Origin of the sequence: Tistrella arctica (assembly GCF_039630945.1) — a bacterium.
Classification (GTDB): Bacteria; Pseudomonadota; Alphaproteobacteria; order Tistrellales; family Tistrellaceae; genus Tistrella; species Tistrella bauzanensis.
The window spans coordinates 287,233-517,918 of record NZ_JBBKTV010000005.1 but is presented as its reverse complement, the minus strand read 5'-3'; the positions used below and the strand labels follow the sequence as shown (position 1 = coordinate 517,918).

General features: G+C 67.7%; 200 protein-coding genes, 1 tRNA gene and 1 pseudogene (2 of these 202 running past the window's edge). 112 read left to right on the top strand and 90 right to left on the bottom strand.

All coding sequences use genetic code 11. The features are described from left to right. Together WG924_RS13930 and WG924_RS13925 are read right to left on the bottom strand one after the other, a co-directional pair. A protein-coding gene (locus tag WG924_RS13930) for a tryptophanase (RefSeq protein ID WP_345933635.1) crosses the window boundary here: on the bottom strand, window positions 1-1,243 show its 5' portion. 203 nt of this gene lie to the left of the window's left edge; 1,243 of the gene's 1,446 nt are visible here — the first part of the coding sequence; its start codon is at window positions 1,241-1,243; its stop codon lies beyond the left edge, outside the window. A 98-nt stretch (window positions 1,244-1,341) separates the two neighbouring features. Continuing rightward, window positions 1,342-1,473, bottom strand: a complete 132-nt coding sequence (locus tag WG924_RS13925; RefSeq protein WP_345933634.1) for a hypothetical protein — start codon at window positions 1,471-1,473, stop codon at window positions 1,342-1,344. A gap of 218 nt (window positions 1,474-1,691) precedes the next feature. Between WG924_RS13925 and WG924_RS13920 the strand changes: the two genes are divergently transcribed. Further along, window positions 1,692-2,564 (top strand): alpha/beta fold hydrolase, encoded by an 873-nt coding sequence (locus WG924_RS13920; protein WP_345933633.1) that lies wholly within the window; start codon window positions 1,692-1,694, stop codon window positions 2,562-2,564. A gap of 16 nt (window positions 2,565-2,580) precedes the next feature. On the opposite strand, the gene WG924_RS13915 is transcribed toward WG924_RS13920, so the two are convergent. Further along, a complete protein-coding gene (locus WG924_RS13915) occupies window positions 2,581-3,993 on the bottom strand; it encodes a sigma-54-dependent transcriptional regulator (protein ID WP_372044805.1) in 1,413 nt (470 codons plus the stop codon). Further along, window positions 3,990-5,894, bottom strand: coding sequence for a sensor histidine kinase (locus tag WG924_RS13910; protein ID WP_345933632.1), 1,905 nt, complete (start codon window positions 5,892-5,894; stop codon window positions 3,990-3,992). The genes WG924_RS13915 and WG924_RS13910 overlap by 4 nt, the downstream gene beginning before the upstream one ends. 329 nt (window positions 5,895-6,223) lie before the next feature. Here WG924_RS13910 and WG924_RS13905 point away from each other — a divergent pair, with 329 nt between their 5' ends. Continuing rightward, entirely contained in the window at window positions 6,224-7,612 is a 1,389-nt protein-coding gene (locus WG924_RS13905) for a dicarboxylate/amino acid:cation symporter (protein ID WP_345933631.1), read from the top strand. A gap of 180 nt (window positions 7,613-7,792) precedes the next feature. Here WG924_RS13905 and WG924_RS13900 read toward each other — a convergent pair whose 3' ends face one another. The 7 genes from WG924_RS13900 to WG924_RS13870 form a co-directional block, all read right to left on the bottom strand. After that, a complete protein-coding gene (locus WG924_RS13900; RefSeq protein WP_345933630.1) occupies window positions 7,793-8,401 on the bottom strand; it encodes a glutathione S-transferase family protein in 609 nt (202 codons plus the stop codon). Between the two features lie 97 nt (window positions 8,402-8,498). Then, window positions 8,499-10,772 (bottom strand): ATP-binding protein, encoded by a 2,274-nt coding sequence (locus tag WG924_RS13895; protein ID WP_345933629.1) that lies wholly within the window; start codon window positions 10,770-10,772, stop codon window positions 8,499-8,501. Window positions 10,773-10,917: 145 nt separating this feature from the next. Next, window positions 10,918-12,015, bottom strand: a complete 1,098-nt coding sequence (locus WG924_RS13890) for an ABC transporter ATP-binding protein (protein ID WP_345933628.1) — start codon at window positions 12,013-12,015, stop codon at window positions 10,918-10,920. Between the two features lie 3 nt (window positions 12,016-12,018). Beyond that, window positions 12,019-12,846: a carbohydrate ABC transporter permease gene (locus tag WG924_RS13885; RefSeq protein ID WP_345933627.1), complete on the bottom strand. Its 828-nt coding sequence runs from the start codon at window positions 12,844-12,846 to the stop codon at window positions 12,019-12,021. Next, window positions 12,843-13,802, bottom strand: coding sequence for a carbohydrate ABC transporter permease (locus WG924_RS13880; RefSeq protein ID WP_345933626.1), 960 nt, complete (start codon window positions 13,800-13,802; stop codon window positions 12,843-12,845). The genes WG924_RS13885 and WG924_RS13880 overlap by 4 nt, the downstream gene beginning before the upstream one ends. Window positions 13,803-13,812: 10 nt before the next feature. Continuing rightward, the gene (locus WG924_RS13875; RefSeq protein WP_345933668.1) at window positions 13,813-15,081 is read right to left on the bottom strand and encodes an ABC transporter substrate-binding protein; all 1,269 of its coding nucleotides are present in this window, start codon (window positions 15,079-15,081) and stop codon (window positions 13,813-13,815) included. Between the two features lie 318 nt (window positions 15,082-15,399). Further along, a complete protein-coding gene (locus WG924_RS13870; protein WP_345933625.1) occupies window positions 15,400-16,467 on the bottom strand; it encodes a saccharopine dehydrogenase family protein in 1,068 nt (355 codons plus the stop codon). Window positions 16,468-16,634: 167 nt separating this feature from the next. Here WG924_RS13870 and WG924_RS13865 point away from each other — a divergent pair, with 167 nt between their 5' ends. Beyond that, window positions 16,635-17,072: an Lrp/AsnC family transcriptional regulator gene (locus WG924_RS13865; protein WP_188579007.1), complete on the top strand. Its 438-nt coding sequence runs from the start codon at window positions 16,635-16,637 to the stop codon at window positions 17,070-17,072. 42 nt (window positions 17,073-17,114) lie between these two features. Here WG924_RS13865 and WG924_RS13860 read toward each other — a convergent pair whose 3' ends face one another. Together WG924_RS13860 and WG924_RS13855 are read right to left on the bottom strand one after the other, a co-directional pair. After that, on the bottom strand, window positions 17,115-17,642 hold the full coding sequence (locus tag WG924_RS13860; protein WP_345933624.1) for a GNAT family N-acetyltransferase: 528 nt from the start codon (window positions 17,640-17,642) through the stop codon (window positions 17,115-17,117). 14 nt (window positions 17,643-17,656) lie between these two features. Then, window positions 17,657-18,340 carry a cupin domain-containing protein gene (locus tag WG924_RS13855; RefSeq protein ID WP_345933623.1) on the bottom strand — a complete coding sequence of 228 codons (684 nt, stop codon included), beginning with the start codon at window positions 18,338-18,340 and terminating at the stop codon, window positions 17,657-17,659. Window positions 18,341-18,661: 321 nt separating this feature from the next. Here WG924_RS13855 and WG924_RS13850 point away from each other — a divergent pair, with 321 nt between their 5' ends. After that, the gene (locus tag WG924_RS13850; protein WP_345933622.1) at window positions 18,662-20,353 is read left to right on the top strand and encodes a methyl-accepting chemotaxis protein; all 1,692 of its coding nucleotides are present in this window, start codon (window positions 18,662-18,664) and stop codon (window positions 20,351-20,353) included. 54 nt (window positions 20,354-20,407) lie between these two features. Here WG924_RS13850 and WG924_RS13845 read toward each other — a convergent pair whose 3' ends face one another. The 5 genes from WG924_RS13845 to WG924_RS13825 form a co-directional block, all read right to left on the bottom strand. Next, window positions 20,408-21,622, bottom strand: a complete 1,215-nt coding sequence (locus WG924_RS13845; protein WP_345933621.1) for a M20 aminoacylase family protein — start codon at window positions 21,620-21,622, stop codon at window positions 20,408-20,410. Between the two features lie 16 nt (window positions 21,623-21,638). Continuing rightward, on the bottom strand, window positions 21,639-23,042 hold the full coding sequence (locus WG924_RS13840; RefSeq protein WP_345933620.1) for an L-serine ammonia-lyase: 1,404 nt from the start codon (window positions 23,040-23,042) through the stop codon (window positions 21,639-21,641). 93 nt (window positions 23,043-23,135) lie between these two features. Next, complete coding sequence (locus WG924_RS13835; protein ID WP_188579019.1) at window positions 23,136-23,624, bottom strand: hypothetical protein; 489 nt, start codon at window positions 23,622-23,624, stop codon at window positions 23,136-23,138. A 5-nt stretch (window positions 23,625-23,629) separates the two neighbouring features. Further along, entirely contained in the window at window positions 23,630-24,466 is an 837-nt protein-coding gene (locus tag WG924_RS13830) for a DUF3100 domain-containing protein (protein ID WP_345933619.1), read from the bottom strand. 215 nt (window positions 24,467-24,681) lie between these two features. Continuing rightward, a complete protein-coding gene (locus WG924_RS13825; protein WP_345933618.1) occupies window positions 24,682-25,599 on the bottom strand; it encodes a LysR family transcriptional regulator in 918 nt (305 codons plus the stop codon). A gap of 213 nt (window positions 25,600-25,812) precedes the next feature. Here WG924_RS13825 and WG924_RS13820 point away from each other — a divergent pair, with 213 nt between their 5' ends. The 4 genes from WG924_RS13820 to WG924_RS13805 all read left to right on the top strand — a co-directional run bounded on the left by WG924_RS13820 (window position 25,813) and on the right by WG924_RS13805 (window position 32,544). Continuing rightward, on the top strand, window positions 25,813-26,679 hold the full coding sequence (locus WG924_RS13820) for an NAD(P)-dependent oxidoreductase (RefSeq protein ID WP_345933617.1): 867 nt from the start codon (window positions 25,813-25,815) through the stop codon (window positions 26,677-26,679). A gap of 28 nt (window positions 26,680-26,707) precedes the next feature. Further along, the gene (locus WG924_RS13815; RefSeq protein ID WP_345933616.1) at window positions 26,708-28,264 is read left to right on the top strand and encodes an aldehyde dehydrogenase family protein; all 1,557 of its coding nucleotides are present in this window, start codon (window positions 26,708-26,710) and stop codon (window positions 28,262-28,264) included. Between the two features lie 211 nt (window positions 28,265-28,475). Then, window positions 28,476-31,370 carry a LodA/GoxA family CTQ-dependent oxidase gene (locus tag WG924_RS13810; RefSeq protein ID WP_345933667.1) on the top strand — a complete coding sequence of 965 codons (2,895 nt, stop codon included), beginning with the start codon at window positions 28,476-28,478 and terminating at the stop codon, window positions 31,368-31,370. 22 nt (window positions 31,371-31,392) lie between these two features. Beyond that, entirely contained in the window at window positions 31,393-32,544 is a 1,152-nt protein-coding gene (locus WG924_RS13805; protein WP_345933615.1) for a tryptophan 7-halogenase, read from the top strand. Window positions 32,545-32,564: 20 nt separating this feature from the next. Here the strand turns inward: WG924_RS13805 and WG924_RS13800 are convergent, their stop codons facing one another. Then, window positions 32,565-33,746: an MFS transporter gene (locus WG924_RS13800; protein ID WP_345933614.1), complete on the bottom strand. Its 1,182-nt coding sequence runs from the start codon at window positions 33,744-33,746 to the stop codon at window positions 32,565-32,567. Window positions 33,747-33,906: 160 nt separating this feature from the next. Between WG924_RS13800 and WG924_RS13795 the strand changes: the two genes are divergently transcribed. Continuing rightward, window positions 33,907-35,307, top strand: a complete 1,401-nt coding sequence (locus tag WG924_RS13795; protein WP_345933613.1) for an aminotransferase-like domain-containing protein — start codon at window positions 33,907-33,909, stop codon at window positions 35,305-35,307. Window positions 35,308-35,333: 26 nt separating this feature from the next. Here WG924_RS13795 and WG924_RS13790 read toward each other — a convergent pair whose 3' ends face one another. From WG924_RS13790 to WG924_RS13780, 3 genes are read right to left on the bottom strand one after another with little or no spacing between them, the layout of a single operon-like run. Further along, window positions 35,334-35,861 carry an ureidoglycolate lyase gene (locus tag WG924_RS13790; protein WP_345933612.1) on the bottom strand — a complete coding sequence of 176 codons (528 nt, stop codon included), beginning with the start codon at window positions 35,859-35,861 and terminating at the stop codon, window positions 35,334-35,336. Between the two features lie 8 nt (window positions 35,862-35,869). After that, window positions 35,870-36,886 carry an allantoicase gene (gene alc, locus WG924_RS13785; RefSeq protein ID WP_345933611.1) on the bottom strand — a complete coding sequence of 339 codons (1,017 nt, stop codon included), beginning with the start codon at window positions 36,884-36,886 and terminating at the stop codon, window positions 35,870-35,872. Between the two features lie 58 nt (window positions 36,887-36,944). Continuing rightward, the gene (locus WG924_RS13780) at window positions 36,945-37,628 is read right to left on the bottom strand and encodes a FadR/GntR family transcriptional regulator (protein ID WP_345933610.1); all 684 of its coding nucleotides are present in this window, start codon (window positions 37,626-37,628) and stop codon (window positions 36,945-36,947) included. A 265-nt stretch (window positions 37,629-37,893) separates the two neighbouring features. On the opposite strand from WG924_RS13780, the gene WG924_RS13775 reads away from it, so the two are divergent. The 6 genes from WG924_RS13775 (at window position 37,894) to WG924_RS13750 (ending at window position 44,279) form a co-directional block, all read left to right on the top strand. After that, complete coding sequence (locus WG924_RS13775) at window positions 37,894-38,700, top strand: transporter substrate-binding domain-containing protein (RefSeq protein ID WP_345933666.1); 807 nt, start codon at window positions 37,894-37,896, stop codon at window positions 38,698-38,700. Window positions 38,701-38,772: 72 nt separating this feature from the next. Further along, on the top strand, window positions 38,773-39,507 hold the full coding sequence (locus WG924_RS13770; RefSeq protein WP_345933609.1) for an amino acid ABC transporter permease: 735 nt from the start codon (window positions 38,773-38,775) through the stop codon (window positions 39,505-39,507). After that, window positions 39,500-40,150: an amino acid ABC transporter permease gene (locus tag WG924_RS13765; protein ID WP_345933608.1), complete on the top strand. Its 651-nt coding sequence runs from the start codon at window positions 39,500-39,502 to the stop codon at window positions 40,148-40,150. The genes WG924_RS13770 and WG924_RS13765 overlap by 8 nt, the downstream gene beginning before the upstream one ends. A 7-nt stretch (window positions 40,151-40,157) precedes the next feature. Further along, complete coding sequence (locus tag WG924_RS13760) at window positions 40,158-40,937, top strand: amino acid ABC transporter ATP-binding protein (RefSeq protein WP_345933665.1); 780 nt, start codon at window positions 40,158-40,160, stop codon at window positions 40,935-40,937. A 157-nt stretch (window positions 40,938-41,094) separates the two neighbouring features. Next, the gene (locus WG924_RS13755; protein WP_345933607.1) at window positions 41,095-42,615 is read left to right on the top strand and encodes a methyl-accepting chemotaxis protein; all 1,521 of its coding nucleotides are present in this window, start codon (window positions 41,095-41,097) and stop codon (window positions 42,613-42,615) included. A gap of 209 nt (window positions 42,616-42,824) precedes the next feature. Next, complete coding sequence (locus WG924_RS13750; RefSeq protein ID WP_372044804.1) at window positions 42,825-44,279, top strand: NAD(P)/FAD-dependent oxidoreductase; 1,455 nt, start codon at window positions 42,825-42,827, stop codon at window positions 44,277-44,279. Here the strand turns inward: WG924_RS13750 and WG924_RS13745 are convergent. Both WG924_RS13745 and WG924_RS13740 read right to left on the bottom strand, forming a co-directional pair. Next, window positions 44,173-44,787 (bottom strand): ClbS/DfsB family four-helix bundle protein, encoded by a 615-nt coding sequence (locus WG924_RS13745; RefSeq protein WP_345933606.1) that lies wholly within the window; start codon window positions 44,785-44,787, stop codon window positions 44,173-44,175. The two genes, WG924_RS13750 and WG924_RS13745, sit on opposite strands and share 107 nt — an antisense overlap. A 42-nt stretch (window positions 44,788-44,829) precedes the next feature. Further along, window positions 44,830-45,300: an Lrp/AsnC family transcriptional regulator gene (locus tag WG924_RS13740; RefSeq protein ID WP_345933605.1), complete on the bottom strand. Its 471-nt coding sequence runs from the start codon at window positions 45,298-45,300 to the stop codon at window positions 44,830-44,832. 199 nt (window positions 45,301-45,499) lie between these two features. Here WG924_RS13740 and WG924_RS13735 point away from each other — a divergent pair, with 199 nt between their 5' ends. Beyond that, entirely contained in the window at window positions 45,500-46,516 is a 1,017-nt protein-coding gene (locus tag WG924_RS13735; protein ID WP_345933604.1) for a 1-aminocyclopropane-1-carboxylate deaminase, read from the top strand. 58 nt (window positions 46,517-46,574) lie between these two features. Here WG924_RS13735 and WG924_RS13730 read toward each other — a convergent pair whose 3' ends face one another. The 3 genes from WG924_RS13730 to WG924_RS13720 all read right to left on the bottom strand — a co-directional run bounded on the left by WG924_RS13730 (window position 46,575) and on the right by WG924_RS13720 (window position 52,946). Next, the gene (locus WG924_RS13730; protein ID WP_345933603.1) at window positions 46,575-50,387 is read right to left on the bottom strand and encodes an AAA family ATPase; all 3,813 of its coding nucleotides are present in this window, start codon (window positions 50,385-50,387) and stop codon (window positions 46,575-46,577) included. Further along, complete coding sequence (locus tag WG924_RS13725) at window positions 50,384-51,658, bottom strand: exonuclease SbcCD subunit D C-terminal domain-containing protein (RefSeq protein WP_345933602.1); 1,275 nt, start codon at window positions 51,656-51,658, stop codon at window positions 50,384-50,386. Before WG924_RS13725 ends, WG924_RS13730 begins: the two co-directional genes overlap by 4 nt. Before the next feature lie 73 nt (window positions 51,659-51,731). Beyond that, window positions 51,732-52,946 carry an MFS transporter gene (locus tag WG924_RS13720; protein WP_345933601.1) on the bottom strand — a complete coding sequence of 405 codons (1,215 nt, stop codon included), beginning with the start codon at window positions 52,944-52,946 and terminating at the stop codon, window positions 51,732-51,734. 170 nt (window positions 52,947-53,116) lie between these two features. On the opposite strand from WG924_RS13720, the gene WG924_RS13715 reads away from it, so the two are divergent. Continuing rightward, window positions 53,117-54,010, top strand: a complete 894-nt coding sequence (locus WG924_RS13715) for a LysR family transcriptional regulator (RefSeq protein WP_345933663.1) — start codon at window positions 53,117-53,119, stop codon at window positions 54,008-54,010. 26 nt (window positions 54,011-54,036) lie between these two features. Here WG924_RS13715 and WG924_RS13710 read toward each other — a convergent pair whose 3' ends face one another. Then, window positions 54,037-54,942 (bottom strand): LysR family transcriptional regulator, encoded by a 906-nt coding sequence (locus WG924_RS13710; RefSeq protein WP_345933600.1) that lies wholly within the window; start codon window positions 54,940-54,942, stop codon window positions 54,037-54,039. 105 nt (window positions 54,943-55,047) lie between these two features. On the opposite strand from WG924_RS13710, the gene WG924_RS13705 reads away from it, so the two are divergent. Further along, complete coding sequence (locus WG924_RS13705; RefSeq protein ID WP_345933599.1) at window positions 55,048-56,082, top strand: aldo/keto reductase; 1,035 nt, start codon at window positions 55,048-55,050, stop codon at window positions 56,080-56,082. A 31-nt stretch (window positions 56,083-56,113) separates the two neighbouring features. Here the strand turns inward: WG924_RS13705 and WG924_RS13700 are convergent, their stop codons facing one another. Next, complete coding sequence (locus WG924_RS13700; protein WP_345933598.1) at window positions 56,114-56,734, bottom strand: DedA family protein; 621 nt, start codon at window positions 56,732-56,734, stop codon at window positions 56,114-56,116. A gap of 236 nt (window positions 56,735-56,970) precedes the next feature. On the opposite strand from WG924_RS13700, the gene WG924_RS13695 reads away from it, so the two are divergent. From WG924_RS13695 to WG924_RS13670, 6 genes are all read left to right on the top strand, one after another. Then, window positions 56,971-58,197 carry an ABC transporter substrate-binding protein gene (locus WG924_RS13695; RefSeq protein ID WP_372044802.1) on the top strand — a complete coding sequence of 409 codons (1,227 nt, stop codon included), beginning with the start codon at window positions 56,971-56,973 and terminating at the stop codon, window positions 58,195-58,197. Between the two features lie 146 nt (window positions 58,198-58,343). Continuing rightward, a complete protein-coding gene (locus WG924_RS13690) occupies window positions 58,344-60,200 on the top strand; it encodes an ABC transporter permease (protein ID WP_345933597.1) in 1,857 nt (618 codons plus the stop codon). Between the two features lie 14 nt (window positions 60,201-60,214). Beyond that, window positions 60,215-60,997: an ABC transporter ATP-binding protein gene (locus WG924_RS13685; protein ID WP_372045163.1), complete on the top strand. Its 783-nt coding sequence runs from the start codon at window positions 60,215-60,217 to the stop codon at window positions 60,995-60,997. Next, on the top strand, window positions 60,994-61,758 hold the full coding sequence (locus WG924_RS13680; RefSeq protein ID WP_188575908.1) for an ABC transporter ATP-binding protein: 765 nt from the start codon (window positions 60,994-60,996) through the stop codon (window positions 61,756-61,758). The genes WG924_RS13685 and WG924_RS13680 overlap by 4 nt, the downstream gene beginning before the upstream one ends. A 241-nt stretch (window positions 61,759-61,999) precedes the next feature. After that, window positions 62,000-63,184, top strand: a complete 1,185-nt coding sequence (locus tag WG924_RS13675) for an acetyl-CoA C-acyltransferase (protein ID WP_345933595.1) — start codon at window positions 62,000-62,002, stop codon at window positions 63,182-63,184. Between the two features lie 282 nt (window positions 63,185-63,466). Next, on the top strand, window positions 63,467-63,958 hold the full coding sequence (locus WG924_RS13670; RefSeq protein ID WP_345933594.1) for a hypothetical protein: 492 nt from the start codon (window positions 63,467-63,469) through the stop codon (window positions 63,956-63,958). A gap of 30 nt (window positions 63,959-63,988) precedes the next feature. Here WG924_RS13670 and WG924_RS13665 read toward each other — a convergent pair whose 3' ends face one another. Both WG924_RS13665 and msrA read right to left on the bottom strand, forming a co-directional pair. Continuing rightward, window positions 63,989-64,654: a molybdopterin-dependent oxidoreductase gene (locus WG924_RS13665; protein ID WP_345933593.1), complete on the bottom strand. Its 666-nt coding sequence runs from the start codon at window positions 64,652-64,654 to the stop codon at window positions 63,989-63,991. A 25-nt stretch (window positions 64,655-64,679) separates the two neighbouring features. Beyond that, window positions 64,680-65,324, bottom strand: coding sequence for a peptide-methionine (S)-S-oxide reductase MsrA (gene msrA, locus WG924_RS13660; protein ID WP_345933592.1), 645 nt, complete (start codon window positions 65,322-65,324; stop codon window positions 64,680-64,682). Between the two features lie 222 nt (window positions 65,325-65,546). Between msrA and WG924_RS13655 the strand changes: the two genes are divergently transcribed. Beyond that, complete coding sequence (locus WG924_RS13655; protein WP_345933591.1) at window positions 65,547-66,386, top strand: tellurite resistance TerB family protein; 840 nt, start codon at window positions 65,547-65,549, stop codon at window positions 66,384-66,386. On the opposite strand, the gene WG924_RS13650 is transcribed toward WG924_RS13655, so the two are convergent. Next, window positions 66,383-67,312 carry a LysR family transcriptional regulator gene (locus tag WG924_RS13650; RefSeq protein WP_345933590.1) on the bottom strand — a complete coding sequence of 310 codons (930 nt, stop codon included), beginning with the start codon at window positions 67,310-67,312 and terminating at the stop codon, window positions 66,383-66,385. The genes WG924_RS13655 and WG924_RS13650 overlap by 4 nt on opposite strands. A gap of 107 nt (window positions 67,313-67,419) precedes the next feature. Between WG924_RS13650 and WG924_RS13645 the strand changes: the two genes are divergently transcribed. After that, window positions 67,420-68,262, top strand: coding sequence for an NmrA family NAD(P)-binding protein (locus WG924_RS13645; RefSeq protein WP_345933589.1), 843 nt, complete (start codon window positions 67,420-67,422; stop codon window positions 68,260-68,262). A gap of 147 nt (window positions 68,263-68,409) precedes the next feature. After that, window positions 68,410-69,528: a D-alanine--D-alanine ligase family protein gene (locus tag WG924_RS13640; RefSeq protein WP_345933588.1), complete on the top strand. Its 1,119-nt coding sequence runs from the start codon at window positions 68,410-68,412 to the stop codon at window positions 69,526-69,528. Window positions 69,529-69,542: 14 nt separating this feature from the next. On the opposite strand, the gene WG924_RS13635 is transcribed toward WG924_RS13640, so the two are convergent. From WG924_RS13635 to WG924_RS13580, 12 genes are all read right to left on the bottom strand, one after another. Next, window positions 69,543-70,136, bottom strand: coding sequence for a TetR/AcrR family transcriptional regulator (locus WG924_RS13635; RefSeq protein ID WP_372045162.1), 594 nt, complete (start codon window positions 70,134-70,136; stop codon window positions 69,543-69,545). A 39-nt stretch (window positions 70,137-70,175) separates the two neighbouring features. Then, window positions 70,176-71,207, bottom strand: coding sequence for an aldo/keto reductase (locus tag WG924_RS13630; protein ID WP_345933661.1), 1,032 nt, complete (start codon window positions 71,205-71,207; stop codon window positions 70,176-70,178). A 138-nt stretch (window positions 71,208-71,345) separates the two neighbouring features. After that, window positions 71,346-72,344, bottom strand: coding sequence for an alpha/beta fold hydrolase (locus WG924_RS13625; RefSeq protein WP_345933585.1), 999 nt, complete (start codon window positions 72,342-72,344; stop codon window positions 71,346-71,348). After that, window positions 72,281-73,594 carry a bifunctional alpha/beta hydrolase/OsmC family protein gene (locus WG924_RS13620; RefSeq protein WP_345933584.1) on the bottom strand — a complete coding sequence of 438 codons (1,314 nt, stop codon included), beginning with the start codon at window positions 73,592-73,594 and terminating at the stop codon, window positions 72,281-72,283. Before WG924_RS13620 ends, WG924_RS13625 begins: the two co-directional genes overlap by 64 nt. A gap of 131 nt (window positions 73,595-73,725) precedes the next feature. Continuing rightward, window positions 73,726-74,073 carry a hypothetical protein gene (locus WG924_RS13615; RefSeq protein WP_345933583.1) on the bottom strand — a complete coding sequence of 116 codons (348 nt, stop codon included), beginning with the start codon at window positions 74,071-74,073 and terminating at the stop codon, window positions 73,726-73,728. A gap of 112 nt (window positions 74,074-74,185) precedes the next feature. Beyond that, window positions 74,186-75,118, bottom strand: coding sequence for an ABC transporter permease (locus WG924_RS13610; protein ID WP_345933582.1), 933 nt, complete (start codon window positions 75,116-75,118; stop codon window positions 74,186-74,188). Further along, on the bottom strand, window positions 75,111-76,265 hold the full coding sequence (locus tag WG924_RS13605) for an ABC transporter permease (RefSeq protein ID WP_345933581.1): 1,155 nt from the start codon (window positions 76,263-76,265) through the stop codon (window positions 75,111-75,113). Before WG924_RS13605 ends, WG924_RS13610 begins: the two co-directional genes overlap by 8 nt. Continuing rightward, the gene (locus tag WG924_RS13600; RefSeq protein ID WP_345933580.1) at window positions 76,265-77,821 is read right to left on the bottom strand and encodes an ABC transporter ATP-binding protein; all 1,557 of its coding nucleotides are present in this window, start codon (window positions 77,819-77,821) and stop codon (window positions 76,265-76,267) included. The genes WG924_RS13605 and WG924_RS13600 overlap by 1 nt, the downstream gene beginning before the upstream one ends. Further along, a complete protein-coding gene (locus tag WG924_RS13595; RefSeq protein ID WP_345933579.1) occupies window positions 77,818-78,912 on the bottom strand; it encodes a BMP family ABC transporter substrate-binding protein in 1,095 nt (364 codons plus the stop codon). Before WG924_RS13595 ends, WG924_RS13600 begins: the two co-directional genes overlap by 4 nt. Window positions 78,913-78,981: 69 nt before the next feature. Beyond that, entirely contained in the window at window positions 78,982-79,371 is a 390-nt protein-coding gene (locus tag WG924_RS13590) for a VOC family protein (RefSeq protein WP_345933578.1), read from the bottom strand. A gap of 50 nt (window positions 79,372-79,421) precedes the next feature. Next, window positions 79,422-80,432, bottom strand: coding sequence for an isopenicillin N synthase family dioxygenase (locus WG924_RS13585; protein ID WP_345933577.1), 1,011 nt, complete (start codon window positions 80,430-80,432; stop codon window positions 79,422-79,424). A gap of 402 nt (window positions 80,433-80,834) precedes the next feature. Next, window positions 80,835-81,800: a D-2-hydroxyacid dehydrogenase gene (locus WG924_RS13580; RefSeq protein ID WP_345933576.1), complete on the bottom strand. Its 966-nt coding sequence runs from the start codon at window positions 81,798-81,800 to the stop codon at window positions 80,835-80,837. Window positions 81,801-82,042: 242 nt separating this feature from the next. On the opposite strand from WG924_RS13580, the gene WG924_RS13575 reads away from it, so the two are divergent. Next, window positions 82,043-82,570 (top strand): Mpo1 family 2-hydroxy fatty acid dioxygenase, encoded by a 528-nt coding sequence (locus WG924_RS13575; RefSeq protein WP_345933575.1) that lies wholly within the window; start codon window positions 82,043-82,045, stop codon window positions 82,568-82,570. 45 nt (window positions 82,571-82,615) lie between these two features. Here the strand turns inward: WG924_RS13575 and WG924_RS13570 are convergent, their stop codons facing one another. Next, on the bottom strand, window positions 82,616-83,131 hold the full coding sequence (locus tag WG924_RS13570; RefSeq protein WP_345933573.1) for a winged helix-turn-helix transcriptional regulator: 516 nt from the start codon (window positions 83,129-83,131) through the stop codon (window positions 82,616-82,618). 208 nt (window positions 83,132-83,339) lie between these two features. Between WG924_RS13570 and WG924_RS13565 the strand changes: the two genes are divergently transcribed. The 3 genes from WG924_RS13565 (at window position 83,340) to WG924_RS13555 (ending at window position 86,202) form a co-directional block, all read left to right on the top strand. Next, the gene (locus WG924_RS13565; protein WP_345933572.1) at window positions 83,340-84,320 is read left to right on the top strand and encodes an NAD(P)H-dependent flavin oxidoreductase; all 981 of its coding nucleotides are present in this window, start codon (window positions 83,340-83,342) and stop codon (window positions 84,318-84,320) included. Window positions 84,321-84,653: 333 nt separating this feature from the next. Beyond that, window positions 84,654-85,577, top strand: coding sequence for a pirin family protein (locus tag WG924_RS13560; protein ID WP_345933571.1), 924 nt, complete (start codon window positions 84,654-84,656; stop codon window positions 85,575-85,577). Window positions 85,578-85,698: 121 nt separating this feature from the next. Further along, window positions 85,699-86,202 carry a DUF4149 domain-containing protein gene (locus WG924_RS13555; protein ID WP_345933570.1) on the top strand — a complete coding sequence of 168 codons (504 nt, stop codon included), beginning with the start codon at window positions 85,699-85,701 and terminating at the stop codon, window positions 86,200-86,202. A gap of 16 nt (window positions 86,203-86,218) precedes the next feature. On the opposite strand, the gene WG924_RS13550 is transcribed toward WG924_RS13555, so the two are convergent. After that, entirely contained in the window at window positions 86,219-86,599 is a 381-nt protein-coding gene (locus WG924_RS13550) for a VOC family protein (protein ID WP_345933569.1), read from the bottom strand. A 172-nt stretch (window positions 86,600-86,771) separates the two neighbouring features. Between WG924_RS13550 and cas2 the strand changes: the two genes are divergently transcribed. The 3 genes from cas2 (at window position 86,772) to WG924_RS13535 (ending at window position 88,879) form a co-directional block, all read left to right on the top strand. Continuing rightward, window positions 86,772-87,068 carry a CRISPR-associated endonuclease Cas2 gene (gene cas2 / locus WG924_RS13545; RefSeq protein WP_345933660.1) on the top strand — a complete coding sequence of 99 codons (297 nt, stop codon included), beginning with the start codon at window positions 86,772-86,774 and terminating at the stop codon, window positions 87,066-87,068. A gap of 99 nt (window positions 87,069-87,167) precedes the next feature. After that, window positions 87,168-87,797: a hypothetical protein gene (locus WG924_RS13540; RefSeq protein ID WP_345933568.1), complete on the top strand. Its 630-nt coding sequence runs from the start codon at window positions 87,168-87,170 to the stop codon at window positions 87,795-87,797. A gap of 8 nt (window positions 87,798-87,805) precedes the next feature. Beyond that, window positions 87,806-88,879: a helix-turn-helix domain-containing protein gene (locus tag WG924_RS13535; RefSeq protein ID WP_345933567.1), complete on the top strand. Its 1,074-nt coding sequence runs from the start codon at window positions 87,806-87,808 to the stop codon at window positions 88,877-88,879. A gap of 355 nt (window positions 88,880-89,234) precedes the next feature. Here the strand turns inward: WG924_RS13535 and WG924_RS13530 are convergent, their stop codons facing one another. Next, window positions 89,235-89,606: a hypothetical protein gene (locus WG924_RS13530; protein WP_345933566.1), complete on the bottom strand. Its 372-nt coding sequence runs from the start codon at window positions 89,604-89,606 to the stop codon at window positions 89,235-89,237. A gap of 145 nt (window positions 89,607-89,751) precedes the next feature. Between WG924_RS13530 and WG924_RS13525 the strand changes: the two genes are divergently transcribed. Beyond that, on the top strand, window positions 89,752-90,420 hold the full coding sequence (locus WG924_RS13525) for an XRE family transcriptional regulator (protein WP_345933565.1): 669 nt from the start codon (window positions 89,752-89,754) through the stop codon (window positions 90,418-90,420). A gap of 575 nt (window positions 90,421-90,995) precedes the next feature. On the opposite strand, the gene WG924_RS13515 is transcribed toward WG924_RS13525, so the two are convergent. Beyond that, window positions 90,996-91,685 carry a TetR/AcrR family transcriptional regulator gene (locus tag WG924_RS13515; protein ID WP_345933564.1) on the bottom strand — a complete coding sequence of 230 codons (690 nt, stop codon included), beginning with the start codon at window positions 91,683-91,685 and terminating at the stop codon, window positions 90,996-90,998. 610 nt (window positions 91,686-92,295) lie between these two features. Here WG924_RS13515 and WG924_RS13510 point away from each other — a divergent pair. The 7 genes from WG924_RS13510 (at window position 92,296) to WG924_RS13480 (ending at window position 103,787) form a co-directional block, all read left to right on the top strand. Continuing rightward, on the top strand, window positions 92,296-93,795 hold the full coding sequence (locus WG924_RS13510; RefSeq protein ID WP_345933563.1) for a CoA-acylating methylmalonate-semialdehyde dehydrogenase: 1,500 nt from the start codon (window positions 92,296-92,298) through the stop codon (window positions 93,793-93,795). Between the two features lie 86 nt (window positions 93,796-93,881). After that, on the top strand, window positions 93,882-95,156 hold the full coding sequence (locus tag WG924_RS13505) for a Zn-dependent hydrolase (protein WP_345933562.1): 1,275 nt from the start codon (window positions 93,882-93,884) through the stop codon (window positions 95,154-95,156). 158 nt (window positions 95,157-95,314) lie between these two features. Beyond that, window positions 95,315-96,688, top strand: a complete 1,374-nt coding sequence (locus WG924_RS13500; RefSeq protein WP_345933561.1) for an NAD(P)-dependent oxidoreductase — start codon at window positions 95,315-95,317, stop codon at window positions 96,686-96,688. 39 nt (window positions 96,689-96,727) lie between these two features. Beyond that, a complete protein-coding gene (gene preA / locus WG924_RS13495) occupies window positions 96,728-98,005 on the top strand; it encodes an NAD-dependent dihydropyrimidine dehydrogenase subunit PreA (RefSeq protein ID WP_345933560.1) in 1,278 nt (425 codons plus the stop codon). Between the two features lie 144 nt (window positions 98,006-98,149). After that, window positions 98,150-99,670: an NCS1 family nucleobase:cation symporter-1 gene (locus WG924_RS13490; protein ID WP_345933559.1), complete on the top strand. Its 1,521-nt coding sequence runs from the start codon at window positions 98,150-98,152 to the stop codon at window positions 99,668-99,670. Window positions 99,671-99,733: 63 nt separating this feature from the next. Continuing rightward, complete coding sequence (gene hydA, locus WG924_RS13485) at window positions 99,734-101,194, top strand: dihydropyrimidinase (protein WP_345933558.1); 1,461 nt, start codon at window positions 99,734-99,736, stop codon at window positions 101,192-101,194. Between the two features lie 274 nt (window positions 101,195-101,468). Next, on the top strand, window positions 101,469-103,787 hold the full coding sequence (locus WG924_RS13480) for a PAS domain-containing sensor histidine kinase (protein WP_345933557.1): 2,319 nt from the start codon (window positions 101,469-101,471) through the stop codon (window positions 103,785-103,787). A gap of 359 nt (window positions 103,788-104,146) precedes the next feature. Here WG924_RS13480 and WG924_RS13475 read toward each other — a convergent pair whose 3' ends face one another. Both WG924_RS13475 and WG924_RS13470 read right to left on the bottom strand, forming a co-directional pair. Beyond that, window positions 104,147-105,289 carry a thiolase C-terminal domain-containing protein gene (locus tag WG924_RS13475; protein WP_372045161.1) on the bottom strand — a complete coding sequence of 381 codons (1,143 nt, stop codon included), beginning with the start codon at window positions 105,287-105,289 and terminating at the stop codon, window positions 104,147-104,149. Window positions 105,290-105,291: 2 nt separating this feature from the next. Beyond that, window positions 105,292-105,717 (bottom strand): Zn-ribbon domain-containing OB-fold protein, encoded by a 426-nt coding sequence (locus WG924_RS13470; RefSeq protein WP_345933555.1) that lies wholly within the window; start codon window positions 105,715-105,717, stop codon window positions 105,292-105,294. Window positions 105,718-105,990: 273 nt separating this feature from the next. On the opposite strand from WG924_RS13470, the gene kce reads away from it, so the two are divergent. The 9 genes from kce (at window position 105,991) to WG924_RS13425 (ending at window position 118,422) form a co-directional block, all read left to right on the top strand. Next, the gene (kce, locus tag WG924_RS13465) at window positions 105,991-106,974 is read left to right on the top strand and encodes a 3,5-dioxohexanoate:acetyl-CoA acetone transferase (RefSeq protein ID WP_345933554.1); all 984 of its coding nucleotides are present in this window, start codon (window positions 105,991-105,993) and stop codon (window positions 106,972-106,974) included. A gap of 148 nt (window positions 106,975-107,122) precedes the next feature. Beyond that, window positions 107,123-108,751, top strand: coding sequence for an ABC transporter substrate-binding protein (locus WG924_RS13460; RefSeq protein WP_345933553.1), 1,629 nt, complete (start codon window positions 107,123-107,125; stop codon window positions 108,749-108,751). A gap of 80 nt (window positions 108,752-108,831) precedes the next feature. Then, a complete protein-coding gene (locus WG924_RS13455; RefSeq protein WP_345933552.1) occupies window positions 108,832-109,854 on the top strand; it encodes an ABC transporter permease in 1,023 nt (340 codons plus the stop codon). Next, window positions 109,851-110,699 (top strand): ABC transporter permease, encoded by an 849-nt coding sequence (locus WG924_RS13450; protein WP_188575995.1) that lies wholly within the window; start codon window positions 109,851-109,853, stop codon window positions 110,697-110,699. Before WG924_RS13455 ends, WG924_RS13450 begins: the two co-directional genes overlap by 4 nt. Next, window positions 110,699-112,417: a dipeptide ABC transporter ATP-binding protein gene (locus WG924_RS13445; RefSeq protein WP_372045160.1), complete on the top strand. Its 1,719-nt coding sequence runs from the start codon at window positions 110,699-110,701 to the stop codon at window positions 112,415-112,417. Before WG924_RS13450 ends, WG924_RS13445 begins: the two co-directional genes overlap by 1 nt. 46 nt (window positions 112,418-112,463) lie before the next feature. Further along, window positions 112,464-113,186: a GntR family transcriptional regulator gene (locus WG924_RS13440; RefSeq protein ID WP_345933550.1), complete on the top strand. Its 723-nt coding sequence runs from the start codon at window positions 112,464-112,466 to the stop codon at window positions 113,184-113,186. Between the two features lie 156 nt (window positions 113,187-113,342). Beyond that, on the top strand, window positions 113,343-114,698 hold the full coding sequence (locus WG924_RS13435) for an aspartate aminotransferase family protein (RefSeq protein ID WP_345933549.1): 1,356 nt from the start codon (window positions 113,343-113,345) through the stop codon (window positions 114,696-114,698). A 77-nt stretch (window positions 114,699-114,775) separates the two neighbouring features. After that, window positions 114,776-116,821, top strand: a complete 2,046-nt coding sequence (locus WG924_RS13430) for a hydantoinase/oxoprolinase family protein (RefSeq protein WP_345933548.1) — start codon at window positions 114,776-114,778, stop codon at window positions 116,819-116,821. Window positions 116,822-116,826: 5 nt separating this feature from the next. Continuing rightward, window positions 116,827-118,422 (top strand): hydantoinase B/oxoprolinase family protein, encoded by a 1,596-nt coding sequence (locus WG924_RS13425; RefSeq protein WP_345933547.1) that lies wholly within the window; start codon window positions 116,827-116,829, stop codon window positions 118,420-118,422. Between the two features lie 168 nt (window positions 118,423-118,590). Here WG924_RS13425 and WG924_RS13420 read toward each other — a convergent pair whose 3' ends face one another. Beyond that, window positions 118,591-119,262: a GntR family transcriptional regulator gene (locus WG924_RS13420; RefSeq protein ID WP_345933546.1), complete on the bottom strand. Its 672-nt coding sequence runs from the start codon at window positions 119,260-119,262 to the stop codon at window positions 118,591-118,593. Window positions 119,263-119,392: 130 nt separating this feature from the next. Here WG924_RS13420 and WG924_RS13415 point away from each other — a divergent pair, with 130 nt between their 5' ends. From WG924_RS13415 to WG924_RS13380, 8 genes are all read left to right on the top strand, one after another. Continuing rightward, window positions 119,393-120,262, top strand: coding sequence for an isocitrate lyase/PEP mutase family protein (locus WG924_RS13415; protein WP_345933545.1), 870 nt, complete (start codon window positions 119,393-119,395; stop codon window positions 120,260-120,262). Next, complete coding sequence (locus tag WG924_RS13410) at window positions 120,262-121,662, top strand: 3-isopropylmalate dehydratase large subunit (protein WP_345933544.1); 1,401 nt, start codon at window positions 120,262-120,264, stop codon at window positions 121,660-121,662. Before WG924_RS13415 ends, WG924_RS13410 begins: the two co-directional genes overlap by 1 nt. Continuing rightward, window positions 121,662-122,282 carry a 3-isopropylmalate dehydratase small subunit gene (leuD, locus tag WG924_RS13405; RefSeq protein ID WP_345933543.1) on the top strand — a complete coding sequence of 207 codons (621 nt, stop codon included), beginning with the start codon at window positions 121,662-121,664 and terminating at the stop codon, window positions 122,280-122,282. Before WG924_RS13410 ends, leuD begins: the two co-directional genes overlap by 1 nt. 55 nt (window positions 122,283-122,337) lie before the next feature. Next, window positions 122,338-123,531 carry a 2-methylaconitate cis-trans isomerase PrpF family protein gene (locus tag WG924_RS13400; protein WP_345933542.1) on the top strand — a complete coding sequence of 398 codons (1,194 nt, stop codon included), beginning with the start codon at window positions 122,338-122,340 and terminating at the stop codon, window positions 123,529-123,531. 56 nt (window positions 123,532-123,587) lie between these two features. Beyond that, entirely contained in the window at window positions 123,588-124,580 is a 993-nt protein-coding gene (gene dctP, locus WG924_RS13395) for a TRAP transporter substrate-binding protein DctP (RefSeq protein ID WP_345933541.1), read from the top strand. A 15-nt stretch (window positions 124,581-124,595) separates the two neighbouring features. After that, window positions 124,596-125,123, top strand: coding sequence for a TRAP transporter small permease (locus WG924_RS13390; protein WP_345933540.1), 528 nt, complete (start codon window positions 124,596-124,598; stop codon window positions 125,121-125,123). Next, window positions 125,120-126,403, top strand: coding sequence for a TRAP transporter large permease (locus WG924_RS13385; protein WP_345933539.1), 1,284 nt, complete (start codon window positions 125,120-125,122; stop codon window positions 126,401-126,403). Before WG924_RS13390 ends, WG924_RS13385 begins: the two co-directional genes overlap by 4 nt. 226 nt (window positions 126,404-126,629) lie before the next feature. Beyond that, window positions 126,630-127,094: a carboxymuconolactone decarboxylase family protein gene (locus WG924_RS13380; protein ID WP_345933659.1), complete on the top strand. Its 465-nt coding sequence runs from the start codon at window positions 126,630-126,632 to the stop codon at window positions 127,092-127,094. 43 nt (window positions 127,095-127,137) lie between these two features. On the opposite strand, the gene WG924_RS13375 is transcribed toward WG924_RS13380, so the two are convergent. Then, the gene (locus WG924_RS13375; protein WP_345933538.1) at window positions 127,138-129,765 is read right to left on the bottom strand and encodes a TonB-dependent receptor; all 2,628 of its coding nucleotides are present in this window, start codon (window positions 129,763-129,765) and stop codon (window positions 127,138-127,140) included. Between the two features lie 297 nt (window positions 129,766-130,062). On the opposite strand from WG924_RS13375, the gene WG924_RS13370 reads away from it, so the two are divergent. After that, complete coding sequence (locus WG924_RS13370; protein WP_345933536.1) at window positions 130,063-130,986, top strand: alpha/beta hydrolase fold domain-containing protein; 924 nt, start codon at window positions 130,063-130,065, stop codon at window positions 130,984-130,986. 59 nt (window positions 130,987-131,045) lie between these two features. Here the strand turns inward: WG924_RS13370 and WG924_RS13365 are convergent, their stop codons facing one another. The 3 genes from WG924_RS13365 to WG924_RS13355 all read right to left on the bottom strand — a co-directional run bounded on the left by WG924_RS13365 (window position 131,046) and on the right by WG924_RS13355 (window position 134,377). Further along, on the bottom strand, window positions 131,046-131,987 hold the full coding sequence (locus WG924_RS13365; RefSeq protein WP_345933535.1) for a FecR family protein: 942 nt from the start codon (window positions 131,985-131,987) through the stop codon (window positions 131,046-131,048). 23 nt (window positions 131,988-132,010) lie between these two features. After that, complete coding sequence (locus WG924_RS13360; RefSeq protein ID WP_345933534.1) at window positions 132,011-132,499, bottom strand: RNA polymerase sigma factor; 489 nt, start codon at window positions 132,497-132,499, stop codon at window positions 132,011-132,013. A gap of 117 nt (window positions 132,500-132,616) precedes the next feature. Further along, window positions 132,617-134,377: a long-chain-fatty-acid--CoA ligase gene (locus WG924_RS13355; protein ID WP_345933533.1), complete on the bottom strand. Its 1,761-nt coding sequence runs from the start codon at window positions 134,375-134,377 to the stop codon at window positions 132,617-132,619. 156 nt (window positions 134,378-134,533) lie between these two features. Between WG924_RS13355 and WG924_RS13350 the strand changes: the two genes are divergently transcribed. Both WG924_RS13350 and WG924_RS13345 read left to right on the top strand, forming a co-directional pair. Then, a complete protein-coding gene (locus WG924_RS13350; protein ID WP_345933532.1) occupies window positions 134,534-135,292 on the top strand; it encodes an SDR family oxidoreductase in 759 nt (252 codons plus the stop codon). 21 nt (window positions 135,293-135,313) lie between these two features. Further along, on the top strand, window positions 135,314-136,072 hold the full coding sequence (locus WG924_RS13345) for a class I SAM-dependent methyltransferase (protein ID WP_345933531.1): 759 nt from the start codon (window positions 135,314-135,316) through the stop codon (window positions 136,070-136,072). Between the two features lie 19 nt (window positions 136,073-136,091). Here WG924_RS13345 and WG924_RS13340 read toward each other — a convergent pair whose 3' ends face one another. Both WG924_RS13340 and WG924_RS13335 read right to left on the bottom strand, forming a co-directional pair. Beyond that, a complete protein-coding gene (locus WG924_RS13340; protein ID WP_345933530.1) occupies window positions 136,092-136,262 on the bottom strand; it encodes a helix-turn-helix domain-containing protein in 171 nt (56 codons plus the stop codon). A 23-nt stretch (window positions 136,263-136,285) separates the two neighbouring features. Continuing rightward, window positions 136,286-136,522 carry a helix-turn-helix domain-containing protein gene (locus WG924_RS13335; RefSeq protein WP_345933529.1) on the bottom strand — a complete coding sequence of 79 codons (237 nt, stop codon included), beginning with the start codon at window positions 136,520-136,522 and terminating at the stop codon, window positions 136,286-136,288. A gap of 137 nt (window positions 136,523-136,659) precedes the next feature. Here WG924_RS13335 and WG924_RS13330 point away from each other — a divergent pair, with 137 nt between their 5' ends. Both WG924_RS13330 and WG924_RS13325 read left to right on the top strand, forming a co-directional pair. Further along, entirely contained in the window at window positions 136,660-136,956 is a 297-nt protein-coding gene (locus WG924_RS13330) for a hypothetical protein (RefSeq protein WP_345933528.1), read from the top strand. 193 nt (window positions 136,957-137,149) lie between these two features. Then, window positions 137,150-137,573, top strand: a pseudogene (locus tag WG924_RS13325) (dienelactone hydrolase family protein); the annotation flags it as partial. A 282-nt stretch (window positions 137,574-137,855) separates the two neighbouring features. Here the strand turns inward: WG924_RS13325 and WG924_RS13320 are convergent. Beyond that, complete coding sequence (locus WG924_RS13320; protein ID WP_188576022.1) at window positions 137,856-138,842, bottom strand: alpha-ketoacid dehydrogenase subunit beta; 987 nt, start codon at window positions 138,840-138,842, stop codon at window positions 137,856-137,858. Next, on the bottom strand, window positions 138,839-139,927 hold the full coding sequence (locus WG924_RS13315) for a thiamine pyrophosphate-dependent dehydrogenase E1 component subunit alpha (protein WP_345933527.1): 1,089 nt from the start codon (window positions 139,925-139,927) through the stop codon (window positions 138,839-138,841). Before WG924_RS13315 ends, WG924_RS13320 begins: the two co-directional genes overlap by 4 nt. 394 nt (window positions 139,928-140,321) lie before the next feature. On the opposite strand from WG924_RS13315, the gene WG924_RS13310 reads away from it, so the two are divergent. The 4 genes from WG924_RS13310 (at window position 140,322) to WG924_RS13295 (ending at window position 144,632) form a co-directional block, all read left to right on the top strand. Further along, complete coding sequence (locus tag WG924_RS13310) at window positions 140,322-141,230, top strand: IclR family transcriptional regulator (protein ID WP_188576026.1); 909 nt, start codon at window positions 140,322-140,324, stop codon at window positions 141,228-141,230. Window positions 141,231-141,303: 73 nt separating this feature from the next. After that, on the top strand, window positions 141,304-142,506 hold the full coding sequence (locus WG924_RS13305; RefSeq protein ID WP_345933525.1) for an acetyl-CoA acetyltransferase: 1,203 nt from the start codon (window positions 141,304-141,306) through the stop codon (window positions 142,504-142,506). Between the two features lie 147 nt (window positions 142,507-142,653). Beyond that, a complete protein-coding gene (locus tag WG924_RS13300; RefSeq protein ID WP_345933524.1) occupies window positions 142,654-143,184 on the top strand; it encodes a MarR family winged helix-turn-helix transcriptional regulator in 531 nt (176 codons plus the stop codon). Then, on the top strand, window positions 143,181-144,632 hold the full coding sequence (locus WG924_RS13295; RefSeq protein WP_345933523.1) for a DHA2 family efflux MFS transporter permease subunit: 1,452 nt from the start codon (window positions 143,181-143,183) through the stop codon (window positions 144,630-144,632). The genes WG924_RS13300 and WG924_RS13295 overlap by 4 nt, the downstream gene beginning before the upstream one ends. A 69-nt stretch (window positions 144,633-144,701) precedes the next feature. Here WG924_RS13295 and WG924_RS13290 read toward each other — a convergent pair whose 3' ends face one another. Further along, window positions 144,702-145,595: a LysR family transcriptional regulator gene (locus WG924_RS13290; RefSeq protein WP_345933521.1), complete on the bottom strand. Its 894-nt coding sequence runs from the start codon at window positions 145,593-145,595 to the stop codon at window positions 144,702-144,704. A 102-nt stretch (window positions 145,596-145,697) separates the two neighbouring features. On the opposite strand from WG924_RS13290, the gene WG924_RS13285 reads away from it, so the two are divergent. The 3 genes from WG924_RS13285 to WG924_RS13275 all read left to right on the top strand — a co-directional run bounded on the left by WG924_RS13285 (window position 145,698) and on the right by WG924_RS13275 (window position 149,479). Beyond that, a complete protein-coding gene (locus tag WG924_RS13285; RefSeq protein WP_345933520.1) occupies window positions 145,698-146,504 on the top strand; it encodes an SDR family NAD(P)-dependent oxidoreductase in 807 nt (268 codons plus the stop codon). Between the two features lie 109 nt (window positions 146,505-146,613). Then, the gene (locus WG924_RS13280) at window positions 146,614-147,531 is read left to right on the top strand and encodes a LysR family transcriptional regulator (protein WP_345933519.1); all 918 of its coding nucleotides are present in this window, start codon (window positions 146,614-146,616) and stop codon (window positions 147,529-147,531) included. 295 nt (window positions 147,532-147,826) lie between these two features. Next, window positions 147,827-149,479 carry an OFA family MFS transporter gene (locus WG924_RS13275; protein ID WP_345933518.1) on the top strand — a complete coding sequence of 551 codons (1,653 nt, stop codon included), beginning with the start codon at window positions 147,827-147,829 and terminating at the stop codon, window positions 149,477-149,479. Here the strand turns inward: WG924_RS13275 and WG924_RS13270 are convergent. The 8 genes from WG924_RS13270 to WG924_RS13235 form a co-directional block, all read right to left on the bottom strand. Continuing rightward, on the bottom strand, window positions 149,451-151,046 hold the full coding sequence (locus WG924_RS13270; protein WP_345933517.1) for a putative bifunctional diguanylate cyclase/phosphodiesterase: 1,596 nt from the start codon (window positions 151,044-151,046) through the stop codon (window positions 149,451-149,453). The genes WG924_RS13275 and WG924_RS13270 overlap by 29 nt on opposite strands. A 139-nt stretch (window positions 151,047-151,185) precedes the next feature. Continuing rightward, window positions 151,186-152,199: an ABC transporter substrate-binding protein gene (locus tag WG924_RS13265; protein WP_345933516.1), complete on the bottom strand. Its 1,014-nt coding sequence runs from the start codon at window positions 152,197-152,199 to the stop codon at window positions 151,186-151,188. 160 nt (window positions 152,200-152,359) lie between these two features. Then, on the bottom strand, window positions 152,360-153,490 hold the full coding sequence (locus WG924_RS13260; protein ID WP_345933515.1) for an ABC transporter permease: 1,131 nt from the start codon (window positions 153,488-153,490) through the stop codon (window positions 152,360-152,362). Continuing rightward, window positions 153,487-154,422: an ABC transporter permease gene (locus WG924_RS13255; protein ID WP_345933514.1), complete on the bottom strand. Its 936-nt coding sequence runs from the start codon at window positions 154,420-154,422 to the stop codon at window positions 153,487-153,489. Before WG924_RS13255 ends, WG924_RS13260 begins: the two co-directional genes overlap by 4 nt. Beyond that, window positions 154,415-155,236, bottom strand: coding sequence for an ABC transporter ATP-binding protein (locus WG924_RS13250; RefSeq protein ID WP_188576082.1), 822 nt, complete (start codon window positions 155,234-155,236; stop codon window positions 154,415-154,417). Before WG924_RS13250 ends, WG924_RS13255 begins: the two co-directional genes overlap by 8 nt. A gap of 554 nt (window positions 155,237-155,790) precedes the next feature. Next, entirely contained in the window at window positions 155,791-156,282 is a 492-nt protein-coding gene (locus tag WG924_RS13245; protein ID WP_345933513.1) for a helix-turn-helix domain-containing protein, read from the bottom strand. A 260-nt stretch (window positions 156,283-156,542) separates the two neighbouring features. Beyond that, the gene (locus WG924_RS13240; protein ID WP_345933512.1) at window positions 156,543-158,165 is read right to left on the bottom strand and encodes an EAL domain-containing protein; all 1,623 of its coding nucleotides are present in this window, start codon (window positions 158,163-158,165) and stop codon (window positions 156,543-156,545) included. A 234-nt stretch (window positions 158,166-158,399) separates the two neighbouring features. Next, complete coding sequence (locus WG924_RS13235) at window positions 158,400-159,242, bottom strand: fumarylacetoacetate hydrolase family protein (RefSeq protein ID WP_345933511.1); 843 nt, start codon at window positions 159,240-159,242, stop codon at window positions 158,400-158,402. 280 nt (window positions 159,243-159,522) lie between these two features. Here WG924_RS13235 and WG924_RS13230 point away from each other — a divergent pair, with 280 nt between their 5' ends. The 3 genes from WG924_RS13230 (at window position 159,523) to WG924_RS13220 (ending at window position 161,299) form a co-directional block, all read left to right on the top strand. Beyond that, a complete protein-coding gene (locus tag WG924_RS13230) occupies window positions 159,523-160,122 on the top strand; it encodes a 2-hydroxychromene-2-carboxylate isomerase (RefSeq protein ID WP_345933658.1) in 600 nt (199 codons plus the stop codon). Between the two features lie 363 nt (window positions 160,123-160,485). Beyond that, window positions 160,486-160,635 carry a hypothetical protein gene (locus tag WG924_RS13225; protein WP_345933510.1) on the top strand — a complete coding sequence of 50 codons (150 nt, stop codon included), beginning with the start codon at window positions 160,486-160,488 and terminating at the stop codon, window positions 160,633-160,635. A gap of 157 nt (window positions 160,636-160,792) precedes the next feature. Beyond that, entirely contained in the window at window positions 160,793-161,299 is a 507-nt protein-coding gene (locus WG924_RS13220) for an META domain-containing protein (RefSeq protein WP_345933509.1), read from the top strand. Between the two features lie 28 nt (window positions 161,300-161,327). Here the strand turns inward: WG924_RS13220 and WG924_RS13215 are convergent, their stop codons facing one another. Continuing rightward, a complete protein-coding gene (locus tag WG924_RS13215; protein WP_345933508.1) occupies window positions 161,328-162,557 on the bottom strand; it encodes a sensor histidine kinase in 1,230 nt (409 codons plus the stop codon). Window positions 162,558-162,960: 403 nt separating this feature from the next. Next, window positions 162,961-163,998, bottom strand: a complete 1,038-nt coding sequence (curA, locus tag WG924_RS13210) for an NADPH-dependent curcumin/dihydrocurcumin reductase (RefSeq protein WP_345933507.1) — start codon at window positions 163,996-163,998, stop codon at window positions 162,961-162,963. Window positions 163,999-164,253: 255 nt separating this feature from the next. Here curA and WG924_RS13205 point away from each other — a divergent pair, with 255 nt between their 5' ends. From WG924_RS13205 to WG924_RS13195, 3 genes are all read left to right on the top strand, one after another. After that, entirely contained in the window at window positions 164,254-165,438 is a 1,185-nt protein-coding gene (locus tag WG924_RS13205; protein WP_345933506.1) for a thiolase family protein, read from the top strand. Window positions 165,439-165,567: 129 nt separating this feature from the next. Then, a complete protein-coding gene (locus WG924_RS13200; RefSeq protein ID WP_345933505.1) occupies window positions 165,568-166,380 on the top strand; it encodes an enoyl-CoA hydratase/isomerase family protein in 813 nt (270 codons plus the stop codon). Between the two features lie 8 nt (window positions 166,381-166,388). Next, window positions 166,389-167,579 carry an alpha/beta hydrolase gene (locus WG924_RS13195; RefSeq protein ID WP_345933504.1) on the top strand — a complete coding sequence of 397 codons (1,191 nt, stop codon included), beginning with the start codon at window positions 166,389-166,391 and terminating at the stop codon, window positions 167,577-167,579. On the opposite strand, the gene WG924_RS13190 is transcribed toward WG924_RS13195, so the two are convergent. Further along, window positions 167,576-168,208, bottom strand: a complete 633-nt coding sequence (locus WG924_RS13190) for a uracil-DNA glycosylase family protein (RefSeq protein ID WP_372045159.1) — start codon at window positions 168,206-168,208, stop codon at window positions 167,576-167,578. The genes WG924_RS13195 and WG924_RS13190 overlap by 4 nt on opposite strands. Window positions 168,209-168,305: 97 nt before the next feature. Next, window positions 168,306-168,719 carry a c-type cytochrome gene (locus tag WG924_RS13185; protein ID WP_345933502.1) on the bottom strand — a complete coding sequence of 138 codons (414 nt, stop codon included), beginning with the start codon at window positions 168,717-168,719 and terminating at the stop codon, window positions 168,306-168,308. A gap of 356 nt (window positions 168,720-169,075) precedes the next feature. Here WG924_RS13185 and spbR point away from each other — a divergent pair, with 356 nt between their 5' ends. The 5 genes from spbR (at window position 169,076) to WG924_RS13160 (ending at window position 174,476) form a co-directional block, all read left to right on the top strand. Continuing rightward, window positions 169,076-170,179, top strand: coding sequence for a SpbR family protein (gene spbR / locus WG924_RS13180; protein WP_345933501.1), 1,104 nt, complete (start codon window positions 169,076-169,078; stop codon window positions 170,177-170,179). A gap of 233 nt (window positions 170,180-170,412) precedes the next feature. Further along, on the top strand, window positions 170,413-172,494 hold the full coding sequence (locus WG924_RS13175) for a sensor histidine kinase (protein ID WP_345933500.1): 2,082 nt from the start codon (window positions 170,413-170,415) through the stop codon (window positions 172,492-172,494). A gap of 122 nt (window positions 172,495-172,616) precedes the next feature. After that, complete coding sequence (locus WG924_RS13170; RefSeq protein WP_345933499.1) at window positions 172,617-173,042, top strand: hypothetical protein; 426 nt, start codon at window positions 172,617-172,619, stop codon at window positions 173,040-173,042. 3 nt (window positions 173,043-173,045) lie between these two features. After that, window positions 173,046-173,693, top strand: a complete 648-nt coding sequence (bluB, locus tag WG924_RS13165; RefSeq protein ID WP_345933498.1) for a 5,6-dimethylbenzimidazole synthase — start codon at window positions 173,046-173,048, stop codon at window positions 173,691-173,693. Window positions 173,694-173,729: 36 nt separating this feature from the next. After that, entirely contained in the window at window positions 173,730-174,476 is a 747-nt protein-coding gene (locus WG924_RS13160) for an NAD-dependent deacylase (RefSeq protein WP_345933497.1), read from the top strand. Here the strand turns inward: WG924_RS13160 and WG924_RS13155 are convergent. Together WG924_RS13155 and WG924_RS13150 are read right to left on the bottom strand one after the other, a co-directional pair. Continuing rightward, on the bottom strand, window positions 174,416-174,991 hold the full coding sequence (locus tag WG924_RS13155) for a GNAT family N-acetyltransferase (protein ID WP_345933496.1): 576 nt from the start codon (window positions 174,989-174,991) through the stop codon (window positions 174,416-174,418). The two genes, WG924_RS13160 and WG924_RS13155, sit on opposite strands and share 61 nt — an antisense overlap. Beyond that, window positions 174,988-176,451: a thioredoxin-like domain-containing protein gene (locus WG924_RS13150; RefSeq protein ID WP_345933495.1), complete on the bottom strand. Its 1,464-nt coding sequence runs from the start codon at window positions 176,449-176,451 to the stop codon at window positions 174,988-174,990. Before WG924_RS13150 ends, WG924_RS13155 begins: the two co-directional genes overlap by 4 nt. A 370-nt stretch (window positions 176,452-176,821) precedes the next feature. Here WG924_RS13150 and WG924_RS13145 point away from each other — a divergent pair, with 370 nt between their 5' ends. Next, window positions 176,822-177,580 (top strand): glucose 1-dehydrogenase, encoded by a 759-nt coding sequence (locus WG924_RS13145; protein WP_345933494.1) that lies wholly within the window; start codon window positions 176,822-176,824, stop codon window positions 177,578-177,580. Window positions 177,581-177,722: 142 nt separating this feature from the next. Further along, window positions 177,723-178,673: an aldo/keto reductase gene (locus WG924_RS13140; protein ID WP_345933493.1), complete on the top strand. Its 951-nt coding sequence runs from the start codon at window positions 177,723-177,725 to the stop codon at window positions 178,671-178,673. Window positions 178,674-178,676: 3 nt separating this feature from the next. Here the strand turns inward: WG924_RS13140 and WG924_RS13135 are convergent, their stop codons facing one another. After that, entirely contained in the window at window positions 178,677-180,482 is a 1,806-nt protein-coding gene (locus WG924_RS13135) for an ABC transporter ATP-binding protein/permease (protein ID WP_345933492.1), read from the bottom strand. 7 nt (window positions 180,483-180,489) lie between these two features. Next, complete coding sequence (locus WG924_RS13130; protein WP_345933491.1) at window positions 180,490-182,787, bottom strand: TonB-dependent hemoglobin/transferrin/lactoferrin family receptor; 2,298 nt, start codon at window positions 182,785-182,787, stop codon at window positions 180,490-180,492. Window positions 182,788-183,061: 274 nt separating this feature from the next. Here WG924_RS13130 and WG924_RS13125 point away from each other — a divergent pair, with 274 nt between their 5' ends. From WG924_RS13125 to WG924_RS13100, 6 genes are all read left to right on the top strand, one after another. Continuing rightward, on the top strand, window positions 183,062-183,574 hold the full coding sequence (locus WG924_RS13125) for a DUF1344 domain-containing protein (RefSeq protein WP_345933490.1): 513 nt from the start codon (window positions 183,062-183,064) through the stop codon (window positions 183,572-183,574). Between the two features lie 86 nt (window positions 183,575-183,660). Next, a complete protein-coding gene (locus WG924_RS13120; RefSeq protein ID WP_345933489.1) occupies window positions 183,661-183,795 on the top strand; it encodes a small membrane protein YohP in 135 nt (44 codons plus the stop codon). A gap of 131 nt (window positions 183,796-183,926) precedes the next feature. Further along, a complete protein-coding gene (locus WG924_RS13115; protein WP_345933488.1) occupies window positions 183,927-184,613 on the top strand; it encodes an enoyl-CoA hydratase-related protein in 687 nt (228 codons plus the stop codon). A gap of 239 nt (window positions 184,614-184,852) precedes the next feature. Beyond that, window positions 184,853-186,757: a methylmalonyl-CoA mutase family protein gene (locus WG924_RS13110; protein ID WP_345933487.1), complete on the top strand. Its 1,905-nt coding sequence runs from the start codon at window positions 184,853-184,855 to the stop codon at window positions 186,755-186,757. 19 nt (window positions 186,758-186,776) lie between these two features. Continuing rightward, window positions 186,777-189,002: a methylmalonyl-CoA mutase gene (scpA, locus tag WG924_RS13105; protein ID WP_345933486.1), complete on the top strand. Its 2,226-nt coding sequence runs from the start codon at window positions 186,777-186,779 to the stop codon at window positions 189,000-189,002. Window positions 189,003-189,170: 168 nt separating this feature from the next. After that, the gene (locus WG924_RS13100; RefSeq protein ID WP_345933485.1) at window positions 189,171-189,809 is read left to right on the top strand and encodes a LysE family translocator; all 639 of its coding nucleotides are present in this window, start codon (window positions 189,171-189,173) and stop codon (window positions 189,807-189,809) included. A gap of 146 nt (window positions 189,810-189,955) precedes the next feature. On the opposite strand, the gene WG924_RS13095 is transcribed toward WG924_RS13100, so the two are convergent. Next, window positions 189,956-190,870: a hypothetical protein gene (locus WG924_RS13095; RefSeq protein WP_345933484.1), complete on the bottom strand. Its 915-nt coding sequence runs from the start codon at window positions 190,868-190,870 to the stop codon at window positions 189,956-189,958. Between the two features lie 454 nt (window positions 190,871-191,324). Further along, the gene (locus tag WG924_RS13090; protein WP_345933483.1) at window positions 191,325-192,242 is read right to left on the bottom strand and encodes a DMT family transporter; all 918 of its coding nucleotides are present in this window, start codon (window positions 192,240-192,242) and stop codon (window positions 191,325-191,327) included. Between the two features lie 99 nt (window positions 192,243-192,341). Here WG924_RS13090 and WG924_RS13085 point away from each other — a divergent pair, with 99 nt between their 5' ends. Both WG924_RS13085 and WG924_RS13080 read left to right on the top strand, forming a co-directional pair. Continuing rightward, window positions 192,342-193,223: a helix-turn-helix transcriptional regulator gene (locus WG924_RS13085; RefSeq protein WP_345933482.1), complete on the top strand. Its 882-nt coding sequence runs from the start codon at window positions 192,342-192,344 to the stop codon at window positions 193,221-193,223. A gap of 126 nt (window positions 193,224-193,349) precedes the next feature. Continuing rightward, the gene (locus tag WG924_RS13080) at window positions 193,350-193,913 is read left to right on the top strand and encodes a YbhB/YbcL family Raf kinase inhibitor-like protein (RefSeq protein ID WP_345933657.1); all 564 of its coding nucleotides are present in this window, start codon (window positions 193,350-193,352) and stop codon (window positions 193,911-193,913) included. On the opposite strand, the gene WG924_RS13075 is transcribed toward WG924_RS13080, so the two are convergent. After that, window positions 193,901-194,716: a helix-turn-helix domain-containing protein gene (locus tag WG924_RS13075; RefSeq protein ID WP_345933481.1), complete on the bottom strand. Its 816-nt coding sequence runs from the start codon at window positions 194,714-194,716 to the stop codon at window positions 193,901-193,903. The genes WG924_RS13080 and WG924_RS13075 overlap by 13 nt on opposite strands. A gap of 169 nt (window positions 194,717-194,885) precedes the next feature. On the opposite strand from WG924_RS13075, the gene WG924_RS13070 reads away from it, so the two are divergent. Beyond that, window positions 194,886-195,305 carry a hypothetical protein gene (locus tag WG924_RS13070; protein ID WP_345933480.1) on the top strand — a complete coding sequence of 140 codons (420 nt, stop codon included), beginning with the start codon at window positions 194,886-194,888 and terminating at the stop codon, window positions 195,303-195,305. A gap of 153 nt (window positions 195,306-195,458) precedes the next feature. Then, window positions 195,459-195,665 carry a hypothetical protein gene (locus WG924_RS13065; RefSeq protein ID WP_345933479.1) on the top strand — a complete coding sequence of 69 codons (207 nt, stop codon included), beginning with the start codon at window positions 195,459-195,461 and terminating at the stop codon, window positions 195,663-195,665. Between the two features lie 34 nt (window positions 195,666-195,699). On the opposite strand, the gene WG924_RS13060 is transcribed toward WG924_RS13065, so the two are convergent. The 8 genes from WG924_RS13060 to WG924_RS13025 form a co-directional block, all read right to left on the bottom strand. After that, the gene (locus tag WG924_RS13060; protein WP_345933478.1) at window positions 195,700-196,977 is read right to left on the bottom strand and encodes an enoyl-CoA hydratase/isomerase family protein; all 1,278 of its coding nucleotides are present in this window, start codon (window positions 196,975-196,977) and stop codon (window positions 195,700-195,702) included. Then, window positions 196,974-198,869 (bottom strand): fatty acyl-AMP ligase, encoded by a 1,896-nt coding sequence (locus tag WG924_RS13055; protein ID WP_345933477.1) that lies wholly within the window; start codon window positions 198,867-198,869, stop codon window positions 196,974-196,976. Before WG924_RS13055 ends, WG924_RS13060 begins: the two co-directional genes overlap by 4 nt. Before the next feature lie 51 nt (window positions 198,870-198,920). Further along, window positions 198,921-199,838 carry a class I SAM-dependent methyltransferase gene (locus WG924_RS13050; RefSeq protein ID WP_345933476.1) on the bottom strand — a complete coding sequence of 306 codons (918 nt, stop codon included), beginning with the start codon at window positions 199,836-199,838 and terminating at the stop codon, window positions 198,921-198,923. Window positions 199,839-199,883: 45 nt separating this feature from the next. After that, the gene (locus WG924_RS13045; RefSeq protein WP_345933475.1) at window positions 199,884-200,159 is read right to left on the bottom strand and encodes an acyl carrier protein; all 276 of its coding nucleotides are present in this window, start codon (window positions 200,157-200,159) and stop codon (window positions 199,884-199,886) included. Window positions 200,160-200,255: 96 nt separating this feature from the next. Further along, the gene (locus WG924_RS13040; protein WP_345933474.1) at window positions 200,256-201,407 is read right to left on the bottom strand and encodes an acyl-CoA desaturase; all 1,152 of its coding nucleotides are present in this window, start codon (window positions 201,405-201,407) and stop codon (window positions 200,256-200,258) included. 388 nt (window positions 201,408-201,795) lie between these two features. Then, entirely contained in the window at window positions 201,796-203,085 is a 1,290-nt protein-coding gene (locus WG924_RS13035) for a sensor histidine kinase (RefSeq protein WP_345933473.1), read from the bottom strand. Window positions 203,086-203,417: 332 nt separating this feature from the next. Further along, a tRNA-Pro gene (locus tag WG924_RS13030) sits at window positions 203,418-203,494 on the bottom strand. A gap of 57 nt (window positions 203,495-203,551) precedes the next feature. Next, the gene (locus WG924_RS13025; RefSeq protein ID WP_345933472.1) at window positions 203,552-204,553 is read right to left on the bottom strand and encodes a polyprenyl synthetase family protein; all 1,002 of its coding nucleotides are present in this window, start codon (window positions 204,551-204,553) and stop codon (window positions 203,552-203,554) included. A gap of 304 nt (window positions 204,554-204,857) precedes the next feature. Between WG924_RS13025 and WG924_RS13020 the strand changes: the two genes are divergently transcribed. From WG924_RS13020 to WG924_RS12950, 15 genes are all read left to right on the top strand, one after another. Next, window positions 204,858-205,184, top strand: a complete 327-nt coding sequence (locus WG924_RS13020; RefSeq protein ID WP_345933471.1) for a putative signal transducing protein — start codon at window positions 204,858-204,860, stop codon at window positions 205,182-205,184. Then, window positions 205,181-206,026, top strand: a complete 846-nt coding sequence (locus WG924_RS13015; protein ID WP_345933470.1) for a methyltransferase — start codon at window positions 205,181-205,183, stop codon at window positions 206,024-206,026. The genes WG924_RS13020 and WG924_RS13015 overlap by 4 nt, the downstream gene beginning before the upstream one ends. A gap of 193 nt (window positions 206,027-206,219) precedes the next feature. Continuing rightward, window positions 206,220-207,110, top strand: a complete 891-nt coding sequence (locus WG924_RS13010; RefSeq protein ID WP_345933469.1) for a S49 family peptidase — start codon at window positions 206,220-206,222, stop codon at window positions 207,108-207,110. 126 nt (window positions 207,111-207,236) lie between these two features. Continuing rightward, complete coding sequence (locus WG924_RS13005) at window positions 207,237-207,509, top strand: hypothetical protein (protein WP_188579979.1); 273 nt, start codon at window positions 207,237-207,239, stop codon at window positions 207,507-207,509. Window positions 207,510-207,718: 209 nt separating this feature from the next. Beyond that, window positions 207,719-208,630: a glycine--tRNA ligase subunit alpha gene (locus WG924_RS13000; protein ID WP_345933468.1), complete on the top strand. Its 912-nt coding sequence runs from the start codon at window positions 207,719-207,721 to the stop codon at window positions 208,628-208,630. A 4-nt stretch (window positions 208,631-208,634) separates the two neighbouring features. Next, window positions 208,635-210,722: a glycine--tRNA ligase subunit beta gene (gene glyS / locus WG924_RS12995; RefSeq protein ID WP_345933467.1), complete on the top strand. Its 2,088-nt coding sequence runs from the start codon at window positions 208,635-208,637 to the stop codon at window positions 210,720-210,722. 8 nt (window positions 210,723-210,730) lie between these two features. Continuing rightward, window positions 210,731-213,400 carry a pyruvate, phosphate dikinase gene (ppdK, locus tag WG924_RS12990; RefSeq protein ID WP_345933466.1) on the top strand — a complete coding sequence of 890 codons (2,670 nt, stop codon included), beginning with the start codon at window positions 210,731-210,733 and terminating at the stop codon, window positions 213,398-213,400. A gap of 39 nt (window positions 213,401-213,439) precedes the next feature. Further along, a complete protein-coding gene (locus WG924_RS12985; protein WP_345933465.1) occupies window positions 213,440-214,444 on the top strand; it encodes an ArgK/MeaB family GTPase in 1,005 nt (334 codons plus the stop codon). 76 nt (window positions 214,445-214,520) lie between these two features. After that, window positions 214,521-215,165, top strand: coding sequence for a hypothetical protein (locus tag WG924_RS12980; RefSeq protein ID WP_345933464.1), 645 nt, complete (start codon window positions 214,521-214,523; stop codon window positions 215,163-215,165). A gap of 451 nt (window positions 215,166-215,616) precedes the next feature. Then, complete coding sequence (locus WG924_RS12975; RefSeq protein ID WP_345933463.1) at window positions 215,617-217,347, top strand: long-chain-fatty-acid--CoA ligase; 1,731 nt, start codon at window positions 215,617-215,619, stop codon at window positions 217,345-217,347. A 152-nt stretch (window positions 217,348-217,499) separates the two neighbouring features. Then, window positions 217,500-217,892, top strand: coding sequence for a MerR family transcriptional regulator (locus tag WG924_RS12970; protein WP_188582343.1), 393 nt, complete (start codon window positions 217,500-217,502; stop codon window positions 217,890-217,892). A gap of 231 nt (window positions 217,893-218,123) precedes the next feature. Next, window positions 218,124-219,257, top strand: a complete 1,134-nt coding sequence (locus WG924_RS12965) for a thiolase family protein (RefSeq protein WP_345933462.1) — start codon at window positions 218,124-218,126, stop codon at window positions 219,255-219,257. A gap of 79 nt (window positions 219,258-219,336) precedes the next feature. Beyond that, window positions 219,337-221,670 carry a 3-hydroxyacyl-CoA dehydrogenase/enoyl-CoA hydratase family protein gene (locus WG924_RS12960; protein WP_345933461.1) on the top strand — a complete coding sequence of 778 codons (2,334 nt, stop codon included), beginning with the start codon at window positions 219,337-219,339 and terminating at the stop codon, window positions 221,668-221,670. 25 nt (window positions 221,671-221,695) lie between these two features. After that, window positions 221,696-223,486: an acyl-CoA dehydrogenase C-terminal domain-containing protein gene (locus tag WG924_RS12955; protein ID WP_345933460.1), complete on the top strand. Its 1,791-nt coding sequence runs from the start codon at window positions 221,696-221,698 to the stop codon at window positions 223,484-223,486. 341 nt (window positions 223,487-223,827) lie between these two features. Then, window positions 223,828-224,397 carry a 2OG-Fe(II) oxygenase gene (locus WG924_RS12950; RefSeq protein WP_345933459.1) on the top strand — a complete coding sequence of 190 codons (570 nt, stop codon included), beginning with the start codon at window positions 223,828-223,830 and terminating at the stop codon, window positions 224,395-224,397. Between the two features lie 34 nt (window positions 224,398-224,431). On the opposite strand, the gene WG924_RS12945 is transcribed toward WG924_RS12950, so the two are convergent. Genes WG924_RS12945 through WG924_RS12935 form a run of 3 tightly spaced genes read right to left on the bottom strand, consistent with a single transcriptional unit; the run spans window position 224,432 to window position 227,312 of the window. Beyond that, the gene (locus tag WG924_RS12945) at window positions 224,432-225,778 is read right to left on the bottom strand and encodes a TRAP transporter large permease (protein WP_345933458.1); all 1,347 of its coding nucleotides are present in this window, start codon (window positions 225,776-225,778) and stop codon (window positions 224,432-224,434) included. Continuing rightward, a complete protein-coding gene (locus WG924_RS12940) occupies window positions 225,775-226,254 on the bottom strand; it encodes a TRAP transporter small permease (RefSeq protein ID WP_345933457.1) in 480 nt (159 codons plus the stop codon). Before WG924_RS12940 ends, WG924_RS12945 begins: the two co-directional genes overlap by 4 nt. Window positions 226,255-226,271: 17 nt before the next feature. Beyond that, window positions 226,272-227,312, bottom strand: coding sequence for a C4-dicarboxylate TRAP transporter substrate-binding protein (locus WG924_RS12935; RefSeq protein ID WP_345933456.1), 1,041 nt, complete (start codon window positions 227,310-227,312; stop codon window positions 226,272-226,274). Window positions 227,313-227,473: 161 nt separating this feature from the next. Here WG924_RS12935 and WG924_RS12930 point away from each other — a divergent pair, with 161 nt between their 5' ends. The 3 genes from WG924_RS12930 to WG924_RS12920 form a co-directional block, all read left to right on the top strand. Next, the gene (locus tag WG924_RS12930) at window positions 227,474-228,175 is read left to right on the top strand and encodes a TetR/AcrR family transcriptional regulator (protein WP_345933455.1); all 702 of its coding nucleotides are present in this window, start codon (window positions 227,474-227,476) and stop codon (window positions 228,173-228,175) included. Between the two features lie 207 nt (window positions 228,176-228,382). After that, complete coding sequence (locus WG924_RS12925; protein WP_345933656.1) at window positions 228,383-229,969, top strand: AMP-binding protein; 1,587 nt, start codon at window positions 228,383-228,385, stop codon at window positions 229,967-229,969. Between the two features lie 69 nt (window positions 229,970-230,038). Beyond that, on the top strand, window positions 230,039-230,686 hold the 5' portion of the coding sequence (locus WG924_RS12920) for an FAD-dependent monooxygenase (RefSeq protein WP_345933454.1). The gene runs 510 nt beyond the window's last position; the window shows 648 of its 1,158 coding nt (coding positions 1-648); the start codon lies at window positions 230,039-230,041; its stop codon lies off the right edge, out of view.

The following is a 230,686-nucleotide window of genomic DNA, read 5'->3' as shown; positions in this document are numbered from 1 at the left end:
GCGACGGCTTCTGCATGCCGGTTGCCGGGTCGCGACCCAGCAGCAGTGAGCCGATTTCAACCCCGCGCACGCCCGCCTCGACATAGAGCGCATTGGCCAGCGCCTGGGCCGGGAAGCGGTCGGCGGGGATGTGCGGCAGCAGGCGCGTTGCGTCCACGAACACCGCATGGCCGCCGGTGGGCGCCTGGATCGGCACACCGCCGGTCAGCAGTCGCGCGCCCAGATGGGCGACCTGGGCGATGCGATAATCCAGGAACGCCTCGTCGATCGCCTCGTACAGTCCCACCGCCAGGGCATCCATGTCGCGGCCCGACATGCCGCCATAAGTGATGAAGCCTTCCATCGGCACGCACAGGGCCTGCACGGCCTGAAAGATGTCCAGGTCGCGGCGCACGGCGCACAGCCCGCCCATATTGACCATTGGATCCTTCTTGGCCGACATGGTCAGCACGTCGCCCTCGGCATAGATCGCGGCCACGATCTCCCGGATCGACCGATCGCGCCAGGCCGGGTCGCGCTGCTTGATGAACCAGGCGTTTTCGGCGAAGCGGGCGCTGTCGATCACCACCGGAATGTCGTGGGCGCGGGCCAGCGCCGCGGCGGCGCGGATGTTGTCCATCGCCACGGGCTGGCCACCGGCACTGTTGCAGGTGATGGTGATGATCAGGCCGGCGACATTGCCGGGGCCCGCCGCCTCGATCTCGGCGGCAAGCCGGGCAAGATCGAAATTGCCCTTCCAGTCATGCGGCCGGGCGGTGTCATAGGCATCCGGCGTCAGCACATCGACCGCGCGGCCGCCGGCGATCTCGACATGGGCGGCGGTGGTGTCGAAATGATGGTTCGACAGGAAAACCGGCCTGATCCCGGCGGCACCCGCCGGCGGCCGGCCGGCACGATCGCGGACCCGCGCCACCAGCACCGGAAACAGGATCTGCTCGGCCCCGCGCCCCTGATGGGTGGGCACGACATGGGGATAGCCGAACAGATCGGCGACAGCGTCCTGCAGGCGATAGAAGCTGCGGCTGCCGGCATAGGCCTCGTCGCCGGTCATCATCGCCGCCCATTGGGCGTCGCTCATGGCACCGGTGCCGCTATCGGTCAAAAGGTCGATATAGACATCCTCGGCACGCAGCAGAAACAGGTTGTGGCCGGCAGCCTCAAGGGCGGCGATCCGGTCTTCGCGCGTGGTCTGGCGGATGCGCTCCACCATCTTGATGCGGAACGGTTCGGGAATACGGGTCATGTCATGAAAATCCTGTTGGCGCCGGCAGATCGCCCGGCGCGCGGTCCCCTGGCGCTTTGGCCGGGGGCGGTCGTCAAAGAGGTGAAGACGTGAATGCGTCAGCCGCGACGGCGCGGAAAATCGAACGCCAGAATGCAGTCCTGATTATACCAGGCCTTGCACAGATTGGTGCTGCCAGGGCGCGCGCGGCGGCCTCGCGCCAGCATATCGCCGACGGCGTCGGCCAGCATGATGCCGACGGATCTCGCGCCATGATGTCGATGTGCGACCGCCGGTTGGGCGTTCATCGCCGACACTCTCTTCTCAAGAATCAGTCACCTGATATCAAAGTGGTGCCGGATGGTCATGCCTGTCAAGGCCGTCCATGTCGGGCAGATCAACGACCGCCATGGCCATGACGGGGTAGAATGGTTGATGCTCAAGGCCCCACCCGCATGGAGAGACCCCGATGCCCCTGTCGCAGACCACAATCACCCTGGCCGCCGATGATGGCCATGACATTCTGATCCGGCGCTGGCACGACGACACCCGTGCGCCCCGCGGCATCGTCCAGATCGCCCATGGCATGGGCGAGCATGCCGGACGCTATGCCCGGCTGGCGGCGCATCTGGTGGCGGAGGGGCATGTCGTCTATGCCTCGGAACATCGCGGCCATGGGCCCGCGGCGGCGGCGGCCGGCACGTTGGGCGATTTCGGGCCGCGCGGCTTCGCGGCCCTGGTCGACGATCTGGCGGTGGTCAGCCGGCATCTGCGGGCGCTGCATCCGGGCCTGAAGCTGGTGCTGGTCGGCCACAGCATGGGCTCGTTCGCGGCCCAGTCCTATCTGGTGGACCATGGCGATCTGGCCGATGGCGTGGCGCTGTCGGGCACCACGGCGGTCGAGATGCTGGGCAGCGCCGCCATGGCCGGCAGTTTCCGGCTGGAAGACCTGAATGACGGTCTGCCGGATGTGCGCACGCCCTTTGACTGGTTGAGCCGCGACCCGGCCGAGGTCGATGCCTATATCGCCGATCCGCTCTGCGGCTTCACCGTCACCGACGCGTCGTTCGGATCGATCTTCACGGTCTGCGGCCCGCTCGCCGATCCGGCGGCCGGCGCGGGTCTGCGCAAAGACATGCCGCTGCTGCTGTTCACCGGCAGCCGCGATCCGGTGAACAACAACCTCGCCTGGTTCGGGCCGCTGGTCGATCGCTATCGTCAGGCCGGCCTGACCGACGTGTCCAGCCATGTGTTTGGCGGCGCCCGTCACGAGACGCTGAACGAGACCAACCGCGACGAGGTGATGGCGGTTCTGGCGGCCTGGATCGGACGGGTGGTCTGATACCGGCTGGTCGAGGCTAGCCGCGCCGGGCTTCCCGATAGTCGTTAGGGTCGATGGCGTGGCGTTGCAGCTTGTCGTAGAAGGTCTTGCGCGGCAGCCCCAGCCGCGCGACCACGGCCTTGACCTCGCCCTGGTCGGCGGCAAGGGCCGCCCGGATCGCCGCCGCCTCGAACCGGTCGACCCGGCGCGGCAGCGGCAGAGACGGGTCGTCGGCGAGGCTGGCATCGACCGCGCTGCCCGCCATGGCCGACGGGCCGGATGCGGGGTCGGGCGGGCCGTCGGTCAGGCCAAGCGCCGCGCGCTCGGCGAAATGGGCCAGTTCGCGGACATTGCCCGGCCAGTCGTGAACCGACAGGTGATGGCGGACGGCGTCGGACATCGGCGGTGGCGGCCGGTTGAAGCGGCTGGCGGCACGGGCCAGGAAATGAGCATAGAGCAGCGGGATATCGGCGCGGCGCTCGCGCAGCGGCGGTATGCGGATCGTCACAACGTTCAGGCGGTAATACAGGTCGTCGCGGAAATCGCCGGCGGCCGCCGCCTGTAGCAGATCGACCTTGGTGGCGCCGATCACCCGGAGGTCGACGGCGCGGATCTCGTTGGTGCCGAGCGGCTCCACGGTGCGGGTTTCCAGCACCCGCAACAGCTTGACCTGCAGCGCCTTCGGCATGCTTTCGATCTCGTCCAGGAACAGTGTGCCGCCATCGGCATGCTCGATCCGGCCGATCCGGCGGCGCTGGGCGCCGGTGAAGGCGCCCGGCTCGTGGCCGAACAGCTCGCTTTCGATCACGCTCTCAGGCAGCGCGCCGCAGTTCAGCGCCACCATCCGCCGGTCGCGGCGGTGGCTGCCGGCATGCAGCGCCTGGGCCACCACCTCTTTGCCCGATCCGGTCTCACCCAGCACCAGCACATCGATATCGGCGGCGGCCACCTCGCGCACCATCCGCCGCAACTGGTCCATCGCCGGGGTCCGACCGATCAGCGGCAGGCCGTCCTCGGCATCGAGCGCCGCCCGCAGGCGCCGGTTCTCGATCACCAGCCGCCGCATCGCGACCGCCCGGCGCACCGTCTCGACCAGCCGGTCGGACGGATAGGGCTTGGGCAGAAAATCATGGGCGCCGTCGCGCATCGCCTCGACCGCCATGGCGATGTCGCCATGCCCGGTGACCAGGATCACCGGCAGGTCGGCGTCGAGCGCCCGCAACCTGCGGAACAGCGCCAGGCCGTCGGTGCCGGGCATGCGCACATCGGTGACCACCACGCCGGGGAAATCGGTATAGACCGCGTCGAGCGCCGCGGCGGCGCTGTCGCAGGCGATGACGTCGAAGCCGGCCAGTTCCAGGCTCTGGACATTGGCCAGCCGGATATCGGCCTCGTCGTCGACGAAGATCACCGGGCCGGTGGCGGGGGGCATGGTGTCGCGACCGGTCATGATACCTCCGGCAGGTCGAGGATGAATTGCGCGCCGCCCTGGCCGGGCGGACTGTCATCGGTGGCGGGTGGTCCGGCTGTCAGCATGCCGCCCATCTCGCGCACCAGATCGGCGGAAATCACCAGGCCCAGCCCCAGCCCGTCGGGCTTGGTGGTGCGGAACGGCAGGAACAGGCCGGCGCGGATATCAAGGGGCAGTCCGGGCCCGTTATCGGCGACGGCCAGAGCGATCCGGCCCTTGGCGCGCCGCAGGCTGATGGTGATCCGCGGCTCCGGGCCATCGGCCACGGCATCCAGCGCATTGCCGATCAGGTTGACCAGCACCTGTTCCAGACGCACGCGATCGGCCATCACGCGCGCATCGGTCGCATCTGCCGGCATGTCCAGATCCAATGCCACGGCATGTGCACGCAGCCGGTGGCCCAGCAGCAGCAGGGCGCCGTCGACGGCCTCGATCACCGCAACCGGCGTGGGGGTGGGGGCGGATTTGCGGGCGAAGCCGCGCAACTGGCCGGTGATCGCGCCGATCCGGTCGGTCAGCCCGGCGATGCGGACCAGATTGTCGCGGGCGGCCTGCGGGCGATCGCGGTCCAGAAAGGCGGCGGCATTGTCGGCAAAGGCCCGGATCGCCGCGACCGGCTGGTTGATTTCGTGCGCGACACTGGCGGCGATCTGGCCCAGCACCGCCAGCCGGCTCGCCTGAACCAGATCATCCTGCATCTGGCGGGCGGCGGCCTCGGCCAGACGGCGCTCTTCCATCTCGGCTTCCAGCGCGGCATTGGTGCTGGCCAGATCGGCCGTGCGGTCGCGCACCGCCGCCTCCAGTTGCGCACGGGCGTCGTCGGCGGCGGCCACCCGGGCGCGGAGCTGCTGGCGGCGATAGAGCAGGGCGGCGGTGGCGGCGGCCAGCAGGGCCACAAGGGTCGTGACGATGGTCCGGGCGTTGGCGGCGGCCCGGTTCAGCGGCTGGTCGGCGGGGCTCAGCAGGTGCAGGGTCCAGCCGATATCCGGCATCGCCGCCCTGATATGGAGCAGGCGCGATCCGGCCGCCATCGGCGTCGTCAGGTGAACCAGCGGCTTGCCCATGCCGGTGTCGGGCGCAAGCGGCAGCGGGTCGAGCGGCGCATCGCCATATTGCAGGCTGGCGCGGATGACGCTGCGGGTTTCCGCCGGCAGCGGTGTCAGGCTGCGGAACCGCCAGGCATCGATGCCGGTGACCAGCACCACGCCGCGGGCATCGGTGGCGAAGATCCGGTCGGGTGCCGCATGCCACAACTGTTCGATCCGGTCGAATTCGATCTTGACCACCATCACCCCCAGCCGGCGCCCGTCGGGGGCCTGGATGCGGCGGGCCAGATACATGCCGGGCCTGTGGCTGACGGTGCCCATGGCGAAATGCTCCGCGGCGCCTTCGGCCATGGCGACAGTGTAATAGGGCCGGAATCCATAGTCATTGCCGACGAAGCTGGCCGGCTCCTGCCAGTTGCTGGCGGCGATGGTCATGCCATCGCCATCGATCAGATAGATCACGGCGGCGCGGGTGGCGGCGCTCAATGCCTCAAGCTTGCGGTTCAGGGCCATGACCGCCCCGGTGTCGGTCGGCGCGCGCAGCACCGCCAGGGCATCGGGGTCGGTTGCCAGCACCACCGGCAATGCGCGCTGCTTGTCGATCTCGGCGGCCAGCGCCTCGACATGCAGCGCGATCGCGGTCTGCCCCGCCACCGTCAGATCGTCGATCGCCTGATCGCGGGCGATCTGGCCGGCCTGCCAGACCAGCAGGCAGCCCACACCGAGCCAGATCAGCAGAAACAGCAGCCAGCCGCGCCCCCGCCGCGCCGGCCTGGGGCGGTGCGGCGGGGCAGGGCGTCTGGCGGTTTCGGCCCGTGCGGTGGAACTGGTCATGGGCTTTAGTGTGGCTGCAATCCAGTCCATGCGCAAATCCACACAGCGTGCGGATATCCGCCATATCAGGCGGGGGTCTGGCTGGATTTCCACACAAATTGCCGGCAGTCGAGCGGGGTATGCCGGATATTCCTGATTGGAATTCAAGGACTTGTGCGGTGGCGCGTCCTCTGGCACGGCGCTTGCCAATACCGATCCTCAACCGCGCGGATCTGCCTGCGCCGACTGGAGGCTGGGGAGCCCGCCGGGAGGTGCCACCAGGACAGCCGCCGGCGACAAGCAAGATCAGGCCGGTGCGATACGCCGGCGCTCATGGAGGACGCCGCAGGATGGCACAGCCGATCTCAGGTCGCGACGCGACCAAGGGCGCGCCCGCGCCGAGGAAACCCTATCAGCATCTTTACGTTCAGGTTCTGGTCGCGGTCGCGGCTGGTATCGTGCTTGGTCATTTCTGGCCGGGCCTGGGCGCCGAACTGAAGCCGCTGGGCGATGCCTTCATCAAGCTGGTGAAGATGATCATCGCCCCGGTCATCTTCCTGACCGTGGTCACCGGCATCGCGGGCATGAGCGATCTTGAAAAGGTCGGCCGGGTCGGCGCCAAGGCTATGATCTATTTCCTGACCTTTTCCACCCTGGCGCTGATCGTCGGGCTGGTGATCGCCAATGTCGTGCGGCCGGGCGACGGCATGCATATCGATCCGGCCTCGCTGGATGCCGCCGCCGTGCAGGGCTATGCCGCCAAGGCCCATGATCAGTCGCTGGTGGGCTTTCTGCTCAACATCATTCCCGGCACCGCGTTCAGCGCCTTCGCCTCGGGCGATATCCTTCAGGTGCTGTTCTTCTCGGTGCTGTTCGGCATTGGCCTGTCGATGATGGGCGAGCGCGGCGCGCCGGTGATGTCGGTGCTGAAGACCGCGACCCAGGTGATCTTCAACATCGTCCATATCGTGATGAAGGTCGCCCCGATCGGTGCCTTCGGCGCCATGGCCTTCACCATCGGCAAATACGGCATCGGCTCGATCGCCAATCTGGCGATGCTGGTCGGCACCTTCTATATGACCGCGCTGTTCTTCGTGCTGGTGGTGCTGGGGGCGGTCGCCCGTGCCAACGGCTTCTCGATCCTGCGCCTGATCCGCTATATCAAGGCCGAATTGCTGCTGGTGCTGGGCACCAGCTCGTCGGAATCGGCGCTGCCGGCGCTGATGGAGAAGATGGAGAAGGCCGGCTGTTCCAAGCCCGTCGTCGGGCTGGTGGTGCCGACCGGCTATTCGTTCAATCTGGACGGCACGAATATCTACATGACCATGGCGGCGCTGTTCATCGCCCAGGCCACCGATACGCCGCTGGCGCTGGGCGACCAGATCCTGCTGCTGCTGGTGGCGATGCTCAGCTCCAAAGGCGCCGCCGGTGTGACCGGCTCGGGCTTCATCACGCTGGCGGCGACGCTGGCGGTGGTGCCCTCGGTGCCGGTCGCCGGCATGACGCTGATCCTGGGTGTCGACCGCTTCATGTCGGAATGCCGCTCGTTGACCAATTTCATCGGCAATGCGGTCGCGACCGTGGTGGTGGCGCGCTGGGAAGGCGAACTCGATCGCGACCGCCTGAATGCCACGCTCGCCGCCGGTCATGTCGTCGACGACAGCGAGGCACCGGCCGCAATCCGCCCATCGGGGGCGGTATCGGTGCCGGTGCGTCCGCTGGCGAGCCCGGCTGAGTGAGCAACCCGTATCTGACCGGTCACGGCTGACGAAACAGGATTACCCCCGCCCGATGCGGCGGGGGATCGGGCTGCCCCGGGGGAAGGGGCAAGCGGCCCCGCCATCGGCGCCATCCCAGGGGACGGGATGGATGCCGGGCGGGGCCGCGTCTGTTTCAGGGGCACTTGCCGGTCGGCAGGATCAGGGCAGCTTCTGGGCCTTCTTGGCCGCGTCGCGACCCCGGCAGCGCCGGACCCAGGCCGTGACGTTGGGGAAGGCCGCCAGATCGGCGCGCGAGGCGACCAGCCAGGCGATGATCGCGGCAACGTTCAGGTCGGCGACCGTGAACCGGCCACCGACCAGCCAGCCATCGCCGCGGGCCAGCGCGCCTTCAAGCACCGCCAGCGGCCGGGCCAGGGCTGCCTCGGCCTCGTCTGCCTTCGCGGGATCGCGACGGTCGGCGGGAAAGAACACCCGATGGCCCAGAACGGTCAGTGCCAGCACCTCGACATGGGTCACCACCCAGAAGGTCCACTGGGCGATATGGCCGGTTTCCGCGGCATCCCGCGGCGCCAGCGGTCCGCCATGCTTCGCCGCCAGATAGAGGTTGATCGCCATGCTTTCAGCGACGACCACGCCGTCATCGTCGATCACCGGGATCTGACGCGCCGGGTTGATGGCCGTGATTTCCGGGTGGCTTGCGACATCGCGGATCGCGACCGGCAGATGTTCGTAAGGGAGCCCCAGTTCCTCGGCCAGCCACAGATTGCGCGAGGTGCGCGACCCGCTGGTGCCATAGATCTTCAACAAGGCATGTCCTCCATCCTGCGGTTCTTGCCGCGCGATCCCTGTCGCGCGCGGCCGGCAGGGTAGCACAGCGGTCCGCCGGGGCGGGAGGCGGCTTCGTTTACGGCATCACCTGTTCGCGCAGGCGGGCGCGCCGCATCATCAATTCCACCAGCGTGCTGCGCAGCCGGCTGCCGAAGGCATCGAGATGGGCCTGCCGGATCGCCGCGTCCTCGCCATTCTCGGTCGATGTGGCAAGGCGGCGGCCAAGAAGTGCCGCCTGCTCCAGGCCCAGAAGCGAGGCCATGCCGGCAAGGGTGCGCGCATCATCGGCGAGCACGGCCGGGTCGGCCGCAGGTGTCATGCGTTGCAGCCGTTCCGCGGCCGTGCTCATGAAACTGTCGAGCATCTGGCTGACGCGATCACGCCCCAGCATGCGCTGCAACCGGTCGATCGCCTGCATCTCGTCGTCGGCGCCCGCGATCGGCGCGGCCCCGTCGCCGCTCATGCCCGACAATGCGGCGGCTTCGATCGTGGCGCCGTCCTGGCCCTGGGACGTCTGTTCGACGAAGCTGGTGTGGCGGCGCAAAACCTCGGCCAGTTCCGCGATCTGGATGGGCTTGGCCAGATAGTCGTCCATGCCGGCGGCCCGGCACTGGTCGATCGCTTCTTCGAAGGCATTGGCGGTCAGCGCCACGATCGGCACGCGGGCGGCGGACGGATCGTTCAGCCCACGGATGGCACGGGTGGCATCCAGCCCGTCCATCACCGGCATGCGCATATCCATCAGCACCAGATCCAGCCCGCCACGGGCGGCCATCGCCAGTGCCTCGGCGCCGTCCTCGGCCTTGTCGACCGCGCAACCCAGCCGCTTCAGCATCGCCGCCAGAACCTCGCGGTTCATCTCGACATCGTCGGCGATCAGCACCCGGATGCGTGGCGCGGGTGCAGCGGCCGCGGCCGGGTCGGCCTCGGCCGCTGCATGTGCGGGCATCGGGCCGGCGGCGGCGGGCACGGTTTCCGGCAGCGGGATATCGAAGCGGAACAGCGCGCCGCGACTGACGGTGGCGTCCAGGGACAGCCGGCCGCCCATCGCCCGCACCAGCCGCGACGAGATGGCGAGCCCAAGCCCGGTTCCCGAGCTTTCGCTCGCGCCATCCTCGATCTGCGAGAAATCCTTGAACAGAAGGTCGCGCTTGCCCGCGGGGATGCCGGGGCCATCGTCCTGCACCTCGAACCGCAACCGGCCGTCATCCAGCCGGCGGACCCGCAGCACCACCCGGCCGTCATGGGTGAATTTGACCGCATTCGACAGAAGGTTCAGCAGCACCTGCTGCAGGCGCATGCCGTCGACCCGCACCGCGCGCGGCAGATCGGGTGCGGCATCGGTCATCAGCAGCAGGCCCTTGGCGGTGGCCTGAGGGGCGATCACGTCGGTGGCGACCCCCAGCAGACCGCGCAGGTCGACTCCGTCGCGCGGTTGCAGGCTGAGCTTGCCGGCCTCGATCTTCGAGAAGTCGAGCACATCGTTCACCACGCCCAGAAGATGCCGTCCGGCGCTGGTGATCATCTGCACCCGCCGCCGTGGCTCAGGGGCGAGCGACGGGTCGTCGAGCAGCAATTGGGCGGCACCGAGCACGCCGTTCAGGGGCGTGCGCAATTCGTGGCTCATGGTGGCGAGAAAGCGCGATTTCGCAAGGCTGGCGCGCTCCGCCGCCTGACGGGCGGCATCGAGTTCGGCCGCGTGGCGCTCGCCATCCCCGACGATGATGCTCCACAGCATGGCGAAATTGCTGCCGACATAGAACATGCCGGCCAGCACCAGGAATGCCGCCTGCACCGGCGGGCTGGACAGGACCGTGTCGAAACCCGGACCCGCCAGCGTCGCCAGGCCGCGCAACAGGGTGATCAGCCCGAACACGCCGAACACGGCGCCGGCGGCCCTGAGCGACGAGCGGGTATTGCCGCGGCCGGCATGGCGGATGGCAACCACCGCACATTGAAGCAGCAGCAATGACGAGCCCACCGAATAGCCGACGATGCGGGCTTTCAGGTCCGGTTGAATGACGGTGAAGGTCAGCACCACGCCGAACGTGCCGGCGATGATGGCGATGGCCGGCGGCATCATGCCGCGATTGCCGGTCAGCCGCTCGAAACTGGTCAGATACAGCCCCGACGAGGCCAGCAGCAGCGTGTTTGCCGTCAGGACCGTCACGATGTCGCCGGTGGCGATGTTGAAGGCCAGGATCAGCGATCCGGCCGCCCGCGCGGCATTGCCCGCGGTCCACCACAGGACGTGCTCGGATTTGCGGCGCGCGATCGCGACCGCCGTGAATCCGATGGTCAGGACCACGGTGACCCAGGCGTTGTAGACCGCCAGTGTGCCGATATCCATCGTCGGACCGTTCCTTCCACAACGCCGCCAAACGGAGGATCTGGTCTCGCGGTCCGGCACCACCGCGAGACCAGATCCTACAGTGTTGCAGGACCGGTAAACAATTCGCGTATGGGGGGCGATGCTGTTGTGGCGGCCTGCGCCGCTATCGCGGCAGTCGTCGTCCCTGGTGGTCGAAGGGATGCCAGTCCGCCGGATCGGCCGTCAGCGTGACCGGGCTGCCGATGGCGGGCGGGGCCGGGCGATGGCGCAGGGTGACGGGCCGGCCATCGACCGAGGCGGCGCCGATATCGACATGCAGGATGCGGGTCTCGCCAAGCTCCTCGACCATGATCAGGCGACCGGTGGCGATCGCGGCGCGCCCCTGATCGGCCAGTGTCAGATCTTCGGGCCTGATGCCGATGCAACTGGCGCCGGACGGCGTGGCGGTGGTGCCATCATGGCTGGCGGCCATGGCCGTGGCCGTGAACAGGTTCATCTGCGGGCTGCCCAGGAAGCGGGCGACGAACAGGCTGCGGGGATGGCGGTAGAGATCGGCCGGTGGCCCCACCTGCTCGATCCGGCCACCATTCAGCACCACAAGCTGATCGGCCAGCGTCATCGCCTCGACCTGATCATGGGTGACATGGATCATGGTGGCGCCCAGATCGGCATGCATCCGCGCCAGTTCCACCCGGGTTTCGGCCCGCAGCGCCGCATCCAAGTTCGACAGCGGTTCATCGAACAGGAACACTTTGGGGTCGCGGACGATGGCGCGGGCGATCGCCACCCGCTGGCGCTGCCCGCCCGACAATTCGGCGGGTTTGCGGTCGAGCAGGCTGCCGATCTGGAGCATGCCGGCGACCCGGGCGACCCTGGCCTCGATATCGGCGGCCGACTGTCCGGCGATCTTCAGCCCGAAGCCGATATTGCGCCGGGCGGTCATATGCGGATAGAGCGCATAGGACTGGAACACCATCGACACCCCGCGCGCCGCCGGCGGCAGCGTGTCGACCCGGCGGCCATCGATCAGGATCTGGCCATCCGATGGGGCATCCAGCCCGGCGATCAGCCGCAGCAGGGTGGATTTGCCGCAGCCCGAGGGGCCGACAAAGACCGTGAAGCTGCCTCGCGGCACCACCAGGTCGATATCGTGCAGAACCTTGGTCGATCCGAAGCGTTTCGACAGATGGCGCAGTTCCAGCATCACATCGGATGCGGCGACGGGCATCTGTGCCGAGGGCCGGGCGGGCATGGTGGTCATCGATCAGCCTTTCACGGCGCCGGCTGTCAACCCTGCGACCAGACGGCGCTGGAACACCAGCACCAGCGCCACCAGCGGCAGGGTGACGGTAACCGATGCGGCCATGATCATCCCCCAGGGCAGTTCGTACTGGCTGCCGCCGGTCAGCAGGGCGATGGCAACCGGCACCGTGCGCATGGTGTCGGTCAGGGTGAAGGTCAGCGCGAACAGGAACTCGTTCCAGGCGATGATGAAGGCGATCAGCCCGGTGGTGGCCATGGCCGGCCACATCAGCGGCAGGAAGATCCGGATCAGGATGGTGAAGGGGCCGGCGCCATCCATGATCGCCGCCTCTTCGATCTCGACCGGCAGTTCGCGGATGAAGGTGGTCAGCACCCAGACCGTGAACGGCAGGGTGAACAGCAGATAGGCGAGCGCCAGACCCCAGAGCGAATTATAGAGCCCCAGCCCGCGGATCAGCGTGAACATGCCCGACAGCACAGCCACCTGCGGAAACATCGACACCGCCAGCACCGCCATCAGCAGCAGCCGCCGGCCGCGAAACCGGATCCGGCCCAGGGCGTGGGCGGCGGTCAGCCCAAGCAGCAGCGAGGCTGCGACCACCAATGTCGCCACCATGATCGAGTTCAGGATGCTGCGGCCGAAATTGCTGCCGGCGAACAGCGTGCGGTAATTGCCGAGATCGACCGCATCCGGCCACCAGCGGACCTGAAAGACGCCGCTGCCGCTCTCCATCGAGGTCAGCACCGCGTAATACAGCGGAAACAGCGACCAGATCAGCAGCAGGGCGACGGCAAGCGCCAGCCCGGCACGCGCGGCATAGCGGGTCATCCGCCGGCCTCCCCGGCATGGCCAGCCATGCGCTGGCCACTGGCGGCCCGGTCGGGGCGCAGCACGGCCAGATAGGCGACGGTGACCAGCCCGATCACCAGGAACAGCAGGGTCGCCGACGCCGAGCCATAACCCATGTCCTGGAACTGCACCAGTTGCTGGCGGGCATGGATCGACAGCGTCATCGTGGCCTCGGCCTCGCCGGTCATGACATAGACGACGTCGAACACCCGGAGCGCGTCGAGCAGCCGGAACACCACCGCCACCGCCAGTGCCGGCCGGATCAGCGGCAGGGTGATGTGCAGAAACACGCGCCAGGGCGGGATGCCGTCGACCCTGGCCGCTTCATAGCAGTCACGCGGCACGGTCTGAAGCGCTGCCAGCGTCAGCAGCGCCACGAAAGGCGTGGTCTTCCAGACATCGACCAGAATGACCGACAGCATGGCGGTATCCGACGAGGCCAGCCACGCCACCGGCCGGTCGATCAGCCCCAGCGCCATGGCCCCGGCATTGATGATGCCGAACTGATCATGCAGCATCCAGGCCCACATCCTGGCCGAGACCACGGTCGGGATCGCCCAGGGCACCAGCACCGCCGCCCGGACCAGACCGCGGCCGGGAAAGCGGGCGTTCAGCACCAGCGCCATGCCCACGCCCAGCACGGTTTCGGCGGTGACCGATGCCGCGGCGAAGACCAGGGTGTTGCGCAGCGCCTGCCACCATTGCGGATCGGCCAGCACGCCGTACCAGGCGCCGTCATAGACCTCCAGATAATTGGCGAGGCCGACCAGAGTGTAGTCCGCCGGTGCCGTGAGGCTGGCATCGGTGAAGCCGAACCAGATCGTGCGCGCCAGCGGCCAGACCGCCACCACCGCCAGCGCCAGCACCATCGGCGACAGGAACAGGGCGGCGGTGGCCTGTCGGGATCGGGGCCGGCGCATCGCGGCGCCGATCATGCCCGCGGCCTCACCAGCGGCCACCACGCGACAGCCGGTTCAGGTCGCGATCAAGGGCGGCGAGGGCCGCATCCGGCGCCATGCGGCCGCCCAGGGCATCCTGCACGCGCTGCCAGACGGCGGCCGAGACCCGGTTGTAATTGTCGCCGGTGGCGCGTGACGGCCGGGCCACGGCGGTCTGGAAGGTTTCGAACAACTGGCCGAAGAACGGGTTGGCGGCCAGCACCTCGTTATCCTGATAGAGCGCCGGAATGCTTGGATTGTATGAGGCCTCGACCGCGCGCCGCTTCTGTTCGGCCGGGCTGGTCAGGAACCGTACCAGATCGGCCGCGACCTCCGGGTTGGCCGAATAGCGCGACACCGCCAGATGCCAGCCGCCCAGCGTGCCCGTGGTCTTGCCCTCCGTGGTCTTGCCCTCTGTGGTCTGGCCGCCGGGGCCGCCGGGCGGCAGCGCCATCACGCCGACCTTGCCGCGCACGGGGCTGTCCTCGCTCTGCGACAGGGCCCAGGCATAGGGCCAGTTGCGCATGAACACGGCCTTGCCCGACTGGAACACGCCGCGCGCGGCTTCCTCGTCGTAATTCAGCACGCCTTCGGGCGAGATGGTGCCGATCCAGCCCGCCGCCTCGGTCAGGGCCGCGCGGTTCTGCGGATTGTCGACGGTGACCTTGCCATCGCCATCGACGATGGTGCCGCCACCGAAGGCATCGAACCATTCCAGCGCGTTGCAGGTCAGCCCCTCATAGGCGCGGCCCTGCCAGACATAGCCCCACAAGCCGTCCCGGCCCTCGGCGCGTTCGGCCTTCTGGATCAGGCCTGCGATGCGGGTCAGGTCCGACCAGCTCTCAGGCGGCTGATGGCTGTATTTCTCAAGCAGATCCCGGCGGTAATAGAGCACGCCGGCATCGGTCCACCAGGGCATCGCGACCAGCCGGCCGTCGACGGTGTCGTTGTCGATCAGCGCCGGGAAATGGGCGTCGGGCGCATCGCCCAGCAAGGGTTTCAGATCCACCAGATGCGGCGCCAGAATGCCCGGCCAGACCACGTCGACCTGCAACACGTCGATGTCGTCGGCGCCGGCGCCCAGAATCTGCTGATACAACGCCAGACGTTCGTTCGACGAATTCGGCGTCGAGACGATCTCGACCGTGTTGCCGGTCTCGCGCTCCCAGGCGGCGGCGCCATCGCGGCAGAGCTGCAATTCCACCCCAAGCGCGCCGCACGAGATGGTGATGCCCACCCCTTGCGCCCGGGCATCGCCACCGCCGGCAAGCGCCATCAAGGCGATGCCGCCCAGCGCGCATGTGGTGAGGCTGCGAAGACCGCGGATGGCCGCGCGCGGGCTGTGCCCTGTTCTGCTGAGCATCTGCAAGATCCCTTGCCAGACATCGCCGGTGTGCCTGTGCCGGCCTCGACATTCCTTGAAAACAGCCGCCCGCTTGCGGGTGCGCCTGACGGTGTGTGGACACGTGATGGAAGACCCGATCGGGTCGCACGGCATTCCTTATGATTGCCGTGCGACCCGGATTATCACCCGGACCACTCTTTCTGTTCTATCCCGCTCATCCGGAATGTCCACCCCGGATTGCTTCGGACATCAGGCGTAGTGCTGCCCGAAGCGGTTGGCGAGCAGGGTGTCGGCATCGATATGGTCGTGGCGGACAAGACCCTGCTGCGGCAGTTGGCCGGCCGCCAGCATGTCGATGACCGCGGCGACGCCGGCGGCGGTGGTCAGGCGGATGGCCGACATATGCATGCCGGCAACGTCGCGCGCGCCGACCTCGCGGGTCCAGGATTTGCGGGTCAGCCGGCCATGGACCATGCCGTCGACCGACACCGACAGCACCACGACGTCCTGGTCGGTGGTGGGCACCGAGGCTTCCAGAACCTGTTCCAGCAGGTCGCGGCGGTCGCGCAGCTTCAGGTCTTCCAGCAGCAGCTTCATGATCGCCCGATGGCCGGGATAGCGCAGGGTCTTGTAGTCGAGCGTGCGGATACGGCCGTCGAAGGCATCGGCGAGCATGCCGAGCCCGCCTGAGGTGTTGAACGCCTCATAGGTGGTGCCATGGAGGATGACGGTTTCCTCGCCTTCCAGCGGCAGCACCTCGCGGCGCTCGCCATTCCAGATCGCCTCGCAGGGGTTGCAGTATTCGTTCACCACACCTGCCGTCGACCAGGTCATGGCATAGCCGAGCGGTCCGGTCGGATGGGCCGGCAGGGCACCCACGCGGATGCGGATGGCCTCGACCTGATCGAAGCCATGGGCCAGGCCATGAGCCATGACGCAGACCACCCCCGGCGCCAGACCGCATTGCGGCACCAGGGCCGTGCGCGCGCCTTCGGCCAGCACCGACACCGCGCGGGTGGAGCGGACATCCTCGGTCAGATCGAAATAATGCAGGCTGTTGCGCACCGCCGCCTCGGCGATCACCGGGCACAGGTGATAGGGGCCGGCGGCCAGCACCGCATCGTGGTCGCGCATGATCCGGTCGAGGTCGGCCGGATCGCCGGCATCGGCGGTGATCTGCGCGATCGAGGGCGCGAGCTGGCCGGCCTCGTGGCCGAAATGACGGTCGGCCAGGGTGATCCGATGGTCGCCGGCGTCTGCCATCATATGGGCGACGGCCGTGCCGATACGGCCGGCACCGAGGATGAGGATGCGCATGGGTATGGTCTCCGCTTCTTTGGCGTGCGTGACGGGTGTGGCCCTGTCAACGACCATCCTGATGCGGGCCAGGGTGCGGCATCCACTTGACGATATGGCTGAAGCCGGGTTGTTTATAGCCGATCCGGCTATGGCCGGGCCGATCAGCCAAGGCAGGAGCCCGATCTATGGCGGCCCATGATCTCGACGACATCAACCGCGCGCTGATCGCGGCGCTGAAGGTAGACGCCCGTATGCCCGTGGCGGCGCTGGCGCGACAGGTCGGCCTGTCGCGCACGGCGCTGCGTCACCGGCTGGCGGCGCTGGAGGCCACGGGCGTGATCCGCGGGTATCGGGTGGAGGTGGGCACGCCGCTGGAGCCGAAGGTCCGGGCGCATGTCATGATCGAACTGCGCCCCAAGCTGGGGCGGCAGGTGATCCAGCAATTGAAGGCCTGCCCTGAGGTGACCGCCCTGCATGCGGTCTCGGGGCCCTTCGATCTGCTGGCCCTGGTCGGCTGCGGCGATCTGGACCGGCTGAACGCCCTGATCGACCGCATCGCCGCCTTTCACGGGGTTGAACGCACCCGCTCGGCCATCGTGCTGGAAGACTGTTTTGCCAGATGAACCGCGCGCGGGTGTTGAACCACCCATGCGCGGCTGGTCGGATCAGCGGCTGCCGCCGAAGGCTGCCGGATAGCGCAGGGTTCCGGTGCCATCGCCCAGAACGCCGGCGACCAGTTCCAGCGCCATGAGATGCGGGCCCGACCATTGGCAGTCGAAGCCGGCGGCGCGCTCGGCATCGAAGCCGAAACGGGCGTAATAGGCCGGATCGCCCAGCACGAACACCGCCTCGCGGCCGCTGCTGCGCATGCGTGACAGACCGAAGCGGATCAGCATCGATCCGATGCCGGCATGCTGGCGATCGGGCAGCACGGAAACCGGCGCCAGGAACACCGCCCGGACCGGGCCGTCATCGGCGACGATCCCGGTTGCAAGCTCCAGCCGGCCGAACAGGGCGTGGCCGACGATGCGCCCGTCGGCATCCTCGGCCAGCAGCGACAGAACCACATCGCCATCGGCCCGCAGCCGGCTGACCAGATCGGCTTCGTCCGGGCGATCGAAAGCGGCGGTCACGACGGCGGCGATGTCGGTCGTATCGGCATCGGTCGCTGTGCGCAGACGGATATCGGACATGCCTCGTGCGGCGCTCATGCCGCGAACGCCTGAAGGTCGGGCGGCAGATGGCCGGTTTTGACATAGAGCCGGCAGCCGCCATCGCTGCGGCGCGCCGACACCCGCCCCGGTGGCCGCCGCAACCAGCTTCCGGCCGGCAGCAGGCCGTGGGCAGCATCGATCAGTGATCCGCTGACCACCAGAATCTCTTCGCCACCACTGCGGCGGCAGGCCGGCAGTTCGGCCCCGGGGGCCAGGTCCAGAAGGGTCACCCGCTCGTCTCCAAATTCATGCAACAGCCGTTCGGTCACATCGCGGGCCTTGGCCAATGGCTGCGGTGGTATGTCATTCGGATTCAGGGCGATCTGAGTGGTGTCGCCGGCCTGGAACTGGCGCAGCTTCACGAACAGCAGGCTGCCCTGAGGGGCGCGGGGTGTGTGGGATGTGCCGGGCGGATTGCGCAGATAGGTGCCCGCCGGATAGTCGCCATGCTCGTCGCCGAACACGCCCTTCAGCACCAGGATTTCCTCGCCGCCGCCATGGACATGGGGCGTGAAGCCGGCACCGGGATCGTACCGCACCAGACTGGTGGCGCGGGCGACCTCGTGACCGACCCGATCGAGCATCAGGCGATGAACGCCGGCGGCAGGGGATGCGATCCACGCCTCGGGATCGGGTCGGACCAGGGCGGGGGCCGCGAAATCGGCGCGGATCAGCATCGTGGAACAGGCCTCCGGCAATATTGACGATCATGAACCCTTTAGATGGGGATGAAGAGGTCCAAGGTCAAATCCACGAGGACATGGATGACCGCGCCGCAGAACGATTAATGCAGGCGACTGCTTCAAGCGGGACCGATGGGCATCGGCGGCGGCGCCGCCGATGCGCGCCGGATGCATGGGTGTGCTGCGTGCCGCAATATATCAGCATTATTGGTTCGTTAAGGTCTGTTCGGTTTCATGGCGCGGCGCCAGCACCGGGTATGCACCCATACGTTCTGCCCCCGCCGTTAGAGGGCCAATTGGAACATGCGGATCATCATGTCGACACGCTCAGTCTCCATCACTGCGAAGTTGGTCACCGCCTTCGCGACGCTCACCGCGGTTATTCTCGTCTCCGGCCTGTTCGCCTTGTGGGAATTCAGGGTGATCGAGCAAAGCTCGGTCAATCTGCGCGGCAACCGCATTCCCAGCCTGCAATCCATCTCGCGGTTCGACCGCAGTGTGCTGGACAGCCGGCTTCAGGTCGCGGCGGCGGTGCTGGAAGGCGATCCCGCGGCCCGGCTCGCCCTGTTCGAGCGGATGAACGATGCCCTCGGTCGTGCCGACATGGCCTTGAAGGACTATGCGCCCCTGGTGGTCGATGCCGAGGACGAGGCGCTGTATCGGCGGTTGTCGGCGGCGTGGACGGTGTATCGCACCGAGACCGCGAAGGTCGTGGCGCTGCTGACCGATGGCCAGTTGCTGGAGGCTCAGCAGGCCTATCGTGGCGCCAGCCGTGAGGCGCGCCGCAATATCTCGGCGATCGCGACCGACATGATGGCCCTGAACGTGCAAGGCGCGGCGGAAGCCGGCCGGATTTCGCAGAACACCAACAGCAACGCCAATCTGGGCATGGTGATCGCGATGGCCCTGGGGCTGGTGATCGCCGTGATTGCGGGTATCGTGATGTATCGGCAGGTGTCGGTGCCGGTGCGGCGGATGACCGCCGTCATGGGCCGGCTGGCGGCGCGCGATACCGGGGTGGCGATCCCCGGCGCCGATCGTGGCGACGAGATCGGCGCCATGGCCAAGGCGGTCGAGACCTTCCGCGACAGCATGATCCGTGCCGATGCGCTGGCGGCCGAACAGGAAGCCGCCCGCGCCGACCAGGCCGCCCGGCGTCGTCGTCGCGAGGACCTGACCCGCGCATTCGTGGCCGGTGTGACCGATATCGTCTCGACCCTGTCCAGCGCCGCCGATCAGGTGCGCGGCAATGCCGAGGGGCTGAGCCGCACGGCGGAAGACCAGAGCAGCCGCAGCACCACCGTGGCCGCTGCCGCCGAACAGGCGACCGCCAATGTTCAGACCGTGGCGACGGCGTCCGAGGAACTGGCCGCCTCGATCCGCGAGGTCGGCGCCCGCACGGTCGACACCGCCGACGTCACCCGTGCGGCCGTCACCGAGGCCGAGGCGACCGATGCGACGGTGCAGGAACTGGCCGCCAACACCCAGAAGATCGGCGACGTGGTGCTGCTGATCCAGCAGATCGCGTCTCAGACCAATCTTCTGGCCCTGAACGCGACCATCGAGGCGGCGCGCGCCGGTGAAGCCGGCAAGGGCTTCGCGGTGGTGGCGTCGGAGGTGAAGAACCTGGCCACCCAGACCGCGCGGGCGACCGAGGAGATCCAGCAGCAGATCAACGCCATGACCGGCGCCACGGGGCGCACGGTCGATGCCATCCGCTCGATCTCGTCGACCATCGGTCGGGTCGGCGCGCTGACCACGGCGGTTGCCTCGGCGGTGGAGGAACAGGTTGCGGCGACCTCGGAAATCGCCCGCAACACCCAGCAGGCATCGTCGGGCACAGCCGAGGTGTTGCAGTCGATCACCGGCATTGCCGACGCGGCAGGCCATACCGGCCGTGCCGCGGGCGAGATGAGCAGCGCATCGACGGCACTCGCCGCCCAGACCCGCGACCTGCGGCAACTCGTCGACAGCTATGTGGCCGATATCGACGCGGATGCCGCGTGATAAAACGGCTGACGGCGCCGGGGTGATCCTGGCGCCGTCGCGCCGGCTTCCCGATCAGCCGCCCAGCACGGTTTCCACCAGCCGGACCCAATAGCTGGCGCCGATGGGGGCCGCGTCGTCGTTGAAGTCATAGGCCGGGTTGTGCAGCAGGCAGCCGCCATCGGTGGGGCCGTTGCCCAGCCAGACATAGGCGCCGGGGCGCTGATGCAGCATGAAGGCGAAATCCTCCGATGCCATCGACGGCACCGGGTTGCGGTCGATGGCGGCATCCCCGACCACCAGCATGGCGGCGGCGTCCGCCCGCGCGGTTTCGGGCGCCGTGTTGACCGTGGCCGGATAACGGCGTTCATAGCGCAGGCTGGCCGTGCAGCCATGGGCGGCGGCGGTGTGCTCGGCGATCGACGCCAACCGGGCTTCAATCACTGCCTGGACATCCGGGCTGAAGCTGCGGGTGGTGCCGCGGATCACCATCTCTTCGGGAATCACGTTCCAGGTGTCGCCACCATGGATCTGGGTGACGGACACAACCGCTGAGGCCAGGGGGTTGATGCTTCGTCCTGGTATGCTTTGCAACTGGGCAACCAGATGGGCGGTGGCGGTGACCGCATCATGGCCCAGATCGGGCATGGCGGCATGGCAGCCGCGGCCGCGCACCACGATTTCGAAGATGTCGAAGCCGGCCATCATCGGCCCGGCCGCCATCGCCATATGGCCGACCGCCAGGCCCGGCCAGTTGTGCATGCCGAAGACCATGTCGGCGGGGAAGCGGTCGAACAGCCCGTCCTCGACCATCGCCCGGCCGCCGCCCTCGTTCTCTTCGGCGGGCTGGAAGATGACATGGACGGTGCCGGCGAAATCCGGATCGGCCGCCAGCACCCTGGCGGCCCCCAGAAGCATGGTGGTATGGCCGTCATGGCCGCAGGCATGCATCCGGCCGGGATTTTGCGAGCGGTGCGCGAACTGGTTAAGTTCGGTGACGTGCAGCGCGTCCATATCGGCCCGCAGCGCGATCGACCGCGCGGGGGCCGCGTCCGACGCGGTGCGACGGCCCTGAATGGTGCCGACCACGCCGGTGCGGCCGATGCCGGTCGCGACCGGAATGCCGAAGGATGCCAGTTTTTCCGCGACGAAGGCCGCGGTCTGGTGTTCCTCGAAGGCGGTTTCGGGATGGGCATGGAGGTGATGGCGCCAGGCGCGCATCTCGTCCGCGATCGCCGCGACCGCGGGATGAAGGGTGACGTTCTGGCGGGGGGGCATGCTATCGGGCATCGGGATCGTCCTCCTGTCAGCAGACCGGCACGTTGACGGCAAGGCCGCCCAGGCTGGTTTCCTTGTATTTGCTCTGCATGTCGTGGCCGGTCTCCTTCATGGTGCGGATGACCGTGTCCAGCGACACCACATGGCTGCCATCGCCGGCCAGCGCCAGCAGTGCTGCATTGACCGCCTTCACGGCACCCATGGCATTGCGTTCGATGCAGGGGATCTGGACCAGCCCGCCGACGGGATCGCAGGTCATGCCCAGATGGTGTTCCATGGCGATCTCGGCGGCGTTCTCGACCTGCGCCGGACTGGCGCCCATCGCGGCGGCAAGCCCGCCGGCAGCCATTGAGCTGGCCACGCCCACCTCGCCCTGACAGCCGACCTCCGCGCCGGAAATCGAGGCGTTGAGCTTGTAGAGCATGCCGATCGCGGCCGCCGTGAACAGCATGGTATCGGCGGCGGCCTCGCGGCCCCGCTCGTCGCCGCCGATGCCCGAATGGCGCAGAAGCCAGGCGAGCACCGCCGGGATGATGCCGGCGGCACCATTGGTGGGCGCGGTGACGATGCGGCCGCCGGCGGCGTTTTCCTCGTTGACCGCGATCGCATAGGCCGACAGCCGTTCGAAGCCATCCAGCGCCGGCAGGGCATTGGCGCCGGCGCGTTCGGTCAGCCGGCGGGCCAGATCGGCGGCGCGGCGCCGGGTCAGCCGGCCGGGCAGCGGACCGTCGGTTGCAAGTCCGCGATCGACCGCGCCCAGCATGGCCGCCTTGATCGCCGCCAGCCGGCGCGCGGTTTCGGCCGTCCCCCACAGCGCATGCTCATTGCGACGCACGATTCCGGCGATATCGATCTGATGGTCTTGTGTCAGGGCCAGCAGCTCGGCGGCACTGTTGAACGGCAGCGGCAGGGCGCCGCGATCGCCATGAACCGGCGCATCACCGGCGGCGGCGTCGGTTTCGGCGGCACTGATCACGAAACCGCCGCCAATGGAATAATAGCTGTCGCGGGCGATCTCGGCGTCGCCGGCATCGCGGGCGATGAAGGTCATGCCATTGGTGTGATGGGGCAGGGTGTCCTTGCGCCGCCAGACCAGATCGGTGTCGGGGTCGAAGCTGATCAGCCGCCGGCCCAGCGCCGCCAGACGCCGCGATTGCCTGACCCCCTCGATCAGCCCGGCGATCAGGTCGGGATCGACGCCGTCGGGCGTTTCACCGGCAAGGCCCAGAATGATCGCGGTATCGGTGGCATGACCACGGCCGGTGAGAGCGAGCGAGCCATAGATCTCGACGGTGATGGCGGCCAGGGTGCCGAAGCGGCCGTCGCGGTCCAGCGCATCGAGAAACCGCCGTGCCGCCACCATCGGGCCCACGGTATGGGAACTCGACGGGCCGATGCCGATCTTGAACAGGTCGAACAGGCTGAGCGACATTGGGGGTGTGCTTCCGACGGATGGTGGCGCCCGGACGGCAATGCCCGGGCGCCACGACGAGAGGATCATGATTGAGGATATGGTGGCCGGTCGTCAGGTCCAGGCCAGCATCAACTCGGCGATCAGCACCGAGCCCAGATAGGTGCCGAAGAACACCATCACCGCCACCACGGCCAGTTTCCAGCCGGAGGTCTTCGCGGTGGCGATTTCCTCACGCGCGATGGCGAAGCCGGCATAGGCGAGGGTGGGGGTGGTCAGGGCCAGGAAGTCGATCGCCGTCACCTGCGCCACCACCCAGTCCGATCCAGGCACGAAGGGCAGGGTGACCGCCATGCCGACCAGCGAGATCCAGGCGACGCTGGGCAGATAGAACGGCATGATCCGGGTCAGCACCAGCCCGGCCATGCAGATGGCATAGAGCACCACCATGCCGGTGAGGTTGTGCAGGAAGCCGACCTGGTGATTGACCGCGTTGACCACCAGATCGATGGCGCAGATCACGATCAGCACCAAAGCGTGATCGACGAGGTTGAGCTTGCGTTCGTCGGGCGTGGCCGGGGCCTGAAGGGTGGTATCGGACATCGGTCTCACTCCCCGGCTTCGGCGGCGCGGCGCGCCGTGGCATCGTCACGGCCGCGGGCCATGACATAGAGCTTCTCGACCATCGGCAGGGCGATGAACAGCCCGGCATACAGCCCGGTCGCATAGGTCAGCAGGTTGGATGCCGCGGCCAGCGCCACCAGTTCATCCTTCATGGCGGGCAGCGCCGAGGCGAGCGCGCCGGTGCAGGCGGCCATCATCGAGCCCGAGCCGACGCCGCAGGCCATGGCCAGCGCGCGCGGATCGAACCAGCCGGCGGTGGCGAAGACCGAGGCCAGGATGGCGAAGATGAAGGTGCCGAACAGGGTGCCGATGACATAGACCCCCATCACGCCGGTGCCTTCGGGCGATTTCAGGGTATAGCGGTCGGCGATGATGGCGATGTTGGGCTCGCGCGCGATCGAGAAGGTGGCGCCGATCGACTCGCGGCCCAGCTTCAGCACCCAGACCGCGATCGGAAACGCGATCAGCACCGTGCCCAGATTGCCCAGTTCCTGAAGCAGCAGCGCCGGGCCGGCGGCGATGATCTTGTCGATTGCCGGGCCGATGGTGGTGCCGAATTTGGCGATGAACGGCATGATCGCGATCACGATCAGCGGCGAGGCGGCCTTGACCTCGCGGGCGCGGATCAGACGGGCCGCCGGTTTGATGATGTTGGGGTTCAGCAGTGCCGCCATCACGAAGGCATAGAGCAGCGGCAGCAGCAGGATGGCGCCGATCCCGATCGGGATGCGCTGGATGCCGATCAGCTCGGCGATGATCGCCAGGACCAGCACGGCAAGATGCAGCCGCCAGAGCTGCATGGTTTCTTTTACGACGGACATATTGCGTCCCCCCGGCGGAATGGAGGTTACCGCCCCGGACATGGCCGGGGCATGACGTGGCCTTCCCAGGCTCTGCGCGTTATTTGTCGGGCGGGCCGGCGCGCAGGCCGGCCCGCCCTTGTCATCCTCCCAGAATCAAAACCGTGACACCGGACGGCAAGCACTTTAATTACACGCAGCCGTTGCCGCAGCGGCAACGGCTGGCGATCCATGGCTCACATGGCCTCGGCGCCGAAGGCCTCCATCCGTGCCGCCATCAACTCGGCCACCGCCCGCACGGCGCCGGTGCGCGGCCGGCCGCCGCGGACGACGATCCGCGATGGCACATGCGCCAGGGCGGTATCGGAAAGCGGCACGGCGCTGACCTCGCCGCGGCGGAGCTGGCGCGAGACGGCGAAGGCCGGCAGATAGGTGATGCCGCAGCCGGCGAGCACGAAATGCATGGCCACATTGATCGAGTCGGTGACCAGGGCCGGCCGGATGCGCAGGCCGGATGCGGCCTCGGCGCCGGCGATCAGCTTGCGCACACCGAAGGTTTCGGCCAGCAGCGCCGCCTTCATGTCCACGGTCTCGGCCAGGGTGCAACTGGACCGGCCGGCCAGCGGATGATGCGGCGGCACCAGCACGCAGAGCGGCTTTTCCGCTTCGGCCAGCACGTCGAGTTCGGGCAGGCGTGGCGGGTTGAACACCAGGCCGATATCATAGGCGTCCTTCAGAATGCCGTTCATCATCCGGTCGGTGCCGCCGACATCGATCGATAGTTGAACATCGGGAAAGGTCCCGGCCAATGCTGCGACCGCATGGTGCATCAGGTCGACCACGAAGCCCTCGCCGGTGATGACATGGACCCGGCCGGCGATGCCGCCCTTGGCCGCCGCCAGTTCGGCCGCGAAACCGTCATCCAGTTCCAGCCGGCGGCGGGCATGGCCGGCGACCAGCCGGCCGGCCTCGGTGAAGCGGATGCCCTGTTTGGTGCGTTCCATCAGCAGCACGCCCAGATCGGCTTCCATGCCGGCGATCTGACGGCTGATCGCGGAGGGCGCGATGTGCAGGCCGTCGGCCGCCGCCCGGATCGATCCGGCCTCGAACACCGCCAGGAAATAGCGCAAGGGCTTGTCATCGATCCTGAGCACCGCCGGTCTCCACCTTGTCAGTTTGCGTCGCCAACCGTTGCCATAACGGCAACGCGGCGTTCCGGCAATAGCGCTTGAGCGGTGAATTGCCGGCTGCGCATGCTGAGCCGGTGGCGGATGCGGATTGTGAAGATGATGGCATGGTGACGGCAAGTCGTCGCGCCTTGCCCGCAAACGATCGCGAACAGCGGGTTCAGTTCAGGGAGCAGTGACATGACCGACAGGCAGGTGGCCGTGATCGGCTTGGGCAATATGGGTGCCGCGATGGCGGAAACCCTGGCGCGCGCCGGCTTCGCCGTCACCGGATACGACCCCGGCGCCGGGCCGCGGGCGCGGGCCGCCGCCGCCGGTATCGCGCTTGCCGACAGCCCCGCCGCCGCCTTTGCCGCAGCACCGGTGGCCGTGCTGTCGCTGCCGATGGCGCGCCATGTCGAGGCGGTGCTGACCGGCGATGACGGGCTGATGGCGTCGGGTCTGGCCGATCGTCTGGTGATCGACACCACCACGTCGGAACCGGCGGTCACCCGCCGGCTGGCGGCGGTGCTGGCGGATGCCGGTCATGCGCTGGTCGATGCGCCGGTCTCGGGCGGCCCGGCGGGTGCGGCGGCCGGCACGCTGACCATGATGGTCGGCGGTGCCGCGGCCGATATCGCCCGCGCACAGCCGGTGCTGGATGCGCTGTCGGCAAAGCTGTCGCTCTGCGGCGATGTCGGCGCCGGTCATGTGGTCAAGCTGGTGAACAACCTGCTGTGTGCCGCCCATCTGCTGACCGTGTCGGAGGCGGTGCGTATGGGCGTGGCGGCGGGGGTCGATGCCGAAACCCTGATCGGCGCGCTGAATGCCGGATCGGGTCGTGCCGGCGTGTCGGAGGTCAACTTTCCGCGCTGGATTCTGTCGGGCCTGTTCGACAGCGGCTTCACCATGGGCCTGATGCGCAAGGATGTGGGGCTGGCTCAGGCGCTGGCCGGCGATACCGGCACATCCATGCCGCTGCTCGATGTCGCCGCCCGGCTGTGGCGCGACAGTGCCGACGCGCTGGGCGATGACGAAGACTTCAACCGCATCGCCGCCCTCGATTGATCGCGTTCTGAAATCGGAGACCCATGTCATGCGCCCCGACGACACCCTGCCCGAGATCCGGGCGATCTTCACCCGTCTGACCGGATCGGAGGCGTTCGGCAGCTTTGTCGACGGCCGGATCCTTGCCGGCAGCGGCGACGCCCTGGACCTTGTCGACCCCGCGACCGGCCGCATCGTGGTGACGCTGGCCGATGGCGGCGCCGATGTCGTCGATGCGGCGGCGGAGGCCGGGCGGGCCGGGCAGCGGGTGTGGGCGGCGCTGACCCATGCCGCCCGTGGCCGCGTGCTGTGGGCGGCGGCCATGGCCATCCGCGCCCGGCTGGACGATCTGGCGCGGCTGGAAAGCCTGACCGCCGGCAAACCCCTGGCCGACACCCGCGCCGAGGCGCTGAAGGTGGCGGAGATGTTCGAATATTATGCCGGCTGGGCCGACAAGTTGCATGGCGCGGTGATCCCGGTGCCATCCGGCCATCTGAACTATACCCGCTATGAACCCTATGGCGTCGTGGTCCAGATCACGCCCTGGAACGCGCCGCTGTTCACGGCTGGCTGGCAGTTGGCGCCGGCGCTGGCCACCGGCAATGCCGTGCTGCTGAAGCCGTCGGAGCTGACGCCGCTGTCGTCGGTGGCGCTGGGGGCGATCATCACCGCGGCCGGTGTGCCGGCGGGGGCGGTGAACGTGCTGGTCGGTGCCGGCCATACGGTGGGTGCCGCGGCGATCGCCCACCCGGCCTGCGCCAAGGTGGTGTTCGTGGGATCGCCCGCGACCGGTGCCCGGATCGCCGCCCAGGCGGCTATGCGGGTGGTGCCGACGGTGCTGGAACTGGGCGGCAAATCCGCCAACATCGTTTTCGGCGATGCCGATCTGGAGCGCGCCGTGCTCGGCGCGCAGGCGGCGATCTTCTCGGGCGCCGGGCAGTCCTGCGTTGCCGGGTCGCGGCTGTTGGTGCAGCGACGGGTGCATGACCGGGTGGTCGAGCGGCTGGCGGATGCGGCGGGCCGGATCGCGATCGGCGATCCGCTGGACCCGGCGACGCGGATCGGGCCGATCATCAGCGGCGCCCAGCACCGCCGGATCGGCGATCTGGTCGCGGCCGGTCTGGCGGATGGCGCCGTGGCGGTGGCGGGTGGCGGCCGGCCGGCCGGGCTGGATGACGCGCGGCTGGCCGGCGGCTTCTTCTATGCCCCGACCGTGCTGGCCGGGGTGTCGAATGCCATGGCCGTGGCGCGCGACGAGATCTTCGGCCCGGTGGTGGCGGTCATCCCGTTCGATGACGAGGACGAGGCGGTGGCGATCGCCAATGACAGCCGCTTCGGGCTGGCGGGTGCTGTGTGGACGCAGGATGCGGCCCGTGCCCATCGGGTGGCGGCGGCGGTGAATGCCGGCACCTTCTGGATCAACGGCTACAAGACCATCGGGGTGATGTCACCCTTCGGCGGCTTCGGCGAGAGCGGCTATGGCCGGTCCAGCGGCTATGAAGGGCTGCTGGAATATGTGCGGGTGAAAAGCGTGTGGGTGGAGACCGCCGCTGCACCCGTTGCCGGTTTCGGCTATGCGCCGCAGGCCGACGGAACCATCACCTGAAGCGGCAATACGGCTGTCAGAAATCGTTGCTATGGTTGCAGCATGCGTCACAATAGGTGACGAATCTGTCTCTGGGGGAACCGGAGCAACCAGGGTGGGGAGAGCAGCCGTGACCGATCATCTGAAGGGTGCCGCCGCCGGCGCCGGCATTGGCGCCGGGGCGGTAGCCGCCGTCGATTGTGCGACCGATCCGGTGGGGTCGCTGGTCGACATGTTCGTCAACATCGTGCAGGGCGGACGGATCGCCAAGGGCCAGTGCCCGGCGCTGCGCCCGGTGTTCCTGAAGCCGCATGGCGTGGCGGCGGGCCGGTTCCGCATCCGGCCCGACCTGCCCGAAGATCTGAAGGTCGGCCTGTTCGCCGGCACCGAGTATCCGGCCTGGGTGCGGTTTTCGTCCGACACCCTGCCGACGATCAGCGATTACAAGACGACGCTGGGCATCGGCATCAAACTGTTCGATACCCCGATTCCGAAGATCTTCGGGGCGCCGACCGAGACCACCTTCGACGTCATTCTTCAGAACTTCGACGTGTTTTTCGTCAACACCGCCCGTGATATGTGCGAATTCACGCGCGCCGGCGTGATCAATGGCGATTATGGCCCCTATCTGGAGGCACACCCCGAAACCGCGCAACTGCTCGACGAGATGGCGAAGCCGGTGGCAAGCTGCCTGGGCAGTGATTACTGGAGCGGCGTACCCTTCGCCTATGGCCCCGGCCGGTTCGTGAAATACAAGCTGGAAGCGGCGATCGATGCCGATCCGCTGCCGGAACGTCCGGCCGATCCGACCTATCTGGCCGCAGATCTGGAAGCGCGGCTGCGCGCCGGCGAGGTGAGCTTCCGTTTCATGGTCCAGTTCCAGACCGATCCGGCGCTGATGCCGCTGGACGAGGCGACCGTGCGCTGGGACGAGGCCCTGAGCCCGCCGGTGCATGTGGCCGACCTGATCCTGCCCGCGCAGGACATCACCATACGCGGGCAGCCGGCCTATGGTGAAAACCTGTCGATGAACATCTGGCGGGTCACCGCCGACCATACCCCGCAGGGGTCGATCGCCGAGGCGCGGCGCGATGTCTATGCCGCGTCGGCCGATCAGCGCCGCAACGCCAATGGCGTGGCATTGGGCGAGCCGTCGGTGCCCCGGCCGCTGGTCCAGGTGGCGCCGGCGGTCGACAGCGTGGTGGTGCGCGCGGCCATCCATCCCGGCATCGGCGTTGCCCGGATCGGCGATGCCGCCGAGGCCTATTATATCGGCCCCGAAGTGGTGGGGCCGGTGCCCGAGGCGCCGGGCTTCTATCGTGACGAGACCGGCGCCATCAAGCGTCAGGCGGCACAGTTCCGGATCTATGGCTACAACGCCGCCGGCCAGGTGGTGCGCGAGTTGACCGCCGAGAATGCCGACATCACCTGGACCGTGCATCCGGCCAACAAGAAGGCCGCGTGGTATCAGTTCCAGGCGGCGCTCGACATTCCGGACGCGGCGACGATGACCGTGCCGCGCCGCAACCCCGATGTGCCCTTCGCCGATCGCGGGTCGCTGGTCATCGATCCGGGGCCGCGCAGCATCAGCGGCGTGTCGGTGTCGGGCGGGCCGGAGCACAGCTTCGATACCGGCAGGTTCAAGGACGTGGTGGTGCCGCTGGGCGAGATCCGCACCGATGCGGCCGGGCGGCTGATCTTTCTGGGCGGCCGGGGCGTGTCGGCATCCCCCTCGGGCGCGCCGGTCTATCGGCCGGAAGACCCCAACAGCTTCAACAACGCCAATGACTGGTACGACGATATCTCGGACGGGCCGGTCACGGCGGCGGTGACCATTGATGGCCGTCCGCTGCCGGTCGACCCGGCCTGGGTGGTGGTGGCGCCGCCGAATTACGCGCCCGACATCATCTCGTGGCGGACCCTGCACGACCTGTTGAGCGACATGTATATCGACGACGGCCGCCTGCCGATGCCGGAGGTGATCTCGTTCAGCCGCGACGTGCTGCCGGTGTTGTCGCGCTTGTCGAACCTGCAATGGGTCAACAAGGGCTTCGCCGCCATGTTCGGCAAGGGCGGCCCGCTGGATTTCGACGATCCGGCGCTGATCGACCGGCTGGCCCAGGTTCCCGGCGCCGACGGCGAGGATCCGTGGATCGAGCTGCGCCAGGTGGTGTTCAACGCCTTCCGCCCGGCCGACACGCCGGTGAACGAGCAGCGGCTGTGGCCATGGCTCTATGGCGATGCCTTCGGCTCGTTCTCGAAAGCATCGCCGGGCAACAACCTGCCGCTGTCGCGGGTGCGCGAGGCCATCCTGCGCCGCTGGGTGGAGGGGCATTTCGTCGACGATCGCGCCGAGGCAGGGGCGCCGCCCGCCACCATCGCTCAGGTGCCGCTGGCCGACCAGCCGGCGATGCTCGACAAGGCGGCGCTGCATTACTGCCTGGCCGATGCCTTCCATCCGGGCTGCGAGATGACCTGGCCGATGCGTCATGGCACCATGTACATGTCGCTCTACCGGCTGCGTCACCGGCCGGCCGGCGCGGTCGAGCCCGATTACGGCAAGACGCTGGACCAGCAGATCGCGCTGGCGCCGGGCGGGCCGGTCTATGACCAGGGGCCGGGTGACATCAGCCGCTGGATGGCGTTGCCCTGGCAGGGGGATACGGCGTTCTGCCGGTCGGGTTACGACATCGCATATGACCCCTATCTGCCGTCATTCTGGCCGGCACGGGTGCCCAATCAGGTGCTGACCGAAGAGGTCTATGATCTGGTCACCAACCCCGATGTTCCGCGCGACCAGCGGGTGGCCGCCTTCCAGACCCGTGCCGGCTGGCTGCGGGCGCTGACCGGCAGCGTCGCCGAGGTGATGGACGAGATGATCGCCCATTTCGGTGCGATGGGCATTGTGGAGGCCCGGCCGGGGGTCGACGGCGACCCGGACCTGCCGGCGGTGATGTATGTGGAAACCCTGGCCGGCGGTCGGCTGAAACAGGCGGCGGAACAGGTGGCACGCTTGCGGTCGGCGGCCGGTCCGCGCAATCTGTCGCGTGCCGAACGCGCCGGCTGGGCAAGCGAGGAACAGTTGGCCGCGTTCAGAAGCATCCGCGTGCGCCATACCGACGACTGAGCATGGCGACCCGCCACCGGGAATGGACGACAGCCGATTGGACGACCACCTGACCGCTCCCCGCGACCATGCCGATACCGCCACGCCCGCGACCAGGGCCGATGTTCTGGTCGCGGGCGCAGGTCCCGCCGGGGCGGTCGCGGCCCATGCCCTGGCGCGGGCCGGGCTGTCGGTCGAGATGGCCGACCGCGTTCAGACCGCGCCCAAGATCGGCGAGGCGCTGCCCGGTGCGGCCCTGCGCCTGTTGCGGGCAGAAGGCCTGCCGGTGCCGTCCGATGCAGCGGGGCACAGGCCGGTGCGGGGCAACTGGTCGGCATGGTCGACGCCGGATCTGGTGGCGTCGGATTTCCTGCGCAGCCCCGACGGCCCCGGATGGCGGCTGGACCGTCTGATCTTCGATGACGATCTGCGCCGTGCGGCGATGTCCGCCGGCGCCGGGTTCAGGCGGGCCGCCGTGCGCGATCTGATCCGCCTGGATGATGGCGATTGGGGCGTGGCCTTCAGCGACGGCGGCCCGCCGCTTAAGGCGCGCTGGCTGGTGGATGCCACCGGCCGCAGGGCGGCGATCGCCCGCCGGCTGGGGGCGGCACGGCTGCGCGACCGGCAGTTGATCGCGCTTTATGGCCGGTTCAACGCCATTGCCGGCGCCATGTCCGACCCCGGTTTCGACCGCACGGTGATCGAGGCGGTACCGGACGGGTGGTGGTATGCGGCGCGCATGCCCTCAGGCGCCGTTCTGGCGTCGCTGCACACGACGGCACCGGTGGCGGCGCGGATGCTGGCCGATCCGTCGCTGTGGCATCAGGCGCGGCTGGCGACCCGGCATCTGTCGGCGCTGACCGGTCATGCCGGGGCGGCTGAGGCCCTGGCGGCGCCGGTCGGCTGCGATGCCGGCGGCGCCCGGCTGGACAGCGTTGCCGGCGATGGCTGGCTGGCGATCGGCGATGCCGCTCAGGCTTTCGATCCGCTGTCGGCCCAGGGCCTTCTGTCGGCGATGCATGGCGCCCTGACCGGCGCCGCCGCGGTCGTGGCGGCGTTGGGCGGCGATCAGGGCGGGCTCGACCGGTACAGGGCCGGGCAGGACGAGGTGCGGCGGATCTATCTGGACCGGCTGGCCAGCCATTATCGCGGGGCGGCGCATCGTTTCCAGGGCGGGTTCTGGGACGGATTGTAAGCGCGGGCAGCGGGCAGCCGTCAGCGTGGGGAGGTTCTGACCGACCGTCCGCACAGGACCAGCACGGCCATGACCAGCGCCGCGCCGAAGCCGCCCAATGCGACCTCCTGCCCTGCCAGATCGGCGATCCGGCCGGTGACGATGACCGGCAGGCTGAACCCCAGATAGGCCAGCAGATAGAACCCGGCCGTGGCGCCGGTCGCGGACGTGCCCGACCGGATCAGAACCCCGGCCAGCCCGCCCGCATGCACCAGACCATAGCAGGATGTCGCGGCCAGCGCGGTGCCGGTGAACACCGCCCAGATCCGGCCGTCGAGCGCGCCCCAGGCGATGAGCGCATAGGCCGGAATCAGGATCAGCAGGCCGCGGCGGATGGCTGCCTCCGGCGTCATGCGCCGGGCGGCCGGCACGGCCAGGATGCCGGGCACGATGACCAGAAAGGTGGCGAGGCCGGCATAGCTGTCGAGCCCGGCGCGGGCCAGGGTTGCCGGCAGCACGGCGATGACCACGCCCACCACCGCCCAGGCGACGAGGATGGCGAAGCCGAAGGGAAGGGTGCCGGCAGGAAAGGCCGGCCGGCGTAGCATCGGGGCATCGGGCCGGCGGCCGGCCCCCTGCGGCAATCCGGACACCGCGAGCAAAGCGAAGCCGGCGAGCGCCGGATAGGCCAGGAACGTGAGCGGCCGCATCCAGGCCAGCGGATCGACGATCAGGCACAGCGCGGTCATTGCGGCACCGAACCCGAAGCCGAAGGTGGTGGCGACGGAGACCCTGGCGGCGATCCGGCGCGGATCGGTGCCGGGGGCGAATTGCGCGGTCATGAAGGCGGGGGCAAGCGTCGATGTGGCCGCGACGGCGATGCCGAGCAGCGCGCGCGACAGGCCGAGTGCCGCAAGCCCCGGCCGGGCGATGACGATCAGATCGGCCAGGATGGCGAGACCCAGCGCCAGGCTGAGGGTGCGCCCGCGCCCCAGCCGGTCGGGCAGTCCGGCGCCGGCGAGCAGCATCGGCAGCGCGCCGCCGACATAGGCCGCGAAGGCAAGCCCTGCCGCACCTGTGCCGAGGCCGTCGGCCATGGCATAGCGCGCCGCCAGCGGCGTGTGCAGATTGGCGGCGGTGGTGACGGCGATCAGGGCAAGCGCCAGCCGCGCGGGCGAGCCGGCGCGGGTCGTGACATGGCGGGCGGACAGATCGAGGGACATGGCGCGGGCTCCGGGGTGCGGCCGGCATGGCCGCAAGCGCCATGCTGCCGCCGGCCGGGCCGTGGCGACAGGCACGGCCACGCGCGGATCGGCGGTTCCGTACCCATCAGATGACAGGTACAGTGAACGCCGCCCCTCAAGCGATGCGAGGCCATGCCCGATGACGCCGGATATCGACCGCAGCCGGCCCGAGCCGCTGGCCGATCAGCTTGTTGCCGCCATCCGCCGCTGGATCGAGGCGCGTGGACCCGATGCGGCCGCCGGTGCGGCGCTGCCGTCGATCCGTCGTCTGGCAGCGGATGCGGGGGTGAGCCGCAACACCGTCATCGAGGCCTATGACCGTCTGGTGGCCGATGGCCGGATCGTGGCGCGGCCCGGCGCCGGTTTTCATGTCGCGGCACCGCCGGCGCCGCTGCCGTCGGCACCGCCCGACGCCGAGGGGGTTGGCGCGGTCGCCGGCCGGATCTGGCGGCTGTATGACGACCGGCCGGCCCTGCTGCGCCTGGGCGGCGGACGCCTGCCCGACGACTGGCACGACACCACCGAGCTTGCGCGCGCGATCCGCCGTGTGGCCCGCGAGGGCGGGCGGGCGCTGATCGATTACGGCACACCGCTGGGCGAACCGCGCCTGCGCCAGTTGGTGGCGCGGCGGCTGGAGCGGCTGTCGGCGCCGGCGGGGGCGGACAGGGTGATGCTGACCACCGGCGGCAGCCAGGCGCTGGACGTGGTGGTGCGGGCGCTGACCCGGCCCGGCGATGCGGTGCTGGTCGAGGATCCGGGCTATCACAACCTGTTCGGGCTGCTGCGGCTGCAGGGCGTGCGCATGCTGGCCGTGCCGCGGCGGGCGGATGGCCCCGATCTGGCGGTGCTGGACGATCTTGTCCGCGCCCACCGCCCGCGGCTGTTCATCACCAACACGGTTCTGCACAACCCGACCGGATCGACCACCTCGGCCAAGGTGGCGCACCGGCTGCTGCATCTTGCGGCGGCCCATGACCTGACCATCGTCGAAGACGACATCTATGCCGATTTCGAAGACGGGGTGCCGGCGGTGCGGCTGGCGGCGCTGGACGGGCTGGACCGGGTTGTGATGGTCGGCAGCTTTTCCAAGCCGCTGTCATCGGCCCTGCGGGTGGGCTATATCGCCGCCGATCCAGCGGTTCTGCGGCGCTTCGTGGACGTGAAGATGCTGACCAGCGTCGCCTCGTCGCGCTTCGCCGAACAGGTGGTGGCGGTGATGATCGAAACCGGCGCCCTGCGGCGGCAATCCGAGGCGCTGTGCCGCCGGCTGGCGTTGCGGCGGGCGGCGCTGCTGCCACGGATGGCGGCGGCGGGGTGGGAGGTCTTCACCCGCCCCGCCGGCGGCATGTTCGTCTGGGCGCGCCACCGCGACGCGGCGGATGCCGACGATCTGGTACAGGCGGCGGAAGCCCGCGGCATCGGGCTGGTTTCGGGCGCTGTGTTCCGGCCGGATCTGGCCTCCGGCCCGTGGTTGCGGATCAATCTGGCGGCGGCCGGCGATCCGGTGGCGCAGCGGTTTCTGGATGCCCCGGTGTCTTAACGCTTCAACGTTTTGAGCGGTGGCTGTCAAAGATCCTGCGGCAGCAGCAGCGGGCCGGTGCCGGGCTCGAACACGTGCTCGCCCAGGTTGCAGCCGGGGCCTTTACGGTCCACCACCAGCAGATGGCCGGTGTCGAGCACGGTGAGGGGCAGATGCCAGGTGCCGCGCCGATAGCTGACACCCTGGCGGCCGTCGGAGACGAAGGCCTGAAGATTTTCCGGGCGCGGGCGCGGGTCTTCGGCCGGCCCGACGACCACGATGAAGCGGCAGCGGTTGAGCGGCATGAACGCCTGACTGCCCAGGGGATGGCGTTCCATCACCTCGATCACCAGCGGCAGGCTGACCGGCTCATGGGCGAAGAACAGGCTGAGCGCGGCATGGCCCTCGGCATCGGTTTCCACCAGCGCCAGACTGTCATGGCGCAGACAGGTGCCGCCATTGATCGCAAGCGGCGTGCGGCCGGTGTCGCCGGCGTCGATGACGTCGCCGAACGGCAGGAAGTCGGCGCGGGTCAGCCGCCGCGGCCGCAGGATGCTCCGTGGGAACGTATGCATGCAAACCATCACTCCACGGCGCAAGGCGTGCCGAAGATGCGCAGCCGATTGACGCCGCCGTCGGGGAAGATGTTGAAGCGGATATGGGAGAGGATTGCCGGCGCATCGGGTTCGAAGCCATGAAAGGCATCAGGACCGAGCTTGCGGGAGGTCAGGACATCCGCCCAGAACAGGCTTTGCGGCACGCATGCCGCATCCGCCATCCGGGGCGCCATCACACCCTGCACCGAGCAGGTGTCGGGATAATTACCCTTGAACCTGCGCGTGTCGATTTCAATAAATGCAACCCTGCCCGGCGTTGCCAGCCGGATGATGCACCAGTCATGCCCCGGCTCGCGGCGGCGGCGGGTTTCCCAGCCATCTTCCATGCGGGCACCCAGCCCGGGCAGCAGCAGGTGGCGCGGATCGCCGTAATGGGCGTCGTTCCAGGCGATCGCGCGCGCGCCGCCAAGGGCCGATGACAGTTCCACCTGCCCATCGGCGCGTGGGGCGGGCAGGCTGGCGGGGCGGCCATAGACCCTGAGCCGGGCAACGCCGCCATCGGGGAAGATGTCGAGCTTCAGATGCGTCCAGGCACGGCCGCCCGCGGCAGCGATCACGGCGGCATCAGGCATGAAGGCGTTGCCGGCATCACCCTTCAGGGCGGACGGTGCCAGGATGCGCTGCCAGCGCGGATCGTCGGCGGCCGGCGTTTCGGCGACGCTGTCACCGGTCAGTGCCCACAGGCCGGCGGCGGCGGGGAAATTGCCGGTGAAATGGCGGGTGTCGATCTCGATGGCGTCGATATGGCCGGGGGCGGCAAGCGCCAGCACGCACCAGTCATGCCCGTCATCGCGCCGGCGCCGGCTTTCCCAGCCATCCATCCATTTGCCGTTGTCGTCGTATTTGCCGGGAACGAACACCGGCGGCGCATCGTCGATCAGCCGGTCCAGCGCCCCGAAGAAATCGTCGGAACAACTGAGCGTGCGGGCACCGAGGGCGCGGGAGGCGAGGTTGATGGCGGCGGTGGGCGCGAAAATCGGCATCGGATCGGCTTCCGGCTTGATGGGGGCACATGATCGAAGGGGCGGATGGGTGGCGACGTCAGGGCCGCAGCACGCCCACGCCCGCGCGGGTGGCGGCGCTAAGGATGTGGCGGTGCATGGCGTCGCGCGCGCCTTGCGGGCTGCGGGCGCGGATCTGGGCCAGGATGCGTTCATGTTCGTCCAGCGGGGCGCGCACGCCCTCGCGGTTGGCAAAGGGGATGCGGCGGGTTTCAGCCAGCATCGGCCCGGCCGGCCGCATCGCCGCCGCAAACAGCGGATTGCCGGCCGAGACCAGCAGGCGCTGGTGGAAGTCGCCATCCGCCTGGGCCGCGCGCACCAGATCGCCATCAGTGATGGCGGCGCGCATCTCGGCCACGGTTTCGGCCAGGCCGTCGAGTTCGGTATCATGCGCGGTCAATGCCACCAGCCCGGCGACGAAGGGTTCGATCGCCAGGCGAAGTTGATAGACGCGCGCCGCATGGTCGTGCCGGTCGCCACGCGGACCCGGCGTGGTGTCGTCGGCGGACGGATCGGCGACGAACACGCCCTTGCCGGCGCGTACCCGCACCAGACCCAGGGTTTCCAGCACGGTCAGCGCCTCGCGCAGCGACGCCCGACTGACGCCAAGGCGTTCGGCCAGGGCGCGCTGTGCGGGCAGGGCCGCGCCAGGGGCCAGTTCACCGGCCAGAATCATTCGCTGAAGTTGGCCCGCGACATATTCGGGGACGCTGTCTCCGGCCAATTTTGGTTCCTTTGGCTGGACCGGTCAGACCAGTTAGACCGGACGTTTCAGGCGAAGGATGTCCTGATTTCCTGGGGTTTGCAAGCAGATGCCGCAGACGACATCGAGGCTTGCCTGAAAAATTCGCATTGACTCATGCCCCAAATATAATCACGCTCAAAACATGAGCAGTGGACAGGGCGCTGCGATGCACCGGGCTCGTCGGGGCCCGGGATTTCAGGGATGGGGGATGTCGATGTCGGGTCGGTTCAAGGCAGGGATGATGATGCGTCGCCGTGGCGTGCTGGGTGCGATGGCCATGGCGGCGGTGATGGCCGCGACCGGTATCGGTATGGTGACCGCCAGCGCGCCGGCCGGGGCGGCCGGTCTGGACACGATCCAGGCCATGGGCGTGCTGCGGGTGGCGGTGCCGCAGGACTTTCCGCCCTTCGGATCGGTCGGCCCCGATATGGCGCCGCGCGGCTATGACATCGACATGGCGCGGTTGATCGGCGAGGCGCTTGGCGTGAAGACCGAACTGGTGCCGGTGACCAGCGCCAACCGCATTCCCTATCTCACCACCGACAAGGTCGATCTGGTGATCTCCAGCCTGGGCAGGAATCCTGAGCGCGAGGCGGTGATCGATTTCACCGACGCCTATGCGCCGTTCTACAACGGCGTGTTCGGTCCGGCCGATCTGACCGTGGCGGGGCCGGCGGATCTGGCCGGCCACACCATCGGTGTCACGCGTGGCGCGATCGAGGATCTGGAGCTGACCAAGGTGGCGCCGGCCGATGTCACCATCCGGCGTTACGAGGACAATAACGGCACAATCCAGGCATTCCTGTCGGGGCAGGTGGAACTGGTGGCGACCGGCAATGTGGTCGCGGCGGCCATCCTTGAGCGCAACCCGCGCACCCGGCCGGAACCCAAATTCCTGATCAAGAATTCGCCCTGCTATATCGGCGTTGCCAAGGGCGATACGGCGCTGGTGGCCAAGATCAACGAGATCATCGCCGCCGCCAAGGCCGATGGCCGGCTGTCGACGATTTCTGAAACCTGGCTGGGTGCGCCACTGCCGGCCGATCTCTGACCGTCCGGCTTCCGACCGCCGGCTCTCAGCCCCGGCTCCCCCGCGCCAGCGCCGCTCGAAGGGCGATGCCCCATGGCCTATCGCTTCGACTTCACGCCCATCCTGACCTATGCCGACGTCCTGGTGCGGGGCGTGGCGCTGACCATCGAGTTGATCCTGGTCGGCGGTGTCGTCGGCGTGCTGCTTGGCATCGCCTGCGCCTATGCCCGGGCCGAACGCCTGCCGGTGTTCAGCCAACTGGCCGGGATCTATGTCGAGCTGATCCGCAACACACCGTTCATCGTGCAGTTGTTCTTCATCTTCTTCGGCCTGCCCGCCGCCGGTGTCAGGCTTGGCGAGGTGGAAGCGGCGATGCTGGCGATGGTGATCAATCTGGGGGCCTATTCGACCGAGATCATCCGTGCCGGCATTCAGGGCGTGCCGGCCGGCCAGCGCGAGGCGGCGGCCAGCCTGGGCATGACCCGGATCGAATGCTTCCGCCACATCGTGCTGGTGCCGGCGCTGCGCAAGATCTGGCCGGCGCTCTCCAGTCAGATCGTCATCGTGATGCTGGGCTCGTCGGTGTGTTCGCAGATCGCGGCGGAAGAACTCAGCTTCGCCGCCAATTTCATCCAGTCGCGCAGCTTCCGGGCGTTCGAGGCCTATCTGGTGGCGACCGCCATCTATCTGGCGCTGGCGATTGCCACCCGCGCGCTGCTGAAACAACTGGGTGACCGCCTGCTCTATGGTGCGAACCGGCGTGCCGCCGCGGCCGCGCGCCGCGCCGCCACCACCGCGGCCGCGACCGGAGGCGCCGTCCATGGTTGAATTCGGCACACTCGACATCCTGCGCAACCTGCTGGATGCGGCGATCTGGACCGTGGTGCTGTCGCTGATCGCCTTTGCCGGCGGCGCGGTGGCGGGGCTGGTGGCGCTGTTCGCGCTGGTCTCGGGCAGGCGATGGCCGGCCGGTATCGCCCGTGGCTATGTGGAGCTGTTCCAGGGCACGCCGCTGCTGATGCAACTGTTCCTGGTGTTCTTCGGCCTGCCGCTGATCGGTATCGAGGTGTCGGCCTGGAGCGCCGCCGTGCTGTCGCTGGTGCTGTTCACCGGCGCGTTTCTGGCCGAGATCTGGCGCGGCTGCGTCGAGGCGGTGCCAAAGGGCCAGGACGAGGCGGCACGCGCGCTCGCCATGTCCTATCCCGAACGGATGCGCTGGGTGATCCTGCCGCAGGCGCTGAAGATCGCGATCCCGCCCACGGTGGGATTCTCGGTCCAGGTGGTCAAGGGCACGGCGCTGACCTCGATCATCGGCTTCGTGGAACTGGCCAAGGCCGGCACCATGATCGCCAATGCCACCTTCGACCCGTTCACGGTCTATGGCTTCGTCGCGCTGATCTATTTCGCGCTGTGCTTCCCGCTCTCGATGCTGGCCCGCCGGCTTGAAAGGACACTCCATGTCGCACGCTGACACGATGATGACCCGGCAGGCGGCATCCGGTGCCGGCCTGGCCGGCAAGGGCGCGGGGCCGCTGGTCCAACTGGCCGGCATCCGCAAAAGCTTCGGTGCGGTCGAGGTGCTGAAGGGGGTCGATCTTTCGGTCGAGGAAGGCCGGGTGGTGGCGCTGATCGGGCGCAGCGGATCGGGCAAGAGCACGCTGCTGCGGATCGTCAACGGGCTGGAACGGCCGACCGACGGCGTGGTCATCGTCGATGGCGAGCGCGCCGACGGGCGCGAGCGGGAGCGCGACCTGAAGGCGCTGCGGCTGAAGGTCGGCATGGTCTTCCAGCAGTTCAATCTGTTCCCGCACCTGTCGGCGGGCGGCAATGTCATGCTGTCGCTGAAGGTGGTGAAGAAGATGGCCACAGCCGAGGCCGAGGCGGTCGCGCGGGCCATGCTGGCCAAGGTGGGTCTGTCGGATCGTTTCGATCACACCCCCGACCAGTTGTCGGGCGGCCAGCAGCAGCGTGTGGCGATTGCACGCGCGCTGGCCATGCAGCCGAAGGTGCTGCTGTGCGACGAGATCACCTCGGCGCTGGACCCCGAACTGGTCGCCGAGGTCCTGGCGGTGGTCCGCACGCTTGCCGAAGAGGGCATGACCCTGGTGATGGTGACGCATGAAATGCGCTTTGCCCGCGAGGTGTGCGACGAACTGGTGTTCATGCATCAGGGGCGCATCCACGAACGGGGCGCGCCCAAAGACCTGTTCGCGCATCAGCAGACACCGGAACTCGCGGCCTTTATCGGGGAACCCTGAGCTTGTTTTCATGTATTCAAGGTTGAATATTATATATGATGACACACTTGAGAAACGGCGTTCTATCCCAAAAGCATACAGTGCAGACTTAACTGATTTTTCATGCGCGTAAACTATAAATGCTGCTCAAGGTTCATAAGGCAGCGGGTGCGATATCATGTTCTGGCGGAAAAGCGACGGGCTCAAGGGCAATGACAGCGAAATGCTCCGCCAGATGGAGCTGCTGGGCAAGTATGCCGGCGTCGGCCTGTGGGATGCCGTGTTGTATGAGGGCGACGCGATGCATGCCAAGGCATCGTGGCGGTTTTCGGACGAATTCCGCCGGCTGGTCGGCTTCGCGCATGGCGATCTGGCGGGTTTTCCCGATAAGGTGAACGCGTGGTCTGACCGGCTGCATCCGGCCGATGAGGGGCCGACCTTCGCGGCCTTTACCGCCTGCCTGAACGACAAGACCGGTCGCACCGGCTATGACGTGCCCTATCGGCTGCGGATGAAGAACGGCGAGTATCGCTGGTTCCGCGCCATCGGCGGCGTGGCCCGCGATGCCCAGGGCAACCCGCTGCGTGCCTGCGGCTCGCTGATCGACATCAATGCCGAACGCAACCAGCTTGAGCGCATGGCGCTGCTCGACACCCATGCCGGCATGGGCTTGTGGGATGCGGCGCTGCACAATGGCGACGCCATGGACCCGAAGAGCGTCTGGCGGTTCTCGGATGAATTCCGCCGGCTGGTCGGCTTCGAGCGTGGCGACATGAAGGGCTTTCCCGACCATGTCACCTCGTGGTCCGATCGCCTGCATCCCGACGATTCCGGCCCGACCTTCGATGCCTTCGGCGCCTGCCTGGCCGATCGCAGCGGGCGGACCGGTTATGACGTGCCCTATCGGTTGAAGACCCGCTCGGGCGAATATCGCTGGTTCCGGGCCGTCGGCGGCGTGTCGCGCGATGCCCAGGGCAATCCGCTGCGGGCCTGTGGTTCGCTGATCGACATCCACGGCCAGAAGCTGGCCGAATTCGCCGAGGCACGGGCGGAAGAGGATCGGCGCAAGACCATTCTGGACCTTGCCGACACCCTGTCGGCGCGGGTTGGCATGTCGGCGGACAGGGCGACGGCGAACACCCAGGTGGTGGCGACGGCGACGGAAGAACTGTCGGCATCCGTGGCCGAGATCGCCGCACGGTCGAGCACCGCCGCAAGTGCGTCGTCGACCGCCGCGGACGAGGCGGCACGGACCAACGAGACCGTGCAGGCGCTGGTCGCCGCCGGCAACCGGATCGGCGTGGTCATCAAGCTGATCAACAACATCGCCAGCCAGACCAACCTGCTGGCGCTGAACGCCACCATAGAGGCGGCCCGCGCCGGCGATGCCGGCAAGGGCTTCTCGGTGGTCGCGAACGAGGTCAAGTCGCTGGCCAAGCAGACCGCGACCGCCACTGACGAGATCGTGGAACAGATCGCGTCGGTTCAGCGCGAGGCAGCCCGCACCGTGGATGCGATCCACGCGATCGCCGCCGCCATCGGTCAGGTGCAGACCATCTCGGCCAGCATCGCCTCGGCGGTGTCGCAGCAGGATGCGGCCGCCCGCGAGATCGCCGCCAGCATCACCCAGGTGGCGCGCGATGTGAGCGAGGTGTCGGGCAATGTCAGCAAGGTGACGGAGCAACTGCGCGGCAACTGAGCCGGCACTTCCGCCCCCCGGCCACCATGGCGCCATCCGACATGGGCGCCACCCGGCATGGGCGTCATGACTTTGCCACCGGTGGGGGGATGCCCTGCCGGTGGCATTGACGTATGGCGGTCGCCATATGGTGCTGCGGACTGCGGCGACAGATCACGGTCATTCCTGCCCGTGCATGTATCGCCGCGACAGCCGCAGGAGTGCCCGCCATGCCTGATACCCGTCCCGAAGCCGTTACCACCACACCAATGCCCACCGAGGCAATGCCCGCCGAGGCCGATTCCGCGCCATCGCGCCCGCGCGTGGTGATCATCGGCGCCGGGTTCGGAGGACTTCAGGCGGCGCAGGCGCTGGACGGGGCGCCGGTGGACGTGACGGTCATCGACCGCGAAAACCATCATCTGTTTCAGCCCTTGCTGTATCAGGTGGCGACGGCCAGCCTGTCGCCGGCCGATATCGCCTGGCCGATCCGCGGCATCCTGCGCCGGCAGCGCAATGCCACTGTGCTGATGGCCGATGTCCATGCCATCGACACCCGGGCCCGCATGGTCCATGCCGGCGATATCGCCATTCCCTACGATCAACTGATCCTGGCGACCGGCGCCACCCATTCCTATTTCGGGCATGACGACTGGGCCGATGCCGCCCCGGGGCTGAAGCGGATCGAGGATGCGACCACCATCCGCCGTCGGCTGCTGCTGGCGTTCGAGCGCGCCGAAATGGCTGGCGACGACGCCCTGCGCCAACGCCTGCTGACCTTCGTGGTGGTGGGGGCCGGGCCGACCGGCGTGGAGATGGCCGGCGCGATCGTGGAAATCGCCCGCAAGATTCTGGCGCCCGATTTTCGCCGCATCGACCCGCGCGCCGCCCGCGTGGTGCTGGTCGAGGCCGGGCCCGGCATCCTGTCGAGCTTTCCGCAGGATCTGGCGGAGTATGCCCGCACATCGCTGACCGCCATGGGGGTGGAGGTGCTGACCGGCGCCCGGGTCACCGCCTGCGACGCCGATGGTGTGTCGGTCGATCTGGCCGAGGGGCAGAGCCCGCCCCCGGACAGCGCCCTGGTCGACGGCCGGATCGAGGCCGGCACGGTGGTCTGGGGCGCGGGTGTGGTGGCGTCGCCGGCGGCGCGCTGGATCGGCGGTCCCCAAGACCGCGCCGGCCGCATTCAGGTGTCACCCGATCTGAGCGTGCCCGGACATCCTGAGATCTTCGCGATCGGCGACACGGCCAGCGTTACCGGCACCGATGGCAAGCCGGTGCCGGGCATCGCGCCCGCGGCCAAGCAGATGGGCGCCCATGTGGCGGCCCTGATCCGCGACCGCGCCGCCGGCAAGACCGCCAGCCGGCACTTCACCTATCGTCACGAAGGCGATCTGGCGACCATCGGCCGGCGTTCGGCGGTGGTCAAGCGCGGCCGCATGACGCTGACCGGCTATATCGGCTGGCTGTTCTGGGGCGTCACCCATGTCTATTTCCTGATCGGACTGCGTTACCGCATCGCCGTCGCCTTCAAATGGGCCTGGGATTACATGACGTTGCAGCGCGGCGCCCGGTTGATCACCGGCACCGATCATGACGGGCCGGTGGGCCAGACGGCGACACGTGAACCTCTTGTCCCGCACGCGGCGCCGCAGCCGCAGCCGGCCCGCGCCGAGGGCTCGTAGGCAGGCCGCGGCCCGCCATCCAGCGGCGCAGACGCCCGCGGGCATTGCGATAGGGCGAAGCCGTGTTCAACTGGATCATGCGGCCCAGGGTATGGGTCTTGTACCAGGGGGCGCCATAGAGCGCCGCCTGATCCAGACCGTTGACCAGGGCCACGATGCGGGCTTCCGCCGCCGTCAACCGATCCAGCCGGTCTGGGAATGATAGGCCGGTCTGGTCGGCATAAAACCTTTGGGCCAACCGGCCAAGCTCGTTCCAGCCGAAGCCGGTTGCGGGGAAATCGACCGACAGGCCGGCGCGGTCCCGGTCGTGCCATTTCAGAACGAGCGTGTTCCAGCCGATCAGATAGGCGACCAGATCGGCGACGCTGATCATCGTGCCGGCGGCGTGGCCGTCGAGTTCCACCAGCGTGGCGAGATCTGGCGGCACCATGCTCAGGTCGCGCATCAGCGCGTTGAAGTCGGTCTCGATGGCGGTCAGAAGTGCCGTCTTGGTGGTGGGAATTGCCATGCGGCGGGTGCCTTCCAGAGAGTCCGTGTCGGCGCCGCCGGGTCAGACCGGCAGGGCTGTCGTGGACAGGATTTCCTTCAGCACGAAGAAGGTGCGGATCTGGCGCACCCCCGGCAGTTTGATGATTTCACCCGCATGCAGCTTGTTGAACCGGGCAAGATCGCGGGTGCGCAGCAGCAGGAAATAATCCACCTCGCCCGCGACCAGATGACATTCGAGACAGCCGCTGAGGCCGCGCGCGGCGGCTTCGAACGCCTCGAAGCTGTCGGGCGTCGATCGGTCGAGCACCACACCCACGAAGACCAGGGTGGTCAGGTCGACCGCATCGGGCTTCACCAGGGCGACCGTGCGGTGGATGATGCCGCGCGCCTTCAGCTTCTCGACCCGCCGCAGGCAGGCGGTGGGGCTGAGATTAACCATCGCCGCCAATTCGGTATTGGGCCGGTCGGCATCCTGTTGCAGCGCCCGCAGGATATTGCGGTCGATCCGGTCGAGGGGTGGCGCGTCATCCATGGGTCATGCCTCCGATGATGCGCAATATTGAAGCGTATTATGCCATAACTGCACAATAAATACCGGCTCTTCAGACTAAATCGAGAGATTTCAAGGCGTAATTCGGGCCGAAAACGCATTTGCCGCCGGCGTCGATCCGCGGGAGCCTGAGGGGTGAGGATGGCGGGGGCCATCCGCGCATCAGGGGAGGCTGAATGCTATGCATCTCGACCGGTTTCCACGTCATCAACTCATCTTCGGCCCGACGCCGATCGAGCCGCTGAACCGACTGTCGGCGCATCTGGGCGGCAAGGTCCGGATCTTCGCCAAGCGGGAAGACTGCAACAGCGGCCTGGCCTTCGGCGGCAACAAGCTGCGCAAGCTTGAGTATCTGATCCCTGAGGCTTTGGCCCAGGGCGCCGACACGCTGGTGACCATCGGCGGCATCCAGTCGAACCACACCCGTCAGGTGGCGGCGGTGGCGGCAAAGCTGGGGCTGGGCTGCCGGCTGGTGCAGGAGAACTGGGTGGATTATCACGATGCGGTCTATGACCGGGTGGGCAACATCCTGCTCAGCCGGTTGATGGGCGCGCGGGTCGATCTGGTCGATGCCGGCTTCGGCATCGCCTTCAAGCAGAGCTGGGAAGACGCGCTGGAGGATGTGCGCCGCAGCGGCGGCAGGCCCTATGCCATCCCCGCCGGCGCCTCCGATCATCCGCTGGGCGGGCTGGGATTCGTGGGCTTCGCCGAAGAGGTGCGGGCGCAGGAAGCGGCGATGGGCCTGCGGTTCGACTATGTGGTGGTGTGCTCGGTGACCGGCAGCACCCAGGCGGGGATGGTGGTGGGTTTCGCGGCCGACGGCCGGGCGGACCGGGTGATCGGCATCGATGCCTCGGCCACGCCTAACGAGACCCATGCCCAGATCCTGCGGATCGCGCGGCACACCGCCGACACGGTCGGGCTGGGCCGCGCGATCACGCCCGAGGATGTGGTGCTGGAACGCGCCTATGCCTATCCGTCCTATGGCGTTCCGTCACCTGAGACCAACGCCGCCATGCGGCTGGCGGCGCGGCTGGAAGGGTTGATCACCGACCCGGTCTATGAGGGCAAGTCGATGCAGGGCATGATCGACCTGATCGAAACCGGCCGCATCCCCGCCGGCTCCACCGTGCTCTATGCCCATCTGGGCGGGGTGCCGGCGATCAATGCCTACAGCTTCCAGTACCGCAACGGCTGAAGGTGCCCGGATCGGTTGTGCCCGAATCGGTTATGGCCGAATCGGTTGTGGCCGCGCGTCAGCCGGCCACAACCCTGATCGCCGACCGGCCGCCACCTTGCGGCACGACCTGGATCTGCACCGGAATCCGGTCCTTCAGCGCCTCGACATGGCTGATGACGGTAACCCGGCGGCCGGTGGCCTGAAGCCGTTCCAGCATGCTGATCGCAAGGCCCAGGCTTTGCGGGTCGAGCGCGCCGAAGCCTTCGTCGATGAACAGGCTTTCGATACCAAGCCCGCGCCCGGCCGAGATATCGGCCAGCCCCAGCGCCAGTGCCAGACTGACCAGAAAGCGTTCACCGCCCGACAGGTTGTGCACGGCGCGCGCCTCGTCGGCCATGTCATGGTCGATCACCTCCAGCGCCATGTCGCTGCCGGCCATCCGGCGCAGGGCATAACGCGGGTGCAGCTCCGCCAGATGGCGATTGGCCCCGGCCAGCAGCCGGTCCAGGGTCAGCGACTGGGCATAGCGGCGGAACCTGGTGCCATCGGCCGATCCGATCAGCTCGTCCAGATTGGCCCAGACCTGTGCCGCCTGCCGGGCCGCGACAAGCTCGGCATCCAGCGCGCCGGCGGTCTGGCGAACCGCGTCATCGGCGGCGATCACCTGCAGGGCCTGACGCAGCCGGTCATCGGCCAGATCGCGGGCGGCCTGCGCCGCATCGCATGCCTCGGCGGCCATGTCGATGGTCGCGGTGTCGGCGCCGGCGGCGATGGTGGCCCGGTCGGCCAGATGCCGGTCGAGATCGGATGCGCGGGCGGCCAGCGTGGCGCGGGCATCGCCGACCGCCCGGGTCAGCGCCGCCAGCCGCTCCGCCTCGGCGTCGATCGCGACACCGCCCCGGGCGATCACGGCGCGGACCGTATCGACATCACATCCGATGGCGGCACAGGCAGCCTCCAGCGCCGCCTGTGTCGCACTGGCGCCGTGGCGGGCGGTCTCGGCCGCCTGCGCGGCGCCGCGCCGGGCTTCCGCGATCACGGCCAGCGTCCGACGCGCGGCTTCAGCCTCGGCGGTTGCTGCCTCGGCCTGGGCGGCGGTGGCGGTGCAGGCGTCGTCATGGGCTGTCGCAACCGCGTCGGCCGGATGGCCGTCCAGGCATGCGGCGCGTTGGGCGAGCAGGTCGTCTCGCGCCGCCGCCAGCCGCCCGGCCTGGGTGATGGCGGCCTGCCGGCGGTCGGCAGCGGCCTGGGCAGTGGCCCTTGCGGCGGCAAGCTCCGGCGCCAGCCGCGCCAGATCGGCCTCGGCTGCGGCAAGTTGCTGGCGGGCATGGTCGATGGCCTCGCCGGCGGTGCGCAGCGCATCGGCGAAGCCCGCGGCATCGGCCACGATGCGCTGCGGCCAGTCGGGGATGGCCGCGTCCAGCAGGGATGCCAGCCGGGCATCGATCCGGACCGCCTGTGCCGCCAGATCGGCACGGTGCTGGTCCAGCCGCGCCCGCATCGCCCGGCGCTCGGCCGTCTGGGCGGTGATGGCCGCGATCCGGGCGGCGCCGGCATCGCGATCGGCCAGCAGCGTGTCCCGGCGGTCGCGCAGGTCGCGCGCCTCGGCCATTGCCTGATCGATCGCCGCCAGCCGCGCGCGGGCGGCGGTGGCCTCATGCGCGACCAGATCCTGCCAGTCATCGGCAAGCACGGTCGGCGTGGGGCATCGCGCGGTGGCCTGAAGGTCGACCGGCAGCAGGGGGGCCTGGGTGAGCCCGGCCTCGGCGGCGGCGGCATCGAGCGTCAGCAGTACCTGATCATGGTCGGATGCGATGCGGGCCAGCGTGTCGGTGGTATCGGCGATCGCGGCTTCGATCTCCGCCCGCCGGCGCCGTTCGTCGCCATGGCGGGCGCCGGCGGCGGCGATCTCGCCATGCAGCCGGTTCACCTCGGCGCCAAGCGCGCGCACCCGGGCGCGATCTTTGGCCAGCCGTGCCGCCAGCAGGTCGCCGGCCGCATCCGGCTCGACCCGCTGGGCCGGCTCGACCCGCTGGGGTTGATGGTCGGTTGATCCGCAGACCGGACAAGGCGCGCCGGGGATCAACAGCGCGCGCAGCCGGCGGGCATGGTCGTCGGCCGTGGCATCCGACAGGTCGCGGGCGCGGGTGGCCTCGTCCAGTCGGGCTTCACTGACCGGCAGGGCGGCGGTGGCGGCGGCATTGCGAGCGGCGGCGGCGGTGATGGCCGCATCCACGGCGACCAGTTGCGCCTGCAGGCCGTCGCTGCGCCGCAGCGCTTCCGCCGCATCGACGATCCCGTCGCGCAGGCTGTCGACCAGGCTTGCGATCATGCCCAGCCGGTCCAGCCGGTCGCGCAGATCCCGTGCCGCATCCTGATCGGCCGCGGCCTCGGCGGCGGTGAGCGCCGGTGCGATCAGGTCGAGTTGTGCAGCCCTTGCGTCGCGTTCGGCCGTCAGCGTCGCCAGCCGGCGGGTATCGGCGGCGTCCTCGCGATCGAGTGCCGCGATCGCGGCGGCACGTTCGGCCTGCATCGCCGCGAGCGGCGCGCGTTCGTCGATCAATGCCAGCACCGCCGCCCGATCGGCCAGGGCCGGCGCCGCCTGCTGATGTCGGGCCAGATCGGCGGTCGCGGCCGCATGGCGCTGCGTCGTGGCGGCGATCGCGGCGTCGATCCGGCGGGCGGCCTCGGCTGCCTCGGCCGCATGGGCGTCGGCGCGTTGCGCCTCGGCACCGGCCTCGGTCGCGGCGGCGGTGGCATCGGCAATCCGGCTGTCGAGCAGGCGGGCCTGGGCGATCGCCGGTGCCACGGCGCGTGCGGCATCGATCGCGGCATCGCGCGCGGCACAGGCTGTGTCGCGGGTGATGTCGGCGGCGGCGACCGCCGCCTCGGCGGCGGTCACCCGCTCCGCCGCTTCGGCTTCGGCCGCATGGGCGACGCTATGGCGCGCCACGGCGTCATCGGCGGCGTTGCAGTCCGCGCGCAGGGCAAAGGCGCGGCGATCGCGGTCCAGCGCCGCACGGTCCGGATCGGCGGCGCGGTCGGCGGCCGCCGCCTCGGCCAGGATCGCCGCGGCGGTGTCGCGGGCGCGGGCCAGCGCCAGCCGCTGTTCCACACGCCGCAACCGGTCGGCGGCCTCCGCCTGCGCCCTGGCGGCCGTTGCCGCCATGTCACGGGTGGCAGCGGCCGCCGCCTCGGCGCCGGCGCGGTCTTCGGCGGTCATCGGGCGGTGTTCGCCCAGGCGTGCCTCGATCGCGGCGATGCCGGCGCGGGCCTGCCGGTCGCGGTCATGGGCGGCGCGCGACAACGCGCCATAGATCGCGGTGCCGGTGATCTTCTCAAGCAGTTCCGCGCGCAGCTTCGGCTCAGCGCGCAGGAAGGCGTCGAACTCGCCCTGAGCCAGCAGCACCGCGCGGCGGAACTGGTCGAAATCCAGCCCGATCAGCCGGATGATCTCGGCCGCGACCTCTTTCTTCTGATTGGCGATGACATTGCCGCTGTCGATATCGATCAGCAACCGGCTGCTGGCCTGGACACTGCCATCGGCCTTGCCCCTGGCACGGCGCACCCGCCAGGTCGCACGATAGCGCCGGCCGTCGCCGCCGGCGAAGTCGATCTCGGCTTCGGACTCGCCCGCGCCATGCGACATCACCCGGCGGCCATCGGTGATCTGGATATCCTGGCCGTCGATCCGCCCGGCGCCGGCGCTGCGTGGCACGGCGTCATACAGCGCCAGACAGATGGCATCCAGCAGGGTCGATTTGCCGGCCCCGGTCGGGCCGGTGATCGCCATGATCCCGGCATGGACCAGGGGTGCGGCCTCGAAATCGATCTCGAACGCGCCGCTGAGGCTGGCCAGATTGCGGCCGCTGAGCCGGAGCAGTCTCATCGCGGCACCTCATGCCCGGCTGTGTTGACAACCAGGTCGTCCTGATCGTCCCCCGCCGCGACATCGGCCAGCAGCTGCCGGAAGCCATCGATCAGCGCCGATGGCGGATCGGTCTCGAACCTCTGGCGATGCAGCCGCGCGAACACCTCGGCGGGGCTGATCTCGTCGAGCCCGGCCATGGCGGCGGCATCGTCGCCAAGCGTGCCGCCGGCACCGGCATGCAGGCTGCGCACCCGTGCCAGCCGCACGGGCTTGCCGTCGAGTGCCGCATCCAGCCGGCGGCGCAGATCGGGGGCGGGGGCATCCAACCGCACCACCACCTCAAGGAACGGGCGCAGCTCGGCGCGCTCAGGCACCGGGGCGATGTCGAGCGCCGTCAGCGCCGCGATGGCATCGTCGGGGGCAAGCGCGCCATCGGCGGGTATCCGCAGGAAGGTGACCGGGCGCGGGATCTCGATGAGGTCGATATCGGGCGGTGTGTCCGGTGCCAGCGTCACCAGCACCACCGAATGGCGATAGTCGCGCTCGGCCATCGACATCGGAAAGGGCGAGCCGGCATAGCGCACGACCGTGCCGGCTGCCACGGTCTGCGCCCGGTGCAGATGGCCCAATGCCACATAGGCAAGCCCGGCGGGGAAGATGCCGGCGGATATCGCCTCCTCGCCACCGATCATCACCGGGCGCTCGCTGGTCTCGGACACCGTGGCGCCGGCGACGTGGAGATGACCGGTGGCGATGACCGGCCGGCCAGGAAAGCGGCTGGTGGCCGCCGCCAGCGCCGCCTGATAGAGCTGACCCAGCGCCGCACCGCCGCCGCCGTCCACGGGCAGATCACCGGGGCGCGGATAGGCGATGGCGGCGACCACCGCCCCGATACGGCCGCCGGCATCGGTGAGCGGCACGAGGCAGTGTTCCGGTGCCGGCCGGCCGTCCTGGCGCGGGATGGCGCCCAGGATCGTCACCCGCCTGGCATCGAGCAGCGGGGCCGGCAGTTCCAGCCGGGTGGGGCCGTCGTGATTGCCGCCGACGATGACCACCTGAAGGCCGGGGTTGCGATTGAGCACGTCGTTCAGGAAGCGATAGAGCCGGGTCTGTGCCGCGACCGGCGGATTGACCGTGTCATAGACGTCGCCCGCCACCACCAGCGCGTCGACCGCCTGATCCGTGATCGTCCGGGCCAGCCAGTCGAGAAAACGGTCATGCTCGGCACCGCGTTCGAAGCCATGCAGCTCCTGGCCAAGATGCCAGTCGGCGGTGTGGAGAATATGCATCGGACCCCGTGCCGTGAGATATCGGTGCCCGGACGATACACGCAGTGGTGGCGGGGTGTGAAGGGGCGCTCGCTCAGTCCGCTTGGGATGCCGGCATGCCGAAGCGGTCGGTTGTCGCGAGACCGGCGGCGATCAACAGGACCAGGGCCGCCCAGGGCAGGGCGATCGGTCCCGGCTGCCCGATCAGGATGCCCCCCACAATGCCGCCACCGGCGATGGCGAGGTTCCACGCGGTGACGATCATCGACTGGGCGATGTCGGCGGCGGCACCGGCGGCGCGGGCCGACGCGGTCTGGAACAGGGTGGGGGTGCCGCCGAAGGCCAGGCCCCACAGAATGACACCGGCCCAGATCAGCCCCGGCTGACCGAGCGGGCCGGCGATCCCCAGCAGAATGGTTGCCAGGGCGAAGCCAAGGATGGCGAGCCGCACCAGCCGGCGCAGATGGCGATCGACCGCAAGCCCGGTCAGCCAGATGCCGGCGACCGCCGCCAGACCGAAGACCAGCAGCACCTGATCGACCCGGTGGCCCAGCCCGGCCGGGGTCAGAAACGGCGCGATATAGGTGTAGAGGATGTTGTGGGCGAGCACTGTGGCCAGGGTTGCGGCCAGCACGGCGGCAAGCCCGGGCAGGGCGATGATCCGGCGCGCCGGCAGGCGACGGCCCGGGGCCTCGCCGGGAAAGTCCGGCACCTGCCACAGCACCCAGGGGATCAGGATCAGGCTGAGCCCGGTCATGACGCCGAAGCCGGCACGCCAGCCGCTGATGGCGCCAAGCGTGGTGCCGGCCGGCACGCCGAGCGCCAGGGCCAGCGGAATCCCGGCCATCGCCACCGCGATCGCCCGGCCTTTCATCCGGTCGGGCACCATGCGCCCGGCATGGCCGGCCAGCAGCGCCCAGAGCAGGCCGGCCGAAACGCCGGCCAGGAAGCGGGCCACCAGGGTTATCGTATAGCTGGGCGACAGGGCGGTCACCGTATTGGCGATGGCGAAACCGCCGATGGCCAGCAGCAGCAGGGGCCGGCGGCGCCAGCCGCGGGTGGCGGTGGCCAGCGGAATCGCCGCGATCAGCGAGCCGGCGGCATAGACCGTGACCAACTGGCCGGCCAGCGCCTCCGAAACGCCGAGCCCGGCGCCGATCTGTGGCAGCAGGCCTGCAGGCAGGGCCTCGGTCAGCACCGTGATGAACCCGGCCGCGGCCAGCGCCAGCAGCCCCGGCCAGGGCAGCCGTTCGTTGGCGTGAGGTGCGGCACTTGCCCGCGCTGTGCCGGTTCGCGATGTCGTGGTCATGGATCCGCCTGTGAGGAATAGGGAGCGACGATCTGTCGAGGCGGACAGCGTGCAGCCGGCGCCGTTTCGGAAAAACAGGCTGTAATTCCATTGATAAAGGATATGACTGTCCGGAATGATGGCCGATGATGGCAGCCGTCCCGGAGGTTCGCGGGGGAGGAGAGGCGATGATCGATCAACTGGGCGCGCTGGCGGCCTTCATGCGCACCGCCGAGACCGGCAGCTTCGTCGCGGCGGCGCGGGTGCTGGGCGTGTCGTCATCGGCGGTGGGCAAGGCGGTGGCGCGGCTGGAAGACCGGCTGGGCGTGCGGCTGTTCCATCGCAGCACCCGCAGCATCACCCTGACGGCCGAGGGACAGTCGTTTCTGGAACGCTGCCGGCGGATCTTCGCCGAAATCGAGGCGGCCGAGCACGATCTGCTCCAGGCCCGCGCGGCACCACGCGGCCGGCTGCGGATCAGCCTGCCCTTGATCGGCATGCTGGTGATGCCGGTCATCGCCGGCTTCATGCGCGCCTATCCCGATATCACCCTGGATATCGACCAGAGCGACCGGCTGGTGGAGGTGATCGAGGAAGGCTTCGACGCGGTGATGCGCAGCGGTGATGGCGGTGACAGCCGGCTGATGAGCCGCAGCCTGGGCAGTTTCCGTTATCGCATCGTCGCGGCACCTGCTTATTTCGCGGCCCACGGCCGGCCCGACAGCCCGGCGGCGCTGACCGGTCATGCCTGCCTGCATCATCGCTATCCGGCCACCGGCAAGCTGGAACCCTGGCCACTGGACCCGGCGGCGCTGGGCGGCCCCCTGCCCGAAACCCTGTCGGCGAACACGCTGGATCCGCTGATCCAACTGGCCGAACAGGGGCTGGGCATCATCTGCCTGCCCGATTTCGCCGTGCGCCGCCAGCTCGATGACGGCCGGCTGGTGCCGGTGCTCGACAGCCATGTGGGCGGCGGCGGCCAGTTCCGCATTCTGTGGCCATCGAGCCGGCACATGTCGCCGACGCTGAGGGCGTTCGTGGATTATATGGCGACCCATCTGCGCCTGACCGGGCCCGGTACCTGACCGCGCCCGGCACCTGATCGCGCGCCTCAGGCAACCCGCATCCGGGTGGCCAGCAGGTCCAGAAACGCGCGCACCCGTGCCGGCATCTGGCCGCCCTGGCCGGGATAGAGCGCGTGGATGTCTTCGCGGTCGCCTGGGTTGAACGCGTCGAGCACCGGCACCAGACGGCCGGCGGCCAGATCGTCGCGCACCGCAGCGTCGGTCAGCCGGGCCAGCCCGACCCCGGCGATCGCCAGCAGCCGCATGGCATCGCCATCGCTGACCCGGACATTGCCCGAGGGCGGCACCGAGACGATCCGGCCATCGACCAGCAGCGGCCAGCCGGTGACGATCCGGGCATAGGCGAAACCGATCCGGTTGTGGCGGTGCAGGTCATCGGGATGCCGGGGCTGGCCGTGGGCCGCGAGATAGCCGGGCGAGGCCACGATCATCTGGCCGACCGAGCCCAGTTTGCGGGCCATCAGGCCCGAGTCCTTCAGCGGACCGCTGCGGATCGCCACATCGACCCGCTGGTCGAGCAGGTCGACCACGTCGTCGGTGAGGGTGATGTCGACCGACAGGCGTGGATGATCGGCCAGGAAGCCCGCGATCAGCGGCAGCAGGAACTGCCGGCCCACCGGCACATTGACGCTGACCCTGAGCCGGCCGGCCGGGGCGGCCGCCGCCGAGGCGCCCCGTTCCGCTTCATCCAGGCCGGCCAGAACCGCGACGGCGCGCTCATAGAACACGCAGCCCTCGGGCGTGAGCTGCAGCTTGCGGGTGGTGCGGTTGATCAGCCGCGCGCCCAGCCGCGCCTCAAGCCGGGTGACCAGCTTGCTGACCGCCGAGGGCGTCATGGCAAGGTCGCGGGCGGCGGCCGAGAAGCCGCCGCGCTCCACCACCCGCACGAAGACCTCCATCTCGCCCGATCGGTTGACCTCCAGTCGCGCCATCGTGACCTGAACTCACAAATCATGTGCCGGGTGGCAGGCTATCGCCATAATACCCGGCCGTCCATGCTCTGGCCTCGACAGTCATCAATGATCGGGAGCGTTCTCATGGAATACCGACGTCTCGGCGCATCGGGCCTGATGGTGCCGGTGCTCAGCTTCGGCACGGGCACTTTCGGTGGCAGCGGTCCGCTGTTCGGCGCCTGGGGCACCACCGACGCGGCGGAAGCCCGCCGGCTGGTGGATATCTGCCTGGAGGCCGGCGTCACCCTGTTCGACACGGCCGATGTCTATTCCGACGGCGCATCGGAAACCGTGCTGGGGGCGGCGATCCGCGGGCGGCGCGACCGGCTGTTGCTGTCGACAAAGCTGGGCCTGCCGCTGGGCGACGGACCGGATCAGGCCGGAACCTCGCGCGGCCGGCTGATCGGCGGCGTCGATGCGGCCCTTCGTCGACTGGGCACCGATCATATCGATCTGCTGCAACTGCACGCCTTCGATGCGGCGACCCCGATGCCCGAGGTGCTGTCGACGCTGGACGATCTGGTTCGGGCGGGGAAGCTGCGCCATGTCGGGGTGTCGAACTTTCCCGGCTGGGCATTGATGAAGGCGCTGGCGGTGGCGGACGCCCAAGGCTGGCCGCGCTATATCGCCCATCAGGTCTATTATTCGCTGATCGGCCGCGATTACGAATGGGAGCTGATGCCGCTGGGGCAGGATCAGGGCGTGGGTGCCATGGTGTGGAGCCCACTCGGCTGGGGCCGCCTGACCGGACGGATCGGCCGCGACCGGCCGCTGCCCGCCGACAGCCGCCTGCATCAGACCGCCGAATTCGGGCCCCCGGTCGATGACGCGCTGCTGTTCCGGGTGGTGGACGTGCTGGACGAACTGGCCGCGGAGACCGGGCGCACCGTGCCGCAGATCGCGATCAACTGGCTGCTCCGCCGGCCGACCGTGGCAACGGTGATCATCGGCGCGCGCAACGAGGCGCAGTTGCGTGACAATCTGGGCGCCACCGGCTGGGCGCTCGCGCCTGATCAGGTGGCGCGGCTGGATGCGGCCAGCCTGACGACGGCGTCCTATCCGTCATTCCCCTATCGGCGGCAGGCGGCCTTCGCGCGGCTGGCGCCGCCGGCGGTGTGACGGCCGGCCAGCCCCTCTTACCAGCGCCTGTTCATCCGACGGCGCCGGGGCCATGCCCGCCGCCACCCCGGCGCATCAGCCGCCAGACGATGAAGGCGGTGACCTCGACGCCAAGGATCGCGGCGGCGAACCACATCATGACATGGGCGGTGTCCATGCGGCTTTCCGCCAGCACGTCGCCCAGCATCACCAGCGGCGCGTTCCAGATCAGCGTGCCCAGCACGGTCGCCGCCAGATAGGGCCGGAACGGCATGCGCATCACGCCGGCGGGCAGGCCGATGAAGATCCGCACGGTGGGAATGGTCTGGGCCACCAGGGTGACCAGAAACGGATGCCGGCCATAGGCGCCGCGCATCCGGTCGTAAAGCTTCGGGGTGAGCAGGATATAACGGCCGCGACGGGCGACCAGACGCTCGGCCCGCCCTGAGAGCAGCCGCCCCAGCGAGTACCAGCCGAGCGCGCCTGCAACCGAGCCCAGCGTCGCCGCGGCGACCGTGGCCGCGAGCCCGCCTTCCATCTCGTCGCCAAGCGCGCCGAAGGCCGCGAGCATCACATAAGACGGGATGATCGGGACGTATTTCTCGGCAAAGGCCAGGAACGCCACTCCGGCCAGGCCGGCAGACATCAGCAGGTCGATGATCGACTGCGGCATGGGAGGGGGCTCCGAGGGGGACAATGCCAAGCGTCCATATCATAGGTCAGATGGGAAATCCACGCAGCCCTTTGAAGACGAGGCTGGACTTTTGCTCAAGACAAGCATTACCTGAGGATCGCGGGCCGCAGGGTTGATGGCGTGCCCCGGCATGTCGTTCGGCAGATGCGGGCGGCAGATGCGGGGGCAGCGCTACGGCCGCGGCCGCATGTGGTGACCAGGGACAGGCAGGACCGATGACCGACAGAACCCGATCCGCCGCCGCGCGCGCGGCCTTTGGCCTGATGGCCGGCATCATCGCCCTGGGCGCCGCCGAGCGTGCCGCCCATGCGGCGGATCCGATCCGCATCGGCGAGATCAACAGCTATTCGGCCCTGCCGGCCTTCACCGAGCCCTACCGCAAGGGCTGGCAACTGGCGCTCGACGAGGTGAACGCGGCCGGCGGCGTGCTGGGCCGGCCGCTGGAGGTTGTGTCGCGCGACGATGCCGGCAAGCCCGCCGATGCCATCAATGCCGCCAACGAACTGGTGACGCGGGAAGATGTGGCCCTGGTCGCGGGCACGTTCTTTTCTCATGTCGGCCTGGCGGTTGCCGATTATGCCGCGCGCCGCGACGTGTTCTTCCTGGCGGCGGAGCCGCTGACCGATGCCATGGTGTGGTCGAAGGGCAATGACGTGACCTTCCGCCTGCGCCCCAGCAACCATATGCAGGCGGCGATGCTGGCGGAAGAGGCGGCGAAGCTGCCGGCGAAACGCTGGGCGACGATCGCGCCCAATTATGAATATGGCCAGTCGGCCGTGGCGGTGTTCAAGGAACTGCTGTCGGCACGGCGTCCCGACATCGAATGGGTGGGCGAGCAGTGGCCGCCACAGGGCAAGATCGATGCGGGGCCGGTGGCGCAGGCCATCGCCGCCACCAACCCCGACGCGATCCTGAACGTCACCTTCGGGCCGGATCTGGTGAAGCTGGTGCGTGAGGGCACCACCCGTGGCCTGTTCAAGGACCGTGCCGTGGTCAGTTTTCTGACCGGCGAGCCCGAATATCTGGATCCCCTGGGTGCCGAGGCGCCGGAGGGCTGGATCGTTACCGGCTATCCCTGGTACGACATCGACACCCCGGCCCACAAGGCGTTCCTGGATGCCTATCAGGCGCGCTGGAACGATCATCCGCGGCTGGGCTCGATCGTGGGCTATGTGACGATCAAATCGATCGCGGCGATCATCGCCAAGGCCGGCGCCACCGACACCGCGGCGCTGGTTCAGGCCGCGCGCGGCATCGGCCTGGAGACCCCCTTCGGTCCGATCACCTATCGCGCCGCCGATCACCAGTCGACGCTGGGCGCTTTCGTCGGCCGGACGGCGGTGATCGACGGCCGGGGCCGCATGGTCGATGCGGTCTATCGCGACGGTGCCGATTATCTGCCCGACGAGGCCACCGCCGGCGCCCTGCGCCCGGCCCGCTGAACCGGGCCATGCCCCAATGACATGTGGATCGGGCGGTCATGCGAATGGCCGCTCGCCCTCGCATTGCGGGACAGTATAGACTGCTGCAGCGACAGGGCCGGCCGGCCGGTTGCTGGTGATGTCGCGCGCTTGCGGGGATCCGCCGCTTGGACCTTATCCTTGTCCAGTTCCTGACCGGGCTTGCCAGCGCATCGTCGCTGTTTCTGGCCGCATCCGGGCTGTCGATCATCTTCGGCGTCACCCGGATCGTGAATTTCGCCCATGGCGCCTTCTATATGATCGGCGCCTATCTGGCGTGGACGCTGGCGGGGCTGTGGTCCGGGCCGCTCGGCTGGTGGGGCGCGGTTCTGGCGGCGGCGCTGGCGACCGCGGCGCTGGGAGCCGTGGTCGAACTGGTGCTGCTGCGCCGGCTGTATCGCGTGCCGGAACTGTTCCAACTGCTGGCGACCTTCGGCCTGACCCTGGCGGTGCAGGATCTGGTGGTGCTGATCTGGGGGCCTGAGGATCTGGTCGGGCCGCGCGCGCCGGGGCTGGACGGCGCGGTCGACCTGTTCGGGCAGTTGCTGCCGGTCTATGACCTGGTGCTGATCGCCACCGGCCCGCTGGTTCTGGTTGGGCTGTTCCTGCTGTTCCACCGCACCCGCTTCGGCATTCTGGTGCGTGCGGCCACCCAGGACCGCGACATGGTGGCGGCGCTGGGCGTGGATCAGCGGCTGCTGTTCACCGGTGTCTTCGCGCTGGGCGTGTTTCTGGCCGGGCTCGGCGGTGCGCTGCAATTGCCGCGCGCGGCGGTGTCGCACGGCATGGATCTGGCGATCATCGTCGAAATCTTCGTCGTGGTGGTGATCGGCGGGCTGGGCAGCATCACCGGGGCGTTTCTGGCGGCGGTGCTGGTGTCGGAGCTGAACGCCTTCGGCATTCTGGTGCTGCCTGAAATCTCGCTGGTCATCGCCTTTCTGGTGATGGCGGTGGTGCTGGTGATCCGTCCGGCCGGGCTGCTGGGCCGGGCCGAGGCGCCGGCCCGCGGTGCCGCAGCCGGCCTGACCCGCGTGCCCTGGGCGCCATGGCCGCTGCCTGCACGGGTGACGGTGCTGGCGGCGGTCCTGGTTCTGGTGGCGGGGCTTCCGGTCGTGGCCGGCGGCTATATGCTGGGCATCGCGGCCGAGATCGCGATTTTCGCCCTGTTCGCCCAGAGCCTTCAGTTCCTGATGAGCACGGCGGGCCTGGTGTCGTTCGGCCATGCCGCCTATTTCGGCATGGGTGCCTATGGCACGGCGCTGGCAGCCACCGGCTTCGGCCTGGCGATGGGGCCGGCGGCGGCGGCGGGCGTGGCGCTGGCCGGTGCCGGTGCGGTGGTCTTCGGCTGGTTCTGTGTGCGGCTGTCGGGTGTGTATCTCGCCATGCTGACGCTTGCCTTCGCGCAGATCGCCTGGTCGGTCGCCTTCCAATGGGTGTCGGTCACCGGCGGCGACAATGGCATTCTGGGGGTGTGGCCGGCGGATATCGTCTCGCGGCCGGGCGATTTCTTCCGGCTGGCGGCGGTGGTGGCCGTGGCCGGCATCGCCCTGTTGCGGATGATCACCTTTGCGCCCTTCGGGCAGGCGCTGCGGGCGTTGAGCGATGCGCCGGAGCGGGCCGAGGCGATCGGCCTGGACCGCAGGGCGATGCAATGGCGGGCCTTCGTGATCGCCGGCGCCATGGCCGGGCTTGCCGGTGTGCTGCATGCCTATCTGAAGGGCAGCGTGTTCCCCGATGTGCTGGCCATCCCATTGTCGGTCGATGCCCTGGCCATGGTGCTGCTGGGCGGGGTGGAAACGGTGTCGGGGGCCGTGATCGGCGCCGGTGTGTTCCGGGGGCTGTCGATCCAACTGACCTCGGCGACCGATCTGTCGAAACTGGTTCTGGGCCTGCTGATCGTGGTTGTGGCCGCCCTGTTCCCGCGCGGGCTGGGCGGCATCCGCCTGCATCACCGCTTGCGCAACTGGCGGCGGGGACGGTCGTGATGGCGGCGGGCGTGATGGCGGCGGGCACGGTGGTGCTGAAGGCCGAGGGGCTGGTGAAGGCCTGGGGCGGCGTGCGGGCGGTCGACGATGTCTCGCTGGTGGTCGAGGCCGGCCGCATGCTGGCGCTGATCGGCCCCAATGGCGCCGGAAAATCCACCTGCTTCGGGCTGCTGAACGGCGAGTTGATGCCTGATGCCGGCCGGGTGACCATGCTGGGCCAGGACGTGACCGGATGGCCGCCACGCCGGATCCGCCGGCTGGGGGTGGGGCGGACCTTCCAGATCACCCGGATCTTCGCGTCGATGACCGTGCGCGAGAATGTGCAGACCGCGCTGATCGCCCATGCCGGCGCCAGCACCCGCCTGTTCGGCCGGGCCGACCGGCGGCATCTGGCCGAAGCGGCGGCGTTGCTCGACCGGGTGGGGCTGGGGGCGCTGGCGCTGCGGCCGGCGGGCGAGCTTGCCTATGGCGATGTGAAGCGGCTGGAACTGGCGATCGCCATCGCCAACCGCCCGAAACTGCTGCTGATGGACGAGCCGACCGCCGGTATGGCACCGGCGGAACGCGCCGGGCTGATGCAACTGGTGGCCGGGCTGGTGCGCGAGACCGGGCTTGGGGTTCTGTTCACAGAACACGACATGGATGCGGTTTTCGCCCATGCCGACCGGCTGATGGTGCTGAACCGCGGGCAGGTGCTGGCCGAAGGCCGGCCCGAGGATGTACGCGGCGACCCGCGGGTGCGCGAGGTCTATCTGGGCGGCCATCAGCCGCCGGACGGGGGGATGCAGAGGACATGACCGACGACGGTGGCACGCGCGCCGGAACACGATCCGACCCCACGGAGGGATCGGCGCCGCTGCTGGCGGTCGACGGGCTCAACGCATTCTATGGCGCGGCATTGATTCTGGACGATCTGTCGCTGACCGTGCAGCCGGGCGAGGTCGTGGCCCTGCTTGGCCGCAATGGCGCCGGCAAATCGACGGTGTTGAAGGCGATCCTGGGGCTGGTGCCGCATCGCCAGGGCCGGATCAGCTTCATGGGCACCGATATCTCGCGCATGGCGACCCACGAGATCGTCCGGCGCGGCATCGGCTGGGTGCCCGAGGACCGGCGGATCTTTTCCGACCTGACGACGCTGGAGAATCTGGAGGTCGGCCGGCGCGTGCCCCGTCCCGGCGCGCCTCACTGGACGGTCGAGCGGCTGGTGACGCTGTTTCCCAATCTGGCCGAACTGGCTGATCGGCCGGGCGGGCGGATGAGCGGTGGCGAGCAGCAGATGCTGACCATCGCCCGCACCCTGATGGGCAATCCGTCGCTGGTGTTGCTGGACGAGCCCTCCGAGGGGCTGGCGCCGCTGATCGTGGACGAGATGACCCGCATGCTGGCGCTGCTGAAACGCGAGGGGCTTGCGCTGCTTTTGTCGGAACAGAATCTGGGGGTCGCGCGGGCATTGGCCGATCGGGCCTATGTGATGGAGAAGGGCCGGATCCGTTTCGAAGGCAGCATGGCCGAGATCGACGCCCGGCCTGATATCCGCGACGCCTATCTGGCGTTGTGATACGTTTTTCTGTGGTGTCCCACGGCTGAACGATCAGGTTGCCCCGCGCGTGATCGTTATCGCAGTGGTTGTGGGCAATCCCGCGTTGCGGAATATATGTCACGGGCTGTTGACACAAACGTTTGTATGAACCAGCCTTGGCTATCAAAGAAGGCGCCGCGGCAATCTGCCGCCGGCGCACAGCCGCATGCCCCAACAGCATGCCCCGCATGGCATGCCCGTCGTCCGAGGAAGCGTTCCAATGACCGAAGCCGTCATCGTCTCCACCGCCCGCACGCCGATCGGCAAAGCCTATCGCGGCGCCTTCAACGACACCAGCGGCCAGCAGATCGCGGCCCATGCGATCCGCCATGCGGTGGCCCGCGCCGGCATCGACCCCGCCGAGGTCGAGGATGTGGTGCTGGGGTCGGCCCTGCAGCAGGGTTCCACCGGCAACAATGTCGCGCGTCAGGCCGCGATCCTGGCCGGTCTGCCGGTGACCACCGCCGGCACCACCATCGATCGTCAGTGCAGCTCGGGCCTGCAGTCGATGGCTCTGGCCGCGCGCGCGATCATGTTCGACAAGGTGCCCGTGGCGGTGGCCGGTGGCGTGGAGTCGATCAGCCTGGTTCAGAACGACAAGATGAACCAGTATCGCGCGGCCGACGAAGAGATCCTGCGGATGAAGCCGGATCTGTATCTGCCGATGATCGACACCGCCGAGGTCGTGGCCGCGCGTTATGGCATCAGCCGCGAAGCCCAGGACGAATACGGCCTTGAGAGCCAGCGCCGCACCGCCGCGGCCCATGCCGCAGGCCGGTTTACGGCCGAAATCGCGCCGATGACCACCACCATGCTGGTCGCCGACAAGAAGACCGGCGAAATCTCGAAGCGCGAGATCACCGTCAGCGCCGACGAGGGCATGCGCGCCGAGACGACCCTGGAAGGTCTGGCGTCGCTGAAGCCGGTGCGTGGCGAGGGCAAGACCGTGACCGCCGGCAATGCCAGCCAGCTTTCTGATGGCGCATCCGCCCATGTGCTGATGAATTCCAAGCTGGCCGAACAGCGCGGCCTGCAGCCGCTGGGCATTTTCCGCGGCTTTCAGGTTGCCGGCTGCGAGCCCGACGAGATGGGCATCGGCCCGGTCTTCGCCATTCCGCGCCTGCTGGAGCGCACCGGCCTGAAGATCGACGATATCGGCCTGTGGGAACTGAACGAGGCCTTCGCGGTGCAGGTGCTGTATTGCCGCGACAAGCTGGGCATCGACCCCGAGAAGCTGAATGTGGATGGCGGCGCCATCTCGGTCGGTCATCCCTATGGCATGTCGGGCGCACGCCTGGCCGGCCATGCGATGATCGAGGGCAAACGCCGTGGCGTGAAGTATGTGGTCGTCACCATGTGCATCGGCGGCGGCATGGGCGGCGCGGGTCTGTTCGAGGTCGTCTGATCGAGGTCATCCGACGCCGGTCTGTTCGATGTCGTCTGATCAAGGTCATCCGACGCCGGTCTGTTCGATGTCGTCTGATCAAGGTCATCCGACGCCGGTCTGTTCGATGTCGTCTGATCAAGGTCATCCGACGCCGGCTGCGGCGGCCAGCCCGATGAACTGAATGCAAAACGCCCGGTGGGGGAACCTCCCGGGCGTTTTGTATGGGTCAGATCGGGCATTGTCTCGATGGCGGCTTCGTGAAACTCTGATGGCAACCAGACGCGGGGAGAGATTGGCAGGATGTCGGACAGCCTTGCGCGTATGCTGCTGCCATGCCCGCTGACGCCGCTTGCGGCTGAAGTATGGGAGCTGCGCGATGAATTGCCCGGCAACCCGTTCGAGCTGTACGACATCCGGCAGTTGATCGCACCGGATGAGCAGGAACCCGCCGAGGTGGCGCTGGGGCTGTTGACGGTCTTCGCCGATATGCGCGCCGAAGATCTGGCGGTGATGCAGGCCGACTGGCTCGATTCAGGCATGCACGAGATGGTGCCGACGCTGGGCGGCTTTCTGGGGCTGCGTGCCCAGATCTTCGCCATGCGGGTGACGGGGCAGGCCGATGACGATCTGACACCGCTCAGAGACTACATCCGGAATTTCAACCGGTTGTGTGTGATGCGCTGGACGTCCGAAGATCGGGCGGAAGACGCGCGGGTGGTTGCGACATGGCTTGAGGATTTCGACACCCATTGGGCGCAGTTCCTGGACGCCTATCACGCGATGCAGGGCTGATTGCCAGACCATGTGCCGCGGCAATTCGGGTCAGCGCAGGCGGTCGTCGAGCCCGCGATAGCGCTCCTGGCGCCAGGGATCGCCGCGGTTGTGATAGCCCAGCCGCTCCCAATAGCCTTTCAGGTCGTGGGGGCTGACCTCCAGCCGGGTCAGCCATTTGGTGCTTTTCCAGAAATAGCGGTGGGGTGCCACCAGCCGTGCCGGCCCGCCATGTTCGGCCGGCAGCGGCATGCCGTCGTGATGGGTGGCGACGAAACACCGCGCCAGGGTTTCGTCGTCGAGTTTCAGATTGGCGGCATAGCCGCCGGTGCCATGGGCGATCAGCCAGCCGCCACCATCCCGCGCGCCGCCAGCTTCGGCGAGAAGCCGCGACAGACCGATGCCCTGCCAGCGCGTGTCGAGCCTGGACCAGCGGGTCACGCAGTGGATGTCGACGGTGAAGGTCTCAAGGCCCAGGGCCTTGAAGCCGGCCATGTCGAGACGGAAGGGGGCCGCCACCAGCCCGTCGAAGGCAAGCTGCCAGTCGGCTTCGGCGATAACCGGCGTGTCCCCAGCGGTCAGCACGGGGAATTTCCGTGTCAGCCGCTGACCCGGCGGCAGGCGCGGGTCGCGGTCGCCGCCTTGCGCGAAGGCGAGGAAGCCACCGGTCCCACGGCTGCGGCGGCCGTCATCGGCGGGCGGTTGCTGCTGTGTCATGGCTGCCCCTGCGCGGTCATGCCGATCAGCGCGTCTCGTCGCGCTTCAGCTTTTCAGGATAGACCGCCTTCAGCTTGGCCACTTTCGGCATCGAGATATGGGCGATATAGGGCTGGTTGGGGTTCCGCGCGGCATAGCCCTGATGATAGGCCTCGGCCTCGTGGAAGAGGTCGAGCGGCACGACCTCGGTCGCGATCGGGCGTTCATAGACCCCGGCCTCGTCGATCGCTGCGATATAGGCCTCCGCTGCCTGCTTCTGCCCCTCATCGGCATAGAAGATCGCCGAGCGGTACTGGCGGCCGACGTCATTGCCCTGCCGGTTGACCTGGGTCGGATCATGGGCGACCGAGAAGAAGACCTTCAGGATCTGCCCCAGATCGATCGCCCGTGGGTCGTAGCGGATCTTCACGGCTTCGGCGTGGTCGGTGTCGCCGCCGCAGACCAGTTGATAACTCGCGGTCTCGGCACTGCCGCCGGAATAGCCCGAGGTGACCTCGGTCACGCCGGCCAATTCGCGATACACAGCCTCGACGCACCAGAAGCAGCCGCCAGCCAGGATGATCTCCTGTTCCGTCGCATCGGATGCCACCGGCGCCGATATCGGCGGGTCCGGGAAGCGGGCAAGGGTGGGGCCGCGGCTGCGGCCAAGAATGCCGTCGAGCAGGCTCATGGCGGGCGGTCTCCAATCAGATCCGTGTCATGACGTCACGGGGTATCGGGAATGTGGTGGCAAGGCACGGCCATGGCCAGAGGTCGACACGCATTCGTGACCAGGCTGTGCCTTCGCATGGCCGATGCTTGAACATGAAGCGGTGGCGGCCCACGTGGCCAGAACTGGGGGCCGTGACCATCGCTGCCCCGACCGGTTGCGCGACACGACGGAGATGACGCCATGGATGCGAAAAAGCTGCTCGATCAGGTGATGGGGGCGGCGGCGTCCCGCGGGATGGGCGGGCTTGCCCAACCGGCGCCGGGCGGCCGTCCCCGGTCGGGCATGGCCTCGGGCATCCCCTCGGTGGTCACCGATCTGCTGGGCGGCGGCTCCAGGGGCAGCGGTTCCTCGAAGGGCGGCGGCCCGCTGGGCGGGCTTGGCGGGTTCGGCGGCGGCGCCGTGGCCGGCGGCCTGCTGGGCATGCTGTTCGGCGGCAGGAAAAGCGGCAAGATGCTGCGCAAATTCGGTGGCGGCGCCATTGGTTATGGCGGCGCCGCGGTGCTGGGGGCGCTGGCCTATCGCGCCTGGGCCGATTGGCGCTCGGGCAAGGCGCCCGACGACGCGGTGCCGGCCCGGCCCGACGACGTGGCCGCCGCCGATGCCAAATTCCGGCCGCTCGACACCATCACCGACCCGGCCGAGGCCGACCGTTTCGCCGGCGCCATCCTCAACGCGATGATCGGCGCCGCCAAGGCCGACGGCCATGTCGACAGCGAGGAACGCAACCGGATCTTCGCGGAGGTGGAACGTCGCGACTTCGATCCGGACGCCAAGGCGGCCATCTTCACGGCGCTGGATGCACCGGTCTCGATCCAGGAGATCGCCGCTGCCGGGACAGATGAGGCACGTGCGGCGGAAATCTGGCTGGCGGCCCGGCTGGCGGTCACCGTCGACCATCCGGCGGAGCGGGTGTGGCTGGAAGCTCTGGCCCATGCGATGAAGCTGCCGGCGCCGCTGGTGGCGCATCTTGACCGTCAGGCAGTGATCGGCCTGACCGAACCGGGCGGGGAGCAGGGCTAGGTTCCGGCCGGAACCGCCGCGACGATCCGGGCCTCCAACCAGTCGAGGCCCGGATCGGCCGCCGGCTTCAGCGCGCGGATCGATGCCAGTTCGAAGCCCCCGGCGTCCACCGGCATCGGGTGGAGCGACACGCCGAAGCGTGCGGCATGGCGGGTGGCGATGCCTGCGGGAACGGCTGCCACAAGGTCGCTCTCGGCAATCGCCGCCAGCGCGCCCAGAAACTGGGGAACGGCCGCCACCACCCGCCGGTGCAGGCCGACCGCCGCCAACGCCGCATCGACCGCCCCGGCGAGGTCGCCCCCGGCCGACACCAGAATATGGCTCAGCCCCGCGAAGCCGGCGGCGTCGGGCGGGCCATCCGTGAAGGCCGGATGGCCGTTACGCGCCGCCAGCATAAAGTGCTCGCGGATCAGCACCCGGCGTGACAAGCGCGCCGGATCGGGCGGCACCACGCCCAGCATCAGGTCGATCTCGCCCGTATCCAGCGCCTTCAGCGACTGGGCGCGGCCGATGCTGCGCAGCGCCAGGGTCATGCCCGGCGCATCTGTGGCGATGGCGCCGAGCAGCGCCGGGCCCAGCATCACCATGGCATAATCCAGCGCCGATACGCGGAACACGCGTCGTGCCGAGGCAGGATCGAAGCCCCGGGCGACATCGATGGTGCAGGCCATCGCCGCCAGCGCGTGACGGACCGGCACGGCCAGGGCCAGCGCCACCGGTGTCGGCTCGATGCCGCCGGCGCGGCGCAGAAACAGCGGATCGCCATAGATCGTCCGCAGCCGGCCCAGAGCATGGCTGATCGCCGACGGCGTCAAGCCCAGCCGTTCGGCGACCACAGTCAGCCGGCGATGGACCAGCGCCTGATCCAGAACCAGCAGCAGGGTCGGGTCCAGTCGGCGCAGTTGAACAAAATCGAAATCGCTCATGAAGGCAATTCGGTGGGGTTCATGTCATAACCGTTCTACACCTTGCGTGACAGGCAGGCGAGCCCGAAGACCGGGCCGTCTTTATCCCACAGCGAAGGGCCCGGCAGATGACGGTTCTGGTGGCGAATGCGAATGGCAAGATCGGGTCGGCGGTGGTCGACGCGCTGGTGGCGGCGGGCGTGCCGGTGCGGGCAGGCGTGCGGCGGCCGGATGCCTATGGCGGCAGCGACAGGCTGAAAGGGGTTGAAGCGGTGGCCTTCGACTATGGCGATCCGGCCCTGATGGTGCATGCGGTGCAGGGGGTTGAGGCCGTCTTCTCTGCCGCGCCCTATGAAACGCTGCCCACTGCCGAAGCCGGGTTGGCCGTGGCGGCGGCGGCGGCCGGGGTGGCGCGGATCGTGAAGCTGTCGGCGCTTGGGCCCGATGATCAGCCGCCGGCCGCTCATGCCGCAGCCGAGATGGCGGTGCTGAACGCTTTGCCGGCGTCGGTGATGCTGCGCCCCACTTTCTTCATGCAGAACTATGCCACCACGCATCTGGCGGCGATCCGCGACGGCGGCGCGTTTTATGAACCGGCGGCCCAGGGGCGCACGGCCTTTGTCGACGCCCGCGACATCGCCGACATGGCGGTGGCGGGATTGACCGATCCGGCCCATGCCGGCCGGATCTACAGCTTGACCGGTCCTGAGGCGCTGAGCCGCGACGAGGTCGCCGCACGGATCGCTGTGGCGGCCGGCCGGCCGGTCGCCTATGTGGCGGTGGATGATGCGGCGCTGCGCGCGGCGCTGAATGGCGCCGATCCGCTGCTGGTGGAACTGATGTCGGAATTGATGGCCCTGGTCCGGGCCGGCGGCACCGAACGGGTGCATGGGGACATCCCGGCGGTGCTGGGCCGGCCGGCCCGCGACGTCGCGACCTTCGCCCGCGATCATGCCACAGTCTGGCGGTGACGGGGCGATGCCTGGGTGACGGGGCGATGCCTGGGTGACGGGACAATGGCCGGGTGACGGGGCGACGGCGGCGATCTGGCTGTGCTATGTCAGGAAAGGCTGCCGTCGGGCAGCCACATGGCCGGGCCATAGAGGAGCGTGGACGTGATGCCGATGCCGGTTGCCGTGCTGTATCAGGCCCTTCCGCCACCCAGCATCGGGGGCGTGCGCAAGCCCGCCAAGCCCGGCGGCTATGCCGATAGCGGCGCCGACATCGCCGTGGCCCTGCGCCGGGCCGGTGTGGCGGTGGTAACCCCCGTGGCCACGCCGCGCGCGACCCATGACCGCGACTGGGTGTTTGGCGACGATGCCGCCGGCATCGCCGCCGCGCGTGCCGCCGGCGCGCAGGTTCTGTGGGCGAATACGGTGCTGTATCAGGATCATCCGATCAGCGATGCAGCCGTGGGGATGCTGGTGGTGGGCCAGCATCCGGCGCGCATGGAACAATTGGACGATAAATTCGCCACCAATGCCTGGCTGCGCGGCAACGGCTTGCCGGTGGTGCCGGCACGGCTGATTGCTGCGGCGGCCGCAAATCCCGGCACCGGGCCGGCGGTGCTGGGGCTGGGCGCGGTTGCGGCCGGGGGCGTGCCCGCGGCGGATGGGGATGGCGGGTTCGGATGGCCGATGGTGGTCAAGCCGGTGCGCGGCCGTGGCAGTCAGGGGGTCGCCCGGGTGGACGATCCGGCCGGCTTGCAGGCGGTGGCGGCGGCCAGTCTGGCGTCTGGGCTGTATGGCGACCGGCTGATCCTGGAGCCGTTCCTGTCCGGCGCGGAACTGACCGTGGCGGTGATGCCGCCGGGGGATTATGTCATCGGCGGCGCCCTGCGCCATATGCGGCGCCACTGGTCGCTGCCGCCGGTGCTGCGCCACGGCCATGACGGCGGGATCGCGCCTTACAGTGGCCGTGTGGCGGTGGCGGCCAACAGCCGGGTGGCGGCGCCGGACGAAGCGGCGGCGCCGGCCCTGCGCGCGGTGGCCGATGCCTGCGCCGCGGCCGGCGATCTGGTCGGCAGCCGGGCGGTGATCCGCATCGATGCCCGTGCCGATACGGGTGGGCGGTTTCTGCTGTTCGATGTGAACACCAAGCCCAATCTGACCGGCGCGGGCAGGCCTGGCCGGGATGATCAGGACAGCCTGGTGGTGCTGGCGGGCCAGGGCATCGGCTGGTCCTATGGCGATCTGCTGACCGCGCTGATCGGCTGCGCGTGGCGGATGCCCGGTTGAACGACGGCGTGGTGTCAGGCCAAAGCGGGGGGCGCCAGTGCCGTGACCAGCAGGTCGAACACCGCCTCGAAGGTCTGATCGATCAGCGGATCCCGCCAGGTGGCGGCATGGGCCGGGTGATGGAAGGCGGCGGTCGCGGTCAGCACGGCGCGGGCCATGGCTTTGGGCTCGCCCAGGCGGATGTCGCCGGCAACCATGCCATCGGCCAGAATACGGGCGACCTGGTCGATCAACTCGGCCACATGGGCGTCGATGACGTCGCCGGCATCGGCCGACAGCGCGTGATAGACCGCGAAGAGTTCGGGATCGTCCAGAACCTTGGCGCGCTTGAGCGCCATCAGACGATCCAGCCAGCGCCGCAGGCGCGGCAGGGCCGGCCCGTCGCCGGCGGCAATCTGGCCGAGCGGCGCCGCCACCCGGTGCAGCCAGCGCCGGGCGACGGCTTCGCGCAGCGCCGTCTTGCTGGGGAAATGGCGATAGATGCTGCCATGGCTGACGCCCAGCGCCCGTGCCACATCGACCACGGTGGTCTTCTGCGGCCCGAACCGGCGGAGCACGTCTTCCGCCGCATCCAGGATCTGTTCGGGCGTCAAACTGCCGTCGGCCACATCCCGTCTGCCTGAACGCACGGCCCGTCTCCCTGAAGGTCAGTCCATCGGCAGCCGGCGTTCGCTGTCGAGCATCCGCATCTGCCCGGCATCATAGCGCGTGCCCGCCACCGCTTCCGCCGGAATGGCGTCGCGAATGCGTGCAAGATCGCCGCTGTCCAGGTGAATGTCGAGCGCGCCGAGCGCTTCGGCCAACCGCGTCCGGCTGCGGGCGCCGATCAGCGGCACGATATCCGGCCCCTGCGCCAGCACCCAGGCGATGGCGATCTGGGCGGGTGTTGCCGCCTTTTCCCCGGCGACCACCGACAACACCTCGGCCAGTGCCAGATTGCGGGTCAGATTGTCGCCTGAGAAGCGCGGCAGATGGGCGCGGAAATCATGCGGGTCCAGGGCGTCGGCACGCTGGCGCCAATCGCTGCCCAGCAGCCCGCGCGACAGCACGCCATAGGCCGAGATGCCGATGCCGAGCCGCCGCGCCGCGGGCAGGATTTCGGATTCGATCCCGCGGGAGAGCACCGAATATTCGATCTGCAACCAGCGCACCGGATGCACGGCGCTGGCCCGTTCCAGAGTGGTGGCCCCCACTTCCGACAGGCCCAGATGCCGGACATAGCCGGCATCGATCATCTCTTTGACCGCGCCCACCGTGTCCTCGATCGGCACCGCGGGGTCGAGCCGCGCCGGCTGATACAGATCGACGTAATCGGTGCCCAGGCGCTTCAGGGTCTGGGCCAGCGCGTTCTTCACCGCAGCCGGCCGGGTGTCGATGCCGACGAAGCCGCCATCGGGGCTGCGCATCCCGCCGAATTTCACCGCGATGAACACATCCTCGCGCCGGCGTCCGCTCAGTGCCTCGCGGATCAGCATTTCGTTGTGGCCGCTGCCATAGAAATCGCCGGTATCGAGCAGCACCATCCCCTGGTCGAGGGCGGCATGGATGGTGGCGATGCTCTCATTGCGATCGGCGGGTCCATAGAAATCCGACATGCCCATGCAGCCGAGACCGAGTGCCGGGAGATCGACGGCGGCGAGCCCATGGCTGCCGCCGTCACCGATCTGGCGGCGGGGCATGGGTGTGGTGGTACTGGTGGACATGGCGGTATCGGCAGGCATGGGCGGGATCCTCCCCTCACTGGTAATGAGAGGAGGATGCGCCGTCAGATGACAAAAATCAACTTCTGTCAGTGCATATCTGTCGATTGATTATGGTCAGTTGCCCGGATCATGAGGTTCGTCGAAGAACGCCGTGGCGATACCGGCGATCAGGGCCGGCCGTTCCAGCGGCAGCATATGGGTCAACCCGGCCAGACGGACGAAATCGAAACCGGCGCGGACGGCGATTTCGGGCGCGATCTCGGCGGTGAAATCGCCGGTGCCATCGGGACGGCGGCCGGCCATCATCAGGCTGGGCGCGACCAGCCCGGGCTCGCGGCCGGCGCGGTCGATCAGCGACCACAGGTCTTCGCAGGTGTTGCCGCTGTAGAAGCCGCTTTCGATCGCGGGCTTGCAGGCCAACTGGAAGCCGTCGCCATCATCTGCCGGCACCAGCAGGGCCGCTGCCAGATCGTCCGGTGCCTGCGGTTCCATCTGCGCGAATTCGGGCCGGTCGCGGAAGATCTGCGCGAAGGCCTCGGGCGAGGCGAAGCGGTCCTTGCGCCGGCGGGTACGCTCGGCCAGGAAATCGCGACCGCTCGTGGCCTCGGCGGCGCCGGGCATCGAGGCCGCGGGCACCAGCGGCGGCTCCATGAACACCCGCCGTCCATACAGCCGGCCATGGGCATATTCGGCATGCAGCGACAGCACACCGGAATAGGAATGGAACAGGGCGTCGGGCAGCATGCCGGCATCCTCGGCCACATGCCGCGCCACGGCGGTCCAGTCCTCGGCAAGCCGGGGTTGGGTCGGGCCGCTGCCGGCCAGATGGGCATTGATGCCATGGCCGCGCATGTCGAGCAGAACGACCTCGCGATGCCGGGCCAGGCGCTGCCACAAGCCGCGATAGGCATGGGCGGCGAACCCGACGCCATGACCCAGGATCACCGGCCGCACGCCGCGCGGGCCGATGCGTGCCAACAGGAATTCGGCCCCGTCGTCCAGGGTGAGGATCTGGCGCACTGGCGCCCCGGCGGCGGTGGCGGCGGCGCTCAGCCGGTCGTCGCGCGGGTGCGGATGATGATCTTGGAATGCAGCGTCCGATGAACCGGGCATTTGTCGGCAATCTCCATCAGCTTGGCGTGCTGGCTTTCGTCGAGGGGACCGTCGAGGGTGATATCGCGATCGATGACATCGACCTTGCCCTCGTGGGCCTCGCATTCCGCGCAGTCTTTCGCGTGCACCTTCGCATGCCCAAGGCCCACCGTCACCTTCTGCAACGGCCAGCCCTTGCGATCGGCATACATCCGGATGGTCATCGCCGTGCAGGCGCCAAGGCCGGCCAGCAACCAGTCATAGGGCGCCGGCCCCGCATCCTGGCCGCCCATCGCGACCGGCTCGTCGGCCAGCAGCAGATGGCGGCCGATCCTGATCGTGTTGCCGAACGGGCCACGGCCGTTTTCCGCCACCATCACCCGGCCTTCGGGCGGCAGGGCGCCGGCGGCGCTGGCGGCATCGACAGCGCCGGCATCGGGGCCGGCCTCGTCGGCACGGTGGCGTGTGGTCGCCTGTGGCGGGGTTTCGGTATCGTGCAGGGTATAGCGCGCGGCCCAACTGGCGATCACCGCGGCCGCATAGGCGCCGTCTTCCGCCTCGCTCAACAGATGGTCGGCGGTGTCCAGCGACACGAAGCTCTTCGGATGGCGGGCGGCGATGAAGATCCGGGTGGCCTCGTCGATGCCGACGATCTCGTCGCGGGGCGCGTGCAGCACCAGCAATGCCTTGTGCAGCCGGCCCAGCCCTGCCAGCACGTCGGCTTCGCGGATACCGTCGAGAAAGGCGCGGGTGACGGTGATGTCACGCCCGCCGATGGGGACATGGCCCACGCCATCGGCCTCGGCGTCGGCGGGGGCACGGCCCAGATGGTGCAGGATATGCGCCGGCGCCGAGGGGGCCGCGATGGTCGCCACCGCCCGCAGGCTGGCGATGCGCGGAGCGGCGGCGAGTGCGGCCGTGCCACCCAGGCTGTGGCCGATCAGCAGCACGGGCGGCCGTCGGTGCCGGGCCAGCCAGTCGGCGGCAATCAACAGGTCGTCGACGTCGGCCACAAAGCTTGGGGCGAACCCCGGTGCATCATCGGGACCGGCGCCGGTGAAATCGATCCGCAACACGCCGAACCCCTCGGCCGCAAGGCCGCGGGCGATGCGGCTGGCGGCGAGGCTTCGGGCGCTGCAACTGAAGCAATGGGCAAAGATCGCCCAGCCGGCGGGAGCGGTGCCCGCTGCCGGCTCGTCGATCAGCGCCGGCAGATGGCGGCCATCAGGGCCGATGATCTCGGGGCGCGACGCGGGGCTCGGGTGCGACATCGGCGTGATCCTTCGACGGAGGGCGACCGGAGGCGAGCACGCCTTGCGGCGTGGCCTCCGGCCCGTCGCGGCAGTCTACCCCGCCGCGCGGTCGAAATCGCCCGTTCCCGCGTGCCGCGCTCTGCTGTGGATCAACGGGCCGGCTTTGGCGGTGGCGCCGGCTGCCGGTTGCGGGTCACGTCGGCATTGCCCGGCGCGGTCTGCGAGGGCGGATCGCTGGCAGGAAAGCTTTCCTCGACGCCTTCGTCCAGCCGCTCGTCGATATGGGCGGCATCGGCGGCCTTTGCCTCGTCCTCCGGCGGCCGTTGGTTCGCCGGCGTGGATTTGTGAGGGCGGGTGACCGCCGGCGGGTCGCTGGCCGGAAAACTGTCGTCGATCGCCTCGTCCAACTGCCCGGCTTTGCGGGCCGTCTCGTCTTCGCGCATGGCATCGGCCGCCTGATCGGCCCTGGTGCTGTTCTTGGTGTTGGTGCTGTCCATCGCGTCGGATCCTCCTTGGGGGGCCATTCTGATGTGCGGCCGACAGATGCGGCCTGCAACCCTTGGAGGCTGTGTCAGTTCCGGGGCAGCGGTCAGGCTTGGTCCTCAGCGGTCAGGCCCGGTCCTCGCGCAGATAGGGACGGCCCAGTGCCGCAGGCCCCATGCCGCCATCGCGGCGCATCACCGCCGTGGCGACCGGCACCGCCAGCGCCGCCAGATAGGGCGCCATGAACAGGATGAAGGTCGGCACCGCCACGCCGGTCGCCTGAAGGCGTGGCACCAGTGCTTCGACCGCGCCGAACAGCATGGCGCCACCGATGGCACCGACAGGGCTCCACCGCGCCAGAATGACCACGGCGATGGCGATCCAGCCCCGGCCATTGGTCATGCCCTCGATCCACATCCGGCTGCCGGCCAGGGCCAGATAGCCGCCGGCCAGCCCCGACAGGGCACCGCCGGCCAGCACGGCGGCAAAGCGGGTGGCGGCCACCGACACGCCGGCGGCGTCGGCGGCATCCGGCGCCTCGCCCACCGCCCGCAGTTTCAGCCCGCTATCGGTGCGCGCCAGATACCACCAGACCAGCACCACCAGCGGCAGGCAGGCATAGAGCAGCGCATCCTGACCGAAGATGGCGGGTCCGATGCCGGGAAGATCGGCGCCGGGCCAGTGGTCCAGGCGCGGAAAGCCCGGCACGCCACGCTGGGCGTAATCGCGGCCCAGCAGGCCGGTGATGCCGGCGCCGATCGCGGCCAGGGTCAGCCCGGTCACCACCTGATCGGCCTTGAACACCAGACAGGCGAGCGCGAAGACCAGCGCCAGCGCGGCCCCCGCCAGCACGGCCGCGATCGCGCCGAGCACCGGGCTGCCGGTCAGCAATGCGGTGACGGCACCGGCCAGCGCGCCGCAGACCATCATGCCTTCGGTGCCAAGGTTCAGCACACCGGCGCGGCCGGCGATGATCGTGCCCAGGGCTGCAAGCAGCAGCGGCATGGTCATGGCCGGTGTGGCGCTGGCCCAGTTGGTCAGGAACAGGGCGTCAAACATCGCCGGGGCTCCGGTTTGCACGGATGCGGATGCCATAGCGGGCGATCATGTCGGCCGAGACCATCGAGACCAGGATCACCCCCTGGATCAGCAGCACCACGGCCCGTGGCAGTTGATAGAACACCTGTGCGGTATCGCCCGCCACATAAAGCCCGGCGGTCAGGATGGCGACCACCACCACCGGCAGCACGCCGAAGCGGGCAAGGAAGGCGATGACGATGGCCGAAAAACCGGTGCCGGTGGCGAGTGCCTGGGTCAGCCTGAATTCCTGGCCAGCCGCGATCATGAACCCGCCCAGCCCCGCGAGGGCACCCGACAGCAGCACCGATCCGGCGATCACACCCGCCACCGGCAGCCCGCAGGCAAAGGCGACGCGGGCATCGGCACCGACGGCGGCCACCCAGGCACCGATGCGCGACCGTTCCGCCACCAGCCACAACAGGCCCGCGATCATCAGGGCCGCAATCAGCCCGACATGGACCTTGCCCCAGCCCAGTTGGGCCAGCCGTTCGACGCCCGGCTGATAGCTGTCGGAATAGGGGAAGCTGCTGGCCGGATCCTTCCACACCCCGAACACCAGATGCTGCACCAGCAGGGCGGCCACATAGTTCAGCAGCAGGGTGGTGATGATCTCGTTCACCCCCAGCCGGCGTTTCAGGATCAGCGGCGGCAGGGCGCCCAGCATGCCGCCGGCCATGGCGGCCAGCGCCATCAGCAGCAGGCGCGCTTCCGGCGCGCCGGCATCGGTGACCGCGACCCAGGTGGCGAAGATCGCGCCCATCCAGACCTGACCCTCGATGCCGATGTTCCAGAACCCGACGCGCAGGGCCGCCGCCGCCGCCAGCCCGACCACGATCAGCGGTGTCGCCGCCACCATGGTCAGCGACAGCCCCTCGGCGGTGAAGAAGGTGAAGATGACGAATTCGTTCAACACGTCGCGCGGCGGCACGCCCGATGCCGCCAGCATCAACACCGTCAGCCCCAGGCCGACACCCAGGCCCACGACCAGGGCCGCCACTGTGTGGCGGGGCCGGACGTCGCGCCGTGGTGCCATGGTGACCCGCCAGGGCAGATGCCACCGCCGGGGTGGCCGGCCGGCTATGGGGCCGGCTATGGGGGCGGTGTGGGTTGGCGGGGGCGTGGTCATCAGGCCGGCTCCGCCATGGGGGCAATGGGGGCAATGGGAGTATGGGCCGGGGCATGTCCGGCGACCATCAGGGCGCCGATCTCGGCACGGGCGGCGCCGCGCGGCAACTCGCCCACGATGCGGCCGCGATTGATCACGCCGATGCGGTCGGATACCGCCAGGATCTCGTCCAGATCGTCGCTGATCAGCAGCACGGCGGCGCCGGCGTCGCGGGCGCGGACCAGCCCGGCGCGCACGGCGCCGGCCGCGCGCACATCCAGCCCGCGGGTGGGGGAATGGGCCAGCACCACGGCGGTATCGGGGTCGTCCAGCTCGCGCGCCAGCACCAGCTTCTGGGCGTTGCCGCCGCTCAACAGCCGGGCGATGGTGCGTGGACCGGCACCGGCGATCTCGTGAACCGCGATCGCCCTGCGGGCCCTGGTCTCCATCGCCTTGCGGTCCAGCCAGATCCGGCCGCCGCGCAGCCGGGTCAGCGACAGGTTCAGCGCCACCGGCAGGCTGGCCGCCAGTGCGGTGTGAAAGCGGTCGGCCGGAACGATCCTCAACCCGGCGCGCCGCCGTGCCGCGGGCGGCTGGCGGTCGAAGGCCTGGCCGTCGATGACGATCTGGCCGGCATCGGGCTGGCGCAGGCCCGCGATCATCTCGGCCAGTTCCGTCTGGCCGTTGCCGCCCACGCCCGCCAGCCCATAGATCTCGCCGCCATGCACGGCGATCTGCACCCCGTGCAGGGTAGGGGCGCCGTCATCGCGCCGGCCGGCGAGGTCGTTGACATAGAGACGCATCAGGCCCGGCCGGGCGGGCGCCGGTGGCATGGACGGTTCCGGTTCACCCACCATCAGCCGCGCGAGTTCGGCCGGACCAAGGCCGTCGGCGGGCAGGTCATGGGCCACGGTTTCGCCCGCGCGCATCACCGTTACCCGATCGGCCACGGCGGCGATTTCATGCAGCTTGTGGCTGATCAGAATGATGGCGCGGCCTTCATCCGCCAGCCGGCGCAGGGTGGCGAGCAGGGATGCGGCCTCGCTGTCGGCCAGAACCGCCGTGGGCTCGTCGAGGATCAGGATCCGGGCGCGGGTGATCAGCGCCTTCACGATCTCCACCCGCTGCATTTCGGCGACCGACAGATCGGCGACGCGTGCCGACGGGTCCAGCGCCAGCCCGGCTTCGGCGCCGGCGTCGGCGATCCGGCGCGCGATGCCGGATGCTGACAGGCCCTTCAGGGCGCGGCCGCAGGCGAGGCGCAGGTTTTCGGCCACCGTGAAGCCGCGCACCAGTTTGAAATGCTGGTGGACCATGGCGATGCCAAGGCTGGCCGCCATATCGGGGTCGGCCGCGTCGACCGCGCGCCCCGCCACCGACACCCGGCCGCGATCGGGCGCATAAAGCCCGGTCGCCACCGTCATCAGGGTCGATTTGCCGGCGCCGTTCTCGCCCAGCAGCGCATGGATCTCACCGAAGCGGGCGACGAAGCGCGCCGCTTTCAGCGCCGGCTTGCCATCGAAGGATTTATCGATGCCGGCAAGCCCCAGCGCCTCTCCGCCGCCCGCGACGGTCATTTCGGCAACGTGCCGCTGGTGCCCCGGACCAGGAAGTCCATGGCGAAGAGCTGGCCCACATCCAGCGTGGCGCCATCGGCCACCACCACCTTGCCCGACTGGTCGGTGATCGGCCCCTTCCAGATGTCCAGGCTGCCATCGGCGATCGCGGCCCTGGTTTTCAGGATGTCGGCCTTCTGCGCGTCGGTCAGGGCCGTGCCGGTGAATTCCGAGATGTCGACCACACCGGTCGACAGACCCTCGAAATAGCTGCCGCCTTCGAAGGTGCCGTCGATGGCGGCCTTCACCTGCGGCACCACGAAGGCGCCCCAGTTCCAGGTCGCGGCCATGATATGGGCATTGGGGGCCGAGGCCGACATGTCGGCGTTATAGCCGATCGACTTCACGCCGGCGCGTTCGGCGGCGACCTGCGGTCCGGGGGTGTCCTGATGCTGGCCGATGACATCGGCGCCCTGTTCGATCAGCGCCTTGGCGGCGGCTTCCTCGCGCACCGGATCGTACCAGGTGTTGGTGAACGACACCGCGACCTCGGCCTTCGGGTTGACCGACTGCGCGCCCAGGGCGAAGGCGTTGGCGTTCCACAGCACCAGCCCCAGCGGATAGGCGGCGACGAAGCCCAGCTTGTTGGATGTGGTGGCATAGCCGGCGGCCATGCCGGCGAGGTAAAGCGACTCGTAGGACCGGCCGTAATACGACGCCAGATTGGGCGCCGTGGTATAGCCGGCCGCATTCATGAACACCACGTCCGGGTGGCGGGCGGCGGCTTCCTTGAAGGCGTCGGAATAGCCGAAGGCAGTGCCGATGATGATGTTGAAGCCCCGGCCGACATAGCGGTCGATCACCTGCGACACCCGCTCGGTCACCTCGGGGATGCTCTCGGTATAGGCGGTCGGGATGCCGAGCTCGGTCTCGATCGCCTTGCGCGACTGGTCATGAGCCCAGGTCCAGCCCAGATCGCCGACCGGGGCGATATAGATGAACGCGACCTTTGGGTCGCCCTTGATGCCCATGGCCGCATCGGCGGGTGCCGGTGTGGTCGACATCAGGCCGAGTGCCACCATCGCCGCCATAAGGGCTGCGCGTATCCGCATGTGATCTGTTCCTTGGGAAGACGTGTCAGACGGGTAAGGGTGGGGGGCCGAGGTCGGTCCGGTCTCGTGTCAGTCGAGCATCTTGTTGATCCGGAAGACATTGCCTTCCGGGTCGAGCAGCACGGCCTGATACCAGTTGTAATAGGTGTGATAGGGCGCCTTGATCAGCGTCGCGCCCCGTTCCACCGCCTTGGGCACCATGGCGTCGACCTCCTCGACGGTGTCGACATCGATGTTCAGCAGGAATCCGACGCCGGTGGGGTTCGAGAAATCCTGAAGCTTCAGCAGGTCATAGGCGTCGGGCGCGTTGAAGCCGATGGCACAGGGCCCGGCGTCGATCCCCCGGAAGATCGGCGATCGGATCGCCTCGATCTCGGGGAAGCCGAAAACCTCGCTATAGAAGCCCGACAACGCCACCACGTCGCGGGCGAAGATGTTCACATAGCTCAGATGCGCCATCAGGCGTCACTCCCGGTCATGGACGACATCGTTCGTGGGATGCCTGCCGGTCAGGCGGCGTCGCGGCCCTGGGCGGTCTGTTTGGTGAACTTCATGTACAGGTGGTCGCCCGACGAGACCGGCGCATATTTCGGCGGATGCTCGGGGCTCTGGCAGCTATCGAGGCAGGTGACCATCGCGTCGTAATTCGGCTGATGGAAGAAGACCAGCGAGATGCGGCGGCTGTCGCCGGCCTTGTCGCGCGGCGGGTTGACCACCCGGTGCATGGTGGAAATCCAGGTGTCGTTGGTCCACTGCATCATCAGGTCGCCGATATTGACCACGAACGAGCCGGGGATGAACGGCACGTCGACCCATTCGCCCAGCTTGTTACGCACCTGCAATCCGCCCGGCCGGTCTTCCTGGCGCACGATGGTCAGGCTGCCATAATCGGAATGGGCACCGGCGCGCATCTGGCCGGGCAGCGGCTCTTCGGCCTGGCTTGGGTAGTTCAGCACCCGGAACATGCTGATATGGCGGTCGATCTTGTCGTCGAAGAAGCTCTCGGGCAGATCCAGCGCCAGGGCGAACAACCGCATCAGATCGGCGGCAAGCTGCTCCTGCGCGGTGAAATAGGCCTGCCACACCGGCCGCAGCTCGGGCAGGTCGTCATCGGGCCACGGATTGGGCGCGAAATGCACCGCGGCCACGCCCTCGGTGAAATAGGGGTCGTCGGCGGGTACGTCGAAGGGGCCGACCGAGAAGCTTTCCTTGAGGTCGGGCGGGGTCGGGTCGTCGAGGCTGTAGGACAGACCTTCCTCGGCCAGCCCGCTATAGCCGCGGACCTGATCGGGCGAGGGCTGGCCGACCTTGCGCTTCAGCGGCTCGGGCAGGTCGAAGAACCGGCGCGAGACGTCATAGGTGTCGGACACCAGATCCGCCGGCACGCCATGGCCGGTGATGACCATGAAACCGATATCGCGGCAGGCCCGGCCGATTTCGGCCGCGACCCGGGCCTTGCCCTCGGGCGTGCCCAGGTAATAGTCCGACAGGTCGATGACGGGAACGTTTTCGAGTGGCATGGATGCCTCCACAACGCGGGGACCGCTGGCGCGCCGGTTTGATCGGCGCGCATATTCTGGGCGGCATGGCCCGCCGCCAACGCCGGCACGCCGCGATCAGGCGGCCCTCCGGGCTGTCGGGTATCGGGCCAGGTGCTGCGTTCGCATGCGGGGGCATTGCGTCGGCGACCTGCTGCGGGGCAGGGACGCTGGCGTTGTAGAGATACGCAAAACCCATGCCAGGGGCCGGGAGAATTCCTGCCATCGCATGGTCAGGAAAAGCCTGACCATCTGGTCAGTTTTCCGACGGCGTGCGTTCAGAATTTGATTAAATATTCACCATATGCACATTCCATGGCCATTCTGCCCGAAATATCGGCAGAGATGCCATGGCCATGGCCATGGCCGGCTGGCGATGCCGGGTCAGTCCATGATGCGGGGCGTGACCAGATGGGTCAGGGGCGCGCCGGCCGCGAGGCGGTTGACATTGTCCACCGTGACCGCGGCAAGCCGCTGGTCGACGGCCGCCGAGCCATTGCCGGCCACATGGGGCGTGATGATCAGATTGGGCGCGCGCCACAGCGGATCATCGGCGGGCAGGGGTTCGGGATCGGTGACGTCCAGACCGGCGCCCCCGATCCGGCCTTCCAGCAGGGCCGCGAGCAGGGCGGTCTTGTCGACCACCGCGCCGCGCGCGACGTTGATCACCAGCGCATGGTCCGGCAGCGCGTCCAGAACCGTGCGGCCGATCAGCCCGCGGGTGGCATCGCCCAGCGGCAGGCAGGCATAGAGCACGTCGGTGCGCGGCAGCACCGATGCCAGATCGCCGATCGGCACCACCTCGTCGGCCAGCGGGTGGGGGCTGGCGCTGCGGGTCGCGGCGATCACCCGCGCGCCGAACGGTTTCAGGCGCCGGGCCGTCTCCACGCCGATCGATCCGAAACCGAGCATGGTGACGGTGCGGCCTTCCAGCGAGCCCATGTCGCGCTGGATGCTGCGATCCCATTCCTGACGGGCATGGGCGATGGCGGCGTCGGGCAGCCGGCGGATCAGCGCCAGCATCATGGTGAGGGCGTGTTCGGCGACCGTGGGGGAATAGGCGCCGCCGGCATTGGCGACCAGCAGGCCATCAGGCACGCCATGGCCATCGAGAGGGTCGAAACCCGCGGTCAGCAACTGGACGAGTTTCAGCCGCGGCCTGGCAGCCGCCACCAGATCCCGCACCTTGGGCGACCAGTATTGCGAGATCATGGCAATCGCATCGACACCGTCCGCCAGGGCGCGGGCGAAATCGTCGCCGTTCTGGGCGATGATCGGCTCGTGTCCCGCCTCTGTCAGCTTTGCCGCCACCATGTCGCGACCATTGGGGGTCCAGACGGCGATGCGCATGGGATGGCTCTCCTGCTCAGGATCGGGCGGTGCGTGCCTGATTGTGGTCTACCTTTAAGTGCCGCGTGCGCGAAGATTCCGCAAGCCTTTGTCGGCGGCGCCCCGGTGCTGCGGCGATCTGTGTGGGCCATGTTCGCAACAGGTCTGGCAACGGATGCCGCCGCGTCACATATCTTTGGAACGATGCAGAAGCAGACCCGACCGGGGGCCGTAACCGCCGGCATGAAGGGAGGACAAGGGCGATGGAGAAGCTCGTCGACCGTCTGGCGTCCTATGGCGCCTATCACCGCGACATGCGGAATATTCTCACCCATTTCATCGGCATACCCATGATCGTGGCCGCGGTCGCCATTCTGCTGTCACGGCCGATCGTGGATCTGGGCGACCTGTCGCTCAGCCCGGCGATGGTGGTGGCGGCGCTGGCCGCTGTCTATTATCTGGCGCTGGATCTGCGCTTCGGGCTGGTGATGACCGCTCTGTTGGCGCTGACGGTCGCGATCGGCGATGCGCTGGCCGTGGCACCGATGGCGGTATGGCTGGGTTGGGGGCTGGGGCTGTTCATGGTCGGCTGGGCCTTCCAGTTCGCCGGCCACTACTATGAAGGCCGCAAGCCCGCCTTCCTCGACGATCTGGCCGGGCTGTTGCTGGGGCCCTTGTTCGTGGTCGCCGAGGCAGCCTTCATGGTGGGGCTGCGGCGCGAGGTCGCGTCCGCGATCGAGACCCGTATCGGTCCGGTCCGGGTGCGGGAGCGGGGCCGTCAGCGCGGTTGATGCCGCGACCCTGCCGGCCATGGGCGTGCCGCGCGCGCCGGGCGTTCAGCCCGTCGCGCGCCCCGCGCTGCCATGGCGGCCATAGACGAAATACCGCTCGGCATCCTCATCCGTGATGCCGGGCCCAGGTTCCACCGACACCTCGCGCGGATTGACCGGCTCGCCGCATTCGGAACACGCCATCACCGGCTGAAACACATGGCCGCAGGGCAGGTGGCGGTGCAGCACCGGCACGCCGTCGCTGTCGCTGCGCCAGGTGTCGCCCCATTTCAGAATCGACATCAGCACCGGATAGAGATCGAGCCCCTTCTGCGTCAGGCGGTATTCCTCGCGCACCGGCCGATCCTGATAGGGCACGCGCACCAGCACCCCGGCCTCGACCAGCTTGCGCAGCCGGTCGGCCAGCACATGGCGGGTGATGCCCAGGCGCGACTGGAAATATTCGAACCGTCGCACCCGCATGAAGCACTCGCGCAGGATCAGCAGCGTCCAGCGGTCGCCGATCACCGACAGGGTACGGGCGATCGAGCATTGCTCTTCTTCCAGTTCCTTCCACCGCATCTGGTGGCGTCTCCCTTGCTTCGCCGGCGGCAGGCACCGGTCGCGATGCCATAGCCTAGCTTGACAGGTTCCAATTTGGAACGCACTCTTGGAAGGTTCCTATATGGAACTGACCAGCACGGATGCCTCGCCGCCGCCTTGTGTTCCGCGCCCTGAACGGGCCTGTGCCGCTGAGCCCGCAACAGAAACCGCCTGGAGACGCCAACCGATGAGCCTGCCTGAAAGCTTCAAGCGCCGCCTGCAACTCCCGGTCATCGGGTCGCCGCTGTTCATCCTGTCCAACCCCGATCTGGTGATCGCGCAGTGCAAGGCGGGCATCGTCGGCTCGTTCCCGGCGCTGAACGCGCGCCCCGGCCCGGTGCTGGAAGACTGGCTGAAGCGGATCCGCGACGAGCTTGGCCAGTGGGATGAGGATCATCCCGACCAGTTGTCGGCGCCTTACGCGGTGAACCAGATCGTGCACCGGTCGAATGAGCGGCTGGCCCATGACATCGACATGTGCGTGAAATATCAGGTGCCGGTGGTGATTTCGTCGCTGGGTGCCCGCGCAGAGCTGAACGAGGCGGTCCATTCCTATGGCGGTTTCGTGCTTCACGACGTGATCAACGACCGCTTCGCCCGCAAGGCGATCGAAAAGGGCGCCGATGGCCTGATCCCGGTCTCGGCCGGCGCCGGCGGCCATGCCGGCACGTGGTCGCCCTTCGCGCTGGTGCAGGAAATCCGCACCTGGTTCACCGGCACCATCGCGCTCTCGGGCTCGATCTCGACCGGCGCCTCGATCCTGGCGGCGCAGGCGATGGGCGCCGACCTCGCCTATATCGGTTCCGCCTTCATCGCCACGACCGAGGCGAACGCGACCGAGGCCTACAAGCAGGCGGTGGTGGACAACAGCGCCGCCGATATCGTCTACACCAATCTGTTCACCGGCGTGCATGGCAACTATCTGCGCCCCAGCATCGTCTCCGCCGGCCTCGACCCCGACAACCTGCCCGAGAGCGACCCGTCGAAGATGGATTTCGGATCGGGTGGCGGCATGAAGTCGAAGGCGTGGCGCGACATCTGGGGCTGCGGCCAGGGCATCGGCGCCATCGACGCGGTGCAGCCAGCGGCCGAACTGATCGCCCGCTTCAAGCGCGAATACGTCGAAGCCCGCGCCAGCCTGATCGGCCGCTCCGCCGCCTATATCTGAGGCAGTGAGTTTGACGGCCTTGTGACTGCGCGGCGACGGCCAGTTCCGTCGCCGCCCCGACGCACCCTCCCGGTGCAGCACCTCGGATGCCAGGGCGTCCGCGTTCATCCGGACGCCCGCCCACTCCCCCTCGGCATCCAGCCCCCGACCTGTCAGGCCGGGGGCTTTTCTTTGGGATCGCACGGAACCCTTGCCTGCACCGTCGCCCTGGCGGCGACACAGCGTCGCTGGCCGGCCGGCTTTCGCGGCGGTGGCGGGCGGGATAGGCTGGCTGGTGGTCGAGATGGCCGGGTACGGCCGTCTCTCGTGGTGTCGCCAGCGGAAGGGCAGGGCATGAGCAGGATCGACGGCGAGAGCGCGGGCGAGGCGGAGCCGGGGGGCTGTGCCGCGGTGGAGATGGTGATCCGTGGCCGGCCGCGGGATATCGGCGGGTTGAACGTCGCGCGGCTGCTGCCCTATGCCAAGCGCCGCGCGGTGGGGCCGTTCGTGTTTTTCGATCGCATGGGGCCGGTCAGCTTCGATCCCGGCACCGGGCTGGACGTGCCGCCGCATCCGCATATCGGGTTGGCGACGCTGACCTATCTGTTCGCCGGCGCCATCGTTCATCGCGACAGCCTGGGCACGGTGATGACCATCCGGCCCGGCGCCGTCAATCTGATGACCGCCGGCCATGGCGTCGCCCATTCCGAGCGCATGGCGCCGGAAGACCGCGCCTCAGGCATGGTGCTCGACGGGGTGCAGATCTGGCTGGCGCAGTTGAAGGGCGACGAGCGGGGCGCCCCCGGCTTCAGCCATCATGCCGCCGACGATCTGCCGGAGCTGCGCATCGGTGCCGGCGTCAGCCTGCGGGTGGTGGCGGGCGAGGCCTTCGGCGCCCGGTCGCCGGTGCCGGCCCCCGGCGGCGCGCTGTGCCTGGACATCATGCTGGATGCCGGCTGTGCGATCGAGATCCCCGACGACGTGCCGGAGCGTGCGCTGGCGATCATTTCGGGCGATGCCGCGATCGACGGCGTGGTGCATGAGGCGGGTGGTCTGGCCGTGCTGCGGGCGGGTGCGCGGCCGCTGGTGCAGGCGACCGAGGCCCCGGCGCGCGTCATGCTGATCGGCGGTCCGCCGCTGGATGGGCCGCGGGCGATGTGGGGGAATTTCGTCGCCAGCGACCCGGCGCTGATCGAGGATGCCAAGCGCCGCTGGGCCGATGGCGATTCTCCGGCCGTGGCCGAGGAGACCAGCCGCCTGCCGCTGCCGCCCGGCTGAGCGCCGGGCATCGCCGCCTTGTCACTGGGCGGTCACGGGTGACACCCGCCGGTCACGGGCGCCACAGCCCTGCCTCTCTCTGGTTGCGCGATGCTCGCAGGCGGGTGGTGGAGCCGGTGTGGTGCGCGCGCCATATCCACTGGTGATGAAGCGGCCGCAGATGGTGGCGGCCGGCAGTGGCGACAGGATGGCGCGGATGACCAGCATGGCAGCATCGGCAATGGTGGCACTGTATGTGTCGGGCATCATGCTGGGTGCCATGGTGTTCTTTTCCGGCATCGTGGCGCCGACCGTGTTCACCACGCTGGAGCCCGAACCCGCCGCCCGGCTGATCCGCCGGATCTTTCCGCGCTATTATCTGGTGCTGATCCTGGCCGGCTTCGTCGCCGCCATCGCCGCCGCCATGGCCGCGCGCTGGCTGCCGACCCTGTTGTTCACGCTGGTGGCGGCCGGCGGGCTGGTGGCGCGCCACGGCATCATGCCGGCGGTGAACCGCGCGCGTGACGCCGAACTGGCCGGCGGCCCGATCGCCGGCCGCCGGTTCCAGCACCTGCACCGCGCCAGCATGCTGTTGAACGTGGCGCAGTTGATCGCCGCCGCGGTGGGGTTCGGCCTGCTGGCCTGAGGTTGTCGTCGCGCTGTCAGGCCGATGGCCGCATAGCCTTGGCGCCGCCGGCCTGCATGATTTCAATGGTGTTGCCGGCCGGGTCGGCGACATAGGCCGAGGCCGTGCCATCGCGATGCGCCTTCACCGGCCCGAAGGCCGCGGCATCGGGCCGTTCCACCGCCAGATGCGGCGGGTGCTGATCGGGGATCACCAGCGCCAGGGCGGTGTTGGCGAAGCCGAGCAGCGCCCAACTGCTGTCCTGATACAGCACCCGCACCGCAAAGCGGGCGCGATACCAGTCCACCGCCACGGCGATATCGGTAACGGCGATCGCCACATGATCGAGCCGGTCCAGAGCCGCGCCCGCCGCCGGCGCGCCATCGGATGCTGGGGCAGGTGTGGTTCCGTCGGTCATGTCGCGCCTCGCCTGGAAATGCCGGGCCGGCCTCAAAAGGGGGGGGGCGGGCCGATCCGATGGGGAATGATAGAGCGGCGGACGGTTCTGGCAACAGTGTGGTGCCGGTTTGTGGCGCGGCGCGCGTCCGTCTTATCGGGTGCATTGCACCATGATTATTTCTCTTGATGCGATGTGTTCCACACCAATAACCTGCTGTGACACCACCTACGAGGCACGCACCGCCTGTCGCCGCCTGCGCCGCGTGGCCCGCGCCTGCCAGGATTTCGGCCAGCGGGTGCAATATTCCGTGTTCGAATGCGATGTCGACCCGGCCCAATGGGCCATGCTCCGCGCCCGTCTGCTCTCAGAAATCGACCCCGACCGCGACAGCCTGCGCTTCTACCGCCTGGGCGCCAACTGGCGCCCCAAGGTGGAACATGTCGGCGCCAAACCCGCCACCGATTTCGACGCGCCGCTGATCATCTGACCCACCCCCCTACTCACCGCGTCAACACGAGCTGAAGCTTGACCGTGTCGATTTTTTCAACCACTTTGTAGGTCGAGAAAATCGGCACGAGGCGCAGGTATGACCGAGCACGTCAAAACCAAAATTTTGCAGGATCCTGCCGACGTCGATCAGCGACTCGAGCAGCTTGGATTGACTCGCGAGGGATTGATCCGCGTGATCCACGTCGCGCTAGCTGAACGCAACAACGCTACCGGCCTGCATCCGTCGAATGCGCCTGGTACCTTCTCCTACCATCACGGTGTAGCAGCCCTCCGCCGCGAATACCTGGGAGACGATTGGGAGAAGGATGACAGCGACGGAATAGAGTCGATCCGCAATGACTCCATTGGTGTCAAGGTCTCCTTCGGCAATGTCGGTGAAGCCTGCGGCCGCGATCATCCCAAACCGCGTTCCAAAAAGGGGGCGGGGGCGGAACGTGCCAGCGGGCCAACCCTTTTTGAGCACGCTGGAGTGGGCGATCTCGAATCCTATGCGGTGAAGCCAGTTGATGGCCTTCCGCTGTATTACCTGATGATGGATCGGCAGGGCCGAGCAGAACTCACGCGCCCGGTTATTGCCCGCGGCACCTTCGTGGCGGCTATAGAGCGCATCTTTCTGATCAAGGACGTTGAAGAAGACGACACGATCCTGCCGCTCAATGCCGATGATGTCGCGGATGATTTCGAGCCGCAGATCGTTCGTAAGTAGAACGACCGATGTTCAACGCAGGGAGATTATCACTCGCCCGGGCGAGGCGGGGCATGACGGCCAAAGCTCTGGCTGAAAAGGCCGGAATTGGGGTGGACACGATTACGCGGCTTGAAAGGGGCCGCAATGAGCCGGAACTCGAAACCATTGAGAAGTTGAGCGAGGCCTTGGGCTATCCGCTAAACTTCTTCCAGGGTGATGATATTGAGGAGGTCGATGTTGGGGCAGTCAGCTTCCGCTCGTTCTCAAAGATGACTGCCCGCGAACGGAACGCAGCTACCGCTGCGGGGTCACTCGGCTTGCTGCTCAATCGATGGATTGAGGACCGCTTCGGCTTGCCCCATCCGGATTTCCCTGACGAGTTGTCAGAGGAAACAGACCCTGAAGTTGCTGCGGCCCGCCTGCGTCAGCATTGGGGGATCGGGCAACAGCCCGTCGGCAATCTATTGGGCTTGCTGGAAACCAAAGGTATTCGAATGCTGTCGCTGTCTGAGAATACGGCGTCGGTCAACGCCTTCTCGTTCTGGCGTGGTGGAAAGCCCTACGTATTCCTGAACAACTTCAAGAGCGCCGAAAGCAGTCGCTTCGACGCGGCTCATGAGCTTGGTCACTTAGTCTTGCATAGGCATGGTGATCCCAAAGGTGATCGCTCGCTTGAGAAAGAGGCCAACGGCTTTGCTTCTGCCTTCCTGATGCCTGCTGACGATGTGCTGGCGCGCGTTCCGCGCATGATCTCGACCGACGTCATCCTCAAGGCCAAGCTGCGTTGGCGCGTGTCTGCAATAGCTTTTGCCTATCGGTTACACCACATTGGGCGGTTATCAGATTGGCAGTACAAGTCAATCTGCATCGACCTTTCACGTCGAGGCTATCGGTCAGGCGAGCCTGTCGGTATCGAGCGGGAAACATCGGTACTGTGGAAAAAGGTGCTGACAATACTTTGGCAGGAAAGAGTCACACGCGATGATATTGCTACAGAACTGGGACTTCCGCGCGATGAACTAGACAGCCTTATTGGGAGCCTGATAGGAAACGAACGGGACAGGCCTCCAATTAGGCGAGGACCACTCAATGCTGTCTGATGCCACCGCCCACTGTGCGTCGCTCCCCGTGCGGAAGCGTGGATTGAAACCGGACATGGGTGCCGAACACGTTGCTGGCCGTGACGTCGCTCCCCGTGCGGGAGCGTGAATTGAAACTCGCCCTCGGCCGACCATGGCGCGTCGGGGTCCGGTCGCTCCCCGTGCGGGAGCGTGGATTGAAACGAGATGGCGGACATGTCGGTCGTGCTGATGAGCGTCGCTTCCCACGCGGACGCAATGCATGCCCTGATGATGGAGCGCCAGAGCCAGTGGACAGCCGGCTTTAACCGCGCCGGGGTTTTCGTCCCGTCTGGCGCTTCAACCGCTTACATACGGTTGCATTTTCCAGCCAGGATCAGCCCGCAGTCTGTTCCCGCCGCGCCAATGTCAGATACCGGGTCAGGTTGCGTGCGCCCGCAGCGGCGGCTTTGAGATAGCGATTGCGGTCATCGGGCGTCAGGTCGGGGCTGTCGGCGATCGCGATGTTGAGGCCGACCAGATAGGACTGAAACGCGGCGCCGGCGGTGGAGGTCGCTGTCAGGGTCAGTGCCTGTGTGGCGATCGCGTTGCGCCATGTGTCGAGGGCGATACAGATGCCGGGCTCGCCCTCTGGAGCCGACCAATGCTCAAGAACCTGGTCATCGAGAATGGCCCAATCCGCCGCCAGGGTGGCGACGGGGCAGGGGGGCGACTCATGACGGTGTTGCGCGTCTTCGGCCTTCGCCATGGGGTGTCTCCTCGACGATGGACCTGTGTTGAGTGACTGCGTCTGGTTACCGCTCAGGATTAGCACCAAAATGGTGTCAATATCAAACCAGAATCATCGTAATGGTGCTATTCGGATGACGGGGCGATCTGGTGGGATCGCATCCATGACAATGCCACCCAAGGAGGCCGCCCGGCTGACGATCCTGCGCGACGCGGCAGGGCTGTCGCGCAGGGAACTGGCCGATCGCCTCAACACCAGCTATCAGCAGATCCACCGTCTGGAGACTGGGGAGCGCAAGCTGTCGCCCGATTGGATCCGGCGCATCGCCCGCGTGCTTGGTGTGCGCGAGGATGCGTTCTTCTCCGATGGTCCGGTTGGTGATGCTTTCCTGACCGCGCCCCCGCAACTGGCCGCACGGCCGGCTCCGCAGGCTCGCGACGCTGAGTTGTTGCCGGTGTTCGGCAACGCGTCGCGTGAATTCGACGGCGCCTTGCGTATGGATGATGTGGTGGTTCAGTACATCGATCGGCCGCGCTCGCTGGATCGTGCACCGGCCGCGTATGGCGTCTTTGTGCACGGCGAGAGCATGGAGCCGCGCTATTCGCCGGGGCAGGTCGTTCTGGTGGACCCGGCACGGCCGGTTACATCGGGCTGCTATGTGGTGATACGGATGGCCAGATCGTCGGGCACGACAATCGGCGCGGTGCGGCGGCTGGTGGAGCGTTCCGCCGGGGGTGTGATCACCGAGACGCTGACCCCGCCGGTGCGGCATCGGGATGCCGATGAAACGGTGGCCGTTCTCCACCGAGTGGTCGGCGCGCTCGACGTCTGAACCACTGTCGTTGGCGCGTTTCAATGGTGTGTGGTTCCCGACAGACAGAAACCGGGGGCCCACGGGGGCCTGCGGCCCCCGTGCCTCTTCCTTCTCTTCCTTCTCTTCCTTCCGCCGCGCCCGTCCGCTCGTGTCCTTGCCGCCGTCAGGCTGGCCGGTGGCGGAGATCATCGTGGTGCCCGGCCGGATTATCCGAGGTCGATCGGTTCTGCGGGTGTGCGATCGCGATCGATATCGAGTGCCGCGCCGCCGGCGTCCCGGCCGATCGCTGCAAGCAGGGAGCCGAGGCGGATTCTGCCCTCAGTGATCTGACATTCGGGCCGGGCCGCGTCGTTCAGGGTGGTCTGCGGTTCGGTTTCATCGGCGGGGGTGCTGGCCGTGATTGACGCCATGTTGCCCCCTGCACGTGATGACTGACGCTTGAGCCAGTTTATGGGGCATGGCGTCGGCTCGGCAAGTGCCCGGCGCGATCAGGCGGGGCTCGTTTCTCGCTCCAGTTCCCGGGGGTCCACGGGGGCCTGCGGCCCCCGTGCCTCTTCCTTCCGTCCGCGCGCGTCCGGCGCGCGCGCCCGCCGTCAGTCCGTCGTGTCGGGCTCCGGTCGGCGATCCAGTGCGCCGATGCCTTTGACGATGATGCGGGTGATCTGGTCGGCGGCGCGGTCGAATTCGGCGCGGGGGAGGCGGTCGCGGTCGAGCACGGCCTGGATCTGGCAGGAGAAATCGGCGTAGTGCTGGGTGATGGCCCAGATCATGAACAGCAGGTGGTATGGGTCGACGGGGTCGATGCGGCCCTGGGCTGCCCAGCGGTCGATATCGGCGGCGCGGGTGGCGGCCCATTGGCGCAGGGTGGTGCGCAGATAGCCCATCAACTGGGGGGCGCCGTGGATGACCTCGTTGGCGAAGACCTTCGAGGCGGCGGGGCGGGTGCGGGACAGCTCCATTTTGGCGCGGACATAGTGGCCGATGGCCTCGACCGGGTCGTCGCTGACGCCGAAGCGGTCGGCGGCTTCGAACCATTCGGCGATGATGCTTTCCAGCACGCGGGCGTAGAGCTGGTTCTTGGTGCGGAAATAATAGTGCAGGTTGGCTTTGGGCACGCCGGCGCGTTCGGCGATGGCGGCGGTGCTGGCGCCACGGAAGCCCATTTCGGCGAACACCTCTTCGGCCGCGGCCAGGATGGCCACGGTGTTTTCCTCGCGGATCTGCGCCTTGCGGGGCAGGGCGCGCGCGGGGGTGTCGGCGCCGGAGGGGCTGGCCGTGGTCATCTGGGGGCGTTCCTCGAGTCAGGGGGCGGCGGTTGATCGGTGTCTCGTGGATGGTGGCGTGCGAAACCTGTTCAGGACATCTTGACCGCTTGGTCAGGATACGTCTAACCTGTTCTTCAGGCGATGAAGATCGACAAGGTCGGGTCGCCGCTGGCACGGATGCGGCGCCGCTTGCGCAACATCGTTTCAGAACCAGATCAGAAACAAGATCCGAGAGGCCGCGTCAAGCGGCCCGGTGAGGACGAGCGCCGGCCAACAAGGAACCGGCGCCGCCCATGACAGTGAGAGCAGGCAAACCGCGCCGACGCGAACGCCGGACACCCCGTCCCATGCCTTCGATCGACCGCCGGGAGGCCATTTGGAATGACACGAGACCCCGACTCCGCGCAGACGCGCTCGCGCGGATAGACGCGCGCGTGGCCCGCGATCCGTGGCTGGCCGTTGCGTGCTGCCATGCCGTTTGGTCCCATCCGTGCGATCGTCTGTGATCGCGGCGACGGCTGATCTGTGGCCCGGAGGGGATTCCGGTGCCCATACGTTGCCGTCGACATCCTGCCTATCCCCCCGCACCCACCTTCTCCCCCGCATCCGCCATATGAAGAGAGATCCCATGTCCCGGACCATCGCGCATCTGATCGGCGGCACCCGCACGGCCCCTGAAGGCCCGCGCCGCGCGCCCGTGTTCAACCCGGCGACCGGCGAGCAGGTGGCCGATCTGGGCCTTGCGACCGCGGCCGAGGTGACCCGCGCGATCGATGTGGCGGCCGAGGCGTTTCCGGCCTGGGCGGCGACCCCGCCGGCGCGGCGGGCGCGGGTGATGTTCAAGTTCAAGGAGTTGCTGGAGGCGCGCGCCGACGACATCGCCCGCGCGATCAGCGCCGAGCACGGCAAGACCCATGCCGATGCCCTGGGCGAGGTGGCGCGCGGCATGGAGGTGGTGGAATTCGCCTGCGGCATTCCGCAATTGCTGAAGGGTGAATACAGCCGCAATGTCGGCCCGATGATCGACAGCTTCGACATGCGCGAGCCGCTGGGGGTGGTGGCCGGCATCACGCCGTTCAATTTCCCGGCGATGGTGCCGCTGTGGATGTTTCCGCTGGCGATCGCCGCCGGCAACACCTTCGTGCTGAAGCCGTCGGAGAAAGACCCGAGTGCGGCATTGCTGGTGGCGGAACTGGCCCATGAAGCCGGCCTGCCGGCGGGGGTGCTGAACGTGGTCCACGGCGACAAAGAGGCCGTGGACGTGCTGTTGAGCGATCCGCGGGTCGAGGCGGTGAGCTTCGTGGGCTCCACCCCGATCGCGCAGTATGTCTATGCCACCGGCACCGCCAACGGCAAGCGGGTGCAGGCGCTGGGCGGCGCCAAGAACCACATGGTCATCCTGCCCGATGCCGATCTGGACCAGGCGGTGGATGCGCTGATGGGGGCGGGATACGGGTCGGCCGGCGAACGCTGCATGGCGATTTCGGTGGCGGTGCCGGTGGGCGAGGGCACGGCCGACCGGCTGATCGAGAAGCTGGCGCCACGGGTGGAGGCGCTGAAGGTGGGCCCGGCCACCGACCCGGATGCCGAGATGGGGCCGCTGATTTCTGACATCCACGCCCGCAAGGTGCGCGGCTATATCGACCAGGGCGTGGCCGAGGGCGCGCGGCTGGTGGTCGATGGCCGCGATTTCCGCCTGCAGGGCTATGAGGGCGGCTATTTCGTCGGCGGCACCCTGTTCGACCGGGTGACGACCGATATGGCGATCTATCGCGAGGAGATCTTCGGCCCGGTGCTGTCGGTGGTGCGCAGCGGATCGTATGAAGACGCGGTCGCGATGATCAACGCCCATGAATATGGCAATGGCACGGCGCTGTTCACCCGTGATGGCGATGCCGCGCGCGATTTCATCGCCCGGGTGCGGATCGGCATGGTGGGCGTGAACGTGCCGATCCCGGTGCCGGTGGCCTATCACAGCTTTGGCGGCTGGAAGAAATCGCTGTTCGGCGCCCATCACATCTATGGGCCGGAGGGGGTGAAGTTCTACACCCGCCTGAAGACCGTCACCCAGCGCTGGCCCACCGGTATCCGGTCTGGTGCCCAGTTCAATTTTCCGGCAATGGGCTAGACTTGCCCGGTAATGGGCCAGCGGCCGGCCATGTGGCGGGCTGCACCCGGCCCGATATCCAGACCAGATCAGGGGACGAGCACACCATGTCGAATATCCGGATCAATGGCGACCGGCTCTGGGACAGCCTGATGGAAATGGCGAAGATCGGTGCCACCGACAAGGGCGGCGTCTGCCGCCTGGCGCTGACCGATCTGGACCGCCAGGGCCGCGACCTGTTCGTGCAATGGGCGAAGGATGCCGGCTGCACGATCACCGTCGACAAGATGGGCAACATCTTCGCCCGCCGCGAGGGCCGCAACCCGTCGCTGCCGCCGGTGATGACCGGCAGCCATCTGGACAGCCAGCCGACCGGCGGCCGGTTCGATGGTGTCTATGGCGTGCTGGCCGGGCTTGAGGTGCTGCGCACCCTGAACGACCTGAATTACGAGACCGAGGCCCCGGTCGAGGTGGCGGTCTGGACCAATGAGGAAGGCTCGCGCTTCGCCCCGGCGATGGTGGCGTCGGGCGTGTTCGCGGGCGTGTTCGATCTGGATTACGGGTTGTCGCGCGCCGACCAGGATGGCCGCACCATGGGCCAGGAACTGGCGCGGATCGGCTATGCCGGCGAACAGCCGATGGGCAAGCCGGTGGGCGCCTATTTCGAGGCCCATATCGAGCAGGGCCCGATCCTTGAGGCCGAGGACAAGACCATCGGCATCGTCACCCATGCCCAGGGCCAGCGCTGGTTCGAGGTGACGCTGACCGGCCAGGAAGCCCATGCCGGCCCGACGCCGATGCCGATCCGCCGCGATGCCCTGCTGGGTGCCGCGCGGATGGTGCAGGCGGTGAACCGGATCGGCCTCGACAATGCGCCGGTCGCCTGCGCCACCGTGGGCTTGATGCAGGTCTATCCCAACAGCCGCAACGTCATTCCCGGCCGGGTGTTCTTCACGGTCGATCTGCGCCATCCCGATGATGCGGTGCTGGCGAAGATGGCCGATGAATTCCACGCCGCCCTGAACGAGATCCTGGCCGAGGGCAAGCTGACCGCCGAGGTCGAGCAGATCTTCTATTACGCGCCGGTGCCGTTCGATGCCGATTGCGTCGCGGCGGTGCGCGCGGCCACGGCGGCGGCCGGGTTCAGCAACCGCGACATCGTCTCGGGCGCCGGCCATGACGCCTGCTATCTGGCCAAGGTGGCGCCCACGGGCATGATCTTCATCCCCTGCATCGACGGCATCAGCCACAACGAGGTCGAGGACGCCAAGCCCGAATGGGTGTCGGCCGGCTGCGAGGTGCTGCTGGGCGCGATGCTGGAGCGTGCCAATGCCGGGGGCGCCAATGCGGGAGGCTCGGCGAACAAGGCCGACGCGGCCTGATCACCGGACGCCACGACCAAGCCATGGCGGGGCATCGCCCCCGCCATGGCGGACGGATCGACGGACCCGTGAGGGGACCGGGCTTTATGGTCCGGGTCAACCCTTCGTTGAGAGAGCCGCGGCCGACAACAAACGACCGACAAAGGACGAGCTTCATCATGGACGAGACGGGTGATATCCGCGCCGGCCGTCTGCCGGCCGACGCGATCCGACAGAACTTCCTCGACGCCCATCCGCCGCTCGACAAACGCGCGGCGCTGGTGGAGGCGAGCCGCTGCCATTTCTGCTGGGATGCGCCCTGCGTGACCGCATGCCCGACCGGCATCGACATCCCCAGCTTCATCCGCAAGATCGCCACCGACAACATGAAGGGGGCGGCAACCGATATCCTGTCGGCCAATATCATGGGCGGCATGTGCGCGCGGGTCTGCCCGACCGAGATCCTGTGCGAACAGGCCTGTGTGCGCCATGACCAGGACGAGAAGCCGGTGGAGATCGGGCTGTTGCAGCGCCATGCCACCGACTGGGTCTATGGATCGGGCACGATGCCGCCCGTGCCGCTCTTCCAGCGCGGCGCCCCGACCGGGCGGCATGTGGCGGTGGTGGGGGGCGGGCCGGCGGGTCTGGCTTGCGCCCACCGGCTGGCGATGCTGGGCCATGAGGTGACGATCTTTGATGCCCGCGACAAGCTGGGCGGCCTGAACGAATACGGCATCGCCGCCTATAAGACCGTCGATGATTTCGCGGCGCGCGAGGTGGCGTGGATCCTGTCGATCGGCGGCATCACGGTGAAGACCGGCCAGATGCTGGGCCGCGACATCACCCTGGATGAGCTGCGCGCCGGCTATGACGCGGTGTTCCTGGGGCTGGGCCTGGGGGCGGTGCGCGCGCTGGGCAGCCCGGGCGAGGATCTGGCCGGGGTGGAGCCGGCGGTGGATTTCATCGCCCGGCTGCGGCAGGCCGATGATCTTGACCACGTCACGGTCGGCCGGCAGGTGGTGGTGATCGGCGGCGGCAACACCGCGGTCGATGCGGCGGTGCAGTCGATGAAGCTCGGCGCCGAGGACGTGACCATGGTCTATCGGCGCGGAACGGCCGAGATGAGCGCCACGCCCGACGAGCAGGATTTCGCCCGGACCAATGGCGTGGTGCTGCGCACCTGGCTGCGGCCGGTGGCGGTGCATGGCGTCGAGGGCCGGGTGACCGGGGTTGAATTCGCCTATACCGCCCCCGATGCCGATGGCCGGCCGCAGGATACCGGCGACCGCCGGGTGATCGCCGCCGATCAGGTGCTGCTGGCGATCGGTCAGGTGCTGGTGCCGGATGGCTTCGGTGGCGCCGCGGTGCTGGAGATGGCCGGTGGCCGCATCGTCGTCGATGGCGGCATGGCCACCTCGCTCGCCGGCGTCTGGGCGGGTGGCGACTGCGTCGAGGGCGGCATCGACCTGACGGTGCAGGCGGTCGAGCACGGCAAGCGCGCGGCGCTGTCGATTGCCGCGACCCTGGCGGCGCTGGACGGCGTGGCGGCCTGAGCGGCCTGATTTTCCGACCCATTTGAAAGGATCGTCGTCATGGCCGATCTGTCCTGTACCTTCGCTGGTATCCGCTCCCCCAATCCGTTCTGGCTGGCATCGGCGCCGCCGACCGACAAGGAATACAATGTCGTGCGCGCCTTCGAGGCAGGCTGGGGCGGGGTGGTCTGGAAGACGCTCGGCATCGACCCGCCGGTGGTGAACGTGTCGTCGCGCTATGGCGCGGTGTCGTATAACGGCCAGCGCATCGCCGGCCTGAACAATATCGAGTTGATCACCGACCGGCCGCTCGCGGTCAATCTGGAAGAGATCGCGCGGGTCAAGCGCAACTGGCCGGACCGCGCGGTCATCGTCTCGCTGATGGTGCCGTGCAACGAGGCCGACTGGGCCTATATCCTGCCGATGGTGGAAGAAACCGGCTGCGATGGGGTGGAGCTGAACTTCGGCTGCCCGCACGGCATGTCGGAACGCGGCATGGGGGCCGCGGTCGGTCAGGTGCCGGAATATGTCGAGATGGTCACGCGCTGGGTGAAAAAGCATTCGCGCCTGCCGACCATCGTCAAGCTGACCCCCAACATCACCGATGTCCGCCAGTCGGCGCGGGCGGCGAAGAATGGCGGCGCCGATGCGGTGTCGCTGATCAACACCATCAACTCGATCGTCTCGGTCGATCTGGACCTGATGGCGCCCGAGCCGACCGTGGATGGCAAGGGCACCCATGGCGGCTATTGCGGCCCGGCGGTGAAGCCGATCGCGCTCAACATGGTGGCCGAGATCGCGCGTGATCCGGCGACCCAGGGCCTGCCGATTTCGGGCATCGGCGGCATCCAGAGCTGGAAGGACAGCGCCGAGTTCATCGCGCTCGGCTGCGGCAGCGTGCAGGTCTGCACCGCCGCGATGCATTACGGCTTCCGGATCGTTCAGGACATGATCGACGGGCTGAACAACTGGATGGACGAAAAGGGCTATCGCAGCCTCGACGACGTCCGCGGCCGGGCGGTGCCGAACGTCACCGACTGGCAGTTCCTGAACATGAAATACGACATCAAGGCCCGGATCGATCAGGACCAGTGCATCAAATGCGGGCTGTGCCATATCGCCTGTGAAGACACCTCGCATCAGGCGATCACCGCCCTGAAGGACGGCAAGCGCCATTTCGAGGTGGTCGATGCCGAATGCGTCGGCTGCAATCTGTGCATGCTGGCCTGCCCGGTGCCAAGCTGCATCACCATGGAACGGGTCGATGCCGGCACCGAATACCAGAACTGGACCCAGCATCCCAACAACCCGATGGCCAATGCCGACGCCGCCGAATAGGTCTGCCGGCACCTTTTCCTGATCGTCCCGGCCGGCCGCCCCGATCCGCCATCCAGCCCCCGCGTCCGCGCGCGATGGCGGGGCGGGGCCGGCCCGACGGGGCCGCACCCTTCATGGACACGACCGGAAGGATCGTCGAACGCCATGTCAGACCATGTTCAATACGGGGCCGCCGCGCGCGGGGCGGCCCCGTCGGGTACCACATCCGCCGGCAACCGCGCCCGGGCGCATGATCCATCGCTGTGGAATGCCGATCTGGCCCCGACCACGGCCGATCAGCGGAGCTGGGACTGGCCGTCGATCGCCGCCCTGTGGGTGGGGATGGTGGTCTGCGTGCCCACCTATATGATCGCCGCCGGCCTGGTGTCGGAAGGCATGAACTGGTGGCAGGCGGTGTTGACCGTGCTGGCCGGCAATGTGGTGGTGCTGGTGCCGATGCTGCTGATCGGCCATGCCGGCGCCAAGCATGGGATTCCGTTTCCGGTGCTGCTGCGGGCCTCTTTCGGCACGCGCGGTGCCAGATTGCCGGCGCTGATGCGCGGGCTGGTCGCCTGCGGCTGGTTCGGCATCAACACCTGGGTCGGCGGATCGGCGATCTATGTCATTCTGAACGCCATCACCGGCGATGCGGTGACCGGCACGCCGCTGCCGCTGCTGGGCATCGATCTGGCGCAGTTGCTCAGCTTCCTGGCGTTCTGGGCGCTGCATCTGTATTTCGTGGCCAAGGGCACGGAATCGATCCGCTGGCTGGAAAAGGCGGCGGCCCCGGTGCTGCTGGGCATGGGGCTGGTGCTGCTGGGCTGGGCCTATGTCAATGCCGGCGGCTTCGGGGTGATGCTGTCGCAGCCGTCCGCCTTCGGCCCCGGCGGCGCGAAGGAGGGGCAGTTCTGGTCGGCCTTCTGGCCGGGCCTGACCGCCATGGTCGGCTTCTGGGCGACGATGGCGCTGAACATTCCCGATTTCACCCGCTTCGCTCGCAGCCAGCGCGACCAGTTCCTGGGCCAGGCGGTGGGGCTGCCGCTGCCGATGGCGCTGTTCGCCTTCATCGGCGTCGCGGTCACCTCGGCCACCGTGGTCATCTATGGCGAGGCGATCTGGGATCCCGTGGCGCTGGCCGGCCGCATGGGCGGGCTGGGCGTGGTGCTGGCGCTGGGCGCGCTGCTGATCGCCACACTCACCACCAACATCGCCGCCAACATGGTGGCGCCGGCCAATGGCTTTTCCAATCTGGCGCCGTCGCGGATTTCGTTCAGGATGGGGGGGTACATCACCGCCGGCATCGGCATCGCGATGTTTCCCTGGAAGCTGCTGGAATCGGCCGGTGGTTATCTGTTCGTCTGGCTGATCGGCTATTCGGCGCTGCTGGGGCCGATCGCCGGGCTGCTGATCGCGGACTACTTCTTCATCCGCCGCACGCGGCTGGATGTGGATGCGCTGTTCAGGTCCGATGGCCCCTACAGCTATCGCGGCGGCTGGAACCCGGCCGCGGTGATCGCCTTGATCATCGGCATCCTGCCCAATCTGCCGGGTTTCCTGTCCACCGCCGCCATCATCGGTCCGGTGGACGAGATCTGGATCCGGATCTATGGCTATGCCTGGTTCGTGGGGCTGGCCGTCTCCGCCATTGTCTATCTTGGCCTGATGCGGGGCAGGGCATCCGCCTGAGCGCCCCGCCATCCGGCCCATCTGAACTGTCACCTCTGAACCGTCACCAAGGGAGCAGAACCAATGTCGCTGCTGATCAAGGGAGGCACGGTCGTCACCGCCGACCAGACGATGCGTGCCGACGTCTATTGTGCCGATGGCCGGATCGCCGCGGTCGGCGAGGCGCTTGACGTGCCCGCGGGCGCCGAGGTGATCGATGCCGGCGGCGCGCTGGTGATGCCGGGCGGCATCGATCCCCACACCCATATGCAACTGCCGTTCATGGGCACGGTCACCAGCGAGGATTTCGAGAGCGGCACCGCCGCGGCCCTGGCCGGCGGCACCACCTCGATCATCGATTTCGTGATCCCCGACCCGCAGCAGCCGCTGATGGACGCCTTCCGCACCTGGCGCGGCTGGGCGGAGAAGTCGGTGGCCGATTACGGCTTCCATGTCGCCGTCACCTGGTGGGACGACAGCGTGCATGCCGATATGGGCACGCTGGTGCGTGACGAGGGCGTCAACAGCTTCAAGCATTTCATGGCCTATAAGGGCGCAATCATGGCGCCTGATGAAGTGCTGGTGCGCAGCTTCGAACGCGCGCTTGAGCTTGGGGCGATGCCGACCGTTCATGCCGAGAACGGCGAACTGGTCTGGACCCTGCAACAGAAGATCAAGGAGCGCGGCTTCACCGGCCCCGAGGGCCACCCGCTGTCGCGCCCGCCCGAGGTGGAGGGCGAGGCCGCGAACCGCGCGATCCGCATCGCCCAGGTGCTGGGCGTGCCGATCTATATCGTCCATGTTTCGTGCAAGGAGAGCCTGGAGGCGATCACCCGCGCGCGGCTGGAAGGCCAGCGGGTGTTCGGCGAGGTGCTGGCCGGCCATCTGGTGGTCGATGACAGCGTCTATCGCCATCCCGACTGGGACACGGCGGCGGCCTATGTGATGAGCCCGCCTTTCCGGTCCAAAGAACATCAGGCGGCGCTGTGGAAGGGGTTGCAGTCGGGCAATCTGCAAACCACGGCGACCGATCACTGCTGCTTCTGCGCCGATCAGAAGCGCATGGGGCTGGGCGATTTCACCAAGATCCCGAACGGCACCGCCGGTGTGGAGGACCGCATGGCGGTGCTGTGGCATCACGGCGTCAATGCCGGGCGGATGACGCCCAATGAATTCGTCGCCGCCACCTCGGCCAATGCCGCCAAGATCTTCAACATCTATCCGCGCAAGGGCGCGATCACGCCGGGCGCCGATGCCGATCTGGTGGTCTGGGATCCCAAGGCCAGCCGGACGATCTCGGCCAAGACCCACCATCAGAAGATCGACTTCAACATCTTCGAGGGCATGACCGTGGAAGGATCGGCGGCGGTGACGGTGTCGGCCGGCGAGGTGGTGTGGAAGAACGGATCGCTGGACGTACGCACCGGCCGTGGCCGCTATGTCAAACGGCCGAATTTCTCGCCGATGTTCGAGGCTCTGGGCAAGCTGGCGGCCAGGACCGCGCCGACACCGGTGGATCGCAAGCTGCCGACGGCGGCGGAGTGATGTGCCGGTGAATAAATACAGGAGCATGACGGCCGCCGCCTGACCGTCACCCGATATGGAATGCATCTTCAGGATGTATTTCTACGCGATATAAGCACTTCAAGGGGCGCCGGAGTCAGCTTCGGCGCCCTTGTCATGTCCGGCCGTCGGGGCATCATCCGGTGATCTCTGTTCAACCCTGCTGATCGCATGACGCAGGCGGGGCGACCGTGTATCGTCTGCTTGGGATCAGGTATCAGGGACGGGCGATTGCACCGTCGGACGGGAGGCCGGGATGGCGATCGATCCGATCGCGCTCAACCGGATGTGTTTGCGCGCCGCGGCTGCGGCAGGCGGCCATGCCGAGGCAATCAGAGCCTGGGCCGGCGCGATCGGCGACGCCTTCGGTGCCGCCCGCGTGGTTCTGTGGCTGTCGGCCCCTGCCTCGTCGGCGGTGCAGTGCCTTGTCGACTGGAGCGGACCACTGGCGGCCGGCGGCGACGACAGCCGTGGCGGGCGGACCGAGCAGGTCGTGCGGCTGGCGGTGCGCCCCCGCCCGGTGCTATTGACCCTGACCATGCCGGGCGGCATCGTGTCCGTCGATCCGGATCTGGTGGCGGATCTGGCCGCACAGTTGCAGTTGATCCTGAACGGCATGGCGGCCGATGAGCGGGCACGGCTGCTGGCGGGCGCGCTCGACGCGGTGGATGACGGCGTGCTGATCGTCGAGGCGCGCCCGGTCGACGGGCCGCCATCGGAGCTGAGCCATGCGAGCCGCCATTTCAGTGCCGTCGCCCCCTTTGCCGCGCTGCCGCCGCCACTGGACCGGCCGGGTGTGGTGGGGCCGCTGAGGGCGGCGATCGGCCGCAGTCTGGCGTCGGGTCAGGCCGAACGTGTCGCGGTTCTGGATCCCCGCGCCGATGGCGAGGCAGCCGTTGCCCGCCTCGACATAAGCTGTCTGGCGCCACGCGGCCTGTTCACAGGCGGCTGGATGGCGGTGCTGCGTGACCCGGACGGTGGACGGCAGGGGGCCGAGGCGGCGGAAGCGCGCGAGCGCATGTTCCGGGCGCTTTACGATGCCAATCCGGTGCCGATGTGGATCTATGACGAGCACGACCTGCGGCTGCTGTCGGTCAACGAGGCGATGGTGGCCAAATATGGTTACGACGCCCAAACGCTGCTTGGCATGTCCCTGCTGGATCTGCGGCCGGCCGAGGACGTGCCCGCGGTGATGCAGGTGCTGTCCACACGGGCGCGCGCCCATGAGGTGAGCGGCCCCTGGCGGCATCGGGCGGCCAATGGCGATACCTTTCATGTCGAGATCGTCACCCACAGGCTTGAATGGCAGGGGCGCCCGGCAATTCTGACCGCCGCCTTCGACATCACCGAACGCGAGTTGGCCAACCGGGTGCTGCGGATGCGTCAGGCCGATTCCGACCGGCTGCTGCGTGTGCAGTCGGCCATCCTGGATTCCATCCCGGCGGTGGTGTGGCTGCTGGACGCGGCCGGCAATGTGGTGGCGATGAACCGGGCATGGCACCGGCTGGCGACGGATCTGGGCGACACCGCCCCGGATATCCGGATCGGCCGCGATTTCCGGGGGCGGCGCGACGGCTTCGGCAGTGCCGGCGGGTATCCCATGGCGGGTGAGACCGATGCGGCGCGACCTTTGCCCGCCGGCATGGTCCAGGCGGTGCTGTCGGTGCTGTCGGGCCAGAAATCCGAGGCGAGCCACGATTTTCCCGTCATGGTCGGCGGCGCGACCCGCTGGTTTCAAACCACGGTGACGGCGGTGGTCGACGCTCAGGGGCTGCCGGGCGGCGCCGTGGTGATGTCGATCGACATCTCGGCGATGAAACGCGCCCAGTTCGACATCCTGGCGGCGCAGAACCGCGCCATTGCCGCCAGCGCCGCCAAGTCACTGTTCCTGGCCCATATGAGCCACGAATTGCGCACGCCGCTGAACGCGGTCATCGGCTTTGCCGATGTCATCGAGGGCGAGATGCTGGGGCCGGTGGGTGTGCGGACCTACAAGGACTATGCCGGACATGTCTCGGTTGCCGGGCGTCATCTGCTTCAGGTCATCGATGGCCTGCTGGATCTGGCCAATATCGAGACCGGCAGCCTGATACCCGACCGTCAGCCGGTCGATCTGGCGCAGATCGTGGCCGAGGCGGCCGCCGCCTGCGGTACGGCCCTGCGCCGCCATGGTGCCCACCTGGACCTGCTGACTCTGGGGGCGGCGATGACGGAAGCCGACCCCAGGCTGTTGTCGCGGATGGCGCAGGCGCTGATCGACAACGCCGTCCGCCACGGGCGGGAGGGCGGCTGCGTTCAGGTGCGGGTCGACGGCACCCGGCCGGAGGCGGTTGTGATCGACATTGTCGATGATGGCCCCGGCATCGCCGCCGACCGGCTGCATGGCCTGACCGAACCCTTCGCCACGCCATCGGGTGATGTGCGGGTGGCGACATCGGGAGTGGGGCTGGGCCTGCCGCTGGCGCGGCATTATGCCGAACTGCATGGCGGACGGCTGGAACTGGTCGACCGACAGGCGGCCGGCGGCGGCGAGACCGGCCTTGCCGTGCGCGTGGTGCTGCCGCGCCCTTCCTGAAGGTGATGCCCGTTTCTCCGTGACGTGGTCTTTGACGTGCGATCCGTCAGCCATTGGGGCCGACACCTGATCCTCCAGACCCTGCACCATCACCGTCGCCATGAGTCTGGTCCTGCAGGTCCGTCACATCCGGGGGATCGTTTGAGCCTGCAGCTTTTCCATCCGTATAATTCAAACGGTCCCAGTCTACGGGGGGAGGGGCACATCCCATCATCAGGCCCGCCAACGCGATTGTCAGAACCAGTCCACGCATCACGCCGCCCCCCCAATTCCGATGATCTTTTAAAGATCTGTGGCCATGCCCTGGAACAATCAATCGGTTTTATGGCATGACGTCGGCCATGGTGACCGGGTGATGGTCAGCGCCGCGCCAGAACCACCGTGCCGGCGGTGCCGAACATGCCGCCGACCCCCTGGACCACCGAGATTTTCGCGTCCTGTACCTGCGCGCCGGCCGGTGCGGTGCCGCGCATCTGGCGCACCGCCTCTTGCAACGCATACATGCCATACATGCCGGAATGCATATAGTTGATGCCGCCGCCATTGGTGTTCATCGGCAGCCGGCCGCCGGGGGCGGTATGGCCGTCGGCGATGAAGCCCGCCGCCTCGCCCGGCTTCACGAACCCAAGCGCTTCCAGGCCATAGAGCGGCACATGGGCGAAGGCATCATAGATCATCAGATGATCGACATCGTCACGGGCAATACCGGCCGAGGCGAAGGCCGCATCCCCCGCCACCTTGAAGGCGCGCGAGGCGGTATAATCCTTCATCTCGGTGATCATCAGATGCTCGACGCTTTCACCGGTGCCGATCACGTCGACCGGCCGGGTCGGGAAATCGACCGCGCGGTCGGGCGAGGTCACGATCAGCGCGCCGCCGCCATCGGTAACCAGACAGCACATCAGAATCCGGAACGGCCAGGCGATCATGCGTGACGCCAGCACCTGATCGATCGTCACCGGATCGCGGCGGAAGGCACGGGGATGGAAGCCGGCCCATTGCCGCTGCACCACGGTGACCCGGGCCAGATCCTCTTCGGTGACGCCGAAGGTCTTCATGTAGCGCAGGGCCGGGATCGTGAACAGGGTTGCCGCCATGGTGGGGGTATAGCCCAGTTCGAACTGGCCCATCAGCGAATGGGCCGGCACCGTCCAGGGGACATTGCCAACCCGCGACCGGCCGCTCTCACCATGGGTGATCAGCACCGTCTGGCACAGACCGGCCTGGATGGCGGCCGCCGCGTGGGCGACATGGGTCATGAACGAGCAGCCGCCGATATTGGTGGCGTCCACCCAGGTCGGCGTGATGCCCAGATACTGCGCCAGCATGGCCGGGTTTTCGCCCGCGGTGGCGATACCGTCGATATCGGCCGGTGTCAGGCCGCAATCGGCCAGCGCGTTCAGGGCGGCATCGGCGTGCAGGTCCAGTTCGGACATGTCGGGCAGGATGCCCAGCCGGGTGGTTTCGGCGGCACCGACGATCGAGGCGAGGGGGCGGGTCAGGCTCATGTGGCCTCTCCGGATGCAGCGGTGCCGGCCGGGCGGAATTTGGCCAGGGTGATGGTGTCGGACACCCGGTCGAACACCACCTCCAGGGCCATGTCCAGCACCAGGGCTTCGGGTGTCTGCGGGCAATCGACGATGTTGGTCATCATCATCGGCCCTTCTTCAAGACGGACGACCGCCACCGCATAGGGGCCGTCGCCATCCTTGGGCACCATGTGGTTGATGACATAGCTGTGCAGCGTGGCGCGCCCCGAACACCGCAGGGCCGTCACGTCGCGGCTGCCGCAGGACGGGCAGAACGGCCGGGGCGGGAAATGGCGGTCGCCGCAGGCGTCGCAGGCCTGCACATGCAGTTCGCCGCGCGCCGCGGCCTCCCAGAACCACGCCGTCGATGGCGTCGGCTCGGGCAGGGTGCCTCTCAACATCGTGTACCCCCGTCTGTCGGTTTTCATGCACAAGCAGTTTGACAAGTGGGGGCCATATGATCAAATCTTTGATCAAAGATCGAACGAGAAACGACGCCGACCCGGTAGACACCCCGAAAGCGGCTGCCCCCTGACAGCACGATACGATCCGCGACCGGCCGTTATGGCAGATGCCTGCGCATCTGCCGGGCGGCGAGGGGATCGGTCGGCCTGATGCACCGCGACCGACCGGACCCGCGCCACCCTCCCCGCAGGATACGAAGGAACCACCCCATGGCCGGAGCGCCCGAAACCAACGCCGCGGATGCCGCCCCCGCGAAGAAACGCACTGCGCCCAAGAAGCTGATCATCAGTTGCGCCGTGACCGGGGCGGTTCATACGCCGACCATGTCGCCGCATCTGCCGTTCACGCCCAACGACATCGCGACCCAGGCCGTGGATGCCGCCAAGGCGGGCGCCGCGATCCTGCATCTGCATGCCCGTGACCCCGAGGATGGCCGGCCGAGCCCGAAGCTTGCCCATTACGAAGGCTTCGTGCCGCGTATCCGCCAGCAATGCGACGCGGTGATCAACATCACCACCGGCGGCTCCACCGCCATGACCATGGAGCAGCGGCTTGAAGGGCCGCTGGGTCTGGCGCCCGAGATCTGCTCGCTGAACATGGGCTCGATGAACTTCGTCTATTCCGACCTTGGCAGCCGCTATCAGGACTGGCGCTTCCCGTGGGAGAAGCCCTATGTCGAGGCCACCAAGAACGTGATCTTCCGCAACACCTTCGGCGATATCGAGACCATCCTGCGCGAGATGGGCGAGACCCGTGGTGCCCGGTTCGAATACGAATGCTATGACGTCGGCCATCTGTATACGCTGGCGCATTTCCTGGACCGCAAGCTGGCGACCCCGCCGCTGTTCGTGCAGATGGTGTTCGGTATTCTGGGCGGCATCGGCGCCGACCCCGACAATCTGGCGCATATGAAGACCATCGCGGACCGCCTGTTCGGCGACGCCTTCGAATGGTCGGTGCTGGCCGCCGGCCGCCATCAGATCAATTTCGCGACCATGGCGGCCGCGATGGGCGGCCATGTCCGGGTCGGCATGGAAGACAGCCTCTATGCCGGCCCCGGCCGGATGGCTCAGTCGAATGCCGAGCAGGTCGCCAAGATCCGCCGCATCGTGGAAGAGCTGGGCCGGCCGGTGGCGACCCCCGACGAGGCCCGCGAGATGCTGGGCGTGCGTCAGACCGCCGCCGCCGCCTGACCAATCTCTATCCCGTCCACATCCGGAGCCTGGCCAGGCGGGGAGCGCCGCGGGTTCCGGACAGGGGCGGGCAGACGACCGTCCTTGAAGCCCCCGAGACGGACGATTCCAAACAAGAACCGCACGGGACCATCGACAGGAGGCAGGAATGCTGCACACACGGCCAAGGGGGCGCATACGCGCTCACCTTTTCGCAGCGGCGGCGTCGGCGGCGCTGACGCTGATCGGCATCGCGGGTGCCGCCCAGGCGCAGAGCCGGGAAGAGACGCTGCGCGTCGTGACCGGCGGCCAGGTCAACAGCCTGGATGCCGGCATGCAGGGCATCACCCGCGACGGCTTCGGCCTGAACTGGAACATCTATGACCGGCTGGTGACCTGGGACCGCAAGAAGTTCGGCGACGGCTATATCTACGATTTCGACAAGATGAAGGGGGAGCTGGCCGAAAGCTTCACCATCAGCGATGACGGCCTGACCGTCACCTTCAACCTGCGCAAGGATGCGACCTTCCACGACGGCTCGCCGATCACGGCCGAGGACGTCAAGTGGTCGCTGGACCGCGCGGTGTCGCTGAAGGGCCCCGGCGCGCAGATGGGCACCGGCTCGCTGAAGTCGCCCGATCAGTTCAAGATCGTCGATCAGCACACCATCCAGGTGACCCTGGACAAGCCCGACCGGCTGGCCGTGCCCAATCTGGCGGTGGTGTTCCCGGTGATCCTGAACAGCGACCTCGCCAAGGAACATGCGACCGCCGAAGATCCCTGGGCCACCGAATGGCTGAAGGAAAATCAGGCATCGGGCGGCGCCTACAAGGTGTCGTCGTTCAAGGCCGGCCAGCAGGTGGTGCTGGACCGCTTCGACGACTGGAAGAGCGGCCCGCTGCCCTATTTCAAGCGGATCATCGTTCAGACCGTGCCCGAGGCATCGACCCGCGCCAGCCTGATCGAGCGCGGCGACGCCGACCTCTCGATCGATCTTCAGTCCAGCGACGTTCTGGCGCTGAAGGATCGTGACGCGGTCAAGGTGGTGTCGATCCCGCAGATCAACGCCTTCCAGATGATCGCCTTCAACACCCGCATGGCGCCGTTCGATGATCCGAAGGTGCGTCAGGCCGTGGCCTATGCCCTGCCGTTCGACGACATGTTCACGGCGGCGCTCTATCGTCGCGGCGCGCCGCTCTGGGGTGCCAAGTGGGAGAATGGCCTGCCGGATACCGGCAAGTTCCCGCAGCGCCTGCCGTTCTCGACCAATCTGGACAAGGCCAAGGCGCTTCTGGCCGAAGCCGGCCATCCGGGCGGTTTCAAGACCACCTTCTCGTTCAATGTCGGCTCGGCGGCCACCAGTGAGCCGATCGCGGCGCTGCTGAAGGAATCGCTGGCCAAGATCGGTATCGACGTCACGGTCGAGAAGGTGCCGGATGCCCAGATGGGCACCCTGATCTCGGAGAAGAAGCTGCCCTTCTTCACGGAAAGCGCCATCGCCTGGCTGCCCTCGGCGGATTATTTCTTCCGGGTGTTCTTCCAGGGCGAGACCCGCTGGAACTATGGCTCGTTCGTCGACGAGGAACTGGCCGAGCTGACCGCCAAGGCCCGCTATGAGCGCGACCCGGCGGCCTATGAGACGGCGGCACGCCGGATGGTGGCGATCGCCGCCGAGAAGGCGCCGGTGGTGATGCTGTGGCAGCCGGCCCTTGATGCGGTGATGGCCAAGGATATCGACGGCTTCACCTACTGGTTCCATCGCCAGACCGACTATCGCAGCCTGACCCGGGGCAAGTAACGTGGATGCGGCCCCGTATCGGTTTCCGGCCCTGGCGGCTGGAACGGTGCGGGGCCGCCATCCAGGACAGGAGACCCATCATGCGAACCATCGCATACCGGTCCGCCCGACGGCTGATCGCCGCCCTGCCGGTGCTGCTGGGCGTGCTGGTCTTCACCTTCGTGCTGATGCGGATGTTGCCCGGCGACCCGGCCGTGTTCTTTGCCTCGGGCCCAAGCTCGGGCGAAGCCGAGATCGAGGCGATGCGGGTGAAGCTGGGGCTGGACCGCTCGGTGCCGGAGCAGTTGCTGCTGTATCTGGGCGACGTCGTGACCGGCGATTTCGGCACCTCGATGACCACCGGCCGGCCGGTGCTCGACGATCTGTCGGAACGGCTGCCGGCCTCGCTGGAACTCACCATCCTGGCCTTGATCCTGGCGCTGGGCACGGCTCTGCCGCTGGGCATCCTCGCCGCATTGATGCCGGGCTCGATGGTCGATCACGCGGTGCGGATCGTGTGCACCGCCGGTGTCGCCATGCCGACCTTCGTGTCGGGGCTGCTGCTGATCTTCGTGTTCTATTACCTGCTGGGCTGGTCGCCCGATCCGACCGGCCGCATCGATGTCTTCCTGATCGCCCCGCCCGAGGTGACCGGCTTCCTGCTGGTCGACAGCCTGATCGCCGGCGATGGCGAGGTGTTCATGGCGGCGCTGGGCCAGTTGCTGCTGCCGGCCATCACCATGGCGCTGTTCGTGCTGGCGCCGCTGGCGCGCATGACCCGCGCCTCGATGCTGGCGGCGCTGGGGGGCGATTTCGTGCGCACCGCCCGCGCGCTGGGCCTGCCGGCCTGGAAGGTGGTCAATGTCTATGCCCTGCGCAACGCCATCCTGCCCGTGCTGACCACCACCGGCATCATGTTCTCGACCATGCTGGGCGCCAATGTCCTGGTCGAGAAGGTGTTTTCCTGGCCGGGGGTCGGGTCTTACACGCTGGACGCGCTGCTGGCATCGGATTACGCGCCGGTGCAGGGCTTCGTGCTGCTGATGGCGGGCATCTTCGTCATCGTCAATCTTCTGGTCGATCTCGCCTATGGGATCGCCGATCCAAGGGTCGCCATCGAATGAGCACCGCCACGCTGAAACATGTGGGCTGGGTTCTGCGCGGCAACCTGGTCACCGCGGCCGCGGCCGCCGCCGCCCTGATCCTGGTCATCATCGCCATCATCGGCCCCGCGATCGCGCCGCATGATCCGCTGGCGTCGAACGTCGCCATCGCCCTGACCCCGCCATCGGCCGATAACTGGTTCGGCACCGACCGGCTGGGCCGCGACATCTTCAGCCGGGTGCTGGTCGCGACCCGCCTGGATCTTGGTATCGCCATCGCCGCCGTGGCGCTGTCCTTCGCCATCGGCACCGCCATCGGTGGGGCGGCCGGTTATCTGGGCGGGCGCTTCGACAAGATCACCGGCCGCATGGTCGATGTGGTGATGGCGTTTCCGCTGTTCGTGCTGGCCATGGCGCTGGTCGCGGCGCTGGGCAACCGGGTGGAGAACGTGGTCTATGCGACCGCGATCATCAATCTGCCCTTCTATATCCGCTTCGCCCGCGCCGAGGTGAATGTCCGCCGCGAACTGGGCTGGGTGGAGGCGGCGCGCGCTTCGGGCAATGGCAAGATGGCGGTGCTGTTCCGCTTCCTGCTGCCCAATGTGATGCCGGCGATGATGGTGCAGATCTCGCTGAACCTGGGCTGGTCGATCCTGAATGCCGCCGGTCTGTCGTTCATCGGCCTGGGCGTGCAGCCGCCGACCCCGGAATGGGGCATCATGGTGGCCGAAGGCGCCCGCTTCATCACCACCGGCTATTGGTGGACCGTGGCCTTCCCCGGCCTTGCCCTGGTCGCCACCGTGCTGTGCTTCAACCTGCTCGGCGATGGTCTGCGCGACATGCTCGATCCGAGGATGCGGACATGATGGCGGAAAACGGCACAACTCTGGTCGACACCCGCCGCCAGCGGACCGCGCCAGCCACCGGCGAACCGCTGCTGTCGGTCGGGGATCTGAAGGTCAGCTTCTCCACCCGTCGCGGGGCGGTCGAGGCGATCCGCGGCATTTCATTCGACATCGCCGCCGGCGAGGCGCTGGGCGTTGTGGGTGAAAGCGGGTCGGGAAAATCGGTGACCGCCTATGCGATCACCGGCCTGCTGGATCGCGCCGGCCGCATCGATGGCGGGCGCATCGTCTATCGCGGCCGCGATCTGGTCGGCGCGTCGCGCGCAACGCTGAAGCGCCTGCGTGGCGGCGCCATCTCGATGATCTTCCAGAATCCGCGTGCCGCGCTGAACCCGATCCGCAAGGTCGGCGACCAGTTGGCCGATGTGCTGGCCGCTCATGAAGGCCTTGGCCGGCGGGCGGCGCTGGCCAAGGCGGTGCAGTTGCTCGATCAGGTGCGGATCAATGATCCGGCGAAGCGGATGGCGGCCTATCCGCATGAATTGTCGGGCGGCATGTGCCAGCGGGTGATGATCGCGCTGGCGCTGGCCTGCCATCCCGACCTGCTGATCGCCGACGAGCCGACCACCGGGCTGGATGTCACCACCCAGAAGACCGTGATGGATCTGGTGGCGACGCTGACCCGCGAGCGCGGCATGTCGATGATGCTGATCACCCATGATCTGGGTCTCGCCGCCGCCTATTGCGACCGGATCGCGGTGATGGAACGCGGCCTGCTGGTGGAGGCGGCGCCGGCGGCGGACCTGTTCGCGCGGCCGGGACACCCCTATACCCGCAGGCTGGTGGCGGCGACGCCACGCCGGACATCGACCTTGTCCGATCTGATGGCCGTCGCACCGGACGCGCTGGAGGCAGCCCCGGCCGACGCCGCCGGACATCAGGCGGCGGCAACCGCCAGCCCGGCGACGCCGCTGCTGGAACTGCGCGGGCTGTTCAAGCGTTTCGGCGACATGAACGCGGTCGATGATGTGAGCTTCTCGCTGAAGCCGGGCCAGGCGCTGGGGCTGGTGGGGGAAAGCGGATCGGGCAAGACCACGATATCGCGCATGGTCTGCCGGCTGCTGGACACGACCGGCGGCGAGATCCTGTTCGACGGCGAGGATATCGCCGGCGTGCCGGCCGATCTGTTCCACAAGCACCCGTTGCGCCGTGACATCCAGATCGTGTTCCAGGATCCGACCGACAGCCTGAACCCGCGCTTCACCGCCTTCGACAGCATCGTCGACCCGCTGCGCCGGCTGACCAGCCAGAAAAGCGGTGTCGCCCTGCGCCGGCGGGCCGAGGAACTGGCCGATCGGGTGGGGCTGCCCCATGACCTGCTCGACCGCTTTCCCCATCAGTTGTCGGGAGGCCAGAAGGCGCGGGTGGGCATCGCCCGGGCGATCGCCGTGGAACCGCGACTGCTTATCCTGGACGAGCCGACGGCGGCACTCGACGTTTCCGTTCAGGCGGTGGTATTGGGATTGCTCGATCGCCTGCGGCGCGAGACCGGGCTGACCTATCTGTTCGTCAGCCATGATCTGAACGTGGTTCGGATGCTGTGCGAGACGGTGGTGGTGCTGAGGCGTGGTCAGGTGGTGGAGGCGGGCGACAGTGCCACGGTCTTCGAGCGGCCGGCCCATCCCTATACGGCCGAGCTGATCGCGGCGATCCCCCACTTCGAACCGGATGCGGCGTGACCGGATGGCGCGGACGATGATGACTGGCCGGGGCAAGGAGACGGATGTGACCCGAAATCTGATGGATCTGGCTGGCATCGACAGGCCGATGAAGACCACGCTGCGCGACCAGATCTATACCCAGTTGCGATCGGCGATCATGGCGGGGCGGTTCCTGCCCGGGCAGCATCTGGGGATCATCGCACTGGCCGAGGCGCTGAATGTGAGCGCCATGCCGGTGCGTGAGGCCCTGCGCCAACTGGTGGCGGAAGGGGCGCTTGAGATGCTGCCCAATCGCATGGTCAAGGTGCCGGTCATGACCCATGAACGGTTCCGCCAGGTCCTGGGTATCCGCCTGCTGCTGGAAGGCCATGCCACCGAGCTTGCGGCGCCGGGGTTCACGCCCGCGCAATGCGACCATCTTCAGCAATTGTCGGATGGCATGACCGCGGCATTGCTGGAGAACGACGCCGAGCGTTATTTCGCGCTGAACCAGGACTTTCACTTCACGATCTATGCGGCGGCTCAATCCGACGTGCTGATGCAGCATATCCGCATGCTGTGGCTGAAGATGGGGCCGTTCATCCGCCTGAGTTACAGCCAGAGCGGCGTGAAGGCCACCGAGGTCAATCATGGCGAGGCGATCGCCGCCCTGCGTGCCCATGACGCGACCGCCGCCGCCAATGCCATCCGCATGGATCTGATGGAAGCCGCCGATGTGATCCAGGAGGTCAACCCCGCGGCCTTCACCGATACCGACGCCGTCGACATGTCCCTGGTGGATCTGTGATCGGCTGCTGAACGCCGACTACTCCCACGCAATAATGCCCCCGCGCCATGCCACCCGGCTCCGTTTCGGTCCAGCACGAATGACAGGGTGTGCGACTTGACAGGCCGGGGCATGAGCGTAAAGTTTGATCAAAGATCGAAGATACGAGGTTGCCTGATGTCAGGACGTCCCCATCGCTGGGTCAACCAGCATGCCCCAGCCCAGATCCTGCCCAAGGCCTTGCGCGGCGAGGGCGTTTATCTCCATGACGCCGATGGCCGCCAGTATATCGATGGCTCCGGTGGCCCGGCGCTGTTCTGTCTGGGACATTCGCATCCCGAAGTGCTCGATGCGATGCGCGAGCAGTTGGGTGCGCTGGAATTCGGCTATTCGACCACCTTCACCACCGATGCGATCGATGCCCTGTCGGAGCTGCTGGTGGAACAGGCCGGCGGCAATCTGACCCGCGTGTCCTATATCTCGGGCGGGTCCGAGGCGAACGAGACCGCGATGAAGCTGGCTTTGCAGTGCCAGCGTGCCCGTGGCTTCAAGGGGCGCACCCGGTTCATCGCCCGCAACCAGTCGTGGCACGGCTATACCCTGGGCACGCTGTCGCTGTCGGGCCATCCGGCACGGCGGGCACCCTATGAACAGGCGCTGCTGGATGTCATCCATATCTCGGCCGCCAATGCCTATCGCCCGATTGCCGGCGCCGGCGAGGGGCCTGAGGGATTGGCCGAGGCGCTGGCCAATGAGTTCGAGCAGGCGCTGATCGCGGCCGGCCCTGAAACGGTCGCGGCCTTCTTCTTCGAGCCGGTGGTGGGGGCGGCCGGTGGTGCTGTGCCGGCGCCGGCCGGCTATGCCCGGCGGATGCGCGAGGTTTGCGACCGCCATGGCGTGCTGATGGTGTCGGACGAGGTGATGTGCGGCGTCGGGCGCTGCGAGGCTTGGCGGGCGCTGGCGGTGGATGGTGTCGAGCCCGATATCATGACCATCGCGAAAGGCCTGGGTGGCGGTTATATGCCGATCGGCGCCGCGATCTATTCCGAACAGGTCTATCAGGACATCATCGCCGCCGACGGGAAGGTGGCGACGGTGCACACCTATTCGGGCCACACGCTGGCCTGTGCGGCCTCACTCGCGGTGCAGACCGTCATCCGCCGCGATGGTCTGGTCGAGAAGTGCCGGGCCGACGGGCTGGTGCTGCACGACATGCTGACCGATGCCTTCGGCGACAGCCCCTTCGTTGGCGATATTCGCGGTCGCGGCTTCTTCCGTGGCATCGAGCTTGTCGCCGACCGCGCGACCAGGGCGCCGTTCGCGCCCGATCTGGGTCTGGCCGCGAAGATCGCCGAACTGGCCTTCCAGAACGGCCTGATCTGCTATCCCTCGCCCGGCACCGCCGACGGGGTGCGTGGTGATCATGTGCTGCTGGCGCCGCCCTTCATCGCCAGCCACGACCATCTGGCCGAGATCGTCGACAAGCTGAAGCGGACCGTCGATGCGGTGCTGCCGGCCGTGAAGGCGGCGTGAGCCATGGCCGCGACCCTTTTGTCCCGCCCCCTTGTCCCGCCCCCTTCTGCCCCGCTCCCTTCAGCACGGATCGTTCCATGACCAAGTCTGTCACCCCGGACATCTCCCCCCGGCGCTGGCGGGTCGGCATCGACATCGGCGGCACCTTCACCGATGTGGTTGCGATCGACACCGCGAGCGGCGAACGCCGTCTCGCCAAGGTGCCGACGGTGCCGTCGGCCCCGTTGAGCGGGCTGGTCGCGGCGCTGGAGGCGGTGGGCCTCGGCTGGCCGCAGGTCAGTGAACTGGTCCATGGCACGACCCTGGTCACCAATGCGCTGGTCGAGGGCAAGACCGCGCCGGTCGCCCTGGTGACCACGCTGGGCTTCGAGGATGTGCTGTCGATCGCCCGGCAGAGCCGCCATACCCTGTATGATCTGGCGACCCTGCCGCGGCTGCCGGCCGATGTGCCGCCGGAATGCTGCTTCGGCTTCGATGAACGGGTCGATGCCCAGGGCACGGTGCTGAAGGCACCGACCACGGCCGAGATCGAGCGGGTGGCCCAGGCGGTGAAGGCCTCGGGCGCGGGCGCCGTCGCCGTGGCGCTGCTGCACGCCTATGCCGAGCCGGCCCATGAGGCGGCGCTGGGGGCACGACTGCGCGAGCTGATGCCGCATGTCTCGCTGTCGCATGAGGTCAGCCCCGAGGCGCGCGAATATGAACGCACGCTGACCACCGTGCTGAATGCCGGCGTGATGCCGCTGGCCTCGACCTATGTCGAGCGTCTGGGCGGCCATGTGCCCGAGGGCACCCATGTGCATCTGTTTCATTCCGCCGGCGGCATGACCTCGCTTGCGGCCGCCCGGGCACGGCCGCTCTCGCTGGCGATGTCGGGTCCGGCTGCTGGCGCGGCGGCCGCCGCCGGTGCGGCGGCCCAGGCAGAGATCGCCCGCGCGCTCGCCTTCGACATGGGCGGCACCACAACCGATGTGTCGCTGATCGTCGATGGCGTGGTCGAGATCGCAAGCAACCGCAAGCTGGCCGGCCGGCCGGTGCGCCAGCCGATGGTGGCGATCGAATCGATCGGCGCCGGTGGCGGGTCGATCGTGCGTTCGGCCCATGGCGGGCTGACCATCGGCCCGGACAGCGCCGGTGCCGATCCTGGGCCGGCGGTCTATGCCCGTGGCGGTGCCCGGCCGACCATCACCGATGCCAATGCGCTGCTGGGCTATCTGGACCCGAACCGGATTCTCGGCGGCTCGATCCGGCTGGATCTGGACGCGGCGGCCAAGGTTCTGGCGCCGATCGGCCAGGCGCTGGGGCGTGACACGGCGGGCACGGCCCTTGGTGTGGTTCAGGTCGCCAATGCGGTGATGGCGCGCGCGCTGCGGCGGGTGACGGTGGAGCGGGGCGTGGATATCCGCGGCTGCACGCTGATCGCCTTCGGCGGCGCCGGGCCGATGCATGCCTGCGGGCTGGCGCGTGAAGTGGGCATCGATCATATCCTGGTGCCGGGGGTGTCGGGCGGGTTCTCGGCCTATGGCTGCATCGCCGCCGAGCCCTCCTTCACCATGCAGCGCACGGTGCGCCTGAAGCGCAGCGACTGGTCGGAGGCGCGGTTCGACGCCGCATTGGCCGATCTGCGCGATCAGGCGGCGACGCCGCTGGTCGAGGCGGGCTTCGATCCCGCCCGCATCGAGGCGGCCGAGATCGCCCTGCTGCGCTATGTCGGCCAGTCGGATGCGGTCGAGGTGCCGGTTGCCGGCATGCGCGGCGCCGATGACATCGCCGCTGCTTTCCACGAAGCGCATGTCCGGCTGTATGGCTATGCCACCGACGAGCCGTGGGAAGTGGAATCGATCCGTGTGCGGGCCTCGGTGCCGGCGGTGGCGATCGCCGATGCGCCGGTGACGATGGCAGGCGAGACCGACGACCTGCCGGTCAACAGTCGCAATATCTGCTGGTTCGAAGGCTCCGGGCCGGTCGATACGCCGCGGATCGATCGCGAGCGCCTGGGCGTGGATGTCCGCGTTCAGGGGCCGGCGATCATCGAGGACGCGGTGTCGACCGTGGTGGTGGAGCCGGGGGCCGTCGCCTGGGCCGACCGGTTCGGTCATCTGCATATCCGTCTGGCTGGGAGCTGAAGCCCATGAGCGTCGATCCCTTCATTGTCGAGATCATCCGCAACGCCCTGACCTCGGCGGCCGAGGAAATGTCGCTGGTGGTGATGCGTTCGGCCCGGTCACCGCTGCTGCGTGAGGCGGGCGACCTGTCATCGGCCCTGACCGACCATCGTGGCGGGCTGATCGCCCAGGGTCATGACGTGCCGGTGCATCTGGGCGTGATGGCCTTCACCATCCAGGCCTTCCTGGCCCGCGTGCCGGCCGAAAGGCTGCGGCCGGGCGATGTCTGGATCCTGAACCTGCCGGATGTCGGCGGCAATCATCTGCCCGACGTCAAGGTGATCCGGCCGGTCTTCGCCGGCGACCGGCTGCTGGCCTTTGCCGTGCAACTGGCCCATTGGGCGGATATCGGCGGGGCCGCGCCCGGCAGCTATTATGCCGCCGCGACCGATGCCTGGATGGAAGGCATGCGGATTCCGCCCACCCGGATCTTCGCCGATGACAAACCCGATGACGAGAAGATCGGTCTGATCCTGGCCAATGTCCGCGGTGCTGCCGAACGGGAAGGCGATCTGCTGGCGCAGGTGGCGGCGACCCGGGTCGCCGGCCGGCGGATTCTGGAAATCGTCGAGCGTCATGGCGCCGATACCGTCGCCGAGGCGATGGCAGCGCTTCAGGACATCTCGGAAGCCCAGATGCGCGCGGCGATCACCGCGTTGCCGGATGGCGTTTATGAGGGGGTCGACTATCTGGATGATGGCGGCCCCGGCGATCGGCCGGTGGCGATCCGGGTCCGGGTGGAGATTGCGGGCGACCGGGCGCATTTCGACTGGTCGGGCACGGATGATGCCATTGCCGGACCGCTGAACACCACGCCGTCGATTGCCGGTGCGGCGGTGTTCTATGTGGTCAAGGCGCTGGCCGGATCGGCAATCCAGCCCAATGGCGGCTGCTATCGGCCGCTTGAGATCGTCACCCGCCCGGGCTCGGTGCTCGACCCCGGGCCCGACAAGCCGGTGGTCGGCGGCAATCACGAGACCTCGCAGCGGGCGGTCGATGCGCTGTTCAAGGCCTTCGAGCCGGTGCTGGGCGAGCGGATGACCGCCGGCGGCAACACCTCGGCCGGCTTGCTGATCTTCAGCGGCCCCGGCCCGAACGGGCGCTGGGCGACTTTCTATGAACCCCATGGCGGTGGCGAGGGCGCGCGCATCGACCGCGACGGCATGAGCGTGGTCCGCGTTCACCTGACCAATGTGATGAACACCCCGGTCGAGGTGATCGAGGCCGAATATCTGCTGCGCCTGGAACGCCAGACGCTACGCCACGGGTCGGGCGGCGCCGGTCGCCACAAGGGCGGCGAAGGTCAGGTGCGGGTCTATGAGGTGCTGGGCGACGGCATCTCGCTGACCACCATGTTCGAACGCCGGATCGTGCCGCCCTATGGCCTGCGTGGGGGTGCCGATGGCGCACCGGCGCGCGCAACCCTGGTGTCGGCCGATGGCCGGCGCACGGATCTGCCGGGCAAGGCGAACGTGCCGTTGAAGCGCGGCGACAAGGTGATCTTCGAAACTCCCGGCGGCGGCGGCTATGGCCCCGCATCCGGGATTGCGGCAGCGGAATAAGGGCACGCTCCTCCCCGGTCATGTCCGATCCAGACGCCGCTGCCGTGCATCCGCGGGGAGAGATGGCCTCCTCCCCCCCAGATCCTCGCGGATGCGACATCCCCCCGCACATGGCGACATGTGCGGGGGGTTTTTCGTTCCGGGCAGATCAGTCCGGCTGATGTCGGATCAGGGCTTGAGCCGGTTCAGTTTCGTCGCCACGGCCTCCTGCATGCCGAGCCCTGAGCGGCGGACATGGTCGCGCATCGCCTGGAAAGCGGCTGGCCCATCGCCACGACGGATGGCGTCGACGATGCGGTCATGGTCGCGGGCCGAGGTGGTGGCGCTGCGGCGAACCATCAACTGGTGGAACTGCATGCGGTAGATCGGCAGGGTCAGCCCTTCGGCCACCTCGCGCAGCTTGTTGTTGCCGGCCATCTCATAGATCAGCGCGTGGAAACGGGCGTTGTGGTCGATATAGCGCGGGCCGCCTTCGGCCTCGGCATCCGGTGCTTCGGCCATGATCTCGTCGAGCTTCCGGCGGTTGTCACCCTGGTCGATATTGAGGGCGGCAAGCTCCGCCGCCCGTGCCTCGACCGCTTCGCGGACCGAGAAGATCTCGGCGATGTCGGCGGCATCGAAGCGGCGGACGACCGCGCCGCGATTGGGCTGAATGTCGATCAGCCCTTCGCCGTTCAGCCGCCGGATCGCCTCGCGCACCGGGCCGGCGCTGACCCCCAGGCGCCTGGTGATATCGGCCACGATCAAGCGCTGGCCGGGGGCGAAACTGTGATCGCGGATGCCCGCGCGCAGCGCGTTGATCGTGTGGTCGACGACCGATTCTTCTGTGTCCTGTGTCATGCCCGTTCCGGTCATTCGATGCCTGTGACGAAATCATAGGACAATTTCTTCTCATAATCCAGTTGCCCGCCACACAGATCATGCTATAGGATCTTATTAAAATATGATGGTAACAAATTGGGAGGACGTGATGACCAAACGTGCCGCGCTGAAGCGGGCGATCGCCGCACCGGATCTGCTGGTGGCACCCGGTGCCTATGACGGACTGACCGCACGCCTGGTGGAACAGGCCGGATTCCAGGCGGTGTACATGACCGGCGCCGGCACGGCGGCGGCGCATGGCTTCCCCGATTACGGGCTGGTGACGGCGGGCGAAATGGTCGCCAATGCCGGGCGCATGGCCGACTGCACCACGATTCCGCTGATCGCGGATGCCGACACCGGCTATGGCAACGAGCTGAACGTCACCCGCACCGTGCGCGACTTCGAACGGGCGGGTGTGGCGGCGATCCATATCGAGGATCAGGTGGCGCCCAAGCGGTGCGGCCATCTGGATGGCAAGCAGGTGATCGCGCGCGACGATTTCGCGGGCAAGATCCATGCGGCGGTGCAGGCCCGGCGCGATCCTGATTTCGTCATCATCGCCCGAACCGATGCCCGCGCGGTCGCCGATCTGGACGAGGCGGTGGCACGGGCCAATGCCGCGCTGGCAGCCGGGGCCGATATGGTGTTCGTCGAAGCGATCCCCGATCTTGCCGAACTGGCCCTGGTGCCGCTGCGGGTGAACGGCCCCTGCCTGCTGAATGTCGTGCCGGGCGGCAAGACGCCGCATGTGGATGCGGCGGCGGCACAGGCGATGGGCTATGCCATGGCGATCTGTCCCGGGGTGCTGCTGATGGCGGTGCTGGCCGCCGCCGACGATGCCCTGGCCGGCCTGAAGGCCACCGGACTGCCGGTCGCGGCACCGATGGCGCCCGCCGTCGCCGAGATCTTCCGGCGTTTCGGCGCCGGCGAGTGGGATGCCCTGCGGCGAAGCTATGCGTCCGGGGCGGCGGCGTGATGGCGGGCCGCACGATCATCGACAAGATCTGGGACGACCATGTCGTCAAGGATCTGGGGGATGGCTGGGCCCTGATCCATATCGACCGGCACATCCTGCACGACCTGTCGGGTCCGCCGGCACTGGCCAAGGTGTCGGCCGCCGGCCGCCATGTCCGGGCGCCGGCTCTGGCCTTTGCCACGCCGGATCACGCCGTGTCTTCGGCACAGGGGCGGACGGCGGCCAGCTTCGCGCCCGGTGGCCGGCTGGTTGACGCCTTGCGCGCGGCAACCACCGCGGCCGGTATCCGGATGTTCGATCTGGGGCAGGACGGGCAGGGCATCGTTCACGTGACGGCGCCTGAACTGGGCATCTCGCTGCCGGGCCTGACCGTGATCTGCGGCGACAGCCACACCTGCACAAATGGCGGGGTGGGGGCGCTGGCCTTCGGTGTCGGCACATCGGAAAGCGCTCACGCCCTGGCGACACAGACCCTGCGCATGCAACGGCCGCGACGGATGCGTGTTCGTATCGATGGCAGGTTGGGCGGCCATGTCTCGGCCAAGGATCTGGCTCTGTACCTGATGCACCGGCTGGGCAGCAGTGCGGGCGTCGGGCACACGGTCGAGTATGCCGGCAGTGCCGTGCGGGCGATGGGCGTCGAGGCACGGTTGACCCTGTGCAATCTGTCGGTGGAGATGGGCGCGCGGTCGGGGCTGGTGGCCCCTGACGACACGGTGTTCGACTGGCTGGCCGGCCGCGATTATGCGCCCCGGGGCGCTGCGTTCGACCATGCGGTCGCGGTCTGGCGGGGGCTGGTGAGCGACGAGGATGCGGTGTTCGATCGCGAACAGATGTTCGACGCCGCCGAGGTCGCGCCGATGATGAGCTGGGGCACCAGCCCCGATCAGTCGATGGCCATTGACGGCATCATCCCGGATCCCGACCGGGCACCGGTTGCCCTGCGCGACGATATCCGCGCGGCGCTCGACTATATGGGGCTGGAACCGGGCCGTCCTCTGGCCGGCACGCCGGTCGACTGGGTGTTCATCGGCTCCTGCGCCAATGCCCGGCTGTCGGATCTGCGCGAAGCGGCGGCCGTCGCGCGGAGCGGCCGGGTCGCCGATGGTGTCACCGCCTGGGTGGTGCCCGGATCGGTCCGGGTCAAGCGGGCAGCCGAGGCCGAAGGGCTGGACCGGGTGTTTCGTGACGCCGGGTTCGACTGGCGCGAGCCGGGCTGCGCCATGTGCGTGGCGGCGAATGGCGAGCGGGTGCCGCCGGGGGCGCGCGCGGTGTCGACATCCAACCGCAATTTCGTCGGACGCCAGGGGCCGCGGGCGCGGACCCATCTGGCAAGCCCGGCCAGCGCCGCCGCGGCGGCACTGGCCGGGCGGATCGTCGATGTAAGGACGCTGCACTGATGTTCGATCCCGTGATCCGCATCACCGGGCCGGCGGCGCCGCTGCCGGCCGCCAATCTCGACACCGACGTGATCATCCGGATCGAGCGGTTGACCGCCGGCGACGACGCCGGCCTGGGCCGGTGGGCGTTCGAAAGCATCCGCTATCGCGCGGATGGTTCCGACGACCCGGCATTTCCGCTGAACGATCCAAGATGGCGCGCGGCGCGCATCCTGCTTGCCGGTCCGAATTTCGGCTGCGGCTCGTCGCGGGAGCCGGCGGTCAATGCGATCCTTCTGGCGGGCATCCGCTGTGTGATCGCCCCCGGCTTCGGCGACATCTTCCATGCCAACTGCTTTCAGAACGGCCTGCTGCCGATCCGCATGCCGCCAGACGACGTGGCGCGGCTGATGGGCGAAGCGGAGACCGGCGCCGACTTTACCGTGGATCTCGAGTCCTGCTCGATCCTGTCTCCGTCCGGCGTGTGTCGTGGCTTCGACATCGATCCGGCCCGGCGCGAGGCGTTGATGGCCGGGCTCGACGATATGGGGCTGACCCTGCGCCATGCCGACGACATCGCGGCCTGGCAGCGCGCCGACAGCCAGCGCCGACCATGGGTCTGGGCCCATGCACATGGTTGAGAAAATCGAAGAACGCGGCGGGGCATACCGGCAACCGCAGACGGGGGGACGAGACGTGCAGGACGACGAGGTGATCGAGATTCCGACAGTGCTGATGCGTGGCGGCACCAGCAAGGCCCTGTTCTTTCACGAAACGGATCTGCCGCCGGCCGGCGTGGCGCGTGACCGCCTGCTGCTGCGGGCGATGGGCTCGCCCGATCTGATGCAGATCGACGGGCTGGGCGGGTCGCGGCTGGTGACGTCGAAGGTCGCGATCATCCGCCCGTCGGATCGCCCCGATGCCGACGTGATCTATACCTTCGCCCAGGTCGACACCGATCGCGCGATCATCGGTTACGAGGGCAACTGCGGCAACATCTCGTCGGCGGTGGCGCCGTTCGCGGTGAATGAGGGCGTGGTGACGGCCGACGGCCCCGAGATGACCGTGCGGATCTGGAACACCAACACCGACAAGATCCTGCGTGCCAGGGTGCAGGTGGTGAACGGCAAGGCCCGGGTGCTGGGTGACTGCGCCATCCCGGGCGTGCCCGGCACCGGCGCCCCGGTCATGATGGATTACGCCGACACGGTGGGTGCGGGAACCGGCCGGCTGTTCCCGTCGGGCGCCGTGGCCGAGACCCTGATCCTGTCGGATGGCAGCCGGGTGCGGATCACGCTCTGCGATGTCGGCAATCCGGGTGTGTTCATCCGTGCCGAGGATCTGGGCATGGATGGCAGCGAGTTGCCCGATCGCATCTCGGCCGATGCCGCACTGGCGGCCCGGATCAGCGAGGTTCAGGCCCGGGCCGGTGTCGCCTGCGGCTATTGGGACGACTGGCGCGCGGTCGACCGGCCTGGGCTGCCGCAGGCGCTGCTGGTGATGCCGCCCAACGGTTTCCGCACATCCGACGGACAGGCGCTCGATGCCGGGCGGATGGATGTCTGGGGCCGGATGTTCTTTCTGGGCAAATGCCATGACAGCATGTCGGGCACCGGGTCGATGTGCTTCGCCGCGGCCTCGGCGGTGCCGGGCACGGTGGTGGCCGATGCGGCGGGTACCGGCCGCATCGCCGGCGGTCGACTGGTCATCGGCCATCCGCTGGGCGCGATGACGGTCGAGGTGGCGCCGCTCACGGCGGCCGATCCGATGGAAACCCGTTTCGAACGCCTGGGCTTTGCCCGCACCGCCCGCCGCCTGATGGCGGGCACGCTATACATTCCCCGCGACGACTGGCCGGAGCCGGTCGGCGTGGTCGGAGCGACCGGCTGAACCGGCCCGCGTCAGCACCTCACAAGAAAAATCCATCAGACCGACGGGAGGAAACCATGACCTTCACACGCCTTCTTGGCACCACCGTGCTCGCCTCGATGCTGGCCCTGCCGGCCCTGGCCGCAGATTATACCATGCGTATCAGTCACCAATGGTCGCCGTCACTGCCGACGGCACGGCTGCTCGACACCTTCGCCAAGACCGTCGAGGACGAGACCGGCGGCCGGATCGACGTGCAGATCTTCCCGGCCATGCAGCTCTACAAGGCCGACCAGCAGCATGCCGCCGTCGCTCAGGGCGAGATCGAGGCAACGGTGATCACCGACTTCATGATGGGCGGCACGGTGCCCGAAATGGTGGTGTCGCTGGTGCCGTTCCTGGTGCGGGACGAGGCGAAGGTGCGCGCCTATCCGTCGTCGGAGGCGGCGAAGATCCTTGAGGACAAGCTCCGGTCGCGCTTGGTCGAGCCGATCGGGTGGATGGTCGAATCCCGCAACGTGCTCTTCACCTCGAACAATCGGCCGCTTTCGGCGCCGGGGGCTTTCCAGGGGGTCAAGATCCGTGGCCTGACCCCGCTTTATGACAAGGGCCTCGCCGCGCTTGGCGCCATGCCGACCGCTATGCCCGCGGCCGAAATCTATCAGGCGCTGCAGACCGGCATCATCGATGCCACGGTCACCAGCACCTCTGGCGCGCTGGGCCGCAAGTTCTTCGAGGTGCAGAAATATGGTGTGGTGGCGCCGGGCATCTCGTTCGCGAAGAACGTGTTCCTGGTCAATCCCGGCTGGTGGCAGGATCTGCCCCAGGATATCCGCGCCGTGATGACCCGGGCCGCCGGCGTGATGTGGACGACATCGGTCGAGGAGAACATGGACCCGCTGGCCGATCCGGCGATCGAGGGTTTGAAGAAGAACGGCATGGAGGTGACCGTGCTCGACGACAGCCGGACGGCGGCGCTCGCCGCCGTGATGGCGCCGCCGGTGATGAAGGCTTTTGCCGGTATGGGCAAGGACGCCGCCCGCGTCATCGATCTGTCGCGGGCCGAGTGACGCCGGATGGCCGCCATGCCCGCGCCCGAAAGGCTTTTCACCCGGCTCGTCCGCCAGACGGTCCGCGCCACCCACGCCATCGCCTCGGCGGGTCTGCTTGGCTGCCTCGTGCTGGTGGGCTGGTCGGTCGTCTCGCGCTATCTGCTGAACGCGCCCATCCCGTGGGTCGATGATGCGGTCGCCTTCGCGCTGGTCCTGATCGTCACCCTCGGCGTGGCCGAGGTGGCGCGGCGTGACGACCACATCGCCGTCGACCTGCTGACCTCGCGTTGCGGACCGCTGGGGCGCCGGGTCACGGGTATTCTCGGCGCGCTCGCCACCATCCTGCTCTGTGTGGCGCTGGTCTGGCAGGGTTGGGCATCGGCCGATCTGGCCCGGATGATCGGCATCACCATCGGCGGCACGCTGGAATGGCCGGTCTGGCCCTTCATCCTGATGCTGTCGGCGGGCGCGGTGCTGATCGGGCTGGTCGCCCTCGACGGCCTGATCCGGCTGGTGCTCGACGGGGCACCGCCCGCGACCGACGAGGGAACCGCCGGATGACCCTGATCCTGCTTCTGGCTGGGCTGGTGCTGCTGTTGCTGACCGGCCTGCCGATCTATGTCGTGCTGATGATCTTCGCGGGTGGGCTGGAACTTGCCAATGGCGGGTCGCTCGCCTCGTTCCCGGCGGTGATCGTCGGCGAATTCGCCCAGTATCTGCTGGTCGCCATCCCGCTCTTCGCCTTCATGGCCCATGTCATGATCAAGAGCCGGATCGTGGACGACCTGTATGACACCGCTTTCGTGCTGACGCGGCACCTGCCGGGCGGGGTGGGGATCGCCACGGTGATGGCCTGTGTGGTCTTTGCCGCCATCTCAGGGTCGAGTGTGGCGACGGCACTCACCATTGGCGCGGTTGCCATCCCGCAGATGCTGAAATTCGGCTATACCCCGCGTGCCGCCTATGGGCTGGTCGCGGCCGGCGGCACGCTCGGCATCCTGATCCCGCCATCGGGTCCGCTGCTGCTCTATGGCGTCACGGCGGATGCATCGATCGGCCAGTTGTTCATGGCCGGCGTGCTGCCGGGGCTGCTGCTGGCTGGATTGTTCGTGGCCTGGACGGTTGTCTCGTCGGGGCTGAAAAGCCGCGGGCCCCGCGAGCCGCGGGCCTCTCTCCGGGAGGCGCTGGGTGCGATCCGCAAGTCCTTCTGGGCGATGACCCTGCCGGTCTTCGTGCTGGGCGGTATGTATGCCGGCATCTTCACCGCCACCGAGGCGGCGGGAACGGGGGCGCTCCTGGCACTGGCGATCGGCGCCGTCGTCTATCGCACGCTGGATCTGCGGGCGATCTGGGCCGCGGTTCAGGATGCCTGCCGGACCACGGCGATGCTGTTCATGATCCTGGCCGGCGCCTCGATGCTGAACCATGTGCTGACCAAGATGCGCCTGCCGCAGGAGATTCTGGAAATCGTCGCGCGGGCCGATCTGGGGGCGGTGGGCTTCATTCTGTGTGTCATGGCGCTGGTCTTCGTGCTCGGCATGTTCCTTGAGGCGATCTCGATCATCCTGATCACCACGCCGGTGGTGGCGCCGGTGCTGCATCAACTGGGCGTGCATCCGGTCTGGTACGGCATCCTGCTGGTGATCAACCTGGAACTCGCGATGATCACGCCGCCGGTCGGGCTCAATCTCTTCACCATCAAATCGATCACCCGCGCGCCCTTGTCCGAGATCATCATGGGCACGCTGCCCTATATCGCCATTCTGATGGCGGGGCTCGGCATCCTGATGATCTGGCCCGGCATCGCCTTGTGGCTGCCGGCCACGATGATGGGGCGCTGACGCGAGACCGCGCCCGCGGAAGCCTCCCCCAGATCGTCTGTTTCCGCGGGCGTCACTGCACCCCCCGTGCCCATTGTGGGCGCCCCCACGCCCATTGGGTGCGGGGGGTGTCTTTTATCTGCCGGGCAGGTCGAGAAATATCGATCCGCCATGTCACATCCGCCGGTATCGGCGCGTCTTGAGGATGATGCCCCCGCATCGGACACCGAGACGGATGGAGACGATGATGACACCGCGCCTGGAAAACCACATGACAGTCGCTCCCGCCGGGATCAAGGCGATGGTCGCCCTTGAGACCAGCATCAGGGCAAGCGGGCTTGAACATGCGCTGCTCGAACTGGTGAAGCTGCGCGCCTCGCAGATCAATGGCTGCGCCTTCTGCATTCATATGCATGCGACCGACATGCGCCGGGCCGGCGAGGTCGAAATGCGCCTGCACATGCTGAATGCGTGGCGGGAGTCGACGCTCTACAGCCCGCGCGAACGCGCGGCGCTGGCCTGGACCGAGGCGCTGACCAATCTTGCCGCCACCGGCGCGCCGGATGCCGATTACGATCTGGTCAAGGCGGCGTTCACGCCCGCTGAGCAGGTCAATCTGACGCTCGCCATCGGTGCCATCAATGTGTGGAACCGCCTGCAGGTCGGATTCCGCGCCGCGCATGACGTGGGCGGCCCGCTCGATCCGGCGTGAAGCCGCGCCGGCCTGAACGGTCGTTCAGGCCGGCCGCACCGGTTCAGAACTTCAACGTCGCCGAGGCATAGATCGTGCGCCCTGGCCCCGGCTGCTGGACCAGACTCAACGGGTCGACATAATAGCGGTCGGTGAGGTTCTGCACCCGGATGCCGGTCGTGAGGTTATCGGTCACCTCAAGCTCGGCGAACAGATCGACCAGGGTATAGGGCTTCCAGTCGATCATGGAAATGAACTGCGAGGCGCCCTGCGCGGTGACGTCGCCATGGCCGATGGCGCGGGCGCCGATATGGGATGCGCGACCGCCGATGGTCAGGGCGTCGTCGAACAGGCGCTGGGACAGCATCAGATCGACCATGTATTCGGGCGGCACCTGATTGGTGGCGTAATCGGCATAGAGCGACTTGTTGCCGCAACTGTCCGACGTTCGGCAGAATTCCACATCCAGATAATAGTTGGCATTGAGTTCGGCGGTGAAGCCGTCGATTTCATAGCGGCCCGAGAATTCCAGCCCCGAGAAATGGGCCTGATCGATGTTGTGGATGTGCAGGCCCGATACGCCGTTCACCGTATACCATTCGCGGGCGATATAATCCGACACCGTCCAGTCGAAGAAGCCGAACTTGGCCATGGCCTGATCATCATCGGTGAGCACCCGGTTCTGGCGGTGATTAACCCCCAGTTCCCAGTTCCGGGACCGCTCGGGCACCAGAGCCTTGTTCACATTCATCGTGAAGGCCGAGACCGATTCGATGATGCTGGGCATGCGCAGCGCATCGGACCAGTTGACATAGAACTGCGTGTCCTTGAACGGCTCGACCGTGATCCCGAGCGCCGGGCTGAAGCCGCCATCATCCAGTGCGTTGTCATAGTCATAGCTCGGCCGCGCCAGCTCCGGCTCGTTGCGGTCCTCCGACCAGAAATGCTGATAGCGCAGGCCGCCATTGACGGTCAGCCAGTCGATCGGCTGCCATGCCGCCTTCACGAAGCCGGCCGCCTCCTGCCGGCTGCCGTCGCGCAGATCGAGCCAGTTTTCCAGTTCGGGCGTATAGGCGCTGGGCCGGGTATCCTCGTTCTGATACGACAGACCATAGGTCAGCCCCAGCGACCCCATGCCGGTGTCGAGCCGGGAGGCATTGGTGACGTCGGCCCCCCACATCACCGTGTCCGATCCGGTGCGGTAATTCGCCGGCAGGCCGTAATCCTCGGGCTTCGGGAACATCACCTGAGTGCGGCGCGGGTTGCGCATTTCGAGCTTGGTCTGCCAGAGGCCGGCCTTCAGGTCGATAAGCTCGCCATCGTCCGGCAGCCAGCGGTATTTCAGCGAATAGGCGTCGACCTTGGCGCCGGCGGTCTGGTCCTGCTGCACCGCCTGACCACGCTCGCTGGTCAGGCGCGAGGCCAGAAGGTCGCCGGCCTCGCTGTTGAAGCCGTTATAGCCAAGCTGAATGCTGTGTTCATCCCCCAGACGCAGCGTGCCCTTGGCCAGCCAGGACTTGGTCTCAAGCTGGGTGTTCAGAACCTCTTCGCCGGCGCGATAATTGGCGATGCCACCATTCTCGATATAGTCGGTGTAGTCGACGCCAGGGCAGTATCCGCTTGAGTAGCAGTATTCGCGCGGGCCGGTGCTGACCGGATCGGCGGCCGGGCCATGTTCGCCCGCATGATAATTGCCCTGGCGGCGATAGGCATAGCCGACCACCAGATCGATGCGGTCTTCCTTCAGGGCGGCAACCACACTGCCCGACCCGCTGGTCGGCTCCAGCAGCGATGGCCGGTCCATGCCGGCGGCGCTGGCGGTGGCGACCGGTTCGGCATAGGGCGAGTTCGGCCAGGCATAGCCGCCGCGCTGGCCGGTGCTGGGCGAGGCGGTGTTGGTGCCGAAGCCGCCCTTCAGGCGGATGCCCAGGTTTTCGCCTTCCGAGACGATGTCATCCGCCCCCAGCGTGGTCATGGCCACCGTGCCGGCGATGCCGCTGGATGCCACGTCCGACCCCCTGGTGATATCGATGCCGGACAGGAAATCCGGATCGACGAAGCTGCGGTTCGATACCCCCTGATAGCCCTGATACACGGTTACGGCATTCGAGGTGCCATCGACCGTAACGGCGACCCTGCCCATGCCCTGCATGCCGCGGATATTGACGTCGATCGAGCCGGCGCCGTTGCGCGCCTCGCCCGACATCACGCCGGGCACGCCACGGAACATGTCGGCCGGGCTGCTGCCGCGATAGCGTTCGATCGTCTCGGCCGGAACATAGCTCTTCGGTGCCGCCGTCTCATAGACCTGCGCTGTGCGGCCGGTGGCGCCCGACACCACCAGCGGCCCCAGATGTTCGGGCGACATCCCGGCGGCATCGTCCGGCGCCGCCATGATGATGACCGCATCGCCGCTGAGCCGGTGGGTCAGCCCGGTTCCGGCCAGCAGGTGGCGGAGCGCGTCGTCGTCGTTGAAATTGCCGTGCAGAGCCGGTGCCATCCGATCGCGCAGCAATCCGGCATCGGCGATGATCTGCCGCCGGCTGGTTTCCGAGAACCGCAGCAGGGCCGAGGACAATGGCTGGGCGTCGATGGCGAATGGCCGTGCGGTGTCCTGCACCTGCGCGCGCGCCGGCATCGGCATCAGCGCCGCGACCGGCAGTACGGTGCCGGTCAGCAGAACGATCAGCATGGCGCGTGTGCCCTGTGCCGCGGCCGGGGTCCGGGGCGCGCGGCCGGTGCCTCGATGATGGGTCTGACGATATGCCCGCACGGGGTCGATCCTTCCTGGTCTGATGCCTCATGGCTGGCCGTTGCTGCGGCCTTCATCAAGGTCAGACACCCGGCAGGGCCGGGGTAATGACTGGCGGGTGCAAAAAAACGCGGCGGTGGCGGTGGGGCGATGCGGGCTCGTATCCATGGCTCGTCACAGGCTATGCTGCGAGCACGCCCCATGATGGCGACCCAATCTGATGAAAGGGCATGTGCGGTGCCGAGCCTCGCCAGCCGCCTTCTGCCGCAGCTTGTCGCCCTGACCGGGGCGAAGCGTCTGTTCTCGGACCCTGAAAAGACCGCGCGCAGCATCGAGGACAGCCGTCTGCGGCCCAGCGCCTTCGGGCCGCCGAAGCGGCTGGAACGCCGGGTGCGGATCACGGTCGACCATGATGGCGGCTGGCCGGTCTATCGCGTGGCGCCTCTGGGGCAGCCGTCGGGACAATATGTGGTCTATGCCCATGGCGGCGCCTGGATCCGCGAGATACATCCGCTGCAATGGCGGCTGGTGGCGACCTTGGCCCGACAGAGCGGTGCCACCATCATCGTGCCGATCTATCCGCTGGCGCCGCGCGGCACGGCGGGCGTGGTGGTGCCGGTGATGGCCGATATGCTCGCCGATCTGATCGGGCAGCATGGCGCCGGGCGGGTCAGTGCCCTGGGGGATTCGGCCGGCGGCCAGATCATGCTGTCGGCGGCCCTGCTGCTGCGCGAGCGGGGTGTGCCGGCGCTGCGCCACACCATCCTGATCTCGCCGGCGCTGGATCTGACCATGGCCAATCCGGAGGTCGACCATGTTGAACCGCAGGATCCATGGCTGGCGCGGGCCGGCATCCGGACCGCGATCGAGCATTGGCGCGGCACGCTCGCGCTCGACCACATGCTGGTCAGCCCGCTGTTTTCGGATCTGAGCGGGCTGGGTGGCCTGACCATCTTCAGCGGCCTGCGCGACATCACCAATCCCGACACCCGGCTGCTGGTGGCCAAGGCGCGTGCGGCCGGTGTCGCGGTCGACTATCACGAGGCGCCGGGCCTTATCCATGTCTATCCGCTGCTGCCCTGTCCGGAAGGCCGCGCCGCCCGGCAGGTGATGATCGATGTGCTGCGTGAGAGCAGATCCCGCTCAGGTGGAATCACTTGAGCGGGCAAAGATGCTCGATAAACTTATAACTCTAGCGCCGGGCGGCGTTCGCGATGTTGTCAGGCCGATCGCACCACGACCAGACCGGCCATGCGATGCATCCGGACCGGCAGGGTTTCGGCGATGATGCCGAGGGCACGGTCGATATCGGTCAGGTCGAACACCGCGGTCACCGGCAGGGCTGCCGCCCGGCGGTCGGCCAGCAGGATCGGCCCGTGGCGATGGCGGCCAAGGTCGTCGAGCACCTCGGCAAGCGGCACATCCTCGAACACGATCCGGTCATGGCGCCAGGCAAGGACGTCCTCCGCCGCCCGCTGCATGGCGCGTTGCATGCCTTCATTGGTGAAGCGGACATCCTGGCGTTGCCTCACGACGAAGGGCGCCGCCGCATCGGGTATCACCGTGATCTCGCCGTCGATCGCATAGACGGTCGAGGCCCGGGCACGCGCGCGCAGATCGAAGCCGGTGCCTGTGGTGGCGACACGCCCCTGCGCGGTGCGCGCCACGAAGGGGCGGGGATCGGGCCTCGGCTGAAACCAGCCTTCGCCATCATGCAGGGTGACGTCGCGACGCTGGCCGGTATAGCGGATCGACAGCGCCGAGCGACTGGCGAGTTCAACACGGCTGCCATCGGGCAATGTCAGCATCCGCCGCTCCGCCACCCCGGTCGTCGCATCGGCCAGCAGGCGCGCGGGCGATACGAGTTGCGAGCCGGCAGCACCCACTACCAGAACCGCGCCGCCGGTCAGCACCGCACGACGGCTGATCCGGCGCCCATCCGACCTGAGCCCGCCCGCCATGGCGTTATAGGCGGGTTTGACCGCATCGAAGCGCGCCCACAGCGCTTCCGCGCGCGCATAGGCCTCGGCCCGCCGCTCATGTCCGGCAAGCCATCTGGCGAAGGCGTCACGGTCTGCATGGGCGACCGGTTCCTCTTTCATCAGCAGGAACCATTTCATGGCCTCGGCCTGCTCGCGGTCGTGGGTGATGTCATCGGTCATGCCACGGCCATCCTGATCCGGGGTCACCGCAGCATGCGGTCCAGATCGGTCATCGCCTGCACGATCTGCGAGATGACGGTGTTGCGCGACACGCCCATCCGCAAGGCAATCTCGTTATAGGTGAGGCCGGCAAGCTTGTTCAGCACGAAGCTCTGGCGCCGGCGCGGCGGCAGGGCGTTGATCGCCGTCAACAGCCGCCGGACCTCGTTGCGGTGAATGGCCGTGGCCTCGGGCGAGGCCGCCGGATCGGCGATCCGGGCCATGCGGTCGTCGGACAGCATCACCTCGGCACGGCGCTTTGCATCGCGCAGATAATTCAGGGCCAGGTTGCGCACCGCCGTGGTGACATAGGCCTGGCTGACCGGCACGTCGTGGCGGAGCAGGTTGACGAAGGCCTGCTGGACAAGATCCTCGGCCGTGGTTGCATCGCCTGAGAGTCGCCGGGCGATCCGCCGCAGACGATCGCATTCCGCACCATAGAGCCGGCCGATCGAGAGACTGTGCGTGCCCAAGCTGTCCGCCCCCTGACACATGGCTGGATCGGGTGATGTTGGCGGATAGCTGCGGGCAGGTTAGCGGAGGCGGCATCAAATGACAATGCGTGTCATTCGCAAATAAAAATTACTGGGTCAGGCACCGGCGGCCCGCGCCCGTTCCGCATCCTGCAACCCCCGCCAGTCGACCTTGTTGGTGGCGGTGCGGGGCAGGCTGTCGGCAAAGCTGATGACGCGCGGCACCTTATAGGCGGCCAGTTCGCCGCGCGCCCAGGCGATGATGTCCTCGGCCATCACCCGGCCCTGCGCCTCGGGCTTCAGCACGATCACCGCTTTCACCGCCTCGCCGCGCCGGGCATCGGGCACCGAGATGACGCAGGCGTCGCGGATGGCGGGATGGCGGAACAAGGCGGTTTCGATCTCGGCCGGCCAGGCCTTGAAGCCACCGACATTGATCATCCGCTTCAGCCGGTCGACGGCATAGAAATAGCCGGCGGCGTCGCGCCGGCCCAGATCGCCGGTGCGCAGAAAGCGCTTGCCATCGCGCATGAAGAACGCCTCGGCATCGGCATCGGGGCGATTCCAATAGCCTTTCAGGATCTGCGGCCCCGCCACCACGATTTCGCCGGTCTCGCCCTCGGGCAGTTCCGCCAGGGTCTCAGGGTCGATGATGCGGGCATCGGTGTCGTGGATCGGGATGCCCAGACATTGCGGGCGCGGGGCGTGCATCGGGTTCATATGGGTGGGCGACATGGTCTCTGTCATGCCATAGCCTTCAATGAACACCAGGCCGTAGCGCTGTTTCAACTCGGCGGCAACGGCTTCGGGCATGGCGGCGCCGCCCCCGGTCAGCACCCGCACGCGGGCAAGACAGGCGGGGTCGAAACTGGCGCTGCCCAGCACATCGACCACCATGGCCGGCGCGGCATTCCAGAAACTGACCTGCCGGTCGGCCAGCAGCACCGGCACAAGATCGCGATCCCAGCGGGTCATGATCACGATTTCGCTGCCGGCGAGCAGGGCGGCGTTCATCGATGCCTGCATGCCGGCAACATGAAACAGGGTGAGAAAGGCGGTGACGGCATCCTCGGCCGTCATCCGATACAACCGCATCTGCGCCTCTGCGGTGAACAGCACCGACAGATGGGTGTGCATGCAGGCCTTGGGCCGGCCGGTGCTGCCAGAGGTATAGGGCATCAGGCACAGCTCGTCGCGACCACCCAGCGCCGGCGGCAGGGCGTCGCCGGCTGTGGCGGTATCGGTCAGCGCGCGCCAGTCGTGCCAGACGCCACCTTCAGGCAGCGCCGCGCGCGGTGCTGCCATCACCGCCGGCCAGGGCATGCGCGGGTCGTGGCCGGCCATGTCGGCATAATGCGCGGCAACGACCGCGCGCAGCGGCCCGCCGGCTTCGGTCAGCCCGGCGAAGTCCTCAACCAGATCGTCGCCGATGATCGCGACCCTGGCGCCGCTGTCGGCGGCGATGAAGGCGAGTTCGGGCCCGCGATACATCGGGTTCACCGGCACCGCCACCGCATCGGCGCGCAGCACCGCGTGATAGGCGATGATGTATTGTGGCGAATTCTGAAGCGCGATCAGCACCCGGTCGCCCCGGCCGACACCGATGATCCGCACCAGCGCCGCCGCCAGCCGCTCCACCGCTTCGTGCAGCGCGCCATAGCTGAGCGTGGCCCCGTAATAATGCAGGGCGGTGCGGCCGGGCGCGCGGGCGGCGCTGCGTGCCAGCCCGTCGACCATGGTGGTGGTGGTCAGTGTCAGGTGGCGGGGCTCGTCGGCCGGCCAGGGATCGGTGACGGGGGCGGTGCCCGGGTCGGTGACGGTATCGGTGGCAGGATCGATCGTGTGCGCGGCGGAAGGGATGGTATCGCTCCGGGTCATCTGTCTCGTCCATCGGCCAGGGCAGGGGCGCGGCGCCCGGGGGCAGACAGCCGCATTGTTTGATCAAAGATCATCTAGTATCCTCGCCTCCGGGCCTTGCGGTCAATGCGCGGATATGCGCTCGTTAAGTGTTTTCGGCGATCAGGGAGAGCGATGATGGGCAAGGATACGGCAAAGGTGCTGCTGGTGACCGGCGGCGGACGCGGCATCGGTGCCGCCACCTGCCGGCTGGCGGCGGCGGCCGGCTATGCGGTGGCGGTCAATTATGCCCGCGATGCCGCGGCGGCCGATGCCCTGGTTGCCGATCTGCGCGCCGAGGGCGCCGATGCCGAGGCGTTTCAGGGCGACATGGCCGAGCCGGGGGCTGCCGATGCGCTGGTCGATGCGATGATGGCGCGCTGGGGCCGGCTGACCCATCTGGTCAACAATGCCGGCATCACCGGCACCGGCAGCCGGCTGGCCGATGCCGACCCCGCGACCATCGCGCGGGTGATCGATCTGAACGTGACCGGCGCGATCATGGTGGCCCGTGCCGGCGCACGGGTGATGGCGACCAGCCGTGGCGGCAGCGGCGGGGTGATGGTCAATGTCTCGTCGGCGGCGGCGACCCTGGGCAGCCCGGGTGAGTTCGTGTGGTATGCGGCATCGAAGGGTGCCATCGACAGCCTGACCATCGGCCTGTCGCGCGAACTGGCCAGCGACGGCATCCGGGTCAACGCGGTATCGCCGGGGCTGATCGACACCGGCATTCACGCCGATGCCGGCATGCCCGACCGGGTGGAGAAGCTGGCGCCGAACATTCCGCTCGCCCGTGCCGGCAGTGCCGCCGAGGTTGCGCAGACGATCATGTTTCTGCTATCGGACGCGTCCTCTTACGTGTCGGGCACCATCGTGCGGGTGGCCGGCGGACGCTGACGGCTTGCGGGAGACGGGATCATGACCGGTGGAGACGACGACGGCTGGCGGGCTTCCGCCGATGCCTGGGTTCGCGAGCAGGGCGAGCACGGCGATTATGGCCGTGCCCATGTCCTCGACCCGGTGATGATCCCGCGGCTGCGTGGTCGCGGTGTTCAGACCGCGCTCGATGTCGGCTGTGGCGAGGGGCGCTTCTGCCGGATCATGGCGGCGGAAGGTATCCGGGCAACCGGTGTCGACCCCACGCCCGAACTGCTCGCGGTGGCCCGCGACCGCGACCCCGCCGGAGATTATCGTGTGGGCCGTGCCGAGGCGCTGGATTTTCCCGATGCCAGCTTCGATCTGGTGGTCAGCTATCTGACGCTGATCGACATCCCCGACATCGCGGCCGCGATCCCCGAGATGGCACGGGTCTTGAAGCCCGGCGGCAGGCTGCTGGTCGCCAACCTGACCGGCTTCACCAGCGCCTCGGCCGATCGCGGCTGGCAATACGACACCGACGGCCGGCCCGACCACTTCGCGCTCGACCGCTATCTTGAGACCCGCCCGATGCGGGTCGGCTGGCGCGGTATCGAGATCGTGAACTGGCACCGGCCGCTCTCGGCCTATATGCAGTTGTTCCTCAAGGCGGGCCTCCGCCTCGCCTGGTTCGACGAGCCGGCCCCCACCGGCGGACCGGCGGATCAGGCGGCCCGCTATGCCCGTGTGCCCTATTTCGTGGCCATGGAATGGCACCATGCCGGCATCACCGATGCCGGTGACGGCGGCACGGCCCGATAGATCCGGGCATCCTGCCGGCTCATCTTTGAACCGGCGGGCGTCGCGTGCCGACACCGGCCCGGCGCATCAGCCGGCGCAGGGTCGAGGGTTCGGCATAGCCCACCCGGCGGGAGATTTCGTCGAGCGGCAGGGTGGTGGTGTCCAGCAGCTCCGTCGCCCGTTCGATGCGCAGGCGCTGAACGAAACCCACCGGCGACAGGCCGGTCGCGCGGGCTATGCGCCGGCGCGGGCGATGCCGTCGTCCGTCGCGGCCATGAAGCCGGGCGCCATATAGCGGGCCTGTGATCGGCGATGGTCGAGCAGCAGCAGCCGGGCGCAATCCTGAGCCAGACCGGGGCCGCCATGACGGGCGATGACCGCCAGCATCAGATCCATCTGCGCCATGGCGGCCCCGGCGGTGGTGACGGGACCGTCCTGAACCACCAATGCATCGACATCCAGCGGGAACATGGCGGTGATTACGCACAAGCCGTGCTTGCCGTCGCCTCTGCCCCGCGCTGACCCTCACCGTCGTTCCAGGAGCCCACAGATGCCCCGTCAAAGCCTCGCCACGCTCACCCTGAGCATCGTTGCCGCCGACCCGGTCCGTGCGCCGCGCCTGCGGTTTCGGCGGCGCCGTCGTCACCACGGCCGGCGCTAAGGTGTTTGGTATCAGCGATCAGACCTTGAAGACCGGAGAGGCAGGCACGCTGACCGTCGCAGGCACCACGGTCATCGAGACCGGCGGCACCTTCACGGCCGGCGCCAGCCTCGTCACCGATGCCCAGGGCCGCGCCGTGGCCGCGTCCGGCCCGCTTGCGGTCGCGGCGGGTGCAACCGCCGTCCAGTTCACCGCTGCCGGCCGTTTCGTCGAAATCCTCTTGGGTCGCGGACCCAACACATAAAAATGGCGGGTGCCGCCGACGACACCCGCCTGCACGTAACCTTGCAGATGGCGCGTCGGCACCCCAGCTACGCATCATCTTAGCCTACCGCATCGTCCGCTGCCGCCCAGCCAAATCCAGTTTCGTCCGACCTGATCCCGCCTCCATTCCAAAATAATTGTGTCCATACCAGAATAATTAGAGCAGACCCGTCACCGGCAATTTCGCACTGTCGATGATGCTGGAGCCGGCCGTGCTGGCGCCGGTTCTGGCCCAGCCGTCCTTGCCGCTGGACGATGCCGGCGCGCTTGAAAGCGATGCCGGGGAACTGGCCCCGGGTGCGGGCGCGGCTGGAGCGCGAGGATCTGGTCGTGCTGGGCTATCGTTTCGCCGGGGATGCGATCTGCCGGGCGGAACGCTTCGCCGCCTATGAACGCGCCCTGGGCGACCGGTTTCAGGGGCGCGTGCTGCCGGACGCGGCGGCGAACCGCACGGATCTGCCGCCATTCTTCGCACGTCATGTGCCGACCCCGCACAGCGTGGTGACGGTGCATCTGATCGATCAGGCGGGCCAGCCGACCATCGCCGCCCGCGACGAGATCCTGGCGTTCTTCCGCCAGCGACTGGCGGTGGGATAAGCGACTGGCGGTGGGATAAAAGACCGCCGGCATCCGGGGCTCAGGGACGGATGCCGGCGGCAAAGGCATCTGCCGGCCGCTGGCGCGGAGGGGGGCGCTCGGGCCGGCAGATGCACGCGAACGACGGCCGGGTCACCGGTTGGCAGAACCGCTCTGGGGGAGGAGAGCCGTGGTCGCTGCCGGGGGAAGGAGACCGGGGATCGAAACCCGGCCGGCGTCGGTTCGTGATCGCGATGGTCGTCCTGGGACCGGCCTTGGCCGGCAGATCAGAGTCAGACGGCGTCAGGCGGCGGCCGGCGATGCCACCGCCCGCAGCAGGGCGGCTGCGATGTTGTCGGGCCCCACGCGATAGGCCGCCTCCAGCGGCGCCGAATAGCCGACCGGAATCCGGGGGGCGCCCAGCCGGATCGGCCGGGTTTCCAGCCGGTCGCCCAGCGCTTCGGTGACGGTGGCGACGATCTCGGCACCGAAACCGGCATCGCGCACGGCTTCCTGCGCCACCACCAGCCGTCGGGTGCGGGCCACCGACGACAGCACCATCTCGGCGTCCCATGGCCACAGGGTGCGCAGGTCGATCACCTCGACATCCACACCCCGGGCGGCGGCGATGTTGGCGGCCGCCATCGCCTCATGCACGGCGGCCGACCAGGCGACGATGGTGACGTCGCGTCCGGGGCGGGCGATGCGGCCGCGCCCCAGTTCGGCCGGGGCGTCGCTTTCAGGTGCCGGACCGGTCAGCGGCCACAATGCCTTGTGCTCAAGATGCACCACCGGGTCGTCGGCGCGGATCGCGGCCTTCAGCAGACCATAGGCGTCGGCGGGGGTGGCCGGCGCCGTGACCACCAGACCCGGAATATGCACCCACCAGCTTTCCAGCGACTGCGAATGCTGAGCGCCCGACGACCGCCAGACCCCGATCGGCTGGCGGACGACCAGCGGCACGCGGCCCTGACCGCCGAACATGAACCGGTTCTTGGCGGCCTGATTGACCAGTTCGTCGACCGCGCACAGCGCGAAGTCGGAAAAGCGCATCTCGACCACCGGCCGGGTGCCGACCAGGGCGGCGCCGACCGCAGCCCCCATGATCGTGGCCTCGGAGATCGGCGTGTCGACGACCCGTTCGGCGCCGAAGCGTGCCTGAAGCCCGTCATACTGCTTGAACACGCCGCCGCGGCCCAGGTCTTCGCCCAGCGCCCAGACCCGGTGGTCGCGCTCCAGTTCCTCGGCCAGCGCCCGCCGGGCGCCCTCGATATAGGTGAAAGCGCTCATAGCTGCGTCCCCCGATCCAATGCCCATATGCCGTCCATCGCTCCGTGCGTCGACCAGGCCTGGCCCTGTTCGGCACCGGGACGCGGCCGGCCGATATCCTGCACGTCATCGAAGGCGGCGGCGGTGTCGGGCAGGGGAGCCGCCAGGGCCGCGGTCACGGACGCGGCGATGCGCGCGGTCTCGGCCACCTCAATGGCCGCGATCTCGTCGTCGTCGAGACCCAAGCCCTTCAATTCGGCGGCGTTGCGGGCGATCGGGTCGTCCTCCCAGCGCGCGGCCACCTCGTCGGCCGGACGATAGGGGGCGGCATCGGTGACGGTGTGGCCCTTCAGCCGATAGGTGCGGGCATGCAGCAGGCGCGGGCCGCTGCCGCCACGGATCAGGCCGATCAGCCGGCCCGCCGCCTCGTCGACCGCTTCGACGTCATTGCCGTCGATCGACAGCGCCGGCACGCCCAGGGCTTCCGACCGGGCGGCGATGCCGGGGCCGGCGCTCATGGCCGCGGTGCGGGTGGTGGCCGACCAGTTGTTGTCCTCGCAGACGAACAGCACCGGCAGCTTGAACACGGCCGCCCAGTTCAGGCTTTCCAGGAACGGCCCGCGATTGGCGGCGCCATCGCCGAAATAGCACACCGCGATCGCGGCGCGCCCCAGCAGGCGCAGGCCCTGCGCCGCGCCGACGGCGATCGGCAGGCCGGCGCCGACCACACCATTGGCGCCGAGCATGCCGACCTTGAAATCGGCGATGTGCATGGAACCGCCCTTGCCGGCGCAGGCGCCGCCGGCCCGGCCGAAGAGTTCCAGCATCATGCCGTTCAGATCGGCGCCCTTGGCGATGCTGTGGCCATGGCCGCGATGGGTGGAGGCGATCACGTCCTCGGTGATCAGATGGGCGGCGACACCGGTCGGCACCGCCTCCTGGCCGATCGACATATGGACGGCGCCGTTGACATGGCCTGCCGCGAGGCCGTCTTCCGCCGCGCGTTCGAAGGCGCGAATGCGCCACATGGTGGCATGATGGTCGATCAGGCGCCGCCGCCGCCCGTTATCGGTGGCGGGCGGTGCCGTGTCGGCTGGCTGGGTCATCGTCGGTCTTCCTCCCCGGAAGCGCTCTTGGGCCCGCGTCGGGAAGGCGCGGGCGGGCGGATCTTGTTGGCGGGCTCGTTTTTCCAGGTGGCGAAGGACATGACCGGCCTGCCGGCACGCCATCCGCCATTCAACGCGTGCCGGACTGCCGCCGGCGGGATCCTTGTCGATGAACCGCTGTGTCCGGTCCATGATATGGATTTAATTTTCGCGCAAGATCAGGCTACAAATCATCTGATGCGTTGTCAAATTCACGTAATGGAGACATCATTCAGAATGAGTGATGGTAAGTCGTCCATATTGTGGACCTTTGGTCGATCTTGCCGTCACCCGTGTTTCACGCCGAGAGTGGCCCGTTCGAAGGCGGCCCGGCGCCACTGGAGGAAACGCTGTCATGCCAGAAACCACTCTGGGCGCGCCCGGCAGGGCTGCCGCCTCTGTTCGTCGTGCGGCGGCGGCCCCGGCCACGGCCGCACCGGCCGCCCCCACCGGCACCCAATCGGTGGAACGCGCGATCAGCCTGCTGCGCATCCTGGCGCGCCGCGACGCCGGCGGCGCCCGTCTGGTCGACGTGGTGGCGGATAGCGGGCTGAACAAGCCGACCGTCCGCCGCCTGCTGCTGGTGCTGATGCGCGAGGGGTTGGTCGATCAGGATCCCGGCAGCCGCCGCTATCATCTGGGCGTCGAGACCTTCGCGCTGGGCTCGGTCGCGGCCGAACGCTTCGGTATCCGCAAGATCGCGGCACCGGCCGTGCTGCGGATCGCGGAAGCATCGGGCGATACCGCCTATCTGTCGGTGCGCAGCGGCTTCGACGCGATCTGCGTGGAACGCCAGGAAGGCGCCTTCCCGATCCGCACCCTGACCCTGGCAGTCGGCGACCGGCGGCCGCTGGGCGTGGGGGCGGGCAGTCTGGCGCTGTTGTCGTTCCAGCCCGATCCCAATGAAATCCGCTCGATCATCGACGTCAATGCCGGTCGGGTGAATGCCTATGCGCCGCGGATCGAGCCCCAGCGCCTGCTGTCTCTGGTGGATCAGACCCGCGCGCAGGGTTATGCCTTCAATGACGGCATGATCGTGGCGGGGATGAGCGCGGTCGCCGTGCCGATCCTGAACCGTCGCGGCGAACCCGAGGCGGCGCTGAGCATCGCCGCCATCGACAGCCGGATGTCGCCGGAACGGCGCGCCCAGTTGCTGGCCCTGTTGCAGCGCGAGCGCGAGCGGATCGAACAGCAACTGGGTCGCACCCAGTCGCCGGGGGTGCGTGATCTGGCGATGCGCGCGCGCGGCCGGATGCGCGCCTGAACCTGACATGCGCGCCTGAACCTCGCATGCGCGCCTGAACCTGCCGCGCGCGCCTGAACAAGGGAGACAATCGATGTCGGCTACTGACACCCGGGTATGCATCGCGGGCTGGGCGCATACGCCCTTCGGCAAGCTGGATGCGCTGGACCTTGAGGCGCTGATCGTGCAGGCGGCGCGCGATGCCATGGCCCATGCCGGCATCGATGGCGCCCAGGTGGACGGCATCTTCGTCGGCCTGTTCAACAATGGCTTCTCGGCACAGGATTTCGCGGCCGGGCTGGCGCTTCAGGCCGATCCGGGGCTGCGCTTCAAGCCAGCCACCCGGGTGGAGAATGCCTGTGCCACCGGATCGGCGGCGATCCATGCCGCGCAGGATTTCATCCGCGCCGGGCGTGGCCGGGTGGTGCTGGTGATCGGCGCCGAGCAGATGAGCCGCACCGCCGGCGACAAGGTCGGCGATCTGCTGCTGGGGGCCAGCTATCGGCGCGAGGAAGGCAATATTCCGGGCGGTTTCGCCGGCGTGTTCGGCCAGATCGCCCAGGCCTATTTCGCGAAGAATGGCGACCAGATGGACGCGCTGGCGATGATCGCCGCCAAGAACCATCGCAATGGCTGCGCCAATCCATATACCCAGATGCGCCGGGATTTCGGCTTCGAATTCTGCAACTCGGTGAGTGACAAGAATCCGCTGGTCGCCGGACCATTGCGGCGAACCGATTGTTCGCTGGTCTCGGACGGTGCGGCGGCGCTGGTGCTGGCCGACGAGACGATGGCCTGCGAATTGACCGCGGCATCGGGGGTGGTGCCGGTGGCGTTCCGGGCGGCGGTGCAGGTGAATGAGTTCCTGCCGCTGTCGCGCCGCGACCCGACGGTGCTGGAGGGCGCGGCCGAAGCGTGGCGGCGGGCGCTGAGTGCGGCGAAGCTGACCCTGGATGATCTGCATCTGGTGGAAACCCATGACTGCTTCACCATTGCCGAGATGATGGAGTACGAAGCCATGGGCCTGACCGCGCCCGGCGACGGCGCCCGCGCCATCCGCGAGGGCTGGACCGAAAAGGGCGGCCGGCTGCCGGTCAACCCGTCGGGGGGACTGAAGGCCAAGGGACACCCGATCGGCGCCACCGGCGTGTCGATGCATGTGCTGGCGGCGATGCAGGTGACCGGCACCGCGCCCGAGGGCATGCAGATCCCGAACGCGGTGCGTGCCGGCGTGTTCAACATGGGCGGGGCCGCCGTCGCCAATTACGCCAGCATCCTGGAGCCGCTGGGCGCCTGAGCCCGGTGGAACAATCCTGATCCTGGCACATGATCCCCGCGCCGTGCCGCAGGCGCGGGGCAGCTTTGCGGGCAGAACGTTCGCCTGCTAATAAGTGGGTTTGCTAAGCTTCGGCGCATGATGCCAATTCATGAGGTCATGCGCCCGATGCTGCCGATTGCCGAACCCGGCGAGACGCCCCAACAGATCCTGCCGGCCGTGGGACCGGCGGCCCCGCCTCGTGCCCGGCTGGGGTGGACGGTGGCACGCCTCGCGCGTAGCTGGCGCAGTGTGCTGGATGCGCGTCTGGCCCCCCATGGGCTGACCCAGTCGCGCTGGCGGGTGCTGAATGTGGTGTCGACCACATCCCGGCCGCTGACGCAGCGTGAACTGGCCGACCGGCTGGCGATCGAGGCGCCGACCCTGGTGCGGTTGCTGGACCGGCTGGAGGCGGACGGGCTGGTGGAACGTCGGCCCGACGGCCAGGACCGGCGGCGCAAGGTGATCGGTCTGGGGCCGAAGGCGGCGCCGGCCACCGATGCCATCGCCCGCGAGATCGCGGCCGTGCGCGCCGATCTGCTGGGCGGGCTGACCGATGATCAGATCGCCCAGGCCCTGCTGGTGCTGGACGCCGTGCAGGGTGCTGCCGAGCACCTGCTGGCCGCGATGCCCCGACCCGAATCGGAGGACCGCCCGTGACGGCGCCCCGGGATGCCGAGCCTGCGCCCGAGGCACCGCCGCCGCAGCGCCCTGAGGCCCTGTCGGCGGCGACCGTCACCACCCGCGAGCGGCGGCTGGCGATCGCGGCGCTGATGTGCGGCACGATTTCGACCATTCTGTCGGCGACGCTGATCAATGTGGCGCTGGCAACCTTCATGACCGACATGGCCGTCAGTCACACGGTGGCGCAGGGGCTGTCCACCGGCTTTCTGGCCGCCAACACCATCGCGATGCCGGTGGCGCCGTGGATGATGGGGCGGCTGGGCTTTCGCAAGCTGTATGTGCTGGCGATTTCGGTGTTCGTGGCCGCGGCCCTGCTCGGCGGCTTCGCGCCCGGCGCCCATGCGGCCATCGTGGCGCGGGTCATCCAGGGGGCCGCGGCCGGCATGATCCAGCCGCTGGCAATGGTGGTGATCTTCCGGATGTATCCGCCCGACAAGCGCGGATCGGCGATGGGGCTGTACGGGCTGGGCGTGGTGCTGGCGCCGGCACTCGCACCCACCCTGGGCGGCGCGCTGGTCGAATTCGCCGGCTGGCGGTCGGTGTTCTTCGTGGCGATTCCGGTCTGTCTGGCGGGCATCGTCATCGCGTTGAAGGCGCTGCCCGATGCCCGCCCGCCGGGGGCCGGCGGGCGTTTCGACCTGCTGGGCTTCGGCCTGCTGGCGGTGGCCATGTCATCGCTGATCGCCGTGCTGAGCATGGGGATGAGCCAGGGCTGGCTGTCGGTTCAGGTTCTGGCGGCGGCGGTGGTGGCGGTGGCGGCCGGTGCCTGCTTTCTGGCATGGGAGCGGCGGGTCGCACGGCCATTGATGGATCTGAAAATCTATCGCGCGCCGGGCTTCGGTGCGGCGGCGCTGTGTTCCATGACCCTGGGGCTGGGCCTGTTCGGTTCCACCTATCTGCTGCCGCTGCTGCTGGAAACCGCCCGCGGGATGAGCCCGGCCGAGGTGGGGCTGGCCATGGCGCCGGCGGGTTTCGCCATGGCGCTGACCTTCCCGCTGGCCGGCCGGCTGGCCGACCGGATCGCGACCCGGCCACAGGTGATGATCGGGCTGGGGCTGTTCGCCGCCCATGCCCTGTTGCTGGCCTGGGCCGAATTCGCGGCCGGATTCTGGGTGATCGCCGCGGTGATGGCGCTGGGCCGGATGTCGCTGGCGCTGGTGATGCCGGCGCTGTCGGCCGGCGGCCTGCGGCTGCTGCCCGAAAATCAGGTGGCACAAGGGGCGGCCGCCCTGAATGTCAGCCGCCAGTTCGGGGGCGCGGTCGGGGTGGCCATTCTGGCGGTGGTGCTGGAGTCCGCCGAGGTGGCGCTGCCCGGCCGGCCGCTCGACGCCTTTGCCATCACGCTGGCGGTGATGGGCGGCTTCGGGCTGACCGCGATGGTCGTGGCGGTGATGCTGCCCGGCCGGCGGGACGGCGCCGCGTAAATCGCCGGATCCCTACCTCCCTACATCCCTGCATGGTGGTCGCTGCCGCCCGGATTGCAGACGAAACCTTTATGTGGCCCTGCTTGCCCGAAGCGTCTCCTTGAACAGCGCGAAGGCCGTCGTGCCCTGCCGATCGGGGTAATAGAGGTGGTAGCCGGCGAAGGGCTGGCACCACGGTTCCAGCAGGCGGATGAGACGGCCATCGGCAATCGGCGCCGCCACCAGATCCTCAAGGACGTAGAGGATGCCGAACCCCTCAAGGGCGGCGGCCACCAGCAGGTCGCCGTCGTTGAACACCGGCCCGCGGCCCGGCGTGACCGTCACCGTATGGCCGTCGCGCTCGAACGACCACGGCGACAGCTCGCCATGCGCGTCGCGATAGGCGATGCAGCGATGGCGTGTGAGGTCGGCGGGTTCCATCGGCGCCGGATGGGCGCTCAGATAGCCGGGAGCGGCCACCACCGCGACGCGAAGCGGAGGCCCGACCGCCAGCGCGATCATGTCCTTCTCCAATCGCTCGCCGAGCCGGATGCCCGCATCATAGCGGCCCGCCACGACGTCGGTCATCCTACCCTCCACGGAGACCTCCACCTCGATGCCGGGGTGGCGGCGCATGAAGGACGGGAGCATCGGCCACAGCACTGTGTCCGCGGCGTGTTTGCCCGCCGTGATCCGGACGGTGCCGATCGCTGCCCCGCGCGCCTGGGACAGCGCCTCGATCGCGTCGTCCAACCCGGACAGTGCCGGCGACAGGGTGGCGAGCAGGCGCTCGCCGGCCGCGGTCGGGGCAACGCTGCGCGTCGTGCGGGAGAGCAGGCGAAAACCGAGTTGGCCCTCCAGCCGCTTCATGGTCTGGCTCAACGCCGACTGGGTGACCCCGAGCCGCCGCGCGGCACGTGTGAAGCTGCGGTCGGCGGCGATCGCCGCGAAGACGGCGAGGTCGCCGAGCTGATCCGGACGCATTGATGATCCCCGCTACTGGGGCCTATGACTGATTAGGCGGTTATCTCGATCAATTAGCACGGCTACATGGTCAGCAACAGTGGAAGGAACAAGGAGCAGGCGATGGGCAAGATCTGGCTGGTGACGGGCGCAAGCCGGGGGCTTGGATGCGAGATCACGCGCGCGGCGCTCGATGCGGGCGAAACGGTCGTGGCAACGGCGCGCGTCCCCAAGGCGGTGCGCGATGCCTGCGGGGGCGACCACGATCGCCTGCACGCGCTCGGGCTCGATATCACCGACGCCGACGCCGCGAACGCGGTCGCCGCCGAGACCGCCGGGCGGTTCGGTGCGATCGACGTGCTGGTCAACAATGCCGGCTATGCCGAGCTGGGGTTCTTCGAGACCGTCACCGATGCCGCGGTGCGGCGTCAGTTCGAGGTCAATCTGTTCGGCACGATGAATGTCGCGCGCGCGGTCGCCCCCCATATGCGTGCGCGGCGCTCAGGCCTCATCGTCACCATTTCGTCGGTCAGCGGGCTGGTCTCCAACGGTGGGGGGGGCGTCTACGCGGCGTCGAAATTCGCGGTCGAGGGATGGATGGAGGGCTTCGCGCAGGAACTGGCGCCGTTGGGCGTCCGCTCGCTCCTGGTCGAGCCGGGGATGCTGCGCACCGACTTCATGGACAGCAAGTCGGCGCGCTTCGGCAGCATCGACATTCCCGACTATGCCGAGGCGGTCGCACAGTATCGCGCGTTCGTGGACGGGGCCAACGGCAACCAGCCGGGCGATCCGAAGCGGCTTGCGGCACGGATCGTGGCGCTGGCGTCGCAGGCCGAGGCGCCATCGCGGCTCGTGTTCGGCGACGACGCCCGGCAATGGGCCGGCGCGAAGCTCGACCAGTTGCGGCAGGACATCGCCCGGTCCGCATGACGCGCGGATGATGACATCATGGAGATTGCAACCATAATACGTTATGGGTAATGGGTTTTGAAATCGTACCCACCGTCCCGTCGGGGGGGATCGTCGGGGGGATGTCCGGATGCTGGTGCGCCATCTGTCCTATTTCGTCACCCTGGCCCGCGAGAAGCATTTCGCGCGGGCGGCGGAGGTCTGTCATGTGACGCAACCCACCCTGTCGGCGGCGATCCGTCGGCTGGAAGAGGATCTGGATGTCAGGCTGGTGGTGCGCAGCCATCGCTTCGTCGGCCTGACACCGGAAGGCGAAACCCTTCTGGCCTGGGGACGCCAGATCCTCAGCGATTACGACAGCCTGCGCGACGATCTGACCGGGCTGCGCCAGGGCCTGAGCGGCACGCTGAGGCTGGGGGTCATCCCGGCGGCGATGCCGTCGGTGGCGTTTCTGAGCGCACGGTTCGCCAGCGCCCATCCCGCCGCCGGGATCGCCATTCAGTCGCTGACGTCGCGTGCGATCCAGCGCGGGCTCGACGCCTTCGAACTGGATGGCGGCCTGACCTATCTTGAGAACGAGCCGCTGGAGCATGTCCGGCGGGTGCCGTTGTACCGCGAGCGTTATGTCTTCCTGACCCATCGCGGCCACCCGATGGCCCGGCGGCGCCAGATCACCTGGGCGCAGGCGCTGGTCGAACGCCTGTGCCTGTTGAGCGAGGACATGCAGAACCGGCGGATCCTGAACAACATCGCGGCGTCGATCGGTGTGCCGATCACGGCGCCGGTGGTGAGCAATTCCTTCCTTGGGGTCTGTGCCCATATCCGCCATGGCGCCTGGTCGAGCATCGTGCCCCACACCTTCTTTCACGTCTTCGGCGGCAATCCCGATCTGGTGGCGGTGGATCTGGTCGAGCCGGTGCATACGCAGGCGATCGGGCTGGTGCTGTCGGATCGCGACCCGCCATCGCCGATGGCGAGCGCCCTGCTTGCCTGCACCCGTGAAGCCGATTTCGAGACGGTCTTCACCGGGGTCGGCCTGTCCGAATGACTGGGTCTGTCCGAGTGATGGCGTCCGGCCGATTCGGGCCAGTTGATAGGGCGCATCTATCACGTCTTCATGTAATTCAATTTGATGTGGCTCGCGTAAGAGGGGAGCGTGATGTGTCCGGAGGATCAAGGGCCGCCTGAAGAGCGGGCCGGTCTCCGGTGGGGGAAATGCCATCAGACGGGCGGGAGCCTGCGCCGCATCGCCATGCGCGCAGGGCAGGGTGGATGTTTGCCGCCCGAGCCCCGTCGTCCGGTCTTCCCCGCTGACGCCGCGTCAAAGGGGAGGCATGTCATCCATGGTGCAGACCACTGCAATTGCGGGGGAGCCGGGGGTACCCGGCATTCTCGATCGCACGCGCATCATCGCGCGACCGGGCTTCAATCGCTGGCTGGTGCCGCCGGCGGCCCTCGCCATTCATCTGTGCATCGGCATGGCCTATGGCTTCAGCGTCTTCTGGCTGCCGCTGTCGCGGGCGGTCGGCGTCACCCAGTCGGTGGCCTGCACCAATCTCAGCCTGATCGGCGCGCTGACCACCACCACCTGCGACTGGCGGATCAGCGATCTGGTCTGGATCTATACCCTGTTCTTCGTGGTGCTGGGCACCTCGGCGGCGCTGTTCGGCGGCTGGCTGGAACGCGCCGGCCCGCGCAAGGCGGGCGTCGTCGCCGCTCTGTGCTGGTGCGGCGGTCTGGCGCTGTCGGCGCTGGGCATTGCCGTGCATCAGTTGTGGCTGATGTGGCTGGGGTCCGGCGTCATCGGCGGCATCGGGCTGGGGCTTGGCTATATCTCGCCGGTCTCGACCCTGATCAAATGGTTTCCCGACCGGCGCGGTATGGCGACCGGCATGGCGATCATGGGCTTCGGCGGCGGCGCGCTGATCGGCAGCCCGCTTGCCGACATGCTGATGAATGCCTATCGTACCCCGGTTTCGGTGGGGGTGTGGGAAACCTTTCTGACGCTGGCCCTGATCTATCTGGTGTTCATGCTGGGCGGGGCCTTCGGCTATCGGGTGCCGCCGGCCGGCTGGCGCCCCGATGGCTGGACACCGCCGCCGGCGACGCGGGCGATGATCACCCATGGCCATGTCCATCTGCGCGACGCCCACAAGACACCGCAATTCTGGCTGATCTGGGCCGTGCTGTGCCTGAACGTCTCGGCCAGCATCGGCATCATCGGCGTGGCGGCCCCGATGCTGCAGGAGATTTTCGGTGGCAGCCTGGTCGGCGCGCCGGATATAGGCTTCACGGATTTCGACGACAGCCAGAAACGTGCCGCCGCGGCGGTCGCGGCCGGTTTCGTGGGCCTGATCTCGCTGTTCAACATCGGTGGCCGGTTCTTCTGGGCGTCGCTGTCCGACCGGCTGGGTCGCAAGCTGACCTATGCCGTGTTCTTCGTGCTGGGGGTGGCGCTGTATCTGGCGGCGCCGGTTCTGGCCGGCGGCCATATGCTGGCGCTGTTCGTGCTGGCCTTCTGCGTCATCGCATCGATGTATGGCGGCGGCTTCGCCACCATACCGGCCTATCTGGCGGATATCTTCGGCACCCAGTTCGTGGGCGCCATCCACGGCCGGCTGCTGACCGCATGGTCGACGGCGGGGATATTGGGGCCGCTGGTCGTGGCCTATATGCGCGATGCCCAACTCGCCGCCGGTGTGCCGCGGGCGCAGATCTATGACACGATCATGCTGGTGCTGGCGGCGATGCTGGCCGTGGGGTTCGTGGCCAATCTGCTGGTGCGGCCGCTGGCCACGCGCTGGTTCATGAAGCCGGCCGAGCTTGCGGCGGAACAGGCGCGGCTGCGACCGGTGGATGCCGCCCATGAAGGCTCGTTCGGCATCGGCCGGGGCGGCATCAGCGGTCCGGCGATGCTGGCCTGGCTGGCGGTGGGCCTGCCGATCCTGTGGGGGATCTGGATCACCTTCAATAAGGCGCTGGTTCTGTTCCATTGAGTGCGGCGGCCCGTCTGGCCAGAAGCAGGCTTTCGGCCTGATCCAGAAGGGCCGCCCCGTTCGATGCCGTGTGAATGCCATGGCGGAGCAGGGCGGCCCGGCCATCGCTGCCGCCAGCCATGCCTTCGGCGCTGACATCCATCCCCAGCCCGTCGCCCAGCCCGGCCAATGCGCTGACGATGCGGCTGGTTTCGCTGTCGCCGATCTGTTCGATGAAACTGCGGTCGATCTTGACCCGGTCGAGCTTGATGTGGCGCAGATGATACAGGCTGGAATAGCCGGTGCCGAAATTGTCCAGCGCCACCCGCACGCCCAGACGGCGCAGCCCGGCGCACAGGGCGCCGGCCGCCTGCGGGTCGCTGACCAGGGCGCTTTCGGTGATGTCGAGTTCCAGCCGCTCGGGGCTCAGCCCGCTGTCGTTCAGGATGGCCGCGACCTGGGCCGGCAGGCCTGTATCCCGTAACTGGCCGGGAAAGATATCGACCGCCAGCGACACGTGACCAGGCCAGGCCCGCGCGGCCTCGCAGGCCTCGGTCAGCATCCAGCGGCCAAGGGCATGGATCAGCCCGGTATCCTCGGCGATCGGCACGAAACGGTCCGGCGGCAGATCGCCATGCACCGGGTGATGCCAGCCGGGAATGGCATCGAAGCCGGTGATGGCGCCACTGCGCAGGTCGAAACTCGGACGGAAGCGCAGGTGCAGCCGGTTGGCGTCGAGTGCCGCCCGCAGATCGCGCTCCAGCGCCTCGCGCAGTCGGATCTGCTGGTCCATGTCGGCCTCGAAAAACCGATAGGCCGACCGGCGTTCAGCCTTCGCCCGATAGAGCGCGATATCGGCGCGACGCAGCGCCTCTGTCAGATCGGTCGCATCCTGTGGCAGCACGGCGATGCCGATGCCGGTGCCGACGGCATGGCGCACGCGGCCGGTGGTGACCGGTTCATCGCAGACGCGCATCAAACGGCGGGCAAGGCTGGTCGCGGCTTCAGGGCCGGCCAGATGCTGTGACAGCACCGCGAATTCGTCACCGCCGAGCCGCGCCACCAGATCGCCCTCGCGCACGGCGCCCAGCAGGCGGGCGGCCAGGATGATCAGCACTTCATCGCCAATGCCGTGACCGTGGACGTCGTTGATCTGCTTGAAACCGTTCAGGTCCAGCAGCAGCAGCGCATGGGCGCCGCCGGCGCGAGGCGGTGAGGCGATCGCGGTGGTCAGCGCTTCTTCGAACTGCCGGCGGTTGGCAAGGCCGGTCAGCGGGTCCTGATAGGCCAGTTCCCGTGCCTGACATTCGGCCGCGATCCGCCGTGCCATCTCTCGTTTCTGAAGCCGGTACTGGCGCAGGGTGAAGCCCAGCAGCAGCACCGAGAACAGCACCCCCAGAGACAGAGCCTCGTCCAACTCTATCGTCGCGGTCCTGGTGTCGGCCGTCAGGCTGTCTTCATACAGATCGATCGTGACGGCGACATAGGTCGCCACCGCCATCGTGAGCACGATGGCGCCGATATCGCGGGTGGCCAGACGGTATCTGAGGCCGGCCAGCCGCCGGCGTAGGAAGGATATCGGCTGCATCCGTCGGTGGTCTCCTGCGCTGATGCCGTCCTGTCACCTGCCATGGTATACCCTAAAACGAGCCGCCCCGGATCGGATGATCCGGGGCGGCATCGTGCATGTCCGGTCGGCATGCGCGGTCAGATGGACCGATGCGCGATCACATCGCCTTGTCATAGACCGCATGGGTCCAGGCGGCATCGCCCGGGTCCTTGGTGATGACCGGCGCGGACTCCGCCCCCATCAACACCTCGACCGTGCGCTTGAAGTCTTCAGGCGCCAGATAACCCATGCCCTTGTCCGAGCCGGCGAGCAGCTTGGCGACTTCCTGCATCATGCGGGCCTGATGTTCTTCGGTCTGGGCGCCGGTCGTGTCGTTGTCGAGCACGATCTCCACCGCTTCCGGCTGATTGGCCGCGGCATATTCCCAGCCCTTGACGCTGGCCTTCACGAAACGGGCCAGCTTGTCGACCATCGCCGGGTCGGCCAGGCTCTTTTCCAGCGTGTACAGGCCGTCTTCCAGCGTCGCGACGTTCTGGTCCTGATACTTGAAGGTGATCAGCTCATCGGCCGGCAGGCCGGCATCCAGGATCTGCCAGTATTCGTTATAGGTCATGGTCGACACGCAGGAGGCCTGCTTCTGCAGGATCGGGTCGACGTTGAAGCCCTGCTTCAGAACCGTGATATCGGCATCGGGGCCTTCGGTCTTGTAGCCCAGCGTCGACATCCACGACAGGAACGGATACTCGTTGCCGCCGAACCAGACGCCAAGGGTATGGCCCTTGAAATCGGCCGGTGTCTTGATGCCGCTGTCCTTGCGGCAGGTCAGCATCATGCCCGACTGCTGGAAGATCTGGGCGATGTTGACCAGCGGCACGCCCTTCTCGCGGGTAGCCAGAGCCGAAGGCATCCAGTCGACCACAACATCGGCGCCGCCGCCGGCGATCACCTGCGAGGGATTGATGTCGGGGCCGCCGGCCTTGATGGTCACGTCGAGACCGGCTTCGTCATAGAAGCCCTTCTCCTTGGCGACGTAATACCCGGCGAACTGTGCCTGGGTGACCCATTTGAGCTGCAGGGTCAAGGCGTCGGCCGCCTGGCTCGAACCCATCGCGGCCAGTCCCAGGGCGATGCCTGCGACCGATCCGGTCAGGAGGGTCTTGAGCGTCTTCATTCTCGTCTCCCTCGTCGTCATGCGTGGCCCCGCGCTGCCGCCGTCGGGGGTTGACCTCTGTGGTCGGCAGCGGGGGCGGCTCCCCTGAATGTCACCCGGCCGCGGCCGAAGCCTCGTTGAGACCGCAACCGGGTGTATCGCGGGCGACAGGCGGTCCGTCTCAACGGCCGCGCATCGCCGGATGCCAGAATGTCAGGCGGCGTTCGATCGCCGACAGCAGCCCATAGGCGCCCGATCCGGCCAGAGCCGCCACCAGGATCGTTGCCCAGACCACGTCGACATTCATCCGCGCCACCTCGGTGCTGATCCTGAAGCCCATGCCCACAACAGGCGTTCCGAAGAACTCGGCGACGATCGCCGCGATCAGCGCCAGCGTCGCGCTGATCTTCAGCCCGTTGAACAGGAAGGGCAATGCGTTCGGCAGCCGTGCGACGATCAGCGTCGTCAGATGTCCGGCGCCGTAAGACCGCATCAGATCCAGTTCCTGGCGGGTGGTGGCCGACAGGCCCGCCAGGGTGTTGACCAGCATCGGAAACAGCGTGGTCACCACCACCACCGCCGCCTTCGACGGCCAGTCGAACCCGAACCACATCACCATGATCGGCGCGATGCCAACGATAGGGGCCGCACTCATCAGATTGGCGACCGGCAGCAGACCCCGGCGCAGAAACGCCACCCGGTCCGCCGCCACCCCCAGCAGGATGCCGGCGGTGCAGCCGATCAGATAGCCGCGCAGCGCGCCCTTCCACACCGTCTGGATGAAATCGGCCCACAGCACCGGCAGGCCGTTGACGAAGGCCGAGCCGATCGCGCTGGGCGGCGGCAGCAGCACCGGCGGCACGCCGAAGCCGATGCAGCCCGCCTCCCACGCGTAAAGCAGGGTCAGGCCCAGGGCGGCGGGCGGCAGGATCCGGGCGGCAGCCGATGCCTCGGGCAGCCGGGCGACCAGGGCGATGCCGCGGGTGGCGGCCAGCATCACGGCGATCCCCGCCAGGGTGAAGCCGGGGCCGGCTGTGCCGAAGGCCACCGCGCCGGTGCGCAGGGCGGCGATGGTGGCCACGGCGCCGAGCAGCGCGCCAGCCAGCACCAGCGGTCCGCGCGCCGTTGAGCCTTGTGGCCGCCGGGCGGCCGAGATGAACGGGATCAGCGCCAGCAGCATGATCCCGGCGGGCAGCCCCGCATCCATCACCCACATGCCGCTGTCGGTGTCGGTCAGCGGCAGCAGCAGGGCCGCCAGCAGCAGAGCGCCGCCGGCAAGATCGATGGAGCGTGAGACGGGTGACCGGGTCATCGGACACCTCCGCTGCGGCCGATCACCACCCGCTCGACCAGTGCCACCGCCTGAACCAGCAGGGCCGACAGAACCGAGGCCGCGATCAGCGCCGCCCAGATCTGGGTGGTCTGACCGTAATACGACCCGGCGAGCAGGCGCGTGCCCAGCCCGGCCTGTCCGCCGGTCGGCAGCTCGCCCACGATCGCGCCGACCAGGGCGGCGGCGATGGCCACCTTCAGGCTGGCGAACAGATAGGGCAGCGAGGTGGGCAGGCGCAGCTTCAGAAACACCTGCAGCGGGCTGGCATCATAGGAATGCATCAGGTCCATATGCAGCGGATCGGCCGAACGCAGCCCCTTGGTCATGCCGATGGCGACCGGGAAGAAGCACAGATACATCGAGATCACGGCCTTTGGCAGCAGGCCGGTGAAGCCCAGATTGCCCAGCACCACCACCACCATCGGCGCGATCGCCAGGATCGGCACGGTCTGGGATGCGACGATCCAGGGCAGCACGCCGCGCTCAAGCGGCCGGAGCGCCGCCATGCCGATGGCGAGCGTCATGCCAAGAATGGTGCCGAGCACGAAGCCGGCCAAGGTCGACTGGGCGGTGGCGATGGCATGGGTCAGCAGGTTGCGGACATTGCCGACCGGCCGTTCGGTCGATGAGGTGACGATCTCGACCAGAACCTGATCGGGGGTCGGCAGCACCGGGCGGCGCTGGCCGAAGGCCTCGGTCAGAACCTGGCCGGTCGTCGGGCTGGCGATGCCCTGGCGGTTCAACTGCTCGATGGCCTGCGGGCTGTTGAGGATGAAGGCGCCCAGATACCAGATCGCGATCACCAGCGCCGCCACCGTCAGCACCGGTACGATATTGGCGGAACGATCGGCGGCGGCGCGCCACAGGCGGTGCCGGCCGGTGGGCGGCAGTGCGGCGCCAAGGTCAGTCATAGGAGTGACCCTTGGCGAGACCGGCGCGCACCAGGGCCGCCACCCGCTGAAATTCGGCCGATTCGCGCATTTCGAGCGTGCGTTCCGCCGGCAGGTCGCAGGTGATTTCCTCCAGGATCTTGCCCGGGCGCGGGCTCATCACGATGATCCGGGTCGACAGGAACACTGCCTCGGCGATCGAATGGGTCACGAAGACGCAGGTCAGGCCGGTCTGACGCCAGAGTGCATTCAGCGCCAGATTAAGATGATCGCGGGTGATTTCGTCCAGCGCGCCGAAGGGTTCGTCCATCAGCAGCAGTTCAGGGGCGAACGACAGCGCCCGCGCGATCGACGCGCGCTGTTGCATGCCGCCGGACAATTGCCACGGATATTTGCGCGCAAAGCCGTCAAGCCCGACCAGGGCCAGTTTTTCACGCACGATCGCCTGCCGTTCGGCCTTGGGCCGTCGGGCCAGTTCCAGCGGCAGCATGACGTTGCGTTCAACCGTCCGCCAGGGCATCAGCGCCGGTGCCTGAAAGACATAGCCATAGGCGCGGTCGCGGCGTGCCTCGTCGGGCGTCCGGCCGGCAACCGTGATGCTGCCGCCGGTCGGCTGTTCCAGATCGGCGATCACCCGCAGCAGCGTGGTCTTGCCGCATCCGGACGGGCCGATCAGCGACACGAAATCGCCGGGCCGGATATCGATGTCGACATCCTGAAGGGCATGCACCGGCTGGTCCGCCGTCTGATAGACCAGCGACAGCCGGCGCGCGGAAACGGCGGCACCGTCCGATCCGGTGCGCGCGGCATCGGGGCCGGCCGCGCGAGCGGCCATGGGTGTGCCGGCCTGACCGGCCGGGGGTGCCTTGTTGCCGGTCGTGTCGAGTGTCATCGGTCCTGCCATGCGTGGTCTCGGCCTCACGAGTTGGCCCCGCGACGGTGTCGGCGGCGGAGTTCTCCCTTCCGCGCAACCGGTCCGTCGCTGTTGTTTGTCGGCCCCTGTCCGGGCCTCGTTGTGCAATCCTTGGGCCAAGGGTGCACCTGTTTTTACGATCGAGGTTCAACCCGTTGCCTGCAAGCGCTTTTTGCCTGACCGATCGGATAGGTTTCGGACCGGGCGACAGACGGCTGACACCCCGGCTGTCAGGGGGTGGGCGAGGATTTTCTGCGCAAACTTTAGCCAAGGTTCATATTATGCACGCATTTTAAGCGGCGGAGCCTCGATAGTTGCCGGCGGTCGGGCAAGCCTGCACGCCGTCGCGTCATGGTAGCGGCCGGCACGCCGTCAGGCGAGGGCCAAGCGGCGGCACCGTCTGCGCATCACGACAAAGCACCCGGCATGCGTGGCATGCCGGGTGCACCTTATGGCGGACGGGTGGCCGTATGTGGTCAGTGCATGGCGCTGGCGTCCGCGTCCATGTCGGTGTCGTCATCGATGCCATCGGTCGCGCTGAGCGCGCTGATGAGATCGGTGATCGCCCGCCGCGCCGTGGCGTCGGAAATCGAGGCGAGCCGGCTGCTGGCTTCGATCATGCCCCGGCTGATGCGGTTGCGGCGCAACACCTTCGGGCCGTCGTCGAGCTTGTCCAGAAGTGATGATGGAGGCACTTCCAGAATGCCTGCCAGGCGATAGAGCGAACACGCGCTGATGCGGTTCTGTCCCTTTTCGTATTTCTGCAACTGCTGAAAGCTGATCCCCAATCGGCTGGAGCACGCTTCCTGACTGAGACCACGGGCAAGACGGAGGGCGCGGATGCGCCGGCCGATCGCCTGATTGATTTCGGTTTCGATGTCTCGACGCTCGCTGCGCGGAGAAACCTGCGGCACAGCCGCGGGCTCAAGCGCGCGCGGGTGCTTCAAGCTGTTGAGGGCGTCACGCATCCTGGATGACCTCTTATGTACGGGGACTGGGTTGGGCTTTCGGCAACTCATGGTGTGGATGCCGTTTATCATCGGTCCTGCACGGTCCGGGTGTGACGTCTTATGCGTCATGAACGTCATGATAGTATGAAACTCGCCAATGTAACGACATTTTGGATGAAGAAATGCTCCTTCGGGGGAGGAACACGCGTGCTGCGCGAGGGAAAGGTCGAACGGGGGGCGGCATGACCGGCTGTCGCCGGGCCCGCCACGCCGGTTGTTCAGGCGCGCCGGCGTCGAGAGGGAGGCCCTGCCACGGCCATGCGTCCGTCGACATAGGCGCCGAACGTCTCGGCCTCCATGGCGCGGGCGAACAGCCAGCCCTGGCCATAGGTCACGCCGCGCGCGATCAGGTAATCCGCCTGGGCGCCGTGTTCGATCCCCTCGGCCGCGACGTCCAGCCCCAGGGTCGCGGCCAGCGACAGGATATGGCCCATCACATCGTCGGCCGCCGTGCCGCTGCCGATGCTGTCGACAAAGGTCTTGTCCAGCTTCAGCCCGTCGACGGGCAGGGTGGCCAGATAGGCCAGGCTGGAATAGCCGGTGCCGAAATCGTCGATGGTCAGCCGATAGCCGGCATCGCGGAAGCTGCGCATCGAACTCTGCGCGCGGCGGGCATCGATCAGCGTCCGCTCGGTTGCCTCAAGCACGATCTGGCCGGCGGCGACGCCATGGGTCTTGCGCAGCCGGTCGAGCCGGCCACGCACCCGGTCGCTCTCGACATCCGGCGCCGACAGGTTGATGGCAATCCACACCGTCGGCCGTTCGGCCAGGAATTCGCCGATATCCGCGAAGACATGCTCGATGATCTGATCGGTCAGGCGCTCGATCAGGCCCTCGGCCTCGGCGACCGGAATGAAACGGTCCGGCGAAATCATGGTGCCATCGCGCTGCTGCCAGCGCACCAGCGCCTCGCCTCCCAGGCAGGCGCCATCGCTCAACCGCACGATCGGTTGATAGACCACCCGGAATTCCCCGCGCGCCAACCCGCGTCGGATACGGGCACCCATGGTGTCGCCGCGTCGCGCCAGGGTGAGGATCAGCCAGAAGATGATCGCGCCGCTGGTCAGGCCCAGCAGGCCCAGTGGCACCGCCTGCTGCCGCCAGGCTTCCAGCACCACGTCGATCGGTTGTGCCGCCAGCGCCATGGCGGAGCCGTCCGCGGTCGGGGCCGCCACGATCAACCGGTTACCGACCCGCAGCGACCGGGGCGGCGGATCGGTGCGGAAGCGGTCGACCATATCCGACAGCATGGCCCGTTCGGGCCGCGACCGCACGCCCATCACCTGGCGGCTGGTCAGCGACACCATGCTCAGAACCGTGCGCGGATCGGTCAGCACAAGATCGTAGATCTGCTCGGTATCCAGAAACAGCGCGAAGCCGTTGCGGGCGATGACGGTCGATCGGGCAACGTCGCTGGCCGGCGCCCGCACGCCCGGCGGCACCCGGTCGTACCAGATCCTGACATCGCCCTCCGACATGTCGGGCAAGGGCAGCGACGCCGGCATATCCGACTTGCCGGCACCCGTGCACAGAATGCGTCCGTCTTCAATGACCGCCACTTCCCGCACGCCGTGCGAGAAATATGCCGCGGCGCGCAATCGCATCAGCCCCACAGGCTCGCAGGCCTCGGCCAGCGGCAGGCTGGAGAGGTCATGGAAGACCTGGTCGATTTCGGTGCTCATGCGGTTGTAACGGGCCAGCATCTCGTGGACCGCGCCGTCCAGCATGTCGGTTCTGGCACGGTTCGCCGAGCCCCAGGCAACCCACAGGCTGCCGGCCACCGGCAACGCCCCGATCAGCGTCGCCAGCGTCAGGGCTATCGCAAGCACCCGTCCGCGCATGCCATCACCTTGAAAAGACTGACGGGCATCGTGGCCCGGATTGGCCCGTTCCGCGTCGGTCCGGCTGAGATCGGTCATGCCGCTGGCAGAAGCGCTATAACCGAGGGTAGATTTCCGCCCGCCCAGATCCACGATGGATCAAATTGTAGACGTCCGCCAGTGGCGTCGTCCACCGTTGAGCGTGCATTGCGGCATGGTCATGCGCGGCATGTGCAGCGCCGCCCATCCAAGATGTCAATCCTGATGGACCCGAATGGTCTGGCGGCCAAGGCGCTCAACTTCCAGGACCATACGATCGCCTGCCTTGAGAAACCGTTGCGGCCGCGCGCCCATGCCGACACCGGCAGGTGTGCCGGTGCAGATCAGGTCACCTGGCTCAAGGGTCATCAACTGGCTGAGATAGGCGATGATCCGGGCCACGCCGAACACCATGTCGGCCGTGGTGCCGTCCTGGCGCCGTTCATCGTTCAGCGACAGCCACAGCCGCAGAGCCTGCGGGTCCGGGATCTCGTCGGCGGTGACCAGCCATGGGCCCACCGGGCCGAAGCCGTCGGCAGACTTGCCCTTGGTCCACTGCCCGCCGCGGTCCAACTGGAATCCACGCTCAGAGATGTCGTTCACCACGCAATAGCCGGCGACACCGGCCAGGGCCTCCGCGTCGTCGATCCGTTTCAGGCGCTGGCCGATCACCACGCCCAGTTCCACTTCCCAATCGGTCTTCACGGCCTCGGGCGGCAGCATCAGATCGTCGTCGGGGCCGGCAATGCAGCTTGATGCCTTCTGGAACACCACCGGCTCGGTCGGCAGCGCCATGCCGCTTTCGGCCGCATGATCGCGATAGTTCAGACCGATGCCGATGAACTTGGCCGGACGCGCGATGCACGGCCCCAGCCGCGCCACGCCGTTGACCGGCGGCAAGGTCGACGGATCGATCGCCCGCAGCCGGTCCAGGGTCTCGATGGTCAGGGTCGCCGGCCCGATATCGTCCAGCACAGCGCTCAGATCGCGCAGGGTGCCGTCGGGGGCGATCATGCCAGGGCGTTCATGCCCCGCGGGGCCGTAACGGACGAGACGCATGGTGTACCTGTCTCCAAACTGCCGATGTCTGTGATCATGTCTGCAGCAGCCTACGCCAAAACGCCGCCTGAGGTCATGGCCGTCTTGAGGGGGGGTCTGAGCAGAACACCGTCGGCGCCGCGGATGGTGGGGTTTTGCCGCAGGTGATCCGGCATGATAGAACATCCGTCTGATCGATCACCTTCCGCGATGGATTGCGCCCATGACCGATGCTGTCTCCAATCCTGCCTCGAACCCTGCCGGCGAGAGCCCTGGCGTTGACCCGGTCTCTGTCGATGACCTGGCCCCTGTGGAATTCTGGTTCGATTTCAGTTCGTCCTATGCCTATTTCGCGGCCCAAAACATCGATGCCCTGGCGGCGGCGCATGGCCGGCGGGTGATCTGGCGTCCATATATGCTGGGCGTCGCCTTCAAGGCGACGGGCATGCGGGGGCTGAGCGGCACCCCGATCAAGGGCGATTATGCCCGCCGCGACTGGGCGCGGATCGCCCGTGAAACCGGCCTGACCTTTCGGCTGCCGCCAGGCCACCCGATCGTGGCCCTGCCGGCCAGCCGCGCCTTCTATTGGATCGAGGGCCGCGACCCGGCGGCGGCGATCGCGTTCGCCAAGGACGCGTTCCACGCCTATTACGCCCAGAACCTCGACATGACCCGCGTTGAGGTGGTGGCGGAGGTTGCATCGCGCCGGGGCCTGGATGCCGGCGCCGTCGCCGCCGGCATGGCGCAGGATGATGTGAAGGCGCGGGTGAAACAGGTCTCGGATGAGGGGGTGGCGCGCGGCGTCTTCGGGTCGCCCTTCTTCCTGGTCGATGGCGAGCCGTTCTGGGGATGGGACCGCATGGCCATGCTGGATCGCTGGCTCGCCCGGGGCGGATGGTGACAGGTGGGCGGTGATGGGCGGGAGGTGATGCCGCATCACCGGGGCTTGACGGGGCCGTCGCAGGGCGCCAGACTGACGCCCATGTCCAGGTCAATCGCCTCTGTCTCGTTTACGTTCTATTGGTGGAGCCCTTCCGGGGTGGCCAATCGAACGGGTGCGCGGATCTGACAGGCAGATCGACCAGACCCCGATATCGACGGCCGCCTTCGGAAACGAAGGCGGCCGTTTTTCATGTCAGGGCCGCCTTCCGAACCAGTCGATGGCGACCGGTCGACGACCGAAACCCGACCGATCCGGCGATGATTGCCGGCCTGCCCAAGGATGACCCGACCGATGTCTGCCCAACACAAGGAACCTGCGGCCATGACGACGCAGACGCCGACCAGCACCGCCCCGGAACGTGCCACCGATCCGCGCCACCCCCGGCCCATCGGCGTCAACCGGCCGCCATTGCGGCGCCCGGGGCCGATGCCGGTCGATTTCGATGTGGTGACCGACCCGGTCCCGGTCTGACGGCGGGGCTTGCGTGGCTGACACGCGATTGCCGCTGGGCGGATAGGGCGCATGCGGGCAGAGTGCCGGTCGGCGCGGCAGATGTCATGCCGTGCCGCCGCCGTCCCCCACCGCCGCCGTCCCCCACCGCCGCCGTCTCTGTGTCAAGGAACAGCCGATGCCCGCACACGCCCATGAAACACGTCTTCGACGCCGGCCGGGCCGGCTGATGACCGCCGTGCTGCTGCCGCTGGCGCTGGGCGCCTGCGCCGGCATGGGCGATGGCACGCAGGGACAGGGCAGTGCGCGGCCCGATCTGCCGTTCGTCGGAACCGTCTGGGCGCCCGATCCGGCGGCTCCGGCGGCGGCGTCGGCACGGCTGCGGTTCCATGATGACGGCCGGATGAGCGCGCGCGGCCCCTGCAACCGGATGTTCGGCCGCTATCAGCGCGGCGTCGACGATCTGGAGGGAAGCCTGCGCTTCGGCGGTATCGGTGCCACCCGCATGGCCTGCCCGGCGGCGGTGACAGATGCCGAGATGGATCTGATCGACGGGCTGCTTTCCGCCCGCCAGGCGCTGGTCGACGGCAACCGCCTGACCATCGTCACCGCAGAAGGCGACCGTCTGGGTTTCAAGGCGGTCGACGACGAGCGCGCGCCCGATCCCGGGTCGGATATGCAATGACGATTGTCCCGATCTCGGCGGTACCGGTTCAGGATGCGGCCAGGGGGAAATGAATGCGGGTGACCATGCCGCCCTCGTCGCGCGGCGCGATGTCGAGCGTGCCGCCCTGCAGCCGCACCAGCGCCTGCGCCACCGACAGCGCCAATCCGCGGCCACGGCCGCCGCGCGCGATCAGGCTGTCGGTATCGCCGAAGGCGGCCAGGGCGTTTTCGATCTCGACCGCCGTCATCACCGAACCACCATCGATGATGGCGATGTCGGTCCGATGCCGCGACTGCGTGACCTGGATGATGACGGGTGATGCCGGCGGCGCCGCGCGCAGGGCGGTATCCAGAAGGTGGCTGATGGCGCGGGCAAGGGCGGCAGTGTCGCCAATGATCATCACCGGGTGGTCCGGCAGGTCGGTCTGCACGACCGCCTGATCATGATCCGCCGCACGATCATCAGCCACCGCATGGGCCCGGCTGTCGCAGATGCGACGGACCAGCCCGCACAGATCGATCGGTTCCGGCCTGATCGGCAGCCGTCCGGTCTCGATCCGCGACAGGTCGAGGATGTCGTCGATCAACGACAGCAGTTCGGTGCCGCTGGTATGAATGCTGCGCGCGTAATCGACATAGGTCGGGCTGCCGGCCGGCCCCATCATCTCGCGGGCGATCACCTCCGAAAAGCCCAGAATGGCGTTCAGGGGCGTGCGAAGCTCGTGGCTCAGATGAGCCATGAACTCGGTTCTGGCCCGGCTGACACGCTCGGCACCCGCGCGTGCGGCCTCGGCCGCGGTGCGTGCCCGGCTCATCGCCTCGGTGCGGGCCAGCAGCGCGTCATGGATCGCGCGGGCGTCGCTTGCACAACTGCGGCAGTTGGCGGCAACCCGTATGGCGTCCGACTGATCGCGGATCACCCAGATCTGAAGCCGGCCATCGGCCGAGGCCGGTCGTGATGTGACCGCCAGAATCTGAGGGATCAGGCCGCGCAACTGAATGTCCGATCGGCAGCTTCGGGCCGGATCGGCCGTCAGCGCCTGAAAATGGGCCATCAGCCGGCTGTCGTCGGGTGATCGCTGGCGCAGGCCCCGCACCAGGGCTGCCATGCGGCCGAAGTTCAGCCGCATGCGGTCGCTGCCGAGCAGGCGGCGTGCCGCATCGTTGAGCACGACCGTCTGCCGGCTGCTGTCGGTCAGCACCATGGCGTCGGTCGCGGCCATCAGCACGGCTTCCGCGGCCACCATGCCTGCGTCGCCGGCAGTGGGGATCGCCACTGCCGTCTCCGGATCGATCGGGCCGGCCGCTCCGATGGGGGGCGGAAGCGACAGGTTGCGGTTCATCGGCACCTCGCAGCCATGGTCGGGATGATGGTCATGGATGGGGTCGGGTGTGCCGGGCGTTGAACGATCTGCAGGCGGGGCAGGCGTCGGATCGTCATCGTCGGTGTCGGCTCTTCGCGTCGGTGAAGGTCACCTTCACTATGAAGCCACCTGTTGTGGATGATCCACCGATCTTACGAGATGGCGCCGGTAAAAGATGCCGCATCCCTCATAAACAGGCAGAGTGCCGCGACAAATGCAACTTTAACGGGAGAAACAAAACTGACCCTCCGCTATCGCCGTCATGGCGACAGGCAGAGGGCCAGATTTCATACAATCAAAGGTTATGTTCTGCCGGTCAGGCAGTCGTGTCTTCGGCGATCTGCATGATCAGCTTGCCGAAGTTGCGGCCGGTGAGAAGCCCCTGGAAAGCCTCGACAGTCTTGTCGAGGCCGCCGGACACGATATCTTCGCGATACCGCACCTGACCGTCGCGGACCCAGGCGGTCATGTCCTTGAAGAAGTCGCCGGCGCGTTCCGGATGATCGCTGACGATGAAGCCGTTCAGGCTCATCCGCTTGGCCAGCATCGAGAACATGAAGCGGGGCAGGCGGTCGACGCCCTCGGCGGCGCCGGTATCATTGTAATGCGCGATCAAGCCGCACAGTGCGACGCGCGAGAAGTCGTTCATCCGCGTCATCACGGCTTCTGAAACGGCGCCGCCGACATTCTCGAAATAGACGTCGATGCCGGCCGGCACGGCTTCCTTCAGTTTCTCGCGGAAGTCATCGGCCTTGTAATCGACGCAGGCATCGAAGCCCAGTTCATCGACCACATAGGCGCATTTCTGCGGACCGCCGGCGATGCCGACCGCCCGGCAACCCTTGATTTTAGCGATCTGGCCCACGAGCCCGCCGACCGCGCCACTCGCGGCCGACACCACCACCGTTTCGCCGGCCTTCGGGCGTCCCTTGTCGAGCAGACCGACATAGGCGGTCATGCCGGGCATGCCCAGCACGCCCAGCGAGGTGGTGATCGGCGCCTGCGCAGGGTCGAGCTTGCGCACTCCGGCGCCGTTCGACAAGGCATATTCCTGCCAGCCGAACATGCCGAAGACATAGTCGCCGTCCTTGAACTTCGGATTGTTGGACGCGATGACCCGTCCGGCGGCGCCACCGACCATCGGATCGCCCAGCGCCACATTCGCCGCATAGGATTTGGACGCATCCATGCGGCCACGCATATAGGGGTCGAGCGACAGGTACAGCACTTTCACCACCATCTCGCCGGCGCCGGGTGCCGGCAGGGTGACGGTGTCGATCGGCAGGTTGTCGGTGGTCGGCATGCCGACAGGGCGCGAGGCCAGAATGATGCGGCGGTTGCGGATCTCGGTCATCGGCGGGGTCTCTCGGTTGATGGCGACAGGCGAAGCCGCCGGATGCGGCGTGACCGGCAGCCTACTTCAAACACTCGTTTGTTTGAAGTAGGCTCGGGCGCAAAATCGCCCAACGGGATGCATCGATCAACAGGGTTGCCCGAACGTGCCGCCTGCCTGATGCTCAGGGCCGTGCAGCATGCGGGTATGATGGCATGCGCCGTCGATCGCGTGTCCGATCGATGATCCACCAATCAGAACACAAGGGAGAAACCGATGACCGAGATCGTGCTGGCCGGCGGCATGCGCACGCCGTTCGGCGACTACGGCAAGTCGCTGAAGGACGTGCCGATGGTCGAGCTCGGCGCCCACGCGGCCACGGCCTGCCTGGAAAAGGCGGGAATCGGGCCCGAGAAGATGGACCATCTGGTCTGGGGCAATGTGCTGCCGGTGGACCATGACGGCTATTTCGCCAGCCGGGCCATCGCGCTCAAGATCGGCATGCCGATCGAGAGCGCCGCGCTGAATGTCAGCCGGGCCTGCGGGTCGGGCACGCAGGCTATTCTGAGTGCGGCCGAACAGATCGTCTCAGGCCATGGGCGCATGGCGCTTGCCGGCGGCGGCGAGAATTTCAGCCGTGGTCCCTATGTCATGACCGGCGCGCGCTGGGGCATGAAGCGCGGCCCCGGCGAGGTGATCGACACCCTCGACTGGGCGTACCGCGACCCGTTCAGCCGCGAGCTGATGGGCGAGACGGCCGAGAACCTGGCGGATGATTGCGGCTATACCCGCGAGGCCATGGACGAATGGGCGTTGATGAGCCAGCAGCGGGCCGGCGCGGCGATGACCAGCGGCTTCCTGGCCGCCCAAATCAAGCCGATCGAGGTGCGCGAGGGCCGCAAGACCCGCATCATGGATATGGACGAGTTCCCGCGTCCGGATGTGACGCTTGAAAAGCTGGCGAAGCTCAATCCGGTGTTCCGCAAGGGCGGTCGGGTGACGCCGGGCAATTCCAGCGGTGTCACCGACGGCTCGGCCTTCGTGGTGGTCGGCGATCGTGCCGCCCTCGAAGCCGAGGGCGTGGCGCCGGTGGTACGGCTGGTCGACTGGGCGATCGTCGGCGTGCCGCCGCGGATCATGGGCTGTGGCCCGGTGCCCGCGATCCAGGCGCTGCTCGACAAGCGCGGGCTGAAGGTGTCGGACATCGACTATTACGAGATCAACGAGGCCTTCGCCGCGGTCAATCTGCATGCCGAGGCAAAGCTTGGCGTGCCGCGCGACGTGACCAATCTTTACGGCAGCGGCATTTCGATCGGCCACCCCCCCGGAGCGACCGGCGCCCGGATGACCATCGTTGCGATGAACCATCTGGTGAACACCGGCCAGCGCTATGCCATCGTGTCGATGTGCATGGGTGCGGGTCAGGGCATGGCGGTTCTCTACGAGAACGTCGCCCGCTGAACCGGCGGCGCGTCTCGCGCTGACGGCGCGTTGTGCTGCTGGTAATGTTGTCCACCTGAAGTCGATGATCAATGCGTCGGTTCGCTGCCGACGCATTGATCATGTGCCCCTGTTCGGAGACCCTGTGCCATGACCGATACCGCCCGCCCGATCGGGTCCGGAACCGTCACCCTCGCGGTGGCGGACGGCGTTGCGACCATCACGCTCAATCGTCCGGAGGTGTTGCACGCCTTCAACCCGGCGATGGGGGCGGATCTGCTTGAAGCCTTTCTGTCCGTCGATGGCGATGCGGGCGTGCGCGCGGTGCTGCTGACCGGTGCGGGCCGTGCCTTCATGGCCGGCGGCGACCTGTCGCATCTGTATGACGCCACGGGCGCCGAGCGGCCCCACCGCGCCAACCAGCTTGTTGCGGCATTCCATGACATCGTGTTGCTGATGGCGCGGCTGTCGAAGCCGATCGTCGCGGGCGTGAACGGTGTTGCGGCCGGTGCCGGCGTGTCGCTGGCGATGGCCTGCGATCTGGTGGTGATGGCGTCGGAAGCCAAGCTGGTGATGGCCTATACCGGTATCGGCACCAGCCCTGATGGCGGATCGACCTTCGCGCTGCCCCGGCTGATCGGGCCGAAGCTCGCCATGGAAATGCTGCTGCTGAACGAACCGGTCGATGCCGAAACCGCCCGGGCCTGGGGGCTGGTCAACCGGATCGTGCCCGCGGCCGAGGTGCCGGCCGAAGCGGCGAAGCTGTCGGCGAAGCTGGCGGCGGGGCCGACGCTGGCCTATGCCCGCACCCGCCGGCTGGTGTCGGAAAGCCTCGACAATCCGCTGGGGCAGCAGCTTGCGCGCGAACACGAAGCCTTTGTCGCATCCAGCCGCACGGCCGATTTCGATGCGGGTCTCGGTGCTTTCCTTGCCAAACGCAAGCCCGTCTATGACGGCCGGTGACCTGTGACATGGCAGATCGGGTGCGCGTCGCCCCATGCGGGCGCCGCGTCTTTCGCAAGGGCGCGCCGCTGATGCTGGCGCTGTTTCTTGCTGCCGCTGCGGCGGCTGGCTGCGCGCCGCTCAGCATCGGCCGCGGCCCTGAGCGTCATGACGTCCAGATCGAGCCCGATCCTCTGCCGGCCGTGGCCTATGGCGATGCCGCCGGCGTTCTGCCGCCGGCATCGCTGCGCCATCGCCATCGCTCGCCCGAGGCCGCATCGGTCGCCTGGCAGGAGGCGCGACTGGTGCTGGCCGAGCCCTCAAGCCCGGCCGCGATATCGGCGGCGGCCGGGATCGAGCCGGTTGCGGCGCGGCTTCAGGTGGCGGATGGCACGGTGCTGCCGATGTGGCATTGGCGGCCACCTGCCGGCACGCCCACCCGTGCGGTGGTGATCGCCCTGCATGGCTTCAACGATTATCGTCGCGCCTTCGCCCTGCCGGCACCGGTCTGGGCCACGGAGGGCATCGAGACCTATGCCTATGACCAGCGCGGCTTCGGTCAGGCGCCGCGTGCGGGTATCTGGCCCGGCACCGATGCGCTGGTCCATGACCTGGAAGATGCCACGCGGGTCATCGCGGCGCGCCATCCGGGGCTGCCGCTGATCTGGATGGGCGAAAGCATGGGCGGGGCTGTGGTCATCGCCGCCAATGCCCGTGTCGCAGATCAACTGCCGCCCGAGGCACGCCCCGCAGGTCTGGTGCTGGTGGCGCCGGCGGTCTGGGGTTGGTCGACGCTGGAGCCGTATCAACGCTGGATGCTGTGGTCGACCGCCCATATCGCGCCATGGCTGCCGCTGGACGGGGGCGGGCTGGACATCCGGCCGTCGGACAATCTGGCGATGCTGTATGCGCTGGGGCGCGACCCGCTGGTTCTGAAGACCACCCGCGCCGATGCGATCTATGGTCTGGTCGATCTGATGGAACAGGCAACCACCGCCGCCGATCATATCGACAGGCCGGTTCTGGCCTTGTATGGCCGCAATGAACAGGTTCTGCCGCGGCGGGCGGTGCAGAATTTCCGCGAGCGTCTGACCGCGGGCGGTGGCACGGCCGTGCAGATCCACACCTATCCGCAGGGCTGGCACATGCTGCTGCGCGACCTGAACGCGCCGGTGGTGTGGGCCGATGTCGCGCGCTGGGTGGCGCGCCACGGTGACTAGCTGTCGAGCGCGGCCGCGACCCGCCGGCGCAGTTCCGGCACCACGGTCGTGTCGAACCATGGCCGCTGGCTCAGCCAGCGGCGGTTGCGGGGCGACGGGTGGGGCAGGGGCATGACGGTGGCCGGCAGTTGTGTCCAGGCGGCGATCACGTCCGACAGGGGACCCCGGGCCATTCCGGCGCCCAGCAGCGGGCGGGCATAGGCACCCACGGCATAGGCGCCGGCCAGCACCATCAGCCGCAGGTCGGGCAGATGCGGCAGCAGGCGCGGATGCCATGCCGGGGCGCATTCGGGTCGGGGCGGCAGATCGCCGCCGGCGCCACGGCCCGGATAGCAGAACCCCATCGGAATGATCGCCACGCGATCCGCATCGTAGAACACGGCGCGGTCGATCCCCATCCAGTCGCGCAGCCGGTCGCCGCTGGGGTCGTTCCAGGGAATGCCGGTCTCATGAACGCGGGTGCCGGGGGCCTGACCCACGACCAGGATGCGCGCGGTGGCATGGGCGCGCAGCACCGGCCGCGGTCCGCGCGGCAGCGCGGGCGCGCACAGCGTGCAGGCGCGTGCCGCAGCGACCGCATCGTCGAGTGCGGCGGCGGTATCGGCCGTGGCCGGCTGCGGGGCGCGCATTGCACCACACAGCCGGTCCAGGATCTGAGACGGCAGGGTCGCGGTCAAAGGGTTGTCGTGGTCAAGGGGCTACGATCACGGCGTTGCGGCCGGGCGTTTACTTCTGGGCCGACAGGTAGGCGATGATGTCGGCGCGGTCCTCGGCTTTTGCAAGGCCTGCGAAGCTCATCCGATTGCCCTTGAGGAACTTGGCCGGGGCCGTCAGATAGGCATCGAGGTTTTCCGGCGTCCAGACGATGCCGCTGTCTTTCATGACGTTGGAATATTTGAAGCCGTCAGCCTCTCCGGCGCCGCGGCCGACCACGCCGTGCAGATTGGGGCCGACCCGGTTGGGGCCTCCGGCCTCGATGGTATGGCAGGCCTTGCACCGGGCGAAGATCTTCTCGCCCTTGGCGGCGTCGCCATCGGCCAGGGCAGGGCCTGTGGCCAGTGCGGCGAGTGTGGCGGCGGCCAATGCGGCGGCCCGCACTCTGGTGACGGAATGGCGGGTGATGTGCCGGGGATGGAACATGACTGTTGTCCTCACGTCTTTCGGCGGGACATTCGGTGCCCGCGCGGTTTATGGCGGTGACGCGGCGGGCGATCCGGCTGCCCCGACCGGTCCGTCTGGCCGCGACGGTCAATCTAGCGCAGATGATGCAGCGGGCTGGTGCGTCCTGTCGCCGCATTGCCTGACGGGCCCCCGCTCCCCCGGCGCCACGCCCGCTTGCCGGTATCCGCGTCGTGCGTGGCGCCCGACGCGGTGATGTCGTACACTGCAAGTGTTCGCTCCGCAACGGGACGCTACGCAGCCCGGACGTCTGTCAAGACGAACAGGGTCATGGATCATGACAGAGTGCGAATGAGAGCGGACCTGGGAGGTCGTCGATGTCGAAATTGACCGAGGAAGACATTCGCCGTCTCTTGGCCGAACCGACGGCTGAGCGGCGCGAAGACGTGGCCCGCAAGGTCGCCGCCGTTCATGCCGGGGGTGAAATGACCGATGCCGAGCGCCGGCTTGCCGAGGATATTTTCCGGCTGATGCTGCGCGACGCGGAGGTGCGGGTGCGCGCGGCGCTGTCGGAGGCGTTAAAGGACAATCCCGGCGTGCCGCATGACGTGGCGCATGCGCTGGCCCGTGACGTGGTGCCGGTGGCGACGCCGATCCTTGAATTCTCGGAAGCGCTGACCGATGACGATCTGATGGAGATCGTGCGTGCCCAGCCCGGTGCCGCCCAGCAGGCCGTGGCGCGGCGGCGCGAGATTTCGGCCGAACTGAGCCAGACCATCGTGGCGCACGGTGTGGAAGCGGCCGTGGAGACCGTGGTGAACAACCCCGGGGCCGACCTTCCCGAAACGGCGCTGATGACCGCGATCGACCGCTTTCCGGCGAACGAGACGGTGCAGGAAGGAGTCATCTCGCGACCGGTTCTGCCGGTGAAGGTCAGCGAGCGGCTGGTCTCGGTTGTGTCCGACCGGTTGCGCAGCCAGCTTGTCCGGCGCAGCGACGTGCCGGCCGACATGGCGCTGGGACTGGCTCTGGCGGGGCGGGAGCGTGCGGTCATCGGCCTGATCGACCCGTCGGGCACCGATGATCCGGACGAACTGGTCGACGTGCTGTACGCGGCGCGCCGGCTGACGCCGACCATTCTGTTCCGGGCGCTGTGCATCGGCGATCGCGGCTTCTTCGATCGCGGCATTTCGCGGCTGGCCGGTGTGACGCTGGTCAATGCCCAGCGCCTGATCGAGGATCCGGGCCGCAAGGGGCTGATGCGGCTGCTCGATGCCGCCCGCATTCCGCCGCCGCTGGCGAATGCGATGATGGCGGCCATCGACGTTGCCCGTGAAATGCAGTATGATGGTCGTCCGGGCGACCGGCTCAGATACCGCTCTACACTGATCGAGCGGGTTCTGACCCAGGTCGAAGGGATCGACAGCGACAATCTGGACTATCTGATCAGCCGTCTTGCCACCGACGATCGGGCGGCCTGAGCGGATGAGACGCCCCCCGCGTCCTTTTGGCCCCCCCTATTGGTTCGGTTCGTGTGGTGATGTGGGCGCGACAGGCATAGTATCGCGCTGTCTCCCCGTATGGACCGCCCTTCCGTGACCATGTGCGGCGAGCTGATGACAGAGGTGGTGTGAGCGACGGTATGGGCGAAACAACGTCCGTGAGCGAGACAGGTGGCCCGGACCTCTGGCGCCCGGAGCCGCTTCAGTCAGAGATGGCCGGCCCGACGGGGCAGCCTGGCCAGATGCTGCCGGTGGCGGATGGCGCGTCGCCTGACGCCCGGCGCCTGGAGCCGGGCCAGACATTCGTGATGATCTGGCAGCGGCCATCCGCGGCCACCGGCGCCTCGCCGGTGCCGTCCGCGCATCTGACCGACGAGCCGCACCGGCTGATGGGGCTGGACGAGCTGGCATGCCGGCTGACGCAGGTTGCGGCCGATGATCTGGAGGCTGTGCTGCTGCGCGCTCTGACCACCGGCGGCCCGCGCAGTTGGACGGCGGGCAATCTGGTCGTCGCCCTGGGGGCACGCGCGGTCTCGGGCTCGGGCGGCATCACCATGTGCGGCGTTGCCATCACGCTCGATCAGGCGGCCTCAGCCGGTGACGACACCGCCACCACGCCGCCCGCCATCCAGGCCGAGGCGCCGGTGGGGCTGGCCGTGGAGGCGGCCGAGGTGGGCCTGCTGGTCACGGATCCGGATGGACGGGTGCGGATCGCCAATGCCCGGGCTGTGGCGCTGATCGCGGATGGCGATGGTACCCTGTCGCTGGAGGTGTTCCTGTCGCGGCTGGGCATGGCAGGCGCGCGGGTGACGGCGCTTCTGGACGAGATGCGGCGCGGACTGCGCGACCGCTTGTCGGTGGAATGCCAGATCGGCGCCGCGGGCGATGGCCGCTGGCTGCGCCTGGCGGCGGTGGCCGACCGGCACACCGATCATGCCCTGGACCGTGTGGCCTGGACCCTGGTCGATATTTCGGACCAGCGGCGCGAGACCCAGGCGGCGGAGCGCAGCCACCGGGTGCTGGACGAGGCGCTGGATGCGATGTCGGCGGGGCTGGTGCTGTTCGATGCCGAAGACCGGCTGGTGTTCTGCAACAGCCGGTATCGCGAGTTTTATGGCGTGCCGATGCATCTGACCCGTCCGGGCACCGCGTTTGTCGACATGCTGCGCGAGGAGATCGATTCCGGGCGCATCGATGTGGGGCTGACCGAGCGTGAGGCCTGGATCGCCGAGCGGGTCCGCAAGCACCGCAATCCGACCGGCATCCTCGATCAACGCAATGTCGACGGCCGCTGGCTGCAGATCCGCGAGCGGCTGATGACCGGCGGGCTGGTTGTGGGCGTGCATGTCGATGCCACCGCGATCAAGGTCAAGGAACGGCAGCTGGAAGAAAACCTGCATGAGCTGCAGGACACGCGCGAACGCCTGGAGGAACAGACCGCGCGGCTGGTGGAACTGGCCGAGGGGATGAGCCTGGCGCGTGATGCCGCATTGGCGGCGGCGCGCAGCAAGGCCGAATTCCTGGCCAATATGAGCCACGAACTGCGCACGCCGCTCAATGCCATTCTGGGCTTCTCGGAGATGCTGCAATCCGGCCTGTTCGGGCCGCTGAGTGCCAAGCAGGAGGAATATGTCGCCGATATCCGCCAGTCGGGCCAGCATCTTCTGTCGCTGATCAACGACATCCTGGACCTGTCGAAGGCAGAGGCCGGCAAGCTGGCGGTCGAGAATGCCGAGGTGCCGATCCGCTTCCTGCTGGAGCGCAGCCGCCGGATGGTGGCCGAGCGTGCGCGTCGCGGCGGGCTGGATCTGGTGGTCGACCTGCCGGAACCGTTGCGCAACGCCGAGGTTCGCGCCGATGAACGCAAGCTGACCCAGGTTCTGCTGAACCTGCTGTCGAACGCGGTCAAGTTCACCGACCCGGGAGGGCGCGTGGAACTGGGCGTGCGCCACCATCATGGAACCGGCGGCGCTGGCGGCACGATCGAGATCTATGTCGCCGATACCGGCATCGGCATCGCGGCCGAAGACATTCAACGGGTCTTCCAGCCGTTCGAGCAGATCGACAGTTCACTGTCGCGCCGTTACGAGGGCACCGGCCTCGGGATGTCACTGGTGAAGGCGATGGTCGACCTGCATGACGGCGAGGTGCTGCTTGAAAGCCAGCCGGGCCAGGGCACGACCGTGCGGGTTCTGTTGCCCGACAGCCGGCTGATCTTTGATGCCGGCGCGGATGATGACGAGGCCGACGACATCATCGAGCGCTTGCAGATCATCCGTCGAGACAATATCTAGAGTTGATCTCTGGTTGATGGAACCCCGGCCGGCCGGCATGGTGTCGGGTCCGGGCATGGTGTGGGGTCGCCATCGACCCGTCACATCTGGCCCTTGCCCCGTTCGGAATGGTCCTGCCCCCGATGTTGCTTCGTGCCCGCTTCACCCTGATCGCATGTTTCGCCATGGCCGTCGGGCTGATGGCGACTATGCCGGTTCTGGCGCAGATTCCGCCCGACCGGTCGCGCGAGCCGGCTCGCTCCGCCCCTGTCAGCCCCTCCGTGCCCGGCATGCCGATGCAGCCGGCGGCACCGGGTGCCGTGCCGCCGGCCGATGGCACCTTGACGCCGGAAGCACCGCCACCCTTGCCACCCAACACGGTTGTCCGGTTGCTGTCGGACGGGCGCGCGGTCATGATCGGACCGGCGCGCTATGCCACCGAATTCCGGATGCAGGCGACGCTGATGATGCCCGACGGGTCACGCCGGCGGCTGGAAGACGGCTTGCACCGCATGGATGACGGCACCCAGTTCCGCGTGCGTCGCGGCCTGATCGTGGATGGGCGGTGAGCGATGAACGACCCGGCCCACCCTGATTTCGACGAGCATTTCCGGGACGGCTTCGAAACCCTGCTGCGCTGGCGTCGGGATGTCCGCCAGTTCCTGACCGATCCGTTGCCCGACGATCTGGTCGAGCATCTGCTGGATCTGGCCTGCCTGGCGCCATCGGTGGGCAATTCGCAGCCCTGGCGGTTCGTGATGGTCGACCGCCCGGAAACCCGCGCGGCCGTGCGCGCGGAAGTGCTGCGCGCCAATGCCGATGCGGCCGGCGCGCAGGACGATCAGCGCCGTGCCGCCTATCAGGCGCTGAAGCTGGAAGGGCTGGACCGCGCGCCGGTGCAGATTGCGGTGTTTGCCGTCGACGACCCCGACCAGGGTCACGGGCTGGGCCGGCGGACAATGCCCGAGACGGTGGCCTATTCGGCGGTGCTGGCGATCCACACCCTGTGGCTTGCGGCGCGTGCCTATGACATCGGGGTGGGCTGGGTGTCGATACTGGACCCGGCACCAGTGGTGGCGCTGCTGGATGTGCCCGACGACTGGCGGTTCATCGGCTATCTGTGCATCGGTCGCCCGGCCGAATTGCACGAGGTGCCCGAGCTTGAACGCCGGGGCTGGCAGGATCGCCAGTCCGATTGCCGCCAGGTGCTGCGGCGCTGATCTGCATCGCCCGATCTGTGGGAGCCCGGATACCGCATGACCAGTTTTCTCCCGGATACCAGTCTCGATGACCTGACGCCCGATCTGCCGATCGTGGTGCTGACCGGTGCCGGCATCTCGAAGGAAAGCGGGCTCGATACCTTCCGCGATCCCGACGGCGTCTGGCGCCGCCACAGCCTTGAGGATCTGGCGACGCCGGAAGGTTTCGCCCGCAACCCGGCGCTGGTGCAGGATTTCTATAACCGGCGTCGGGCCCAGTTGCCGGCCGTTCATCCCAATCCGGCGCATCAGGCGCTGGCGCGGCTGGAAGCGGCATGGCCGGGCGGCGTGCTGGTGGTGACCCAGAATGTCGATGACCTGCACGAGCGCGCCGGCAGCCGCAAGCTGATCCATATGCATGGCGAGTTGACCAAGGCCCGCTGCCTGAGCTGCGAGACCGTGGTCGGCCATGCCGACGCCCTGCATGACGCCACCGTCTGCGGCGCCTGCGACAGCCGGGGGCGGATGCGGCCGCATATCGTCTGGTTCGGCGAAATGCCGTTTGAGATGGAGCGGATCTGGGGCGCGCTTGCCGAATGCGGGCTGTTCGTCTCGGTCGGCACGTCCGGCACCGTTTATCCGGCGGCCGGTTTCGTCGCCGATATCCGCCATCGCGGCATGGCCCATACGGTGGAGCTGAACCTTGAGCCGTCGGACGGCGCCAGCCTGTTCGCCGAGGGCCGTTACGGGCCGGCCAGCCTGGTGGTGCCGGCCTTTGTCGACGAGCTGCTGGGCCGGCTCTGATCCAGCGGGCGCTGCATGGCGATGCGGGGCGATAGCGGATCCAGCCGCAGGGCTTCCGCCGCCCGGATGGCGGCAAGCCCGGGCCCGATGTCGTCTGGGGCGATCGTCAGGAAGCCCAGGCGCCGATAGAACGGCCCGTTCCAGGGCACGTCGCGGAAGGTGGTCAGGGTCAGCCGGTCATGGCCTGCGATGGCCGCACCTGCGGCCACGGCGGCAACCAGACGCCGGCCGATACCCCGACGCCCGAAGGCGGGGGCGACATCCAGTTCCGCCAGATGGGCATGACCGTCGACGATCGTCGTCAGCGCGAAGCCGAGGGGGCGGTCGTCCTTGTCGGTGGCCACCAGCAACCGGTGCTGACGGGCCGCGGTCGCCAGCACCGCCGGGTCGCTGGCGGCCGCGCCGAGCGCGATGCCGATACCGGCGAATAGCCCTGCCGCCGCATCCTCGATGGCGGCAAGTTCCGGTGCGTCATCGGGGCGGCCCGGACGGATATTGATGGCGTCGGGCGTCATTCCGCCCAGGTGCGGCTGGTGCGGAACACGTCATGATACAGAAAGATGCGGTTGTTGTTGGTGTCGGCCACGAACACCACGCCGTCGTCATCCACCGCCACGCCGGCCGGTTCCGACAGTGGCCGGCACAGGTCATCGAAGCAGTCATAGGGTGGATCGTCCAGGCTCGACACGGCACCGGTTTCCGGATCGACCACCCGGATGGCGTCGTTATAGGCGTCGGCGACCAGGATGTTGCCGGCCATGTCGAAGCACAGCCCCAGCGGGTGCTGGAAGCGCGCGGTCTCCCGCGGGCCGTCGATATGGCCATAATCGAACAGGCCTTCGCCGACCAGCGTGCTGACCATGCCGGTGGCGAGATCCAGCCGCCGCAGGCTGGAGGTTTCGCTGTCGATGAACCACAGCATGTCGTCGCGCAGCGCCAGCCCCGACGGCTGCGCCAGAGCTGCTGTGTCGGCCGGCCCGTCGATCAGGGCTTCCACGCCGCTGCCGGCCAGCCGCGCCACGGTGCCCGCCTCGATGTCGAAGACCAGCAACTGGTGGGTGCCGGCATTGGCGATGAAGACGCGGCCGTCCCGATACTCCAGATCCCAGGGGCTGGCCAGACTGGCGTCGGCCGCCGTCATCGGCCCGTCGAGCACCGGCCCGCGCCGGCCGGTTCCGGCGAGCGTGGTCACCGCACCGGTTGCGATGTCGATGCGGCGCAGGGCATGGTTCCAGGTATCGGCGACATAGATCGCGCCGGGGGCGGCGATCAGCCCCTGCGGGCGATTGAAGGCGGCGCTGTCGGCCGGCCCGTCGATTAATCCGGGGGTGCCGCTGCCGATCCGGCGGATTTCATTGCCGGCATTGTCGAACAGCGCGATCTGATGGTGGCCGGCATCGGCGATCGCCCAGCCGGCGGACCCCCGGCCATGGCGGAATTCCTTGAGCCTGGCCGGGTGGCGCAGCATCGAGCGCGCGGGCTCGGCAATGCTTGTGCCGATCGCGGCCGGTTGCAACCGACCGGCATCGCCCGCTTCACTCAGCATCCGGTCGATCAGCGTCACCAGCTTGTCGAGCGCCGGTTCGCCGGCCGATCCGCCGAGCCAGGCGCCGTCGGGGCTGATGAAGCCCAGCGTCGGCCAGGCCTTGATCGCATATTCCCGCCACATCCGCATGGTCGGATCGTGGATCACCGGATGGGTGATGCCATAGCGGGCGATGGCGGCCTCGACCTTGGCCGGGTCGCGTTCGGCGGCGAATTTCGGGCTGTGGACGCTGATCACCGCCACCCTGTCGGGATAGCGGCGCTCGATCTCGGCCAGGGTCGGCAGCACATGCATGCAGTTGATGCAGCACAGGGTCCAGAAATCGAGGATCACCAACCGGCCGCGCAGGCTTTCCAGCGTCGGCGGCGGACCGTCGATGTTGAACCAGGTGATGCCGTCGGTCGGGAACTGCGGGGCATGTACCGCCATAGGGTCTTCCTCCTGTGGTCGCCCTCTTGCCGGGGCCGCTGGTCGCCCGACTGTGCGTGCCGTGCGTTCGGGTGTCAATTTGAAACGTATGGTTGCGCGCGCGGCGTTGGGCGGGAATGCCGCATCGCACCCTCCGCGCAGGGCGGGCATGGCGGCTTTTCAGGGGGCATCCGGCGCCGCAACCGGCTCTTCTCAAGCCCGGTCGACGTGCTATTGTCCGCGAATGTCTTCGCGGTCCGCTCGCGTTTTCCGAGAGTGGACGCCACGTGTACCGTGAGAGACAGAGAGGTCCACGATACCGGGACCGGGCCGCGCAACCACACCCCCGCGCGGTGCCCGGACAGGACGCATGAAGAAGAGGATCGGGAAGATGAGCCTGACGGGCAAGGTTGCGATCGTCACCGGCGGCGGCTCGGGCTTCGGCGAGGGCATCGCCAAGCTGTTCGCCGAAAAGGGTGCCAGGGTCGTGGTCGCCGACATCAATGATGACGGTGGCAAGCGGGTGACGGCCGAGATCAAGGCCACCGGCGCCGAGGCGGTTTATATCCATGCCGATGTCGCGACCGATGCCGGCACCGCGGGCATGATCAAGGCCGCGACCGAAGCCTTCGGGCGCCTGGATGTTCTGGTCAACAATGCCGGCTATACCCATAACCGCGGCCCGATGACCGATGTCGACGAGGCGACCTTCGACAAGGTGTTCGACGTCAACGTCAAGAGCCTGTTCTGGGCCGCGAAGCATGCGGTGCCGGTGTTCCGCGCCCAGAAGGGCGGCGTGATGGTCAACATCGCCTCCACCGCCGCCGTGCGGCCGCGCCCGGGCCTGGTCTGGTACAATGGCAGCAAGGGCGCCGCCGTCGTGATCACCAAGACCATGGCCGTGGAACTGGCGCCCGACAATATCCGGGTCTGTGCCGTCAACCCGGTGATGGGGCCGACCGGCCTGACCAGCGCCTTCCTGGGCCAGCCCGATACCCCTGAGGCGCGGGCCAAGATCGTCGAGACCATTCCGCTCGGCCGGCTGTCGTCGGCGCGCGACGTCGCCGAGGCGACGGCCTTCCTCGCCTCGGATGCCGCGTCGTTCCTGACCGGCGTGTGCCTGGAGGTCGATGGCGGCCGCTGCATCTGATCGGCCGGCCTCCTCTCTTTGCCTTGCATCGGGGGCCGGGAGCGCGCGACCATGTGTCGCCCGCTTCCCGCCCCCGATCACGTCCGGCCCCTGATCACGCTCGGCCGGCCATACGCACGTGCCCCAACGAGGAGGTCATCCCATGCAGACGCGTCCGCTCGGCCAGTCCGGTCTCGATATCGTGCCGCTCGTCTTCGGCGGCAACGTTTTCGGCTGGACCGTCGACGAGGCCACCTCGTTCGCCCTGCTCGATGCGCTGGTCGATGCCGGCATCAACGCGATCGACACGGCCGACGTCTATTCGGTCTGGGTCGACGGCCATACGGGTGGCGAGTCCGAGACCATCATCGGCAAATGGCTGGCGGCCAATCCGGCCAGGCGCGACAAGGTGCTGATCCTGACCAAGGTCGGCGCGCCGATGCGGCCCGACGACAAGGGCCTGAAAGCCGATCGCATCGAACGCTGCGTCGAGGCGTCGCTCCGCCGTCTTCAGACCGACCGGATCGATCTTTATCAGGCCCATTATCCCGATGCCGGCACCCCTCAGGACGAGACGCTCGAAGCCTTCGACCGGCTGGTGACGGCGGGGAAGGTGCGGGCGATCGGTGCGTCGAACTTCAATCCGGCACAGCTTGCCGAGGCACTCGACATCTCGACCGCCGGCGGCCTTGCCCGCTATGAGAGCCTGCAGCCGGAATACAATCTCTATGACCGGAGTGGCTTCGAAGGCGATTTGCGCGACCTGTGCATCGCGCGCGGGCTGGGTGTCATCCCCTATTTCAGCCTGGCATCGGGCTTTCTCTCGGGCAAATACCGCAGCGAGGCCGATCTGTCGCGAAGCCAGCGCGGCAGCCGGGTCGGGAAATATCTGAACCCGCGCGGCTTCGCGATCCTGGCGGCACTCGACAATGTCGCCGCCGCCCATGACGCCAGCCCGGCCGAAGTGGCGCTGGCCTGGATGATCGCCAGCCCCGGTGTCACGGCACCGATCGCCAGCGCCACCAGCCTTGGCCAGCTTGCCGGGCTGGTGCGGTCGCTTGACCTTGTGCTGACACCGGAGGAGATGACCGCCCTCGACGCGGCGGGTGCCTGAGCGCTATGACCGCGCCGAAGGGCCGTCGGCGCTGACAGCCCGGTGTGGCCCGATGATGCCGGCCGCGGATGAAAGCCGCACCACCCGGTCGCAGGCCGCGATCGCCGTGTCGCGATGGGCGGCCATCAGCACCGCCGGCGGCGGGTGCAGGCCCTTCAGCACCGCCAGAACCCGCGCCTCGCTGGCGGCATCCAGTGCCGATGTCGCCTCGTCGATCAGCAGCCAGCGCGGCCGGCGCAGAACCGCCCGGACCAGGGCCAGGCGCTGGCGTTCGCCCGGTGACAGCACCCGGTCCCAGTCATGGGCCGGGCCGTCGAGAGCGGCGATCAGCCGGCCCAACCCCACCGCGTCCAGCAATTGCGCCATCTCGGCCGCCGTGCCGGGCAGGTCGGTTGCGGGATAGCGCAGCGCCTCGGCCAGCGGCAGCATCGGCAGATAAGGCCGCTGGGTAATCACCACCGGCGGCCAGCCGCCGGATGGATGGATGATCCGGCCCCGATGATGGGGCCATGCGCCGGCGATGGCGGCGATCAGCAGGCTTTTGCCGGTGCCGGACGCTCCGGTCAGCGCCACCCGTTCACCCGGAGCCAGGACCAGATCGACCGGCAGGGTCAGCGGTCGACCATCCGGCGCCGTCACGACGACGCCGTCGAGCACCAGCCTATGGGCGGCGGCGCGGCGGCCGGCCGGATGCGGGCAATGGCGGGGCGTGCGATCGGCCAGGGCGCGGTCGAAGGCTTCCAGCCGGGTCAGGACCGCGCTGAGTTCGGCAAGCTTGGGATAGGCGAAGACCAGGGTGGCGAAGCTGGCGACGACGGTTGAAAAGGCGCCCCGCGCCTGCATCATTCCGCCCAGATCGAGCTGGCCGGCCAGATAGGCGGGTGCCGTCACGAACATCGAGATGTTCAGCACGGTATAGCTGAACGGGGTCTGGAACAGGGCGTAGATCCGGTGGCGGCGGGCCAGATCGACGGCATTGCGCCGGACATCGGCGAAGCGGCGGGCGGCGAGCCCGGCCTCGCGCCGGCCGCCGCCGAGCAGGGCGACCTCGATCGCCACATCGCGCAGCCGTGCCAGCCCGAAGCGGAAATCCGCCTCGCGATGCTGCTGGGTCGCCGACAGCCCGGCGAGCGGCCGGCCCAGCTTGTGCGCGACCAGATTGGCGATGCCGGCATAGAGAAGTGCCGCGATCACCATATAGCCGGGCAGGTCCAGCGACCCGCCCCCCGGCAGGGGCAGGGCGAGCGTGCCCGACAGCGACCAGAGCACGCCGATATACAGGCCGAGTTCGACCAGATCGAGCAGCACGCGCAGGCTGAGATCGACGGTGAGATCGGCCAGAAGGCGCGCATCCTCGGCGACGCGCTGATCCGGATTGTCGATGGTCCCCCGGCTTTCGATGCGCCACAGCCGGCCACGGCCCAGCCAGCGATCGAGCAGCCGCCCGGTCAGCCAGGTCCGCCAGTCGATGACCACCATGCGTTCCAGATAGGCGCGCTGGACCGACACCCCGACCAGCAGCGCCAGCAGCCAGACCCAGTCGAGTGTCGCCCAGGCGACCGCCGCGGCATCGCGGCGTTCCAGCGCGCCGAAGAAGGTCTGGTTCCAGGCATTGCGCTCGAACCCGATCCAGACCGCGCCGATGGCGAGACCGAAGGCGAGGGCGAATTTGATCGCAGCACTCCGGCCTTCCCGGGCCAGGAAGAAGGGCAGGGCGAGGCGCATGAAGCAGCGCAGGCGCCCGCCGGGTCGGCGGGCGCCGTGCCGCCGGCCACCCGACGGGCGGCCGGGACCGGTGGTGACGGTCATCTGCGGGTCAGAAGGTGAGTGTGGCGCCGAGCGAGAACGACCGGCCCGGCTGGACCTGCGCCTCGATCGGATTGGTGTTGGCGACGGCGGTGGTCGACGGGGTGGCGTCATAGGCGACGGCCGAGCTGGGGAAGTAGCGTTTGTCGAAGATGTTGTCGATGCCGAGGCGCAGGGTGACCCAGTGCATGGGCTGCCATGCGGCGGCGAAGTCGAACACGCCATAGCCGGCGGGCTTGTACGAGGCGTCACTTTCAGTGCGGGTCACGCCGCGCTGGAAGGTGCCATAAAGGCTGGCCCGAAGACCCATATCCTGGTCGTCATAATGCAGGCCCAGCGTACTGCCGAGCGGAATGGCGCCGTTGAAGGCGGTGGTGGCTTCGCCGGGTGAGGCGACCTGTTCGCCGCGCTGGGCCGACAATGCGCCGCTGACGCTCCAGATCTCGTCGAGATACAATTCGCCGCTGGCCTCAAGCCCCCAGACCTTGACCGTGCTGAGGTTGTCATAGGTGATGTCGCCATTCGACAGCATCACGAAGGACTGGATGAAGTCGGTATAATCGGCATAGAAGCCGCCGACCGAGAAATTGCCGTCCCGGAAGCGACCGCGCAGGCCGGCTTCGTAGTTCTTGACCGATTCCGGCTGGAGATCCGGATTCGGCACCAGGTTGAAGAAGGTGCTGGGCAGCGAGGTGTAAAGCTGCTGCGCCGTCGGCATCTTGAAGCCTTCGGCATACTGGCCATAGACCGAGAAGTTGCGGTCGAGGTCATAGACCGCGCCCAGCTTCCAGGTGGGTTCGGTTTTGGTGATCTTGCGCGGCTCGGCGCCATCCACCGGCTTGTAATCGGCGTTGGGATCGGGATCGATGGAATAATGCGCGAGGCGCATGGCCGGCGTCACCCGCAGCCGGCCATCCATGAACCCGATGTCGTCCTGGATATAGGCATCGGCGCGGATGGTGGTGGCATTGGCGAAGTTGAAGCCGCCGGCGCGGGCGACGGTGGTGGTGCCGGTGGTGTGATTGACGGTGGTATCGACGCGTTCATACTCGCCTTCGGTATAGTCGCCGTCGAAACCCCAGGTCAGGTGATGACTGATGCCGGCGGTGTCGAAGTCGCCATCGACCTGCACGTCGAATTCGGTGAAGGCTTCTTCGTATTCCAGCAGATCGTACCGGGTTTCGGTGGTGCCGTTGGCGAGGATGCGGTCGCGGGCACCTTCGCGCTTGCTCTTCTGCGGCGAATGCGACAACTGCCAGCGGATCTGGTCGATCGGCCCGAATTCCACCGTCCAGTCATGTTCCAGCCCGATGCGCTGGCGGCTGAGGGTCTGGGTCCGATCGTAATCGGTCACCGTGTTGCCGCTGGTGTCGAGACCATAATCATAGCGCTGGTCCACCTCGGTCTTGCGCTCGAAGGTCTCAAGCGTCAGGCCGATGCGGTGATTATCGCCGGGGGTCCAGACCAGCTTGCCGAGCGCGTTGTCGGAACGGATATCGGCGCTGTCGAGCTGGCCGCAGGGGGTGGCACCGACATTGCGATAGCATTCCCAGACCGCGCCGGCGGCCAGCGATCCGCGGGCATTGCGGTTTTCCGGCTCGTGCCCCACCCGGCGGCCCAGCGAGATCGAGGCGGCGATATCGCCATAGCGCAGTGCCGCCGCACCGACCCCGCCGGTGGAACTGTCCAGGGTCGAATGGGTGGTGTCGAAGCGGAAGGCGGTGTCGCGGCCCGATTGCGCCAGATAATCCTCAGGGTCCATGGTTTCGAAGGCGACCACGCCGCCCAGCGCGTCGCTGCCCCACAGCGCCGAGGCGGGGCCGCGCTGGATCTCCACCCGCTTCATATGGGTGAGGTCCACCACGTCGCGGGTGCCGTCGGTGATCCGCTCCAGCGTCCGGCTGCCGTCGACCAGGGTCAGGATGCGATTGCCTGAAACGCCCCGGATGGTGAAGCCGGTCCGGTCGGCGAACGGATTGGTGCCGCTGGTCTGCCGGTCGACCTGGATGCCGGGCAGATGCCTGACCAGCTCGCCGATGTCGTCGACCATGCGCAGGTCGAGTTCCTCGCGCCCGATGACCGTGACATTGGCCGGAATCTCGTCGACGGCGCGCGCGCCGCGGGTGGCGATGACCGAGATGGCGGGCAGGGCCTCGGCCGCGCCGCCGGCGGCCTCGTCCTCGCGCTCTTCCCGGCTGCCGGCGCCGGCGCCTTCAACCGGGGGGGCCGACAGGGCGACCCCCGGCGCTGCCATGCACAATGCCACCAGACCATGTCCCAGCCTGTTTGCCAGCTGTCGTCTTTTCATATGACCGATCCCTTCGATGCTCAGGGACTCGTCTCTCGTTTAATTGCGAATGATTCTTATTATCAAGTGAGCGGCACCATACGCCCGCAGGCAATGTAAGCCAAGCGTGAAGGTGCGCGGCCCCGATCACGGAGCCGGTGTCGGCCAAAATCCGGCCGCCTGCCGGAACTCATCGCCGCCGGTGCCGTTGTAGGGGGCAAGGAGCGCCACACAAAACACCTCCCCACTGCAACAGGTGGCGTCTCTCAGTTCCACAGACCGGAGGATCTCCCCCATGCGTATGACGCTTCCGACCCTCGTCGCGGCCCTGATGATCGGCGGCTCGTCGCTCGCCATGGCGCAGAGCGGTTCCGCCAGCGGGCAGTCCGGGACGGCAACGATGAATTCATCCGGCGGCACCAGCGGTGGTGCCGTCACCAATCCGACCAGCCCCACCACCACGCCGGGTGTCGGCACCGGCACCGGGTCGGCCGCGGCTGGCGCCGTGGGCGGCACCTCGGGCACCCACACCACTCAGGGCAAGATCGCGAGCATCAGCGGCTCGACCATCACCCTCGATGACGGCTCGACCTATGTGATCGGCGATCCGCAGCTCACCGAGGCGAAATCGGGTGATACGGTCACGATCACCTATCACGAGGAAAACGGCATGAACCGTGCCACCTCGATTCAGCATGGTGTGACCGACAGCGTCGAAGGCACGGGTGCCGACGGCAACGATATCGGCACGGGCGGCACCGGCGGCGGCGGCCAGTTGGGCTCGCAGCCTCGCGCCAAGGGTAGCTGACCCTTTAGGCAACCCTCTCCGGCCCGAACTGCCCTCGGGCCGGACATGACGACGGCGGAGCGCCCGGCGGGTGCTTCGCCGTCGTCATGTGTGGCCGGATTGCCGGCGCCGTCACCAAACGAGGAGATATCGACATGCTGCGTTTCCTGGGCTGGACCGGGCTCATCATTTTTCTGATCGGCCTGCTTGTGGTTCTGGGCCTGTTGAAGCTGATCTTTTAAGCGGTGCGCATCTGCCTGCACCGCCTGGGCCGAACCGTGCCGTGACCCGCTCGCCATCATGACGCTATGATACCCTTCGACCGCAGCGCCTCCGGATGAAGGGGCGCCGGAGCAGGGAGGAGTGACCGGTGATGGAACTGACCTTCGACGACAAGCTGGCGGTGCTGCGCATCGATGACGGCAAGGCGAACGCCATGGGGCCGGCGTTTTTCGACGCGCTGGACCACGCGATGAACCGGGCCGAAGCCGAAGGCGCGCGCGCCCTGGTATTGGCGGGGCGCGATGGCATGTTCTCGGGCGGGCTCGACCTGAAGCTGCTGCCGACGCTGTCGAAGGAGGGGTTCACCGGCTTTCTGGGCCAGTTCTCGCGCAGCGTGCTGCGGCTGCATGGGCTGCCGATTCCGACCGTCGCGGCCCTGACCGGACATGCGATCGCCGGCGGCGCGATCCTGGCCTATGCCTGCGACAAGCGCTTCATGGCAGCCGGCCCCTACAAATTGCAATTGAACGAAACGGCGCTGGGCATGGCAATGCCGGCCTGGATGATCCAGGTGGCGCGCAGCGTGGTGCCGCGGCATCTGGAGGCGCAGGCGCTGCTGCATGCGCGCGCCTTCTCGCCGGAAGCGGCTCTGGGTGAAAACCTGATCGACGGTATCGAGATCGATGCCGGACGCACGCTGTCGCGCGCCATCGGTGCCGCCCGCGCGCTGGGTGAATTGTCGATGCCGGCTTATGCCCAGACCAAGCGGCGGCTGCGCGGCCCGGCGATCGCGGCGGCGCTGGCCGGCCTCGATCACGATCTGGCGACGCTGGGCTAGGCGGATGATCCGCCATGGATGGTGCAATGGCGATGCTGCAATGCGGTTCGCAATTCCAGATCGACCTGGTTTTGCTGTATATGTCTCGCGAAGTCCCTGTTCGTGGCTGCTTGTTGCGGCAGATCGCCCCGACGATGCTGCCGGGGCCCGATCGATAAGGAACCAGACGCCGGACCGCCGTTGACCCATTGATACCCTCTCCGACCTGCCGCGCCGGTCTTGCGCCGCGGGATCAGGAGATGCCGGATCGGAAGATTGCCGTGGTGAACTCTGTGCAGACGAACAACCCCCTTGCAACCATCAGTCCGCTGGCCGCCGATTTCGACGCGCCCTCTCGCGCGGCCTGGATGGCCTTGGTCGAGAAGACGCTGAAAGGCGCACCGTTCGAGAAAAAGCTGCGCTGGAAAACGCGCGAAGGGTTGAGCGTCGAGCCGCTCTACACCCCGGAGGACGGCATTGCCGCCCACAGCCTGCCGCGCATGATTTCGGCCGATCCCGACCGGCCGTGGGATCTGCGCACCGTCATCCGTCATCCCGACCCGCAGGCGGCCAATGCCCAGGTCCTGGACGACCTGGAAAACGGCGCGGCATCGGTGTTGCTCCGGCTCGACCCCACGGGCCGGAACGGGATCGCCGTGGCCTCGGTCGACGATCTGGCGGCCGTGCTGGAGGGGGTGCTGATCGATCTGGCGCCCATCGGGCTCGATGCGGGCTTCCTTGGCGTCCAGGCCGCCGACTGGCTGGCGGCGCTGGCGAAGCCGATGCCCGGCGCGCCGCGCGCGCCGCTGGCCTTCAACATGGACCCGGTATCGGCCTTTGCCCGCGCGGGCGAGGCGCCGGGGCCGGTTGGCGACCATGTCGCGGCCGCGGCCGCGGCCGCGAAGCGCCATGCCGGCAGCTTCTATGAGGCGCGGATGATGCTGGCCTCGGGCCAGGTCGTGCACGAGGCCGGTGGTGGCGAGGCCCAGGAACTGGGCTTCATGGCGGCAAGTGCCGTGCAGTATGTCCGGGCGCTGGTCGATGCCGGTTTTAGCCTCGACGATGCCTTCGGCCGGGTCACGCTGGGCCTTGCCGTCGACGGCGAGTATTTCACGTCGCTGGCCAAGCTTCGTGCCGCACGGGCCATCTGGTCGCGGATCATCGGTGCCGCCGGTTCCACCGTGCAGGCGCGGGTCGAGGCGCGATCGTCCGCCCGCATGCTGGCCAGGGTCGACCCGTGGGTGAACCTGTTGCGGCTGACGGCGGCGGGCTTTGCCGGCGCGGTCGGCGGCGCCGATATCATCACGCTCAGCCCGTTCACCGATGCACTGGGCCATCCCGGCGTGCTGGCACGGCGGCAGGCGCGCAACACCCAACTGGTGCTGATGGAGGAAAGCCATCTGGGCCGGGTCGCCGATCCGGCGGCCGGTGCCTGGGCGCTGGAAGCCCTGACCGACAGCTTCGCCCGCGCCGGCTGGGCCGCCTTCCAGGCGATCGAGGCCGAAGGTGGCGTGATCGCGGCGCTGGAAGCGGGGCTGGTTCAGGACAAGGTGGCGGAAACCCGGGCCGCGCTGACGGCGGCGGTGGCGAAGCGTGCCATCGGCCTGATCGGCGTATCCGAATTCCCCAATCTCGCCGACGTGCCGCCGACGCTCGATCCGGTCGATCCGGCCGCCTTCGCGCGGCCGGCCCCTGATCTGGCTCTGCCGGGCACTGCATCGACCTGTGCGCCGCTGGCGCAGATGCGGCTGGCGGAACCGTTCGAGGCCCTGCGTGAGCGTGCGGCCGGGCTGGAGGCGACGGCGCTGCTGGTCACCCTTGGCACGGCGGCGGATTTCACCGCGCGGGTCGGCTTCGCCCGCAACCTGCTTGCCGCCGGCGGCATCGCTGCCGATATTCAGGCAGCGGACGCGGTGGAGGCCGGCGGCGCGCGGCTGGCGGTGATCTGTTCATCCGATGCCCGCTATGACGAAGCGGCGGCTGAGACCGCCCGGGCGCTGAAGGCCGCGGGCGTTGCTCATGTCTGGCTGGCCGGGCGACCCGGCGCGCTGGAAGCTGCGCTGACCGCGGCAGGTGTCGAGCATTTCCTTGCCGCCGGCAGCGATGCGCTGGCCGTGCTGGAACAGGCCCATGCGGCCTTCACCCCCGATGCGACGGAGGCCTGATCCGATGGCAGACAACTCCATGTCAAAGACGTCTGCGGCAAAGGCGCCTGCGGCGAGCGGGCTGCCCGATTTCTCCGCGCTCGATTTCGACGCGGTCACCCCGGCCGAAATGCCGGCGGCGGCGGTCGCGGCGGCGGTCGATCCCTGGATCACGCCCGAAGGCATCGAGGTGAAGCCCGCCTATGATGCCGGGGACGTTGCCGGCATCGATTTCGCCGGCACCTATCCGGGCGTGGCGCCCTATGTGCGCGGCCCTTACCCTACGATGTACGCCACCAATCCGTGGACCATCCGTCAGTATGCGGGTTTCTCGACCGCGGAGGATTCGAACGCCTTCTATCGCCGCAATCTCGCGGCCGGTCAGAAGGGGTTGTCGGTGGCCTTCGATCTGGCGACCCATCGCGGCTATGACAGCGATCATCCGCGGGTGAAGGGCGATGTCGGCATGGCCGGCGTCGCGATCGACTCGATCTATGACATGCGCACCCTGTTCAGCGGCATCCCGCTGGACCAGATGAGCGTGTCGATGACCATGAACGGCGCGATCCTGCCGGTGATGGCGCTGTATATCGTGGCCGCCGAGGAACAGGGCGTGCCGCATGACAAGCTGACCGGCACGGTCCAGAACGATATCCTCAAAGAATTCATGGTGCGGAACACCTATATCTATCCGCCCGAGCCGTCGATGAGGATTATCTCGGACATCTTCGCCTATACCGCCCGCGAGATGCCACGTTTCAACTCGATCTCGATTTCCGGCTATCACATGCAGGAGGCCGGCGCCTCGGCCGATCTGGAACTGGCCTATACGCTGGCGGACGGCATCGAATACATCCGCGCGGGTGTGGCCGCCGGCATGGATGTCGACCGCTTCGCGCCCCGGCTCAGTTTCTTCTGGGCGATCGGGATGAACTACTTCATGGAAACCGCCAAGATGCGGGCGGCGCGCCTGCTGTGGGCGAAGCTGGTGAAGCAGCATTTCGATCCGAAAGACCCCCGCTCGCTGTCGCTGCGCACCCACAGCCAGACCTCGGGCTGGTCGCTGGCGGCGCAGGATGTGTTCAACAATGTCTCGCGCACCTGTGTCGAGGCGATGGCGGCGGCCGGTGGCCAGACCCAGAGCCTGCACACCAATTCGCTGGATGAGGCGATCGCGCTGCCGACCGATTTCTCGGCCCGGATCGCCCGCAACACCCAGTTGTTCCTTCAGACCGAAAGCGGGCTGACCAGGCTGATCGATGCCTGGGGCGGCAGCCATTATGTCGAGCGGCTGACCCATGATCTGGCCCGGCGCGCGCTGGCCCATATCGAGGAGGTCGAGGCGCTGGGCGGCATGACCAAGGCGATCGAGGCCGGTGTGCCGAAGCTGCGGATCGAAGAAGCCGCCGCCCGCACCCAGGCCCGGATCGACAGCGGCCGGCAGAGCGTGGTGGGCGTGAACCGCTATCGGCCGGACGAGGCCGACGATATCCCGGTGTTGAAGGTCGACAATGATGGCGTGCGCCGCCAGCAGTTGGAAAAGCTGGCGCGGCTGAAGGCCGAACGCAGTCAGGACGAGGTCGACGCGAAGCTGGCGGCGCTGGAAGCCGGTGCGCGTGGCGATGGCAACCTGCTGGAGCTGGCGGTCGATGCCGCCCGTGCCAAGGCGACCGTCGGCGAGATTTCCTTCGCGCTGGAAAAGGTCTTCGGTCGCCACAGCGCCCAGATCCGGTCGAACAAGGGCATCTATCTGCGCGAGGTGGGCGACGGCAACCCGACGGTGGAGCGGGCGCGCGAGATGATCCGCGCCTTCAAGGACACCGATGGCCGGCCGCCGCGCATCCTGCTGGCCAAGATGGGCCAGGATGGTCATGACCGGGGCCAGAAGGTGATCGCGACGGCGTTCTCGGATCTGGGCTTCGATGTCGAGATCGGGCCGCTGTTCCAGACGCCGGCCGAAGCCGCCAGGGCCGCCGCCGAGGCGGGCGTTCATGTCGTGGGCGCAAGCTCGCTGGCCGCCGGCCATCTGACGCTGGTGCCGGAATTGCGGGCCGAACTCAATGCGCAGGACAAGTCCAACGTGATGATCGTGGTCGGTGGCGTTATTCCCAACCAGGACATCCAGGCCCTGCTGGATGCCGGCGCCGCGGCCGTGTTCCCCCCCGGCACGGTGATCGCCGAGGCGGCCATCGACCTGATCGACAAGCTGAACCAGCAGCTTGGCTATACCCAGCCGCGCCCCGAAGGCTCTGCCTTCGCCGATTGATCGGGAGGGCTGCCGGTTCCCGCTGCCGCCCGCCTGCCGACCATAGCTGCCGCCGATGCGGTGCCCGACCGGATGGTGTTCCGGCGGCGCGCCGCATCGGCGGCTTGCATTCGGGCGGCGGTCATGGATTGCTCGATCCCGAGATCATGACGTCGGGGAGGGCGGGGCATGTCGCCGGAAAACTGGTTGGGTTTCGTTGCCGCATCGGCGCTTCTGCTGGCCATGCCGGGGCCGACAGTGCTGCTGGTCATATCCTATGCGCTGAGCCATGGCCGACGCGCGGCCGGCGCCACGGTCGCCGGTGTGGCATTGGGCGACGCCACCGCCATGACCGCATCGATGCTGGGCCTGGGGGCGCTGATGGCGGCATCGGCCGATCTGTTCATGGCGGTCAAGCTGGCGGGGGCCGCCTATCTGGTCTGGCTGGGCCTGCGGCTGTGGCGGGCGCCGGTCGCTGTCGGTGCCGATGGCATGGTGGCATCGTCCCCCATCGAGACCCGGCCCTGGCGGATCTTTGGCCATGCCTGGCTGGTGACGGCATTGAACCCCAAGGGCATCGTGTTCTTCGTGGCCTTCCTGCCGCAGTTCATCGATCACGGCCGGCCGCTGGTCAGCCAGATGATGGTTCTGGAGGCGACTTTCCTGGCGCTGGCGGTGGCGAATGTCACCGCCTATGGCCTGCTGGCCACGCGGGCGCGCCGCCTGATCCGGCGGCCATCGGTGCAGCGTGCGGTCAACCGCGCCGGCGGCACGCTGATGATCGGGGCCGGCCTGATGGCGGCCGGCTGGCGGCGGGCCGCGGGCTGACGGCGGAATACCTCGACAACAACCGCAACAACTTCGAGGTTAAAGAAACCCAGGCCAATGGGAGAAACGCGTGCAGCCCTTTCAGGGGGAATTCATCGGGTTAAACCAAGATTCGGCACGCGTTCCAGAAAACACACGCTGCTCCCTCAGGCGGCGATCTGCCATCCCGTCAAGTCGCTGGATGCAGGCTGACAAACCGTGTGCTTGATCGTCCAGTTGTCCATGTCCTTCGCACCGCTCACGATGGCGGCCAGGTCTCCCGTGAAGCTGGGAGCCTTATCTACGACGCGCTGGATGGTCACATCGCGGCAATTGTTGCCCCCGCGCGTGTATCGCTCGCCCGCCCGGACATTGCCGCCGACGGCCTCCACCATGAGCCAGCCCGAGCGGCCCTCTGGATTCGTCACGGCATCATGCACAGCCCTGGCAATCTGCTGCCGTTCCATCTCGACAAGACGAGTAAGGTTTGGTGATCCCGTCATCTGGGTGGCCAGGACGTCGTACTGGGCAATCAACTCTTTAATGGCCTTATCCTTCGACTCGGCAAACCGGACAGGCTTCAGCGTAAACGACAGAGGGGCGACTTCAACCAGGAAGGCTTCATTGTCCGCGCTGGTATTGGCGAAGAGATCTACGCCAACGAAATCGTGCGCCGGCGACGAGCTCCGCTTATCCTGGGTTGAGAAAATATCCGCAACAAACCGGATATTGTCCCCTGCACTACAGATCCCGTAGGCATATCGCCCCCCCTGTTTCTCGCAAAAGGTAGCGAAATCCCGATGGAAGGCCGCAATCCCGCCAGCTGCCGAGGCCACGTCCTTCTGGACACGCCGATATGTTTGCCCATTCAGCTCTTTAGCACCACCCATCACTTTGCTGAGGCCAGTCGTGTGATCAACGAACCGGGCTTTGGCAAAAGACACAACGTCGCTGGAGTTAGCCAACGCGAGGGCCGGATCGGCGTTCGCGAGGATTCCACCTCCGCCTCCGCCGTTGGTGGTCTGACAGGCAGAGATCACTAGCATCGCGGCCAGAACCGCGGGAAGAGCGAGCCGAGGCATTTGCATTTCCGATCGAGCTTTCCGCATACAGTTCCCGTTGGGATAGCATGAACGGAGGCCACCATCAACTCAGCACGCCAATCTGGAAGCACTTCTGCTCTTAGCAGGCCGGATCGTGCCCGCCAGCACGCCGTCCAGTGTCATAGTTCAGCCTGCCATTCATAAAGGCAACCACAGCGAAGGCGACCGTATTGTTGCGGCAGCCGGTGTTCACTGCGGCAGAGCTTTACGCCCCGGAAGTTCACGTGCCATAAGCTTTTCGATGATGTCCCCAACCTGGAAGTGCGTCACGGAAACTCGGGCAGAGCACCACACCCAACCGGGCATGTACAGGATCACGCAGAAGACATTTTCCTTGTATGCAAATATTCACCAATGGCCTGCAAAAAAACGCCCCTCCCGATGGCCTCGGGAGAGGAGCAATCCACGGATCCGCGTCCGCGACAAGAGCCAGTCAGCGTATGGAAGCGGCCCGGCGGCGCTGTTCGGCGCGATAGCCGGCCAGCCCGTGTAGCAGCAGCGTTACCAGAACCACCGCGCCGCCGATGAAGGTGGCGGTGGCCGGCACCTCATCGACCGCCAGCCACACCCAGAACGGCCCGATCACCGCTTCGGCCAGCATGATCAGGCTGACCTCCGCCGCCGGGATATAGCGGGGCGCGGCCGAGATCAGCGCGAAAGACAGTGGCAGGACCACCAGACCATAGACCAGCACCAGCGGCAGGACATCGGGCGCCGGCAGCAGGGGCCGGACGCCGGTCGCCAGCGCCACCGCCAGCCCCACGGCGGTGCAGGTCAGCCCGCCCACGGCCACGACGGGTGTGGACGATATCCGCCCGGCGCCGGCGCGCAGGATGACGAAATGGATCGCGATCAGCAGGGCCGCGCCAACCGCGATGACGTCGCCCAGCCAGTTGCCCTGGCCGGAGCCATCACTGTCGGTGCCGCCGAAGACCAGGATCGCGATGCCGACGGTGGCCGCGGCGATGGCGGCCCAGGTGCGGCCGGGCACCGGTTCGCCCAGAAAGCTGCGCGACAGCAGCGCGCCGAACAGCGACCCCGACGAGATGATCACCAGCGTGTTGGCGACGCTGGTATGGGCCAGCGACAGGATGAAACACACCGACCCCAACCCGAAGGCGATACCGGATGCCCAGCCCTGACGGCCGATGCGGGCCAGCGCCTGCCATGGCGCCTGACGCCCGATCAGCCACCAGCCGAGCAATGCCGTCAGGGCCATCAGGCTGCCGCGCCAGGCCAGCAGGATCCACGGATCGGCGTCGATCAACCGGACCAGAAGTGTATCCGGGGTCAGCGTCAGGATACCTGCGGCGGCAAGCCATGTGCCGCGCGCCTGTGATGAAAGGGCCATGTGATCGGTGATGCCTTGCAGGATGGGGAGGGTGTCGTGGAGACTGGCGGCCGGGCAGGATAGCGCGTCGGCGGCGACATGGAAGGGCTGGGATAAGCCATGACGGTGATGACGAGCGGTGCGGAGCGGTGTGTGGTGCAGCGCGAGGGCGTTGGCGCCACGGCGCGGATCATTCAGCGGCGCGCCCTGCTGCTGACCCGTATCGTGGTGGACCTGCCGACATTGATGGTGGTGCGCCAGGGCAGCAAGCGGCTGATCGGGCCGGGCGGCGAGATCACGATCCCGGCCGGCGGGGCCGCGGCCATCGCCGGCGGACGGATCTTCGACGTGATCAATCGCCCCGCCGCCGGCGGCATCTATGAGGCCGAATGGCTGGTCTGCGATCCGGCGGTGATCGCCGGCTTCGCCGCCGACGGCGAGGGGGCCGGCCGGCCGATTGCCGAGGCCATGGCGATCGGCACGATGGCGCCGGATTTCGCATCGGCCGTCGATCGGGCGCGCGCCGCCGTGTTTGCCGGCGGCGATCTGCCGCACATGGTGGCGGTGCAGCGTATCCGCGAGGTTCTGGGCTGGATCGGGCATCATGGCGGCCGGTTTGCGGCACCGCCCCCGCCATCGGTGGCGGCGCGGATACGGGCGCTGGTCTCACGCGATCTGCGTGCCGCATGGCGCAGCAATGATCTGGCCGGCCGGCTGGCGATGAGCGAGGCGACCCTGCGTCGCCGCCTGGCCGCCGAGGGCCTGTCGCTGACCGGCCTGCTGGTGGATATCCGGATGTCGCATGCTCTGATGCTGTTGCAGGCAACCGATCTGGGCATCACCCGCATTGCCTTCGATGTCGGCTATGACAGCCCGTCGCGGTTCGCCGCCCGTTTCAGACAGCGCTTCGGACATCCGCCGGCCGCCGTGCGGGAGCATGTCTCGGTCCGGATGGCGGTGCAACCCTACGCTGATGAAAACGCTGGCATTTCAGCCAAATGACGTCAAAGGGCGCAGACTGATCGGACCGGCATCGGATCTGAGCGGATCAGGCGCGCGATGGTGTGCAGATCCGGCCAGACTTTCCGCCAACACCCAGATGTGGCGGAGGATATTCCGATGATCGTGATGACGAAGACCATGGTGGCTGGAGCGGCGGCCCTGGCTGTGGCTTTGGCCGCGGGGCCTGCCACGGCCGGCGGTTTCCGCCTGACCAGCACTGATCTTGCCGATGGCCGTATCGGCCGCGACCACGTGCTGAGCGCCGATTACGGCTTCGGCTGCGATGGCGGCAACCTGTCGCCACAGTTGTCGTGGCAGGGCGCGCCGGCCGGAACGCGCAGTTTCGTGCTGACCATGCATGATCCCGATGCTCCGACCGGCATCGGCTGGATGCACTGGGTGGTGGCCAATATTCCGGCCGATGCCGAGGGCCTGCCACGGGGGGCCGCAGGCGATCCGGCGGCACTGCCGGCGGGGGCCCTGCAGACCCGCACCGATTTCGGCGCCCCGGGCTATGGCGGACCATGCCCGCCAGAGGGGCAGTCGCATCGCTATGTCTTCACGCTGACGGCGCTGGCGGTCGATCACCTGCCGCCGGTGACGGCGGATGCGATGCCGGCGCTGGTCGGCTTCCTGGCGGGGGCGAACGCCCTGGCGGCGGCACGGCTTGAGGCGCGCTATGGTCGCTGAGCCATGCTGGCCAGCGCCTCGGCGGTTGCGGCATCGGCCGGAAAGAAGGCCTCGACCGCAAGCTCGGCCAATGTGATGTCCAGAGGCGTGCCAAAGACCGTGGTGGTGGTGAACAGCGACAGACAGCCCCGGGCCGTCGCCAGCCGCATCGGCACAACCAGCCCGCCATAGGGATCGTGCGCCATCGACGGGCTGGCGACATGAACCGGTGCAGGCAGCGCCTTCAGCTCCGCCAGCAGGTCGATCAGCACGGGGTCCGCGCTCATATCGATCTGCCGGCGCAGCCGGTCGAGCAGATGCGCCCGCCATTCGGCCAGATTCAGGATGCGCGGCGCCAGCCCGTCGGGATGCAGGCTCAGGCGCAGCACATTGACCGGCCCCGCCAGCAGGAACGGCGCAACCCCATCGAGCAGCGGCGGGACAGCGGCGTTGGCCGCAACCATCGTCCAATGGCGGTCGATCGCCAGTGCCGGATAGGGCTCATGACCCTTCAGCACCAGTTCGATCGCCCGGCGTGCCGCCGACAATGCCGGATCATCCAGCCGCCGTTCGGCGAATGCGGGGGCATGGCCGGCGGCGATCAGCATGTCGTTGCGCTCCCGCAGCGGGATCTCCAACTGTTCCGCCAGCCGCAGCACCATGGTCCGGCTGGGCGTGGCGCGGCCGGTTTCCATGAAGCTCAGATGCCGGGTCGAGATATCGGCATCCAGCGCCAGCGCCATCTGGCTCAGCCGTCGGCGCTGGCGCCAGTCGCGCAACTGCTCGCCGAACGGGCGGGTGGCGTTCAGGGTGGCGGTGGTCATCAGGGGCTGTCCTCAAGGCAAAGGCTGCGGGCTCAGGCTCAAGATTAGCGGCGACCGGGCCTGCCGGCCATGACCTGCCGGGTAATCGCATCCGGGCACGAAGCGGTGCCAGATGGATGGCGGATGGCGGGCATGGGGCCCGCCCGATCGACCTTTGAGGAGACCGATCATGTCGATGTCGACATCCGCCCGGACGGAACCCCGCTTCCTGCGCCCCGTGCTCTATTTCGATGCGGCGACCTGCCTGCTGATGGCGGGCCTGCTGCTGATCGGCGGCAGCGGGCTCGCCGGCCTTCTTGACCTGCCGGTGGGCCTGCTCACCGCCAGCGCGTTGATCCTGATCGGCTTTGCCGCCGCCGTCGTGGCGGTGGCAAGCCGGCCGGCTCTGCACCGCCGTGCTGTCTGGGCGATCGCCGTGGTGAACATCCTGTGGGCGATCGACAGTCTGCTGATCCTGGCGCTTGGTTGGGTCGAGCCCAACGGCCTGGGGCTCGCCTTCGTGATCGTGCAGGCGGTGGCGGTGCTGGTGATCGCCGAAATCCAGATCATCGGCCTGAAGCGCGGCCGGCCGGCCGGGGTCGCGGCCTGAGCCGACATGATGGCCGGCGACGTGTAATCCATCGGTTGCGTGGGTTTATGTAAACGGTTGGATACCAGGGGGGCGGTCATGCTGTCATGTGACCGGATGGCATGATCCGATTTGCGGAACGTCGCTGCCAGTCCCGCTGCGGAGACCCGCCTCATGACCAGTGCCGCCGACCCGGTCATCAACCGCTTCATCGACAGCATCCGCGACGACCATCTGGCGGTCGCACGCCTGACCCGCGCGTCAGGCCTGGCCGAACTGGATGCGATCGTGGCTCAGCTTGCCACCGAGCGCGGGCTGTCGGCCGATCTGCCGGCATTGACCCGCGCGCTCGCCTATAAACGGGCCCGCAACCGGCGATGATCTGCGGCTGCCGGTCCCAGCGGAACCGGTGCGCTCATCCCGCCTTGCGCCGCCCGGTCCAGTGCCGTTCCAGATTGGCGACCAGGGCGGGGCTGAGATGGCAGATCGCCACCTCGCGGGTATAGGTGGCCAGATAGGCGCGGAACAGGTCCAGAGGTTCCTGGCCGACACGGAACGCCCGGCGGTTGCCGGCCACCGACACCACCCCGCCATCGACCAGATCGGCCGCGACCTCGGCGATGGCGGCATCCAGTTCGCCCGCGGGGGCCACCCGGTCGACCAGCAGGCGGCCTTCGGGGCTGTCGGCCTGAATGGTGCGGCCGGTCATGATGATCTGGCGCGCCAGCCGGTCGCCCATGATCCGCGGCAGCCGCAGATTGGTGGCGCCGGGCACCAGCCCTTCCTTGCGGGCCGGCACGTTGAACCAGCTACCGGCTTCCGCCACCACCGCGTCGCAGACCAGCAGCGCCTGGGCGGCGGCGCCGATCGCGAAGGTGTCGATCACGCCGATCCAGGCTTTTTCGATGGTCTGGGCGGTTTCGTCGGGCAGTTCGCCGGGGGAGGCCAGCCCTCGGAACACCTTGGATACCCAGCCCATCTCGCGTTCGATATACATCACATATGGAACGCGGCCCTCATAGAGATCGGTGAGGTTCAGCCCGGCGCCGGCCAGCCTGCGGCCGGCATAACGCGGGTGATCGACGATGCCGCCGCGCAGGATGCAGGCGGCGCTGTCGGCATCCAGAAGTGCGGCATCCACCGCATGTTCCAGCGCGTCGATCGTGGGCACGTCCTCGGCGTTCAGCCGGCCGGTGTTGCGGTTTTCCACGATCAGCAGCCGGCCCTGGCGCATGATCCGCACCAGCCCCAGATCCAGCACGCCGTCGCGGGCCAGACGGGCGGCATTTTCGGTCGCCTCGGGCCGTGGCAGCATCATGGCGTGGCAAAGATGCAGCCCGGCGCAGCGGTCGGCGAAAATGACGGCCAGAAACTCGGCCTGGGCCATCTCGATGCCGGTCTTGGCCGAGAGCGGCCGCGCCGCCTCGGCCGCAAGGGCCGCGCGATCGGGCACCAGCCCCGGTGCTGCATCGGCCGCCGCCAGCAACAGCTCGCCCACCCGCAGAAAGCGGCTGCGACCGTCGGTCAGCCGGTCGTAGAAGCCGATGGCGTGCCGGGCCAGGAAATCGCGGCGGATCGTCGTGGCGGCCATGGTGTCACCGGCCCCGGCGATCTGTGCCGGCAGGGTGGCCAATGCCGCCGCCAAGGTCGGCTGCCCCATGGCCGCCTGTCGGTCGTGCTGCCGTCCGGTCATCGGCCAAGCCCCTCTGCGACGATATCGGCCATGACCTCGGTGCGCGCGTCCGCCGGCACGGCCGGCCGCGGGGCCGCGCTGTCCCACAGCACGTCAAGCGTGCCGTCGAGCAGGCGGCGGCGCATCTCGCGTCGGCGGATCTTGCCGGAGGATGTCTTCAGGATGGTGTTGGGACGCAGCACCACCAGCCGGTCCAGCCTGAGTTCCAGGGCCGCGGCCACGGCTTCCATGGCATCGCCATAGAGCATCGGGCCGTCGAAGCGGCGCATGCGTTCCCGCTCGACCTCGACCATCGCCACCACGATCTCAGTGCCACCGGTCTCGACCGAAACCGCCGCGGCAGCCCCCGCTGCGAGATCGGGACAGGCATTGGTGATCGCTGCCTCCACATCCTGCGGATAATGGTTGCGGCCACGGATGATGATCAGATCCTTGATCCGGCCGGTCACATACAGCTCGCCATCCATGATCGCGCCCAGATCGCCGGTCTTCAGCCAGGCCCGACCGGTATCGGCAGCCCCGGTCAGCGGCTGCCCGAAGACCTGGGCGGTCTGCTCCGGACGCTGCCAATAGCCGCGAGCGAGGCTGCTGCCAGCCACGCGGATCTCACCGATCCGGCCGTCACCAAGCCGCCGGCCGGTCTCAGGGTCGGCGATGGCGATGTCGAGGCCGGGCCCGGCCTGCCCGCAGCCGACCAGCCGCCGGGGCGGGGTCAGGGTGGCGGCCGGCATATCGGCCGGCGGCGGCGGCATCAGCACACCCCTGTCGAGGGCGGCGCCGTCGACCGTCAGCACCGGTGGTGCCACCCCCTGGCGGCCGCCGGTGATCATCAGCGTGGTTTCGGCCATGCCATAGCAGGGATAGAAGGCCTCGGCCCGGAAGCCATAGGGCGCGAAGGTCCGGGCGAAGCGGGCGAGTGTATCGGCGCGGACGGGTTCGGCGCCATTATAGGCGACCGTCCAGGATGACAGGTCGAGCCCGGCGCAGGCCTGGGCCCTGAAGCTCCGCACGCACAGGTCATAGCCGAAATCGGGGCTGCCGGCGGTGGTGGCCCGCCAGTCCGAAATCGCCCGCAGCCAGCGCATCGGCTTCTGCAGGAAGGCGGCCGGTGCCATCAGCACTGATGGTATCCCCAGATACAGCGGCTGCAGCAGATTTCCCACCAGCCCCATGTCGTGATAAAGCGGCAGCCAGCCGGCGAAGACGGTATCGGCGTCATGGCCCATGCCATGACGGATCAGCCGCTGGTTGGCCATCAGCGCGCCATGATGGACCATCACGCCCTTGGGGTCGCCGGTCGAGCCCGAGGTGAATTGCAGAAAGGCCAGATCATCGGGGCGCACCGCCGGTGGTGGCATGTCAGTTGGCGACGTGCCTGTCACCGCCCTGCTGGCGATGGTGTCGGTGGCGATCACCTGCGCGCAGGCGATGGCGGCGACGCCCTCGTCGCCGGCATTGGCGAAGCGTGGTTCAAGCTGGCCGCGCTGTTCTTCGGCGACCAGGATCAGGCGTGGCGCACAGCCGCCGACGATGGCGCCCAGCCGGTCGAGAGACTGGTTGCGGCGCGGCGGATAGGCCGGCACCGCCACGATGCCCGACATCAGGCAGCCGAAGAACGCCTCGATGAAGCTCATGCCTGGGGGATGCATCAGCAATGCCCGGTCGCCGGGCCTGGCCATGTCGAGCAGGTGCCGGCCGATGGCGCGGGCGCGGGTGGCCAGTTGGGCATAGGTCAGGCGGCTGTCCTCGTGCTCACCATCGCCCAGAAACACATAGGCCAACCCGTCATGGCCGCCATGGACGCCCCGACCGCGGGCGAGTTCATCGAGCCGGTGTGCAAGCGTCGGGGCCTGCGTCTCGACGAAGCCGTCGGCATGACTGCGTGCGTTCATTGAAGCCCGGTCTCCCTGTCGCCGGTGGATTGTCCCATGCGGATGTGCCGGTCAACCCAGCTTGCGGAACGAGATGCGGGCGAGATTCATGCGGCCGGTGTGGAAGCCGATCATGAACACGCCGCAATAATTCTCGAACCGCCTGACGATGTCGGCGCCGACGATCGCCTCGGCCCGGCCCCGGTTGGCGCGCAGGCCGTCGAGCCAGCTCTGGAAGGTGCGGACATACATCTGTCGGTCCATCCGCAGCCGCTCCACCTCGAACAGCCGGTCGGATGCCTCGATCACCTCGTGCAGCCGGGGCAGATCGCTGTCGGGAAAGACCTCGGTGGCACAGAAGGTGCTGAAATCGGCCTTGGTGGCGGTGCCATAGACGATGGTCTGGATCGACATCCGCCCGCCCGGCTTCAGCCAGTTGTGGGCGCGCTCGAAAAAGGCGCGATAGCCGGCGCGCTTCTCGTCCTCGGTCGATGTCAGCCGGGCAAAATGCTCGAAGGCTTCCAGCGAGACGATGGCGTCATAGGGTGCTGTGGGCTCGAACCCCGCCCAGGGGGTCAGCGCCACCGCCAGCTTCGGATTGCCCAGGGCATCGACATGGGTTCGATGGGCCTCGGTCATCGTCATGCCGGTGACGTGGCCCACGCCCCGGTCATCGGCCAGCCGCCGCATCATCGACCCCCAGCCGCAGCCGATATCGAGCACGCGATCGGCACCCGCCGCATGGGCGGCGTCGATGTGGAAATCCAGCTTGCGCAGTTGCGCCTTCAGGAAACCTGCGGCGTCGCCGGTGTCGCCGTCTTCATAAAGCGCACAGGAATAGGTCAACGACGGGTCCAGCCACAGGCCGAAGAAATCCGTGCCGATGTCGTAATGCGAGCGCAGGGCATCCGACGACGTGCCGGGATGACCGCCGCCGGGGCCGGGATGGCCACCGCCGAGATGGGTTGCCTGGGTGGTGTCGGGCGCCATGACACTGCCTCCGATCGTGGTTGGCCGCGATTGGGCCGTGGGCCGTCAGGCGGCGAGAGCGGCCGCAAGGTCGCTGATGGTCGGATTGTCATAGGCGGTGGTCGGCTCCACCTTCACGCCGAGCCATTCCTCCAACTCGCCGGTCATGGACACCACCGCCAGACTGTCGACGCCCATGCGCTCGAAACGGACATTGCGGCGGATTTCTGCGGGGTCATGGCCCAGGCGATCGGCAAGATAGGCGACGAGCCAGGCCTCGATGGCCGCGGCATCGGGACGCTCGGTGGTCCGGGCGGCGGGAAGCGTGGTCTGGGTGGTCATGGTCTCTGATCTCCTGAACGCCGGCATCCGGCGTGATGCGGATACGTCGTGGCCGGGACCGGCCGTGAGGGATGTCATGCGGGACAGGTGGACCGGTCAGGCTGCCAGATCCTCGTCGCCATCCTGCGCGTCGCTATCCTTGGCGTCGGGTCGGCCGAGATCGACGGAAGGGCCGAGATCGACGGAAGGGCCGGGATCGACGGAAGGGCCGGGATCGACGGAAGGGCTGGGCATGGCGCGCTGATCGGCCGCCGCCGCCCGTCTGGCGGCGATGCTCTCAGGCGCGGGGCGGCGGATGTTGCGGGCAAGTCCGGCAGCGTCCAGGCCGCTGATGATCCACCAGCCGATATCCGGCTCCCGCCAATCCAGCCCGAAGCGTGCCGAGGTGGGGAAGGCATGATGGTTGTTGTGCCAGGCCTCGCCCAAGGTCGGCAGCGCGATCGGCCAGAAATTGGTCGAGGTGTTGCGGCCGCCGAAGGGGCGGGTGCCGACGATATGGGTGACGGAGTTTATGGCATTGGTGAAGTGGTAGCTCAGCGTCAGCCGCACCGCGCCGCCCCAGAGCAGGCCCAGCAGCGCCCCATAGGCATCGCCGAGCATCAGCAGCCCCGCCAGGGCCGGCACGGCCAGCCCCAGTGCCACCCACCACAGATAGCGCTGGTTGATCTTCATCAGCGACCGGTCGCGGGTCAGGTCGCGTGCATTGGCAAAGACATCGGCCGGTGTGTGGTTGAAGGTCCAGCCGATCTGGGCGTGCCAGAAACCCTCCCAGCGCCCCAGCGCCCGTCCATGGGCGATGCGCGGTGAATGCGGGTCGCCGTCGCGATCCGACCGGATATGGTGCAGGCGGTGATTGGCCGCCCAATAGATCGCCGGCCCCTGTGCGGCCATGCATCCCAGAACGGCCAGCAGATTGCGGAGCCAGGGGACGGTCTCGAAGGCGCGATGACTGAGCAGGCGATGAAAACCCACCGTGATCCCGGCATAGGTCAGCAGATAGCACACGCCCAGAATCGCCAGCGCCTGCCAGGGCGCGCCGCCATCCCGGATGGCGAGCCCGATGGCCAGGGCGCTGCCGGCAAGCGGCAATGCCAGGATGGCCCAGGCATGACGGCGTTGCGCGCGCATCAACCGCGGGTCACGCAGGGCGGTTGCCCGCGTCGCGGATGGGGCCGCGTGGCCGCCACCCCTGGCCGCACGTCCGCCGCCGGGCGGTGCCCCGGCCGGGGTCGATTGGTCGGACGACATGGTCTCCCCCCCCTCAGATCATTCCGGCTATGGCCAGAGGCAGATCGCTGTCGCGACGATGCGCCTTGTGCCTGATGGGTCGCCGCCTCTCCTCTCCGCATCCCGTTTGGCGCGTGCTCGCCGTCCGGCAACGTGGGAGCTTATGCCCGATCTTCGGTGGCGCGACATCGGACATGTATTGTCCGTTGTGTAGAAATATATTTGAGCAACTTATACGGGATTCATCAAGCTCATTTCATGTCGAATTTTCCCAGGCGACCGGCCGGGAATGCAGCCGCGTTCGCCGCCGGCAAAGGCCGGCCGAGATGCGGGTTCAGATGGTCGTGGGCGGGGATATGCCCCGTCGTCATGGCGCCTCTTCGTCACGGTCTCTGCCTGCGCATGCGGGTCAGTACAGGGCGGGGCCATCCTGCGGCGACAGATCGCTGCGGGCGATATCGACCGGCAGGCGCAGGGTGGCCGACGTGCCTAAGCCGACAGCGCTGGTCAGGCGGATGTCACCGCCCATGGCGTCACACAGCCGGCGGCAGATGGCGAGGCCCAGGCCGGTGCCGCCATAGGCACGGGATATCGTGGCATCTGCCTGAACGAAATCGTCGAACACCCGCGCCAGTTGCGCCTCGGTCATGCCGATACCGGTATCGGCGATAACGATCTCGATCCAATCGCGCGACGACGCCCGATCGCCGCTCCCCTCCGCGACGATCCGTCGGGCAGTGATGCGGATCTCGCCGCCACGGGTGAACTTGCAGGCATTGGACAGCAGGTTCAGCAGCACCTGGCGGACACGGGTGACGTCGCCGTTGATCGCGCCCAGATCCGGCCCCAGATCGGCCAGCACCAGATTGTCGTTGCGGGCGGCCAGCGGCCGGCAGGTGTGCAGCAGGTCGCGAAACAGGCTGCGGGCATCGAACCAGTCGATCGACAGCTCCAGACGGCCGGCCTCGATCTTGGCCATGTCCAGGATGTCGTCGATCAACTTCAGCAGATGATTGCCGGCGCCGTGGATGTCGGCGGCATATTCGGCATAGCGATCGGTGGCGGACGGCCCCAACAGACGATCGCGGATGATTTCGGCGAAGCCCAGAATGGCATTCAGCGGCGTGCGCAGTTCATGGCTGACCCGGGCCAGGAAGTCCGATTTCGCACGATTGGCCCGTTCCGCCTCCAGCCGTGCGGCAATGGCGGTTTCACGCGCTCTCACCGCCACTTCGCGGGCTTCCGCCAGTTGCTGTGCCTGGCGTGACAGGTGGTCGCGGGTGAGCTTCAACTCGATTTCGCGTTGCTTGATCTCGGTAATGTCGCTGCGCAGGCTGAAGAAGCCCACGCCCGGCACCCTGAATTCGCGCACGAGATGCCAACGTCCGCCGGTCAGCTGCTCGAACGGGTTTGCCTGCGGGTGGTGCAGACGCCGTCGCCGCTTTTCGATGTAGCCATGGGGGTCGCTGCGCGCCAGCGGGTCCAGCACCACGCCGGCCGTGTCCATGCTGTAGCGGATCACGTCTTCAAAACGCCGGCCTAGCAGATCCTCGACCGGCGGCATGTGCGGAAAGAATTTCCGATAGGCTTCGTTCACAAAGGCGACACGATCGTCGGTGTCGTAAATGATCACGGCTTCAGGCAGGCGGTTCACCGCCATGCGCAACAGCCTGTCGGCGTGCTGCGTCTGGTCGCTCATGGTGCGTTCCAATGGGTATCCGTCGACCATTCCCGTCCGACGATCAGCGGTCAGGGATGTGGACCCGCGGCACCAGCGCGCAGCATTTGAACCACATCCTATCGATATCGTGCCGCGATCGACGTCGAGTTGCAATGTGCCTCAGCGTTTTCTGATTCAATATTCGTCCTGCACAGAAAAGTGGCGGGCACAGGCACACAACAACCGGAGGACGTGCCCCGTCGGGCGGTGCGGCCGGCGGTCCGGATGTGACGGTTCCAGGCTGATGGTCCTGAAACGACAACGCCCCGGCAGGAAACCTGCCGGGGCGTTGATGTCGGACATACCGAAGTTGGTCGGAGTGGCAGGATTCGAACCTGCGGCCCCCGCCTCCCGAAGACGGTGCTCTACCAGGCTGAGCTACACTCCGGTGCGTCCGTGGGGCGCCTTATAGCGGGAAGAAGCGGCCCCCGCAAGGGGGATTTGTTCAGAAACCGCGCGCGATGCAGAAGCTGATCAGATCGTCGAGCGTGCGGCGCTCGATACCGTCATCGAAATCCGACAACGCCCGACGGGCCGCATTGCCGTAAGCCTCTGCGCGCCGGAGGGTTTCGCCGAAGGCGTCGTGACGGCGCATCAGTTCGATGGCGTGATCAAGGTCGTCATCGCCCTGTTCCAGCGATTCCATCGTCCGTGACCAGAAGCGGCGTTCGTCCTCGGTGCCGCGCTCATAGGCGACGATCACCGGCAGGGTGATCTTGCCTTCGCGGAAGTCGTCACCGATGGTCTTGCCCAGCGCCGCCTGTTCGGCCGAGTAGTCCAGGATGTCGTCGGTGAGCTGGAAGATCACGCCCAGGGCCATGCCATAGCGCGCGAGCGCGTCGACATCGCCTCGAGGGCGGTCCGCGACCACAGGGCCGATGCGGCAGGCCGCCTCGAACAGCTTCGCGGTCTTGCTCTCGATCACCCGCAGATAGGCGGCCTCATCGGTTTCCAGGTCGTTCGAGGTGAGCAACTGCATCACCTCTCCCTCGGCGATGACCGCCGACGCATCCGACAGGATCTGGAGCACTTCGAGAGAGCCGTCGCGCGTCATCAGTTGGAAGGCGCGGCTGAGCAGGAAGTCGCCGACCAGCACGCTCGCCTTGTTACCGAACACCGCGTTGGCGGTGGCTTCGCCACGGCGCAGCGCGCTTTCATCGACGACGTCGTCGTGCAGCAGGGTTGCTGTGTGGATGAATTCCACGCAGGCGGCCAAGGGCACGTGGCGCTGGCCCTGATATCCGCACAGCCGGGCCGACATCAGCAGGAGCAGCGGCCGCAACCGCTTGCCGCCGGACGACACGATGTGGCTGGCGAGCTGGGGGATGAGCCCCACCTCGCTCTGCATGTTGTCGATAATGACTTGGTTGACACGCTTCAGGTCATCTGCGACCAGAGCCTGAAGCGTGGCGAGAACCTCTTGCGAGGAGTGTGCGCGCGCATCCACGGGAGAGCAGCCGATCCGTCTTGTTTCAGGGCAAAGTAGCGCCCGGGGCCGGCAGGGCTTGACGCTCCGCGCGGCGCTGGGGAGCATATGAAGTGCCGTGCTGCGCGGTCAAGATGCGCTGATAGGGAAAAGGAGCACGGTTTCATGTCGCCCGGCCATCCTGCCGCGCCCGTGTGCAATGCACAAGCGGGGTGGTGTATGCCGGACGCCTGGAGCCATGCCGCCTTCTGTCGCACTCACCGCCGGCTCTTGTGCCCGGCTGCACTTTCTCTGATGTCGAGGGCCGTTCATGGATGCCATCCTGGTGACCACAGACCCAGTGCGCCTGTCCTGGGCGCGCGCCGTGCTGGCCGCGGAGGGCATGGAAACCCTGGTCTTCGACGAACAGATGAGCATGGCGGAAGGCTCGATCGGGGCCTTTCCGCGCCGACTGATGGTGGCCGGCGACGACGCCGTCCGCGCACGCCGGCTGCTGGACGACGCGGCGCACGATCTCAACGAGGGGGCGCCGGTCTCCACGCCATCGCGATCTGCACCAGCCCGATCTGCCCCGGCCCGATCTGTCCCGACCCCTGCGGATGTCGGGGTGTGGCGGCGCCTTGCCGCCCGGCTGTTCGGTCCGGCGTCGTGAGCGATGGGCAGATCGGGCCGGGCCGCGACAGGCCGGCCGGGGATGCCGCCGAGCTGGCCCGCGACCATGGTCTCGATCCGGCGGGGGTGACGCTCGATCATCTGCTTGGGCGACGGGTCGCCTTGTTCCAGGCGCGCAACGGCTATCGGGCGGCCGTCGATCCGGTGCTGCTGGCGGCGGCGGTTCCGGCCGCACCGGGGCAGCGGGTGCTGGATCTGGGCCTGGGCGCCGGCGCGGCGGCACTCTGCCTGGCGGCCCGGGTGCCGGGCATCGCTCTGGTCGGGATCGAACGCGACGCGGCGGCGGCGGCACTGGCCCGCGCCAATGCGGTGCTGAACGGTGCCGATCTTGCGGTGGTCGAAGCGGATGTGGGCGGGCGGGCGGCCCATGCCTCCGACCCGCGCGGGCTGTCGTTCGATCATGTCCTGACCAACCCGCCCTTTCTTGAGCCTGGCCGCGCCGATCCGCCGCCCGATGGCGGCCGCCGTGCCGCGCATGTCGAAGCGGCGATCGGGCTCAGCGGCTGGATCGCGGCCGGTCTGCGCCGGCTGAAGCCCGGTGGCAGCATCACGGTGGTGATGCGCGCGGACCGGCTGGATGTGGTTCTGACCGCGCTGTCGGGCCCGGCGGGCGATATCCGGGTGCTGCCGGTGCATACGGTCGGCGATGGCCGGCCGGCCAAACGGGTGATCGTTCAGGCGATGAAGGGCCGTCGGACGCCGTTGTCGCTGCTGGCACCGCTGGTTCTGGCCGGGCAGGGACGGGCGTGGCTGCCTGTGGCGCGCGCGGTGCTGGAAGATGCGGCACCGCTGGTCCTGGACCCGCGCGCGGTGCGCGGCTGACACCGGCGGTCCTATTCGCCATCCCGGCGTTGACAGTGCCGTGCGCGGCAGCGATATGGAAGGTCGATCCGGCGCCATCATCCGGTGCACGGCCTGCGCGCATCCGAGCCTTCACGTCGTTCCGTTCCAGGCTCCCGTCCGTTTCAGGCCCACGTCCGTTTCAGGCCCACGTCCATTTCAGGAGATCATCCGCTTGAGCACCAACCGCCGTGGCCTGCGCCGCCTGCTGCGTTTTCTGCCGGTGAAGCGCTTTCGCAATCCGCCACCGGTGGTATCCGTGCTGCGCCTGGACGGCACGATCATGGCCGGTCGCGGCTTTCGATCGAACCTGTCTTATGAAGGTCTGCAGCCATTGATCGACCGCGCCTTCAAGGTGCCGGAGGCGAAGGCGGTGGCGCTGGTGATCAATTCGCCCGGCGGATCGCCCGCCCAGTCGTCGCTGATCTACAAGCATATCAGGGCGATGGCGGCCGAAAAGAAGCTGCCGGTGCTGGCCTTCGTCGAGGATGTGGCGGCAAGCGGTGGTTACTGGCTGGCGGTCGCCGGCGATGAGATCTATGTCGACGAGACCACGATGGTGGGATCGATCGGGGTGGTCTCGGCCGGTTTCGGCTTCGATCGGGCGATCGCGCGGCTGGCGGTGGACCGGCGGGTGCATACCATTGGCGAGAACAAGATGCGGCTCGATCCGTTTCAGCCCGAGAATCCCGATGACGTGAGCTGGCTGGGCGCGATACAGAAGCAGATCCATGACCGGTTCATCGAGATCGTCCGCACCGGCCGGGGCGAACGGCTGGACAAGGCCGGCGACACGCCGTTGTTCAATGGCGATGTCTGGGTCGGACAGGCGGCTGTGGACATGGGACTGGCCGATGGCGTGGGCGATCTGCGCGGCGTGCTGCGCAACCGGTTCGGCGACGATGTGAAGCTGGTTGCGATCCGCGAGAAGCAGGGATTGCTGGGACGGGTCGGCATCGGCGTGACGGCGCGGGCCGGTGCCCGGGCCGACGGGGTGGCCGCCATGGTGTCGGGCGTGGCGGATGCCATCGACAGCCGCGCCTTATGGCAGCGCTATGGGCTGTAGCCGCCGACCGGCCCGCGCACCGTGGATGCATCACGCGGCGCGCTGTGCGATGATGCATGCCCGCGATACGCCTGAGGCGCCGCGTGGCACCCGCTGTCTTCCGCTTGTTTGCCCGGAGTTGATGTGATGCTCAGCCTGTCGAAGCTGTTGCTTCTGGTGCTGGTCGTGCTTGCCGTCATCGTGGGCGCGCGGGTGAGCCGGATCTTCAGCGAGCGCCGCGCCGGCATCGCGGGCGAGGGTGGCAGGGCGCGTGACGACCGTGCCGCCCCCCGCCACACCAGCCGCCGCCGACGCGAAGCGCCGGCGGTTGCCGAAGCCGACCGCTGCGCCCGATGCGGCAGTTTCGTGGTGCCAGGTGCGGCACCATGCGGTCGCAGCGGCTGCCCGGTCGCCGGATGATCCGCCCCGTTCCGGGGGTGTCCATTTTTTGACACGATGATCTATCGACACCCTGTGGTCAGGATGGCGCGCAGAACGGCCTGACGGCCCGCGACAGCTTCTTGCGTGAAGCGCGCGATCCTTGACCCTCAACCGGCCGGCGGCTATGTTCGCGCCGCACCAAACGAACCGGTCGTCGGTGATTACCGACACGCATCAGCGGGCTGAGCATGGCGACAGAGCGCAAGAACGCGCCGTCCTTCCAGGAGATCATCCTCCGTCTCCAGCATTACTGGTCGGAGCGCGGCTGCGTTATCATGCAGCCATATGACATGGAAGTCGGCGCGGGCACTTTTCATCCGGCCACGACCCTGCGTGCCCTTGGGCCGCAGCCGTGGAACGCCGCCTATGTTCAGCCGTCACGCCGGCCGTCCGATGGCCGCTATGGCGAAAACCCCAACCGGCTTCAGCATTATTACCAGTTCCAGGTGATCATGAAGCCGTCGCCTGAAAACCTGCAGGAGCTGTATCTGGGCAGCCTCGCGGTTCTGGGCATCGACCCGCTGGTTCATGACATCCGCTTCGTCGAGGACGACTGGGAAAGCCCGACACTGGGCGCCTGGGGCCTTGGCTGGGAAGTGTGGTGCGATGGCATGGAGGTGTCGCAGTTCACCTATTTCCAGCAGGTGGGCGGCATCGAATGCGATCCGGTGTCCGGTGAGCTGACCTATGGGCTTGAGCGTCTGGCGATGTTCATCCAGGGCGTCGAGAACATCTACGATCTGGCCTATAACGACCGTGGCGTCAGCTATGGCGATATCTTCCTGCGGGCGGAGCGCGACTATTCCGCGCATAATTTCGAGCAGGCCGATACCACGATGCTGTTCCGGCACTTCAAGGATGCCGAGGGTGAATGCGCGCGGCTGCTGGCGGCGCGTCTGGCGCAGCCGGCCTATGACCAGTGCATCAAGGCCAGCCATCTGTTCAACCTGCTGGATGCGCGCGGCGTGATCAGCGTCACCGAACGCGCCGCCTATATCGGGCGGGTGCGGGCGCTGGCCAAGGGCTGCTGCGAAGCCTGGATCGCCGGGACCAATGCCTCGGCGGCGGTTCCCGTCTCTGCCGCTGCCGGAGAGGCCTGAGACCATGGCGGAACTGCTTCTTGAGCTTCTGTCGGAAGAGATTCCCGCCCGCATGCAGGGGCGGGCGACCGACGATCTGAAGCGCCTGGTGACCGCGCGCCTGGCGGCGCAGCGGATCGCGCATGGCGCCGTGCGTGCCTGGTCCACCCCGCGCCGGCTGACCCTGGTGATCGAGGGCGTGGCGGATGCCCAGCCCGATCGGGCCGAAGAGCGCCGCGGCCCCCGGGTGGGCGCGCCCGAACAGGCCTTGGCCGGTTTCCTGTCGGCGAACAATGCCGATCGCGGGTCGCTGATCGAACGCGACACGCCCAAGGGCCGGTTCTGGTTTCTGGATGTATATGAAGCCGGCCGGGCGACGATCGAGGTGCTGCCCGAGCTGATCGCCGGCGCGATGACCGATCTGCCCTGGCCCAAATCCATGCGCTGGGGCGTCCATCAGATCCGCTGGGTGCGGCCGCTGCGCTCGATCCTGTGCCTGTTCGGTGGTGCTGTCGTGCCGGTGCGCTTCGGTCATCTGACCGCCGGCAACACGACCCAGGGCCATCGCTTCCTGGCGCCGGAGTTTGTGCAGGTCCATGATTTCGCGGGCTATGCCGCGGCGCTGGACAAGGCCTATGTGGTGCTGGACCCGGCCGAGCGTCGTCGGCGCATCGCCGCCGATGCCGCGACCCTGGCCGCCGATCTGGGCCTGATGCTGCGTGCCGACGAAGGCCTGCTGGAAGAGGTGGCCGGGCTGGTCGAATGGCCGACGGTGCTGGCCGGGCGCATCGACGACGCGTTCATGGACGTGCCGGCCGAGGTTCTGGTCTCGGCCATGCGCACCCATCAGCGCTATTTCGTGGCCGAGGACAGCCATGGCAGGCTGGCGCCGGTCTTCGTTCTGGTCAGCAATCTGAACCCCGATGACGGCGGCGCCGCGATCATCCACGGCAATGAACGGGTGCTGCGCGCCCGGCTGGCGGATGCCAAGTTCTTCTGGGACACCGATCGTCAGACCCGGCTGGATGCGCGTCTGGGCCGGCTCGGCGACATTCTGTTCCAGGCGAAGCTCGGCACGGTGGCCGAGAAGGCCGGCCGAATCGCGGCGCTGGCGCGGCAGTTGGCGGCCCATATTCCCGACGCCGATCCGGCGCTGGCCGAGCGTGCGGGCCTGCTCGCCAAGGCGGATCTGGTGACCGGCATGGTCGGCGAGTTCCCTGAAATCCAGGGCATCATGGGCAGCTATTATGCCACCCATGATGGCGAGCCGAAAGCTGTGGCCCAGGCGATCGCCACCCATTACGCCCCGGCCGGACCGTCGGACCAGATCCCGACCGGGCCGGTCGCGATCGCGGTGGCGCTGGCCGACAAGCTGGATACGCTGGCCGGCTTCTTCGCGATCGACGAGAAGCCGACGGGGTCGAAAGATCCGTATGCGCTGCGGCGCGCGGCGCTGGGCATCTTGCGGATCCTGATCGAAACCGGCGTGCGTCTGCCGTTGAAGCCGGCGATCACTGCCGCCGCCGAAGGTTACCGGCCGCTTCTGGGCGCGATCGACACCGCCCGGCTGTATGATGATCTGATGGGCTTCTTCGCCGATCGGTTGAAGGTCTTGATGCGCGACCGTGGCGTGCGCCATGATCTGATCGCTGCGGTTCTGGCCGGGGTGGATGATGCCGGCGCGAATTATGATGATGTGGTCCGGCTGCTGGCGCGGGTGAGCGCCCTGCAGTCGTTCCTGGACGGCGAGGACGGTGCGAACCTGCTGGCGGCATACCGGCGGGCCAGCAATATCGTCCGCATTGAAGAAAAGAAGGACGGGACGACCTATGGTGGCGCCGTGGATGCGGATCTGCTGGTCGAACCCGAAGAAGTGTCGCTGCACGGCGCACTGGTCGCGGCGCGGGCGGAGATCGCCACGGCCCTGGCCGGTGAGGATGACGAGCGGGCGATGACGGCGCTTGCGGGGATCCGCGCGCCGGTCGACGCGTTCTTCGACCGGGTGACGGTCAATTGCGAGATGGCAGAACGTCGGCGCAACCGGCTGCATCTGTTGTCCCAGATCCGTGCAGCCCTGGAAGCCGTAGCCGATTTTTCGAAGATCGAAGGGTGAGTCGACCGATGACCAAATGGGTGTACAGTTTCGGCCGCAACGGCTCCGAAGGCACCGCAGAGATGCGCAACCTGCTTGGCGGCAAGGGCGCGAACCTGGCCGAGATGAGCAATCTGGGCCTGCCGGTGCCGCCGGGTCTGACGATCACCACCGAGCTTTGCACCTATTACTATGCCAACGGACAGACCTATCCGGATGAGCTGAAGGCACAGGTGACCGAGGCGCTGGCCCGGATCGAGGCCGAAATGGGCATGCGCTTCGGCGATGCCGAAAACCCGCTGCTGGTGTCGGTCCGCTCAGGCGCGCGCGCCTCCATGCCGGGTATGATGGACACGGTGCTCAATCTGGGGCTCAACCAGGCGACCGTCGAGGGCCTGGCGCGCCGCAGCGGCGACGAACGCTTCGCCTATGACAGCTATCGCCGGTTCATCCAGATGTATTCGGATGTCGTGCTCGGCGTGGATCACAGCCTGTTCGAAGACCGGCTGGAGGCCCGCAAGGAAGAGCATGGCCACGACCTCGACACCGAGATGACCGCCGAGGACTGGAAGGCGCTGATCGCCGACTACAAGGCGATCGTGCAGAGCGAGCTGGGCCGCCCGTTCCCCGACGATGCCCATGAACAGCTGTGGGGCGCGATCGGCGCCGTGTTCGGCTCGTGGATGAACCAGCGCGCCAAGACCTATCGCCGCCTGCACAACATTCCCGCCGAATGGGGCACCGCCGTCAATGTTCAGGCGATGGTGTTCGGCAATATGGGCGACGACTGCGCCACCGGCGTGGCCTTCACCCGTAACCCCTCGACCGGCGTCAAGGAATTCTATGGCGAGTTCCTGGTCAACGCCCAGGGCGAGGACGTGGTTGCGGGCATCCGCACGCCCCAGCACCTGACCGTCGCCGGCAAGCTTGCCAACGGCTCGAACGATCCGGCGATGGAAGAGGCCATGCCCGTGGTGTTCGGCGAGTTGGTGGCGGTGAAGGACCGGCTGGAGCAGCATTACCGCGACATGCAGGACATCGAGTTCACGGTCCAGCAGGGCCGGCTCTATATGCTGCAGACCCGCAATGGCAAGCGCACCGCGGCCGCGGCCCTGAAGATCGCCGTCGACATGGCGGAAGAGGGGCTGATCACCGAAGAGCAGGCCGTTGCCCGCATCGAGGCGCAGGCGCTGGATCAGTTGCTGCATCCGACGCTGGACCCCAAGGCCACCAAGACCGTGATCGCCAAGGGCCTGCCGGCATCGCCCGGCGCCGCATCGGGTGTGGTGGTGTTCACGGCCGACGAGGCCGAGAAGCGCGCCCAGACCGGCGAGGACGTCATTCTGGTCCGGATCGAGACCAGCCCCGAAGATATCCATGGCATGCATGCCGCCCGTGGCATCCTGACCGCCCGCGGTGGCATGACCAGCCATGCGGCGGTGGTCGCCCGTGGCATGGGCCGGGCCTGCGTGTCGGGTGCCGGCACGGTGCGGATCGATTACGCCAAGGGCAGCTTCACGGTTGGCGACGTGACGGTGAAGGCCGGTGACGTCATCACCATCGATGGCGGCAAGGGCGAGGTGATGCTGGGCCGTGTCGCCACGATCAAGCCGGACCTGTCGGGCGATTTCGGCGCGCTGATGACCTGGGCCGACAAGATCCGGACCCTGAAGGTGCGCACCAACGCCGAGACGCCGCTGGACGCGGAAACCGCCCGCACCTTCGGTGCCGAGGGCATCGGCCTGTGCCGCACCGAGCATATGTTCTTCAGCGACGACCGCATCATCGCCGTCCGCCAGATGATTCTGGCCGATGACGTTGCCGGCCGCCGCACGGCGCTGGCCAAGCTGCTGCCGATGCAGCGCGGCGACTTCGTGTCGCTGTTCCGCATCATGGCCGGCCTGCCGGTGACGGTGCGTCTGCTCGACCCGCCGCTGCACGAGTTCCTGCCCCATACCGAGAAGGACATCGCCGAGGTTGCGGCGGCATCCGGCATCGATGCTCAGAAGCTGACGGCACGTGCGGCCGCGCTGCACGAAAGCAACCCGATGCTTGGCCATCGCGGCTGCCGTCTGGGCATCTCGTATCCTGAGATTTACGAGATGCAGGCCCGCGCGATCCTGGAAGCCGCGGTCGAGGTTTCGGCCGAACTGGGCCAGACCGTGACGCCGGAGATCATGATCCCGCTGGTCGCCACCCGTCGCGAGCTTGAAATCCTGCGCAAGCTGGTCGACACGGTTGCGGCGCAGGTCTTCGAGGAAAAGGGCGCCAAGGTCGAGTATCTGGTCGGTACCATGATCGAGCTGCCGCGCGCGGCGCTTCAGGCCGCGAAGATCGCCGAGGTCGGCGAATTCTTCAGCTTCGGCACCAACGACCTGACCCAGACCACCTTCGGCATCAGCCGCGACGACTCAGGGTCGTTCCTCGACAGCTATCGCGAGGCCGGCATCTTCGATCAGGATCCCTTCGTCAGCCTGGATCAGGAGGGCGTCGGCGAACTGGTGAAGATCGCGGCCGAGCGTGGCCGCTCGACCCGCCCCGACATCAAGCTGGGCATCTGCGGCGAGCATGGCGGCGACCCGGCATCGATCGAGTTCTGCCAGATGGCCGGCCTCGATTACGTGTCCTGCTCGCCCTATCGCGTGCCGATCGCCCGTCTGGCCGCCGCCCAGGCGGCGCTGAAGGCGCGCAAGGCCTGACCGGTCGACGGAGATGGCATGGCTATCGGATCCGATCGGATGACCGGAGCTGACCAGACGGCGGAGGCCGGCGGCATTGCTGCCGGCCTCCGCCGTCTGGACGAGATCCGCGCGGGTGGCAAGCCCGCCCTGGCGCGGGCACTGGCGCGGCTGGAAAGCCGGGCCGATGCGGCGGAAACCGCCGATCTGCTGGATGCGGCCTATGCCGCACCGGTGGCGCAGGTTCTGGGCATCACCGGCCCGCCCGGGGTGGGGAAATCCTCGCTGTTGTCGGCGCTGATCCGCGCCTATCGCGCCGGTGGCAGCAGCGTCGGGGGCCGCAGCGTCGGGGTGATCGCCGTCGACCCGTCGTCGAAGCGCACCAAGGGCGCATTGCTTGGCGACCGCACCCGCATCCAGACCGATCCCGAAGACCAGGGCGTGTTCATCCGGTCGATGGCCGCGCGGGCGCGGCTGGGCGGTCTGGCCGATCTGACGATCGCCGCCACCGTGCTGATGCGGGCGATCCACGATGTCGTGCTGGTCGAGACAGTGGGTGTGGGCCAGTCCGAGACCGATGTCGAGGAGATCGCCGACACGGTGGTGTTCTGCATTCAGCCGGCATCGGGCGACAGTCTTCAGTTCATGAAGGCCGGGATCATGGAGATTCCCGATCTGGCGGTGGTGACCAAGGCCGATATCGGCCCGGCGGCGGAGCGTGCGCGCACCGACGTCGCCTCGGCGCTGAAGGCCGTGGGGGTGCGCGACGATGGCTGGAAGGTGCCGGTTCTGAAGGTCGCTGCCGCGACGGGTGAGGGCATCGACGACTTGATCGCCGCCGCCGACCGCCATCGCGACTGGATGGTGGCCTGTGATCTGCGCGACCCCCGTCGTGCCGCTCAGGCCGAGGGCTGGGTTGCGTCGTCATTGAAGGATCGGTTCGGGACCGAGGGTCTGCGCCATCTGGCCGCAAGCGCCACCGCGCCGACGGATGACGGGGCTTCCGGGCCGTTCCATCGGCTGCGGAATGATGCACGGCGGCTTGCGGAACGGCTTGCCGGCTGACGATTGACCGGCAGGATCGGGCCACCGATCAGGCAACCGGCGGTATCGCGCCACCGATCAGGGGAGTTCGCAGATCATGACCCTTACGCTTCACCGCCGCCTGGCAGGCACGTCGTTGAAGGTGGCGCTGGCCGCGGCGTTATTTGCCGGGCCGGTCCTCACCACGGCCGGACTCGCCCTGTTGGCGCCGGCGCAGGCACAGGCCGCCGGCCTCGACAGCGCCACGGTCGGCCGCTGGCTGGATGCCTCCGAGGCATTGGAGGCCTGGAGCCAGACCCTGCCGGAAGACCGTCGTGCGATGATCGAGGATACCCAGGATCCGGCGACGATGATGGGTGATATCAGCGAGGGCCGGATGATTTCGCGCGCGGTGGGCCGGCTGGCGGGCTCCCCTGAGGCGGCTGCGGCGGAAGGTATCGTCGCGAAGCACGGCTTCGGCAGCCTGGGCGGCTGGGGCGGGATCGGCGATCAGGTGATGCAGGCCTATGTCGCGCTCAACATGGAGGGCGAGGACATGGCGGGCCAGCGCGCCGAGATGGATGCGGCCCGCGCCGAGATCATGGCGTCGACCGAGATGTCGGCCGCCCAGAAGAAGATGATGCTGGATATGCTGGGCAGCGCCGGGGCGATGGTCGAACAGGCAGGTCAGGCCGATCCGGATGACGTCGCTGCCGTCCGGCCCCATCTGGGGCGCATGGAGCGCATGTACCAGGGCAACTGATGTGGGGGCCGGCAACAGCCGTGGCCTTTGACCTGAGTGGCCGGCCCGGCGACGGGCCGGCCGTTTTCTATTTCGGACGCGTCCCGTGCCGCGAGGTCTCGCGCCCTGCTGTCATTCGGCCCCGCGCAATTGACAACCGTGCCGATCGTGCCGACCTGTCTTGGGATGTGGGCGGAGATATGGTAACCAGAAGTTGATCTGCGTCTGATATGCGGGCAAAGGACGTCAGGCGGTAAAAACCGTCGGCGTCGCGTCATGGAAGCGGTTGATCCCGGACGCGGGTCTTGGGATAGTCGACAGGTGGGTTGACGTATACGGAAGCATCCGTGGCGTACCGCCATGCCGTTGGGGGACGGCTCATCAAACAAGGCGCGGTTGCACCGCCCGATGCCGTGGCAGGGCAGGCCCCGGCGGGGCGGATAACCGGCCAGGACAAGGTCTGGGAGGACCGATGACACAGATGATGGGTGCCGAGGTGCAGGCCGACGCGATCGACCCGGTGTGGCTGAAGCGATATCCGGCGGATGTCGACTGGCGCCAGGCGTTTCCGCCGGCGCCGCTGACCTCGCTGATGGATCATGCGGTCGCAACCTATGGCAATCGGCCTGCGGTCGATTTCCTGGGCAAGATCATGACCTATGAGCAGATCGGGCGGCTGGTTGCCCAGGCGGCCAAGGGTCTGCAACAGATCGGTGTCAAACAGGGCGATCGGGTGGGGCTGTTCCTGCCCAATACCCCCTATTCGATCATCTATTACTATGCCGCGCTGACCATCGGCGCCACGATCGTGAACTTCAACCCGCTCTACGCCCCGCGCGAAATCGAGCATCAGGTCAATGACAGCGGCATCCGGGTGATGGTGACGCTGGATCTGGCGGTGGTCTATGACAAGGCGCAGGCGCTGCTGGGCAAGACCTGTCTGGAGCGGATCGTGGTCTGCCCGATGGCCGGCGTGCTGCCCTTCCCGAAGAACCTGCTGTTCCCGCTGGTGAAGAGCAAGGAGATCGGCCGGATCGAGAAGAGCGCCCGCATCGTTCATCACAAGGGCCTGGTGCGCAATGACGGCCGGTTTGCACCCGTGCCGATCGACCCGGAGGCCACGGTTGCGGTGCTGCAATATACCGGCGGCACCACCGGGCTGCCCAAGGGCGCGATGCTGACCCATGCCAACCTGCTGGCCAATGCCCGCCAGTTGGAGGCCTGGTTCCCGGCCGGCCGGCCGGGGGAGGAGCGCACCATGGTGGTGCTGCCCCTGTTCCATGTCTTCGCCATGACCGTGTGCATGAATTACTCGATCCTGGCCGGTGCCTGCATGATCATGCTGCCGCGCTTCGACCTGGATCAGGTGCTCGACACGCTGGCCAAGAAGAAGCCCAGCCTGTTCCCCGGCGTGCCGACCATGTACACCGCCATCGCCAATCATCCGAAGATCCGCGAGGTCGACCTGTCGTCGATCAATTACTGTCTGTCGGGTGGGGCGCCGCTGCCGCTGGAAGTGAAGCACATCTTCGAGAAACTGACCGGCTGCACGCTGGTTGAAGGCTATGGCCTGACCGAAACCTCGCCGGTGACCCACTGCAATCCGTTCACCGGGGTCAGCAAGGAAGGCTCGATCGGCCTGCCGATGCCCGGCACCACCATCGAGATCGTGGATCTGGAAGATGGCCAGACGCTGATGCCGCAGGGCGAGCGGGGCGAGATCTGCATCCGTGGCCCGCAAGTGATGGCCGGCTATTGGAACAAGCCGGAAGAAACCGCCAGGGCCATGAGCGGCGGCCGGCTGCACACCGGTGATGTCGGTTATCTGGATGAAGACGGCTATGCCTTCATCGTCGACCGGATCAAGGATCTGATCATCGCCGGCGGCTATAACGTCTATCCGCGGATGGTGGAAGAGGCGATCTATCTACACGATTCGGTCGAGGAATGCACCGTCATCGGCATCCCCGACGAATATCGCGGCCAGACCGTGAAGGCCTTCGTGAAATTGCGCGAGGGGGCGATCCTGACCGCCGCGGAGCTGACCGCCTTCCTGAAGGAACGGTTGTCGCCGATCGAGATGCCCAAGCAGATCGAATTCCGCGACGCCCTGCCCAAGACCCTGATCGGCAAGCTGTCGAAGAAGGAACTGGTTCAGGAGGAGACCGAGAAGTACAAGGCCCGCCGGGAAGCGGGCAAGTGATGTCGACACGGCCGGCGGGGTCGTGTCGGCTCACTTGACGTTTACGTAAACGTCAATTATATCTCATGCCGGTGAGAGGCATGCAGGCGGCATGGCAGGGCCTGACGATCGGTCCGGGGCAGCCGGCCGCTTGGACCAGGCGAGGGAGCGCGATGCCCGAGACGTTCACCATCACGCAGTTGTCCGAGGAATTCTCGATCACGCCGCGTGCGATCCGCTTCTATGAAGATCAACATCTGCTGACACCCGCCCGCGAGGGCATGAACCGGGTCTACAGCTATCGCGATCGCGGCAGGCTGAAGCTGATTCTGCGGGGCAAGCGGCTGGGATTCAGCCTGGCCGAGATCAAGGAATTCCTCGACCTCTACGATGCCGATCACACCCAGGTGGAGCAACTGCGTCAGCTAAGGCTGGCGGTGGCGAGCCGGGTGGCACAACTGGAAAGCCAACTGTCGGATCTGATGGTGACGCTCGATGAGTTGCGCGATATCGAGGCGCAGGTGTTGAGCGCCTTGGCGACCAAGGGCGTCGAGGCCACGGGCTGACACCAGGGCGGCGCCGGCCCACAAGACCGGTCGCCCCTCACCACAGATACCGCCGGCTCCATGGGATCCGGGCCGGCGGCACCAGACGATCAGCCGGGGGCGACCCCGGCCGGATCTCGCGAAGAAGATGATCGCATGGCGCCGGCGCCATGCAGGGCAGGACCGCATGCGCGCGGGCCGCTCATGGTCCGGCGTCCAGGGAAGAGACCAAGTCAGGAGCCGAGGGCCCCCATGAAGAGCGTCGTGATCGCGGGTTATGCCCGTTCCCCCTTCCACTATGCCCGCAAGGGTGCGCTGGCCAAGGTCCGCCCCGATGATCTGGCGGCACAGGTGGTTAAGGCGCTGGTCGAGCGGACCGGTGTGGACCCTGAGACGATCGAGGATCTGATCCTGGGCTGCGCGTTCCCGGAAGGTGAGCAGGGGTTCAACGCGGGGCGTCTGGTGGCGCTGCTGGCGGGCCTGCCGCAGTCCGTGGCCGGGACCACCGTCAACCGCTTCTGCGGATCGTCTATGCAGTCGGTGCACATGGCGGCCGGCGCCATCCAGCTTGGTGCGGGCGACGCCTTCATCGCCGCCGGCGTCGAATCGATGACCCGGGTGCCGATGATGGGCTTCAACCCGGCGCCGAACCCGCTGCTGGCCGATAGCGGCGCCTATGTCCCCATGGGCATCACGGCTGAAAACGTCGCCGAGAAGTGGCAGATCGGCCGTGCCGCCCAGGAGGAATTCGCCGTCGCCTCGCATCAGAAGGCCGCGGCCGCGCGTGAAGCGGGCCGCCTTGCCGACGAAATCGTCGCGATCGCCCAGAAGAAGGGACCGGTGATCGACAGCGACGGCTGCATCCGCCCGGATGCCTCGACCGAGGGGCTGGCCGGGCTCGATCCGGCGTTCAAGAAGGATGGCGTTGTCACCGCCGGCACCTCGTCGCCGCTGACCGATGGCGCCGCCGCCTGCATCGTGTGCACCGAAGAGTATGCGGCGAAGCACAATCTGACCCCGCTTGCCCGCATCCGCTCGGTGGCTGTCGCCGGTTGCGCGCCTGAGATCATGGGCATCGGCCCTGTGGCCGCCAGCCGCAAAGCGCTGGATCGCGCCGGCATCAAGGCCACCGATCTGGACGTGATCGAGCTGAACGAGGCCTTCGCCTCGCAGGCGCTGGCCTGCATCAAGGATCTGTCGCTCGACCCGTCGCGGGTCAATCTGGATGGCGGCGCCATCGCGCTGGGCCATCCGCTGGGCGCCACGGGGGCCCGCATCACCGGCAAGGCGGCGGCGCTGCTGAAGCGGGAAGGCGGCCGGTTCGCGCTGGCCACCCAGTGCATCGGCGGTGGCCAGGGCATCGCCACGGTCCTCGAAGCGCTCTGATGCGCCGAGCCGAGGTTCCCAATGCGCCCATGGCTGCCAACGCGCTCATGGCTGGCAACGCGACCGGAGATGCTTTGAGATGACCGAAATCAACAAGGTGGCCGTGATCGGCGCCGGCGTCATGGGCGCCGGCATCGCGGCCCATATCGCCAATGCCGGCGTGCCGGTGGTGCTGCTCGATATCGTGCCCAAGGGGGCCGCGAACCGCAATGCGCTGGCCGAGGGCGCGGTCCAGAAGATGCTGAAGACAAAACCCAAAAGCTTCATGCATCCCAGCCGCGCCAGACTGGTGACCACCGGCAATCTGGACGACAATCTCGACCTGCTGGCCGATGTCGACTGGATCGTCGAGGCGGTGATCGAGAATGTCGAGATCAAGCGCCGGCTGTATGCCACCCTCGATGGCGTGCGCAAGGCCGGCTCGATCGTGTCGTCGAACACCTCGACCATTCCGCTCGGCCATCTGGTCGAAGGGCAGTCAGCGGCGTTCAAGGCCGATTTCCTGATCACCCATTTCTTCAACCCGCCCCGCTATATGCGGCTGCTGGAACTGGTCGCCGGCCCGGAAACCCGTGCCGACGCGGTCGAGACCATGCGCCGCTTCGGCGATCACCGGCTGGGCAAGGGCGTGGTGGATTGCAAGGACACGCCCGGCTTCATCGCAAACCGGATCGGCACCTTCTGGATGCAGGGCGCCGTGGTCGAGGCGATGGATCGGGGCCTGGATATCGAGGCGGTCGATGCGCTGCTGTCGAAGCCGGTCGGCATTCCCAAGACCGGCGTCTTCGGCCTGATCGACCTGGTCGGCCTGGACCTGATGCCGCATGTCGCCGCCAGCATGAAGGCGACCCTGCCGGCGGATGATGCCTATCACGCCATCTATCGCGACAGCGATCTGTTCAAGAAGATGATCGCCGAGGGCTATACCGGCCGCAAGGGCAAGGGCGGCTTCTATCGCCGGCGCAAGGACGGCGGCCGCTCGATCACCGAGGCGATCGACCTTGCCACCGGCGAATACCGGGCGAAGCGCAAGCCTGACCTCGCCAGCATCAAGGCGGGGGCGAAGGATCTGCGGGCGCTGGTGTCGCATGAGGACGAAGGCGGCAGCTATGCCTGGGCGGTGGTCTCGCAGGCGCTGGTCTATACGGCCGATCTGGTCGGCACCATCGCCGACGAGGTGCCGGCGATCGACGAGGCGATGCGCCTGGGCTATGCCTGGAAATACGGGCCGTTCGAGTTGATCGACCGGCTGGGCGCCGGCTGGTTCGCCGACCGCCTGAAGGCCGAGGGCCGACGGGTTCCGGCGATCGTCGAGGCGGTGGCCGGCAACGGCACGGGCAGCTTCTATCGGGTCAATGACGGTGTGGTCGAGTATGCCAGTCTGGCTGGCGGCTATGCGCCGGTGCCGATCCCCGACGGCGTGCTGCGGCTGTCGGATGTGAAGCGGCGCGGCAAACGCGTCGACGGCAACGGCTCGGCCAGCCTGTGGGATATCGGCGACGGCGTGCTGTGCCTGGAATTCCACACCAAGATGAATTCGATCGACCCCGGCGTGCTCGAAATCGCGGCCAAATCGACCGAGATCGTGCGCGGCGGCTATAAGGCGCTGGTGATCTATAACGAGGCGGATAATTTCTCGGTCGGCGCCAATGTCGGTCTGGCCCTGTTCGCGTCCAACATCGCCGCATGGGACATGATCGACGGCATGATCCGCATGGGCCAGGAAACCTATAAGGCGCTGAAATATGCGCCGTTCCCGGTTGTGGGAGCTCCTGCCGGCATGGCGCTGGGCGGCGGTTGCGAGATCCTGCTGCACTGTGACGCCGTTCAGGCCCATGCCGAAACCTATATGGGGCTGGTCGAGGTCGGCGTCGGCGTGGTGCCCGGCTGGGGCGGCTGCAAGGAGCTGCTGGTCCGCTGGATGAACAACAAGCGCCGTCCGGGCGGCCCGATGCCGGCCGTGGCCCAGGTGTTCGAGATGGTCTCGACCGCCAAGGTCTCGGAAAGCGCCGAGGAGGCACGCGATCTGCTGCTGCTGCGCGATGGCGACCGGATCACGATGAACCGCGACCGGGTGCTGGCCGATGCCAAGGCCCGGGCGCTGGAGATGGTGGCGGGCTATGAGAAGCCGCTGCCGGCGGAAATCTCGCTGCCGGGGCCGACGGCACGGGTGGCGCTGAACATGGCGGTGGAGGGCTTCCACATGCAGGGCAAGGCGACGCCGCATGATGTGGTGGTATCGGGCGCACTGGCCCGCGTGCTCTCGGGCGGCGATACCGACATCACCGAGACCTTGCGCGAAGACGACATCACCCGGCTGGAACGCGAGGCCTTCGTCTCGCTTCTGAAGACACCGGCGACGCTGGCCCGGATCGAGCACATGCTCGAGACCGGCAAGCCGCTGCGCAACTGAGCCGGCAGGGGAGGAGACCAGACCAATGGCTGCAACCTACAAGGCACCGCTGCGCGATATCCGCTTCGTGCTGCATGACGTGCTCGACGTGTCGCGCATCGCCGAACTGCCCGGCTATGAGGACGCCACACCCGACATCGTCGATGCCGTGCTCGAAGAAGCCGCGAAGATGTGCGAGAACGAGCTGTTCCCGATCAACCGTTCCGGCGACGAAGAGGGCTGCACCTTCGAGAACGGCGTGGTCCGCACGCCCGCCGGCTTCAAGGAGGCCTATAAGACCTTCATCGAGGCCGGCTGGACCTCGATCGCCGCCGATCCGAAATATGGCGGACAGGGGCTGCCCAAGACGCTGAATTTCGTGATCGAGGAGATGATCTGCTCGGCCAATCTGGCGTTCGGCATGTATCCCGGCCTGTCGGCCGGTGCCTATAACGCCATCGCCGCCCATGCGACCGACGAGCTGAAGCAGCGTTATCTGCCCAAGCTGGGCGATGGCAGCTGGTCGGGCACCATGTGCCTGACCGAGCCGCATTGCGGCACCGATCTGGGGCTGATCCGCACCCGGGCGGTGCCGGCCGATGACGGCACCTTCCGGGTGACCGGCACCAAGATCTTCATCTCGGCCGGCGAGCATGATCTGACCGAGAACATCATCCATCTGGTGCTGGCCAAGCTGCCGGATGCGCCCGAGGGCACGCGCGGCATCAGCCTGTTCCTGGTGCCGAAATTCATTCCCGACGACCGGAACGCGCCCGGTGCGCGCAACGGCGTTGCCTGCGGCTCGATCGAGCACAAGATGGGCATCAAGGCCTCGGCGACCTGCGTGCTGAATTTCGACGACGCGGTGGGCTGGATGGTCGGCGAGCCGCATCGCGGGCTTCAGGCCATGTTCACGATGATGAACGTGGCGCGGCTGGCGGTGGGCATGCAGGGCCTGGGGATCGGCGAGGCGGCCTATCAGGGGGCGGTGGATTATGCCCGCGACCGCACCTCCGGCCGCGCGTTGACCGGCGCCAAATATCCTGATCAGTCGGCCGATCCGATCATCGTGCATCCGGATGTGCGGCGCAATCTGCTGACCATGCGGGCGCTGAACGAGGGCGCGCGGGCGCTGTCATACTGGATCGGCACCGAGATCGACATCGCCCATCACCATCCCGATCCGGCGACGCGGCAGGCGGCGGATGATCTGGTTCAGTTGATGACCCCGATCATCAAGGCCTTCCTGACCGATATCGGTTTCGACAACGCCAATCGCGGCGTGCAGATCTATGGCGGCCACGGCTATATCCGCGAGCACGGCATGGAGCAGTATGTCCGCGACGCGCGTATCACCCAGCTCTATGAAGGCACCAATGGCATTCAGGCGCTGGATCTGGTGGGGCGCAAGCTGTCGACCGGCATGGGCCGGCTGCTGCGGCGGTTCTTCCACCCCGTGGACGCCTATATCGCCGAAAAGAAGGGCGATGCGGCGCTGAAGGACTTCACCGGCCCGCTGGCCAAGGCGTTCCAGCGGTTGCAGCAGGCGACCGCCGGCCTGGCCCAGAAGGCGATGGCCAACCCCGACGAGGCGGGGGCCGCGGCGACGCCTTATCTGCGCATGTTCGCGCTGGTGGCGCTGGCCTATATGTGGACCCGGATGGCCGAGGTCGCCACCGCCAAGATCGCTGTGGGCGAGGATATCGCCTTCCACACCGCCAAGCTGAAGACCGGCCGCTATTTCATGGAACAGGTGCTGCCTGAACACCTGTCGGCCTTCGCGGTGGCCATGGCGGGTGCCAGGACCGTGATGGCGCTCGACGACGACGAGTTCTGATCGCCGGCGTCTACCGACGGCCCGGCCGGCGCGCCGGACCGACGCACGACAACACCCCGCCGGGCAGCCGGCGGGGTGTTTTGTGATCTTTTACCCGTTTTCGGGATAATGTGAAGATTGCCACCACTGCGTCTGAAGCATGGGCGGGACGATTGACCCCGAAAAGCCGGACTCGATATAAGGGTATGCAGCATCCGAGCATCATGTGGCGCCTGTGACCAGTGTCACAGCATGGAATTCGCGTGATGAATGACCGACCAGATGTGAATAATGCACGGCGGTATCGCAATTTTCGACAGGATCGCGATATGACATCTGGAAATACGTCCCGATCATCTTCATTGCCGGTTTTTGTCGAAGCATATCCGAAGCTGCTGTCCGACGATCTGTGCGATCGGCTGGTGGCGCGGTTCGAAGCCGACAAGGATCGGTATCCCAGCCGCACGGCGGCTGGCCCGAGTGCCAATCGCAGCGGCGAAATGGCCTCGTTGCGTGGGGCCCATTGGCAGGATCTGGCAGGCGAGGTCGATCAGGTGCTGCGTCAGGCATTGGCCGCCTATGCCGGCAAATACCAGTCGATGCAGCGGATGGTTCAGGCGCCGAATTTCACCATCAGCACGCCGGTCATCGAGCGGATCAGGCCGGGGCAGGGCTTTGGCTGGCATATCGACGCCGGTCCGCGCGACACGCATGACCGATTCGTTTCGGCATTGTGCTATCTCGCCACGGTCGACGAGGGCGGGCTGACCGAATTTCCCTATCAGGGCGTCGCGGTCAAGCCGACCAAGGGGCTGATGGTGCTGTTCCCGCCATTCTGGACCCATCTTCATCGCGGCGCGCCACCGGTCAGCGGCACGAAATACAACCTCACCAGCTTCTTCCTGCGCACGGCGGAATGGCAGGCCGCCTGATCGACCAGGCCGCCCGCCCCCGTTTGCGTCACGTCTACATCATGTTCGGGATGAACAGCGAGATGATCGGGAAGGCGAGCAGCAGCCCAGTCACCACCACTTCCAGCACCAGGAAGGGGGCGATGCCGGCGAATACCTGCTGCAGGCTCACCGTATAGTTGCGCGGGACCGAGGCATTGACCATGAAGGCGTTCAGCCCCAGGGGCGGCGTCACCAGGCCGATTTCGAGCAGCTTCACCACGATCACCGCATACCAGATCAGGTCATAGCCAAGGTCGGAGACGATCGGAAGCGTGATCGGCACCAACAGCAGCAGGATGCCCGACGGATCCAGGAACATGCCCAGGATCAGGAACAGGACCACGATCGCCGCCATGATCTGCCAGGGTTCCAGCCCGGCATGCCCTGTCCACTCGACCAGATCGCCGGTCAGGTTCGACGCGGCAACCAGGGTGATGAGCACCTTGGCGCCAAAGGCCATGACGAACAACTGGGATGACTGCGAGACCGCTTCCTCAAGCGCCTCATAGACGTCGCGCCACCGCAGCATTTTCCGGCCGAAACCGATCGCTGCCGCGGCCAGCACGCTGACCGCGGCCGACTGGATGGTGGTGAACAGGCCGGTGAAGATGCCGACCGCGATGATCGCGAACAGCAGGGTCGCCGGCCAGAGGCCGAGGATGGCGCTCCACATCGCGTGCATCGACGCCCGGGCCGGCCGCCCCGGTGCTGCATCCGGGCGCAGCCGCACCCAGATCTGGACCGTGATCACATAGCCGAGCAGGGTCAGCAGGCCCGGCAGGATGCCGGCCAGCAGCAATTTGCCCACCGATTGTTCGGCCAGGATCGCGAACAGCAGGAAGGGGATCGATGGCGGGATCATCGACCCGACCGTGCCGCCCATCGCCACGGTGCCGGTCGCAAGACGCCGGTCATAGCCGTTGTCGATCATCTCAGGCACCGCGATCCGGCCCATGGCGGCGGCACAGGCGAGGCTCGACCCCGACAGGGCGGCAAAGCCGCCGCAGCCGAAGATGCACGCCACCGCCAGCCCGCCCGGCAGGCGGCCCAGCAGAATACGCATCGAGCGGAAGACGTCGGTCGTGATCCCCGCCTTGTGTGCCAGCGCGCCGAGCAGGATATAGAGCGGGATGGTGCTCAACTCATAGCTATGGACGAACTGGAAGGGCACATCGGCCAGCACCGACATCATCGGCCGGAGGGCAGCCTCGGGATCGAAGGCCTCGCCCGGATACCAGCCATAGATGAACAGAAGCCCGGTGACGGCGCCCAGGATCAGCGCGAAGGCGATCGGCACGCGCAGGCCCACCAGACCGAGCACGGTGATGAGGGTGGCCCCCATGGCATAGGCCGGAGTCATTCGGTCTCCTCCCCTCCGGTCAGCCTGCGCACGAGATCGAGCAGGCAGGCGGCGAGCCCGCCCGCGAGCCCCAGGAACACCAGCAGGCGTCCGGGCCAGGCCATGAGTTCCAACTCGCCGATATAGAGCGAGCCGCTCAGCCAGGCGCGGTCGAAGGCGATCCAGGCCGCCCACCCAAGGACACCATAGGCGGCAACGCCGCACAGGGACGCCAGGACATCCAGCCCCCGCTGCACGGATCGTGGCGCCAGCCGCGCCAGCGCGTCGACGGCCACATGACGCCGCCGCCGGACCAGCAGCCATTGCGGCAGGAAGGCAACGATGACCATCGCCTCCGCCACCAGCAGGTCTTCGTCCGGGGGCACCAGGCCTGCCAGCGTGCCGGCCACGGCGATACCGATATAGAGCACGCAGAAGCAGAGTGCCGCGACGCTGACCGCGCCCAGCACCTTCTCGGCGGCGAAGACCCAGGGCACGGGTCGCGCAACCGCCCTTACTTGCGCGCCCACGGATACCCCTCCCGCTCGAATTCCGCCTGATAGGTCGCCTGAAGGGCCTGGAACTGTTCGAGCACGGCAGGATCGCCCTTGTCGAGAAAGGCATCGACAGTGATCTTGCCGGCATCGAGCAACCGGGCGTGGTCGTCCGCCGAAAGGGCGTGGAAGGTGACGCCATAGGCCGCTTCGAGCTGGGTTCTGGCAGATGCGGTGGTCTCGACGTTGAGGCGCGCGCTGGCGGTCGCCAGGTCGCTTGCGGCTTTAAGCAGCGTTGCCTGCCGGTCGGCCGGCAGGCGCTGGAAACTGCGCTCGTTCATCACGGCGCCGAAGCCCAGATTCTGGCCGAAATCGAGGATGGTCACGTGCTTGGCCACCTCGAAATGGCGAAACGGAATGATGGCCGGAATATAGGTCTGGGCGCAGTCGATCAGCCCGCGATCGAGCGACTGATAGACATCGGTGAAGGCCACCGAAACCGGGATCGCACCGAAGGCTTCGAAGGCCAGTGAATGCGGCGGATTGGCCCGCACCTTGCGACCATTGAGGTCGGCGAGCGTCTTGACCGGCTCGGTGCAGATGAGGACCACGGCCGTGGTGGTGAAATTGGCGATCAGCCGGACATTCTGTGCGGCGAACTCGCGCTTGATGGTCTCGTTGGTGGCGGCCAGCTCCTGCATCACCTTCATGCCGACCCATGGGTCGGAACTGCCCATGGGCAGGTCGCCGACCCGGAAGTTGAACAGCTCGATGGGCGTGCTGACCGCAACGACGGTGCCCATATCCGCAACACCGTCGCCGACGCCGCGCAGAACATCGCGCAGCGCGATCAGCGCGCCGCCAAAGGTGATGCGGAGCTTGAGGTCGCCATCTGTCATGTCCTGCAACTGCTCGGCGAATTTGGTGAGGGCGATGCCCTGAACGCCACGCTCGGTGCCGTAATCGCTGTAGGTGAGTGTCTGGCCCGCCGCCGCTGCCGGCACCGCAAGGGCAGGCAGCGCTGACGCAAGGGTGAGGCCGGCGATGACCGCCGCAGTCATGCGGTGGCGCCTGTATGTGCCCATCATGTCGTTTCTCCCGTCATGCCCACGTTTCTACGTTTGCGTGGAATTTTTAACTATCTCGTTTAAAATCTGCGGGAATGTCAACAGCCGCGACGACGGGCGCGGCGAATTCCCCAGAGAACGGGCAGGAGATACGGATGAGCGGAACGGATGGAAACGAACCGGGCATGGGCCGCGAGCGCCGCAAGGCACTGCTTGAACGCGAGATCAAGGACAAGGCGTGCATCCTGTTCGCCCGCAAGGGTTTTGCCGGCACCAGCCTGACCGACATCGCCGATGCGGTCGGGTTGAGCCGGGCCGCCATCTACTATTATTTCGAGAACAAGGAGGCGCTGCTTGAGGCGATCGTCGCCGAGGTATCGGAGCGGCCGATCGAGATCTGGCTGGCGCAGTCCCGGGTGTCGACGGCGGGTCCGGAGGAGCAATTGCGCGACGCGGTCCGCCGCCATGTGACGGGCATTCTGGACCGTCAGGTGCTCATGCGGATGATGGCGGTGACCGAGGCGGCCCTGCCGCCGGCCCTCGCCGCACGCCATGCCACCTCGAAACGCCGCTATCTCAACAATTGCCGCCGGATCATCCGTGACGGTGTGCTGGCCGGTGTCTTCCGGCCGGTCGACGATCGGGTCGCGGCGCTGGCGGTGATCGGCATGGCCGCCTGGACGGTGCAGTGGCACGACGCGTCGCGCCCGCCGGATACCGCCGGACTGGCCGAGGCCATGGCCGAGATGGCGGTACGATCGCTCAGCCTCGATCGCGACAGTGCCGCGGCCGGCACGGTCGATGCCGTGCTCGTCGGCCTGCGCGAGCATATCGGGCGGCTGGAGCAGATGCTCTGAGCCGTCGCGTCAGGGAGATTTTACGATAACGAAGAATAATTGACGAAGTTGTTGATCAGGGTGATCGGGCGGCGCTATGGTCTCCTCAACGAATAAGGAAGGGAGGAAACCATGCCCATCGTCCGGACCCCCATCGCTGGCGTCGTCTATCCGTCCGGGGATGACGTCGCTCGACACGAGGCGCTCGGGATATTCGATGATGTGACCATGCCCGAGGCCTATGAGCGGATCGCCGAGCGCCATGCCGCACGGCCGGCGCTGACCGATCCCGACGGCACCTGGACCCATGGCGAGGTCGATGATCTGGCGACACGGCTTGGTGCCGCCCTGCTGGGGATCGGGTTGCAGCCGCTCGATCGGGCCATCTTCCAGATTTCCAACAGCCGCGAACTGGTGCTCTGCCTGCTCGCCTGCCTCAAGGCCGGCGTGATTCCGGTTTGCACCCTCACCGCGCATCGCGCGCATGAGATCGGCTATCTGGCGCGTCATTCGGGCGCCCGTGCCCATGTCATCTGCACCGACGATCCGAAATTCGATTTCGCCCGGTTCGCCGACGAGATGCGTCAGGCGGTGCCGAGCCTTGAACATGTGATCGTCGCCCGCGGCGAGGCAGGGGGCCGGCCGGGCTTCCATGCGCTGCAGACGCTTGTCGCCAGGATCGATGCGGCCGCGGCCCGCAGCCGGATCGCCGGTGTGGAGCGTGACCCCGCCCAGGTCGCGGTGTTCCAGCTCTCAGGCGGCACCAGCGGAATCCCGAAGATCATCCCGCGCTTCCACAATGAGTATCTGTGGCAGATCCGGACGGCGGGGGCGTTCCACCGGTTGAGCCACGAGACGGTGTCGTTCTCGGCCGCGCCGATGATGCACAACGCGCCGATCGTGTGCTACTGGGGGTCGACATTCTGGGAGGGCGGCGAGGTGGTCTGCCTGCCCACGCCCACGCCTGAGGCCATGGCGGCCCTGATCCGCAGCCGCCGGCCGACCCTGATGGCGGTACCGCCGCCGCTGATGTACCGGCTGATGGCGCAGCAGTTGCTTTCCATGGACGATCTGCGCCGGGCGGTACAGATCGCCGCCGGTTTCGCGCGCCCGCTGGCCGAGAAGACCGGCGCCTCCGCCGTCACCCTCTATGGCATGACCGAGGGGATCATCTGCTACAGCACCATCGGCGATCCGCTCGACATCCTGTCCGATACCGTTGGCCGGCCGATCGACCCTCATACAGACATTCGCATTCAGGATCCGGAAACCGGCGAGCCACTGGTCGACGGTGTGATCGGCGAGATGGTCTTCCGCGGGCCCAGTTCCACCCGGGGTTATTATGACGCCGAAGAGCGCAACCACGACGCCTTTACCGCCGACGGCTATGTCAGGTCCGGTGATCTGATGAGCATTCGCCGCATCGACGGCGTGCTGCACCTCACCTTCGACGGCCGGGTGAAGGACGTCGTCAGCCGCGGCGGCGAGAAGATCAACTGTTCCGAAGTCGAACGTGTCCTGCTCGACCATCCGGCGATCGGTGCGGTGCTGTGTGTGCCGATGCCCGACCCGGTCTATGGCGAGCGGATGTGCGCGGTCGTGATCGCGGCTCCCGGTGTCCCGGTGCCGGACGTGAGACAGCTCGGCGCATATCTCGAAGCCCGCGGCATGGCCAAGTTCAAATGGCCCGAACGGATCGAAGTCGTGGCCGACTTTCCGTTGACCGGATCGGGCAAGCCGTCGAAACCCCTGCTGGTTGAACGCATCGCGGCGATCCTGAGGGAAGAGCGTGCGCTCGCCGCCGTATCCGCCTGAGCCCGGCGCCATAATGCCGACGCCAATGCCAACGCCAGTGCCAGTGCGAGAGTGAAGGAGCTCCAGACTATGAAGATCGCCATTGTTGGCGGCGGGCCCTCCGGCCTGTTCTTCGCCCGGCTGATCAAGCGCAGCCAGCCGGGCGCCGAGGTTCGGGTGTTTGAGCAGAATGCGCGCGACGCGACCTACGGCTTCGGTGTGGTGCTGGCGGGCCCCGCGCGGGATCGTCTGCGAGAGGTGGATCCCGAAAGTGTCGACGCCCTCACCGAGGCCATGGTGTTCTCAAGCACGCAGAAGATCGGGTTGAACGGCGAGGCGCTGCTGCTGGACTACCCGGGCAATTCGGGCGCGATCGCGCGGCTGACCCTGTTGCAGATCCTCGGCCGCCTCTGCGCCGATGTGGGCGTGCAGGTGGTTCATGATCGGCGTGTCGAGCATGCCGGGGATCTGGACGGCTATGACCTGATCGTGGGTGCCGACGGGGCCAACTCGGTGGTCCGCGGGATCTGGCCCGAGGCCTTTCCTGTCAGAACACAGCAGCTTGACAATCGCTTTGCCTGGTATGGCGTCGACCGTGCACTGAAGCCGAACGCGCTGATCTTCCGCTATCATCGCGGCGGCTGTTTCATCGCCCACTACTACACCTATGCCCCGGGTTTGAGCACATTCGTTGCCGAATGCGATGCGCAGACCTGGACGGCGTGTGGCCTGGACCGC

Coding starts and splice junctions, on each gene's coding strand:
- WG924_RS13925 (WP_345933634.1), bottom strand. CDS start 1,473: ATGCTGGCCGACGCCGTCGGCGATATGCTGGCGCGAGGCCGCCGCGCG.
- WG924_RS13920 (WP_345933633.1), top strand. CDS start 1,692: ATGCCCCTGTCGCAGACCACAATCACCCTGGCCGCCGATGATGGCCAT.
- WG924_RS13915 (WP_372044805.1), bottom strand. CDS start 3,993: ATGACCGGTCGCGACACCATGCCCCCCGCCACCGGCCCGGTGATCTTC.
- WG924_RS13910 (WP_345933632.1), bottom strand. CDS start 5,894: ATGACCAGTTCCACCGCACGGGCCGAAACCGCCAGACGCCCTGCCCCG.
- WG924_RS13905 (WP_345933631.1), top strand. CDS start 6,224: ATGGCACAGCCGATCTCAGGTCGCGACGCGACCAAGGGCGCGCCCGCG.
- WG924_RS13895 (WP_345933629.1), bottom strand. CDS start 10,772: ATGGATATCGGCACACTGGCGGTCTACAACGCCTGGGTCACCGTGGTC.
- WG924_RS13890 (WP_345933628.1), bottom strand. CDS start 12,015: ATGACCACCATGCCCGCCCGGCCCTCGGCACAGATGCCCGTCGCCGCA.
- WG924_RS13885 (WP_345933627.1), bottom strand. CDS start 12,846: ATGACCCGCTATGCCGCGCGTGCCGGGCTGGCGCTTGCCGTCGCCCTG.
- WG924_RS13880 (WP_345933626.1), bottom strand. CDS start 13,802: ATGATCGGCGCCGCGATGCGCCGGCCCCGATCCCGACAGGCCACCGCC.
- WG924_RS13875 (WP_345933668.1), bottom strand. CDS start 15,081: ATGGCGCTTGCCGGCGGTGGCGATGCCCGGGCGCAAGGGGTGGGCATC.
- WG924_RS13870 (WP_345933625.1), bottom strand. CDS start 16,467: ATGCGCATCCTCATCCTCGGTGCCGGCCGTATCGGCACGGCCGTCGCC.
- WG924_RS13865 (WP_188579007.1), top strand. CDS start 16,635: ATGGCGGCCCATGATCTCGACGACATCAACCGCGCGCTGATCGCGGCG.
- WG924_RS13860 (WP_345933624.1), bottom strand. CDS start 17,642: ATGTCCGATATCCGTCTGCGCACAGCGACCGATGCCGATACGACCGAC.
- WG924_RS13855 (WP_345933623.1), bottom strand. CDS start 18,340: ATGCTGATCCGCGCCGATTTCGCGGCCCCCGCCCTGGTCCGACCCGAT.
- WG924_RS13850 (WP_345933622.1), top strand. CDS start 18,662: ATGTCGACACGCTCAGTCTCCATCACTGCGAAGTTGGTCACCGCCTTC.
- WG924_RS13845 (WP_345933621.1), bottom strand. CDS start 21,622: ATGCCCGATAGCATGCCCCCCCGCCAGAACGTCACCCTTCATCCCGCG.
- WG924_RS13840 (WP_345933620.1), bottom strand. CDS start 23,042: ATGTCGCTCAGCCTGTTCGACCTGTTCAAGATCGGCATCGGCCCGTCG.
- WG924_RS13835 (WP_188579019.1), bottom strand. CDS start 23,624: ATGTCCGATACCACCCTTCAGGCCCCGGCCACGCCCGACGAACGCAAG.
- WG924_RS13830 (WP_345933619.1), bottom strand. CDS start 24,466: ATGTCCGTCGTAAAAGAAACCATGCAGCTCTGGCGGCTGCATCTTGCC.
- WG924_RS13820 (WP_345933617.1), top strand. CDS start 25,813: ATGACCGACAGGCAGGTGGCCGTGATCGGCTTGGGCAATATGGGTGCC.
- WG924_RS13815 (WP_345933616.1), top strand. CDS start 26,708: ATGCGCCCCGACGACACCCTGCCCGAGATCCGGGCGATCTTCACCCGT.
- WG924_RS13810 (WP_345933667.1), top strand. CDS start 28,476: ATGTTCGTCAACATCGTGCAGGGCGGACGGATCGCCAAGGGCCAGTGC.
- WG924_RS13805 (WP_345933615.1), top strand. CDS start 31,393: ATGGACGACAGCCGATTGGACGACCACCTGACCGCTCCCCGCGACCAT.
- WG924_RS13800 (WP_345933614.1), bottom strand. CDS start 33,746: ATGTCCCTCGATCTGTCCGCCCGCCATGTCACGACCCGCGCCGGCTCG.
- WG924_RS13795 (WP_345933613.1), top strand. CDS start 33,907: ATGACGCCGGATATCGACCGCAGCCGGCCCGAGCCGCTGGCCGATCAG.
- WG924_RS13790 (WP_345933612.1), bottom strand. CDS start 35,861: ATGCATACGTTCCCACGGAGCATCCTGCGGCCGCGGCGGCTGACCCGC.
- alc (WP_345933611.1), bottom strand. CDS start 36,886: ATGCCGATTTTCGCGCCCACCGCCGCCATCAACCTCGCCTCCCGCGCC.
- WG924_RS13775 (WP_345933666.1), top strand. CDS start 37,894: ATGCGTCGCCGTGGCGTGCTGGGTGCGATGGCCATGGCGGCGGTGATG.
- WG924_RS13770 (WP_345933609.1), top strand. CDS start 38,773: ATGGCCTATCGCTTCGACTTCACGCCCATCCTGACCTATGCCGACGTC.
- WG924_RS13765 (WP_345933608.1), top strand. CDS start 39,500: ATGGTTGAATTCGGCACACTCGACATCCTGCGCAACCTGCTGGATGCG.
- WG924_RS13760 (WP_345933665.1), top strand. CDS start 40,158: ATGACCCGGCAGGCGGCATCCGGTGCCGGCCTGGCCGGCAAGGGCGCG.
- WG924_RS13755 (WP_345933607.1), top strand. CDS start 41,095: ATGTTCTGGCGGAAAAGCGACGGGCTCAAGGGCAATGACAGCGAAATG.
- WG924_RS13750 (WP_372044804.1), top strand. CDS start 42,825: ATGCCTGATACCCGTCCCGAAGCCGTTACCACCACACCAATGCCCACC.
- WG924_RS13745 (WP_345933606.1), bottom strand. CDS start 44,787: ATGGCAATTCCCACCACCAAGACGGCACTTCTGACCGCCATCGAGACC.
- WG924_RS13740 (WP_345933605.1), bottom strand. CDS start 45,300: ATGGATGACGCGCCACCCCTCGACCGGATCGACCGCAATATCCTGCGG.
- WG924_RS13735 (WP_345933604.1), top strand. CDS start 45,500: ATGCATCTCGACCGGTTTCCACGTCATCAACTCATCTTCGGCCCGACG.
- WG924_RS13730 (WP_345933603.1), bottom strand. CDS start 50,387: ATGAGACTGCTCCGGCTCAGCGGCCGCAATCTGGCCAGCCTCAGCGGC.
- WG924_RS13725 (WP_345933602.1), bottom strand. CDS start 51,658: ATGCATATTCTCCACACCGCCGACTGGCATCTTGGCCAGGAGCTGCAT.
- WG924_RS13720 (WP_345933601.1), bottom strand. CDS start 52,946: ATGACCACGACATCGCGAACCGGCACAGCGCGGGCAAGTGCCGCACCT.
- WG924_RS13710 (WP_345933600.1), bottom strand. CDS start 54,942: ATGGCGCGACTGGAGGTCAACCGATCGGGCGAGATGGAGGTCTTCGTG.
- WG924_RS13705 (WP_345933599.1), top strand. CDS start 55,048: ATGGAATACCGACGTCTCGGCGCATCGGGCCTGATGGTGCCGGTGCTC.
- WG924_RS13700 (WP_345933598.1), bottom strand. CDS start 56,734: ATGCCGCAGTCGATCATCGACCTGCTGATGTCTGCCGGCCTGGCCGGA.
- WG924_RS13695 (WP_372044802.1), top strand. CDS start 56,971: ATGACCGACAGAACCCGATCCGCCGCCGCGCGCGCGGCCTTTGGCCTG.
- WG924_RS13685 (WP_372045163.1), top strand. CDS start 60,215: ATGGCGGCGGGCACGGTGGTGCTGAAGGCCGAGGGGCTGGTGAAGGCC.
- WG924_RS13680 (WP_188575908.1), top strand. CDS start 60,994: ATGACCGACGACGGTGGCACGCGCGCCGGAACACGATCCGACCCCACG.
- WG924_RS13675 (WP_345933595.1), top strand. CDS start 62,000: ATGACCGAAGCCGTCATCGTCTCCACCGCCCGCACGCCGATCGGCAAA.
- WG924_RS13670 (WP_345933594.1), top strand. CDS start 63,467: ATGTCGGACAGCCTTGCGCGTATGCTGCTGCCATGCCCGCTGACGCCG.
- WG924_RS13665 (WP_345933593.1), bottom strand. CDS start 64,654: ATGACACAGCAGCAACCGCCCGCCGATGACGGCCGCCGCAGCCGTGGG.
- msrA (WP_345933592.1), bottom strand. CDS start 65,324: ATGAGCCTGCTCGACGGCATTCTTGGCCGCAGCCGCGGCCCCACCCTT.
- WG924_RS13655 (WP_345933591.1), top strand. CDS start 65,547: ATGGATGCGAAAAAGCTGCTCGATCAGGTGATGGGGGCGGCGGCGTCC.
- WG924_RS13650 (WP_345933590.1), bottom strand. CDS start 67,312: ATGAGCGATTTCGATTTTGTTCAACTGCGCCGACTGGACCCGACCCTG.
- WG924_RS13645 (WP_345933589.1), top strand. CDS start 67,420: ATGACGGTTCTGGTGGCGAATGCGAATGGCAAGATCGGGTCGGCGGTG.
- WG924_RS13640 (WP_345933588.1), top strand. CDS start 68,410: ATGCCGATGCCGGTTGCCGTGCTGTATCAGGCCCTTCCGCCACCCAGC.
- WG924_RS13630 (WP_345933661.1), bottom strand. CDS start 71,207: ATGCCCCGCCGCCAGATCGGTGACGGCGGCAGCCATGGGCTCGCCGCC.
- WG924_RS13625 (WP_345933585.1), bottom strand. CDS start 72,344: ATGCCCGGTTCATCGGACGCTGCATTCCAAGATCATCATCCGCACCCG.
- WG924_RS13620 (WP_345933584.1), bottom strand. CDS start 73,594: ATGTCGCACCCGAGCCCCGCGTCGCGCCCCGAGATCATCGGCCCTGAT.
- WG924_RS13615 (WP_345933583.1), bottom strand. CDS start 74,073: ATGGACAGCACCAACACCAAGAACAGCACCAGGGCCGATCAGGCGGCC.
- WG924_RS13610 (WP_345933582.1), bottom strand. CDS start 75,118: ATGTTTGACGCCCTGTTCCTGACCAACTGGGCCAGCGCCACACCGGCC.
- WG924_RS13605 (WP_345933581.1), bottom strand. CDS start 76,265: ATGACCACGCCCCCGCCAACCCACACCGCCCCCATAGCCGGCCCCATA.
- WG924_RS13600 (WP_345933580.1), bottom strand. CDS start 77,821: ATGACCGTCGCGGGCGGCGGAGAGGCGCTGGGGCTTGCCGGCATCGAT.
- WG924_RS13595 (WP_345933579.1), bottom strand. CDS start 78,912: ATGCGGATACGCGCAGCCCTTATGGCGGCGATGGTGGCACTCGGCCTG.
- WG924_RS13590 (WP_345933578.1), bottom strand. CDS start 79,371: ATGGCGCATCTGAGCTATGTGAACATCTTCGCCCGCGACGTGGTGGCG.
- WG924_RS13585 (WP_345933577.1), bottom strand. CDS start 80,432: ATGCCACTCGAAAACGTTCCCGTCATCGACCTGTCGGACTATTACCTG.
- WG924_RS13580 (WP_345933576.1), bottom strand. CDS start 81,800: ATGCGCATCGCCGTCTGGACCCCCAATGGTCGCGACATGGTGGCGGCA.
- WG924_RS13575 (WP_345933575.1), top strand. CDS start 82,043: ATGGAGAAGCTCGTCGACCGTCTGGCGTCCTATGGCGCCTATCACCGC.
- WG924_RS13570 (WP_345933573.1), bottom strand. CDS start 83,131: ATGCGGTGGAAGGAACTGGAAGAAGAGCAATGCTCGATCGCCCGTACC.
- WG924_RS13565 (WP_345933572.1), top strand. CDS start 83,340: ATGAGCCTGCCTGAAAGCTTCAAGCGCCGCCTGCAACTCCCGGTCATC.
- WG924_RS13560 (WP_345933571.1), top strand. CDS start 84,654: ATGAGCAGGATCGACGGCGAGAGCGCGGGCGAGGCGGAGCCGGGGGGC.
- WG924_RS13550 (WP_345933569.1), bottom strand. CDS start 86,599: ATGACCGACGGAACCACACCTGCCCCAGCATCCGATGGCGCGCCGGCG.
- cas2 (WP_345933660.1), top strand. CDS start 86,772: ATGTGTTCCACACCAATAACCTGCTGTGACACCACCTACGAGGCACGC.
- WG924_RS13540 (WP_345933568.1), top strand. CDS start 87,168: ATGACCGAGCACGTCAAAACCAAAATTTTGCAGGATCCTGCCGACGTC.
- WG924_RS13535 (WP_345933567.1), top strand. CDS start 87,806: ATGTTCAACGCAGGGAGATTATCACTCGCCCGGGCGAGGCGGGGCATG.
- WG924_RS13530 (WP_345933566.1), bottom strand. CDS start 89,606: ATGGCGAAGGCCGAAGACGCGCAACACCGTCATGAGTCGCCCCCCTGC.
- WG924_RS13525 (WP_345933565.1), top strand. CDS start 89,752: ATGACAATGCCACCCAAGGAGGCCGCCCGGCTGACGATCCTGCGCGAC.
- WG924_RS13515 (WP_345933564.1), bottom strand. CDS start 91,685: ATGACCACGGCCAGCCCCTCCGGCGCCGACACCCCCGCGCGCGCCCTG.
- WG924_RS13510 (WP_345933563.1), top strand. CDS start 92,296: ATGTCCCGGACCATCGCGCATCTGATCGGCGGCACCCGCACGGCCCCT.
- WG924_RS13505 (WP_345933562.1), top strand. CDS start 93,882: ATGTCGAATATCCGGATCAATGGCGACCGGCTCTGGGACAGCCTGATG.
- WG924_RS13500 (WP_345933561.1), top strand. CDS start 95,315: ATGGACGAGACGGGTGATATCCGCGCCGGCCGTCTGCCGGCCGACGCG.
- preA (WP_345933560.1), top strand. CDS start 96,728: ATGGCCGATCTGTCCTGTACCTTCGCTGGTATCCGCTCCCCCAATCCG.
- WG924_RS13490 (WP_345933559.1), top strand. CDS start 98,150: ATGTCAGACCATGTTCAATACGGGGCCGCCGCGCGCGGGGCGGCCCCG.
- hydA (WP_345933558.1), top strand. CDS start 99,734: ATGTCGCTGCTGATCAAGGGAGGCACGGTCGTCACCGCCGACCAGACG.
- WG924_RS13480 (WP_345933557.1), top strand. CDS start 101,469: ATGGCGATCGATCCGATCGCGCTCAACCGGATGTGTTTGCGCGCCGCG.
- WG924_RS13470 (WP_345933555.1), bottom strand. CDS start 105,717: ATGTTGAGAGGCACCCTGCCCGAGCCGACGCCATCGACGGCGTGGTTC.
- kce (WP_345933554.1), top strand. CDS start 105,991: ATGGCCGGAGCGCCCGAAACCAACGCCGCGGATGCCGCCCCCGCGAAG.
- WG924_RS13460 (WP_345933553.1), top strand. CDS start 107,123: ATGCTGCACACACGGCCAAGGGGGCGCATACGCGCTCACCTTTTCGCA.
- WG924_RS13455 (WP_345933552.1), top strand. CDS start 108,832: ATGCGAACCATCGCATACCGGTCCGCCCGACGGCTGATCGCCGCCCTG.
- WG924_RS13450 (WP_188575995.1), top strand. CDS start 109,851: ATGAGCACCGCCACGCTGAAACATGTGGGCTGGGTTCTGCGCGGCAAC.
- WG924_RS13445 (WP_372045160.1), top strand. CDS start 110,699: ATGGCGGAAAACGGCACAACTCTGGTCGACACCCGCCGCCAGCGGACC.
- WG924_RS13435 (WP_345933549.1), top strand. CDS start 113,343: ATGTCAGGACGTCCCCATCGCTGGGTCAACCAGCATGCCCCAGCCCAG.
- WG924_RS13430 (WP_345933548.1), top strand. CDS start 114,776: ATGACCAAGTCTGTCACCCCGGACATCTCCCCCCGGCGCTGGCGGGTC.
- WG924_RS13425 (WP_345933547.1), top strand. CDS start 116,827: ATGAGCGTCGATCCCTTCATTGTCGAGATCATCCGCAACGCCCTGACC.
- WG924_RS13420 (WP_345933546.1), bottom strand. CDS start 119,262: ATGACACAGGACACAGAAGAATCGGTCGTCGACCACACGATCAACGCG.
- WG924_RS13415 (WP_345933545.1), top strand. CDS start 119,393: ATGACCAAACGTGCCGCGCTGAAGCGGGCGATCGCCGCACCGGATCTG.
- WG924_RS13410 (WP_345933544.1), top strand. CDS start 120,262: ATGGCGGGCCGCACGATCATCGACAAGATCTGGGACGACCATGTCGTC.
- leuD (WP_345933543.1), top strand. CDS start 121,662: ATGTTCGATCCCGTGATCCGCATCACCGGGCCGGCGGCGCCGCTGCCG.
- dctP (WP_345933541.1), top strand. CDS start 123,588: ATGACCTTCACACGCCTTCTTGGCACCACCGTGCTCGCCTCGATGCTG.
- WG924_RS13390 (WP_345933540.1), top strand. CDS start 124,596: ATGCCCGCGCCCGAAAGGCTTTTCACCCGGCTCGTCCGCCAGACGGTC.
- WG924_RS13385 (WP_345933539.1), top strand. CDS start 125,120: ATGACCCTGATCCTGCTTCTGGCTGGGCTGGTGCTGCTGTTGCTGACC.
- WG924_RS13380 (WP_345933659.1), top strand. CDS start 126,630: ATGACACCGCGCCTGGAAAACCACATGACAGTCGCTCCCGCCGGGATC.
- WG924_RS13375 (WP_345933538.1), bottom strand. CDS start 129,765: ATGCTGATCGTTCTGCTGACCGGCACCGTACTGCCGGTCGCGGCGCTG.
- WG924_RS13365 (WP_345933535.1), bottom strand. CDS start 131,987: ATGACCGATGACATCACCCACGACCGCGAGCAGGCCGAGGCCATGAAA.
- WG924_RS13355 (WP_345933533.1), bottom strand. CDS start 134,377: ATGACCCGGAGCGATACCATCCCTTCCGCCGCGCACACGATCGATCCT.
- WG924_RS13350 (WP_345933532.1), top strand. CDS start 134,534: ATGGGCAAGGATACGGCAAAGGTGCTGCTGGTGACCGGCGGCGGACGC.
- WG924_RS13345 (WP_345933531.1), top strand. CDS start 135,314: ATGACCGGTGGAGACGACGACGGCTGGCGGGCTTCCGCCGATGCCTGG.
- WG924_RS13335 (WP_345933529.1), bottom strand. CDS start 136,522: ATGTTCCCGCTGGATGTCGATGCATTGGTGGTTCAGGACGGTCCCGTC.
- WG924_RS13320 (WP_188576022.1), bottom strand. CDS start 138,842: ATGAGCGCTTTCACCTATATCGAGGGCGCCCGGCGGGCGCTGGCCGAG.
- WG924_RS13315 (WP_345933527.1), bottom strand. CDS start 139,927: ATGACCCAGCCAGCCGACACGGCACCGCCCGCCACCGATAACGGGCGG.
- WG924_RS13310 (WP_188576026.1), top strand. CDS start 140,322: ATGCCAGAAACCACTCTGGGCGCGCCCGGCAGGGCTGCCGCCTCTGTT.
- WG924_RS13305 (WP_345933525.1), top strand. CDS start 141,304: ATGTCGGCTACTGACACCCGGGTATGCATCGCGGGCTGGGCGCATACG.
- WG924_RS13300 (WP_345933524.1), top strand. CDS start 142,654: ATGCTGCCGATTGCCGAACCCGGCGAGACGCCCCAACAGATCCTGCCG.
- WG924_RS13290 (WP_345933521.1), bottom strand. CDS start 145,595: ATGCGTCCGGATCAGCTCGGCGACCTCGCCGTCTTCGCGGCGATCGCC.
- WG924_RS13285 (WP_345933520.1), top strand. CDS start 145,698: ATGGGCAAGATCTGGCTGGTGACGGGCGCAAGCCGGGGGCTTGGATGC.
- WG924_RS13280 (WP_345933519.1), top strand. CDS start 146,614: ATGCTGGTGCGCCATCTGTCCTATTTCGTCACCCTGGCCCGCGAGAAG.
- WG924_RS13275 (WP_345933518.1), top strand. CDS start 147,827: ATGGTGCAGACCACTGCAATTGCGGGGGAGCCGGGGGTACCCGGCATT.
- WG924_RS13270 (WP_345933517.1), bottom strand. CDS start 151,046: ATGCAGCCGATATCCTTCCTACGCCGGCGGCTGGCCGGCCTCAGATAC.
- WG924_RS13265 (WP_345933516.1), bottom strand. CDS start 152,199: ATGAAGACGCTCAAGACCCTCCTGACCGGATCGGTCGCAGGCATCGCC.
- WG924_RS13260 (WP_345933515.1), bottom strand. CDS start 153,490: ATGACCCGGTCACCCGTCTCACGCTCCATCGATCTTGCCGGCGGCGCT.
- WG924_RS13255 (WP_345933514.1), bottom strand. CDS start 154,422: ATGACTGACCTTGGCGCCGCACTGCCGCCCACCGGCCGGCACCGCCTG.
- WG924_RS13250 (WP_188576082.1), bottom strand. CDS start 155,236: ATGGCCGCTCGCGCGGCCGGCCCCGATGCCGCGCGCACCGGATCGGAC.
- WG924_RS13245 (WP_345933513.1), bottom strand. CDS start 156,282: ATGCGTGACGCCCTCAACAGCTTGAAGCACCCGCGCGCGCTTGAGCCC.
- WG924_RS13240 (WP_345933512.1), bottom strand. CDS start 158,165: ATGCGCGGACGGGTGCTTGCGATAGCCCTGACGCTGGCGACGCTGATC.
- WG924_RS13235 (WP_345933511.1), bottom strand. CDS start 159,242: ATGCGTCTCGTCCGTTACGGCCCCGCGGGGCATGAACGCCCTGGCATG.
- WG924_RS13225 (WP_345933510.1), top strand. CDS start 160,486: ATGACGACGCAGACGCCGACCAGCACCGCCCCGGAACGTGCCACCGAT.
- WG924_RS13220 (WP_345933509.1), top strand. CDS start 160,793: ATGCCCGCACACGCCCATGAAACACGTCTTCGACGCCGGCCGGGCCGG.
- curA (WP_345933507.1), bottom strand. CDS start 163,998: ATGACCGAGATCCGCAACCGCCGCATCATTCTGGCCTCGCGCCCTGTC.
- WG924_RS13205 (WP_345933506.1), top strand. CDS start 164,254: ATGACCGAGATCGTGCTGGCCGGCGGCATGCGCACGCCGTTCGGCGAC.
- WG924_RS13200 (WP_345933505.1), top strand. CDS start 165,568: ATGACCGATACCGCCCGCCCGATCGGGTCCGGAACCGTCACCCTCGCG.
- WG924_RS13195 (WP_345933504.1), top strand. CDS start 166,389: ATGGCAGATCGGGTGCGCGTCGCCCCATGCGGGCGCCGCGTCTTTCGC.
- WG924_RS13190 (WP_372045159.1), bottom strand. CDS start 168,208: ATGCGCGCCCCGCAGCCGGCCACGGCCGATACCGCCGCCGCACTCGAC.
- WG924_RS13185 (WP_345933502.1), bottom strand. CDS start 168,719: ATGTTCCATCCCCGGCACATCACCCGCCATTCCGTCACCAGAGTGCGG.
- spbR (WP_345933501.1), top strand. CDS start 169,076: ATGTCGAAATTGACCGAGGAAGACATTCGCCGTCTCTTGGCCGAACCG.
- WG924_RS13175 (WP_345933500.1), top strand. CDS start 170,413: ATGGCCGGCCCGACGGGGCAGCCTGGCCAGATGCTGCCGGTGGCGGAT.
- WG924_RS13170 (WP_345933499.1), top strand. CDS start 172,617: ATGTTGCTTCGTGCCCGCTTCACCCTGATCGCATGTTTCGCCATGGCC.
- bluB (WP_345933498.1), top strand. CDS start 173,046: ATGAACGACCCGGCCCACCCTGATTTCGACGAGCATTTCCGGGACGGC.
- WG924_RS13160 (WP_345933497.1), top strand. CDS start 173,730: ATGACCAGTTTTCTCCCGGATACCAGTCTCGATGACCTGACGCCCGAT.
- WG924_RS13155 (WP_345933496.1), bottom strand. CDS start 174,991: ATGACGCCCGACGCCATCAATATCCGTCCGGGCCGCCCCGATGACGCA.
- WG924_RS13150 (WP_345933495.1), bottom strand. CDS start 176,451: ATGGCGGTACATGCCCCGCAGTTCCCGACCGACGGCATCACCTGGTTC.
- WG924_RS13145 (WP_345933494.1), top strand. CDS start 176,822: ATGAGCCTGACGGGCAAGGTTGCGATCGTCACCGGCGGCGGCTCGGGC.
- WG924_RS13140 (WP_345933493.1), top strand. CDS start 177,723: ATGCAGACGCGTCCGCTCGGCCAGTCCGGTCTCGATATCGTGCCGCTC.
- WG924_RS13135 (WP_345933492.1), bottom strand. CDS start 180,482: ATGACCGTCACCACCGGTCCCGGCCGCCCGTCGGGTGGCCGGCGGCAC.
- WG924_RS13130 (WP_345933491.1), bottom strand. CDS start 182,787: ATGAAAAGACGACAGCTGGCAAACAGGCTGGGACATGGTCTGGTGGCA.
- WG924_RS13125 (WP_345933490.1), top strand. CDS start 183,062: ATGCGTATGACGCTTCCGACCCTCGTCGCGGCCCTGATGATCGGCGGC.
- WG924_RS13120 (WP_345933489.1), top strand. CDS start 183,661: ATGTGTGGCCGGATTGCCGGCGCCGTCACCAAACGAGGAGATATCGAC.
- WG924_RS13115 (WP_345933488.1), top strand. CDS start 183,927: ATGGAACTGACCTTCGACGACAAGCTGGCGGTGCTGCGCATCGATGAC.
- WG924_RS13110 (WP_345933487.1), top strand. CDS start 184,853: ATGCCGGATCGGAAGATTGCCGTGGTGAACTCTGTGCAGACGAACAAC.
- scpA (WP_345933486.1), top strand. CDS start 186,777: ATGTCAAAGACGTCTGCGGCAAAGGCGCCTGCGGCGAGCGGGCTGCCC.
- WG924_RS13100 (WP_345933485.1), top strand. CDS start 189,171: ATGTCGCCGGAAAACTGGTTGGGTTTCGTTGCCGCATCGGCGCTTCTG.
- WG924_RS13095 (WP_345933484.1), bottom strand. CDS start 190,870: ATGCCTCGGCTCGCTCTTCCCGCGGTTCTGGCCGCGATGCTAGTGATC.
- WG924_RS13090 (WP_345933483.1), bottom strand. CDS start 192,242: ATGGCCCTTTCATCACAGGCGCGCGGCACATGGCTTGCCGCCGCAGGT.
- WG924_RS13085 (WP_345933482.1), top strand. CDS start 192,342: ATGACGGTGATGACGAGCGGTGCGGAGCGGTGTGTGGTGCAGCGCGAG.
- WG924_RS13080 (WP_345933657.1), top strand. CDS start 193,350: ATGACGAAGACCATGGTGGCTGGAGCGGCGGCCCTGGCTGTGGCTTTG.
- WG924_RS13075 (WP_345933481.1), bottom strand. CDS start 194,716: ATGACCACCGCCACCCTGAACGCCACCCGCCCGTTCGGCGAGCAGTTG.
- WG924_RS13070 (WP_345933480.1), top strand. CDS start 194,886: ATGTCGATGTCGACATCCGCCCGGACGGAACCCCGCTTCCTGCGCCCC.
- WG924_RS13065 (WP_345933479.1), top strand. CDS start 195,459: ATGACCAGTGCCGCCGACCCGGTCATCAACCGCTTCATCGACAGCATC.
- WG924_RS13060 (WP_345933478.1), bottom strand. CDS start 196,977: ATGACCGGACGGCAGCACGACCGACAGGCGGCCATGGGGCAGCCGACC.
- WG924_RS13055 (WP_345933477.1), bottom strand. CDS start 198,869: ATGAACGCACGCAGTCATGCCGACGGCTTCGTCGAGACGCAGGCCCCG.
- WG924_RS13050 (WP_345933476.1), bottom strand. CDS start 199,838: ATGGCGCCCGACACCACCCAGGCAACCCATCTCGGCGGTGGCCATCCC.
- WG924_RS13045 (WP_345933475.1), bottom strand. CDS start 200,159: ATGACCACCCAGACCACGCTTCCCGCCGCCCGGACCACCGAGCGTCCC.
- WG924_RS13040 (WP_345933474.1), bottom strand. CDS start 201,407: ATGTCGTCCGACCAATCGACCCCGGCCGGGGCACCGCCCGGCGGCGGA.
- WG924_RS13035 (WP_345933473.1), bottom strand. CDS start 203,085: ATGAGCGACCAGACGCAGCACGCCGACAGGCTGTTGCGCATGGCGGTG.
- WG924_RS13005 (WP_188579979.1), top strand. CDS start 207,237: ATGCTCAGCCTGTCGAAGCTGTTGCTTCTGGTGCTGGTCGTGCTTGCC.
- WG924_RS13000 (WP_345933468.1), top strand. CDS start 207,719: ATGGCGACAGAGCGCAAGAACGCGCCGTCCTTCCAGGAGATCATCCTC.
- glyS (WP_345933467.1), top strand. CDS start 208,635: ATGGCGGAACTGCTTCTTGAGCTTCTGTCGGAAGAGATTCCCGCCCGC.
- ppdK (WP_345933466.1), top strand. CDS start 210,731: ATGACCAAATGGGTGTACAGTTTCGGCCGCAACGGCTCCGAAGGCACC.
- WG924_RS12985 (WP_345933465.1), top strand. CDS start 213,440: ATGACCGGAGCTGACCAGACGGCGGAGGCCGGCGGCATTGCTGCCGGC.
- WG924_RS12980 (WP_345933464.1), top strand. CDS start 214,521: ATGACCCTTACGCTTCACCGCCGCCTGGCAGGCACGTCGTTGAAGGTG.
- WG924_RS12975 (WP_345933463.1), top strand. CDS start 215,617: ATGACACAGATGATGGGTGCCGAGGTGCAGGCCGACGCGATCGACCCG.
- WG924_RS12970 (WP_188582343.1), top strand. CDS start 217,500: ATGCCCGAGACGTTCACCATCACGCAGTTGTCCGAGGAATTCTCGATC.
- WG924_RS12965 (WP_345933462.1), top strand. CDS start 218,124: ATGAAGAGCGTCGTGATCGCGGGTTATGCCCGTTCCCCCTTCCACTAT.
- WG924_RS12960 (WP_345933461.1), top strand. CDS start 219,337: ATGACCGAAATCAACAAGGTGGCCGTGATCGGCGCCGGCGTCATGGGC.
- WG924_RS12955 (WP_345933460.1), top strand. CDS start 221,696: ATGGCTGCAACCTACAAGGCACCGCTGCGCGATATCCGCTTCGTGCTG.
- WG924_RS12945 (WP_345933458.1), bottom strand. CDS start 225,778: ATGACTCCGGCCTATGCCATGGGGGCCACCCTCATCACCGTGCTCGGT.
- WG924_RS12935 (WP_345933456.1), bottom strand. CDS start 227,312: ATGACTGCGGCGGTCATCGCCGGCCTCACCCTTGCGTCAGCGCTGCCT.
- WG924_RS12930 (WP_345933455.1), top strand. CDS start 227,474: ATGAGCGGAACGGATGGAAACGAACCGGGCATGGGCCGCGAGCGCCGC.
- WG924_RS12925 (WP_345933656.1), top strand. CDS start 228,383: ATGCCCGAGGCCTATGAGCGGATCGCCGAGCGCCATGCCGCACGGCCG.